The following is a 230,686-nucleotide window of genomic DNA, read 5'->3' on the forward strand; positions in this document are numbered from 1 at the left end:
CAAAAACTTTTTTAAAACCGTTTATTAAATCTGCATTTATCATTTTTTTAGTGAATTCGGTTTGTGGAGTATGTAAACTTAAAACATCTGCTTTTTCTTGAAGTTCTTTTAATGAAACTTGTTTACAATTTTCATCAGATACTCCTGGTTTTATATCATAACAAAGAACTTCTACATCAAAACCACGTAATTTTTTTGCAAAAGATTTACCCATATTACCATATCCAATTAAACCAATTGTTCTTCCGTCTAATTCTATTCCGCGGTTTTCTTCTCTAAGCCATTTCCCGTTTCTAACTTCTTTATCTGCTTTATTAAGCTTGTTAAATAGCGATAAAAGCATACCTAAAGAATGTTCTCCAACAGCATTTCTATTTCCTTCTGGTGCAGCAATTAAAGTTATTTCTTTACTTTCTGCATAATCACAATCTATGTTTTCTAAACCTGCGCCAACACGTCCAATAAACTTAAGATTGGTTGCTTTGTCTAGAAAATTTTTATCAATAGAAAAACGACTTCTAATGATAAAACCATCGTATAAATGTATTTTAGCTTCTATTTCTGCTTTAGAAGAGGTAAAGTCTTCATCATTAATAAAACCTAAGTTGTTTAATTGATTAATTAATAAAGGGTGATTAGAATCTATGTGAAGTATTTTCAAAAAAAGATTTTAGATTGTTGGACTATTAGATTTTTAGAGGGGATGAAAATTTAGACATTATCATAATTTGTTGTAATGTATTATTAAGGCTTTTAATCTCATTCTTATCTATGATAATTTAAGTCAAAAGAAAGCAAAATTTGTGTTTTAATTTCATAACAAGAACCTAAAGACATCGTTAAAAACCTTGCAAAGTCTTTATTTGATTTTTTGAAGCACTTTTTGCCATATTAGATGGAATTGAAACAGAAGCTCTTCTCAATAGAGAAACTAAACCAAATTTTTCTGAATAAGAAAAACTATTTGTAATTTGATAAATATCCCTACAAAAAACTCTACTTAATTGCCAAAATCTTAAATCGTTATAACGATGCATATTTTATATTATAAGATTTCTAGTAGATTAGATTGTTAGAGAAATTAATAAAAATATTTATTTAAAGAAGGAAATAAAAACTATTAAAAATCTCGTTCTCAAATAGTTCTAAATATCTAACCAATCTATGACTAATACTGCTCTTTTTCATTAGGAAAATCTCCGCTTTTTACATCTGTAACATAATTTTCAAAAGCTCCAGTCATATCAGCAAATAAATCTAAATAACGTCTTAAAAAACGAGGGTTAAATTCGTGTGTCATCCCAATCATGTCATGTGTTACTAAAACCTGGCCATCTACACCATTACCTGCACCAATTCCTATTACAGGAATGCTAATTGCTTCTGCAACTTTTTGGGCTAATTTTGCGGGTACTTTTTCTAAAACCAATGCAAAACACCCAATTCTTTCTAACATTAATGCATCTTCCATTAATTTTTCTGCTTCTTCTTCTTCTTTAGCTCTTACTGTATAAGTACCAAATTTATATATAGATTGTGGTGTTAAACCTAAATGACCCATTACAGGAATTCCGGCATTTAAAATTCGCTTAATAGATTCTTTAACTTCTTTACCACCTTCTAATTTTATAGAATGCCCACCGCTTTCTTTCATAATTCTAATAGCAGAACGTAAAGCTTCTTTTGGGTCAGATTGGTAACTACCAAAAGGTAAATCTACCACAACCAAACAACGATCGATAGCTCTTACTACAGAACTTGCATGATAAATCATTTGATCTAATGTAATAGGTAATGTAGTTTCATGACCTGCCATTACGTTTGAAGCAGAATCACCCACTAAAAGCACATCTAAACCTGCTTTATCTAAAATTTTAGCCATGGTATAATCGTAAGCAGTTAACATGGAAATTTTTTCTCCATTTGCTTTCATTTCTACTAAAGATTTAACGGTAACTCTTTTGTACTGTTTTTTTGCTACAGACATAATATTTATATTTTTGAATGTTGTAAATGTATGAAAAAGCATTAAATATGTAACTAGTTAATATTTCGTTAATTTGAATCGTTTATAATTATCGAACGTAAAAAATAATTAGATTTAGACTTTTTAAAATCAACCTATTATGCCAAGAGTAATTACTGTCTTATTTGCAATTATTTTTTCTCTAACAATTACTGCTCAAGAAAATTCTGAGCAAAAGGAAATTAAAATAGTTATTGAAACTTTTTTTGAAGGATTACATAAAGGCGATAGTACAATTATAAAATCTACTTTACATAAAGAAATTAAAATACAAACAACAGCTACGAATAAAAAAGGTGAAAAGATATTAAAAACAGATTCTAAAAATAGTTTATTAACGAGTATTGCTAGTAAGAAAGCAGAACATATTTATTTAGAGAAATTATTGTCTTTTGATATAAAAGTTGATGGTAATTTAGCCTCAGTTTGGACGCCTTATGAATTTTATTTTAATGGTAATTTTAGCCATTGTGGGGCAAATTCTTTTCAACTATTTAACAATAATGGAAAATGGGAAATTATTTATTTGGTAGATATGAGAAGAAGAAATAATTGTAAGGCTTTAAAGAATAAAAATTAGTTTATATTTGATTTTTAAATAAAAAAATGCCCCAAAAACAAATCTTTTTAAACCCTGATAAATGGATAGATAATTACGCAGATTACCTGTTTAATTATGCTGTTGTGCGAGTTAACGATAGTGATTTAGCTAAAGACTTGGTACAAGAAACCTTTTTTGCAGGCTTAAAATCTGCTAAAAATTTTTTAGGCAAATCTACAGAGAGAACTTGGTTGGTTTCTATCTTAAAAAGAAAAGTAATAGATCATTATAGAAAAATAAATTCTAAAAAAGGACAAGCAGAGGTTAGAATGAATTTTTATGATGATGGCGAAAATGAAGGGAATTGGTTAGAAGAAAGAGTACCACAAAGTTGGAATAATGCATCTGAACAAGCACTCGAAAATCAAGAATTAAAAACTCAATTAGATGTTTGTATAGATAAATTACCAGAAAAATATGCTATGGTTTTTAGAATGAAAACGATACAAGAGTTTGAAACTGAAGAAATTTGTAAGGAGTTAGATATTACAGCGTCAAATTTATGGGTTATTATACATAGAGCTAGAACTCAATTAAGAAAATGTATGGAAGATAACTGGTTTAATAATTAAGAGATGTTTAAAAAATTAAAGATAACTTGCGATGAAGCAACTACAATTTGTGACAAAAGCCAATACAAAGAGGCTTCATTGTTTGAATTGATAAAATTAAACTTTCATTTTATTGGATGTAAAATTTGTAGACTTTATACTAAGCAAAACTCTAAAATGTCAGGCTTATTTAAAATAAAATCTTTAGATTGCAAGGATAAAAATAATTGCATGTCTAAAGCAGATAAAGAAGCCTTAAAAAAGCAATTCGAAGAAATAAAAAGATAATACGTTTTTCGGTTTTCGTAAAACCGTAATTTTTGATTTTTTGTTAGATTGAAACGGAATTTATAGAAATATAGATTCCGTTTTTTTGTACTTTTGATTTTATCTTCTCGAGCGCAGTCGAGAAGTTTTAATTTTTAGTAATTTAATTAGGTTTACACTGCGCTCAACCAGAATAAAGATGCATTTTTTACCAGAAGAAATAGATACGTACGTAGTAAATCACTCACAACAAGAACCTTTAATTTTACAAGAATTAAGCAGAGAAACTTGGCAAAAGGTTTTAAACCCTAGAATGTTAAGTGGTGCTTTTCAGGGTAGAGTTTTATCTATGATTTCTAAATTAATAAACCCAAAAACAATTTTAGAAATTGGTACTTATACAGGATATTCTGCCTTGTGTTTAGCAGAGGGTTTATCATCCGAAGGAAAAATTATTACAATTGATAAAAACGAAGAACTAGAAACGTTGCAAAATAAATACTTTACAAAATCTGGTTTTAGAAATCAAATAACTCAAAAAGTAGGGAATGCGATAGAAATTATTCCTACAATTGAAGAGAAATTCGATTTGGTTTTTATAGATGCAGATAAATCTAACTACGTTAACTATTTTAATTTAATAGTTGATAAAATGAATTCAGGTGGAATTATTTTGTCTGATAATGTACTTTGGAGTGGTAAAGTTGTAGAAAAACTAAATCCTAAAGATGTAGATACTAAAATACTATTAGAATATAATAAGTTGTTAAATACAGATGCTAGAATAGAAACTGTTTTATTACCTATTAGAGATGGTTTAACAATTAGTAGAGTTAAATAATATTATAGATTTCTTTTAATTGGCCCTGTAAAATCATCTATATTTTCTTTTACATCATTAATACCTTTTTTAAAGTCTTTAGCCAAATTGGTGTCGATACCTTGATTTTTAGCACTATCGTTAATTTCTTTTTTAATATCGTTAGTAGCGTCTTTTACTTGACGCATACCTTTACCTAAACCTCTAGCAATTTCAGGGATTTTATCTGCACCAAAAACCATAACCACAATTAATAAGATTACAAAAATTTCTGGAGCTCCTATAAATAAAAAGTGAACATTCATAAGAAGCAAAGATAAGGAGTAATTTTACAATTATTGGTTAGAAATTCTTAAATGAATTAACTTTTTAACGCGTTATTTTTCTAAAATTAAATAAACCTTACGATTATAGTTTGTTTTATCGAATTATTAAACACTTAAAAATCAGTTATTTATTTTTATTGTATCCTTAGAAAAGGGGAGAATTATCCCCAAAAACAGGGAGGAAAAAATTTCATTGTAAAAGGGGATTGTGTATTCTAAGAATCAGATGTACATTTATACCTCAATTAATTTTAAAACTTATATAATGAATTCCCTAAAAAAAATTATAGTTTTATTAGTTCTTTCGGTCGCAATATTTTCATTTAACAAATTTGAAAAAAACGAATCGACTCTTGAATTGAATACTAAAGACCTTAATGTAATTGAAATTTTAGCTAAGCAAAAAAACGAATGTAGACCATCTTCTGACTATTTGTTTTATGTAGAAAGTAATTTAAGTAATGATAGAACACCAACTATAACTGCTAAAGTTTATATTTTAGAAAGAAAAACAAATGCTAAAAGTTTACTTTCTGAAAAGAAGATTATAGTTTCTGAAAACAAATTTAATACATTAGAAACTCCAGAATTTCTTAAAAATGGAGATCAAATAATTGGAGATACTTCTAAAGACGTATATTCTTTTAATGAGTTGGTTAATTTTGAACCAATTTATAATAGCTACATTAAATCTACTAACAAGTTATTAGGCTTAAAAAGAAGTCTATAATTATGGGGTTTAATTAAAAAGTAGTAGTAAAAAATAATGGGTTTTATTACTACTTTTTAATTAACAAACTTAAATTGTTAATAGTAAAAAATAAAGTATTTAATTACTTTAAATATTCCCCAAAGTTTTTTTAAAACACTTAGAGCCGAAAAATATTTCGGCTCTTTTTACATTCTAATTGTTTATTCGATTAATTAAACGTAATTTTACAAAATAGAATCATTATTAAATTTATTTATTATGTATCCCCCGTACAAAAAAATACTTTTATTGGTATTGCTTATTTCCTGTTTTTCTTTTAATAAATTAGAAGAAAAAAACATTCCTAACAATCTTAATGTAATTGAAATCCTTTCTAAACTACAGAATGAGTGTAGGCCTTCTACAGCATATTTTTTTACGTAGAAAGCAAATTAAGTAACGATAGAACTACTAGAATTAATGCAAGTGTTTACATGCTTAATCGAAAAACTAATCAGAAAATTTTATTAGCTACTGAAAAAGTTGAAATTTCTGATACTGATTTTTCTACATCATCATCTTTAATGTTTTTAAAAAATGGAGATCAAATAGTTGGAAAATCATTTAAAAACTTATACTCATTTCAAGAATTAATTCAATTTGAAGTTATTTACAATAGTTATATAAGATCTACTAATAAATTATTAGACTTAAAAAGAAGTCTTTAAAGTATGGGGTTTAATTAAAAAGTAGTAATTAACAACATGGGGTTTAATTGCTACTTTTTAATTAACAACATCTATTTCATTAAAATTTAATTTTGCTTGTCTATCATACATAATAATGCTTCCGGCAACAGAAACATTTAAGCTTAATTCAGATTTAAATTTTACTAAATGATGCGATTTTTCTATCGCAGCGTTAGACAAACCATGATCTTCTGCGCCTAATAAATACACACAACGTCTAGGATGTTTAAAAGTTTCTAATTGTACTGCTTTTTCATCTAACTCTACACCAACCAACATTGCACCTTTAGGTAAATTGTTATAAAAAGCATCAAAAGTTTCGTAATGGAAATAAGGCATTGCACCTATTGCTTTATGCGTATCACAAGCTTGTTTTGCATAGCGATTGCCAATGGTAAAAATAAAACTAGCGCCCATATTTTGCGCAGAACGCCATAAAACACCTAAATTCTCAGGCGTTTTTCCATTCTGAATACCAATACCAAAAAAACCTTGCTCTAAATTATTTACCATTACTTTTTAATAAATATTCGTTTAAAAACATGAATACACCAATTAGAAGGATATCTTCTTTTTCTAATTTTAATGAAAGTTAAATAAAATAATTAACACGTTAAAACTAATTTTTTAAAGTGCTAAATATTAGGTTTTTATTTTTTTATCTCCTCATAAATAGGGAGACTTCTCCCCATTTATGGGGGGATAAAAATTTCATCATAAATGGGGATTGACAAGGATGTTTTAATCTACTAAATTTACTAAATAAATAATTGCTTAAAAAAAGAAGATAAATTAAAAGAGACTTATCATCTTATTGTCAAAATATGTGAAAGCTATAAAAAGACGTTAAAAATAGTTAGACGAGTTTAAATTCTGAAAATTGAAAGAGTAGGAAAAAGAAAATTTAAAAATTATATAAAAATGAAATTAATAAAAAAATATTACAATTAACAATGATATCTTTGTTAATATTAGCGTGTGAAAAGGAAATTAATTATCCGATTGAAACAAATGTTATTGAAAATGATAATTCAATCATTAAAACTCAAAGAATTGAGTCAGACGAAAAAACTATCGTCATAAATTTAGATTTAACTTACAAAAAATCTCAAAGAAAATTACCAACAATACAACATAAATTTATTTCTAGTAATAGTAATAATGTTATTGAAGATTTAAAAAATAATGCAAAATCTGTAAACGGTATTTATTCTATAGAATATAATAATAAAATTATATATGAGATGACAATTAAAAAAGGTGAAATTATTTCTAAAAAATCACATATTTTAATGCAAAAAACGGTAGAAGATTGTTCAGCCTCTGGAATAATTGAATGCTTTGATAGCACTGTAGAGGATATGAATTGGGTTGAATATGGATTTTGTATAGCAACAGCGCCAACTTGTACAGCACGAATAACTGCGAGTTGTATATGGGAAGAATGTTTTTAATAAATTAAAATATATAAATTATGAATAAATCTTATATCTTATACTTTACATTTATCGTAAGTATAATAGTTATGTTTTACACAATAAATTTAATTTTAAAAAAATCTTTTTTAAAAAAACAAACAAAAAAATTATACATTTATGTAACTATTTTAATTCCTTTTTTGGGTTTATATTTAGTTAATAAAAATAAAAGTAACGTTGTATAGCAACGTGTATAATTAATTGCTGGTAAAAGTCGAACTATAAAATGTTTTTTACACTTTATAGTTCGGGTTTTATTTGTTAAAATTACGCAACTAACCATACGTTCTAAAAATTGAAAGAGTATGAAAAAATACTAAAATCATTCATTCTATTAGTATTAGAAAAATAGAGCATTAATAAAAACTTTTTAATAGGGATATGCGTAGTAAAAGTTATTATAAACAAGTTGTGCCCAATTAAAAAATTCCGTTTCATAAGATAATTCAGATTAAATGATAGTATCAAATGATAGTATCACGAATGAAACCACCTTACGAAATAACATCTTCTATTTTAAAATTAATAATTTCTATTTCAGAAAAAATAGGAGAAATAAATGCTAATTTATTAAACAGACCTTCACCTAAATTAAGAAAACAGAATAGAATCAAAACTATTCATTCTTCTCTAAAAATAGAAGGAAATACACTTACAGAAGAGGAAATTACAGCTCTTCTTGAAAATAAAAGAGTTATTGGTCCTAAAAAAGATGTTCTTGAAGTTATAAATGCAATCAAAATCTATGAAAATTTAGAAGATTATAATCCTTCTAATGGAAAATCCTTTTTAAAAGCACATCAAAGCTTAATGGAAGGTTTAATAGAAAACTCTGGAAAATATAGAAATCAAAGTGTAGGAATTGTAAAAGGTTCAAAAGTTGCCCATTTAGCACCACCTTTTGGAAATGTGCCATACTTAATGAAAGACCTTTTTGAATATTTGAAAAAGTCTGATGAAATTGAATTAATTAAAAGTTGTGTTTTCCATTACGAAATGGAATCCATACATCCTTTTTTGGATGGAAATGGCAGAATGGGAAGATTATGGCAAACTTTAATTTTAATGGAAAAATATCCAATCTTTGAGTTTTTGCCTTTTGAAACTCTAATTAGTAAAGACCAGGAAAAATATTACAAGTCTTTAGCTGAAAGTGATAAACTGGAAAGTCAACTAAGTTTATTGAATATATGCTAAATGTTATTGACATTTCAATAAGTGAACTTTTAGATTTTAATAATCGAACGTTAAACGAAAAAGATAGATTAGAATATTATGTTTCATTAAATAAAACTGAATTTACAAGAAAAGATTATATGGGTATTTTTAAAGATATTTCTTCAGCAACTGCAAGTAGAGATTTAAAGAAAGGAGCTGAATTAGATTTATTTGAAAAAATTGGAGAAAAAAATAAGACAATCTATCGTTTAAAATAACTGGGCACAACACCATATATAAACACGTTACTTTTTAATCAACATTCGCTTAATTTCATTCAGTTTCATTAAAGCTTCAATAGGTGTTAAAGTATCAATATTAGTTGCTAAAATTTCCTCTTTAATGTTTTCTAACAAAGGATCATCTAATTGAAAAAAGCTTAATTGCATTTCTTCTTCTTGCGTTTGTTTTAAAACGTCTTTAACTTCTGCATTTTTGTTGTTTTTCTCTAACTTGGCTAATATCTTATTAGCTCTATGAATTACCATATTTGGCATTCCAGCCAATTTAGCAACATGAATACCAAAACTGTGGTTAGAACCACCAGAAACCAATTTACGTAAGAAAATAATGGTATTTTCTAACTCTTTAACAGACACATTAAAGTTTTTAATACGCTCAAAACTGGTAGTCATTTCATTCAATTCATGATAATGTGTTGCAAACAACGTTTTTGCTTTTGTAGGATGCTCGTGTAAGAACTCCGAAATTGCCCATGCAATCGAAATTCCGTCATAAGTAGACGTTCCTCTACCAATTTCATCTAAAAGAATTAAACTACGCTCAGAAACGTTATTTAAGATCGAAGCCGTTTCGTTCATTTCTACCATAAAAGTAGATTCTCCCATAGAAATATTATCACTTGCGCCAACTCTGGTAAAAATCTTATCTACAATTCCGATTTTTGCATTTTGAGCCGGAACATAACTTCCCATTTGCGCCAATAAAACAATTAACGCGGTTTGACGTAAAATTGCCGATTTACCAGACATATTTGGTCCGGTAATCATAATTATTTGTTGTTGAGTTCTGTTTAAAACAACATCGTTTGCAATATATGTTTGATCTATTGGTAACTGTTTTTCAATAACAGGATGACGTCCGTTTTTAATTTCTAAATCTGTGCTTTCATCCATAATTGGGCGCACATAATTGTTATCAATCGCTAAAACTGAAAAAGACAATAAACAATCTATTTTTGCAATAATTTGCGCGTTTTCTTGTACAATTTGAACATATTGAATGATATATTGTAATAATTTAGAAAAAATCTCTTGCTCTAATTTGGCAATTTTTTCTTCTGCACCTAAAATTTTTGTTTCGTATTCTTTAAGTTCTTCGGTAATATAACGCTCTGCAGAAACCAAGGTTTGTTTACGAATCCACTCTTCTGGTACTTTATCTTTATGTGTGTTTCTAACTTCAATATAGTAGCCAAAAACGTTGTTGAATGCAATTTTTAAACTAGAGATGCCTGTACGTTCCGTCTCACGCTTTAGCATATTATCTAAATACTCTTTTCCAGAGTTAGAAATGGCACGTAAATTGTCTAATTCTTGATGAACACCTGTTGCAATTGCATTTCCTTTATTGATGTTTACAGGCGCATCATCAAACAAAGTCTCAGTAATTTTTTCAATTAAATCTGTACAAGTGTGTAATTGATTTCCGAGTTTTTTTACAGCGTTATTTTTACTGTTTTCTGCGGATGCTTTTATGGGTAGAATGGCTTTTAAAGAATCTTTTAACAGCACAATTTCTCTTGGTGAAGCTTTGCCAGTTGCTACTTTAGAAATTAATCTTTCTAAATCGGATATTTGTTTTAGTTGATAGGTTACTGTTTGAGAAAACTCATCAGAGTCTATAAAAAACTTTACCAGTTCATGACGATTTTTTATTTCGTCGATATTTTTTAAAGGAAGCGCTAACCAACGTTTTAAAAGTCTTCCGCCCATTGGCGAAATTGTTTTATCAATAACATTTAAAAGTGTTACTGCGTTTATAGAATTCGGATTGTAAAGCTCTAAGTTTCTGACTGTAAATCTGTCCATCCAAACATAATTGTCTTCTGCAATTCTGCTAATATGTTGTATGTGTTTTAACTGATTGTGTTGCGTTTCTGATAAATAATACAACACGGCTCCGGCAGCAATAATTCCGTTTTTAACATCTTGTATTCCAAATCCTTTTAAGCTTTTTACCTCAAAATGATTGTGTAAAGTTTCGTTTGCATATTCTTTTTGAAAAACCCAATCATCTAAATAAAAAGTATAATATCTGTTCTCAAAAAGTTCTAAAAATTGTTGTTTATTTTGTTTCTGAACTAAAACCTCACTCGGATTAAAATTCTGCAATAATTTATCAATATATTCTGCAGTTCCTTGTGCTACTAAATATTCACCTGTAGAAACATCTAAAAATGAAATTCCCAGTTGTTTTTTATCAAAATGAACCGCCGCTAAAAAGTTGTTTGTTTTGGTTTGTAAAACTTCATCATTTAAAGAAACCCCAGGTGTAACCAATTCTGTAACACCACGTTTTACAATGGTTTTTGTCATTTTAGGGTCTTCTAACTGATCGCAAATAGCAACACGCATTCCTGCTTTTACCAACTTTGGTAAATAGGTATTTAAAGAATGATGCGGAAAACCTGCTAAAGCAGTTTCAGTTTCACTCCCAGCGCCACGTTTTGTAAGTGTAATTCCTAAAACTCCCGCCGCTTTTTTAGCATCATCACCAAAGGTTTCGTAAAAATCTCCTACTCTAAAAAGTAACATTGCATCAGGATATTTAGTCTTGATGGCATTGTATTGTTTCATTAAAGGAGTTACCTTTTTTACTTTTGGTTTTGCCAAGTTTTTGGAAATTTTCAGTTAGTTTTGCGAAGATAGAAAATATAGTTGTTAGTGTTTAGTTTTTGGTTATTAGTTAAGATACCATCAACAAAAAACCATTAACCAATAACTAAAATTATGAGAAAATTAAAAAATAACGAGTTAGGTAGAATTACAGTTGATGAATTTAAAACGGTAAAAAAAACACCATTAATTGTAGTTTTAGACAATATTAGAAGTTTAAATAATATTGGTTCTGTTTTTAGAACTTCGGATGCTTTTTTGATTGAAAAAATATATTTGTGTGGTATTTGTGCAACGCCACCAAATAAAGATATTCATAAAACAGCTTTAGGTGCAACTGAATCTGTAGCCTGGGAATATGTAGAAGATACGTTGACTTTAGTTGAAAAGTTAAAAGCAGAAAATGTAAAAGTTTTAGCTATTGAACAGGCAGAAAATTCTACAAAACTCGATACTTTTTATCCGAAGAAAGGAGAAAAGTATGCCATTGTTATGGGTAACGAAGTAAAAGGTGTGCAACAAGAAGTTGTAAACGCGTCTGATTTGTGTGTCGAAATTCCGCAATTAGGTACCAAACATTCATTAAATATATCTGTAACTACAGGAGTTGTAATTTGGGATTTGTTTTCTAAAATGATGAAAAACAGTTGATTTTTAAACTTAAAAGAGTATTTTTAAACCATAATCTATAAAATTGAAGAATATGTTTAAAGAAAATTTAAGTTTAGATGAATTAACAATGAATTTATCTCCTGGAGATTCTGGAACTACCGAAACTGGAGGGACAGGAGAAACTGGAGGAGGAACAGCAGGAGGAGATGATCCTGAGAAAAAATAAATTTTACCTTTACATTTATATGAAACCTTAATTTATTTAAGGTTTTTTTTAATTTTAAATATTATTCTGTTGAAAAAGTTTTCTTTTTTACTCTTTTTTAGCTTTTCTTTTTGCCTTTTTTCGCAAGATAAAATTCAAGAAAAAAAGACTCGTTGCTTACTTATATAGCAAAATTAAAGAGTAAAGAACTTACGCAAGAAAAAAAGAGGCTTATGCATTAAAGTCTATCAACTTAGTAAAAGACTTAGATGATAGTTTAAAATATGAGGCAAATATTAAAATTGCTCTCATGTATTTTAGAGTAAGAAAATTAGATTCTTTTAAAAAATATAGTCTAATTGCTCAAAGAAAAATTAAAGCTACAAAAGACTTACAAAAGCTACAAAAGACACATTTTTATTTGGCAACCTATTACAAGTACAAGGTAATACCAGATAGTGCTTATTATCATTATAACATTTCTAAAAACATTTTACTAGAACTTGGAGATACAATTACTGCCGGTAGAAGATTGTTAAATGTTTCTTCAATTCAAATGAATGAAAAAGATTTGTTAGGAGCAGAAATTACAGCTATAACATCATTAAGATATGTTGATAAATCTAACTTAAACAGAATTAAGTCTGACTTATATAATAATTTAGGCCTTATTGCTAAAAAAAGAAATAATTACGATGAGGCTTTAAAATACTTTGATAGGAGTTTTCAATATATAAAAAACTTAAAGGAAAATAATAGAATTATTAAATCTAAATTAAACTATTATAATAATATTGCTTTGGTATATCAACTAAAAAAAGATTACATTAAGTCTAATGTATATATAAAACAAGGGTTATTGTATGATAGTATTAAAGTTAAATTTATAAATAACTATGTTACTCTTCTTCAAAATTTAACATTAAACAACTACAAACTTCATAACGAAAAGAACCTTCTAAATAATTATAATGAAATTTTAGAGATTAGTAAAAAAGAGCAATTTATTAAAACCATTTGTACTACAAATAATTTATTGGCTTTTTATTATAAAGAGAAAAAAGATATTAAAAAAGCCTTGTTTTATGCAAATGAAGGGTTAACGTATTCTAAAAAAATAAATGAAAACGAAAGGACTTTAGATGCCTTAAAGTTACTGTCTGAATTAACGGAAGGCAATACTTCTAAGAATTTTTTATCAGCATATATTCAGTTAAATGACAGTATGTATATTAGAGAACGAGGTTTAAAAAATCAGTTTGCTAAAATTAGATATGAAACCGAAAAAACAGCACTAGAAAACAGTAATTTAAAGGTTACAAACGAAAAGAATAAGCTTGAATTAGAAAAAGAGAAACAACAAAAAATAATTGGTTGGCTCTTTGCAGGAGCAGGTTTACTTTTTATAGGTTTTGGGTATTTAGTAGTAACAAATAGAAAAAAGAAGCTTTTATACGATTCGCAATTAAAACAAATTGAAGCTCGTGAAAAAGAGCGCCAACAAATAGCTAAATCTTTACACGATGAGGTTGCAGGAGACATTAGAATACTTCATAAAAAACTGGTAAAAAATAATTTAATAGCAGAATCTAATGCTTTAGAAACAGTAAAAGATAATGTTAGAACATTGTCTCATCAATTAAGTAGTGTTTCCTTTAGCGATGTTACTTTTAAAAATCAAATTATAAATTTAGTATCAGATTATTTTGATGCCAATTTTATAATTAGAATTAAAGAGATAAATGCTGTAAATTGGATTGATGTTAATAAATCTATTAAGAGAACACTGTTTTTATCAATAAGAGAAAGCATTCAAAATATTGATAAATATGCTGAAGCTAAAAAAGTTTCAATCAGTTTTTTTAAAAACAAAAAAGACATTCTTTTAACAATTGAAGATGATGGAATTGGCTTTGATATAATGAAAAGTAAAAAAGGAATTGGCTTAAAAAATATGAAAGAGAGAGTAGAAGAAATTAATGGTTGTTTCACTCTTAAGAGTGAAGTAAAAAAAGGAACAATAATTACAATTGAAATCCCTTCGAATGGAAAATAAGTTAAGAATATTAGTAGCAGATGATCATCAATTAGTTATACAAGGAATTTTATGTTCTTTAAAAGAAGTTGGAGATTTTGATGTAGTAACAACTAATAGCTGTGATGAAGCTTTTCAGTTGATAAAAAGCAACCAAAAAAGTAATCCTTTTAAATTGTTATTTACAGATTTAAGTTTTGATAATGTTACAGAAGACTCTTTAATTGATGGAGGAGAAGAGTTAATAAAAGCAATTAAAAATAACGAGTTAGATATTAAAATTGCAGTAATAACGGGTCATACAGAAACCAATAGAGTCTATAATGTTATTAATAATTTAAACCCGAATGCATATTTATTAAAGAGTAAATGTGATGCTACAGAAATTGGTTTTGCAATTCAAAAAATGTTGGTAAATGATTTTTATTACACACATGAAATTCATCAAAAAATAATGCGCAGAAACATCATTCAAATTCAGATGGATGATATTGCCATACAAATATTAAAAGAGCTGCCAAATCATCCTAAAATAAGTAATTTAGAAGGTGTAATTACTAAAGTTGATGGTTCATTTATTAAACTTAGATCTATAGAAACTAAATTAGCAAACCTAAGAACAGATTTAAACGCGAATAACAATACAGATTTAATATTAAAAGCGAAAGAATTAGGAATTATAGATTAGTATTTTAGTTTTGCGGAAATCCACATTTTTAACTTCGGTTATTTACAGTTTGTAATTTAATTACTAAAGTATATTTGTAGTATTATTATTTGAAACCGATAGATTTTAGGGAATTATTGCTGAGAATAGTATTATTACTAGTGAAAAAAAAGGAAAAAGAAAAAAACTCTCTTATTGTTTTAAGAGAGTTTTTTTTATATGCCTAAAATTAATTTTGCAATCATAAAGTAAATTAAAATTCCAAAAATATCATTTGATGTTGTAATAAATGGACCGGTTGCTATTGCAGGATCAATACCTCTTTTATTTAAAAACAAAGGAACAAAAGTACCAATTAAACCTGCAATTATTATAACTACTACTAAAGAGGCCGAAATAGCCAAAGCAAGGTTTAATTCTCCTTTATAAGCCCAAACGAATAAGAATAAAAAGACAGCAAGAATTACTCCATTAAGAGCAGCTAAAAGCATTTCTTTAAAAAGCCTACTATTAATACTTCCTTTTACATCATCATTTGCTAAACCTTGTACAATAATTGCAGAAGATTGTACTCCAACATTTCCTGCCATTGCAGCAATTAAGGGTGTAAAAAAGAAAAGTGTTGCGTATTTAGAAAAAACGGAATGAAACCCTTCCATAATAATAAAAGCTCCTACCCCGCCAATTAAACCTAAAAAAAGCCAAGGTAACCTTGCTCTAGTAAGTTCTAAAATACTATCATCTGCTTCTACATCTTGTACTAAACCTGCTGCCATTTGATAATCTTTGTCTGCTTCTTCTTTTAAAACATCAACAATATCATCAATAGTAATTCTACCTAACAAAACATTATTATTATCTACAACTGGTATGGCTTCTAAGTCGTATTTTGCCATTATTTTTGCTACTTCTTCATCGTCTTCATTTACATTTACAGCGTCTACTTTTGCTTTAGAAATATCTGCAATTTTTTGGTCAGATTTTGCTATAATTAAATCTTTTAAAGACAACCTTCCAACTAGTTTATCATCTTTATCTACAACATAAATGGAGTGTACTCGAGTAACCTCTTTAGCTTGCCCTCGAATTCTTCTCATACAACCTGCAACAGTCCAAGTTTCATAAACCTTTACCAATTCTTTGGCCATTAAAGCTCCTGCAGTATCATCTTCGTAAGAAAGTAGTTCTTTTATATCTGCTGCAAGATCATCATCTTCTAGTGCATTAATTACACGTTCTTGTCTTTCATTAGAAAGTTCCCCAATAATATCTGCAGCATCATCTGTATCCATCTCTCCAACTTCTTCTGCAATTTCTTTTGCAGATAAGTTTTCAAGGATTTTTTCTCGAATATCTTCATCTAATTCTGTAAGAATTTCAGATGTTTTCTCACTATCTAATAATTTTATAATATAAATAGCTTCATCAAAACTTAATTCTTCTAAAACCTCTGCAATATCTGCAAAGTGTACCTCAGAAAATAAGGAAGAGATTTCTTTATCTCTATTAGAATTGATAAGTTCTGTTAAGTTATTTAAAAAAATATTAGTAATTTCAAATGACATTTGTTGCTATTTTTTGTGTAAGTGTAATAAATTCTTGAACAGATAATTGTTCTGGCCTTTTAACAAATATAGGGTCTTCTTTTATAGAATCTGAAAGATTAAAGGTTTTTAGACTTGAACGTAACATTTTTCTACGTTGATTAAATGCTGTTTTTACAACTCTAAAAAATAATTTTTCATCTACTGGTAATGAATAATCTTTTTTTCTAATTAATCTTATTACACCAGAATCTACTTTTGGTGGCGGATTAAAAACGGTTGGAGGTACGGTAAACAAATATTCTACGTCAAAAAAAGCTTGTGTTAAAACAGAAAGGATTCCGTAAACTTTAGAACCTTCTTTTTCTGCAATTCTTTTAGCCACTTCTTTTTGAAACATACCTGCAAACTCTGGAACAAATTCCCTATTTTCTATGGCTTTAAATACAATTTGAGTAGAAATATTGTAAGGAAAATTTCCAATTATGGCTACTTCTTGTTTGTTGAAAATAGTTTGTAAATCTTTCTTTAAAAAATCGCCTTCAATTATCTCGAAATTCTCCTTAGAGGTGTCTAATTTTATATGCTCTAAAGGAAAAGTTTCATGCAAATAAGCAACAGATTCACGATCTAATTCCATGACCGTAACTTTTGGTTCTTTTTGTAATAAATACTTAGTTAAAACACCCATTCCTGGGCCAATTTCTAATACATTATTATAACCTGTTTCAGTTAAAGCATCAGCAATGTTTTTTGCAATACTTTCATCAGTTAAAAAATGTTGACCTAAATGTTTTTTTGCTTTTACTGACAAGTTGAGTGATTTTATAAATGAATAACAAAAGTAATCTAAATTTTTACTATTTTTTAGTTAGTTTCTAGTATTAAAAATTTATGATTCTTAGTTGTTTTTTTAACCCTAAAGAAAAAATGAGAGTAAAAACACCAAGACCACAAAGAAAACCTGCAATGGTTTCTTCTGGTTCTATTCCCCATTTTAAAAAAGATAAACCAATTCCTGTTAGCGCAATTAGTATTGCAATTATTAAGATCTTCTTTCTGTTATTATATATTTTTTCGTTCATTCTAATTACTAACATTGGTAGGGTAAAACTCTTTAATTAACCTTAGCTCGGTTCTAAAAGCTAGCATTTTGTCTCCAAAACGTTTAAGACCTTCTACTTGTAACCTTTCTGCATCTTCTTTGTAATAACTGTTTAAGTCGTCTCTTGTGTTTGCTGTATATTGAATAGAATATGTTCTGCCTCCCATCTCTTCTTCCACCAAAACTTCTGTAAGTTTTGCTGATATAAATTTACCAGTATTTAAAACATCTGGTATATGAGATTCCATCCAACTCAACCATTCTTTATGAACAGTTTCATCTATATTTATTGTTACGTTGTATATGTACATATCTATATGTTTTTGGTTTTTAGTTGATAGTTGTTAGGGTTAAAGTGTAAACCAAAGACCAAATAACTATCAACCAAAAACTATATTGTATCTCCTCTTAATTTTCTATATTTTTTTCTAGCTTCTACCAAGTATATGCTGGAAGGATAATCAAAAATTATTTTCTGATAATATTCTTGTGCTTTTTCTGTGTTGTTTAGGTGGTTATTATATATTTCTGCCATTATAAAATAGACATCATCTGTTAAAAAACTTTGATTATCTGCTGCAATAATTTTAGATAAACTTAAAATTGCTTCTTCGTGTTTTTTTTGTTTGATAAATAATTTTGCTTGAAAAAAAGTACATCATCATAAATAACTTCTCCAGGAACTAAACCATTTACAAAAATTTTTTTAGAAGTAAATAAGCTTTCTAACTCAGAAAAAGCTTCTTCATCTTTATTTTGATATGCAAGCAATTCTGCTCTCGCTAATTGTTTTAATCCAGAAGGTATAGAATCTACAGGTTCATTATCTGAAATTTTTAAAAACAAATCTACAGCATCGTTTGCAATAAGTTGAGTTGTAGAACCTTTTAAAACTTTTAATTGTGCTTTTGCCCAAGTAAAATCTCCTTTAAAATAACTAGTTTGTGCTACTTTAAAACGCGCTTGTTGTGCTAATTCGTGATTTTTTAATTGCGTCTGAATTTGAGAAAAATAAATTAAAGCTTTATTAAATTTCCCAGTAAAGACTAAAACATCGCCAAGTTTTAATTTAATTCTTGCTTTGTCAAATTTTGTTCTAGACAATGCTAAAGCTTCTTCTAAAACAGTTTTTGCCTTTTTAGGATTGTTTTTGCTAAAGGTTAAAAAATCTGCATATTCAGTTTGTAGTTTTATGGTAAATACATTTTTACCAAACTCAGAAAATAATGATTGAAATAATTGATCTGTTTCTGGATTTTCTGTTGCTACAGCAATTTTTGATAGGTAAAGATTTGCATCAATTTTCTCTTCTTTTATAACTGATTTTTCATTGATAAAATCGAAGCATAACTTTGAAGATTCGTAGTTTTTATTTTCAAAAGCAATTTTTCCTAAGTCAAAAATTACAGATAAATCTATAGGATTCCTTTGATACAAAGCCTTCTCTTGTATTAATGCTTTGTAGTAGTCTTTTTGCTGTGTAAATAGCCAACTTAATAAAATGTTCCATTCATTTTTAGGGTTGCTAACAGATTTTTTTAAAAGTGTTTTTTTAAATAGAACATTAGTTTCACTTTCTGCATCATCTGTAATGTATTTACTAGCATATCTTTGCACTAAATTTAAGTAACTTTCTTGTTTATCAATTAGGTTTATATAAGACTCAAACATTTTCTTAAACTCACCTTTTTCCCCATAAATCTGGGCTATTTGAAAATTATAATTTGCATTTGGGTTTTTAATCATAGCTTTTTCATAAGCTAAAATGGCATTATCTAATAAACTATAATTTTTAAAAATTCGCCCAATTGTTCCTCCATACGCAGTGTTTTTATCGAGAGAATTTATGGCTTTTTTATAATTAATATTAGCCAATTCTTGTAGTTTTTGGCGTTCGAAATTATATCCTAAATACACATATAAATAACTTTGTGAGGCATCTTTTCGAATTCTATTTTTAAGTAAATTTTCTACAATTTTATAATTATCTGTTTGTTGATAACAAGAAATTAATCGATCTAAGTATGTGGTATTAAAAGGGCTTTTATCATAAAGTTTCTTGTAAATTTGAGTTGCTTTTTTATATTCTCCTTGCCTGTAATAGTTTTCAGCTAGAAGAAAATTGTTTTGAGAAGCCTTGTTTTGAGCAACAGAAAAGGCACTAATGAATAGGAAAACAACAAGAAAATATTTCTTCATAATTTCAAAGATACTTAAGATAAATGTTAAAATTTTATTAAAGCAGCTTATTTCTGTATATATATCTGTAACATTTTGGCACGAATATTGTCTATACTGTAAATAACCAATCAAAACAATAGTATGAAAGATTTAACTAACAAATACGAAAGTGCAAAAAACAACTCTATTGAGTTTATGAAAAACGGACAAATTAGTGCTTATTTTAACGCACTTTTAGAAATGAATAAATATAAAAGATTAATGGTTGCTGTAGTTGCAAACTAAAGTTAATTTACTACTGTTATCAGTTTACAGTAAGCAGCCTTAAAATAGACTGCCAACTGCTTCTGAATACTGTTTACTTTATATAGTCAAACCCACAATAAGGTACCAATACATCTGGTATTTTTATTCCATCTGCTGTTTGATAATTTTCTAAAATACCTGCTAAAACTCTTGGTAAGGCTAGAGAACTACCATTTAAAGTGTGTGCTAATTCACTTTTACCTTCCTTATTTTTAAAACGAAGCTTTAATCTATTTGCCTGAAAGGTTTCAAAGTTCGAAGCAGAACTAATTTCTAACCATCGGTCTTGCGCTGTAGAAAATAATTCAAAATCGAATGTTAATGCAGATGTAAAACCTGTATCTCCTCCACACAAACGTAAAATTCTATATGGTAATTTTAATTCTCTTAAAATTTCTTTTATATGTTCTACCATGCCGTTTAAAGCTTGGTAAGAATTATCTGGGTGTTCTATTCTTACAATTTCTACTTTATCAAATTGATGTAACCTATTTAAACCACGAACGTGTGCGCCATAACTACCTGCTTCACGTCTAAAACAAGGCGTATAACCAGTAACCGTTATTGGAAATTCTGACTCTTGTAATAAATTACCACGAAACATATTTGTAATTGGTATTTCTGCTGTTGGAATTAAATATAAATCATCTATTGTAGAATGATACATTTGTCCGTCTTTATCTGGTAATTGTCCAGTTGCAGTAGCAGATTCTGTATTTACTAAATGAGGAACTTGAACCTCTGTATAACCCGCTTTTGTATTTTTATCTAAAAAATAATTAATTAAAGCACGTTGTAATCTAGCACCTTTACCTTTATAAACAGGAAAACCAGCACCAGTAATTTTGTTACCAAGTTCAAAATCTATAATGTCGTATTTCTTTGCTAATTCCCAATGAGGTAACGCATTTTCTCCTAAATTAGGAATTGCACCTTCATTAAAAATGTTCTCATTATCTTCTTCAGATGTTCCTGCCTTTACAGTAGAATGAGGAACGTTTGGAATCTGATATAAAAGTTCTTGTAGCTCCTCTGCAAAAGAATTTAAGCTTTCAGCTAGTTCTTTAGACTTCTCTTTTAATTGAACAGTTTTTTCTTTTAAAAGATTTGCTTTTTGTACTTCTCCAGATTTAAAAAGACCTCCAATTTCTTTGGATAATTTATTAGATTCTGCCAAAGTATTATCTAAAGCAACCTGAGTTGCTCTTCTGTTTACGTCGGCAGCTAAAACCTGATCAATAATAGTTTCTGCGTTTGCAAAATTTCGTTTTGCTAATCCTGCTAAAACGGTTTCTTTGTTTTCTCTAATAAAGTGTACTTGTAACATCTTTTCATGTTTTATAAGCCACAAATATACACGAAGATTAAGACTTTAGCAATGTAGTTTTAGAGATTGTTTTTTAAGTAATTTCTTGCAATTTCTTCGTCTTTTTTAAGTTGTTGAATTAAAAACTCAATTGACTCGAATTTTTCTTCATCTCTTAAAAAGTAAATAAGCTCAATGGTTAGATTTTTAAAATACAAATCTTGATTAAAATCAAAGAAATGAACCTCTATTGTTTGATGATTTCCGTTTACAGTAGGCCTATTTCCAATATTCATCATTCCAAATACGGTTTTCGAATCAATATTAGATTTTACTACATAAACACCAGTTTTTGGTATGAGTTTATAGTTTTCTTTTACATCTATATTCGCTGTTGGATAACCAATTTTACCACCTAATTTTTTTCCATTTACAACATCTCCATTTAGCATAAAATTATATCCTAAATAATCATTAGCAGTTTTTAAATTACCAGAAGCCAACGCGCGTCTAATTTTAGTAGAACTTACAGAAACAGTATCAATATCTTGTGCAGGTATTTCTTCAACATTAAAATCATAAACATGACTATATTCTGTTAATTGAGTAATATTACCTTCTCTATTTTTTCCAAAGTGATGATCGTAGCCAATAATTAACTTAGAAATTTTAAGCTGATTTACCAAAATATCTCTCACAAATTCAAGCGCAGACATTCTAGAAAACTCTTTACTAAAAGGATGAATAATTAAATAATCTAAACCGGTTTTAGCTAATAGAGCAGCACGTTCATCAATTGTATTAATTAATTCTATAGAAGCATCTTTTTGTAACACCATTCTAGGATGCGGAAAAAAAGTTAAAACTACAGATTTTTTGTTAGCTTTTTTGGCTTCTTTAACTAGTTTTTCTATGATTTTTTGATGCCCAAAATGCACACCATCAAAAGTGCCAATGGTTACATATGTTTCCTCTTTAACAGAGAATTTAGAGGTGTTTTGTACGATATTCAAAAAAAGAAATTTTTGTAAAGAACAAATGTACAATAACTGAAATAGAAATTAAGAAGAAAATGAAGAGGTTTTTTAAGTGTATTCTTGGTTGTTAAACCTCTCTTTTTTTATGATAACCATAAAATTTGTATACAAATATTTAATAATTCAAAAAAATTGTATTTTGCGAAATAGTTAACAAATAATTCAAATTATGATAAAAAAATTTTACTAATTGCGTTCGTAGTTTTTGGTAGTGCAGCGATGTTTGCTCAAACAACCATTACTGGTACCGTAAAAGATGCAAAAACAGGAGACACACTTCCTGGTGCTAACATTAAAATTTCTAGAAAAGCTGTAGGTACAAATACAGATTTTGATGGAATGTTTGTTTTAAAAACAACAGATGTCCCACCATTTACATTAGAAATTTCTATGTTAGGATTTCAAACAGAAAAAGTTGAAATAACCAAAAACAATCAAAAGGTTGAGGTTAATTTAACAGAAAATGCAACATCTTTAGATGAAATAGTTGTTTCGGCTTCTAGAACTCCAGAACGTATTATGGAGTCTCCGGTAACTGTAGAAAGAATGGATTCTAGAGCGATTAAAAACACTTCTGCTCCTTCATTTTATGATGGTTTAGAAAACTTAAAAGGTGTAGATGTAAATACAAATAGTTTAACATTTAAGTCTGTTAATACTAGAGGGTTTGCAACTTTTTCAAACACTCGTTTTATGCAGTTAGTAGATGGTATGGATAATTCATCACCAGCATTAAATTTTGCATTAGGTAACTTGTTAGGTATGTCTGAATTAGATGTAAAAACAGTAGAGTTATTACCTGGAGCTTCTTCTGCGTTATATGGCGCAAATGCTTTTAACGGTATTATGTTTATGACAAGTAAGAGTCCTTTTGATGATCAAGGAATTAGTCTTTCTGTAAAAGGAGGAATTACAACTCAAGCCGCAGCTGGTAATAATGAATACAAAGATTTCAATATTAGAATGGCACACGCTTTTTCTGATAAATTTGCTGTAAAAGCTACACTATCTTACTTAAAAGGAGAAGAATGGCATGCAACAGATTATAGAAATACTGCTAACGGTACTTATACTTCTGGAGATAGAAATTCTGACAGAAATTATGATGGTTTAAATGTGTATGGAGATGAAGTTTCTACTAATATAAGAGGTGTTGCTCAAACTTTAGAGTCTTTAGGAGTTTTACCAGGAGGAGCTGCTGCTTTAGTACCTAGTGTAAACATTAGTAGAACAGGTTATAATGAAGTTGATTTAATGACTTATGAAGCTAAAAGTGTAAAATTTGGAGGTTCTTTAAATTACCGCCCTTTTGGTAACGACCGTTTAGAAGTTATTTGGAATTCTAAATATGGTGTAGGAAACACTATTTACCAAGGAACAAATAGATACAACATTAAAGACTTTTTTATGGAACAACATAAATTAGAATTTAGAGGTAAAAACTTCTTCGTTAGAGGATATGTAACTAATGAAGATGCTGGTAATTCGTACGATACTCGTTTTGCTGCAATTAATGTAAATAGAGCTTGGAAAGATGATAATACTTGGTTTGGAGAATATGTTGGAGCTTATACTTTAGGTACTTTAGCAGGTTTAACTTCAGATCAAGCACATGCTGCGGGTAGGCAAACAGCTGAAGCTGGAAGATTATTACCTGGCACAAGTGGTTTTAACGCTGCATTTAATTCTATAATTGAGAATCCAGATTTAACAACTGGAGCTAAATTTCAAGACAATACAAAATATTACCATGCAGATGCAAATTTAAATTTACAAGATTACATCGATTGGGCAGAAATTCAAGTAGGTGGTTCTTATAGATTGTATTCTTTAAATTCTAACGGAAGTATCTTTACTGATTACGATGGACCAATTGAATATAATGAGTATGGTGTTTATACACAATTACAAAAGAAATTTTTGGAAGATGATCGTTTAAAGTTTACTGCTTCTGTACGTTATGATAAAGCTCAAAATTTTGATGGTAATGTTTCTCCTAGAATTTCATTTGCGTATGCAGCTGGTGAAGATAAGAATCAAAACTTTAGAGCTTCTTTTCAAACAGGATTTAGAAACCCAACAACACAAGATCAATACATTGGTTTAAATGCAGGTCAAGCTTATTTAGTAGGATCTGCACCAGATAATTTAGATAGATACCAAACACAACCTTTATTAGTAAGTGGTTTCGGTCAAGGAGTTATTGGAGCTCCAACAATTCAAGTTTCTGGTAGAGCTGCATATGAAAATGCTTATTCAGCTAGTTCAGTTACAGCTTTTGCTGCGGGGCAAGTTGCAACACCTACCGTTTCTAATGTAGCTTTAGTGGCGCCAGAAAAAGTAACTGCTTACGAAGTTGGTTATAGAGGTTTAGTTGAGGCAGGAGAACAAAGATTTACTGTAGATTTAAGTGTTTATTATAATAGTTATGAAGACTTTATTGCTGGTAAAAACGTTGTAACACCTTTCTATGGAACTGTAGGAGATAACTCTTTATCTTTAGCAGCTTTAGGTAATGGAGATTATACAGTATTTCAAACGTATACAAATTCTGCAGCAGATATTAGTTCTTACGGTGCAACTATAGGTGTTAATACTAGCATTCTAAATGGGTTTAACTTAGGTTTAAATTATACGTATGCTAAATTTGATTTTGATCAAGCATCAGATCCAGATTTTGAAGCAGGTTTTAATACACCAGAGCATAAAGTAAAAGTTCAGTTTGGAAAAAGAGACCTATTCGAAAACTTTGGTTTTAATATTAATGCTAGATGGCAAGATGAATACAGATGGGAATCTACTTTCTTAGATGCTACAATTGCTTCAAGAACTGTTTTAGATGCTCAAATTAATTATAGAGTTCCTGCTTGGAAATCTATATTTAAACTTGGTGGTGCTAACTTAACAGGTAAAGAATATGTAAGTGCTCCAGGTGTAGGTGCTGTAGGTTCTCAGTACTACCTTTCTTGGACAATTAATAACTAATAATAATTAAGATATTTTATGAAAAATTATAAATATATAGGTTTGTTTCTTTTATCACTTGGATTTGTTTCTTGTGATGTAGATAACGAATTAGAAGCAATACCTGCAGAGGTTGTTGCAAATGTAGCATTAAACACAAACGGATTAGATTTTTCTAAATACGTTTCTGTTGGCGCCTCTTTTACTGCAGGATATACAGACGGAGCAATGTTTAAAGCAGGGCAAGAAAACTCATTTCCTAATATTTTAGCAAAAAAGTTTGGTACAGATTTTAAGCAACCTTTAATGAATGATAATATTGGAGGTTTAGTTTTTAATGGAGCTACAGTTGCACAACCAAGATTTTATTTTGATGGTGCAGGACCAGCAGTTTTACCTGCTACACCAACAACTCAATTAGGAGCGCCTGTTGCAGGACCTTTTAATAATTTTGGAGCACCAGGTGCCAAAAGTTTTCATTTAACAGTTCCTGGTTATGGAGCTTTAAACCCTTATTTTGGTAGAATGGCATCTAGCCCAATGGCTACTGTAATGGGTGATGCTTTAGCACAAAACCCAACATTTTTTACGTTATCAGAAATTGGTGGTAATGATGTTTTAGGATATGCACTTTCTGGTGGTTCTGGAGTAGATCAAACAGGGAACTTTGATCCTTCTACATATGGAGGTAGTGATATTACTGACCCTAATGTTTTTGCACAAGTTTTTAATGGTATGGTTACTGCTTTAACAGCAAACGGAGCAAAAGGTGTTGTTGCTAATGTGCCTTATATTACAGATTTAGCAAATTTTACAACAATTCCTTATAATTCTTTAGACCCTTCTCTTCCAGCTTTAGCTCCGCAAATTGATGCTTTAAATGCACAATTATATGGTGTTTTAAAAGGTATTTTTACTGCATATGGTGAGCCAAATAGAATAGATGTACTTTCTAAAACTATGGCAAATCCATTGTTAATTTTAGATGAAGATGCTACTGATATGTCTGCACAAATTAGAGGTGCTCTAACTCCTGTTTTAGGAGCTCCAACAGCTGGTGCTTTTGGTGCAATTTTTGGTAAAGCAAGACAAGCAACAGAAAATGATTTAATTTTATTAGCAACACTGCCTAACATTGCTACAACAGTTCCTGGTGTACCAGCTCCTATAAATGTAAATGGTGTAAGTTATCCTTTACAAGATCAGTGGGTTTTAACACCACAAGAACAAATGGCAATTAAAACAGCTACAGATGCTTATAATACAACAATTGCTGCAGTTGCAGATACAAATCCTAACGTAGCTTTAGTAGACTTTAAAGGTGTTTTAACTGAAGCTTCTACAGGTATTATGTTTGACAAATATACAATGACAACTAGTTTAGTAACTGGTGGTTTAGTTAGTTTAGATGGTGTTCATTTAACAGCAAGAGGTTATGCTTTAATGGCTAATAAAATTTTAGCAGCTATGGATGCTAAATTTGGTTCTAACTTTACTTCTGCTACAGATGGTTTAGCAAAAGCAGGTGACTATCCTACAAACTATTCTCCAGCATTGAGATAGTAGTTAAATTAGATATAATTTAAAAAGGTTGAGAATTAATTCTCAACCTTTTTTTTATAGGATTAAAACACCAAACAGAAAAAGATTTACAAAGTAACTTTCAGTTTTCTAACATTAGTAATTATGATAGCATTCTATGTGCTCTTTTAACACCTGCAACCAAAATATCTATTTCTTCTTTTGTATTGTAAAATGAGAAGGAAGCTCTTACAGTTCCTGGTATTTTATAGAAGTTCATAATTGGCTGCGCACAATGATGCCCAGTTCTAACAGCAATTCCTAATTTATCTAAAATAGCACCAATATCATAAGGATGAATTTCATTAATATTAAAAGAGATAACTGCAGTTTTATCAGAAGAGGTTCCGTAAACTTTTAAACCTTCAATCTTTAAAAGTTCTTCTGTTGCATAGTTTAAAAGTTCATTTTCGTAGGCAGCAATTGTATTAAAACCTACAGAATTCATATAATCTATAGCTGCTCCAAAAGCGATTCCACCACAAATATTTGGCGTTCCTGCTTCAAATTTATGAGGTAAACCTGCATAGGTTGTTTTTTCGAAAGTAACTGTTTCAATCATTTCTCCACCACCTTGGTACGGCGGTAATTTCTCTAACCATTCTTTTTTTCCGTATAACAAACCAACACCAGTTGGCCCGCATAATTTATGTGCAGAAGCAACATAAAAATCAACATCTAAAGCTTGTACATCTGGTTTAATATGTGGTGTTGCTTGCGCGCCATCTATTAAAACTGCAGCGTTAAATTTATGTGCAGCATCAATTATTTCTTTAATAGGGTTTATGGTTCCTAAAGCATTAGAAACATGATTACAAAATACTAGTTTTGTGTTCTCATTTAAAAGTTGATGATATGTTTTCATATCTAAAGATCCTTCTTCCGTCATCGGAATTACCTTTAAAATTGCTCCTGTTTTTTCGCACAACATTTGCCAAGGAACAATATTAGAATGATGTTCTAATGCAGAAACAATAATTTCATCGCCTTTATTAAGAAGCGCAGCAAAACCTGAGGCAACAATATTTATACTATGCGTTGTACCAGCAGTTAAAATAATTTCGAAACTTTCTTTAGCATTAAAATGTTGTTGTACTTTAATACGTGCTTCTTCGTATTTATCTGTTGCTTCTTGGCTTAAAGTATGAACGCCTCTATGAATATTTGCATTGTAATTGCTATAATAATCTACAATAGTATCAATCACAATTTGAGGTGTTTGTGAAGTAGCGGCATTATCAAAATAGACTAAAGGTTTTCCGTGAACCGTTCTTTTTAGAATAGGGAAATCTTCTCTAATTTTATCAACATTAAACATAGTATTCATTTTATAAGACAAAGATAAACCTTGCATTGTTAAAGTGGTAAAAAAGTCAATATGAATTTCTTATTTTTACATCACTAAATAGCATTATCAATGAAAAATTTAAAAAGAGTTCTTTTAGCATTACTTGTAATTATTATAGTAGCTGTCGTTTATAATTACCCTAAACTAAATATTTTAGCAGGTTATTCTGCAAAAAGTATGGCCTCTTCTATTTATGTAGCAGATAGAAGTTTGGAACTTACAGATACAACAGATAATAATTTTTCACCTATTAATTTAGCTGATGACACTGTAAATTCTGTTGAGAAATCTGCAACATCAAGTGCATTTGGTTTATTAACAAGAAAAGCATTTTATAGAGAAGGTTTAGGTGCTGTTTTAGCTTTAGAAGAAGAAGATTTAAATAAAAAATATTTAGCCCCTAAAAGAGCTTTACCAGATAATACAACACCATTTCCGTTTGGAAATGCAGCACAAAAAGATACTGTTTTTAATAATGTAGATTACTCTAAAATTAATACAACATTAGATGTTTTATTTCATCCCGAAAATAAAACTAGAGCTGCTGTTGTAGTTTATAAAAACCAAATAATAGCAGAACGTTACGCAGACGGATTTACAAAAAACTCTAAACTTTTAGGTTGGTCTATGACTAAAAGTATTGTGAGTACTTTATTTGGGGTTTTAGAACATCAAGATAAAATTAATGTTGAAAATGCGGCACCTTTTGAGGCATGGAAAAAAGACAACCGAAAAGAGATTACAATACATAATTTATTGCAAATGAACTCCGGTTTAGAATGGGATGAAGATTACAATACAATTTCAGACGTTTCTAAGATGTTGTTTTTAGAAAGAGATATGACGAGACCGCAAATAGATAAACCTTTGGTAGGTAAGCCTAATGAAAGTTGGAATTATTCTTCTGGTACTACAAATATGTTATCTGGTATTATTCGTAAACAGTTTAAAACACATCAAGAATATTTAGATTTTTGGTATACCGATTTAATTGATAAAATTGGTATGAATTCTATGATTGTAGAAACTGATTTAGCGGGCAATTATGTAGGTTCTTCTTATGCTTGGGCAACTGCTAGAGATTGGTCTAAACTAGGATTATTGTATTTAAACAATGGTTATTGGAACGGAAAGGAGTTGTTTAATGAAGATTGGGTAAAATACGCTACTAAACCAACTCCAACTTCTAATGGTTGGTATGGTGCTCAAATTTGGTTAAATGCTGGTAAAAGATATCCAAACGTGCCAGAAAGCATGTATTTCTTTAGCGGATATCAAGGTCAGAATGTTTTTATTTTCCCAGAACAAGATTTAGTGGTTGTAAGAATGGGATTGTCTAAAAACGCAGATGTAGACGTATTGTTAAGCGGAATTATTGAAAGTATTAAATAGTTATTTATTCTTCTCTTTTAATAAACTTAATAATAGCGATATAAAACCAATAGGAATAGTTATTTAGGAATTTTTATTGTTATGATTTTCTGTAGGATTTAAAATACAAATACCATAACCTAGTAAAACTACTCCAAGAAAAAACAATAGTGTTTTAACTGTTTTATTCATGAAATAAGTTTTACTAAAGTTACAAAAAAACCACGCAAATTGCGTGGTTTATATTTTATACAGAAAGTAACGTTGTTATTTACAAGTCGAAACCAATATCTACACCTAGTTTATTGGCAATAATTTTAGTAATTCTAGACTTTACTTCTGGTATTTTAACGCTTTCTAAAACTGTATTTGCAAAAGCAAACATTAGTAAAGCTTTACCTTCTTTTTTAGGAATACCACGTTGTTGCATGTAAAATAAAGCATCATCATCTAACTGACCAATTGTACAACCGTGAGAACATTTTACATCATCGGCAAAAATTTCTAGTTGAGGTTTAGCATTAATAGTAGCTTTATCACTTATCAGCACATTGTTGTTTTGTTGATATGCGTTTGTTTTCTGAGCTTCTTTATTAACAATTACTTTACCATTAAAAACACCTGTAGAACGATCATTAAAGATTCCTTTATAATCTTGATGAGATTCGCAATTTGGTTCTATGTGATGTACCAAAGTATGATGATCTACGTGTTGTTTCCCTTCAATAATTGTAATTCCTTTTAAGATAGAGTCCATATGTTCTCCACGTTGATAGAAATTTAAGTTGTTTCTGGTGATATTTCCTCCAAAAGAGAATGTATGCACAGAAACAACACTATTTGTTTTTTGTTCTATGTAAGAATTATCAACTAAAGAAGCATTTATATTATCATTCTGAATTTTATAAATATCTACTGTAGAGTTTTTAGCAGCAAAAACTTCTGTTACTATATTAGATAACACAGCATTGTCTGTTAAACTTTGGTTGCGCTCTATAATTTGCACATGTGCATTTTCTTCTACTACAATTAAATTTCTTGGCTGAACCATCGTTGCAGCTTCAGAACCTGTTGTAAAATTGATAATTTGAATAGGTTTTTCTACTTCTACATTTCTAGGAATGTTAATGTAAGCACCTTCATTAGCAAAAGCAGTATTTAACGATGTTAAATTATCTTGTTTCGCTATTTTGTTAAAATAGTTTTCTACTACTGCGCTGTATTTAGATTTTTTTAATGCTGCAGACATTAAGCAAACATCAATAGCATCATGTGTTGTTTCTGATAAAAATGAACTGTATTTACCATCAATAAAAACAACTTTATATGTGTCTATATCATGTATAAAGTATTTTTTTACATCAGCTAAATCAACTGTAACTTCTTTATCAGGAAAGATGCTATAATCGTTCTTTAAAACTGAGTTTAAAGAAGTGTATTTCCAAGCTTCCAACTTTTTTGTTGGGAAACCAAGTTTTTCAAAATTTTCTAGCGCTTCTGTTCTAACCTCATGAATGTCAGAATTGATATCAATTCCGTTTTCAAAAGCAACATAAGATGATAGTATTTTTTCTTTTAATTCCATTGTTTCAGTCTTCAGTACTCAGTCTTCAGTTGGCAGTTTATGAATTTTCATTAAACTATTGTAGACTGACTATTTTTTATTCTTAACTTAATTTTAGGCGCAGTTGCTGACTGCAAACTACTACTGATTTTACTGCGAACCTATACTAGTTCTTGCTTTATCCAATCGTATCCTTTTGCTTCTAGTTCTAAAGCTAAAGAAGCATCACCAGATTTTACAATTTTACCATCGTGTAAAACATGTACAAAATCTGGAACGATATAATCTAATAAACGTTGGTAATGCGTAATTACAATTACTGCGTTGTCTTTAGATTTTAATTTATTTACACCATTTGCAACAATACGTAAAGCATCAATATCTAAACCAGAATCCGTTTCATCCAAAATAGCTAATTTTGGTTCTAACATTGCCATTTGAAAAATTTCGTTACGTTTCTTTTCTCCTCCAGAAAAACCTTCGTTTAAAGAACGAGATAAGAATTTACGGTCTATTTCTAACAATTCAGATTTTTCACGAATCATTTTTAACATGTCTTTTGCTGGCATGTCTTCCAAACCTTTTGCTTTACGAGTTTCGTTAATAGCAGTTTTAATAAAGTTGGTAACAGAAACTCCAGGAATTTCTACTGGATATTGGAAAGATAAAAAGACACCATTATGCGCTCTTTCTTCAGGAGCTAATTCGCTAATACCTTCTCCTTCTAATTCAATAGTTCCGTCAGTAACTTCATAATCTTCTTTACCTGCAATAATATTTGCCAAAGTACTTTTTCCAGCACCATTTGGTCCCATTATTGCGTGAACCTCACCTGCTTTTACTTCTATATTCAATCCTTTTAAGATTGCTTTTTCTTCGATTGAAGCGTGTAAATTTTCTATTTTTAACATCTTATTTATGCTGTTGGCTTCTAGCTTTTGGCTATTGGCGGTTTAATAATTCTTCTAATTTTTTGTATGCTATTGGAGAATGCTGAATAATTACTTCAGCATTTTTTTCTTTTGCAAAAGTTTCAAACTTATTCATACTTTCTAAAGTTTCTTCCACATTATAATTAAATGATGGGACTCCTTTGTTTCTTCTATTTTCTTCAAAGTGATATAAATCTCCTGTTAATAAAACAGGTTTTTCTAATCCTGTAACTTCAACATATAATACTTGATGACCAATTGTATGACCAGGCATATATTTTATAATTACAGTTCCGTCTCCATAAACATCATAATCTCCATTAATTTTTTTAACGTTTGTTAAACTAGCTAATGCAGGGTTTTTTGTTTTTAAAGTATCACTTAAGTTAAAGTTGTATTCGTTTTCTTGTACTAACCAAGTTGCGTTTTTCATTAAATTTGCATGTCCTGTATGATCAAAATGCGAATGCGACATGGCAAAATAGTTAAAGTCTTCAATTTTTAAATCAATAGTTTTTAATTGATTTGCTAAAGAATCTGGTCTTTGAATTCTAAAAACACCACTTGGTTCGTTAAAAGGTTCTGGTACAACTAGGCTTTCTGGCAAACCTGCATCCCACATTAAGTTTCCTTTTGGGTGTGAAATTACATAATATGCATCTGTAAATTGTTTTGTTTGCCCTGTATAAGTAGTATCTTGAGAAAAAACCTCTAACTTTTTCACAAAAATAGAACCACCAACCAATTGAAATAATTTTACTTCTGGTTTTTTTACAATTACTTCTTTTTTATCAGCTTTTTTACAGCTAATAATTGAAATTGTAAGTAGTAAGAAAAGTATTTTTTTCATCATTATAATTTTTATCCTACAGATCCTTCAAGTGAAATTTCCAATAATTTTTGAGCCTCTACAGCAAATTCCATTGGTAATTTATTTAAAACTTCTTTACTAAAACCGTTTACTATTAAAGCAATTGCTTTTTCTGTATCGATACCACGTTGATTACAGTAAAATAATTGTTCTTCACCAATTTTACTTGTAGTAGCTTCGTGCTCTATTTGTGCCGATTTATTTTTAGCTTCTATATAAGGAAACGTATGTGCACCACATGAATTACCCATTAAAAGAGAATCGCATTGAGAAAAATTACGAGCGTTTTCTGCTCTAGAATTTATCTGAACTAAACCTCTATATGAGTTTTGAGAATTACCTGCAGAAATACCTTTAGAAATAATGGTAGACTTAGTGTTTTTACCTAAGTGAATCATTTTTGTACCTGTATCTGCTTGTTGATGGTTGTTTGTAACTGCAATTGAGTAAAATTCACCAACAGAATTGTTTCCTTTTAATATACAAGAAGGATATTTCCAAGTTACAGCAGAACCTGTTTCTACTTGTGTCCAAGAAATTTTAGCATTTGTTTCGCATAAACCTCTTTTAGTTACAAAATTATAAACTCCACCTTTTCCTTCTTTGTTACCAGGATACCAGTTTTGTACTGTCGAATATTTAATTTCGGCATCGTCCATTGCAATTAATTCTACAACGGCTGCATGTAATTGATTTTCATCTCTACTTGGAGCTGTACAACCTTCTAAATACGAAACATAACTTCCTGCATCTGCAACAACTAGTGTTCTTTCAAACTGACCAGTTCCACCTTCATTAATTCTAAAATATGTAGATAATTCCATTGGGCATTTAACTCCTTTTGGAATGTAACAGAAAGATCCATCAGAAAAAACTGCCGAATTTAATGCCGCATAAAAGTTGTCTGTAGTTGGTACAACAGTACCTAAATATTTTCTCACCAATTCTGGATGTTCTTGAATTGCTTCAGAAATAGGCATAAAAATAATACCTTTTTCACCTAATGTTTTCTTAAAAGTTGTTGCTACAGAAACAGAATCCATAACAATATCTACAGCAACATTAGCTAATTTTTTTTGTTCGTCTAAAGAAATTCCTAAACGTTTAAAAGTATCTAATAACTCAGGATCTACCTCGTCTAAAGAATTTAATTTCGGCTTTTCTTTTGGAGCAGAATAATAAGCAATGTCTTGAAATTTTGGTTTTTCATAATGCACATTTGCCCATTCTGGTTCTTCCATTTGTTCCCAAACTCTAAAAGCTTCTAATCGCCAATCGGTCATCCATTGAGGCTCATTTTTCTTTTTAGAAATTGCTCTTACAACATCTTCGTTTAACCCTTTTGCAAAAGTTTCACTTTCTATATCTGTATAGAAACCGTATTTATATTCTTGGGTTTCTAATTCTTTTTCTAAATCGTCTTCTGTATACTTACTCATACATTTAGGTTATAATGTTAAAAAGTAGAAAGTTTATAAAGTTGAATGTAGGTATTTTAACAAACTACTTATCAATTTTGAAACTTCGTTTACTTTTAACTTTAATTCTTCAAACTCTATTTTATTAATATATTTTATATCAAAAGCTAAATATAATTGAGAACGAACTTCGCCCGCAGAAGCTTTAGCTATGTATAAAAATCGAATAAACTCTTTTGTTGTCTGTCTTTCAAATCCTTCAGCAATGTTTGATGAAATTGAAACTGACGTTTTTCTTATTTGATCTTTTAGTCCAAAATCTTTAGTAAATAAATCATTTGAATTGGTTATTTATATATGATTACGTTTAGTTCTCTCGCTTTTTGCCATGAAAGGATTTCTTCAAAAGAGCTAAATTTTTCCATCTTTACTTTTTGTTTTCAATCAACTTTATAAACTAAAAGACTCCCCACAACCACAAGTTCTATTTGCGTTTGGGTTATTAAATACAAAACCTTTTCCGTTTAAACCTCCAGAATATTCTAAGGTTGTACCTACTAAATATAAAAAGCTCTTTTTGTCAACAACAATTTTCACATCATTTTCTTCAAAAAGTTTGTCGTTTTCTTGTTGTGTTTTATCAAATGTTAAATCATACGATAAACCTGAACAACCGCCACTTTTTACACCAACTCTCACATAGTCTTTTGTTGCGTCAAAACCATCGTCAGTCATTAGTTCTATGACTTTCTTTTTTGCTGTGTCTGAAACTTTTATCATAATTTTAAATAGATTAAATCTAAATTGGATGCAAATATACGATATAAGTCGCATAAAAACTGCAAACTTTCATTATGAAACTGAATGTAATTATTGGTTTTATTTATTTCTCTTGGAAGTCTTGATTATTGATGAATTCTAAATCGGAAAGTGATAGTAAAAAAGCTTTTAAATCTGCTTTGTCTTTTGTACTTAAATTTACGCCTCCTTCATTTACTTTTTTCATTAAAGGATCTATTGTAGATGACGGTTTTAAACCAATTGAATAATGATTGATAACTTCTTCTAAAGTTGCAAACCTACCATCGTGCATATATGGCGCAGTGAAAGCTAAATTTCTTAAAGATGGCGATCTAAATTTTCCGTTATCTGCAGGATCACCAGTAATTGCTCCCAAACCTAAATCAGAAAAAGTAGCATCTAAACCATTGTTATGGAATTTATTATCAGTCCAAAGAGGATTGTTATTACTTCCATGACAGTGGAAACAATCACCTCTTGCCTCATCCATAAAAACATCAAAACCGTTTTGTTCTTCTGTTGTTAAAGTAGTTTCCCCTTTTAGAAATTTATCAAATTTAGAATTACCAGATATAATTGTCCTTTCAAATTGAGCAATAGCTTTTGTTACTAAGGTAGAATCTATTGTTGAGGTTCCAAACGCTTGTAGAAAAAGGACAGGATATTCTGAATGTTCTTGTAATTTTTTTGCAACAACTGTCCAGTTAGCATGCATTTCTATAGGATTTGTTACGGGTTCAAAAGCTTGTTTTTCTAAACTGAATTCTTTTCCATCCCAAGTAAAAAGTTCGTCAAAATTCCAAGCTAAATTAAATAATGGCATTGAATTTCTATTTCCAAAACTACCATCAATTCCATCGCTAAATGGTCTATTGTCGGTAAATGCTATTTTTGGATCGTGACAAGTAGCACAAGATTGTGTACTGTTACCAGACAAAATTTTATCAAAAAACAACTTTTTACCTAACGCTACACCTTCTTTAGTTAATGGGTTATTTGTAGGAATTATTGGAGCTATTAATTTATCTGCAAATAATTGTGGAATTTTTAAATTGTATGGAATTGGTACATACGTTTCTTCTTCTTTTGATGAACAATTCATCAGAAGGAAGAAAGATATAAGTAAAATATAAATATTTTTCATATTTGAGACCTTTCGACTGAGCTCAAGGTGACAGTTAACTTAAATTATTGAGAAACTTCACCCAAAGAAAAAACTGATTTTCCGTTTGCTCTCATTAATTTCTGTGCTTCAAAATTTGGCATTAAAACAGTATTTAACTCATTTAAATCCCAAGTATTTGGGTTTTTAAACCACTCTGCAATATTCATTTTAACCTCTATAGTCACTTCGCTTTTCTCTGCAATAAAGCTGTTAAAATTTACATTAAATGAAGTGTCTTCAAAAACTAAATTGTCAGGATCTGTTCTATCTACAGCTCTTATTGAATGATAATTAAAATTTGCATCTTGGTTATTAGTATCTTTGTATTTACCGTCAAATTGCATAAAATGATATCCGCCACCTAGCATTGAAGGAACGTTAAAAGATGCCGAGTTTAAATCTTGATATATTCCATCTGTGTTGTCTTCATCTTTAAATCCAAAAGTAAAATATAGTTCTAATTCATGGTAAGTTGATCCTTTTTCAATTTCATTAAAAGAAAGTTCCATTCCAGAGTTTTCTCCTATATTAATTAAATGATGGTTTATTTTTTGATTCCCAATTTTTAGGTTAGAAAGTACATACCTTAAACGATTTATACTCACAGATTCACCATTTTCTGTTGTGAATTTAAAGTTATTAAAATCTGATGATGTTACAGGAACTCCATTCCAATGATGTGTAAATTTTAAAGTTATATTTACAGGAATCTGATTTACACAACAATTTAATTCTGCTTCTTTACATGCAGAGAAAGAGATTACAAGTACTAAAAGGCTAATTATTTTTTTCATTAATTCTATTTTATTTTAATAATTAAGGCGTCAGAAAAACCTTTGTTTTCGGTAATATCTGCATTTGAGCTACCACTTTCTCCAACAGCAATTATTGTTTTGTTATTTAACTCTACTGCATCATACAGAAAATCAATTTCTGAGCCACCAACAAGTTTTTGCCATTCTATTTCACCTTCTGAATCTACTTTAAGAACCCAAGCATCATTTTGTCCTTGATTTGTAAAACCAGCATCAGAACTTCTCGAGCTTCCAGAAATTACAAATCCGTTATCTTGTGTGTTAGATATAGAACGAGCTACATCAAAACTAGTTGCTCCAATTGTTTTCTCCCAAATTAGAGTTCCTTGAGAATCTATTTTTATCATCCATAAATCTGCAGCTCCTTGGTTTTTAGAAACATCAGTATCAGAACTTCTAGTATCTCCTACAACGATAAAATTACCATCATTTGTGTTGGTAATTGCTCTTGGTTCATCTATTTCTGAACCGCCAAAACTTTTTTCCCAAATTAAATCGCCATTGTTAGAAATTTTTAAGATCCAAAAATCATAAGTTCCTTTATTGTTGGAAATATTGAAATCTTCACTATCTGATGAGGCTGCAATTATAAAGCTGTTATCTGGTGTTTCTATTACGCCAAAAGGAGAATCTGTAAAGGAACCTCCAAAATATTTACTCCATTCTAAATTACCGTTAGAAGATAGTTTTATAGCCCAAACATCACCTCCAGCATGTCGTTGTGCGCTTTTCGAGTTTCCTTCTCCTCCAGATGCAGAAACATCTAAAACACCGGTTAAAAGATAACCATTGTCTTTTGTGTTTGTTAAAGAAAATCCTTTGTCTGATCCAGAATAACCGAAAGATTTTTGCCAAATTAGATCACCATTAACAGAAATTTTTAGTATCCAAAAGTCTTGTGACCCTGCATTTTGAGTTACATCTAGATCAAAGCTATTTGCATACCCTAATAGCGCAAAACCACCATCATTTGTAGCTATAATATCTATACCTCTGTCATCATCAGAACCACCAAAAGTCTTGTTCCAAAGTAACTCATCATCAGCAGAAAATTTCATTACCCAGAAATCAAAACTTTCATTTGTTTTATTTTGAATATCAAAATCGTTACTTTGGGTATAGCCTAAAACGGCATAACCACCATCGATAGTTTTAACGATAGAATTTAAAACGTCATTTTTAGAACCTCCAAAAGTTTGAACATTGTTTATTTCTCCTGTATTTTTAATAACAGTAGGAGTTGTTGGAATGTCTTCTTTAGAACAGTTGTATAAAAAGAAGAGTAGAATTAAGTAGCAAATGTTTTTCATAAATAAATTAAGAACCTGATTTTCTTATCACAAAAAAGCCACTATTAATATCGCTAACAATAATGTTTCCACTAGGAAAATATGGATAAACATTCCAAACACCATTAAATGCAGCCATGTCGTTATCTGGATATGTATCAAAATAACCTACTTCAGTAATGGTTTTATTTTCTATATTAGAAATGTCTAACATTCTAACCCCAGCTGTATAATTAGCTAGGTAATAAGTGTTTCCTTTTACATATCCATTATGGTCTACAGCGGCAGAACTACCTGAATAATCAAAATGATGAACAGGATTATCTAAGTCTGTAAAATCAAAAACAATAGTTCTTGTATTTAAACCTTTTCTAAGTTCGTCTAATTCATCACCTAAAATAAAATATTTAAAATCTTCTGTAAACCAACCTTGATGCGTGTACTCTACATTAGAATAACTAATTGCTGATAATTTTATGGGATTGCTTTTATCTGTAATATCTACAATTACAACCTCTACTTCATTACTACCAATTAAAATTTCTTTTCCTTGGTGTTCTGTATCTGGTCCGTTATAAGTTACCACTTGTGCATCATGAGAATAATTGATAAAACCACCTTCATCAATTGGGTTCGCAGGATCTTCAATATTTATAAACAAAGGTCCGCCTTTATAAGTTCCGCTTCTTGTTGTGCCAACTGGGTACACATAGTCTTTGGTTTTATTTATGACAATATTATGTGCGCTTCCAAAACCGGTATAATCGTAATCACTTTCAAAAACTACAGGAGGATTTGTTACATTTCTTAATTTTTCTAAATTAAAAATTTGCATTCCATGATCTGCAGCTTCACTAACAACATAAGCTACAGTATTATGAACTTTTACATCTCTCCAAGAACTGTTTACGGTTCTAGTAGCAAGAGTTCCTAATATTACAACCTCTGTTGGATTTGTAATATCTATAAAAGTAATGCCTTTATTGGTTCCCATCAAGGCATATTCTTTATTGTCTAAGGGATCTGTCCAACCCCAGCAATCATTACCTTTTGTTCCAATTCCGCCAATTTCTTCGAGAGAAATATAATCTAGTAAATCGTAATCGTTACAAGGATATTCTCCTGCAAAACCATTTTCACATTTTTCTAGAGGTATTATAGATAATACATCTCCATTTGGCTGAAAACCATCATTTTTTGTGCAACTAATAGCAGCAATAAAAACGACTAAAAGCAGTTTTTTAAACATCTTTTTTAATTATTTAATTACAAGTTTACTTGTTCTTAGGTTGTTAATCTTAATTAGATATATTCCTTTTTTAAGTCCTTTTGTATTTAAAACGTATTCTGTACTATTAATATTATTTTCTTCTCTTACTTTTTGACCTAATAAAGAATATAATTGTACACTTTTTACAAATTGATTGTTAGAAGATTTTATAATTGTATTTTCTGAAGCCGGATTTGGAAAAACAGAAAATGATTTATTTAATTCTTGATTTTCTAAACCTAAAGTTCCACTTTTTCTAATTACAAATAAACCTCTTTCAATATCATTAATAATAAGATTACCACTTGCAAAATAAGGATATACGCTCCATGCACCATTAAAAGAGGTAGCGTCATTTTCTGGATGCGTATCAAAATATCCAACTTCTGTCATAGAATTAGTAGAAGCACTAATATTTGTTATGTCTAATACTCTTAGACCTGCATTATAATTAGCTAAGTAAAAAAGGTTCCCTTTTACATATCCGTTGTGATCTATTGCTGCAGAAGGACCAAAGTAAGTTGACGATAATTTAGGGTTATCTAAATCTTCAAAATCAAATACTAAAGTTCTAGAATTCATTCCAATTTTTTGTTCATCTTGTTCATCACCTAAAATAAAATAACGTTGATCTTCTGTAAACCAACCTTGGTGTGTGTAAACAGTCTGAGAATAACCAATTTCTGCTATTTTTATCACATTATTTTTGTCTGTAACATCCAAAATTGTTACTTCAGTTTCATTACTTCCAATAAATATTTCTTTTCCTTTATGTTCTGTATCTGGTCCGTCATATTTTACAACTTGAACATCATGAGAATATCCTGCATTTGCATAATGGTTAATTTTAGTTGGGTTTTTGGGGTCTGATATATCAACAAAAATTGGTCCTCCGTTAAAAATTCTTGAACCTCTAAAATTTTTACATCCTACTAAATAAGCAACACCACTATCTTCATTAATAAAAATATTATGGCAGCTACCTAAAAAATCGGTATTATAAATTACATCTGCAGTAAAATTTTGAGCAGAAGTAAGGCCTCGTAATTTTGTTAAATCAAAAACTTGCATACCGTGTGCACCAACATTATCTGCTACAATAAAAGCATGGTCTTTATATACTTTAACATCTCTCCAATAATTATTACCAGCATTAGAATCTAACCTTCCTAAGAAAATAGGATTAACCGGGTCTGTAACATCTACAAACGCTGTACTATTTGTCATAGCAGCAATTGCATATTCTTTTCCAGTAGTCGAATCTGTCCAACCCCAAATATCACTACCTTCTGGGTTGCCATTAGTATTGGCTAATATGTTTACAGGTACGTTAGATAGTAAATCGTAATCTTTACATGGGTAGATACCTGCTTTACCATTAGAACAAGGGGTTTGAGCACATATTAATTGTGCAAAAAAAGAAATAATAGCGTAGTTTTTTTCATGTTTTTTTAAGTATATGTCAAAAATACTACTAAAAATGTAAAATTATTAATTTTCTATGTTAAAGTAACTCTTTCTTTTTTAGAATGTACCTATCTTTGCACTATGTTAGAAGATAAAAATACACAAAAAACATCATTAGCAGAACTAGGAGAGTTTGGCTTAATTAATCATATTACAAAATACTTTAAAATTAATCATTCGTCTACTGTAAAAGGAGTTGGAGATGATACTGCTGTTTTAGATGCTTCAGAGAAACAAACCCTAGTTACTACAGATTTGTTAATTGAAGGTGTACATTTTGATTTAAGCTATATGCCACTTAAGCATTTAGGATATAAGGCTGTAATGGTAAACCTATCTGATGTGTATGCAATGAATGGTGTTGCAGAACAAATAACGGTTTCTATTGCGGTTTCAAATAGATTTCCTTTAGAGGCAATTGAAGAATTGTATGCAGGAATTCAATTAGGTTGTGAAACTTATAATGTAGATTTAATTGGTGGAGATACAACTTCATCTACAAAAGGAATTTTAATTTCTGTAACTGCAATTGGTAAAGCAACTAAAGAAGAAGTTGTATATAGAAATGGAGCAAAAGAAACCGATTTAATTGTAGTTTCTGGAGATTTAGGTGCTGCATATTTAGGGTTACAAGTTTTAGAAAGAGAAAAACAAGTTTTTAAGGTAGACCCAAACAATCAGCCAGATTTAGACAATTATACGTATTTAATTGAACGTCAGTTAAAACCAGAAGCTCGTAAAGATGTTGCAGGATTGCTAAAAGAATTGGAAGTAAAACCAACATCTATGATTGATATTTCTGATGGACTTTCTTCAGAGCTTTTTCATATTTGTACACAAAGTAAAGTAGGTTGTAAAGTTTACGAAGATAAATTACCATTAGATCCTCAAGTAATTTCTGCTTGTGAAGAGTTTGAACTAGATTCTACAATGGTTGCTTTAAGTGGTGGTGAAGATTATGAAATCCTATTTACCGTGCCAATTGCAGATTTTGATAAGATTAAAGGGAATCCTAATTTTTCTATTGTTGGTCATGTTGTTGCAGAAAACCAAGGTTTAAATTTAGTTACTAGAGCAAACCAAGAAATTGAATTGAAAGCCCAGGGATGGAGTTCAATTAAAGGGTAATTAATTTTAATAAAAAATATATTACAAAAGAGCAAGCTTTATAAGTTTGCTCTTTTTTATTTTTAGAAACTTTAATTTAAAACTAACATTTTTTTATAAAGTTTTTTAAGACATCTAAGACATCGTCTTTATTTTCTATGTGACTCATATGACCGTTAGAAAAAACAACAACTTCAGAATTGGTTTTTTTAGCTTCCTCATTAATTAAGTTAACATTTAAAACAGGATCTTTTTCACCCGCAATTATTAACTTTTTAAAATTATTTTCTGCTAAAACATGGTTTCTATTTGGACGTAATTTCATGCCTTCTTGCGCAGCAATATAACCTTGTAATGAAGTTTGTAAAGCTTCTTGTATAGATGAATTCATTTCTTCTTTATAAATTTCTCTACTTTTTACACTAAACAAATTTGAAAAAGACATTCTTACCATATTGGTAAAGTTATTCTGAATCATTTTGTTGGCTCTTGTTCTTAATGTTTTTCGTTCCTCCTCATCATCATAAGAAGTAGAGTTCATTAAGCACAATCCTTTTACTTTCTGCGGATGTTTTTCTGCATAAGCCAAAGCAACATAACCACCCAAAGAATGCCCAATTAAAACGGATTTACGAATGCGCAAATGTTTTAAAATTGCAGCAATCGTTTCTGCAAAAAGCTCCATAGAATGTACATAGCCTAAACAATCCGATTTTCCATGACCTAATAAATCAATAGTAATTACTCTGTTTTTTTTGAGAATTTCTGGAGTAATTTTATTCCACATTGTAGAATTTTCTAAAAATCCATGAATTAAAACAACTGCAGTTCCTTTTCCTTCATCAGAAAAAGAAATGTTTGTATTTTTAAAAGTGATTGATTTTTGCATCGTGTAAAAATATGTATATTTCAAGAATATTAATTGTACAAAATGAATAAAACAAAAGAAATTTGGATTGCAGGTTTTGCACTTTTTTCACTCTTTTTTGGAGCAGGAAACTTAATTTTACCTCCTTCTTTAGGAATTAAAGCAGGTTTAGATTGGTGGATTGTTGTTTTGGGTTTTGCAATAACAGCTGTTGCAATTCCTATTTTGGCAATTTTTGCACATGCAAAACTACAAGGTACTTTGTATGATTTTGGGAAAAAAGTGTCACCAGTTTTTAGTACTGTTTATTGTATGTTGATTTATGTTATTTCAATTGCAATTCCATCTCCTAGAACAGCAGCAGTTACACATGAGATGACAGTGCAACCATTTTTTGAAACTACACCACTTTTTACAAGTGTAATCTATTTTATTTTGGTTTTTATTTTTGCTATAAATAGAACAAGGGTTATTGGTTTAATAGGTAAATTTTTAACGCCAATTATTGTTTTAATCTTATTAATTATTATCGGAATTGCAATTTTTGGATCTCCAAGAACCGTAAATCCGTCTAGTTTTACAACTCCTTTTGTAGACGGTTTGTTAGAAGGTTACCAAACATTTGATGCAATTGGTGGTGTAGTTGTGGGTGCTGTAATTATTATCTCATTAAACTATAGTAGTCATACCACTTTCGACGCCAAAAGAAGACTGATAAGAAAAGCTGGTTTAATTGCTGGTTCGGGTTTACTGTTAATTTACGGAGGCTTAATTTTAAGTGGTTCTTTATTCTCATCAACCTTTGCAGAAAACGCCTCTAGAACAGAAGTTTTATCTAGTTTAAGTACGCAAACATTAGGTAATTTAGGAACTACTTTTTTAAGTGTTTTGGTTGCTTTAGCATGTTTTACAACTGCTGTTGGTATTGTAACAGGTACAGCAGACTACGTAAAAGGCATTTGTAACAATTCTAAAAATGCATTTATAATTACCGCAGCAATTGCATCTATAATTGGTGTTATTGTGGGTAGCTATCAGGTAGATTTAATCATTACTTTAGCAGTACCCGCTTTAATGTTTTTATACCCAATAACCATTGTATTAATTCTACTTAACATTGTGCCAGATAAATATGCTTCTAAATTTGTTTTTAGAGCTGTAGTTTTAGTAACTTTTATATTTAGTATTACAGACTTTTTAGGCTTTATAGTGCCAAGAGAAAGTTTAACGGGTATTAAAAGTATTATTCCTTTAGCAGAACATAGTTTGGGTTGGGTTTTACCTGCTTTGTTAGTTTTTGTTTTCATTAACTTAGTGGTGAAAAAGAAAACTGCAAATGAATAAACTTATACTTGTTGGAAATGGCTTTGATTTAGCACATGGTTTACCAACTTCCTACAAACATTTTTTAAACGATTTTTGGAAGAATATTCACTTGAATTATAAAAAAGAGGAATATCAAAACCTTATTTATATAGATGAGAATTATTTTAGAATTTTAAACTTTTCAAAAGAAATTGAAAATTTTGAAGATTTTGAAGAGAATATTAGAAATTATAAATCATATTATAATGATGAGTTTCATAATTATTTAGCTCATGAATTAAGATTAAGAAATAATTCAATTGTCATTCAATTTAAAAATGATTTTTTTAAGTTAATAAACGTTAAAAACTCTATTGAAAATTGGGTAGACATAGAAAACGAGTATTATTTACAATTAAAAAATATCACCAAATTAAAATTCGGTAATTCTAGTGGAGAAGAGCTCGTAAAAGCGAGAAAGCACACTCTTTTAAAGTTAAACCAAGAATTTGAAGAAGTAAAAAATCTTTTGATTAAATATTTAAGAGAAAAAGTACTCAAAAAATTTAATGTTGAAAAGGTTGAAAATAGAGAGAAGTTTCTAAAAATGTATAAAATTTTTAAACAAAATTCATCTTTAAATAAGAATGAATGGAATATTAGTGAGTTCTCAACTTTATCAGACTCTGATCACATTTCTAAAATATATGAAGAAGAAAAAATAAATAATAGAGTTCATTGTTATTCCTATATCGCAAATTTTAATTATACAGATACTGCTTTTTTATATTTTTGGGAGATGAATAAATCTCTAGCAATGGAAAACGGAAATATTAATAGTATTCATGGAGAAATAGATTCAAAAGATTTTAAACCAGTTTTTGGGTTTGGTGATGAAATGGATGAGGAATATCAATTAATAGAAGATTTAGATGATAATGAATATTTAAAATTTTTCAAATCATTTCAATATTTTCAAAATAACTGTTATGATAATTTATTAAGAGAAATTGATGGTGAAAAATTCCAAGTTTGTGTTTTAGGACATTCTTGTGGTTTATCAGATAGAGTGTTGTTAAATACCATTTTTGAACATGAAAATTGTCGTTCTATAAAAATTTATTATCATCAAAAAGAAGATGGTTCAGATAATTATTTAGATGTTGTTAAAAACATTTCTCGTCATTTTAAAGATAAACCATCAATGAGAAGAAAAATTGTAAGTAAAAAACTTTCCTCTCCATTACCTCAAAATGTTCGTTTTCAAAAAAAATAAGTTTCGACATTTTTTTACGACCAACAAACCAAACAAACTATAAATGGCAGTTCAAGACATTGTAAAATATTCCTTTAAAAACACTTTTTCTGTAAGTACCGTTCAGTTTGAAAAAGCATGTACAATAGATCATTCTGTACAACAAAATGCCTATTCTATTTATTGGATTCAAGAAGGAAGCGGAACCTACAATATCGATTTTGAACAATACCAATTTACAGATAACGTGTTGTTCTTTTTATCACCAGGTCAAGTTTTTACTGTAGATTCTGAGCTAATAAAAACCGCATATAAATTAACCTTTTCAAGAGATTTTTACTGCATACAAACCCACGATGCAGAAGTAGCTTGTAACGGAATTCTATTCAATAATATTTACGAAACTCCGTTTGTAAAACCCTGTGCAAAAGAAACCGGAAAACTCAACTTTATTTTAGAGAGTTTAATTGAAGAATTTCAACAAAACGAAACCGCACAATACGATATGTTGCAGTCGTATTTAAAACAGTTTATAATTTCTGCAGTTCGTGTAAAAAAGGAAAATCATGTTATAAAAGATGACACAGAAACACGTCTTTTTAAAGATTTTAGTTTGTTGGTAGAAATGAATTACAAAACACTTCATGCGGTAACCGATTATGCAACAAGATTAGGCCTTTCGCCAAAATCGATTACCAAACACTTTCAGAAGCTAGGCGCAAAAACACCATCAGACTTTATTAAGAGCCGTATTTTATTAGAAGCAAAACGATTACTAATTTACACAGACAAAACGGTAAAAGAAATCGCATTTGAACTCGGTTTTAACGATCCTGCCTATTTTACACGCTTTTTTACCAAAGCAATTTTAAAATCTCCACTTCAGTTTAAAAAAGATTATTAGAACTCCGTTTAATTTAGTAACACTTTATTTCTTTTTATTTGGGCGTGCCTTTATCCTGATAGCAATCAGGACCAAGTCAGGCTTTTCGTTATATCTTTTTATTTGCCAACTTCTCGACTGCGCTCGAAGAGACAAATAAAAAGGATGCCACTGCAATCCTTCACGCATGCATTTTTGCCAACTATTTTATGCTGTCCAAACAGTAAGAACTTTTGTCCATTTTTAAAGCTCTATCTCGGTTGCATCTTTGCAGTGTTGAAAATGCTGAACTCGATTCAGTATCAAACAACAACAATTAATGTATCCTGCTTTAGCAGTAATTAAAAAATAAGAAAAAAATGGAAATTCAATTAGAACAAACACAAGCAAACAATATCATACAAAATAACCCAACTGTTTTATTAGACTTTTATGCAGATTGGTGTGGACCTTGCCAAACATTATTACCAACCATTCACAAATTAGCAGCCGAATTAAAAGACGAGGTTATTATTAAAAAAGTAAACGTAGATGATAATCAAGAATTAGCTGCAAAATTCGGAATTAGAAATATACCAACATTGGTTTTCTTTAAAGACGGAGAAGCAGTTGAGAAGCACACAGGTTTAATTACAGAAAGAAACTTAAGAAGTAAAATAGAACGATTAAAGTAAGCTGAGAACATCAACAAAAAGCCAACTTTTTAAAGAGTCCAAACAGAAGGAACTTTTGTCCAATTTTTGAAGTCGCTATCGGTTGCATCTTTGCAGTGTTGAAAATGCTGAACTCGATTCAGTATCAAACAAAAACAACTAAAAAACAAACAATATGAAAACAATAGAAAACGCACAGTGCCCAAACTGTTGGGGTTATCAAACATACGACGAGCAAAACCCAGAACAACAACTTTGCGAATGCAAAGCATAATAAAAAAGTAAAATTTAAAAATAGTAATACAACAATTTAAAAATAAAATTATGAGCACATTTAACGTACCAACAAAAAACGAAGTATCAGAAAATAACCAAGCAATTTTTAATCAATTAGAAAAAGGATTAGGTTTTGTACCAAATTTATACGCAGCATTTGCACACAGTGAAACTGCATTAGGTAATTTTTTAGCAATAGGACAAGGTAAAACAAGTTTTTCTGCAAAAGAAAAAGAAGTAATTAACTTAGCAGTAAGTCAAGTAAACGAATGTGTGTATTGTTTATCTGCACACACGGCAATTGGTAAAATGAATGGTTTTACAGAGGATCAAATTTTAGAATTAAGAACAGGTAATGCTTCTTTTGATACAAAATTAGATGCTTTAGCAAAGTTTGCAAAATCTGTAGCAGTAAATAGAGGAGCAGCAACAACAGATACAGTAGAAGCTTTATATGCGGCAGGTTATACAAAAGGAAACTTAGCAGATGCAATTATCTTAATTGGCGAAATTACAATTACCAATTACTTTCATAAAACAACAGACGTTGCAGTAGATTTTCCTGTAGCACAAGCGTTATAAATAACAGTAAAAGTAAATAATCAATTTTTTAATAATATATAACAATCATGAAAAAAGTAATAGCAATTTTAGTAGTAGTTTTAGGTTTCGCATTTAATGCAAATGCACAAGATAAAATGATGAAAGCACCTGTAAAAACAGTTTCTTTAGAGCAGACAGCAGGTGAGTTTACTCAGAAACAAATTACATTATCAGAAGGAACTTATATTTTTAAAGTAGCAAACAACAATGCTGCAGAAGAAGTAGGTTTGGTTTTAATTGAAGATGGAAAAGATGGGAATAATCCAGAAAATCATATAAAAAACGCTTACGTTTCTCAAATGGTAAAACATGGTAAAACAGAATCTTCAAAAAAAGTAACACTAAAAAAAGGAACTTATAAATACTTCTGTCCTTTTAATAAAACACCTCAATATACTTTATTAGTAGAATAATTTTCTTAATTCAAATTGTGATAGGCGAACAGAAATGTTCGCCTTTTTTTAGTTTTTACAAATCCCATTTTTTAACTTAATAGTATCTAAAGTTTCCCAAACTTCATGTTTAAAATCTTTTGGAGAAAAGGTAAATAGCAATACTGTTTTTTTAGTTTTCTTACAGTAGTTGCTTTCTATTTTAACGTTTAAAACAAAACGTTTATTGGTTGCAAAACGATCGAAAGTTGCCACTTTTCCTTCAAAAAAAGTTATAGCTTTCGATCGTTTCTTTTTAATGATAGTTGCTGTTGCTATTCGTTTATCTGTTTTATCATTTACATCAACTTTATTTAAGCTATTAAAATATTTTTCTAAATCGATTTTTAATTCCTTAGTAGTAATTTTTCTGTTTACATTAATGCTCCAAGCATAGGTGTAAGACCAAAAAATGTATGCGTTGGTTTAATCCAACCTTCGGGCGGAAATCGGATATCTCCAACACCAATATAATCCATATCTCTTGCAGGAAAACGAAGTACTTCTTGTCCCCAAGTGGAATCTAATTTTATTAAATTAAATTCTTCATTTTGCCCAACAATTATTGCGGAGTAAAAAAGTACGATTACGTATATTATTTTTTTCATAGAATTATAGTTTTACAGAAATTTCAAAAGAAATAGCATCAGAAATAGGGCTATCTTTCATTTTACTTTTATAGTTGATATTCCATTTTTGTCTGTTTATTTTAAAACGCGTTTTCATTTCTTCTTGCTCGTAATTTAATTTGCCATTAAAAGTAATTGATTTAGTAATATCTTTTATGGTAAGGTTTGCTGTAACTCTAATTTCGTTGTTTTTAAAATATTCAAATTTTGTAATTACCATTTTAGAAGTTGGGTGGTTCTTAACATCAAAAAAATCTGGATCTTTTAAATGATTTACCAAACCATTGTTTGCTCCTTTGGCTTTTATATCTTCATTTGTAATCGTATTCATGTCAATTATAAATTCTCCGCCAGTAATAACATTGTTTGTTTTTATAAAATAACCTTCTTTAAAATTGATGTTACCATGATGTCCACTAAATGAAAACGTGTATTCTCCAATCCACTTTATTGTGCTTTTCTTTGTGTTAATTACTAACTTTTCCTGAGATATTAAAGGAGAATTTAAAAGTATTGTTGCTGTAATAAATAGAATAATTTTTTTCATAAGTAGTGTTTTAAATATGTTTTTATTATGATTGTAAAACTATTTTGATATGTTTTAAAAACTGTCAAAAAAATGTAAAAGAAGTGTCAACTGTTGTAAAAATTGATAAAATTGTAGGTTATTTGTATCAATATGAATCAAAAGAAATTTTATTATCCTCTTATTTTAGTTTTTATCATTTTCTTTATTTGGAGTTTTGCGCCTCAAGAAAAAGAAAATATAGATTTCTCCAAAAAAGTAAAAATAGCTTTAAGGCAAGTTGGAAATCAGTTACTACTTACCAACAAAGATTCACTATCTATAATTTTACCCATTAAAGAGATTGATAATTTTAAGTATCGAATTTCATTTGAAAACAAGCTTCTATTTGAACCAACGAACTTGGTTAGAATTATGAAGAATAATATCGAAAAAATATCCTTATCTAAAAATTATAGAGTTGAGGTTTTACAATGTGTAGACAATGAAGTTGCCTATAGTTATGAGATAAATGCAGACGAAGAAAAAACGATTATTCCATGTGCAGGTAGAAATTTACCTGTAAAATGTTATGTAATAGAAGTTCAGTTTTTAGATACATCAGCATCGAAATTTAATTACAGTCTTCTTTTGTATATGTTTATTCCCTTAATTTTAGGAATTGTGTATGGTCGATTTTATAAAACCAATAAAAAAGAAGTTGTTAAAGAAAGAAAGAATGAAAAAAGCTGTTTTAGGGAGCTTTATTTTTTATCCAGAACAAAATAAGTTGATGCAAAAAACTAAAGAAATTACATTGTCTAAAAAGGAATGTGAGTTGTTAGAAATTTTTGTTGCAAATGAGAATCAGGTTGTAAAAAGAGAAGATTTAACCAAACAAGTTTGGGAAGATAATGGTGTTATTGTTGGTAGAAGTTTAGATACTTATATTTCTAAATTAAGAAAAAAACTACAAGAAGATACCTCTATAAAACTTACAAATATTCATGGAGTTGGTTATAAGCTAGAGGTTAATTAATAAAGGCGAACATTTCTGTTCGCCTTTATTGTTTTTTGTAAAATATAAATAGAACTATTTTTTTCTTTTGTAATTATAAATTACTTCATCAATTGTAAACCAGCAGAAGTAATAGATTCCTACAGAGAAAAGAATATCTCCAACCATTCTTAACCATTTTAAAGTTTGTATTGTTGGTGAGTATAAAAGGTCCGATTCTCTTGCAAAAGAATACCCTTCTGTAATAGAAGTATATGCTTGTATAATTCCTATTGGTAATAAACTTAATACAACCATTGCAACCAAACCAATATTTAAAAACCAAAAAGCTCTTTTAAGTTTTTTACTGTTCCAAACTCGATCAGAATAAAAACGTAAACATATTATTATAAAGCCCATTCCTAACATTCCATAAACGCCAAATAAAGCTGTGTGAGCATGAACTGCAGTTGTATTTAAACCTTGTATATAGTACAATGCAATTGGCGGATTAATTAAGAAACCAAAAACGCCAGCTCCTAAAAAGTTCCAGAAAGCAACAGCAATAAAGAAAAATATTGGCCATTTGTAATTTTGAATCCATTTTTTACTTTTTAAAAGATTCCAGTTTTCTCTAATTTCAAATCCCATTAAAGTTAACGGCACTACTTCTAAAGCGCTAAATGTTGCACCTAAAGCAATTGCTTGTATTGGAGTACCAGAATAGTATAAATGATGTAAAGTACCTATAATCCCACCTGCTAAAAAGATAGAAGCAGAAGCAATAGAAACTCTACCTGCTGTTTTAGGCGAAATGATTTTCATTCTAGAGAAAACAAAAGCGATTACAACGGTAGCAAAAACTTCAAAAAAGCCTTCTACCCATAAATGTACTAGCCACCATCTCCAATAATTAATTACAGGTAAGCTACTGTTTTCACCATACATTAATCCAGAAAAGAAAAACATACCAATTGCCATTACAGATATTAATAAGATAATTAATAAGTGTTTAGATTCATCATTTTTACGAATTGCAAATAATAGATGTCTACTTACCATAACTACCCATAAAACAAGTCCGATTCCTAAAAATATTTGCCAGAATCTTCCTAAATCCATGTATTCATATCCTTGGTGACCAAAGAAAAAGTTGGTTGTTAAGTCTAAAAATTGATGCACACCTAACCATTCTCCTAACATAGAACCAAGCACAATAACTATTAATGCTACAAATAAAAAGTTGATTCCAAAAAGTTGATATTTCATCTCTTTTTTAGAAATCATTGGCGCTAAAAACAAACCAGTTGCTAGCCAAGTTGCTGCAATCCAAAAAACAGCTAATTGTGTATGCCAAGTTCTACTAACAGAATAAGGTAAGTATTTTGCTAAATCAAAACCAAAAAAACCTTGACCTTCTACTGTGTAGTGAACAGTAATAATCCCTAAAATTACCTGTAAACCTATCAGCAGAGAAATTACAAAAAAGTATTTAAGAACTGCTTTTTGAGATTTGAATAATTGCATATTCATTAACGGATCTGAATCTGGTTTTGTTAATGATTCTCCTTTTTCGTGATTTCTTAAGTAATAATAGGTTAAGATTCCTATAAAAAGTAATAACAAAACAATTGATAAACCAGACCAAATAATAGAACCATCTGTAATATTATTATCTATTAAGGGTTCGTGCGGCCAGTTAGAAGTATAAGTATAGTCTTTTTCGGGTCTGTTTGTACTTGCAGCCCAAGAAGTCCAAAAGAAAAACGCGTTTAGTTGCTTTAACTTAGTTTCGTCTGTTAAAGCACCTTCTGGAATTGCATATCGTTCATTTCCTTTAGAAAATATGTTGCTAAAATGCTGGATATTATTATTGATTGCAGCAACTCTTTCTTTAGAAATTACAATTGTTTTTGTAGCAGTATTATACGTATTTGTTTTAATATCTTTAATTAAACGCGCTTTTAATGCTGCTTTTTTCTCTACATCTAAAGTGTTGTATTCTTTATTAAAATCTCTTTTTGCCCAAAGATCTAGCATAAAAACAGCTTCTCTATGAATCCAATCTGCAGACCAATCTGGTGCTACATAACTTCCATGGCCCCAAATAGAACCCACTTCCATACCTCCAATTGATTCCCAAACATTCTGCCCTGTTTGTATATCTTCTATGGTATAGAAAACTTCATTGGTATCTTTAATTACAACCTTTTCCGGAATTGGAGGTTGTTTTTGATAGACTTCTGTTCCTACCCAAATTAGTACAGCAAAAGAGAGTACAATTACGCTTATAAAAGCAATCCAAATTTTTTTCATGTTATGATTTTTTAAAATTACGATACAACTTTATTTACTCTTGTTATTGAGTCAGATTTTGCAATTGTAAGCCTTACAATTGCGTCTTTAATGCATATTAAATTGTGTGGTACATTTGCTTCTAATGCTATTAAATCTCCCTTTTTTAGATGCATTTCTTTCTCATAGATACCAAAGTTAATTTCACCTTCAAAAATTTCTACTACAATAGGTTTTGGTGCAGTATGTTCTTTCATTTCTTGGTTTTTTTTAAATACGATTCTTATTTCTTTTGTTGCATCTGTTTCCATAAGTAGCGTTATTGCTGGCTTATTTTCTTTATAATTTAAGTTTGTTGTTAATGAGGATGTTATCATGCTATTTAGTTTAAGTTGGTTTTAAATAAGAATAAAGGGTCTTTTTATCTTTTATTAGGATAATTTTTTTAGTTTTTTAAATAGTAATCTGCTAGAGCTTTATCAGATGAAAGTTCTAATAATGTTGTGTTTTCTAGCATTTTCTTTAAGTTTTCTCTAATTTCTATAAATTTAAAATGAAGCGGACAAGGTTTTTTATCATTGCATTGGTGTAAACCAAGACCACAACCAGTATAAATTGAATCTCCATCTAATACTTGTACAATATTACTTAAAGCAATTTTATTTAATCTTTTTTCATCAATAAAGAAGCCTCCATAAGGGCCTTTAATAGATTCTATTATTTTATTCTTAGTAAGTTGCTGTAAAATTTTAGCAGTAAATGCCTGTGGAGAATCTATAGCTTCAGAAATAGTATTTATACCAACTTTTTCGTTAGTTTTAGCTTGCTGAGCAATAAAAATTACAGCTCTAAGACCATATTCACACGTTTTAGAAAACATACTATTATTTTAGAAAGCAAAGTTACATAAAATTTTTAATAAAAGATAAATTCATCTTTTATTAATTATCTGTTTTTAATATAAATTTAATGCTAAGAAATAAATAGTTATTTTTGCTGCTGATTTAAATATAAAATAAGCTGTTAAATTACTATTCATATCCGCATGAAACTTCTAAAGAATGGGTAACCTTTGTACATGGTGCAGGAGGTAGTAGTTCTATTTGGTATAAACAAGTGCGCGATTTTAAGAAGCAATTTAATGTACTAATTTTAGATTTACGTGGTCATGGAAATAGCAAGCCTAAATTAAAAGACACTTTTAACCCTAAATATACTTTCGATTCTATTACTGCAGATATTGTAGAGGTTATAGATCATTTAAAAATTGAAAAATCTCACTTTGTTGGTATTTCTTTAGGTACAATTTTAATAAGAAATTTAGCAGAAAAGAAACCAAACTTAGTGCAGAGTATGATTATGGGTGGTGCAATTATTAAAATGAATTTCCGATCTCAGGTATTAATGAAAGTTGGTAACCTTTTTAAATCTGTAGTTCCTTATATGATGCTTTACAAACTCTTTGCATTTATTATTATGCCTAAGAAAAATCATAAAAAATCTAGATTATTGTTTGTTAACGAGGCTAAAAAATTATATCAAAAAGAGTTTTTACGTTGGTTTAAATTAACTTCAGAAATCAATCCGTTATTACGTTTTTTAGAACAAAAGATATTAAGATTCCAACCTTATATATTATGGGAGCAGAAGATCATTTATTTTTACCTTCTATTAAAAATATTGTCTCTAAACATGTTACTTCTTCATTATTTGTGGTAGATAATTGCGGGCATGTTGTAAATGTAGAACAACCAGAAACCTTTAATAACCAAACAATTCGTTTTATTACATCTTTATAGTTATTGTAATTAATTAAGGATAAAACATCTTTTTAGTGATTTTTTATAAAGTATATTTGCTTTATAGAAGATTTTGTTATGAATAATATAATTACATTTGGAGAGGTTTTAATGAGAATTTCACCCCGAGGGAATAAAAAATTTATACAATCTAATAATGTAGAATTTTATTTTGGAGGCACAGAGGTTAATGTAGGAATTTCAATAGCAAACTTTGGCGGTAATGTAAAGCATATTAGCTGTATTTCTAACGACTTCATTGGTAACACAGCAGTTTCGTATTTAAATAAATTTGATTTAGATACTTCTGCTATAATACGTTCTCCTAGACCTTTAGGTGTTTATTTTTTAGAAGTTGGTGCAGTTATGCGTCCAAGCGCTATTTCATATAATAGATCTCATTCCTCTTTTTCAGAAATTAAACCTTCAATGGTAAATTGGGATAAATCTTTGGAAAATGGAACTTGGTTTCATTGGACAGGAATAACACCTGCGCTTTGTAAAGGAAGTAAAGATACACTATTAGAAGGCTTAAAATTGGCTAGAAAAAAAGGGATGCAGGTTTCTGCAGATCCAACATATAGAAGTGGTCTTTGGAAGTATGATGCAGTACCTAGAGAAGTTTTATCTGAACTGGTTAGTTATTCAACAGTATTTATTGGTGGTGTTAATGAAATTAATGAACTTTTAGAAACCGATTTTTCATTTTCTAATGAAGATTTTATTGCAGCAAGTATGTTGTTAATGGAGAAATACCCATCTATAGAAAAAGTGTTTGATAAAATTAGAACTTCTATTAATTCTTCTTGGCATAAGATAAGAGCTAGAATGTGGAATGGTAATGAGTTTAAAGAAACGTTAGATTTAGATATTACACATATTATTGATAGAATTGGAACTGGTGATGCTTTTGCTGCCGGAATAATACACGGTTTACAAAAGTTTGATGATTTTAAAACGATGGAGTTTGCTTCTGCTGCTTGTGCTATTAAACATACATATATGGGAGATGTTAATTACGCAAACGAGGAAGATGTTTTAAGTATTTTAGATGGTAATACAACAGGAAGATTAAGAAGATAAATTTTTTATAAAGTTTAATAAAAAAGCGAGTTATTAAACTCGCTTTTAAATTTTTATGCTTTTAGATTTAACTTTGCATTAAATCTTCAATTTCATCAGCTTCAATAGGAATATTTCCCATTAAATTAATGGGTTCCCCTTTTTCTTGAATAACAACATCATCTTCCAAACGAATTCCAAAACCTTCATCAGGAATGTAAATTCCTGGTTCTACCGTAAACACATTATTTGCTTGCATTGGTTCGTGTAAAAGACCATAATCATGCGTGTCTAAACCAATATGATGGCTCGTTCCATGCATAAAGTATTTTTTATACGCTGGCCAATTTTTATCTTCGTTTTGTACATCAGCTTTGTCTAATAAACCTAATTTTAACAATTCTGAAGTCATAATATCACCAACTTCTACATGATATTCTTTCCATAAAGTTCCAGGAACCAATAATTTTGTAGCTTCTTTTTTAACATGGTTTACCGCATTATAAACTGCTTTCTGTCTGGTAGAAAACTTTCCGGAAACAGGTACAGTTCTAGATAAATCACTTTTATAATTTGCATATTCGGCAGCAATATCAAACAAAATTAAATCGCCATCTTTACATTGCTGATTGTTTTCTATATAATGCAAAACGTTCGCATTATTTCCGCTTGCAATAATTGGTGTATAAGCAAAACCTTTAGATCTATTTTTTACAAACTCATGAATTAATTCTGCTTCAATTTCATATTCCCAAACACCAGGTTTAATAAAGTTTAAAATTCTACGGAATCCTTTTTCTGTAATATTACAAGCATGTTGCATTAAATCTAATTCTATTTTATCTTTTACAGAACGTAAGTGTTGTAAAGTAGGATTACTTTTGGCAACAGAATGAGCAGGATATTTTGCTAATAACCATTTTGTAAAACGATCTTCTCTAGTTTCTGTTTCTACAGAAGCTCTATAATGTTCATTGGTATTAATGTAAAAAGTATCTGCATACGTACTCATTTCGAACAAGATTTTTTCTAAATCTTGAAGCCAATACACAGTTTTAATTCCGCTTGTTTTAAAAGCAGCTTCTTTAGTTAATTTTTCACCTTCCCAAACTGCAATATGATCATTTGTTTCTCTTACAAATAAAACTTCTCTTAGATCGGGATTAGGGCAATCAGGAAACAACATTAAAACACTTTCTTCTTGATCTACACCAGATAAATAGAAAATATCTCTATGTTGTTCAAAAGGCATTGTACTATCTGCACTTATCGGATAAATATCATTAGAATTAAAAACAGCAATACTTTTTGGCTGCATTGCTGCAGTAAAGTTTGCTCTATTTTTTATAAATAAACTACTATTTATTGGATGGTATTTCATAATGGTTTAATATTAAATTACATTCAAAAGTAAAAAAAGATATTTTTAATTATGTAGCCATTTGGCGTTATTTTATGTTTTTACGAATTCTACTCATTTGTCTAGTAGAAATTCCTAAAAAAGAAGCTAAATAGTGTAGTGGAACTTCTTGTAAAAATTTTGGTTCGTTTGTTAACAGTTTTTTGTATCTATCTTCTGGAGATAAAGTAAGTAAATCGATACGATAATCATCAATTAAGAAAATCTGATTTTCTATTAAATTGTAATAAAACAACTTAAATGCTTTGTTATTTTGTTGTAAAGCTTTAAAAGTAAGACTATCAATTACCCATAAATTACAATCACTTAATGCTTTTATTGATTTTCGCGAAGGGGTTTTCTGTAAAAAACTTTTTAAAGAAGAGGTACATGTATTTTTTAACCCTAAATATGTAGTCTTTTCTTCACCTAAAATAATTGTTGAATGCTGTAAAATTCCACTTTCAATAAAACAGAAATACTTACAGATTTTATCAGATTCTGCTAAAAAACTATTTTTTTTAAGTTTTAGAGCTGTAAATGATTTTAAAATTTCAGGTATGAATTCATTAAAAGAACTATTATCTATAATGGTTTCTATATATTGATGAAATTTTGTGTTCATTTAACCATAAATTAAATCTAAAAACGTTTCTTTTTAGGTGCTCCAGTTCTTCCTCTACCAGAAGTTGGGCTTGCTGGTTTATTACATTTAAAATGAGGTTTTCTTTTTTGCGCTGAACTTGTTTCAGTATCTCTTTTTTTGCCCTATTGTTATTTGAGTTTCCACCTTTGTTTTTTTCTTCTTACCAAAAGATCCTTTACTTTGGCTTGCAGCTCTTTTTGGAGGCGCAGTATCAATAGGTTCAAAACCTGCAACAATATGAGATTTTAATTTTTCTTTTAGTAGTTTTTCAATTTCACTTTGGTATTCAGTCTCTTCACTACAAACTAAAGAAATTGCTTCACCAGCTGCACCAGCTCTACCTGTTCTACCAATTCTGTGTACATAATCTTCTGGTACATTTGGTAGCTCAAAATTAATAACGTGTGGTAATAAAGGAATATCTAAACCACGCGCAGCAATATCTGTTGCTACTAGTATTTTTATGGTATTATCTTTAAAGTTTTTTAATGCTTTTGTTCTTGCTCCTTGGCTTTTATTTCCATGAATTGCAGCAGCAGAAATACCAGCTTTAATTAACTTTTCTGTTAGTTTGTTAGCACCATGTTTTGTTCTTGTAAAAACTAAAACCTGATTCCATTTACCTTCTTTTATTAACTTTATAGTAAACTCCGTTTTTTTCTTTTTGTCAACTTTAAATACTTTGTGAGTTACTTTTTTAGCAGTAGAATTTTGTGGTGCTGTTTCTACAGAAACAGGGTTTCTTAAAATTCCTTCAGCTAGTTTTTTAATTTCTTTAGAAAAAGTTGCAGAAAACATCAGATTTTGACGTTTCACAGGCATATAACTAATAATTTTATTCAAATCTCTAGCAAAACCCATATCTAACATTCTGTCTGCTTCGTCTAAAATTAGAACATCAATTCTTCTAAATGAAACTGCTTTTTGGTCGTGTAAATCTAATAATCTACCTGGTGTTGCAACCAAAATATCTACACCTTGTTTTAGTGTTTTTATTTGGCTTGCTGCTTTTACACCTCCAAAAACTACTGCAGATCTAATGTTTACATATTTACTATATTCTCTAACATTATCGTGTACTTGAGCTGCTAGTTCTCTTGTTGGTGTTAAAACCAAAACACGTAAAGGTCTAAATTTTGGATTTTTTGTTGTTGTTAAATATTGTAAAACGGGTAACGTAAAACCTGCCGTTTTTCCAGTACCGGTTTGTGCAGAAGCTAAAATATCTTTACCTGCTAAAATATGTGGAATTGCTTTTTGTTGAATTGGAGAAGGAACTGTATATCCTTTCTCTTCTACTGCTTTTACTAAAGCATCCGATAAGCCTAAGTCTTTAAATGACATGTATATTATTTAAGAAAAACTGAAATTATTTTTTGTATAGAGCTGCAAATGTACATTGATTAATTGTTAAGCCTCTCTTATATGTACTTTATATTATTTTATAAGTTTTTAACCCAAAAAAAAGATGCTTTTTAGCATCTTTTGAAAGTATAAAATCCTTTTAATTATCTTCTTCTTCCTCTATTTTTTCCGCCTCTAATAAGGCCTAGAACAAATAAAATTACAATAGCTCCAGATGCACCTATAATTATTTGATTTAAGATAGAATTACCAACATTAATAGTTAAGCCTAATTTAGCAAAAGCCCAACCACCAACAAAACTACCAGCAATACCAATAATAATATTTATTAATAATCCGTAGCCATTATTTTTCATAAGAGCATCAGCAATATAACCACAAATTGCTCCAATAATAATTGTATATAAAATTCCCATTTTGTAAAAATGTTTAATTGATTAATTAATGCTAATTTAGTAAAAAAATAAAAGGTTGTTTTTTTTAGCTAAATGAACATGTAAAAAGGTTCAATAGCAGTGTTTTAACTTTAAATTTAAAGAGTACAATGAAAATAATTATACGCAGTTTTCTTTTCTTATTTAGTAGTATTTTACTTGGTCAGCAGATTTCTACAAGTTCTTTAGAGGTAGAAAAAGCTTTAAATGAGAAATCTATTTTAGAAAATACATCTCTAGTTAAGAATGTTAATTTTACCAATATTGGCCCAACAATTATGAGTGGACGAGTGGTAGATGTTGCAGTAAACCCAAATAATAGTACAGAGTTTTATGTAGGTTATGCTTCTGGTGGTTTATGGTATACAAATAATAATGGTACAACTTTTACGCCTGTTTTAGATAATTCGCCAACACAAAATATTGGTGATATTGCTGTAGATTGGAAATCTGGAACTATTTGGGTTGGAACAGGAGAAAAAAATTCTTCTCGCTCTTCTTATGCCGGAATTGGTGTTTTAAAATCTACGGATAAAGGTAAAACGTGGCGTAATGTTGGTTTGTTAGATTCTCATCACGTGAGTAGAATTCTTATCAACCCAAATAATAAAGACGAAGTAATTGTTGGAGTTATTGGTCATTTATATTCTTCAAATATAGAAAGAGGTGTTTTTAAAACTATTGATGGTGGTAAAACCTGGAACAAAACCTTATTTATAAACGACCAGACAGGAGTTATAGATGTTGCAGTTGCACCAGAAAATTTTAATATTATGTATGCTGCTTCTTGGGAAAGAAATAGAAAAGCTTGGAATTTTGATGGAGATGGTACTAATTCTGCAATTTATAAAAGTATAGATGCAGGTAGTTCTTGGAAAAAGATTGCAGATAAAAGTGGTTTTCCAACAGGAAATGGAGTTGGTAGAATTGGTTTAGCGGTTTTTAATGAAAACACTGTTTATGCATTGCACGATAGTCAATTTAGAAGACCAAAAGATAAAAAAGGAAAATCTACAGATGCGTTAACTAAAGAAGATTTTAAAACAATGTCTACTTCGGTTTTTTTAAATCTTACTGATAAAAAACTAAATTCTTACTTAAAAAATAATGGCTTTCAAGAAAAATATAGAGCAGAAAACGTAAAACAAATGGTACGTGTTGGTTCTGTAAAACCGATAGATTTAGCTAAATATTTAGAAGATGCAAATTCTATGTTGTTCGATACTCAAGTAATAGGTGCAGAGGTTTTTAAAACCACAAACGGTGGAGTTTCTTGGAATAAAACACACGAAGATTATTTAGATGGTGTTTATAGTTCTTATGGTTATTATTTTGGAGAAATTAGGGTCGATTTACAAAATGAAGCTGCAATTTATGTAATGGGCGTTCCTATTATAAAATCTAAAGATGGCGGAAAAACGTTTACATCTATCAGTAAAGAAAACGTACACGCAGATCATCAAGCGCTTTGGGTAAACCCAAAAAAATCTGGTCATTTATTAAACGGAAATGATGGTGGTTTAAATATGTCTTATGACGATGGAGAAAATTGGAACAAGTTAAATGATCCTGCAGTTGGTCAGTTTTATGCTGTTTATGCAGATAATCAAAAAAACTATAAAGTGTATGGCGGTTTACAAGATAATGGCGTTTGGGTAGCCAATAATAATGCAAGAATCGATAAAAGTTGGTTGCAAAGAGGTAAGAATCCGTACGAATCAATTATGGGAGGCGATGGTATGCAAGTGCAAGTAGATGATAGAAATCCGAATATTGTGTATACTGGTTATCAATTTGGAAATTATTTTAGAATTAATAGAGAAACTGGTAAAAACGAATACATTCAACCAAAACATACTTTAGGTGAAACTCCGTATCGCTTTAATTGGCAAACACCAATTCATTTGTCAAAACACAACCAAGATATTTTATACTTAGGAGGAAACAAATTGCATAGATCTTTAAATAAGGGTGATGATTGGGCAACTATTTCTGATGATTTAACAAACGGTGGAAAAAAAGGAAACGTTGCTTACGGAACTTTAACTTCAATTTCTGAAAGTCCTTTTCAATTTGGGTTAATTTATACAGGTTCAGATGATGGTTTTGTGCATGTAACAAAAAACGGAGGAGGAAGCTGGAATCGTATTTCTAATAACTTGCCTCAAAATTTATGGGTTTCTAGAGTCATAGCATCATCACATAAAAAAGAAAGAGTTTACGTAACATTAAATGGGTATCGTTTTGATGATTTTACATCTTACGTATATATGTCTGAAGATTTTGGAGTAACCTGGAAAAATATTGGAGAATCCATTCCAACATCCGCAGTAAATGTAATTAAAGAAGATTCTGCAAACGAAAACTTATTATATGTTGGTACAGATAACGGTTTGTATGTTTCTTTTAATAAAGGAGTTTCTTGGCAAGTATTTAGTAAAAATTTACCCAATGTTGCAGTACACGATTTAGTAATTCAGCCAACAGCAAAACATTTAATTGTAGCAACACATGGTAGAAGTTTGTATAAAGCAGATATTGCACCTTTGCAGGAAATGACAACGGATATTTTGGTTAAAGAAAATCATCTTTTTCAATTAATTCAGTTAGAAAAAGTAGAAATTGGGGAAGTTCTTGGAGTAAATGGAGAGCACCAAATTTACCGAAAATTAATATTCCTTTTTATGTAAATGCTGATAAAAAAATAACCTTGCATATTTTTTCTGATGGAGTAAAAGTAAATTCAATTACTGTAGATGCAGATAAAGGTTATAATGAAGTAATGTACGATGCTTCTTTTTCTGAAAAAGGAAAAAAAGCATACTTAAAAGCAAATAAAGATGCAAAAGTTTCAAAAGCTAAAAACGGAGTTTATTATTTAGTAAAAGGTAAATACACCGTTAAAATTGCTGGTGAAACATCTGAATTTGAAATTAAATAAAGCAATAAATTTCCCTTTAAGTTTATAAAGTTTAAAGGGGTTTTTAAAGAATGATAAAATATATTACAATACTTTTTATAGTATCTACAACCTCAATTAATTCTCAATCTAATTTAAAAAGTTTTTTTGAGCTTTCAGGGCCTAAAAGAACTTGGGTTTTATTTCATCCCTTTAAAGCTAAAAAATCTTTAGCGGTTTCTAAAGAAGCCAATAAAGTTGCAGATTCAATAAAAAAAACAAATTTGTTAGATGGCGATGCTGCTGGCGGGCAAGTAGATGCTTTTAGACATGCTTATTGGATGGCTCGTTTACGTCAAGAAATTGGTAAGTCTTCAGCACGTTCTTTAGGAAAGGCACACGAGAAAGAAAATTACTTAACGTTTAAAGAGCGCAAGTTAGAAGATGGAGTTTTACCAGATGAAATTTCATCAACAATGGATTTGTATAATAACGAGCAAGGTTTAAAACTTACAAAAAGAAAAGGTAAGATTTCTTCTAAAACACTTGTTTATAAAGTTGTGAATGCTATTAAGCTAGGAAGTATGAAAATTATCAAAAAAGATAAAAATAGAAATTTTCTAACTTGTAACGGTAAAATAATTTCTAAGGAATCTTTGAAAGCAAAGTGGCAAAATAATAAATGTTTGGTGGCTTCTAATCAGGTAAATAAATAAGTAGTTTAAGTATAAATAAATAAGTAATTTAACAAAAACTTTGATTTTTGTTAAACGTTTAATTGGTTTTATTTATAATAATTCTAAATACAAACGAAAACGTTGTAAATTCCTTGTAATACATTTTGTTAAGATGTATTTTTGTATCTAAAATTTTAACTAACGTATACAATGAGCGGATTTTTCAAATCTTCAATTGGAAGAAAAGTGTCTATGGCGCTTTCAGCATTTTTTCTAATGTTCTTCCTATTACAACATTTTGCAATTAACCTTTTATCAGTTTTTAGTCCCGATACTTTTAATGAAGTTTCACATTTTATGGGAACAAATCCTTTAGTACAGTTTGCATTGCAGCCTGTGTTAATTTTTGGAGTTGTTTTTCATTTTGTGATGGGTTTTATTTTAGAATTAAAAAATTCTAAAGCAAGAAACGTTTCTTATGCTAAAAATAATGGTGGCGCAAATTCATCTTGGATGAGTAGAAACATGATTTGGAGTGGTGTTGCTATTTTGGCATTTATCATTTTACATTTTATCGATTTTTGGTTTCCAGAAATCAACACAAAATTTATACAAGGAGATTGGTCTGGTTTACACGATGGGCAATTTAGATATTTCCACGAGTTACAAGAAAAATTTGTAAACCCTATTAGAGTTGCTGCTTATGTTATGGCATTTGTATTCTTAGGATTGCATTTAGCACACGGTTTTACGTCGGCATTTCAATCTATGGGTTCTACTTCTGGTAGAAAAAAGACGTTACAAACAATTGGTAAAGCATATTCAATTATAATTCCTTTAGGATTTATAATTATTGCACTTTATCATCATTTAAATCCAAACCATTAATCTAGATAATTATGGCTTTAGACTCAAAAATACCAAAAGGTCCATTAAAAGATAAATGGACAGATTATAAAAATCATATCGATTTAGTAAATCCTGCAAACAAGCGTAACATAGATGTTATTGTAGTTGGAACAGGTTTAGCAGGTGGTTCTGCTTCTGCAACTTTAGCGGAATTAGGCTACAATGTAAAAGCATTTGCTTATCAAGATTCTCCACGTAGAGCGCATTCAATTGCAGCTCAAGGAGGTATTAACGCTGCAAAAAACTATCAAGGAGATGGAGATTCTTTTTACAGATTATTTTACGATACTGTAAAAGGTGGAGATTACCGTTCTCGTGAGGCAAACGTGTATCGTTTAGCGCAAGTTTCAGCAAATATTATAGATCAATGTGTAGCTCAAGGTGTTCCTTTTGCACGTGATTATGGTGGTTTATTAGACAACCGTTCGTTTGGTGGAGTTTTAGTTTCTAGAACTTTTTATGCAAAAGGACAAACAGGACAACAATTATTATTAGGAGCTTATTCTGCAATGAATCGTCAAATTGCTCGTGGAAAGATTGAAATGTTCAATCGTCATGAAATGTTAGACGTTGTTAAAGTTGATGGAAAAGCTCGTGGAATTATAGCACGTAACTTAGTTACTGGTGAAATTGAACGTCATTCTGCTCATGCAGTAGTAATTGCTTCTGGTGGATATGGAAATGTATATTTCTTATCAACCAACGCAATGGGTTCTAACGCAACTGCTGCTTGGAAAATTCATAAAAAAGGAGCATATTTCGCAAATCCTTGTTATACACAAATTCACCCAACGTGTATTCCACGTTCGGGAGATTATCAATCTAAACTGACGTTAATGTCAGAATCATTACGAAATGATGGTAGAATTTGGGTTCCAAAAAGTATGGATGATGTAATGGCAATTAGAGAAGGTCGTAAAAAACCAACTGATTTGTCTGAAGATGAAAGAGATTATTATTTAGAAAGACGTTATCCTGCATTTGGTAACTTAGTGCCGCGTGATGTTGCCTCAAGAGCAGCCAAAGAGCGTTGTGATGCTGGTTTCGGTGTAAATGCAACTGGAGAAGCTGTATATTTAGATTTTAAATCAGCTATTTCTCGTTACGGAAAAGAGCAAGCAAAATTACAGAATATTGCAAATCCTTCGGAAGCGAAAGTGTACGAATTAGGACAAGCTATTGTAGAGGCTAAATATGGAAACTTATTCCAAATGTATGAGAAAATCGTAGATGAGAATCCATACAAAACGCCAATGATGATTTATCCTGCAACTCACTATACAATGGGTGGAGTTTGGGTAGATTATAACTTAATGACAACTGTAGATGGATTGTATTGTATTGGTGAAGCAAACTTCTCTGATCATGGTGCAAATCGTTTAGGAGCTTCTGCATTAATGCAAGGTTTAGCTGATGGATATTTTGTATTACCTTACACTATTGGAGATTATTTATCTAACGATATCCGTACAGGAAAAATACCAACAGATACAAGAGAATTTGATGAGGCAGAGAAAGAAGTACAAGATCGTATTGATTTCTTCATCAATAATAAAGGAGAACATTCAGTAGATTATTACCACAAGAAATTAGGAAAAATTATGTGGGAAAAATGTGGAATGGCACGTAACGAACAAGGTTTAAAAGAAGCTATGGCAGAAATTAAAGCTTTACGTGAAGATTTCTGGAAAAACGTAACAGTTCCTGGAGATGCTAACGAAATGAATCCTGAATTAGAGAAAGCTGGTAGAGTAGCAGATTTCTTAGAATTAGGTGAATTATTTGCAAAGGATGCATTAAATAGAAACGAATCTTGTGGAGGGCACTTTAGAGAAGAATCTGTTGAATTAGACGGATTACAAAAAGGGGAAGCTAAACGTAATGATGAAGATTTTGCGTATGTTTCTGCTTGGGAATATAAAGGAGAACCTGCAGACGCAGTTTTACACAAAGAAGAATTAGAGTTTAACGATATTGAATTGAAGCAGAGGTCTTATAAATAGACATTAGCGAAATAGCGATGAGGAAAAAGGGGAATGAGTAGCATAAAATCATACAAAGAGTTAATAGTTTGGCAAAAGTCTATGAAACTTGTAACAATGGTTTATGAACTTTCTAAAACTCTTCCTACTGATGAAAAATTTGGTTTAATCAGTCAGATGAGAAGATGTTCTGTTTCTATTCCTTCTAATATTGCTGAAGGCTGGGGAAGATTATCAAGAAAAAATTATATTCAATTTTTAAGAATCTCCAGAGGTTCTTTATTTGAGTTAGAAACACAAGTATTAATAACAAAAGAATTAAACTATATAAATGATAGCGTAATTATTGAAAGTTTAATTATTGAAATAAGCAAAATGCTAAATTCTTTAATTAAAAAGTTAGAAGAAAAGAACTAAACCTTCTTTTCGCTTTTCGCTAATCACTCAAAACTAATAGTATGAATTTAACTTTAAAAATCTGGAGACAGAAAAACGCAAGTGATAAAGGGAAAATGGTAGATTATAAAATATCTGACATTTCTGAACATATGTCTTTCTTAGAAATGATGGATGTTTTAAACGAACAAATAATTAATTTGGGTGATGAACCTGTTGCATTTGATCATGATTGTCGTGAAGGAATTTGCGGTATGTGTTCTATGTATATTAATGGTGAAGCTCATGGTCCAGATCGAGGTGTAACTACTTGTCAGTTACACATGCGTTCTTTTAAAGATGGTGATACTATTACTATAGAGCCATTTAGAGCTGCAGCATTTCCTGTAATTAAAGATTTAGTGGTAGACAGAAGTTCTTTTGAACGTATCCAACAATCTGGTGGATATATTTCTGTAAATACATCGGGTAATACACAAGATGCAAACTCAATTCCTATTTCTAAAGAAGCTGCTGATAAAGCAATGGACGCAGCAACTTGTATTGGTTGTGGAGCTTGTGTTGCAACGTGTAAAAACTCTTCTGCAATGTTATTTGTGGGTGCAAAAGTATCTCAATATGCTTTATTACCACAAGGACAAGTAGAAGCAACTGATCGTGTTTTAAACATGGTTGCACAAATGGATGCTGAAGGTTTTGGAAACTGTACAAATACAGGTGCTTGTGAAGTTGAATGTCCTAAAGGAATTTCTTTAGAAAACATTGCAAGAATGAATAGAGAGCTTATGAAAGCTTCTATTTAAAACGTAATTTCGAGTTTTTACGAAGCAATCTTATATTTCAAAAACATGATAATTTTCATTTCGAAATGAGTTTTTTAAGCCATTGAGAAATCTAAATAAATTTAAAAATAAATAACCCAAAACTAATTTAGTTTTGGGTTATTTGTTTTTTGAAACTTATAGTTATTTAAATCCTTTAAAAAGTCTTCTGGAGAGGTTTTTAAGGCATCTAAAATTTTTAACAACCTAATGCTGTCTAATTTAGTTTTACCGGTTTCTACTTTAAAATAACCGCTAAATGTCATATTAAGTTTAAAAGCTAAGTCTGCTTGAGTAATGTTTTGCTGTTTTCTTTCTTTTACAATTTTTGCTAATATTTTTTTTGATTTCTCTTCAAATTTCTCTCTCTCTTTCTCTCTCTCTTTTTCTCTCTCTTTTTCTCTCATTTTACTTTTCAAGAGCCAAAAATAAAACAAAAAATTGAGGTTTTACTTTCCATTTTGGACTACCTATTTTTAAGGAGAAGATTTACCTCCCCAAAAACAGGTAGTCCAAAACGGGAATGGATTTATTTTTTTTAATGAAGAATCTTTCTCAATTTTGGAAAAACAAAATTGCTAAAAACACAAATTTTATCTAAAATTAACCAATGTTATTACGAGAGTAATGAGACAATCTGTATAAAAACAAAAAACCTCCGCTTGCGGAATTAAGAAATATAAAAATTACTAAATAAATGTATCACTTAAAACAAATGCCTATGTAAATAAGCAATAACAAACAGAGGAAGTTTTGCAAAAGTAAACCTTTTTCTACAAGTATTTTTATAGAATTTTAAACTTGTTAACTCATATAAAGTTCTAAAAATTATTAAATAACAAATTCAAATGAATAGTTTGGATTACAAAAGTTTATAGTATGAAAAAATTAATTTTAGGAATGGTTTTTGTTTTTGCAACAGGAACAATGATGAATGCAAATACTGCAACAGGTATTGAAAAACCAAATGATTGTTTTGAAGATGCTTGGGAGTTTGGAGAAGAAGAAGGTGGTGGAGATGAAACGCAAGAGTGGTATTGGATGAATAAGTATTATACAATGTGGTGTGAGTAACAATTAAGTAAGGTTGTTGGAATTTTTCTGACAACCTTTTAAATTAATAAAAACAATATTATGAGTAAATTAATTACATTGGTTTTTTTATTTTTTTATTTTTCCATCAAGTTCTCAACAGTTTAATGGTATAGTTGAATATGGAAAAAAGTCTAAAGAGAAAGTTTTTTCTAAATTAGATTTAAAAAGCAAAAAAGAAAATCCATCCAGGTATCAAAAGTTTCAAAAAATGAGAGAAATGATTGCTGAAGCAGAAAAAAAGTTAATTTTTGAGTTTAGATTTACAAATAATACTGCCTTTTTTAAAGCTAAGCCAATTTTAAAATCAGAAGTTAATAAAAATTCAAGTTTAAGGTTTGGGCCTTATGATTTAGGTAAATATTATAGTAATAATAGTATTAACTTATTAGAGTTAAACGCTTTTGGAGAATTGTTTTTAATAAAAAAACCAAAATTAAAATGGATTATAACTAAAGAAATCAAAAAAATTGGAAATTATAATTGTTATAAGGCAACAACAGAAATCATTATTAATAGTAAAGGAAAAAAAGAATAATAACTGCTTGGTTTACTTCTGAAATACCAGTTTCCTTTGGTCCTTTAGGTTATGCTGGTTTACCTGGTTTAATTTTAGAATTAGAGGTTTATAAAAAAATATATTATGCTAAAAAAATCACTATAAACCCAAAAGAAGAAATAAAAATAGAGAAACTAACAAAAGGAATTAGGGTAACTGAAAAGGAATTTCATGAAATGGCATCATCAACAATGCAAAAATTTAAAAAAAATAAAGGATATTAATTTCTTTTTATAATCCATGAAGAATCTTTCTCAAATTTTGGAATAGAAGATTGTTAAAACACCACGTTTATCTAAAATTAATCAATTTTATTATTAAATAACAAATTCAAATGAAAAGTTTGGATTACAAAATTTTATAGTATGAAAAAATTAATTTTAGGAATGGTTTTTGTTTTTGCAACGGGAACTATAATGAATGCGAATATTTCCAATAACACTCAACCCGATGATGATTGTTTTCAAGATGCATGGGATTATGGGACTGAGAATGGAAATGGGAACGAAACACTTGATTGGTTTTGGGCAAATGTATATTATCAGATAGTTTGTGAAGGTAAAAAATTAGGAGAATTAGATTAATCAAAAAAGGCTATTAGTAAGTTTAATAGCCTTTTAAAATGACAAATATGAATACTAAATTGAAAATTATCTTTTGTTTTTTTGTTTTTACTCTTGAAATATTTTCTCAAGATTTTAATGGAATTATAGAGTATGGTAAAAAGTCAGAAATTCAATATCCATCTAAAAAGTATAAAGACTTAGAAGAAGAAAATTTTTCAAAGTTTAAAGAGTTTCAAAAAATGGATAGATTAATTTCTCACTCTGAAAAAAAATGACTTTTGAGCTAAAAATAGCTAATAAAAGTAGTTTTTTTGAAGCAAAAACAATTTTAGAAACAAAAAATAATAATATTTTAAAAATAGGAATGGGCCTTTATGGTTCTGGAAAATATTATAATAATTTTAGCGAACAATTAATGCAATTAAATGTTTACGGTGAGTTGTTTTTAATAAAAAAACCAAAATTAAAATGGATTATAACTAAAGAAATCAAAAAAATTGGAAATTATAATTGTTATAAGGCAACAACAGAAATCATTATTAATAGTAAAGGAAAAAAAGAATAATAACTGCTTGGTTTACTTCTGAAATACCAGTTTCCTTTGGTCCTTTAGGTTATGCTGGTTTACCTGGTTTAATTTTAGAATTAGAGGTTTATAAAAAAATATATTATGCAAAAAAAATTACTATAAACCCTAAAGAAGAAATAAAAATAGAGAAACCAACAAAAGGAATTAGGGTAACTGAAAAGGAATTTCATGAAATGGCATCATCAACAATGCAAAAATTTAAAAAAAATAAAGGATATTAATTCTTTTTATAATCAATGAAGAATCTTTCTCAAATTTTGGAATAGAAGATTGTTAAAACACCACGTTTATCTAAAATTAATCAATTTTATTATTAAATAACAAATTCAAATGAAAAGTTTGGATTACAAAATTTTATAGTATGAAAAAATTAATTTTAGGAATGGTTTTTGTTTTTGCAACAGGAACAATGATGAATGCTAACTCGTCAAATGACGGAATAGTTAATACAGAAATAGAAGATATTCAAATTCTAGGTTGTGCAAGTGACTGTGTTTCTGACGCTAGAGAAGGAGCTTTAGAGTTTTCAGAAGATCATACAGATAGGGGTGCTGGAGGAGACTTAATGACTTACTATAATATGTTTTATCAATCATGTTATGATGCAAACTGTGGGAATTAATTAATATTTTATATGTCTGGAGATTTTTCTTCAGGCATATTTAAACTGAACTTCATATGAAATTATTAAAATTAAACTTAACTTTTTTTCTGTTTTCGTGTCACTTATAGCTTTATCTCAACAAAACACTAATGGTATTATTCATTATGAATCTACTATTAATGGTAAAAAAATGAGTAGCTACATTAATAAAAAAGAAAAAAATAAAGAACAAACGACTTGTAAAAACTTTAGATAAAGTTTTTTTGTATACAAAGCCAATTAAATCTACATTAATGTTTTCTAATGGTAAGGGTTTGTTTAAAGTAGAAGATAAATTAAGTACAGACATTCATAATTTAGGGCAAAGAATTAATAAAACAAGTGCAGGAGGATCAAAAGAATATTTTTATAACGATAGAACTAAAGAGTATTTAATTAAAGATTGTGAAAGTATAGGAGAGTGTTTCATATTTACTAATAATTTTTTAGAGTGGCAACTTACACAAGAAACAAAAATGATAAATGGCTTTATAAGCTATAAAGCTACAAGAAGTAATGGTAAAGTTGTAGCTTGGTATACTCCCTCTATTCCTATAAGTTTTGGTCCAAAAGGAGAATATGGTTTGCCAGGTTTAATTTTAGAATTAGAAATAGGGAAAATCATTTTTAAAGCTACTAAAATAATATTTAACCCAAAGAATGCACCAAAGATTAAACGACCTAAAAAAGGGAAACGACTTACTTATGGAGAGTATGAAAAAGAATTAAAAAAAGCAAAGAAAAGTGTTTTTGGTAAAACAAAATAGTCGCGCTTCTAATTATAAAAAGGAAACAAGAAAAAAATAGAAAGGTTGTTTTTGTATTTGCAACAACTACTATGATAAATGCAAACAGTATTAAAAAAAGATGATTGAACAGGAATCTTGTTTTGAAATAGCAAATAGACAATCTATGGTTCTTGCTATATGGTTAAATTTAAATATGGAAGAAGAACATACAGCATTTGGTGTTCTTTATGATGACTGTATGGATGGACAAGATGATAATTTTTTCTTTCCAGAATAAAAAAACAAAAAATAAAGCATGAAGAAACGTAATATTTCTTCATGCTAAAAACTTAGTTTATGAAAATAAAAACAATAATTTTTTTATTATTTACATTATTTACTTCTAATTTCTTATGCCAAACAAAAAATTATGAAGGAGAAATCATTTATGAAGCAGAATCAATAATTGGAAATTTAGAAAATTTAAAAGTTAAAGGTTTTTCAAAAAACCAAGAAATAGAATTTAAAGCATTATTAAAAAACCAAACTAAAATAAAATACAAACTTCTTTTTAATAGAAATGCATCTATTTTTAAACAAATTAAAAAACTTAATAAAAATGACAATAAATTTAATTTAACTCAAATTATTGGAGGTAAAGGAGTTTTTTATGTAAATAAATTAACTAAACTAACAATAAATCAAAAAGAGTTTTCAGATGAAATATTCTTAGTTGATATTCCGCAGTTAAATTGGAAACTTACACAAGATAGCAAAAAAATCGGAAAATATATTTGCTACAAAGCAACTACAACTAAAGAAATAAATACTAGTAGAGGCAAATCATTAAGAAAAATAATAGCTTGGTACACTTTGCAAATCCCATTTAATTATGGACCTAAAGAATATAATGGATTACCTGGTTTAATTTTAGAGTTACAGCAAGATAAGTTGTTATTTAGAGCTTCTAAAATTAATTTATTTTCAGAGAAAAAGTTAGAAATAAACAAACCAACAAAAGGTAAAAAGGTAACATTGAAAGAGTATGATTCTATTGTAAAAGAAGTTTATTACAGTCGAAGAAGAAAGAAATATTGAGGTTGAAACTCTTATAAATTAAATTCGTTTTTAAAAAGAAAACAAACCAATGAAAAGCCTTTTTATAATTTTAATATTATTTTTTTCAGTAAACTTATTTTCTCAAAACATAAGTGGTAAAGTTACTTATGTTCTCTCCTTAGAGCCTATTCAAGAAAAAAAGATAGATTCTATGGTTGCTAAAAGTGACTTTAAAAATGCTAAAATGGAAAAAATGATGAGAGATATATTTAAAAACACACCAGATGTAAATGCATATTTAGAATTTAACAATCAAAAATCTATATATTTTGTAGAAGACAAAATGGAAGTTGATGGTAAAGCTAAATTGAATATGAATAGGGTTTTAGCTGGTGGAGATAATAAAATTTATAAGAACATCAAAACAAAAGAATATTTAAAAGAAAACCTAAGAGAAAACTTATTAATTGAAAAAAAGAGAAAAAATGGAAAATTACTCAAGAATCAAAACAGATAGGTAAATACGTTTGTTTTAAAGCAATTGATATAGAATCTACAAATACAAAAATGAAACCTATTGCATGGTTTACACCGCAAATACCTGTAAGTTTTGGTCCTTTAGAATATAATGGTTTACCAGGTCTAGTTATTTTAGTGGAAATGAGCAATAGAACAATAAGTGCATCAAAAATTGTATTAAATCCTAAAGAAAAAATTGAATTTAAAAAACTGATTAAAGGAGATAGAATTACTGAAGAAAAGTATAATGAAAAAATGAAAACTTTATGGAACAGTATTAATAAAAACAAAGAATAATATTTATGATAAAGCAAAACATTATTTATTTCTTTATGTTTTTTACAAGTATCATTTTTTCTCAAAAAGTAACCTTCTCTGGGTCTGTAAAAGATAGTTTACAAACGCCAATGCCTTATGCAAACGTAATTGCAAAGCCCAAAGACATTTCTAAAAACTTACAGTTTGCCATAACAGATAACGAAGGGTATTATAAATTAAATTTAACAAAAGGAGACACAATTACCATTAGTATTTCTTATTTGGGTTACAAACCCATAGATTATAATTTTATCGCTTTAAAAGACATCAAAAAAGATTTTATTCTAAAACCTTCTTCAGAACAATTAGATGAAGTTATTATAGAAATGCCAGTAACTGTTAGAGGTGATACCACAATTTATAAAACCAGTAAATTTATAAATGGTACAGAACGTAAACTTAAAAATATTTTAAAAAAATTACCTGGTGTAGAAGTTGATAAAAATGGAGGCGTTACAGTGCAAGGTAAAAAAGTAACCAAAATGTTGGTAGATGGCAAGAAGTTTTTTGGTGGTAACTCTAAACTGGCTGTAGAAAACATACCTGCAAAAGCAGTTGGTAATGTAGAGGTAATTGATAATTACAACGAAGTTGCATTTTTAAAAGGCGTTACAGATTCTGATGAAATGGCAATGAACATAAAACTAAAAGAAGATAAAAAACGTTTTGTTTTTGGTGATGTAGAAGTAGGTAAAGGCAATAAAGACTTTTATAAAACCAATGCAAATTTATTTTATTATTCGCCTAAAACCAATGTAAATTTTATTGGAAACCTAAATAATGTTGGCGAAAAAACATTTACGTTTAGAGATTATTTAAGTTTTTCGGGTGGAATTAATGCTGTTTTTAGTGGTAACTTCAATTGGAAAGGTGGAGATTTTTCCCAATTTTTAGAAAGTAGAGATTTGTTAACCAGCTCACAAAAATTTGGTGCATTAAACATTACAAAAGTTGCTACTAAGAAATTAGATATTTCTGGTTATGCTATTTTTTCGAGCTCTAATACTACTAGTTTTGTAGAAAATTTTAATGAATATACGACTTTTTCAGAACAAAAAACGAATAAAACCAACGTAGAAAATTTATTAGGTATTGGCAATTTAAATATAGAATACAACCCTAACGAGTTAGAAAAATGGCATGCAAGAACTCAAGTAAAAAGAACAAACAATACCAAAGAAAATAATTTAACGTCTTTAATAGCTACTAACACTAATACAATTTTAACAGATAGAGATCTAACAGCAGCTTATATTAACCAGAATATAGAATGGCATAAAAGGCAGAATGATAAACATACGTTTTCTACTGTTTTTAATTATGTGTTTGATAAAAGTGATAAAACAAATTATTGGCAAACACAAAACGATGCTTTTAGCGGATTAATACTTAGAAAAGAACAAGATTTGTATAGAATTCATCAACTTAAAAATACCAAAGAGCAAAATATAGATGCAATTTTTAAGCATTTTTGGGAAATCAATAACAGCAATCATATTTATACAACTTTGGGTAATAAATTCTTAAACGAATATTTTTTAACGGATGATTATCAAATACTAGATAATAATACAATTCATAGTTTTGCAAATGGCGAATTTGGCAATGACTTAAATTTTAAATTAAACGATTTGTTTTTAGGAGTTCATTATAAATTTAGAGCAGGTATTTTTACGTTAAAACAAGGTTTATACGCTCATAATTATAGTTGGAAAATAAACCAGCAAACGAATTTAAATAAAAGTAAATGGGTTATTTTGCCAGATTTTTTAGTTAAAATTGAATTTAATAAATCAAAAAAAATAAATATTAATTATAGTTTAAAAACCTCATTTTCAGATGTTAGTAAGTTTTCAAATCGGTTTTATTTACAATCGTATAATTCCGTTTTTAAAGGAAATGAAAACGTAGAAAATAATTTGTATCACACTGCGCGTATTTATTACAGAAGGTTTAGTTTGTATAGAGGTTTAATGATGCATGCAAGTATCAACTATAATAAACAAATAAGAGGTATTCGAAGCACAGTAGATTTTAATGATGTAAATCAGTTTTTAACGGTTAAAATGTTTGATGATCCGTCTGAAGATTGGAGAGGAAATTTTTACACTTCAGAAAACAATTAAAAGCCTAAAATACAAGTTAGATGTTGGTTTTAATAGCTCTAAATACATTCAAGAACTAAATGGTAATTTACAAACCAATAAAAATAATAGTTATGATTATGAAGTTGGTGTAGAAACCTTGTTCGATAATTTTCCAACAATAGAAGTTGGTGTAAAAAGAAACATTGGTAAGTTTACAGCAAGTACAAGCACATCAAAATTTATTACTACAGAACCTTTTATAACTATAGATTATGATTTTTTAAAAGGCTTTATTTTTAATTTTGATTACAGCAAAAGCAATTATCAAAACAAAACGTTAGGTCAAAAAAATGTGTATGAAATTGCCAATGCAACCTTGTCTTACAAACAAGAAAATAGTGCTTGGTCTTATAAAATTAAAGCTCAAAATTTATTAAATGCACAATTTAAACAAAGCAATGGTTTTTCAGATTATTTAATTTCTGATACTAAAACATTTATTTTACCAAGAATAATTATGTTTTCTGTTGGATATAATCTTTAGATTCAATTATCAATTGCAGTGTTAGTTTCTTATTCAACAATAGAAAACCGAAAACCGATACTGTAAACTGCCAACTAAAACTACTTTCTTCCAAAATCTGCAGGAATTTCTCCCCAAGCTTTGGTTTCCCATTTTAAAATAGGGTTTTTGTAGGTGTTTTCTTTCAGCCAGTTTTCTGCTCTTTTTATCAATTCTAATAAATCTTTATTAGAAGCATCAAAAACCATATTGGTTCTACATTGTTTCTTTTGTACCCAACTCATGGCAATTTTAGAATCGGAATAAATAGGAAGATTGTGTTGATTTTTGCTTTTTAATAAGGCAATACCGTGTACTAATGCTAAAAACTCACCAATATTATTTGTCCCTTTTTTAAAAGGTCCTTTTATAAAAATTTGCTGTTTGTTATGTGTTAAAACACCTCTGTATTCCATTTTACCAGGATTTCCAGAACAAGCAGCATCTACAGAAATACTTTCTAAATTAGGCGAACCGTAACTAGATTTTTCTGCGGATGATAAGGTTGGTTTTTTAGTGTTTTTACCTTTATAGTCTTCATAGTTTTTGGTGGATGCAATTTCTGCCTCATTTAAATCTGCAAAAGATTTGTATTGAGCGCCTTCAAAACCATCAATTTGTGCTTTACAAACCTTCCAAGAAGTAAAAACTCCTTTTTTACGACCATTCCAAACTACGTAAAACTTTTTTTACTCATTAATATCTAAAATTACATCTTCAATAATTCTAGGAAAGTAGCGTTGCTCTAAAATATGAATTTTTTCGGCGATTGTTTCAGGTGTATCCTCTACATTTAACGCTGTTTTTGCCTGAAATATGATGGCTCCTTCGTCATAATTCTCATTTACGTAGTGAATTGTAATGCCAGTTTCAGATTCTTTATGCTCTTTTACGGCCTTATGAACATTCATTCCGTACATTCCTTTTCCGCCATATTTTGGTAACAATGCAGGATGGATGTTGATGATTTTATTAGGAAAAGCAGCAACAATTTTTTCTGGAATTCTCCATAAAAAACCTGCCAAAATAATAATATCTGCTTGTTCTTTTAGAAGGTTTAAGATGGTGTCTTCTTTAGAAAACTCGGTTCTATTAAATAATAAACAATTGGCATTTAGATTTTTACACCTGTCAAAAATTTTGGCATGCTCATTGTTACACAACACTTGAGTAACTTTAGCAGTCTTAGTGTGATTAAAAAACTTAATAATATTTTCTGCGTTCGTTCCAGAACCAGAAGCAAAAACAACAATACGCTTCATATCTATATAACTAGAGTACAAAAAAAGGAATAATTATTAACAAACTGGTTATTTTTTAAGAGAGATTAAACATTTTTATTTATCTTTAATAATCATTTTTCGAGCAAAAGTTAGTTAGAATTAATAAGATTCGTATTTTTGCCCCGATTTAAATTTTAAAAAACAAACAAAATTATGTCAGACATTGCATCAAGAGTAAAAGCTATTATCGTAGATAAATTAGGAGTAGACGATAATGAAGTAACAACAGAAGCTAGCTTCACAAACGATTTAGGAGCAGATTCTTTAGATACTGTTGAATTAATTATGGAATTCGAAAAAGAATTTGATATCCAAATTCCAGATGATCAAGCAGAGAATATCGGAACAGTAGGTCAAGCAGTTAGCTATATCGAAGAAGCAAAAAAGTAATATTTATATGCAATTAAAACGAGTTGTAGTCACTGGACTTGGCGCTTTAACGCCCATTGGTAATAATATTGAAGAATATTGGAACGCATTAGTTAACGGAGTTAGCGGTGCAGCGCCTATCAAATGTTTTGACGCTGCCAAGTTCAAAACTCGTTTTGCATGTGAATTAAAAGACTTCGAAGTTACGGACTTTATTAACAGAAAGGATGCCCGTAAAATGGATAGGTTTACACAGTATGCAATGGTTGCTTCAGATGAGGCAATTGCAGACTCTAACCTAGACTTAGAAGAAGTAAACAAATTTCGTGTAGGCGTAATTTGGGGAGCAGGAATTGGAGGTTTAGAAACTTTTCAAAACGAAGCAATGAATTTTGGAGCTGGAGACGGTACACCAAGGTTTAATCCTTTCTTTATCCCAAAAATGATTGCAGATATTGCACCAGGTCATATTTCTATTAAAAACGGATTTATGGGGCCTAATTATACAACTGTTTCTGCATGTGCATCTTCTGCAAATGCAATGATAGATGCTTTAAATTATATTCGTTTAGGACATTGTGATGTTATTGTTACCGGTGGTTCTGAAGCGGCTGTAACCTATGCAGGTGTTGGTGGTTTTAATGCAATGCATGCTTTATCTACTAGAAATGATGATTGTGAAACTGCCTCAAGACCATTTGATGCAGAACGTGATGGTTTTGTTTTAGGAGAAGGAGCAGGAGCCATTGTTTTAGAAGAATATGAGCACGCAAAAGCTAGAGGAGCTAAAATCTATGCCGAGGTTATTGGTGGAGGTATGTCTTCTGATGCGTATCATATGACAGCGCCACATCCAGAAGGATTAGGTGTAATTGCTGTTATAAAAAATTGTTTAGAAAATTCAGGTATCAATCCAGAAGATGTAGATCATATAAATACCCATGGTACTTCTACACCGCTTGGTGATGTAGCAGAATTAAAAGCAATTTCAGAGGTTTTTGGCGATCATGCTAAGAACATTAATATTAACTCTACAAAATCTATGACTGGGCATTTATTAGGTGCTGCAGGTGCTATTGAATCTATTGCTGCTATTTTAGCAATGAAACATAGTATTGTGCCACCAACAATAAATCATGCCAATATAGACGAGAATATAAATCCAGAATTAAATCTTACGTTAAACAAAGCTCAGAAAAGAGAGGTTAAGATAGCGATGAGTAATACATTTGGATTTGGTGGCCATAACGCTTGTGTAGCCTTTAAGAAATTAGAGGAATAGTCTATGAATTTTATTCGCAAAATAGTAAAATCTCGTTCTATTGAAGATCAGGAATTGCGCAGCGAATTAAGAAAACTACTAAACTTTTCTCCAAGAAGAATAAATAAGTACAAAAAAGCATTTACACACAGATCTGTGCAAATGTTAGATAAGAATGGGATTCCTATAAACTATGAACGATTAGAGTTTTTAGGAGATTCAATTTTAGGCTCTGTAATTGCTGCTTATTTGTATAAAAAAGTTCCTACAGGTACAGAAGGTTATCTAACTCAAATGCGCTCTAAAATAGTAAGTAGAGAGCATTTAAATGAATTAGGTAAAGACTTAGATTTAATTCGTTTTGTAAAAAGTAATATAGATCAAACTAATGTTGGAGATAATATTCACGGTAATATTTTTGAAGCTTTAATTGGTGCTATATATTTAGATAAAGGGTATAAATTTTGTCAGAAATTCATTTATGAAAATGTAATAGTACCTTATGTAGATATTGAAAAACTAGAAGGTAAAATTACAAGTTACAAAGGTCTTATAATAGAATGGTGTCAAAAAAAGAAAAAAAGTACAAGTTTGATACTTATGAAGACTCCGGAAATGAAGTTGTAAAACATTTTAGTGTTAAGATAAGTATAGATGGAGAACAGGTAGCAAAAGGTAGATCTACTTCTAAAAAAAGGCAGAAGAACAAGCTTCTAAGAGAGTTTATTATGCCTTTCAAAATGAAATTTCTGTAAGTTAATTACGATAACGTTTTCGTTAAAATCCCAGCAAAACTCATAAACAATTAGTAATTTAGCATCTCGAAGATGAACTAAAACTTGTTACTAATTATGCAAATTCACTCATTAGGTTTAGAAGATTTCTGTGAGGATGAATATTCTTTAATTGGTATTCATACAGCTTTAGAAGATTTTAAATTAGCTTATTTATTAAATAAAAATTTAAATACTAGTTTTTATAAATCTAAAGAAGATTTAATTTTTGAAGGACAACAAAAAAATGCGTCTTTTTCAATTTTTAATTATTCTAACGCCGAATATGATTTCGATTGGTTTTTAATAGCAAATAGCTCTAAAAGAGAAAATCAAACTGAGTCTAACGAACTTCTTCTTACATCAGAAACAAAAACGTATTTAATTCCAGAAAAGAAAAAGGTAGATTTTTTTATAAAAATTTCTGGAGATTTAAGTTATGAACTTCTGTCTGAAACTGTAGATAATATAAAAAAAATAGATCAAGTAATTACTTCTTACTCAGTAGATAAGAATACATTAAAGTCGAAAGACTTTTTAATATTTTAGAAAATATGCCAAATAATAATAAAACAAAAATAGTTGCAACTCTAGGGCCAGCTACAGACTCAAAAGAAACTTTAACAGAATTAGCCAGAAATGGAGTTAACGTTTTTAGAATTAATTTTTCTCATGCCGATTATGAAGATGTAAAGAAAAAAGTTAAAACAATAAGAGAAATAAATGCAGAAAACGGATACAACATAGCTATTCTTGGAGATTTACAAGGGCCAAAGCTTCGTGTAGGAGTTATGGAAGAAGGTGTTGTTTTAAATGATGGAGACAACTTTACATTTACAACCGAAAAATGTATTGGTACCAAAGAAAAAGCTTTTATGACCTATCAACGTTTTCCAAAAGACGTAAAAGTAGGAGAGCATATTTTAGTTGATGATGGTAAGTTAATGTTTGAAGTTGTTTCTACAAATAAAGAAACAGAAGTAATCGTAAAGGTTATTGTTGGTGGGCCTTTAAAATCTAAAAAAGGTGTGAACTTACCAAATACAGCAATTTCTTTACCTGCTTTAACAGAAAAAGATATGGATGATGCTGTTTTTGCAATTGAACAGCAAGTAGATTGGATTGCTCTATCTTTTGTGAGAACTCCAGAAGATTTAAGAATGTTACGCGATTTAATTGCACAACACTCAGAATATAGAATACCAATTATAGCTAAAATAGAGAAGCCTGAGGCCGTTAAAAATTTAGATGCACTTATTCCTTATTGTGATGGATTAATGGTTGCACGTGGAGATTTAGGGGTAGAAATACCTATGCAAGATGTTCCTCTTATACAGAAAAAATTAGTTAGAAGAGCAAAAAGAGCAAGAATTCCTGTAATTATTGCTACTCAAATGATGGAAACAATGATCGATAATCCTGTACCTACAAGAGCAGAGGTTAATGACGTTGCTAATTCTATTATGGATGGTGCAGATGCAGTAATGTTATCTGGAGAAACTTCTGTTGGAAAACACCCTATAAAAGTTATTCAAAAAATGTCTGAAATTATTAAGAGTGTAGAAAACTCTAGAATGATAAAAGTACCGCAAGAAGCACCGCATATTAGAACCAATAGATTTGTTACTAAATCTATTTGTCATCATGCAGCAATGATGGCTAATGATACAGATGCAGCTGCAATTTCAACTTTAACAAATAGTGGTTATACTGCGTTTCAAATTTCTGCATGGAGGCCTAGAACTCATGTTTTAGCTTTTTCTACAGAAAAAAGAATTTTAGGAAAACTAAACCTACTTTGGGGAGTTAAAGCTTTTTATTACGACAAAAATCTTACTACAGATGATACTGTAGAAGATATTAATAGAATAATTAAAGAAAAAGGATTTGTAAATACTGGTGATTTAGTTATAAATTTAGCTTCTATGCCAGCAGAAGCAAGAGGTATGGTTAATACATTACGTGTTTCTGAGATTGAATAAATTAATATTCTATTTAGGAATAAAAAAAGAGCGTTTTAATTTTAAAACGCTCTTTTTTTGCAATTTAAATTGATTAAATCTTTAATTTTTTACTGATTATAATTGCATCATTTGTTACAAATGGCATTGGCATCATTTCTTCAGATCTTGGGTTTATAGAAAAGTTAGAATTAGTTAATAAATCAAAAGAAACCTCATTTAAAATAAGATCTAATTCTTCATCTTTATTTACATTGAAGGTTAGCGTAATATCTTTATCAGTATTTGCCATAAAATAAATTAAAACAGTACCATTCTCTACCGTATAATTTTTACCGTTATTAACAACTGCATCATTTACTTTAAATTGTTTTAAAGTAACTTTATTATTAGCAATAAACTCATACTTATTTATCTTTCTATCTGGAGTAATTATAATTTCTAGAAAACGTTTGTTTCCAATTATGGTATCAAAATCTACTATAATTTTAGAGGAAGATATGTTTTTATAGGCTGTTTTTTTGTAGTATTTAAATTGAGTATTGTATTTACTTTTTGTTTGAGCATTTTTTAAATCTCCTTTTACGGTAGTCTCGTCAAAAACTTGCTTTGTATAGCTGTCTAGTGTGTAATTGTAGGTTCCGAAATATGCTATTTTATCATCCGAATTCTGAATATAAACAATACTATTTGGTTTTTTATTATCGATTGAAAATCCGCTGTTATAAGTTGCTAATCCAAAGAAAACGATAGTTAGAAACCCGCATAATTTAAGAATCCATTTCGATTTTTTTGATGAAATGTAAAAATCATTAAACCAAAAATTAATGCTATTATAATGCCACTGATAAAAAGATTTTTAAGACCTAAACCTACTGGAAACATTTTTATTAATGGAGCAAAAATGTAAATTACTGGTATAGATAATAATGTGAATAATATACGTTTAGATTTTGCCTCTAAATTCATGAAAATAGAAATTGCTAAAACTAATAATGCTGAATACACAGGTATTATAAAAAAACCAGCACCTTTTAAATAGAAAGCAATAATAGAATTTAATAAGATCCATATAAAAAGAGGAGCTATAAGTAAGTCTACTTCTTTTTCTTCTTTAGAAAAATATTGATATGTTTTTAATAAAATCCAAAGATTTAAGAACACAAAAGCTATAATATAAGTGTACCCATTATATGTAAATCCGTGAAGAATATCTTGATATTGAGGATGAATTAGTAGTAATAATTTCCACAGTCCTAAAGAAATTGCACCGCATAAAACCAATGAAATTAAATAAGGAATAAAGCCTTTTAATGATTTTTTAATAGAAATTTTTCCAAGAGAAAACCCAAAGAAAAGTAAAATTAAATAAAGAACTATTGCGATAATTAACATGGGTTTTACATAAGAAAAAGAATAAGTTAACAAGCTAGAAAACGGAAAGTTTACATATACGTAGTCTTCTTCAGAATTTAAGTTTTCTAAATTAGAATTTGCAAAATAATTTAAACTAGTAGTTAAATAATCGGCTTGCTGTAAGAGTGTTTCTCTATCTAATCGTTTATAAGTATCTTGTGCGGTATGGTAATCGAAATGATCTCCAATAAAAGCAAAATTGAATCCGTTAATGTTTGCATCTTGCCTAAAAACCGTTAAATCAGTGTCATTAGGTAATTTTTTGTAAACACTATACATTAAAGAATTTGCAACAGGAAAGTTAGGTTTTGCAGCTAAGAATTCTGATAACAGTTTGCTGTTTTTGCCATTTGTTTCCATCAACATATAACTTGGCCCTCCACTTCCTCTAGCTTCAAAATTTAAAACCAAACCAATATCCTTTTTCCAAGGATGTGCATCTACAAAAGCTTGAGCACCCAATAATCCTAACTCTTCAGCATCAGAAATAAGGATAATAATATCGTTTTTAGGTGTTTCATTTTTTGCTAAAAAGGCTCTAACTCCTTCTAATATTGTTACTACTCCAGACCCAGCATCGCTAGCGCCTAGAGAAGAATGTGGGTTAGAATCGTAATGCGAAAGTAATAAAAGAGCTTTTCCGTTTTCAGAACCTTTTATTCTTGCTATTATATTTTCTGCAGTTGTAGCTGCAAACCATTTTTTGTTAACTGCTGTTTGGGTTTGAATTTTAGTTTCAAATCCCATTTTATTTAATTCATTTACTATGTATTGTTGAACTCTTTTATGTTCTTTTGAACCTACATAGTGCTCATTTTGGCTAATTTTTTTAAGATGATGAAGAGCATTACTTATAGAAAATTCTGTTGCTTCTAAAGGTTTTTCTTTTTGAAGAGAAGGTTTTAGTTCGTAGAAACTCCAATAAATAACACCTAGAACTATTAGTATAGATAAAATAGAAGATACTCTTTTCATGTATAAAATAAATTTCTATAAATGTATGAAATAAAAAAAATTGGGTTAAAATGTTGAATAAAAGGGATTTTTCTGTAAATTTAAAATCAACTTAAAACTAAAAGACATAGGGATTAAAAGCTTTCAAGGAAAAAGAGATGAAAATCAAGCGAGAAATGAAGAACAGATTTTAGTTTCTGATTATATGACTAAGAAGTTAATCACTTTTAAATCTGATGATTCTTTAGACCATGTAATAAACTTATTAATTAAGAATAAAATTTCTGGTGGACCTGTTGTAAATGACCAAAACGATTTAATTGGTATTATTTCTGAAACAGATTGCATAAAGCATATTTCTGAGAGTAAATATTATAATATGCCATCTGATGTAAATAATACTGTAGGTAAATACATGGTTAAAGATGTTGATACAATCGATAAGGATATGAATATTTTTGATGCTGCTTTTAAGTTTATTAGTTCACATCGTAGAAGATTTCCTGTAGTGGAAAATGGTAAATTAATTGGGCAATTAAGTCAAAAAGATGTTTTAAAAGCGGCAATAAAGGTAAAAGGGAGTACTTGGAAGTAGGTTTTTAAAATATAAAAACGAGCCAAAAATGGCTCGTTTTATACATCAAAAATGTGGTTTTTTTGATGAGCAGTTAACAAATTATTACTTAATTATATCTTAAAGTTTTTAACATAACTCCTATTATTAGTGTAAACTACAGCGCTATATTCTCCTTTAATATCTTGGTTAAGTTTATAAACTCTATTTAAAACAGTATTGTCTTCGATAGTTTCTTTATAAATAACTTCGTTGTTATAATAAACTACAATTTTTAAAGGTTTTTTATTAAAATCAATTTTAGAAATCATTAAAATATTTTCATCATTTCTAATTAAAGGTTTATAAATTACGCTTTTAGAATTATTGTTAAAAAGCACTCTATTATTTTTAACATTAAAAGTTTTAATTACAATTTCAAAATCTTTACTTAATTCTACGGTATACTTTCCATCATTTAAAGAAGAGAAGTCAAAAATTTTATTTAAATCTCCTTTTTGAGAAATAATTTCTGAATGTAGTTGAACATTATTATCATCTTTTACAGTTAAAAGATGTCCTTTTTTAACATTTTTAAATCCTATTCTTACTTTTTTAGCATTTAAAATTGTATTAAAATCATTTGCGTTGTTTGCGTAACTAATTAATGTTCCAAACATTAACGTTACTACTAGTACTAACTTTTTTGTTGTTTTCATAATATAAATTTTTAACGATTTATACTGCAAAGTTATACTAGCAATACAGTTTTAAAAACAACACAATTGGCATTTTTATATGCTATTTTAACTGTAAAATTAATGTAAAATAGGTGTTAAGTTAAAATAGAATAGATTAAAGATAATTCTATATAGATAATCATTTTTAAGTATTGTATTTTTGTAAATGTATGATGCAGATAAAACCCACATTAGAAAAAATTACTCCAAATTTTGGGAGTTCTCTTTTAGTAAAAAAACATATAGAGTTTTTAAAGACGAATACTCCCTTTTGGCATTTTCATCCAGAGATAGAATTAGTATACGTTAATAAAGGAAAAGGGAAAAGACATATTGGTAATCATATTAGTTATTTTAATAATAGTCAATTAGTATTAATAGGTTCTAATTTACCTCATGTTGGTTATTTAGACCGTTTAACTACTAATGGCTCTGAAACATTAATTCAATTTAAGCCAGATTTTTTAGGAAGCGAATTTTTTAAAATCCCAGAAATGGTTGCAATAGAAGCAATGTTTGAAAGAGCAAAACAAGGAATTCGATTTAATATTGAAATAAAACAAAGAATTGGTGCTAAGATTGAAAAACTTGTTGAGTTAGATGGTGTGGAAAGAATTACTTCTTTTTTAGAAATTTTAAATGATTTAGCTACTACAAATGATTACACCTTATTAAATGCTAATGGATTTGCTTTTGAAACGATACCTCAAGACAGTGATAAAATAGAAGTTATTTATAAGCATATTAATGAGAGTTTTAAAGAACATATAAGTTTAGATGAAATTTCTGAATTAGTAAGTATGACGGTTCCTGCTTTTGTAGGTACTTTAAAAAATCTACAGGAAAAACGTTTACAAAACTAGTAAACGAATATAGAATTGTACATGCTACCAAATTATTAGCAGAAAGTAATATGAGTATTGCAGATGTAAGTTTTGAATGTGGATTTAACAATTTTTCCCACTTTAATAAATTGTTTAAAAATTTTGCAGGAAAAAGTGCATCTAAATATAGAAGTGAAATGAAAAACTTAATCCAATAAAACGATGAATTCAAAAATTGAAAAAGCCGTAGGATATTATACTTTTAAAAGTAAAGAAATTTAACTGTAGATCTAGTAATAGAAAAAGGAGAAGCTCTTTCTGTTCTAGAATATAAAATTACAGCATTAGAAGTTGCAAATGAAAGCTAAATTTTATTTTAGCCTTTTTAGAGCTTTAAAAAGACTCTTTTAGTTGATTGATGCAATTGACTTAAAGAGATAAATAAATCTAACTACAGTCTTTTCAGGTACGTGTTTTTTAATAAATTTTTATGATGATAATAAATATTAAATAAATAAAAGTTATTTAATTCCATTCCATTCATCGTAAAACTGATTCAAAAATTGTTCCATATATTGATGTCTGTTCTCTGCAATTTTTTTTCCGGTTTCAGTATTCATTTTATTTTTTAACAGCAATAATTTTTCGTAAAAATGATTAATAGTTGGGGCTTTAGAGTTTTTATATTCTTCTTTATTTAAGTTTAAATTAGGTTTTATTTCTGGATTATAAAGAGCTCTGTTTTTAAAGCCTCCATAATTAAAACAACGAGCAATACCAATAGCTCCTATTGCATCTAATCTGTCTGCATCTTGCACAACTTCTAATTCTTTAGAAGTAAATTTTTTACCAGTTTTAGATAGAGAGTTTTTGTAAGAAATATATTTTATAATATTAATTACATGATTAATTATTGTCTTTTCAATACCTTGATTATTAAGAAAAGTAGACGCTATTTTTGGGCCAATAGACTCGTCTCCATTATAAAATTTTGGATCTGCAATATCATGCAACAAAGCACCTAAAGAAACAATAAAACCATCTACTTTTTCTTCTTTAGAAATTAAAATAGCATTTTTAAAAACACGTTCTATGTGAAACCAATCATGACCACCTTCTGCGTCTTTTAGTTCTTTTTTTACAAAAAGAATGGTGTTTTTAATAATTAATTCTTTATTCATTTTAATTCCTTTTTGTGAGTTCTTTTTTTATTTTTTTGTTTCATAAAGCATAACAAAAATCATTGGAGCAAAAAATAATGGTAAAAACGTTTGAAAAGAAATACCTTTTTCTATTGTAGAAAAAATTGCAAAAACGAACATTAAAAAGACAATAATTATTTGAAAAATAAGTAATAATTTTTGTTTTTTTAATTTTTGTAAAAGCTCTTTTGTAGTATAAGTAGAAGGTAATGAAGCCATTGTAATAATATTTTAAAAAATAAAAACCATACAGTTATGCATGGTTTTTATGTAGATTTTTAATCTTTGAAAACATTTTTATTTCAATATTAACAATGCTCGTCGTAAGCAGCAGCAAGGTTTTGAGCAATCATTTGAGCAGATCTTCCTTCAATATGATGACGTTCTAACATATGTACTAAATTACCATCTTTAAAAAGGGCAATTGCAGGAGATGAAGGAGGAAAAGGAATCATATATTCTCTAGCTTTTTGAGTAGATTCTTTTTCTACACCAGCAAAAACCGTAGTTAAATTTGTAGGAAATTTATCGGCGCCTAAAGATGCAATTGCGCCTGGTCTAGCAGTTCCTGCTGCACAACCACAAACAGAATTAACCATTACTAAAGTTGTTCCTTCTTTTGCTAACGCTTTGTCTACGTCTTCACTTGTATATAATGCTTCAAAACCAGCGTTAATCAATTCATCACGCATTGGTTTTACTAATTCTTCTGGATACATAATTATAAATAATTTTTAGACTGCAAATATAATGATAATTAAAGAGGAATTCAATAAGAATCTAAATTGTAGTTTTTATAGGTATATCAATAAAATTGATGTTAATTTTTTTATTTGTAAACCTGATGATTTTATTATATTTGAAACTAATTTTTAAAGTCTTATGGGGAGTTTTACGAAATGGTTAGGTGCAGGTTTAGGGTTTACTTTAGGAGGGCCAATTGGAGCTGCTATTGGTTTTGGAATTGGTAGTTTAGTAGATGAGTTTTCTATTGATGATTTAACTTCTGAGCAAAAAGAATATCAACAAAGAGTTGAAGAGTCTAGGTCAAGGGGTAGAATTAATACTCAATCTGGAGATTTCGAAATGAGTCTTTTAGTACTTGCATCAATTGTAATAAAATCAGATGGTAAGGTAGATCAGAGAGAGTTAAACTTTGTTAGATCTCAATTTGTTAGTATGTATGGAAAAGAGAGAGCAAATAATGCTTTCAAGCTATTTAAAGGAATCATAAAAAAAGAGGTTTCTTCTCGTCAAGTTTGTATTCAAATAAGAGAGCACATGTCTCATTCTTCTCGTTTACAACTATTACATTTTTTGTTTGGTATTGCTAAAGCAGACGATTATGTTTCTAAATCTGAAGTAGAAGAAATTAGAAAAATAGCAGGCTATTTATATATAAATCAGCAAGATTTTGAATCTATTAAAGCTATGTTTTATGATGCTTCTGGTAACGCGTATAAAATTTTAGAAATTTCAACCACTGCTTCTGATGATGAAGTTAAGAAAGCTTACAGAAAAATGGCGAAGAAATATCACCCAGATAAAGTACAAGATTTAGGTAAAGAACACTCTATTGGAGCTAAAGAAAAATTTCAGAGTATTCAAGCAGCATATGAAAATATAAAGAAAGAAAGAGGTCTATAAAGTTGTAGGTTTCAACGATTAGTTTTCTTATTTTAACTAAAAGATTAAGTTTTTTTTAGTGAATACCTTATTTTTGTTAGGAAAATTGTATGAAATAGTTGTTTAAATATGAAAAAGCTTTTAATTTTAAAAGCATTTATTTGCTTTTTGTTTTTATTTGAAACGGGCATTTATGCTCAGTTAGATAGTGAACATTTTTTACCTCCTTTAAAGCAAGTGTCTAATAATCAAGCTATTCAGCAACAATCTATTTATTTTTCCACTCCAGAAACCACTGCTTTTCCAATAGAAATATATAGAGGAGCAAGTACTTCTCCATTATTAACTTTAACAGGTTTAGAAAAAGGGAATCCTTTAATTTTTGATTCTTCAAATGGTTTAGCTAATGGTGATAATAACATTACATTAGTTACAAATGCTAATACAGGGAACGTTTTAACTAATTCTGGATTAAGAATAGTTGCTCCAGGTGGAGAAAAATTCTATGTAAATTATAGAGGTAGATCTGGTGCTCAAGCAGGTTCACTTACTTCTAAAGGAGAAAAAGCAAAAGGTTTAAATTTTAGATGGGGAGGTATTCCAAACAGAGCTACAAATAGTAATTTATCTACAAGTTTAGGTATGATGGCTACAGAAGATGGCACTACGGTTCGTGTTTTTGGGTATGATACTAATTGTAGATTTAGACAGGGAAATAGTAGAGGAGGGATTACTGCAGACACACAAACAATAATTTTAGAAAAAGGAGAAACCTTTGTTTTGGAAGCGGCTCAGAATGAAACTACTGCAAATATTGATGGTTGGTTAGGGGCTTCAATTACTTCAAATAAACCAATAGTTATAAGTGTTGGAGGGTTAAATGTAGGTGTTAGAGAAGGGGCACAATCTAGAGATGTAGGAATCGATCAACCAGTAGGTGTAGCTGCTTTAGGTAGAGAGTATGTTTTTGTTAGAGGAAATGGAATAAATGGTAATGATGCTCTTGGTAGAATAGGTACAGAATTTCCAATAATAGTAGCAACAGCAGACGGTACAGAAGTTTTTGCAGGAGGAGCTTCTTTAGGTACTATTAATAATGGAGATTATATGATTATTGATGGTAGTAAATATTCATCTAATTCTGCTGGCGGAAGTATGTATGTTACGACATCAAAAGATGCTTATGCATATCAGTGTTTGCAAGGAGGGACAGGTTCGAGAATTCAAACAATAGGTATGAATTTTATTGCGCCAGTTAATTGTTTGTTACCTAGTTTAATGGATGAAATTTCTGATATTGATAGAATTGCAGGAACTGCTTCAAATGTTTCAGCTATTACTATTATTGCATCAAGAATAACAAACCCAGCAAATATTACAGTAAATCAAACTGTTAATGGAGTCACTACTCAAGTTACTTTGCCAGTGCCAGAATTTCCAACAGGTACAACAGATTGGCAAACTTTTTATGTAGATGAATTAGAAGGAGAGATTGATATTTCTTCAACAGGAAATATTGCAGTTGGTACTTTCATGAGTCTAGGTCAAAATGCAGGTTTAGCAGGTTATTTTTCTGGCTTTGATACAATACCAGTTGTTGAAGTAGAAATTACAGATGGTGGTTGTTATCCTAAAACAAGTTTGCAAGAGGCAACAGGAGGTTTTGATGCCTACCAATGGTATCAAGATGGTTCTGCAATTATAGGAGAAACGAATCAAAAATTATTATTGATAGATGCTGCTACTAATAAAGATTTAGGCTTGGGAAATTTTTATGTTAAAGTAACTAAAGGTACTTGTTCTTATGACTCAGGAGTTGTTTCGGTGTATAATTGTGATCCGGATATTGTATTAACGAAAACCGCAGATGTTACTGCTTTAACCGATGAAGAAACTGTTGTTTTTACTGTAAAAGTAGAAAGTTCTGGTATAGATCCTGTTTCAAATTTAGTTATAAATGATACATTTCCATCCGAATTAGATTTAGTAAATGTTATCCCGAGTTTTGGTTCATGGGCAAGCCCAAATTGGACAATCGGAGATATGAATGCAGGACAAATACACACTCTAACTATTGAGGCAAAGGTTCCAAAAAAACCAGATGAAGGGGTTTTTACAAATTCAATTTCTAATACTCAAGATCAGGTTGATAGTAACTTAACAACAGATGATCTAATAGAAAGTGTTATAATTACTGCCAAAAAAATAGATTTAAGCTTAATAAAAACTGTAGACAAATCCGTGGTAAAATTGGGAGATACCGTGGTTTTTACTTTAGTTTTAAAGAACGATGGACCGCAACAGGCAACTGGCGTTCAAGTAAAAGATATTTTACCTAATGGATTAACTTATGATGCTGGAAATTCAGTTATACCCAATAATACAAGTTATAATTCTGTTTCTGGTATTTGGGATTTAAGTAATATAATAATATCTAATGGGGCAACTGTTGTTTTGCAGATAGTAGCAACAGTAAATACTGTAAATTTTAAACTTAATACGACAGAAATATTTAAAACGGAACAGAAAGATACAGATTCAATACCTAATAATTCTAATTAAAACGTTGTTTTAAGCCTTTTTAGTAATTTTTTTGTATATTAGTTTTAAGTAAATTAATACTTTTTTTATGACATCCCCCAAATCTATATATAAATCACAAAATTTAATAAATAACCCTTAATTATAAATGGGTTAAAAATGTAGTAATGCCTGTTAATTATTTAAAGAATATTTAAAAGTGAAATTAATAACAAGTTTAAAGTAGTAATTTAATTAAAGAAAAGTTAAACTATTTTTTTAGTTTTAACTCAAACTTTCTAGTATTTTAGTGACTTTAAAAAAATTGTTTCATAGTCATATATGATAGCCACAAAGTATAATTTTAATGTGCTTGTTTTTTGCCTATTCTGTACTTCGGTAATAAGAATGTATGGGCAATTAGATAGTGAGCATTTTTTACCGCCCTTAAAACAAGTTTCTAATAATGCAGCAATTAAACAACAAGCAGTTTATTTTTCAACTCCCGAAACAACTGCTTTTTCAATAGAAATTTACAGAGGATCAAGTTTAACACCTGCAGTCACTTTAACAGGTTTAGAAAAAGGAAATCCATTAATTTTAGATTCTTCTAACGCTACTTTTCCATTATCTGATGGAGATAATAATATTACTTTAGTTACAAATACAAATACAGGTGTTGTTTTAAACAATGCTGGATTAAGAATAGTTGCTCCAGGAGGACAAAAATTCTATGTAAATTATAGAGGTAGATCAAATTCTCAAGCAGGTTCTTTAACATCAAAAGGAGAAAAGGCAAAAGGACTAAATTTTAGATGGGGAGGAATTCCAAACTTAGCTAGGTCAAATAATGCAGGTACTTTAATTAGTACTAGTTTAGGTATGATGGCTACTGAAGATGGTACTATAGTAAGGGTGTTTGGTTTTAATCCTGGATGTAAGTTTCGTTTACAAGGTGCAAGAGGTGGTATGCCTTTATCAACCTTAAATTCAATTTCTTTAGATAAAGGAGAGTCTTTTGTTATTGAGGCTAATGTTAAAGAAACTGATGCTAACAGAGATGGATGGCTAGGAAGCTCGATAACTTCAAATAAACCAATTGTAATTAGTAATGGTGGCTTAAATGTTGGAATTAGAGATGGTTCTGCGAGTAGAGATGTAGGTATAGATCAACCGGTTGGTTTAGCCGCTTTAGGAAGAGAGTATGTTTTTGTAAGAGGTACAGGTATAAATGGGGATGTTTCTTTAAATAGAATAGGAACTGAGTTTCCTATTATAGTTGCAACTGCTGATGGTACAGAAGTTTTTGCAGGAGGTGTTTCTCAGGGAATTATAAATAATGGTGATTATAAAATTATTGATGGAAGTAATTACTCTTCTAATGTTCCTGGGGCAAGTATGTATGTAACTACTTCAAAAGATGCTTATGCGTATCAATGTTTACAGGGTGCGGCTGGTAAAATTTATACTATTGGAATGAATTTTATAGCACCAGTAAATTGTTTATTACCAAGTTTAATGGATGAAATTTCTGATATAGATAAAATAGCAGGAAGTTCTACAAATATTTCTGCAGTAACAATAATTGCATCTAGGGCAACCGATCCTTCAAATATAATAGTAAATCAAACAATTGGTAATACAACTACTCAAATAGCTTTACCCTCACCTGTTTATCCAGCAGGAACTTTAGATTGGCAAACTTTTTATATAGATGGTTTAGAAGGCGAAATAGATATTGTTTCTACTGGGAATATTGCAATAGGTACTTTTATGAGTTTAGGTACTGCAGCTGGAGTTGCGGGTTATTTTTCTGGGTTTGATACTATTCCTGTAGTAGAGGTTGAAATTTCTGATGGTGGTTGTTACCCTAGAACCAGTTTACAAGAAGCTACAGGTGGTTTTGATGCTTACCAATGGTATCAAGATGGAGTAGCTATTTCTGGAGAAACAAATCAAAAGTTGTTATTAATAAACGCAAGTACAGGTAAGGATTTAGGTTTAGGAGATTTTTACGTAAAAGTAACTAAAGGTACTTGTTCTTATGATTCAGGAGTGGTTTCAATATATAATTGTGATCCCGATATTGTGTTAACAAAAATAGCAGATGAAAATAATTTAACAGACGAAGATACAGTTACTTTTAAAGTACAAGTAGAAAGCTCTGGAATAGATCCAGTTTCTAATTTAGTAATAAATGATGCTTTTCCAGGAGAATTAGATTTGGTGAGTGTTACACCAAGTTTCGGTACTTGGTTAAGTCCAAATTGGACAATTGGAGCCATGAATTCAGGTCAAGTTCATACATTAATCATAGAAGCAAAAGTTCCTCAAAAGCCGTCTGAAGGTACGTTTACAAATACAGTTACTAATTCTCAAGATCAAGTAGATAGTAATCAAACTACAGACGATCCTATCGAAAATGTAACAATTACTGCTAAAAAAATAGATTTAAATCTAGTAAAAACAGTAGATAAACAAGTAGTTAAATTAGGAGATACAGTAATTTTTACTTTAATATTAAAAAATTCTGGCCCTACAGCTGCTTCTGGAGTGCAGGTAAAAGATGTTTTGCCTCTAGGATTAACTTATAGTTTAGGAGATTCAGTAATACCATTAAACACAACTTATGATCCAGTATCTGGAATATGGGATTTGAGTGGCATTTTAATTTCAAATGGTAGTAGTATAGTACTAGAAATAGGAGCTAAAGTAGATAGCGTGAATTTTAAATTAAATAAAACAGAAGTTTATAAAACAGAGCAATTAGATTTAGACTCAGTTCCCGGAAATGACAATTAAGTTAATGTATTGTTATTTAACTAGTTTATCGAAAACGTTAAAGGAAACTTATTTGAGAGTTATAGATTGCAGAGTTTAAAAGGTTGTAAAAAGAATAATAATCATCTATTTAAATGATTAACACGAAAAGAAATATGAAATGTTAGATCAGTATTTATTAAAACAAAAATTAAATAGAACATTGAAAACTACATCCTTTAGACAAAGGTTTTTATTTGTGTTGTTACTTTTTTGTGGAATATTTTTTAATGAATTAAAAGCACAAACAATATTAGTAAACGAAACGGTGGTAGGTTCTTATTCATATAATGTCTTAGCAAATGGTGTTATAGAAATTACTATTGTTGGAGGAGAAGGAGGAGAAGGAACTAATACTACTGGAGGGCAAGGAGCTCTAACAAGAGCTGTTTTTAACGTTTCTCTAGGTGATGAAATTCGTTATTTGGTTGCAGAAGGAGGACGTGGTGGAAGTCAAGCCGGAGGTGGTGGAAGTACTGGTGTTTATATTAATGGAACATTAGTAATGGTAGCCGGTGGAGGTGGTGGTGGAGATAACAGTGCTGATGCTAATGGATATGGAGGTAGTGATGTGGTAAATGGAGACTCAGGAACTAGTTCAAATAATACCGAAGGTTTAGGAGGTATTTCTGGAAATGGAGGAGCATCTAATAATAGATCTGGAGCTGGTGGTGGAATTTTAACTGCTGGAGAAAATGGTACACAGGCTACTGGTGGTTCTGCTAGTGATCCTACAAATTACACATTAGCCAATGGCGGAAATGGAACTGGAAATGGAGGTAGAGGTCTTACTGGTGGAGGTGCAGGTGCTAATTCTTATTCTGGTGCGGGTGCTGGATATTCTGGAGGTGGAGCATCTGGAGCTAATGGATCTGCTGGAGGTGGGGGTTCTTTTGTAAATACTTCGTTTGCTAAATATTTTCAACATACAATTACAGCAGGTTCAGATGGAGCAAATTCTGGAGGAACACAATTAGATGGAGCAAATGGTTCTGTTGTTATTACAGAGATACCTAATATAGATACAGATGGCGATACTATTATTGATTATTTTGATAAAGATGATGATAATGATGGTATTTTAGATACAGTTGAATTAAATGGTAATGCTTTAAGAGATACAGATGGAGATGGTGTAATAGATTCTTTAGATAAAGATTCTGATGGTGATACTTGTTATGATGTTTTAGAAGGAACAGATAGTCATGGTTTTTCAGACTTAGATTCTAATGGTGAATTGGCTGGCGCTATAGATAATGACCCAAATAGTGCTACTTACGGTGTTCCTTTAGGTAATACTCAAGGAATAGGAACAGCACAGAATTTAACTTCTGCTGCTTCAATTTGTAATTCTTGTGATCCTCAAGATCCATCTTTTGTAGATACAGATTTAGATTCAATAGGAGATGATTGTGATTTAGATGATGATAACGATGGTGTTCCAGATTTAAACGAATGTGAATCTACAATCTTTTTAAATCAGACTGGTTCAATCGATGAATATACACCGTTAACTTTTAATGCAGCAAAATTAACATCCTTTACAGATAGTGGTTTAGCTCAAGATATAAATGACTCTGCATTGTATACAGATGTGGGTGTTATAGGCGGTGTAAATATAGATGTAAGGTTAACAGTACTAAGAGTTAGTGATGCTGGTATTACAAGTGTAGATATAGATGGTAATACAACATTCGGTTATATAACTATTCTTTTAGGAGGTACAGGAAGCATTGGTGGTGTTGAGTTAGAAGTAGAGTTTTTTGAGTCTGGTACAACAGTACCTTTTGAATTCCCAGGTTTCTTAACTTTTCAAGATATAGATGATTCTGGTACCAGTGAAGGAATTATACTTCCTAAGGAAGTAGTTGAGGCTTATCAGTTATCTGAAACTCCAGCTACAAACCTAAATTTACAAGACTCTACAACTGATTATTTTGGAGATTCTGGAGATTTTTTAGAAATAGTTCCAAGTAGTAATGGAGATACTCCAGATGAAAATCTTTGGACAAATATAGATTTTGTTCCAATTACAAGCTTTAAACTTCAAGTAAAGAAAAGAGATGGTACGCCTGGTTATGGTTTTGGAGCTCAAGAATTTACAAATCCTCCAACAGTAAATCTAATTCAAGGTTGTATAGATGTTGATACCGATAATGACGGTACGGTAGATAGATTAGATTTAGATAGTGATGGAGATGGTTGTTCTGATGCTTTTGAAGCTGGAGCAACAAATTTGATAACTACAGATTATAAATTTCCTACAGCTTCAGATACTAATTCAGACGGTTTATCAGATACTGTTGATTTAGATAAAAATGGTACAGCAGACTATTTTAACACATACTTTCTGTATGCATTAGATAATACAGTAGGTCAATGTTCTGATTTTGATGGAGACAATGTTTATGATAATGTAGACATAGATGATGATAATGATGGAGTTCTAGATACAGCAGAACAAACATGTACAAATGTGGCATTGCAATACGGTGCTGTTACAACTACAGGAAACTTAAGTACAATACCTCTACAAAACTCAACAGGAACTGTTTATGCTTATTTAGATATTAGAGCAGATGAGTTAACTACTTTTACTATAACACCTAATAACTCTTCAGGAGAATTAATTTTAGATTACCAATATCCAGATACAAATGGTTTAAATTATAGTTTTACTACAAATTTGAGAGCTGCTCCTGGTTATGAGGGATTACAGATAGAAGTTGTTGAAAAAATTGATGCAGATGCTACTTTTAGAAATGAAGAGTCAGATATTTTAATAGAACATAATTTGGTAAGAAATCCAATTGTAAGTACTTCTAATGCTTCAATTACGTATGTAAATCCTAATTTTGGTTCTTTAGTTTCTTTAAATGATGAAATTAATTCTAATACAACTATAAATACTGGTTATAATTCTGGAACAGCAGCAAGAGAACTAGATATTGCATATACACTTTTTGCGAGTTCTTTAAACGCAGTGAAGTATAATTATATTTATAAAGATAAAAATAACGAAACAGCAGGTACAGATAGAAGAGTTTGGAGTTTACCAAATTTTACAAATCAACTTATATGTTCTGATATTAATACAGACGGAACTGGAGAGGTAAATAGATTTGATTTAGACAGTGATGATGATGGTTGTTCTGATGCTGCTGAAGCAAGCGCAACTAAAGATTCTACAACCAATTTTAAGTTTAATTCTATTTCTGGAGAAGCTTCAGATTCTACCGGAGATGGATTGGCAGATGCTGTAGATAGTGCAGATGATGGTAATCCAGATTATACCTCAACTTATACAACTTATGCAATTTCAGATTTAGTAAATGGATGTCATGTAGATTTATCTATTAAAAAAACAGTTGTTAAAGCAGTACCTAAAGTAGGAGATGAAATAATCTTTTCTATTGTATTAAAAAATATAGGTTTAGCATATGCAACAGGTGTTCAAGTAAAAGATATTTTACCAACAGGATTAACTTATGTAGCTGCTAATTCTGTTATACCAATAAATACAACATATACCTCTGGAAGTGGAATTTGGGATTTAACCAATATTACTATTGAAGATGGAGGATCTATAGAATTAAAAATTGCAGCCATAGTAAATACTAAGGGAACAATTATAACAAATAAAGCAGAGGTTTTTATCATTAACCAAACAGATAAAGACTCTACACCAAATAGTGACAATTAATCAAGAAATTAAAAGGATGAAAAAAATGTACACACTTTTCAACTTACCTAAAGAGATAAGTAAAAAAACAAAAAATGTTTTTTTACTCTTTGTATTTATTTTTATAGCCACAAGTGCTAGTTTTGCACAAGGTGTTACTATGGTTGTTAATGCTTCAACAGAATCTAATACTGGTACCAAAACGGTTGGTGACGTTATCGACTATTCTGTAGCTGTTAGAAATACAGGGGGTACTACACTTACAAATGTATCTATAAATAGTTCGTTATCTATAGATGCACCAGGTCTTGTTTTAGCAAGTGGTGATACAAATAACGATGGCATTTTAGATGTTACAGAGTGCTGGGTGTACACCGGTTCTTTAACATTAACTACAGTTGGAGATGTTGTAAATACTTTTAGTATTACAAGCACAGAAATTACTGTAGCAGAAACGTTTACACATACAGAAAGCGAACATGAAGATGATATTTCTTATGCTTCAATTTATGTCATTAGCGATTTAGTGGCTACAGATGACGATTATTCTGCTACTGTTATAAATGGTATTTCTGGTGGTACAGCTGGTAATGCTTTTTCTAATGATACTGCAGATGGAGTAATTGCAACGGCTACATCTGTAATACCTAAACTTTTAATTAATGGTGGTTTAACAGGTGTAACAATTGATTTAAATGGAGATGTAAATGTACCAGCCGCTACTTCTACAGGTACTTATATATTAACATATAAAATTTGTGAAAACGGAAACACAAATAACTGTGAAAATGCAACAATTACAATTGTAGTTGATGGAGATTCAGATGGAGATGGAGTAATAGATTCTGCAGATATCTGTAATGGATTTGATGATAATGCAGATTTTGATACAGATGGTGTACCAGATAATTGTGATGATGATGATGACAATGATGGTATTTTAGACATTAACGAAGGTTGTACAGCAGCAGCAGCAAATACTTATAAGAAAATCTATTTTTCAGACGGAACAATAGACACTTCAGCAGCAACAAATACTGAGTTAGTTTTATCTACAACTACAGATTATGTCAGTCAAGTTAGTGGAGATTCTTCTCCTGGAAACAGTTTATACTTAAATGGTTATGATAATGTAGTAGGTTCTCAAACAATGATTTTTGAAGTAACTACACCTTATGTTTTAAATGTAGATAGTTCATTAACTTTTAAGGCATATTTATTTGATAATATTAGTAGTTTAAGTGGTAATTACGATCAACCATTACCTTTAACTATTAGTACAGCTAGTTTAGGCGATATTACAGTTAATAAATTATTAACCGCAGCACAAATTACGGATTTAGATGCAGGAAAATGGGTAGAAATTGAATATACAATACCAATTCCTGGCGGTCCACAAAGTATCTCAATAAGTAAAATTTCATTAGTAATAGAAGCTATTTCTGGAGGTACTGGTGCTTTTAACGCAGGTTCTTCAGAGACCCTAGCAGTAATTCCTAATGAGTTTATTTCTGATTTAAGAGGGGTAGATTGTATTCAAAATTCAGATGGTATTGGTAATTTCGATCACCAAGAAACAGATTCAGATGGAGATGGTTGTCCTGATGTTATAGAACAAGGTCTTATAGAAAGCTCTACAAAACCAGGAGAAGTACAAGGAACAGGTTATGATAGTACAAATGGTAGAGTAACAGGCTTTGCTTCTGCATATTTAGGCTCTACAAATGCTAATGTTTCAAATGCAGGTACAGCTGTAAGTATAACTACACAGCCATCAGATAATAGTGGTGTCGTAGGAAGTGATGTAGATTTTACGGTTCCTTCTACAGGAACTATTTTTCAATGGGAAGTAAGTGCAGATAATGGAACAACTTATAGTTCTATTTTAGACGGAGCAAATTATGCAGGTACAAATACAGCTACATTAACGGTAAAAGAAGTTAAAATAGCTCAGAATAATTATTTATATAGAGTAAGAATATCAAAGGCAGATTACGCATGTACTACGATTTCTAATTCTGCAAAATTAACAGTTTTTGAAAATACTCCGCCAATAGTAGATAGTAATTCAATTTCTGTAAATGAAAATACTACAAGTAATTTAGTAGGTTTATCGGCACCAACAGATGCTGATAATAATACTTTAACGATAACAGTTATTGGTTTACCAGCTTTAGGAATAATTAAAAAATCTAACGGTGATATAGTTGCAAATAATACAACATTAACTATAGCAGAATTAACTAGTTTAATTTATGACGCTCCAGTTAATTATAACGATGGAACAGATCCTGGAGATTTTACATATCAAGTTTCTGATGGTATTGCTAGCCCTGTACAAGGTTCTACAAATATTATTTTAAATCCAATAAATGATCCTCCTGTAGCAGTAAATGATAACGGAAGTGGAATTGAAGGTTCAGTAGTTACTATAACAGAAATCGGTGCGAATGATTCAGATATAGATGGTACAGTAGATACGACTTCTATTATTTTATTAGACCCTAATGATATTTTTAATACAGGAAACAGTAATAGTCCTTTAGTTATAAATAACGTAGGTACTTATTCAGTTAATCTTGCAGGAACAGTAGTTTTTACACCTTTAGAAAATTTTAATGGAGCAGCAAATATCAATTATACAATTGAAGATAACGATGAATTAATTTCTAATACAGCAACAATAATTATTAATATTACCGCTGTAAATGATGAACCAGTTGCAAACCCAGATACAGGTAGTTTATCTGAAGATGATGCACAGTTAAGCGTTAATGCTGCTAATGGTTTATTAAATAATGATTCTGATGTTGATGGAAACCCATTAAATGTAACAAAATTCATAGTTAATGGAAATCAAATCATTGTAGACCCTACTACAGGAGGCGCAACAACAATAAAAGACCCTATTTCTAATGAGGATATTGGAAATATTACTATTAATCGCGATGGAAGCTATGTATTTATTCCAGTTTTAAATTATAACGGAACAGTTCCTACAATAACTTACAACGTTTTTGATGGTTCAAGTAATATTACAAGTACTTTAAAAATTACTGTAATATCTGTAAATGATGCTCCTGTAAATACAGTTCCAGGTACACAAACTACTTCAGAAGATATAGATATAACTATAACCGGTGTAAGTACAACAGATGTTGATGAAAATTTAGATAATACTAATTTAACAGTGTCTAACGGAATAATTAATATTTCTACAGTTGGCGGAGCAACAATAATTGGTAATGGTACAAATAATGTTACAATTTCGGGAACCGAAGCACAAATTAACACAGCTTTGGCAAGCATAGAATATTCGCCAGATTCTAATTTTAATGGATCAGATACATTAACTGTTTTATCAACAGATAGTGATGGAGCTCCTTTAAATGATTCAGACGATATAGAAATTACGGTAAGTTCTGTAAATGATATTCCTGTTAATACAGTTCCAGGAACTCAAACAACTAATGAAGAAATACTTTTACCAATATCAGGAATTAGTGCTACAGATACAGATGATGATTTAACTAGTACAGAATTAAATGTTTCTAACGGAACTTTAACAGTAGTACCAAGCGGATCAGCTGTTGTAACATCTACAGGAACTGGTAATTTATTAATTACAGGAACAGAAACTGATATCAATGCTACTTTAGCAAGTTTAGGTTACACACCTAGTTTAGATTTTGTTGGCCAAGATACTTTAACAGTATTGTCTACAGATAGTAATAATGCTACAGATACAGATGTAGTATTAATAAATGTTACAAATGTAAATGATGAACCTGTAAATACAGTGCCAGCAACTCAAACTACACCAGAGGAAACGGTATTAAATATAACAGGGCTTAATGCTACAGATGTTGATGGAAACTTACAAACTACTCAAGTAAGTGTTACTAATGGTATTATAAATGTTAACGCAAGCGGATCTGCAATAGTATCAAGCAATAGTTCTGGAAATGTAACAATTACAGGAACAGAAACAGACATTAATGCTACTTTGGCTAGTTTATCATATACACCAAATTCAAACTATGTTGGTCAGGATACATTAACCGTTTTATCTACAGATAGTGATGGAGAAAACGATACAGATACAGTATTAATAAATGTTACAAATGTAAATGATGCACCTGTTAATACAGTTCCAGGTTTACAAACAATTGTAGAAGAAACCTTAACTGCAATTACAGGAGTTAGTACAACAGATATTGATGGAGATTTAGCAAGTACAGAATTAAGTGTTAATAATGGTATTATAAATGTTACTGCAAGTGGTGCGGCAATTGTTTCTAACAATGCTTCTGGTTCGGTAACAATTAGTGGTTCAGAGGCAGATATTAATGCAACTTTAGCTAGTTTAACTTACACACCAAATCTTAATTATGTAGGTTCAGATATTTTAACTGTAGTTTCTACAGATAGTTTTGCTACACCATTAAGTGATACAGATACTATAGCAATTACTGTTACAAATGTAAACGATGAGCCAGTCGCAGACAATGAGTCTGTTATTACAAATGAAGATACACCTATTACAATTGATGTTTTAGATGGAGACACAGATGGAGATAATGATACTTTAACAATTTCAGAAATTAATGGAACTGCTATTATAGAAGGACAAACAATTGCAGTTGTTGGCGGAACAGTAACATTAACTTCTGGTGAATTAGTTGTTTCACCAGCAAACAATAATACAAACGATGTAACTTTTAATTATACAGTTTCAGATGGTAATGGAGGTTCAGATACAGGTTCAGTAAATGTAGAAATTACACCTCAAAATGATGGACCAACTGCAATAGATGATAATTATTCAACTGCAGAAGAAACAACTGTTACATTAGCACCACTTACTACAGGAACAGCAGATAGTGATATAGATGGTGATAGTTTAACAATAAGTAGTATTAATGGTGAACCTGTAGTTTTAGGTACTGCAGAAACAATTACCGTTTCTAACGGAATAGTGAACTATAGTGCAGGAGGAGTTATAACTTTTACACCAAATATAAACTATAATGGTACAGTAACTTTTCCTTATGTTATTACTGATGGAAATTTAACAGCAACAGCAAATCAAATTATAACTGTAACAGCTATAAATGATGCTCCAGTTGCAGTAGATGATTCTTATACAACTGATGAAGATACTGCTTTAGTTTTATTACCATTAACAACAGGAGTAGCTGATAGCGATATAGATGGAGATATACTTTCAATTCAATCGATTAATGGTGAAAATCTTACAGGAAATGTTCAATCAATTTCAGTAACAAACGGAACAGTTGATATTGATGGAAGTGGTACTATTACTTTTACACCAGATACAGATTATAATGGTAATGTAACTTTCCCTTATGTTATAACTGATGGAAATTTAACAGCAACAGCAAATCAAATTATTACAGTAAATTCAGTAAATGATACACCAACAGCGGTTAACGATACGTTAACAGTTGATGAAGATAGTGTGGCAGGCGCAACAAATCAAGTAACAGTTTCTACCAATGATAGTATTGGCGGAGACGGTGGCGATGCCGAAAACTACTCAATAGAATCTACAGATACTGCACCAGCAAATGGTACAGTAACAGAAGTAAGCGATGGTGTTTTTGAATACATCCCCAATGCAGATTTTAATGGAACTGATAGTTTTACCTATACAATTACAGACGCAGATGGCGATACCGCAACAGCAACAGTAAATGTAACAGTAAATTCAGTAAATGATACACCAACAGCAGTTGACGATACGTTAACAGTTGATGAAGATAGTGTAGCAGGCGCAACAAATCAAGTAACAGTTTCTACCAATGATAGTATTGGAGGAGACGGTGGCGATGCCGATAATTACTCAATAGAATCTACAGATACTGCACCAGCAAATGGTACCGTAACAGAAGTAAGCGACGGCGTTTTTGAATACATCCCAAATGCAGATTTTAATGGAACTGATAGTTTTACTTATACAATTACAGACGCAGATGGCGATACCGCAACCGCAACGGTAAATGTAACAGTAAATTCAGTAAATGACACACCAACAGCAGTTGATGATGCATTAACAGTTGATGAAGATAGTGTTACAGGTGCAACAAATCAAGTAACAGTTTCTACCAATGATAGTATTGGCGGAGATGGTGGCGATGCCGACAACTACTCAATAGAATCAACAGATACTGCACCAGCAAATGGTACAGTAACAGAAGTAAGCGATGGCGTTTTTGAATACATTCCTAATGCTGATTTTAATGGAACCGATAGTTTTACCTATACAATTACAGATGTAGATGGTGATACTTCTACTGCAACTGTAAATGTAACAGTAAATTCAGTTGATGATGCACCAACAGCAACAGATGATACTTTAAGTGTTGCAGAAGATAGTGTTGCAGGAGTTTCAAATCAAGTAACAGTTTCTACCAATGATAATATTGGCGGAGACGGTGGTGATGCAGACAACTACTCAATAGAATCAACAGATACTGCACCAACAAATGGTACAGTAACAGAAGTAAGTGATGGTATTTTTGAATACATCCCAAATGCAGATTTTAATGGAACCGATAGTTTTACCTATACAATTACAGATGCAGATGGAGACACTGCAACCGCAACAGTAAATGTAACAGTGATTTCTGTAAACGATACACCATCAGCAACTAATGATAGTACAACGGTTGCAGAAGATAGTGTTGCAGGAGTATCAAATCAAGTAACAGTTTCTACCAATGATAGTATTGGAGGCGACGGTGGTGATGCCGATAATTACTCAATAGAATCTACAGATACTGCACCAACAAATGGTACTGTAACAGAAGTAAGCGATGGTGTATTTGAATACATCCCAAATGCAAATTTTAATGGAACCGATAGTTTTACTTATACAATTACAGATGTTGATGGAGATACCGCAACAGCAACAGTAACTGTAACAGTAAATTCAGTAGACGACGCACCATCAGCAACAGACGATACCTTAACAGTGGATGAAGATAGTGTAGCAGGAGTTTCAAATCAAGTAACAGTATCTACCAATGATAGTATTGGAGGAGACGGTGGAGATGCCGACAATTACTCAATAGAATCAACAGATACTGCACCAGCAAATGGTATCGTAACAGAAGTAAGCGATGGCGTTTTTGAATACATCCCAAATGCAGATTTTAATGGAATCGATAGTTTTACCTATACAATTACAGATGCAGATGGCGATACTGCAACCGCAACAGTAAATGTAACAGTAAATTCAGTAAATGATGTACCAACAGCAGTTGATGATGCATTAACAGTTGATGAAGATAGTGTTGCAGGAGTTTCAAATCAAGTAACAGTTTCTACCAATGATAGTATTGGAGGAGACGGTGGAGATACAGAAGATTACTCAATAGAATCTACAGATACTGCACCAACAAATGGTACCGTAACAGAAGTGAGCGATGGTGTATTTGAATACATTCCTAATGCAAACTTTAATGGAACCGATAGTTTTACCTATACAATTACAGATGCAGATGGCGATACCGCAACAGCAACAGTAAATGTAACAGTAAATTCAGTAAATGATGCACCAACAGCAGTTGATGATGCATTAACAGTTGATGAGGATAGTGTTGCAGGAGTTTCAAATCAAGTAACAGTTTCTACCAATGATAGTATTGGAGGCGACGGTGGCGACGCAGATAATTACTCAATAGAATCAACAGATACAGCACCAGCAAATGGTACAGTAACAGAAGTAAGCGATGGCGTTTTTGAATACATCCCAAATGCAGATTTTAATGGAACAGATAGTTTTACTTATACAATTACAGATGCAGACGGAACAACTTCTACAGGGACAGTTACAGTTACTGTTGAAGCAAAAAATGATGCTCCAAAAGCAGAAGACGATAGTTTTACAACAGATGAAGATACTTTAGTAACAATAACACCATTAACAACAGGAACAGCAGATAGTGATATTGATGGAGATACAATAGTTGTATCAGAAATTAATGGAGAACCAGTTGTTTTAGGAACAGCAGAAACAATTGTAGTACCTAATGGAATCGTAAATTATAGCGCAACTGGTGTAATATCTTTTACACCAAGTACAGATTATAATGGTACAGTTACTTTTCCTTATCAAATTTCTGATGGAAATGGAGAAACTGATGAAGCAACAATTACAATTATTGTAAATGCTGTGAATGATTTACCAATTGCAAATGATGATACAAAATCTGTAAATGAAGATACTGTGTTAACAGTTACTGCTGCTAACGGACTTATTAAAAACGATACAGATGAAGATAAAGCTTCATTAACAATTCAAGAATTTACAGTTGATGGACAAACAATTACAGTAGATCCAACAAATGGAGGTACAACAACCATTAATAATGTAGGAGATATTACAATAAATGCAAATGGTAGTTATACTTTTTCTCCAGTTCAAGATTTTGAAGGAAATGTACCTACAATTACTTATGTTTTAGAGGATAATGGAAATTTAACAGATGAAGGTGATTTAGATATTACTGTTAATCCTATAAATGATAATCCTGTTGCAGTAACAGATACGTATACTACAAATGAAGAAACGCCTGTAACATTAACACCTTTAACTAAGGGAGTTGCAGATAGTGATGTAGACGGAGATACAATAGTTATATCAGAAATTAATGGAGAGCCAGTTGTTTTAGGTACTGCAGAAGCAATTGCTGTACCAAACGGAACTTTAAATTATAGTGCAACAGGTGTAGTTACTTTCTCACCAAATACAAACTTTAATGGTACTGTAACTTTCCCTTATGAAATTTCTGATGGAAATGGTGGAACAGCAACAGCAAATCAAGAAATTACAGTTAACCCTGTAAATGATGATCCAGTTGCGGTAAAAGATATTTACACAACAAATGAGGATACAACAGTAACATTAACTCCTTTATTAGCTGATACAGATTTAGATAATGATGCATTAGTTATTTCAAAAATTAATGGTGAAACAGTTGTTTTAGGAACCGCAGAAACAATTACGACACCAAACGGAACAGTAAATTACAGTGCAACAGGTGTAGTAACTTTTACTCCAAGTCAAGATTTTAACGGTATAGAAACATTTTCTTATGAAATTTCTGATGGAAAAGGTGGTGTAGATACAGCAGATCAAGAAATTACAGTAACTGCTGTAAATGATAACCCAATAGCTGTTACAGATTCTTATTCAACAAATGAAGATACGCCATTAACTTTAGCACCATTAACTACAGGAACAGCGGATAGTGATGTAGATAACGATACAATAGTTGTATCAGAAATTAACGGAGAACCAGTAGTTTTAGGAACCGCAGAAACAATTACAGTTGCAAACGGAACCGTTAATTATAGTGCAGCAGGTGCAATTACTTTTACACCAGCAACAAACTTTAACGGTACAGTAACTTTCCCTTATGAGATTTCTGATGGAAATGGAGGGTTGGCAACAGCAAATCAAGTAATTGAAGTAAACGCTGTTAACGATTTCCCAGTTGCTGTAGAAGATCAATACACCACTAATGAAGATACTGCAATCACTTTAACTCCTTTAACAAAAGGAACCGCTGATAGTGATTCTGATGGTGATACTTTAACAATTACAAAAATTAATGGAGAACCAGTTGTTTTAGGAACCGCAGAAACAATAACAGTTCCTAATGGTACAGTAAATTATAGTGCAACAGGTGAAATTACATTTACACCTAATGACGATTTTAATGGTACAGTAACTTTTCCTTATACAATTTCTGATGGAAATGGAGCTACAGCAACAGCAAACCAAGTAATTACTATAGATGCTGTAAATGATAGACCAGTTGCAACTCCAGACACAGCAACAACTCCTGAAGACACTTTATTAAATGTAAATGTAATTGCAAATGGAGTTTTAGATAATGATTCTGATATTGATGCAGATACAATAACTGTAATAGGTTATAATGTTGGATCTAACTCAGTAACTGTAGGTCAAAATCTTACGTTAACAGAAGGTGTTTTAAATATAAAAGCAGATGGTACATTTACTTTTGATCCTGCAGATGATTATACAGGTAACGTACCAACAATTACCTATACTATTTCAGATGGTAATTTAGCTACAACAAGTACTTTAGATATAGAAGTTACACCAACAAATGATGCACCAAATTTAGTTGCAGATGTAAAAATAATTGATGAAGATACTACATTAACGATCGATGCAAATGGCGGTCTTTTATCTAATGATTCAGATATTGATGTTGGAGATTCATTAACAATAACAGAATTTAAAGTAAACGGTCAAACAATTACTGTAGACCCAACAACTGGTGGTACAACAACAATTTTAAATGTTGGTGATATTACCATAAATGCTGATGGAAGTTACACATTTACTCCGGTTTTACATTACAATGGAAATGTACCAACAATTACCTACACAGTAAGTGATAATACAACAACTGCAAACTCAACTTTAAATATTGAAGTTAGACCAATAAATGATGCACCTGATTTAGTAGATGATGTAAATACAACAACAGAAGATACACCTTTAACAGTAACAAAAGCAAATGGTGTTTTAGATGATAATGATACTGATGTTGAAAACGAAACATTAACAGTAACACAATTTACTATTGGAAGTACAAATTATAATGCAGGTACAGAAGCAGATATAACAGAAGGAAAATTAACAATAAATGCAGATGGTAGTTATGTATTTACACCAGCTCAAGATTTTAATGGTATTTTTCCAGTAATAACCTATACAGCAGAAGATTCAGAGAATACAGAAACTGCTACATTAACAATTACAGTTACTGCAGAAAATGATGCTCCTATAGCTAATAATGATTCGAATACAACAAACGAAGATGTAGCAATAACAGTTATTTCTGGTTCTGGAGATGGTTTAATTGATAACGATACAGATACTGAAAATGATGGTTTATCAATAACTAAATTTACAGTTGGAGGCATAGAGTATAATGCTGGTCAGACTGCAACTGTAGCTGACGGAATTATAAGCATTAGTTCTGATGGTGGATATACGTTTACACCTGCACAAGACTTTAATGGAGTATTCCCGGTTGTTGATTATATAATTTCTGATGGTAATGGAGGAACTGATACAGCAACATTAACACTAACAGTTGTTTCTGTAAATGACAATCCGATTGCACAAAATGACGCAAATTCAACAACTGAAGATGTAGATTTAACGGTAAGCGCAGCTAACGGAGTATTAAATAATGATTCTGATGTTGATAGTAACTTAACAGTTACCCGCTTTTTTGTAAAAGGAGTACCATATTTAGCTGGTGAAACTGCAAGTCCTGCAGAAGGAAACATCACCTTAAATTCTGACGGAAGTTATACATTTGAACCAACAAGTAACTTTAACGGAACTTACCCAACAATTACATATACTGCTTCAGATAATATAGAAACAGTAAATGCAGATTTAGTAATTACAGTAATACCAGCAAATGATACACCAATTGTTGTTGCGGATACAAACTCGACAAATGAAGGCGTAACTTTAACAGTACCAGCAACAGGAATTTTAGGAAACGATTCTGATATTGATACAGGAGATACTTTAAAAGTAATTAGATTTACGGTTGCGAGTCAAACAATTATAGTAGATCCAACAAACGGAGGAACTGCAACAATTACTAATGTTGGAGATATTAGAATAAATGAAGATGGTAGTTATGTATTTACACCGTTTGAAGATTATAATGGTACCGTACCAACAATAACTTATACAGCAAGTGATGGTCAAAACTCTGCGAATACTACTTTAATAATTACAGTAGATCCAGTAAATGACGATCCAATTGCTACAGATGATGATGCAACGTCAGATCCAGTAACATTGGTTAATATACCTGTATTAACAAATGATTCTGATGTAGATACAGGAGATGTTTTAACAGTTACTATTACTGTTGCACCAGGATTTGGTGTAGCTACAGTATTAGCAAACGGAACAATTGATTATACTCCAAATGCTGGTTTTAATAACGGTATAGATACATTTACATATCAGATTTCTGATGGAAATGGAGGAACAGATACAGCAGTAGTTTCTGTAACGGTTCCAGAATCTGCTTTCCCACCAGTTGCAAATCCTGATACAAATACTACAGATGAAGCTGTAGCAATAACGGTTGCAGATAACGATCCAAAAAGTTTAATTGCTAATGATACAGATGGTAATTTAGATCCATTAACTGTAGTTAGTTTTATTTTAGAAGGTGTAACTTATAATGCAGGTGCAACAGCAACAATTACAAATGTTGGTGAGATAACAATTAATGCCGGCGGTGGTTATGTATTTACTCCTTTTGGAGATTTTGAAGGAACATTCCCAGTAATTAGCTATATAATAACTGATAATCAACCAACACCAAATGCAAATAGTACCTTAACAATTACAGTTAATAATTTAAATGACGATCCTGTTGTTTTATCAGAAAATGAAACAACTTTAGAAGATACTGCATTTACCAAAAATGCTGTAAACGGTTTATTAAATAATGATAATGATATAGATGGAGATGCATTATCAATCTCTGCATTTGAGATTGATGGTGTTTCTTATAACACTACAGAAACAGCAAATATTGTTGGTAAAGGATCTATTTCTATAACTGCAGATGGTGGTTATACGTTTACACCTGCAGAAGATTTTAATGGTAGTTATCCAACAGTTACTTATACTGTTTTTGATGGTACAACAACTATAAATGGTACTTTAGATATAGAAGTAACACCAGTAAACGATGCACCATTAGCTGTAAATGATGAGGATAATTCTACTCCTGAGGATACAGAAATTACAATTACTGCAGTAAGTATTGCTGCTAATGATATAGATGATAATTCAATAGATGCTACCTCTATAATTTTAATCGATCCAACGAATCCAACGAACACAAGTGAAGCTACAGGAACTTTAACAGTTTCTGGTATTGGTACTTATACAGTTGATGGTACAACAGGTGATGTAACATTTGATCCTATATTAAATTATAACGGACAAGCCAATATAAACTATACGATTAAAGATAACGAAGGTTTAATATCATCTAATACAGGGGTTATTGAAATTAATGTAACACCAGTAAACGACGCTCCAGTTTTAATATCAGAAACAAATTCTACATTAGAAGATACAGCAATTAGTACTTCTCCTAATGGTTTGTTATCTAATGATACAGATGTAGATGGTAATCCATTATCTATTTCTACATTTGAAGTAGAAGGTAATGTATATGCAACAACAGAAACAGCAAATGTTCCTGGTAAAGGGTCAATTGCAATTACATCTGATGGAGGTTATTTATTTACACCAGCAGAAGATTTTAATGGAGCTTATCCAATTGTAACCTATAATGTTACAGATGGTACAGCTACAGTTTCTGCAACTTTAACAATAACTGTTGATCCTGTAAATGATGCGCCAGTTGCTGTAGATGATGAAAATAATACAACAAATGAAGATAATGCAATTACAGTTTCTACGATAGGAACAAATGATACAGATGATAATGGTATAGATGCAACTTCTGTAATATTAATAGATCCAAACGATTCTAATAACACTAGTGAAAACGCAACAAGAGAATTAACAATTGTAGGTGTTGGTACTTATTCTGTAGATGATGATGGAGACGTAACTTTTACACCTGTTGCAAATTATAATGGAACTGCTGATATTAATTATACTATTAAGGATAATGATGCGGTAGTCTCTAACATTGCAACAGTAGAAATTGAAGTTACCGCAATAAATGATGCTCCAGTTGCAAACCCAGATACAGCTTCTACAAACGAAGACACTGCTTTATCTGTAACTGCTGCAAACGGATTAATAGTAATTAATGATACAGACATAGAAAACGATGCTTTATCAGTAGAAAGTTTTACAGTTGCCGGTGGAAACTATACTGCTGGTGATCCTGCTGTATTTACAGAAGGTACTTTAGTTATTGAGTCTAATGGTTCGTATATATTTACTCCTGCTACAGATTTTAATGGTACTGTACCAGAAGTTACTTATACTATTACAGATGGAACAAATACTGCAAATAGTACATTAAATATAGATGTAATTGCTGTAAATGATGCGCCGGTAGCTGTAAATGATGAGAATAATACAACAACAGAAGATAATGCAATTACAGTTTCTACAGTAGGTGGAAATGATACAGATGATAATGGTATAGATGCAACAACTGTTATATTAATAGATCCAAACGATAACTCTAGAACGAGTTCGGGTTCAGGATCATTAACAATTACTGGTGTTGGTACATATGTAGTTAACACAACAACAGGAGACGTAACTTTTACACCTGTTGCTAATTATAATGGTAATGCAGACGTAAATTACACTATTAAAGACAATGATGGTGTTGTTTCTAATATTGCAATAATAGAAATTGAAGTTACAGCTGTAAATGATGCACCAGTTGCAAACCCAGATACAGGTTCTACAGATGAAGACACAACTTTATCTATTGATGAAGCTAATGGATTAATAGTAACGAATGATACAGATATTGAGAGTAATACATTAACTGTACAAACATATTCAGTATCAGGTAATAGTTATAATGCAGGTACACCAGTAACTTTAACAGAAGGTACTTTAGTAATTCAACCAAATGGTAGTTACGAGTTTACACCAGCACTTAACTTTAATGGTTCGGTTCCAGAAATAACATACACTATTACAGATGGTACAAATTCTGATAACAGTACATTAAACATTACTGTAAACCCAATAAACGATGCACCTGTTGCAATAAATGACGAAAACAATACAACTTTAGAAGATACACCAATTACTGTTTCTGCAGTTGGCGGAAATGATTTAGATGATAATGGTATTAATTCTGCAACAGTTTTATTAATAGATCCAAATAATGCAGGAAACACAAGTGCAGGTTCAGGAGAATTAACAATTGTTGGAGTAGGAGTTTATCAAGTAAATTCAGACGGAGATGTAACATTTACACCAGAATTAAACTACAATGGTAATGCAGATGTAAATTATTCTATTAAAGATGATGTAGGTGTTGTATCTACAAATATTGCAACCATAGAAATTGAAGTTACAGCTGTAAATGATGCACCAGTTGCAAATCCAGATACAGGTTTAACCGTTGAGGATACTGTTTTATCAGTTGATAAAGCAAACGGATTAATAGATACAAACGATACTGATCCAGAAAATAATGATTTAGACGTAGTTAGTTATACGGTTTCTGGTGGTAGTTATACTGCAGGTCAATCTGCAATGTTAACAGAAGGTACTTTAGTAATTCAGGCAAATGGTAGTTATATTTTTACACCAGCTGCAGACTTTAATGGTTCTGTTCCAGAAATAACGTATACAATTTCAGATGGTACAAATTCTGATAATAGTACATTAAATATTACAGTTACATCTGTTAACGATGCGCCAATTGCTGTTAATGATGAAGATAATACTACAATAGAAGACACGCCAATTACTGTTTCTACCATAGGAGCTAATGATACAGATGATAATTCTATTGATGTTACTTCTATAATTTTAATAGATCCAAATAATGCAGCTAATAATAGTGCAGGTTCAGGAGAATTAACAATTATTGGAGTTGGTGTTTATGAAGTAGATGCAAACGGAAATGTAACTTTTACTCCTGAAGCTAATTACTTTGGAATTGCAAATGTTAACTATACAATAAAAGACGGAGACGGTGTTGTTTCAAATGTTGCAACCATAGAAATTGAAGTTACTTCTGTAAACGATATGCCAGTTGCAAATCCTGATACAGCAATAACAGCAGAAGAGGTTAAATTAACTGTAACTGCTGCAAACGGACTAATTGTAATAAATGATACAGATATAGATAATGATCCATTAAATGTTACAGGATATTCTGTTTCTGGAAATAATTATACTCCTGGTCAACCAGCAGTTTTAGCAGAAGGTACATTAATTATTAAAGCAGATGGTAGTTTTGAGTTTACTCCTGTAACAAACTTTAACGGTTTAGTTCCAGAAGTAACCTATACAATTTCAGATGGTACAAATTCTGATAATAGTACTTTAAACATTACTGTTACACCGGTAAATGATGCACCTGTTGCTGTAAATGATATAAACAATACAATCCCAGAAGATAACCCTATTACGGTAGCTTTAATTGGTGATAATGATACAGATGATAATGCAATAGATGCTTCAACTGTAATTTTAATAGATCCAAATAATCCGTCTAATAATAGTTCAGGTACCGGAGAATTAACAATTATAGGAATAGGTGTTTATCAAGTAAACGCAGCAGGAGATGTTACGTTTACACCAGAAACAAATTATAATGGTTCTGCAAATGTAAATTATACAATTAATGATGATGAAGGATTAATTTCTTCAAATATTGCAACTATTGAAATAGAAGTTACGCCAGTAAATGATGTTCCGGTATTAGTACCAGATGTTATCACAATAAATGAAGGAGAATCAATTACCGTAGATGCAGCTAATGGTTTATTAAGTAATGATTCTGATCCTGATGGAGACCCTATTACTATTACAGAATTTACAATAAGTGGTACAACATATCCTGTTGGAACGACTGTTACAACACCAGAAGGTGAAATAACAATATTTGCAGATGGTAGTTTAGAATTTACACCTTCAGAGAATTTTAATGGTACTTTGCCAGTAATATACACATCTGTAGATGCTGCTGATATTTCTAATAGTACTTTATCAATAGAAGTTCTTCCGGTAAATGATGCTCCAGAAGCAAGTAACGATTCTGTAGCAACAGATCCAGGAATTCCGGTAATAATAGATGTTGTTAAAAATGATGTTGATGTTGATGGAGATGCACTTACAGTATCAAATGTATTAATAGCAGAACCAAGTAAAGGAACCGTTGTTGTTAATTCAGATGGTACCGTTACGTATACACCAGATGTATCTTTTATTCAAGGTACAGATGTATTTGCTTATCAAGTTTGTGATGCAGATGGTTTATGTGATACTGCAACAGTTATAGTAACTGTTCCAAAATCTCTTTTCCCACCAATTGCAAGTGCAGATACTAATTTAGTAACAGAAGATGTTACATTAAATGTTGATGCAGCTAATGGTTTAATTAAGAATGATGTAGATCCGAACGTTGCAGATATATTAACAGTAACTGGTTTTGAGGTTGATGGACAATCTTATAACGTTGGAGATACAGCTACTTTAACAGAAGGAAATCTTACAATATTAGCAGATGGTAGTTATACTTTTGTACCAACTTTAAATTATAACGGATTAGTACCTACAGTTAATTACACAATTACAGATAGCACAGGTACTACAGATTCTTCAAGTACATTAAATTTAGTTGTAACTGCGGTAAATGATATACCTGTAGCAGAACCTAATACGAAAACAATATTAGAAGACACTACATTAAATGTTGATGCTGCAAACGGATTGGTTTTAACTAATGATTCTGATGCAGACGGTACTTCTTTACCAGTAATTAATTTTGAAGTAGGTGGTCAATCTTATAACGTTGGTCAATTAGCTACATTTACAGAAGGTACAATAATTATTAAGTCAGATGGTAGTTACATTTTTACACCAGCTCTTGGGTATAATGGAACTGTACAAACAATTACTTATACAATTACAGATGGTATTGAAGAAGTATCTAGTACATTAATTATAACTGTAATTCCTGTAAATGATGCTCCTATTGTAGTAGATAATGAAAATAATATTACAACAGAAGATACACCAATAGTAGTTTCTACAATTACAGATAATGATTCTGATGATAACCCAATAGACCCAACATCTATAATTCTAATAGACCCAAGTAATCCTGCAAATACAGGAGATGCTTCAACGCCATTAGTAGTTGCAGGAGTAGGAACTTATGAGGTTGACAATTTAGGTAATGTAACTTTTACACCAGAAGAGAATTATACAGGAACAGCAGATGTAAATTATACAATATCAGACGGAACAAAAACATCAAATATAGGTACAGTAGAAATTGAAGTTACACCAATAAACGATGCTCCTATTGCAGTTGATGATGTTTATACAACTCCAGAGGATACTACATTAAATGTAATTGCAGCAAATGGATTACTTTCAAATGACTCTGATGTTGAAAATACACCTTTATCTGTTAAAGGATTTGAAGTAGAAGGAATAACTTATACTTTAGGTCAAACAGCAATGTTAACAGAGGGTAATTTAAATATCAATTCAGATGGTAGCTTTGTTTTTGTACCAGCAAATAATTTTGAAGGTACTGTACCAACTGTTATCTACACAGTTTCAGACGGTATTAACAATTCAACTGCACTTTTAGATATTACAGTTGCACCAATTGATGATGCGCCAATAGCTGTAAACGACACAAATAATACAACAGCAGAAGATACACCAATAGTTGTTGCTACAATTACAAGTAATGATTCTGATGAAAATCCAGTAGATGCTTCATCAATAATATTAATAGATCCTAGCAATCCTTCAAATACAGGAGATGCTACGACACCGTTAGTAATTGCTGGTATAGGAACTTATGAAGTTGATAATTCTGGAAATGTAACATTTACTCCAGCTCCAAATTATAATGGACCTGCAAATGTAAATTATACAATATCTGATGGTGTTTTAACATCAAACGTTGCAACAGTACAAATTACTGTAACTGCAGAAAATGATGCACCAACGGTTGTTGCAGATGTAAATACAACACCAGAAGACACAGCATTTGAAGTATTAGCAGCAGTAGGTTTATTATCTAATGATTCAGATGCAGAAGGAACTCAATTATCATTAACAGGTTTTACAATAAATGGTCAAACTTATAGTGCAGGTGATAAAGCAACTTTAACAGAAGGTGATTTAACAATAAATAGTGATGGTAGTTATACTTTTATACCTACTACAGATTTTAATGGAGCAGTACCAACGGTAACATATATAGTTTCAGATGGAATTAAAACTTCTACAACTACATTAGATATTACAGTAACACCAGAAAATGATGCACCAAAAGTTGTAAATGATATTAGTAATGTAACACCAGAAGATACACCACTAGTAATATCAATAATAACAAATAATGATACAGATGATGATCCAATAGATCCATCAACAATAACATTAATAGATCCTAATAATCCTTCAAATACAGGAGATTCAACTACGCCATTAGTAGTTGCAGGAGTAGGAACGTATGAAGTGGATAACTTAGGAAATGTAACATTTACACCAGAAGCTAATTATAACGGAACAGCAGATGTAAATTACACAATTTCTGATGGATTAGAAACATCAAATATTGGTACTATAGAAATTGAAGTTTCACCAGTAAATGATGCTCCAAATGCAGTAGATGATGTAAATACTACACCAGAAGATACAACCTTAGTTGTTTTAGTTGCAAACGGACTATTATCTAATGATTCAGATAACGAAGGAACGCAATTAATTATAACTGGTTTTGAAGTAAATGGTTCGTCATTTACGGCTGGTCAAACAGCAACTTTATTAGAAGGAAGTATAACAATAAATGGAAACGGAGAATATACATTTGTTCCCGCGGCTAATTTTGATGGTACGGTACCAACAATTACTTATACAGTTTCAGACGGAACAAACAATTCTACAGCTGTATTAGATATAACGGTAACACCAATAGATGATGCACCAGTTGTTATTAATGATGAGAATAATACAACACCAGAAGAAACAGCTTTAGTAATTTCAACAATTACTAATAATGATTTAGATGAAAATATTATAGATCCATTAACAATTACATTAATAGATCCAAATAATCCTTCAAATACAGGAGATAGTACTACTCCTTTAATAGTTCCTAATGTGGGTACATATTCTGTAGATGAATTTGGTAATGTAACATTTACACCAGTTGCTAATTTTAACGGAACTGCTGATGTAAATTATACAATTTCTGACGGTACTAAAACATCTAACATTGGTACAATAGAAATAGAAGTAACAGGAGTAAATGATGCCCCAACAGCGGTAGCAGATGTTAATACAACACCAGAAGATGTTGCATTAAATATTAATGCTGCAAACGGAGTTTTAGCTAACGATTCAGATTTAGAAGGTACGCCATTAACAGTATTAGAATTCACTATTAATGGGCAAGATATAATTGCAGGTCAAACGGCAACTTTTACAGAAGGTACTTTAGTTATAAATTCTGATGGTAGTTATATTTTTACACCAGCATTAAATTACGTAGGTACAGTACCAACGGTTACTTATAGTGTTACAGATGGTAAAGAAAGTGTAACAAGTACATTAGATATAACAGTAACGCCAATAGATGATGCACCAACTGTAGTAGATGATTTTGCAACAGGAGTTCAAAATACTCCAATAGTTGCTTCAGATATTACTAGCAATGATTCGGATTTAGATAGTACAATTGATGTTACATCAATCGTCTTAATAGACCCAAATAATCCTTCAAATACTGGAGACTCTAATACACCATTAGTAATTTCTGGTGTTGGAACTTTTGAGGTTGATGCTGCAGGAAATGTAACATTTACTCCAGAACCAGATTTTACGGGAGTTGCTGAGGTAAATTATACAGTTGAAGATACTGGTAATACAGTTTCAGAAGAAGCAACAATTTACTTTACTGTACAACCAGATAATGATGGAGATGGTATTGCTAATATTGTAGATTTAGATGATGATAATGATGGTATTCCTGATACTGTAGAAAATAACGGATTAGATCCTTTAGCAGATTCAGATAATGATGGTATTCCAAATTATCAAGATTCAGATGCAATATTAGTTGATGAAAATAATGACGGAATAGATGATAGATTTGATACTGATAATGATGGTATTATAGATCAATTTGACTTAGACTCAGATGGCGATGGTAATTTAGATATTATTGAAGCAGATGGAATTGATACAGATAATGACGGTAGAGTAGATAATTTAATCGATTTAGATAATGATGGTTTAGATGATAATATAGCAACAAGTCCATTAGCAACAGCAGATACAGATGGCGATGGAATAGCAAATTATAAAGATTTAGATTCAGATGGCGATGGTATTTTAGATAATTTAGAAGCTCAAGACCCTACAAATTACATTACTCTTTCAGGAGTAGATTCAGATAATGATGGAATTGATGATGCTTTTGATGTAGATTGTGCACCTTGTAATTCAGTTACAGGTACTCCTATTACACCATTAAATTCCGATACAGATGATTTACCAAATTATTTAGATTTGGATTCTGATGATGATGGAATTGTAGATAATATTGAGTGGCAAACTACTCCAGGTTATCAAACTCCTGGAGCAGATATGGACGGTAATGGAGTTGCAGATAATTATGAAACTACACCTGGTTCTGGTATACCTATTTATATCCCTGTTAGTACAAATGGAGTAAATCCACCAGACTATTTAAACACAGATTCAGATGGAGATGGAGTTTCAGATTCAGTTGAAGCTTATGATACAAATGGAGATAATGTAGCAGAAATTGTTGCTTCTGGTAATGATACTGATAATGATGGTATTGATGATGCTTTTGATTTAAATTCAAACGGACCATCTGATACAGATGCAGCAACAAATAACAATCAAGATGTTACAGAATTCCCTAACGATCAAGATCCTGGAACAGCTCAGGTCGATTTTAGAGATAATCATGTATTCTCAGATCCTGTAGATACAGATGGCGATGGAGTGAATGATGATATAGATATAGATGATGATAATGATGGAATTTTAGATTCAGTAGAATCTTTAGGATTTGTTCCTACAAATACAATGAACGATCCAAGTTGTATATTTCCAACAGCAGTCTTTAAAAACCCTACTTATGTAGCAGGTACAGGTTCTGGTTCAGGTACTTTAGGTGCAAAATATCGTTTTGAAAATGTAATTGATGTTACAGGATTAGGAGCTGCTGGTATTTTAGATGCAATTGTTGAGATTACAGACATTCAAGGAGGAGCATCTTTAATTACTATAGATAATGCATCTACAGGAAGTTCGGATGCTTGGCAACCAGAATTTACAGTTCCGGTTCCTACTGGAGGAGGTAAATCTGAAATGGCTTTTAAACTAGTATTAGTACATGACGACACAGAAAATATATACAATATAAGTAGGTTTGGTGGTACCATTTATGATATTGATGGAGCAAATGCAAGAGAATCAGTAATACTTTCAAGACCTGGTTTATATGCAGTTGCAGGCAATACTTTATTAAATGTAAATTCTAACCTAGCAACAGGTTTATTAACTCTAGAAGGGCCAGACGATACATATTCTGGAGTAGATTTATCACCAAGATTAGCAACTTACTTTAACTATTATGATGTTTCTGCTTTTGAAGTACGATTTTCAGCAGAATTATTATCAGCAAAATCAAATACAAACTTAGGTTCTATATTATTTGATGTTTGCTCTATCAATGGTTTATTTGATGGAAATACGTTGTCTAATGCACCTTCTCAAACAAATGGAACTTCAGAAAATTCTGGCCCAGGAATTGGTGTGGTTTATAAAGTATTTGATGGTATTGATAGTGATGGCGATGGTATTACAGATGAATTAGATATAGATTCAGATAATGATGGAATACCAGATAACGTTGAGGCTCAATTAACTTCAGCTTATTTTGGCCCAGGAAATGGTGATTCAGATTTAGACGGATTATTAAACGCTTATGATAATGCAAATAATAGTGGTTTAGCTTTAGTAGATACAGATGGAGATTTCAGATTCGATTATTTAGATACAGATTCAGATAATGATGGTATTGATGATACAATCGAAGCAGGTTATACTTTAGCTACTAATAATAATGATACAGATCATGATGGTTTATTAGACCAATACGATGATGTAGATACTACAGGTGGTTTATTTGATGTAAATGATGAGTTAAACAATGGAGCATCTACTTTACCAGATGCTAATAGTACTACACCAGAAGTAGATTATAGAGAAATCTTAGATTCAGATGGCGATGGTATTACAGATAGTGTAGATTTAGATGATGATAATGATGGTATTTTAGATACTGTTGAGCAAGATGGTGATCCTTTAAGAGATACTGATGGCGATGGAATTATAGATTCTTTAGACTTAGATTCAGATGGTGATGGAATTAACGATTTAATAGAATCAGGATTAGGTCAAATAGATGCAGATAATGATGGAGTTATAGATGGATCAGATACTGGTTCTGGAGCAAATGGATTGTTTGATGGTGTTGAAACTACACCTGAAAGCGGTACAACATCAGTTACTTTAGATACAGATGGCGATGGCATTCCAAATTTCCAAGATATAGATGATGATAATGATGGCATTAATACAGAAGATGAAAATTATGATGTAGCTAATAATGATCCTACAGATCAAGATTCAGATGGAGACAATATTCCAGATTATTTAGATACAGATGATGATAATGATGGTGTTTTAACTGCAGATGAAGACAATGATAATGATGGTATTTTCTTAAACAATGATGATGATGATAATGGCGATGGTATTCCAGATTATTTAGATGCTTTAGATACAGACAATGATGGTATTCCAGATAGTGAGGATACAGATGATGACAATGATGGCAACCCAGATACAACAGACACAAATCCTTTAACACCAACAACATTACCAGATACATTAACTATAGTTGAAGGTAATAATGGAACTGTTAATGTATTATCTAATGATGATTTCTTACCAAGTACTACAATCACATTAGTAAATGCAGGTTCTGGTTCAGCAGCAGGTATGGTAACATTTGATCCTTTAACGGGAGATATGGTTTATGTACCAGCAGTTGGAGAAGAAGGTACTGTTGTTACAGTAGATTATACAGTTTGTAATACAGATGTTAACCCAAATGTTTGTGTAACAGATACAGTTACAATTACTGTTCAAACAGATAATGATGGAGATGGTGATCCAGATGTAACAGATTTAGATGATGATAATGATGGAAATCCAGATACTTCAGATCCAAATATTTTTACACCAACTACAACACCAGACGCAATTACAATTGTAAATGGAGTAAGTGGGACATTAGATATTTTAGGAAATGATGATTTCTTACCTGGAATAAATACAACAATTACTAATGCAGGAACAGGTTCTGCAACAGGAATAATAACATTTAATCCATTAACAGGTGAGATGACTTATATTCCAGAAGTAGAAGACGAAGCAGAAATAGTTACAGTTGATTATACGGTTTGTAACACTGCAAATAATCCTAGTGTTTGTATTACAGAAACAGTAACTATTACTGTACAAAAAGATTCAGATGGAGATGGCATTCCAGATTCTGTAGATTTAGATGATGACAATGATGGTATTTTAGATACGGTAGAACAAGATGGAGACCCTTTAAGAGATACTGATGGAGACGGAATAATAGATTCATTAGATTTAGACTCAGATGGAGATGGAATTAATGACCTTACAGAATCAGGATTAGGTCAACCAGATGCAGATAATGACGGAGTTATAGATGGATCAGAAACTGGTTCTGGAGCAAACGGATTATTTGATGGAGTTGAAACTACTCCAGAAAGTGGTACGACAAGCGACCCAATAGATTCAGATGGCGATGGTATTTCAGATTTTCAAGATATTGATGATGATAATGACGGTATCCCAACATCAGAAGAATATGTTTTAGATGTAAACGGAGACCCAATAGATTCAGATGGCGATGGTATTCCAAATTATTTAGATACTGATGATGATGGCGATGGAGTAGACACTACTGATGAAGATATAAATAATGACGGTGATTATTCAGACGATACCGATGGTGACGGAATTCCAAACTATTTAGATACAGATGATGATGGGGATGGAGTTGATACGGCTGATGAAGATATCAACAATGATGGAGATTTAACAAATGATGATACAGATGGCGATGGTATTCCAAATTATTTAGATACAGATGATGATGGCGATGGTATTGACACAGCAGATGAAGATATCAACGGTGATGGAGATCTTAATGATGACTCCGATGGCGATGGCATTCCAAACTATTTAGATACTGATGACGATGGAGATGGAGTAGACACTGCAGATGAAGATATAGATTCAGATGGAAACCCTAATGATGATGATTCCGATGGCGATGGCATTCCAAACTATTTAGATACCGATGATGATGGCGATGGAGTTGATACATCGGATGAAGACATCGATAATGATGGCGATCTTACAAATGATGATACTGATGGCGATGGCATTCCAAACTATTTAGATACCGATGATGATGGCGATGGAGTTGATACGGCTGATGAAGATAATAACAATAATAATGATCTAACTGATGATGATTCCGATGGTGATGGCATTCCAGATTATTTAGATGGAGACGATTTCGATGGCGATGGCATTCCAGATTCTATTGATTTAGATGATGATAATGATGGTATTCCAGATTTAGTTGAACAAGATGGAGATCCTTTAAGAGATACAGATGGTGATGGAATTATAGATTCTTTAGATTTAGATGCAGATGGCGATGGAATTAATGATGTGGTTGAAGCAGGTAATGGGCATTTAGATTCAGACAATGATGGTGTTATTGATGCAGCATTAACTGGTTCTGGAGCAAACGGATTATTTGATGGAGTTGAAGATGCTCCAGAAAGTGGAACAACATCAGATCCTATAGATACAGACGGTGATGGTATTCCAGATTTTCAAGATGTAGATGATGATGGTGATGGTATAGATACAAAAGATGAAGATATCAACAATGATGGAGATCCTACAAACGATGATACAGATGGCGACGGTATTCCAAACTATTTAGATACCGATGATGATGGCGATGGAGTAGATACAGCAGACGAAGATGTTAATGGAGATTCTGATTATTCAGATGATACCGATGGCGATGGCATTCCAAATTATTTAGATACCGATGATGATGGCGATGGAGTAGACACGGCTGATGAAGATATCAACAATGATGGCGATTTATCAAATGACGATTCCGATGGCGATGGCATTCCGAATTATTTAGATACCGATGATGATGGCGATGGAATTGATACAGCAGATGAAGATGCAAATAATGATGGAGATCCAACGAATGATGATTCCGATGGCGATGGCATTCCAGATTATTTAGAAGGAGAAGATAATGATGGCGACGGTATTCCAGATTCAATAGATTTAGATGATGATAATGATGGTATTCCAGATTTAGATGAAAATGGAGGAGACCCAACATTAGATACCGATGGCGATGGTATTCCAGATCATTTAGATTTAGATTCGGATGGAGACGGAATTAATGATGTTGTAGAATCTGGTTCTCGAGCATTAGATGCAGATAATGATGGTGTTATTGATGGTAATCCTGCAGATTTTGGCGGAAATGGTTTATTTGACGGTTTAGAAGATGGAGCAGAAAGTGGTAATTTAAATCACACTTTAACGGATACAGATGGCGATGGTATTCCAGACTTCCAAGATGTAGATGATGATGGAGATGGAGTTCCAACATCAGAAGAATACATTCTTGATGTAAATGGTAATCCTTTAGATTCCGATGGAGATGGAATCCCAAATTATTTAGATACCGATGATGATGGTGACGGAATAGATACAGTTGACGAAGATATTAATGCAGATGGCGATTATTCAGATGATACCGATGGCGATGGTATTCCAAATTATTTAGATTCCGATGATGATGGCGATGGTATTGATACAATAGATGAAGATTATGATGGTAGTAATAGCAATGCTTCAGATCAAGATTCCGATAACGATGGTATTCCAGATTATTTAGACTCAGATGATGATAATGATGGAGTAGCTACATCAGATGAAGATATCGATTCCGATGGAGACCCAACAAATGATGATTCCGATGGCGATGGTATTCCAAATTATTTAGATACTGATGACGATGGCGATGGAATAGATACATCAGATGAAGACATAAATAATGATGGTGACTTAACAAATGATGATTCCGATGGCGACGGCATTCCAAATTACTTAGATACTGATGATGATGGCGATGGCGTAGATACAGCTGATGAGGATATAGATAGCGATGGCGATCCTAATGATGATGATTCCGATGGCGATGGCATTCCAGATTATTTGGATACTGATGATGACGGTGATGGAATAGATACTGCAGACGAAGATATAGATGGCGATGGCGATTCAACAAATGACGATTCGGATGGTGATGGTATCCCAGACTATTTAGATACTGATGATGATGGCGATGGTATTCCTACAGAAGATGAAGATGTAAATGGTGATGGAGATTTCACAAATGATGATGATGATGGCGATGGTATTCCAGACTATTTAGACGATGATGATAATGATGGAGATGGAGTTCCAGATTCTATCGATTTAGATGATGATAATGATGGTATTCCAGATTTGGTAGAAAACGGAGGAGACTTTACATTAGATACAGATGGCGATGGTATTCCTGATCATTTAGATTTAGATTCCGATGGAGACGGTATTAATGATGTTGTAGAATCTGGAAGTGGAGCTTTAGATGCAGATAATGATGGAGTAATCGATGGTTCAGATGTAGGTTCAGGATCTAATGGACTATTTGATGGCGTAGAAAATGTTGCTGAAAGCGGTACTTTAAATCACGATATAATAGATACAGATGGCGATGGCATCCCAGATTTCCAAGATATTGATGATGATGGAGATGGAATTAATACTAAAGATGAAGATGTTGATGCAGATGGAGACCCAACAAATGATGATTCTGATGGCGATGGCATTCCAAACTATTTAGATACCGATGATGATGGTGATGGTGTTGATACAGCTAATGAAGATATTAATGGAGATGATGATTATTCTGATGATTCTGATGGCGATGGCATTCCAGATTATTTAGATACTGATGACGATGGTGATGGTGTAGATACAAAAGATGAAGATATTGATGGCGATGGAGATCCAACAAACGATGATTCCGATGGCGATGGCATTCCAGATTATTTAGATACTGATGACGATGGCGATGGTGTAGATACAAAAGATGAAGATATTGATGGCGATGGCGATTCAACAAATGATGATTCTGATGGCGATGGCATTCCAGATTATTTGGATACCGATGATGATGGTGATGGTGTAGATACTGCAGATGAAGATATAAATGGTGATGGAGATTCAACAAATGATGATTCTGATGGCGATGGCATTCCAGATTATTTAGATACCGATGATGATGGCGATGGCATTGATACTAAAGATGAAGATAATGATGGTGATGGAGACCCAACGAATGATGATTCTGATGGCGATGGTATTCCAGACTATTTAGATACAGATGATACAGATGGTGATGGAGTTCCAGATTCTATTGATTTAGATGATGATAATGATGGTATTCCAGATTTAGTTGAAAATGGAGGAGACTTTACATTAGATACAGATGGCGATGGCATTCCAGATCATTTAGATTTAGATTCAGATGGCGATGGTGTTAATGATGTAGTAGAATCTGGAAGTGGAGCTTTAGATGCCGATAATGATGGAGTAATTGATGGAGCAGACACAGGTTCTGGAGCAAATGGATTGTTTGATGGAGTTGAAGATACTGCCGAAAGTGGTACTTTAAATCATAATATAACAGATACAGACGGCGATGGTATTCCAGATTTCCAAGATATCGATGATGATGGCGATGGAATTAATACTAAAGATGAAGATATTGATGCAGATGGAGAACCAACAAATGATGATACAGATGGCGATGGTATTCCAAATTATTTAGATACAGATGATGATGGCGATGGAATTGATACTAAAGATGAAGATCTAAATTCTGATGGTGATTATTCTGAAGATACAGATGGTGATGGCATTCCAAATTATCTAGATACCGATGATGACGGTGATGGTATTGATACAATTGATGAAGATTATGATCCAAATAATGATAATGCTTTAGATCAAGATTCCGATGGCGATGGAATAGCAGATTATTTAGATGTAGATGATGACAATGATGGCATTAACACAAAAGATGAAGATGCAAATAATGATGGCGATCCAACAAACGATGATTCCGATGGCGATGGTATTCCAGATTATTTAGATATTTCTGCTTTCATTGATTCTGATGGTGACGGTATTCCAGATTCAGATGATTTAGATGATGATAATGATGGTATTCCAGATTTAATAGAAAACGGAGGAGACTTTACATTAGATACAGATGGTGATGGTATTCCAGATCATTTAGATTTAGATTCAGATGGCGATGGCATTACAGATTTAGCAGAATCAGGAAGTGGCGCTTTAGATGAAGATAATGATGGAGTTATTGATGGTTCTGATGTAGGCTCTGGAGCTAACGGATTGTACGATGGAGTAGAAGATGTTATCGAAAGTGGTAATTTAAATTATGAATTAACGGATACAGATGGCGACGGAATTAGAAATTTCCAAGATACAGATGATGATGGTGATGGAGTAAAAACCAAAGATGAAGATTTAGATGGAGATGGAGATCCAACGAATGATGATTCCGATGGCGATGGAATAGCAGATTATTTAGATATTGATGATGATGGTGATGGAGTTAATACTTTAGATGAAGATTATGATTCAGATAATGATAGTCCATTAGATCAAGATTCTGACGGGGATGGTGTTCCAGATTATTTAGATACAGATGATGATGGAGATAGTATTGATACTATTGATGAAGATATCAATTCAGATTCAAGTCCTGTAGATGATGATACAGATGGTGATGGTATTCCTAATTATTTAGATTCAGATGATGATGGCGATGGTATATTAACAATAGATGAGTTTATGTTAGATTGTGATGAAGATAATATTGCAGATCATATAGATCTTACAGATTGTGATAAGATACCAAATGCATTTTCACCAAACGGAGATGGAAATAATGATACGTTTATAATACCAGCATTATCTAAGTATCCTAATTTTAAATTAGAAATTTACAATAGATGGGGTAATCAAGTTTATGATTATAACAATAGTGGTAAAACAAATCCATTATGGTGGGATGGTTATTCTACAGGAAGGTTTACATTAAATAAGAGTAAACCATTACCAGTAGGGACTTATTATTACATCATTTACTTTAATGATGGTACAAGAGCACCAATTAACGGATGGGTATATTTAAACAGATAATTAAGATGAACGCAATACAAATGAAAAAATATATAGTAATCATTGCAGTTATATTGTTTACTATTTCTGCAAAAGCACAACAAGATCCACAGTACACTCAGTACATGTATAATATGAACATTATAAACCCAGCTTACGCTGGGTCTTATGATGCTTTAAGTCTTAATTTCTTAGCCAGATCACAATGGGTAGGAATAGAAGGAGCTCCAAGAACTTTAACGTTCGGAGCACATTCTCCAGTTGGTAAAAATGTTGGATTAGGTTTATCTGTAATTGTAGATGAACTTGGTCCAGTAAAAGAGCAGAATATTTATGGAGATTTTTCTTATACACTAAATGTAAGTGATAATGCTAAGTTAGCTTTAGGTCTAAAAGCTGGTTATACTTTTTTAACTTATGTTTACCATGTTTAGAAACAACGAATCCAGATGATATAGCATTTGTAAATAATAACGCTAATAAAGCGTTACCAAATATTGGTTTTGGAGCATTTTATCATACAGATAAATTTTACGCAGGATTATCTATACCTAATTTATTACAAACTTTTCATTTCGAAAAAAGCGGTGGTCAAGTAACAAGAGCTTCAGAAAGGAAGCATTTTTTCTTAACTTCTGGTTATGTATTTGATTTATCGTATGATTTAAAATTAAAACCTTCTTTAATGGTAAAGGCTGCAGAAGGGGCACCTTTATCTATAGATTTTTCCGGAAATGTACTTTTCTATGATAAGTTTGAGGCAGGATTATCTTATAGGTTAGACGAATCTATATCTGCTTTAGTTAATGTAAGAGTAAGAAAGAACTTAAGAATAGGGTATGCCTATGATTATACATTAACAAATTTAGGTCAATTTAATTCTGGAAGTCATGAAGTATTTTTACTTTTTAATTTCGACTTTGAGAGTAATAAAATTAAATCTCCAAGATTCTTTTAGTTTTAATAATTCAATTATGAAAAAAACAATACAAATTACAATCGTACTTTTATTTAGTTCTTTAGCCATTTTTGGACAAACTAAAGAAACTAAGCAAGCAGACATATATTTTGAAAATTTATCATTTGTAAAAGCTGCCTTAGAGTATAAGAAGTTAGCAGAGAAAAAACCAACTGCGTATATTTTAAAGAAGTTAGGAGATTGTTATTATAACAATGTTCAAATGGAAGAAGCTGCAGATGCTTATGCAAGGTTATTTACAGCTTTTGTTGATTTCGATGATGAAGATTATGCTTTTAAATATGCCCAATCATTAAGAGCCATTGGAAATTTTGAAGAATCAAAATTCTGGATGAAGAAATTTAATACAGTAAAAAAGGAAGACGTTCGAGGTCAGAATTTTACTGAAGCAAAAGCTATTTTAGCTGAAATTAGAGATAATAAACCAGATTATAGGGTAGAAAATTTAGAGAAAATAAACACGAAATATTCAGATTTTGGTGTTACAGAATATAAAAACACAATTTTATTTTCTTCTCCAAGAGATTTAAATAGGTTTGTAAAAAGAACTCATACTAGAAACAATAGAAATTTTTTAGATATTTTTCAAGTTAATAAAGATGACATAAAATTAAAAGGATCAAAAAAACTTTTTCTAAAGAATTGAATGAAAAATATCATGAGTCTTCTATTTCTTTTTCACCAGATAATAAAACTATTTATTTTACTAGAAACAACTATAACGAAGGAGATTATAAGGTTGATAAAGATGGGTATAATAAACTTAAAATATATAAAGCAGATCTTGTAGATGATAATTGGATTAATATAAAAGAACTACCTTTTGTAGTAACGAATATTCTGTAGGTCATCCATCTGTAAGTAAAGATGGTAAACGCTTATTTTTTACTTCAGACATGGAAGGTGGTTTTGGTAAAACAGATATTTATTATGTAACTATAAATGAAGATAAAACTTATGGAGAACCTATGAATTTAGGAAAAACCATCAATACAGAAGGTAGAGAAATGTTTCCGTTTATATCGGAAGATAAGACCCTATACTTTTCATCAGACGGTCATTTCGGAATAGGAGCTTTAGATGTTTTTGCTAGTAAATCTTTAGATAATAAGTTTCAAGAACCAGTAAATTTAAAAGCACCTGTAAATTCTAAATTAGATGATTTTGCTTTTTCAATAAATCCAATTACTAGAAAAGGATATTTATCTTCAAATAGAGTAGGTGGTCTTGGAGATGATGATATTTATTCTGTAGAACAAATCGTAACAGAAGAAATTAAAATAGTAGAATGTGATCAAGTTATAACGGGTTTTGTAAGAGAGTCTAAATTTAAAAAACATTTACCTTTTGCTAAACTTACTCTAAAAGATGCTTTAGGTAATGTGGTTAAAGATACAATTGCAGACAAAATAGGTAAGTTTACGTTTAAATTACCTTGTAATCAAAAATTCGCCATTACTGCAGCAAAAGAATATTATAAACCAGATACTAAGTATTTTGAGACTACAGATGAAGTTGCAGTAGAATTAGATTTAGATTTTTCTTTAGAGATAACAGACGATTTTGTTTATAATGAAAGAGATGAATTAATAATTAAAATTAACTCTATTTATTTTGATTATAATAAATGGAATATAAGATCTGATGCAGCATTAGAGTTAGATCATATTGTTAGTGTAATGGTAAAATACCCTAAGATAAAAGTAAAATCTACTTCCCATACAGATGCAAGAGGTAGAGCGTCTTATAATGAGTTACTGTCTCAACGTAGAGCAGAATCTACAGTAGATTATATCACTTATAAAGGAATAAAATTAGATCGAATTTCGGGTAAAGGTTTTGGAGAATCTCAATTAACCAATAAGTGTGTAGATAATGATAATCACACAAATAGAGTAAAATGTACAGAAGCACAGCATCAAGCAAACAGAAGAACTTCGTTTGTAATTTTAAATGTAGATGGTACAAAAATTAGCTCTAAAGAGAAAGAATTTATTCAAGAAGAAGAGGAGGTTGAAGAAGAAATAGAAGAAGACCCTCAATCGGATTTAAAAACTCATATTGTAAGTAAAGGGGAAACGTTATACTCTATTGCAGAAAAATATAAATTAGAAATTAATTTATTAAAGAAAATTAATAACCTTAAAAGTAATAATGTTTACTTAAATCAATTGTTAATTATAGACCCAAATCATAACGGAGTTATAGCGCCAAATGTAGACGTAAATAAAAGTACATATACAGTTAAAGCTAATGAAACTTTATATGCTATTGCTGTTAAGCACAATTTAACAGTTAAAAAACTAAAAAGTTTAAATAAGTTAAAAAGTAATAGCATTAAAAAAGGACAAGTATTAAAAATTAAATAAATTGTTAAAAGCAACATATAAATTAGCGCTCTAATAGGCGCTAATTTTTGTTTATAACAAGTAATGATTAAATTATTTTATTAAAAACATTAGCTCTAAAATCTATTCAATTTTTTCATCATAAAAGTTATCTATTTTTTAAAAAATCATGTATATTAGTAACTTAACTATGTTAAGTTATTTATTATGAAGCCCCCATATTCTATAAATAAAGTTATTGTACAGTTTACTAATAACTTTTCTTTCTACAAATATAGCATCTGCTTAAGATATAGTAAAGAAATTTACTTGCTACAATTAAAGCTTTTTTTAATACCAATAAATTGGTGCATTTAACATATTTTTATATGCCTAAAATTAACCTTATACATTAATGAAAAAACTACTAGTAATCTAAATAAATAAGTTTAAAAATAGTTTCAATAGTTAGAATGGTATCAAATCAAAATAAAAAAATGAAAAAAAGGTACAGACTTTTTAATTTCAAAAAAAAGATAAATAATAGAGAATACTCCCGTTTTTTATTATTTATATTTCTGTTATTTTTAACAAGTTTAAGTAGTGCTCAAGTAAATATTATTGCATTAGATGATGATTTTTCTGTAACTAATGTAAATGGTATCGTTGGTGGTGTTGCTGGTAATGTATTAGTAAATGATACTGTAGATGGTGTAACAGCTTCTTCTGCTACAATTACCACAACTTTACTCTCAACAGGGAACTTAGCTGGCGTAACAATTTCTGAAAATGGAGATGTTAATGTGCCAGCAGGAACTCCTTCTAAAGTTTTTATTTTAACGTATTCAATTTGCGAAAATGGAAATGAAAACAATTGTAAGAATGCAGAAATTAAAGTAAAAGTAGATGCAGATATCGATGGCGACGGAGTTTTAGACTCTTTAGATATTTGTGAAGGTTTTAATGATTTAGAAGATAACGATTCTGACGGTATTCCAAACGGATGTGATGATGATGATGATAATGATGGTGTTTTAGATATAGATGAAGGTTGTACAGAACAAGTAACAAATTCTTATAAAAAAATATATTTCTCAGACGGTACTATTGATACTTCTGGAGATACAGATGTAAATTTAGTGTATTCCACAATTTCAAATTATGTAAATTTAATAGGTGGAGATTTAGCTCCTGGAAATAATTTATTTTTAAATGGGTTCGACCCAATTGGTGGGCCTGGTAAGATGGTTTTTAATATAACTACACCATATCTTTTAAAAGTAAATGAAACTATAACAATTAGAGCCTATTTATTTGACAATAGAAGAGATTTTTCAGGAGATTATGTATTGCCAATATCAGCAACAATAAATACAGTATCTTCTGGATCATTTTTTTAGAACAAGTTTTGTCTAATCAGCAAACTCAAGATCTAGACGATGGAAAATGGATTGAAATAGAATACAAAATTCCATTAACAGGTTTAACTACAGATCAAATAGAAATAAGCAATATTACAATGTTAATTGAGGTAAATTCAGATGGTGTAAACCCTAATTTTGATCCTTCTTCTTCTGAGGTGTTTGGTATAATTCCAAGAGATTTAACTTCAGATGTAATTGGAGGAGAATGTACTTTAAATACAGATGGAGATGGATTAGTTGATGCTTTTGATACAGATGATGATGGAGATGGAATTGATACAATTGATGAAGATATTAATAATGACGGCGACCCTACAAATGATGATACAGATGGTGATGGTATCCCAAATTATTTAGATGTTGATGTAGATGACAATGATAATGATGGGATTCCAGATCATATAGATATAGATGATGATAATGATGGGATTCCTGATTTAGAAGAAAATGGAGGGGACTTCACATTAGATACTGATGGAGATGGTATACCAGATCATATCGATTTAGATTCAGATAATGATGGTATTAATGATATTATAGAATCGGGTTCAGGAGCTTTAGATGTAAATAATGATGGTGTAATTGATGGTTCTCTAACAGGTTCTGGAGCTAACGGATTATTTGATGGTTTAGAAAATGTAGTGGATAGTGGAAACTTAAATTATACTATTATTGACACTGATGGTGATGGAGTAAGAGATTTTCAAGATATTGACGATGATGGCGATGGGGTAAATACAATAGATGAGGATATAGATGCAGACGGAAATCCAATGGATGATGACACCGATGGAGATGGTATTGCAAACTATTTAGATATAGATGATGATGGCGATGGGGTAAAAACAATAGATGAGGATATAGATGCAGACGGAAATCCAATGGATGATGACACCGATGGAGATGGTATTGCAAACTATTTAGATATAGATGATGATGGAGATGGAGTAAATACTCTAGATGAGGATATAGATACAGACGGAAATCCAATGGATGATGATTCAGATGGAGATGGTATTGCAAACTATTTAGATATAGATGATGATGGCGATGGAGTAAATACTTTAGATGAGGATATAGATGCTGATGGCGATCCAATGGATGATGATTCAGATGGAGATGGTATTGCAAACTATTTAGATATAGATGATGATGGAGATGGAGTTAACACAATAGATGAGGATATAGATACCGATGGCGATCCAATGGATGATGATTCAGATGGAGATGGTATTGCAAACTATTTAGATATAGATGATGATGGAGATGGAGTTAACACAATAGATGAGGATATAGATGCTGATGGAGATCCAATGGATGATGATACAGATGGAGATAGTATTGCAGATTATTTAGATATTGATGATGATGGTGATGAAATTCTAACTATTAATGAATATTTATTAGATTGTGATAGTGATAATATACCAGATTATTTAGATATTACTACTTGTGGAGGTCTACCAAACACTTTTACACCCAATGGAGATGGAATAAATGATACTTTTGTGATTTCATCATTATTAGGATATCCAAATTTTAAATTAGAAATTTATAATAGACTAGGAAATAAAGTTTATGATTATAATAATAGCGGAAAAACATCTCCTCTTTGGTGGGATGGTTATTCTACAGGGAGATTAACTTTAAATAAGAGTAAGCCTTTACCTGCAGGAACTTACTATTATATTGTTTATTATAATGATGGTAAAACTTCACCTATAAAAGGATGGGTTTATTTAAATAGATAAATTATATACGCAATACAAATGAAAAAAATTATAGGAATCATTGCAGTTATATTATTTACAATGTCTGCGCATGGGCAACAAGATGCTCAATATACACAGTATATGTATAATATGAATATCTTAAACCCTGCATATGCTGGATCTAAAGAAGCTTTAAATATTAATTTTTTAGCAAGATCTCAATGGGTTGGTTTTGACGGAGCACCCAAAACAATAACTCTTGGAGTTCATTCACCAGTGGGTAAAAATGTAGGGTTGGGTTTGTCTGTTATAGCAGATAAATTAGGTCCTCTAGAAGAACAAAATATATATGGAGATTTTTCATATAATTTAACATTAGATAATAACGCAAAATTAGCTTTAGGTTTAAAAGCGGGTTATACATTTTATAACCTTTGTATACCTTGTTTAAAAGGCGTTACAGAGGGAGATGCATTAATAAATAATTTAAACCCTAATAAAGCTTTTCCAAATTTTGGTGTTGGAGCTTTTTATTATACGAATAAGTTTTACGCCGGTTTATCAATACCAAATTTGTTAAAAAGTATTCATTTTGATAAAAGTGGAGGTCAAGTAACTAGAGCGTCTGAAGCTCAGCACTTATTTATTACAACGGGTTATGTATTTACTATTTCTCAAAATTTAAAACTAAAACCTTCTATAATGACTAAAGCTATAAAAGGTGCTCCTTTATCTATAGATTTTTCTGGAAATGTGCTATTTAACAATAAAATAGAAGCGGGTTTATCTTATAGATTAGATGAGTCTTTTTCTACAATGATAAATTTTAGAGTTAGTAAAACTTTAAGAATTGGATATGCATATGATCATACTTTAACAAATTTGCAAGAATTTAATTCTGGTAGTCATGAAGTATTATTACTATTCAATTTTGGTTTTGAAAATATTAAAATTCAATCTCCAAGATTCTTTTAGCTATAAAACTACAATAATGAAAAAAATATACAGATTACAATTGTACTTTTATTTAGTTTCTTTTCCTTACTTGGACAAAGTAAAGCAACAGCGTTAGCAGATACTTATTTCGAGAATCTATCATATATAAGAGCAGCTAGAGAGTATAAAAAATTAGCCGATAAGAAAAAAACGGCATATGTTTTAAAAAGATTAGGAGATAGTTATTACTTAAATGCTCAAATGAAAGAAGCATCCAAAGTATATGCACAATTATTCCATTCTTATGTACCGCAAGATGCAGAGTATCTTTTTAAATACGCTCAAACCTTAAGAGCTATAGGAAGTTTTAAGGAGTTCTATGGTTTGGATGAAAAAATTTCACGAGTTAAAAAAAGAAGATTCAAGAGGGAAAAGATTTATAAATAATGCAGCTGTTTTATCAGAATTAAGAAATAATAAACCTGAATATAGGGTACAAAATTTATATGCAATAAATACAGAATACTCAGATTTTGGGGTTACGGAATATAGAAATACAATACTTTTTTCATCACCATCAACACGAAATAAAATTATTGATAGAATAGACAAGAGAAATGAAAAAAGTTTCTTGGATATCTTTCAAGTTAATAAAGATGAAATAAGTTCTAAACGAGGTAAAAAACCATTTTCTAAAGAAATTAATGAAATATATCATGAATCTTCAGTTTCATTTTCTCCAGATTATAAAACGATGTACTTTACTAGAAATAATTATAATAATGGAAGTTTTAATGTAGATCAAAAGGGGTATAATAATCTAAAAATTTATAAAGCTGAATTCATAGAAAATGAATGGAAAAATATAAAAGAATTACCATTTTGTAGTGATGAGTATTCTGTAGGTCACCCTTCAGTTAGTAAAGATGGAAAACTATTGTACTTTACTTCTAATATGCCCGGAGGATTAGGTAAAACAGATCTTTATTTTGTTAGAATCGACCATAATGGAATGTATAGTATTCCTCAAAATTTAGGACCAACTATAAATACAGAGGGGAGAGAAATGTTTCCATATATTTCTGAAGATAATACATTATATTTTTCTTCAGATGGTCATTTTGGAATTGGATCTTTAGATGTGTTCGCAAGTAAATCAAAAGGAAATAACTTTAAAAAGCCAACTAATTTAAAACACCCAATAAATTCAACATTAGATGATTTTGCATTTTCTATTAATCCTATAACTAAAAAAGGATATTTGTCCTCTAACAGAGAAGGCGGCTTAGGAGATGATGATATTTATGCTGTAGAACAAATTTTTGATGAGAAATCAGATACTGTTTGTAGTCAATTAATTAAAGGAATTGTAAAAGAATCGAAATTTAAAAAACATTTGCCTTATGCTAAACTATCGTTAAAAGATACTTTTGGTAAAACAATTAAAGAAACTGCAGCAGATAGTTTAGGTATGTTTTCGATAAAATTACCTTGTAATCAAAAATTTGCTATAACAGCTTCAAAAGATTATTATTCACCTGATACAGAGTATTTCGAAACTTCCGATGAAGTATCAGTTGAGTTAAATTTAGAATTCTCTTTAGAAATAATTGATGATTTTGTTTATAACACACAAGATGAGTTGGTAATCAAAATAAATTCAATTTATTTTGATTATAATAAATGGGATATAAGACCAGATGCAGCTAAAGAGTTAGATCATATAGTAGAAGTTATGAATAAATATCCTAACTTAAAAGTAGAATCTACTTCGCATACAGATTCCAGAGGAAGAGCAGCTTATAATGAGTTATTGTCACAAAGAAGAGCAGAATCTACGGTAGATTATATTATTTATAATGGTATTGATTCTTACAGAATAAAAGGTAAAGGCTATGGAGAATCTAAACTAACAAATAAATGTATTGATAATGATATGCATACAAACACTGTAAATTGTAAAGAAGTACAGCATCAAGCAAATAGAAGAACAGCATTTGTGATTTTGAATGTTGATGGAAGTAAAATAAATTCTAAAAACAAACCACTTTATGAGGAAATTGTAATAAAAGAAAAGAATATTTCACCAATAAATATCCAAGAAACTGCATTAAAATCTCATATTGTGAGTATAGGTGAAACTTTGTATTCAATATCAAAAGCTTACAATTTAAGTGTTAGTAAATTAAAGAAGATAAATAATTTAAAATCTAATGAGATTTTTTTAAATCAGGTTTTATTAATTTCTGAAGACAAGAAAGGTTTAACAAGCAAAAAAAGAAATCGATTATACATATAGTTCAACCAAAACAAACCTTATTTTTTATTGCAAGTAAATATAAAGTTTCTGTATATATACTTAAAAAATTAAACGGATTAACTAGTAATAATATTGAAATAGGACAAATGTTAAAAATAAATTAATACTATAATTTTAATAGAAGTAACACCTCTTTTGTAAAGAGGTGTTTTTTTATGGAATAAAATCAAGAAAATCCTTAATTTCGCATTCTCAATTGAAAAGAGAGAAAATGAAGGTGAATGCTTTAGTTTTTAAGTGTTTAAGTGATTTTAGGTTAAATACTTAAAATAGAATTAAATTTTAGAGCTCTCCAATAAAAATTAAAACAAATAGAATCAGATGAAATTTCCTGAATATAAAGGACTTGACTTACCAAAAGTAGCAGAAGAAATTCTAAGTTATTGGCAAGAAAATAATATTTTTGAGAAGAGTGTAACTTCAAGAGAAAACGCAAAACCATATGTGTTTTTTGAAGGGCCACCATCTGCAAATGGTTTACCAGGTGTACACCATGTTTTAGCAAGAGCTATAAAAGATATTTTTCCAAGATATAAAACCATGAAAGGTTACCAAGTTAAGCGTAAAGCTGGTTGGGATACTCATGGTTTACCTATTGAATTAGGAGTTGAGAAAGAATTAGGAATTACTAAAGAAGATATTGGTAAGAAAATTTCTGTTGAAGACTATAATGCAGCCTGTAGAAAAGCAGTGATGCGTTATACAGATATCTGGAACGATTTAACAGAAAAGATGGGTTATTGGGTAGATATGGAAGATCCGTATATTACTTATGAGCCTAAATATATGGAGTCTGTTTGGTGGTTATTAAAACAAATTTATAATAAAGAATTAATTTATAAAGGGTATACAATTCAGCCATATTCTCCAAAAGCAGGTACAGGTTTAAGTTCTCACGAATTAAATCAACCAGGTACTTACCAAGATGTAACAGACACAACAATTGTTGCGCAATTTAAGGTAATAGAAAGCACGTTGCCAGATTCTTTAAAAAAGTACGATCATTTAAACTTTATAGCTTGGACAACCACACCTTGGACGTTGCCAAGTAATACAGCATTAACAGTTGGCCCTAAAATAGAGTACGTAGTTGTTGCAACTTATAATCAATATACTTTTGAGCCAGTTCATGTTATTTTAGCAAAGAAATTAGTAGGTAAACAATTTGCAGGAAAAAATAATTTTGAAGCTAAAACTGTAGAAGAACTTACTGCATATAATTCTGGAGATAAAAAAATCCCTTATTTAATTTGTTCAGAACATAAAGGAGCAGATTTAGTAGGTATAAAGTATGAGCAATTACTAGACTTTAATCTAGATTTTGAGAACAAACAAGATGCTTTTAGAGTAATTTCTGGAGATTTTGTAACTACTGAAGATGGTACAGGAATTGTACATACAGCACCAACTTTTGGAGCAGATGATGCTTTAGTTGCTAAACAAGCAAGTCCAGAAATTCCACCTTTATTAGTAAAAGATGAAAATGATAATTTAGTACCTTTAGTAGATCTACAGGGTAAATTTAGAAAAGAAATTAAAGATGATATTTATGGTTTTGCAAGTGAATATGTTAAATCTGAATATTTAAATGAAGGTGATTTTGAAACTGAATTAAAAATTCAGCAAGAAAAAATGGTTGATGTTTTAAAAAATCAAGATAAATATTTATCTGTGGATGAACGTTTAGGTTTAAAACTAAAGAATGAAAACAAAGCCTTTAAAGTGGAAAAATACAAACATAGTTACCCTAATTGTTGGAGAACCGATAAGCCAATTTTATATTATCCATTAGATTCTTGGTTTATTAAAGTAACAGATGTAAAAGATAGAATGCACGAGTTAAACAAAACCATTAACTGGAAACCAGAATCTACTGGAACAGGTCGTTTTGGTAATTGGTTAGCAAATGCAAATGATTGGAATTTATCTCGTTCTCGTTATTGGGGAATTCCATTACCAATCTGGAGAACAGAAGATGGTAAAGAAGAAATTTGTATTGGTTCTGTAAAAGAATTAAAAGCAGAAATGCTACGTGCCGTAGACGCAGGTATAATGAGCGAAGACATATTTGCAAGCTTTGAAGTTGATAATATGTCCGAAGAAAATTATGCAAAAATAGATTTGCATAAAAATATAGTTGATGAAATTGTATTAGTTTCAGATTCAGGGCAACCAATGAAACGAGAAAGCGATTTAATTGATGTTTGGTTCGATTCTGGTTCTATGCCTTATGCACAATGGCATTATCCGTTTGAGAACAAACAAAAAATTGACGAGAACGAATCTTTTCCAGCAGATTTTATTGCAGAAGGAGTAGATCAAACACGTGGTTGGTTTTATACTTTACATGCAATTGCAACGATGGTTTTTGATTCTGTTGCCTATAAAAATGTAGTTTCTAACGGTTTAGTTTTAGACAAAAACGGACATAAAATGTCTAAACGTTTAGGTAATGCAGCAGATCCTTTTGAAACTTTAGGAAAGTATGGAGCAGATGCCACAAGATGGTATATGATTTCTAATGCTAATCCTTGGGATAATTTAAAATTCGATTTAGAAGGAATTGAAGAAGTTAGGCGTAAGTTTTTTGGAACATTATATAACACCTATTCTTTCTTTACTTTATACACAAATATTGATGGGTTTTCTTACAAAGAAGCAGATATAGCTTTAGAAGATAGACCAGAGTTGGATAGATGGATTTTATCTGAACTACATACTTTAATTGCAAAAGTAGATAAGTTTTATGATGAATATGAACCAACAAGAGCTGCAAGAGCAATTTCAGACTTTACGCAAGAGTATTTAAGTAATTGGTATGTTCGTTTAAGTAGAAGACGTTTTTGGAAAGGAGATTATCAGACAGATAAAATTTCTGCTTACCAAACATTATATACTTGTATGGTAACAATTGCAAAATTAGCATCGCCAATTGCGCCATTTTTTATGGACAGATTATATCAAGATTTAAACACTGTTACTGGTAAAGAAACTTCAGAAAGTATTCATTTATCAGATTTTCCTAAATACGAAGAGAACTTTGTAAACAAGAGTTTAGAGCGTAAAATGGAAAGCGCTCAAACAATATCATCTTTAGTGTTATCGTTAAGAGCTAAAGAAAAGATAAAAGTTCGCCAACCATTACAAAAAATAATGATTCCTGTTGACAATGTGCAACAGAAAGAAGAAATTTTAGCAGTTGCAAACTTGATAAAACATGAAGTTAATATTAAGGAAATTCAGTTAATGGAAGATGCTTCAGACATCCTTATTAAGCATATTAAGCCAAACTTTAAGGCTTTAGGTCCAAAATTTGGAAAAGATATGCGTTTTATAGCTGCTGAGGTTCAGAAGTTTAATCAAGAAGATATTAACAAAATAGAAAAAGATAAAAACATTTCTATAGAAATTAATGGAAAAAATATAACTTTGGATATTGCTGATGTGGAAATTTCCTCGAAGGATATAGAAGGTTGGTTAGTTGCCAATGAAGGAGTTTTAACAGTTGCTTTAGATGTAACAATAACAGAAGAATTACGTAAAGAAGGTGTTGCCAGAGAGTTGGTAAACAGAATTCAGAACGCACGTAAAGACACAGGTTTAGAAGTTACAGATAAAATAAAGTTAACAGTTTTAAATTTTGAAAACTTACAACAATCTATTACTGAAAATGAAGATTACATAATGAGTGAAACATTAACTAGTGAGTTAGTTTTTGTAGACGAATTAAATAATGGTATAGAAATTGAATTTGATACCATTAAAAGTAAAATATTAATAGAAAAAATATAATAGCATGTCTGATGTTAGAGTAAAATACTTAGAACAAGATTTAAAAGAATTTAGAGAAATTATTAATAAAAAAATTGCTAGAGCAGAACAAGATTTAGTAGCTTTAAAAGCGGCGTATAAAAACGATGCAGATAATGGTACTAATGATACTTCATCATCTTTTAAATCTTTTGATGAAGGATCTGAGGTAATGAATAAAGAAAAAAATGTACAATTAGCTATAAGGCAAGAAAAGTTTATTAGAGACTTAAATAATGCTTTATTAAGAATTGAAAACGGAACTTATGGCGTTTGTAGAGTTACTGGTAAACTAATACAGAAAGAGCGTTTAAAGTTAGTGCCACATGCAACTTTAAGTATTGAGGCAAAACGTAAACAATAATTAATTTTTATTAAAATATAAAAGCTTCTTTTTAAGAAGCTTTTTTTATGAGAAAAATATTTATAATATCATTTCTATTGATTAATACTGTGATTTTTTCGCAGAAAAAAGTGATAAAAAAATTTGACACAGCTGTTAATGAAATAGAAATTTCTACAATTGGTTTAGATAGTTTTGTTATTGAAAATTCAACTTCTAACTTTATTGAAATTACTTTGTATGCAGAAAATTCTAACAAACAGCATATCGTTTTTAAATCAGAAAATAAAACAGCACAATTAGAATTTAAAATTTCTGAAATAGTAACAGAAGAAACTGTTTTTAGAAAGTTTATTACTAAAAGATTGCAAAGAGCAAATGCAAGTATAAAAATACCTAAAGATAAAAAAGTAACAATTTTTGGAGAAAATTTAAGCTTCGAATCTAAGGATTATAAAGGTGGTTTAGAGGTATACTTAGAAAAAGGTATTGTAAAACTTAATAATATTCAAGATAATATAAAAGTAAAGTTGTATTCTGGTAATATTTATGGACATATAAAAAGTGCTAATATTTCTGTAGTTTCAAATATTGGAAAAATAAAAGTTGATGATATTTTTTACAAAAAAACATATCAAAAAAAGAAAAAACATATCAAAAAAATTTAGCATAACGAGTATAAAAGCTAATATTTTCTTAACGACAAAATAAACACAATAATAATGTTATTTTTGTGTTTCAAAATTTAAAAAAGATGTCAAAAAAGAATCTTGCAATTCTTACAATTTTAGTAGCAATTATTTTAGATCAAGTTATAAAAATTTATGTAAAAACACATTACGCCTTAGGCGATGGTTTTGAGGTTTTTAGTTGGTTTAAAATTCATTTTGTAGAAAATAATGGAATGGCAATGGGATTTGAATTTGGAGGAAAAGCAGGGAAGCTTTTTTTAACCTTATTTAGAATTGTAGCCGTTTCTGGTATTGTTTATTGGCTAGCTAGTAATATTAAAAAGAAAGTGCATAATGCTGTTATAATTGGAATTTCATTAATATTTTCTGGTGCTGTAGGTAATATTATAGATTCTCTTTTTTATGGTGTTATTTTTGATGATTCTAACCATAAAGTAGCTACATTATTTGCAGATGAACCTTATGGAGAAATGCTTTATGGTAAAGTTGTAGATATGTTTTATTTTCCTATTTGGAGCGGTAATTTACCAGATTGGATTCCGTTTATTGGTGGAGAAATGTTTACTTTTTTTCAATATATATTCAACCCTGCAGATTCTTACATTTCTATAGGAGTTGCTTTGCTTTTTATTTTTAGCAAGCAGGCTTTTCCAAAAGAAGAAAAGAAAGTAAAAGAGTTTTCTGAGAATCAGAAATCTTAATTATAAATTTTTATTTAGTGTAGTGTTGTATTAGTTAAATATTTATAATCATTTTTACTAACTTGTCTCTATTCATTTAAACTTTAAACAAATGCGTGTTTCAAGATATATTCTAGTTTTTTTTATCGCTAAATTTTGGTATCAAAGAAATGATAATCAACAAACTAATGAGGAAATTGATGTTGTAGTAAACTCAATTAAAAACATGAGTAAACTGGTTGTTTCAAGCGGAAATTTTTCTGAAGTTTATAACTTTTCTGATTCTAAAAAATATTTTTACGATTATGTTTCTTTCGATAAACAAGCAATTGTTACTGTAAACGCAAAAGTTGAAGTTGGTTATAATTTATCTAAGTTAGATATTCAGATAGATTCTACATCGAAAAAGATTTATATTAATAAAATTCCAGAAGAGGAAATTACAATTGCTCCAGATGTAAAGTATTTCGATTTAAAACAAAGTCAGTTTAATTCATTTTCAAAAGAAGAGTTGAATAAAATCAATCAAAAAAGTATCGAAAAAATTAAGCAAACTGCAGATATCTCTAGTTTAAAAAAAGAAGCTAAAACTCGATTTTTTGAGGAAATTTCTAAGGTTTATCAATTGTCGGCAATTTATAATTGGCAAGTTGTAGATAATACTGGTTCTAGTTTTTTAATTGATTTAGATAGTAAAATAGACTAATTTATATTTCTAAAATACGTAATTTCGTTCTATGCCATCATCTTTAGAACTTCAAGTAAAAACTTTACCAAATGAACCAGGTGTTTATCAATATTTTGATAAAGAAGATGTAATTATATATGTTGGTAAAGCTAAGAATTTAAAAAAAGAGTTGCTTCTTACTTTAATAAAAATCATGAAAATGGCAAGACTAGAGTTCTTGTAAAAAAAATTGTTAAAATAAAGCACATTGTTGTTAACACAGAAACAGATGCTCTTTTATTAGAAAATAATTTAATTAAAAAATACAAACCACGTTATAATGTACTGTTAAAGGATGATAAAAGTTATCCTTGGCTTTGTATCAAAAAAGAGCGTTTTCCAAGAATTTTTATGACCAGAAGGGTTATTAAAGATGGCTCAGAATATTTTGGACCTTATACTTCTGTAAGAACTGTTAGAGTTTTATTAGATTTAATTAAAGAATTATATCCTTTAAGAACTTGTAAATACGATTTAAGCCATCAAAATATAAATGAAGGCAAGTATAAAGTTTGTTTAGAATATCATTTAAAAAATTGTAAAGGTGCTTGTGAAGCTTTAGAAACTGAAGCGAACTACAACGAATCTATAAAAGAAATTAGAAATATTATTAAAGGGAATTTTAAAAATAGTTTAGAAAAATTTCAAGATATGATGCTGAACTTCGCTAAAGAAATGGAGTTTGAAGAAGCACAAAAAATTAAAGAAAAACTTAGTTTATTAAGCAATTATCAAGCAAAATCTACAATTATAAATCCTTCTATAAATAACGTAGATGTTTTTTCTATTATTTCTGATGAAACCCATGGTTATGCTAATTTTTTAAAAATTTCAAATGGGTCTATTATTCAGTCTCATACAACAGAAATTAAGAAAAAATTAGAAGAGTCTGATAAAGAATTATTAGAATTATTTATTGTAGAAATAAGACAGCGTTTCGATTCTCAATCACCAGAAATATATGTTCCTTTTAAGGTTAATTTAGGAGAGAATTTAAAAGTTACAATTCCAAAATTAGGTGATAAGAAGCGTATTGTTGAACTTTCTGAAAGAAACGCAAAATACTATAGGCAAGAACAATTTAAGCAAGTACAAATTGTAGATCCAGATAGACATGTAAAAAGAATCATGGCGCAAATGAAAAAAGATTTACGTTTGAATGAAGAACCTAGGCATATAGAATGTTTTGATAATTCGAATATTCAAGGTACAAATCCTGTAGCAGCTTGTGTAGTTTTTAAAGACGGAAAACCAAGTAAAAAAGATTACAGACATTATAATATAAAAACGGTAGAAGGGCCAGATGATTTTGCCTCTATGGAAGAGGTAGTTTATAGAAGGTATAAACGTTTATTAGCAGAAGAAGAGCCGTTGCCTCAATTGATAATTGTTGATGGAGGAAAAGGTCAGTTATCTTCGGCATTAAAAAGTTTAGATATTTTAGGTTTGCGTGGTAAGATAGCTATAATTGGAATTGCTAAACGTTTAGAAGAAATTTATTATCCAGATGATCCTATTCCTTTATATCTCGATAAAAAATCTGAAACTTTAAAAATTACACAATATTTAAGAAATGAAGCTCATAGATTTGGTATAACTTTTCATAGAAATAAACGTAGTAAAAGTGCAATACAATCTGAGTTAGAGCAAATTCCTGATATTGGTAAACAGACCATTACTACTTTATTACGTAAATTTAAATCGGCTAAACGAGTTAAAGAAGCTTTATTTGAAGATTTAAAAGAAGTTATTGGAAATTCAAGAGCTATAAAAGTGTATCAATATTTTCATCCAACAAAAAAATGAAAAATTATTTAATCATCTTTTTATTATCTATTTCTGCTGTTTTTTACAGTCAAGAGAAGCAGCCTAAAGTAGGTTTAGTTTTAAGCGGTGGTGGCGCAAAAGGCTTTGCTCATGTAGCTGTTTTAAAAGAGATTGATAAAGCAGGAATTCAATTAGATTATATTGGCGGTACAAGTATGGGAGCAATTGTTGGTGGCTTATACGCTGCTGGTTTTTCTGCAATTCAGATAGAAGAAGTCATAAAAAATACAGATTTCGAAAGCCTTTTAAGAGACATTATACCAAGAAGTACATCTACGTTTTTCGAAAAAGAATATTTAGAAAAAACAATGATAACTTTACCTGTAAAGAGTGGTAAAATAGGTTTGCCAAAAGCTGTTTCTAGAGGACAAAATATACTTAGTTTTTTATTTGAATTACTAGATTCTACAGAAAACTTAGATGATTTCTCTAAATTACCGATCCCATTTTTCTGTATTGCTACAGATGTAGAAAATGGTGGAGAAGTTGTTTTAGAAAAGGGTTCTTTACCTCTAGCTTTAAGGGCTAGTGGTTCTTTTCCAACATTATTGGATCCTGTAATTTTTGATAGCAAACTTTTAGTAGATGGCGGAATTGCAAATAATTTTCCAGTTTCAATAATGAAATCAAAAGGTATGGATATTGTTATTGGGGTAGATGTTGAAGGTAAGTTGTATAAAAAAGAAAAACTAACTTCAGTAATATCAATTTTAAATCAGATAGTTAGTTATCAGATGTATAATAAAAGTAAAGAAGAAAAAGAAAAATTAGATGTTTATATACATCCGGATATTTTTGAATATAGTGTGGTAGATTTTGATAAAAAAGATGAAATACTAGAAAGAGGTGAGGTAGAAGCTAAAAAATTCACAAAGATATTTACTGAAATTGCAGCGAAACAAACTAATAAAAAGAAAAGAAAAAAGTAAATATAATTTCAGGAAAAAAGCACATTTCAGAAATAGGATTAACTGGGAGTAAAAATTATACTAGAGCTTTTGTTTTAGGTAAACTAAATATAAAAGAAGGAGATAGTATTTCTCGAAAAGAAATATCAAAAAGAATTTATTTATTAACTGCCACAAAAAATTACGAGAGAATAGAATATCAATTAAAGAAAAAGAAAGATAAATCTTATCTTTTAAATTTTAATTTAAAAGAATCTACAGAAAATGCATCTATAAGTTTAGGGGCTCATTACGATTTTCTTTATAAGTCTGGTGTACTGACAAATTATAGTCAAAAGCACGTTTTTACAAATAATGACTTACTTTCTTTTGATGCTATTTTAGGAGATAATTTACGCTTTAATCTTAATTATTTTGTAGATAATGGATTCTATATTAGTTATGGTTTTAGATCTAGGTACAATCATTTTAGAGCAAATTCTAAATTTAATTCTTTGGTTTCTCAATACCCAACTGTTAGTAGTATCAATTTAAAATATACAGATATAACGAATCAACTTTTTGTACAAACTACTTTTGATCGAAAATTTGCTTTAGGCATAGGTTTAGAGCAGAAACACATAAAAGCAAGTACAGAAACTATTACAAATAATAACAATGAAACTATTATAGATAATAGTAATTATTATAATGCTTTCGGATATTTAAAGTTAGATACTTACGATAAAAAATATTTTGCTTCAAAAGGATATTTTGCGGATTTAAATTTAAAATGGTACTTAAGATCTTCGGATTATAATAACGATTTTAACCCTTTTTTACAGGCAAAAGGAACTCTAGGTTTTGCAACTACTTTTGCGGATAAAGTTACTTTTCAAATGACAAATGAAGCAGGCTTTACTTTAGATAGTCCTGCTTCAGATGTGTTTGATTTTTATTTAGGTGGTTACAATCAAAATTACATTAATACATTTGTTTCTATGTATGGTTACGACTTTGCAGAACTATCTAATAACTCATTCTTAAAAACAGAATTAAACTTTAGATATCGTTTTGCAGAAAACCATTACGCTAGCATTATTGCAAATTATGCACGTTTAGATGGTAATGTATTTAAAGATATAGATGTGTTTAAAGATATTTTATCTGGTTATGCATTGGGTTATAGCTATAACAGTATCCTTGGGCCAATTGAGTTAAAGTACAGTTGGTCTCCAGATAATCGTCAAAGCTATTGGTTGTTTAATTTAGGATTTTGGTTTTAATCAATAAATTAGTTACCAGGAAAAGAAGGTTTTCTTTTCTCTAAAAATGCAGTTGTACCTTCTTTAAAATCTTCTGTTCCAAAACAATTACCAAATGCTTCAATTTCTACGTCAAATCCATTTATACCATCTACAAAATTTGCATTTACTGCTTTAATAGCTGCAGAAATTGCTACAGAAGAATTACGCATAATTTTACTAGCAATTTTTTCCGCTAGAGGCATTAATTCTTCTTGAGTTGTTAAATGGTTTACCAAACCACAACTTAAAGCATCATCTGCAGTAATCATACCCGCAGTCATAATTAATTCCATTGCTTTTCCTTTACCAACTAGTTGAGGTAAGCGTTGAGTACCACCATAACCAGGTATTACACCTAAAGAAACTTCGGGTAAGCCCATTTTTGCATTATTAGAAGCAATTCTAAAATGACAAGACATAGCTAACTCTAATCCTCCTCCTAAAGCAAATCCGTTTATAGCAGCAATTACTGGCGTAGATAAATTTTCTATAAAATTAAATAACATTTCTTGTCCTTGTCTTGCTAAACCACCTCCTTCATTAACAGAAAAGTGTGCAAATTCAGAAATATCTGCACCAGCTACAAATGCTTTTTCTTCGCTACCTGTAAGTATAATTACCTTTATGTTTTCATCATCTTCTAAAGCTTCAAAAGCTACGTTTAATTCTTCTATTGTAGCTTTATTTAATGCGTTAAGTTTTTTTGGTCTATTAATAGTTACTTGTGCTAGGTTGTTGTTTTTTGCGACTAAAATATTTTGAAATTTCATAGTATTAAAATTTGATGTTATTCGATTTTTATTCTTTTGGTAAAATTACAGTAAAAATACTTCCTTTTCCTTCTTCTGAGGTAAAAGAAATAGAGCCGTCATAAGCTTCTATAATGTTTTTAATAATACCTAAACCTAATCCCATTCCACTTGTTTTTGTAGTAAATTTTGGTTCAAAAATTAATTCTTTAACATTATCTGCAATTCCTTTTCCATTATCTGAAACAGTAATTTTTATGTTTTCATTTTCTGATAAAACGACTACATTAATTATTGGTTGCTCTTCTTTTTCTGAAGCTTGCATTGCATTTTTAACTAAATTGGTAACAATTCTAATTAATTGTGTTTTATCTAAATTACCAAATAACTCTTTTTCTTTTGGCATATAATTAATAAAACCTTCATTAAAGATATCTAAAGCTAATTTTACAACACCAATTACTTCAATTCTTTCCCTTTTTGAGAAGGCATTTTTGCAAAGTCAGAAAAAGCTGAAGCTATAGAACTCATTACGTCTATTTGTTGAATTAAAGTTTTACTGTATTCTGCAAGTTTTTCTTTAATGTTTTCTTCTTGTGGATTAAATTTTCTTTCAAAACTTTGCACAGTTAAGCGCATTGGAGTTAGCGGATTTTTTATTTCATGCGCTACTTGTTTAGCCATTTCTCTCCATGCTTGTTCACGCTCACTTTTAGCTAATTTAGCAGCACTTTCTTCTAGTTGATCAATCATACTATTGTAAGCTTCAACTAAAACTTCTATTTCTGAGCTAGCAGCATTTAAAATAATTTTTTCATTTCGCTCGTTTAAACGAGTTTGTTGCATTTTATCGGAAATAGTTTGAATAGACCTTGTAATATAACTAGATAAAAAATACGCTAAAGCAATAGCAATTAGAAACATTAATAAATACACAAATCCTAACCTTGATAAAAATTCTTGTAATTCTTTTTCAATTTCAGAATTATCTTGAGTAAATTGAAGTTCTAAAACACCAATTCTTTTAAATTTTGGGTCGTTTATATATGAGAAAGATGATTGATAACCAATACCGTTTGCTACGCTAGATTTAGGAATTCTATGATTAGAGTTTTGCGCTAATTCATTTAATAAACCAGAATTAAGAGGCTCTATATTATTTTTTTCAAAAGCATTTGTTTTTGAGGAAATTAAAAGGTTTCCATGTAAATCGAAAATGGTTATGTTTAACTTATTTATGGATGATATCTCATAGATACGTTCGTAAAAGATTTTACGCAAATTTTCTGTTTTTATGGCATAAGAAGTCTTACTGGTTAACTCTAAATCTATTATTTGTTTTGTAGTTGCTTCTTTACGTTCAAATCTTTGAATGTTATAATCTTTGGTTTGCTCATCGTACTGAATTACAGTTACTACTAAGATTAGTATTGATGCAAGTAACACCAATAAGATCATGGATAAAAAGATACGTATTCTAAGTGATATGTTTTTGAATTTTAACAATATTTATTCTGTTTTTAAGCGTTTAGTTTCCATCCATAAAGTATCATCATAATCACCATCTTCATCCCAATCATACAGGCTAATTGCTTTAAATCCGTTTTCTATTCTAGTAATTCTATAATCTACTTTTACTTCCCTACCTGCATAAAAGTATTCGATATGTAGTGTATCATTTTTTACAGACCAAAGCCCATTCGATTCACTATTTTTTTCTCCAGTTTTGTTTCTAAACCAAGCAGAAAATGTGCCATCTTTATTGTATTTAGACTGTGCTACTCTCATAGTGTTATTTTCAAACTTATCTTCATAAACACTAGTAGAATCTGTCTTGTTAACAGTTGGCATTTCTATTTTTAAATAGGTAGTTTCCCAAGAGTTTGTCATATAATTCTTTAGGCTTTTTTCCTTTTTACAACTAGCAAGAAGCATTCCAAAAAGAAAAATCAACAGAATTTTATTAGTTTTCATTTCACAAAAATTAAAAGGACAAGATAAGTAAATAAAAAAGCGTTTACAAAATAGGAGTTATGAATTAACTAACGGTAAAAACTTTTTTCTAAATTTAAGAACTAAAGGTATTCCTCTTGCTAATATCCATAAAGTAAATGCTATCCAAATTGCCATTAATTTATAACCTAACCAATCAAAAAATAATAAACTAGGTATAAAAACAAGTCCAGTAGATAAAATAAGAACATTTCTTAGATATTTCATTTCCCCCATACCTTTAAACATTCCATCAAAAATAAAAGTAATAACATTTATGGGTTGTGTTAAAATTAAAATCCAAAAAACGTTATAGAATTGTTCTAAGACTAACGGATCTTTTGAAAAAATTCCACCAATAGAATTGTAAAAAAGGAATCCAAATGTAGCTATAATCAACCCTGAAATAACTCCATATTGTGTAAGTTTTTTACTCAGTTCCACTAAAGTTTTATAATCTTTAGCGCCTAGTAATTTACCCGACAAAATATTACCAGCACTCGAGTAACCATCAATCATAAAAGCACCTAAAAGCCATAGATTTAAGCCTATTGTGTATGCTGCAATGTATTCTTTTCCATATCCAGTAGCATAAGACGTAGCAAAAAATAAAGCTGTATTTAATGCAATTGTTCTAATAAATAAATTCCCAATCATGTTTAATAAATTCGGAATTTCTTTATGAAGCTTAAAACTTAGTTTTAATGAAATTGATGTTTTCTTTTTTAAGAGAATTAATGCTATTACAGCCATAGTTATTTGTGCAAAAACACTCGCATATGCAGCTCCTTCAATATTCATTGCTGGAATAAAACCTTCTATCCCATAAACGAGTAAGATATCTAATACTATATTTAATAAGGCGCCAATAATTGCAATAACCATTGGGTAAAAAGTATTTTGTAACCCTCTAAAAGTTCCAAAAACAGCAAATACAAATAAAGAAAAAGGAAACCCAAAAATTCGAATCTTAAAATAAGTAATGCAATATTCTAAAACCGAATCAGCAGCATTGTAAAATTGAAAGATTTCTTTAGCAAAAGGATAAGAGATTGTTAGTACTAATAAACTTCCAATAACGACTATAGCTATAGCTTGTGCAGGTAAAGTTCTTACTTCTTCTAATTTATTTGCCCCAACATATTGAGAAATTATAGAGGAAATAGCACTTCTAATTTGTCCAAAAACCCAAATTAACATAGAAATAAAAGCCCCTACAATACCAACAGCAGCTAAACTTTCTGTAGCATTACTATTAATATTACCTATTATTGCTGTGTCTGTAATAGATAGTAATGGTTCTGCAATACCTGCAATTAAAGCTGGTATTGCAAGTTTATTAATTTGTTTAAAACTTAAAACTGTATTCACAAAAAGTAATTTTTTACAAAGGTACATATCTAAAAAGTTTCTACTTTCTGAAAATTGAGTAACTTTGCAGCTTAAAATACTATATTATGCAACATGTTTTAGTACCTATCGGATCTACAGAAAGCGCTCATAATACTTTACAATATGCAATTGATTTTGCTTCTGGTATTAATGCAAAAGTTTTTGTTTTTAGAGCGTATAGTTCTCAAACTAAAGCAGGAACAATGAAAAATGTAGATAGTATTATAGAACGAGAAACTAATTTGTATTTAAGAACGATGGTAAGTTCTGTAGATAGAAAAAATGTTGATGTAAAGCTAATTTCTGCAAAAGGTTCTGTTGCAGATAGCATAGAGGCTATAGATAATGAATTAGGTATAGACTTAGTTATAGTTGGTGCAAAAAGTAACTCTATTAAAGAAGAAATTTTTTTAGGTAAAACAGCTGGTAGTATTGTTAAAAAAACAAATTTACCAATGTTAACTGTGCCAAATGGTTATAAATATATCGAGGTTAAAAATGTTTTGATGGCTTTTAAATCTGCTACAGTAAAAAGTAAAACGGCTTTAAATCCTTTAAAGTTCTTTGTTAGTAAGTTTAATCCTAAAGTAAATTTACTATTAGTTAAAACACCAAGTTATACAGAAGAAGATTTGGTTTTAAATAAAGATTTAGAACTATTAAAATCATCTCTTACAGTTACTGAGAACGCAACTACGTTTCAGGGTGTTTTAGAGCACATTAAAACTCATAATCCAGATATGTTATGTGTTTTTAGACGTAAAAGAGGTTTCTTTAAAAAATTGTGGGAAAAGAGCACAATTTTAAAAGAAGAATTTTATGCAAACGTACCTTTACTTATTTTAAAAGGAAAGTAAACTAATATTTTAAATCTGCCGGTTCAATAAAGCTAATTTCTGAATTGTATATTTCTTTAATATACTTTTTTAGTTCAGTTATAAAATCATCTAGTTTTTCTTGAGTTATAACTGTGTCGGGGTTTTTAGGTTTTGAAGAGAAGTTTATAGATAAAAACCCTTGGTTCAGATTTTTAAATGAAAAAATACCTCCTTTTATTTTTTTTGTAGGATTGAAGTTTTTACTTTTTGTAAATAGAAAAGCATACAATAAAACTTGTATGGCTTTGTATTGTTCTTTTTCTCTAAGGACTTCAAAATCTAGGACTTTAAGTTCTGTAGCTTTTACCATTCCAGACTTATAATCAATAATTCTAACTTCGCCATTTAACTCATCAACTCTATCTACATTTCCATGTAGTTTTATAGGAAAGTTAATTCCATCAATATCTATTTCTGCAGCTAAATTTTCTTCGGTAGCAATAATTTTTAATTGGTTCTTTTTATCTGATAGAAGTTTTTTTCTTGTGCTAAGAAATTAGCTACAAACCTATTTGCTACTTCAAATATTAAACGATTTTTACCAGTGGTTAAATCTCCATTTTTAAAATGAATTTTAAAGTGTTTATTAACCAGAGTAGGGGCAATTTTCTCCATTTCTACAATGGTACTTGTTGTTAAGAATTTTCCAATAAAAGGTTTATATAATTCATCTAATGTTTCATGTACAACAGTACCTAAAGTGTTATAAGCTACAGTTTCTTCTACATCATCAAACTCTTTAATTTTAATAATTTTCTGTTTATAAAATGCGACAGGATTATATAGGTAGCTCGTTAAAGAAGAAGGAGAAAATCCACTTTTAGCAATTTCTTTTAATCGATCTAAAACAAGTTGGTTTTTGTCAATAATTTTTAATTCTATTTTTTTGGTTGAAATTTTAGGAGATATAATTTTCTGAATAATATCTGTTCTCATCATTTCTAATTGTGTAACAAACCTGCTTTTTTCTCCACTTCCAAAAACATCATGTTCTGTATTGTAAAGTATAAATACATTTTTTGCTCTTTGTATTAAGCGAAAGAAATGGTAAGAAAAAATTGCATCTTTTTCTCTGTAAGTTGGTAATCCAAATTCTATTTTTACATCAAAAGGGATAAAAGAGTTTTGCTGGCTACTAGCAGGTAAAACCCCTTCATTAGCAGGTGCTAGAATGATGTTTTCAAAATCTAAAACTCTAGTTTCTAACATTCCCATTAGTTGTAACCCTTTTAATGGTTCTCCTTGAAAGGATAAGTTTTCAGATGCTATTAATTGCTTAAAAAATTGTGATAATATTTTTAAATCTGTAAAATAGTTAAACTCATTTTGTAGTGTTTTTAATTGTGTAAAAGCTGTATAAAAGCGAAATAAATACTCTTTTTCTAGAGCATTAGTATCTTCTTTTAAAAGTTCAATTAATTTTAAAATTCTATCTATAAAATTAGAAATAGAATCTAGAGGTTTAAATATATTTAAGATATTATTTTTAATTTCTGAAGTTTCATTCTCTAAAAATATTGAGATCTGATTTGTACTTATAAATGTTTGATTTTCTTTAGCTATTTCTGTAGTAAATGTTTCAATATTAGGAATTAAACTATAAATAGATTGATGTTTAAGAAAACGAATAACATCTTTATAGTAAAATTCATTTAAAAGGTTTTTTTGTAATTTTTCTTGAGATATAAAGAGTTGAAATATTGAAGACAATAAGTTTGTTGCAGGAATATCTTTTAAAGGATAGCCCATAGTAATATTAATTGCATTAATATTTTTAGGTAAAGAATTTAAGGTAATTGGTAGTAATGTTTCATCTGCTAATACTAATGCCGTATTTTTAAAACTAATATTTTCTTCTAAAATTTCTCCAATATATTTTATTTGAGTATTGTTTTTTGCTGCTCCAATAACTTCTATTTTCTTTGGCAAAGAAAATTTATTCGATAAGTTTTTAAGACTGTTTTTTTCATAATACTTCCATTCTTTTTTGTATTTTCTAATAAATTTCCCTGCTTGATGATTAGAATTAAAAAAGGTCTCATCTATGTCCCAATAGACTTCAGAATTTCCACTTTCCAACACTTTTTGAAACAAGAGTTCTTCCGCTTTATTTAATGCATTAAAACCAATAAAAAATATTTTAGTATCACCTTTTTTATTTAAAAAAGCATCAATTTTTTTACTAGCTTCTCTATACATTAAACCTTGATATCCTAAGTTTTCATCAATTAAAAACTTGTAAAAAGCAGTATAATAATTGTTTAACCTTTCTAAAAAAGAGTAATGATCTTTAATTAAATCGGTTTCTTTAAAAGTTCCTTTTACAGACCATTTTCTCAACCTTTCTATATCTCTTAAGTAGGTAAAAATTTCTTTTGTATTTATTAAATGTTGATCTATTTCATTAAAGTCTTGTAATACAGTTATTGCCCAAGAAGAGAAAGTGTCAAAAGAGTCTGGATTTTTTTCTACAGACTTATAAATTGTATAAAAATGAAATAACAGTTGAATGTTATCTGCTTTTTGTACACCAGAAATTTGTTGAATAAACTGTTCAACGTTTAACATTTCTGGAAGAAAACCTACAGATATTTTATCTTTAAAAGTTTGTTTTACAAATACTTTAGCTCTTTGAGATGGTAGAACAAAAATAACGTTTTCAAAAGATTTTGTTGTTAGTAAAATATCATCAAGAGTATCAGAAATAAAAGATTTCATAGCTTTTTTTGGTTTTCTAAATTACAAAAACTTACATTTATATGTCTTTAATCTTAAAATTTATTTTCATGAAGAATGAATTACATGTTGTAGGAATTCAAGCTGATTTATTTTGGGAAAACTCAACGAAAAATTTAATTTCTTTTGAAGAAAAAATACACACTTTATCAGAAAATACAGATTTAGTTGTTTTGCCAGAAATGTTTACAACAGGATTTACAATGAACCCTAAAAATGTTGCAGAAAAAATGGGGGAATTTCTGTTTCTTGGATGCAAAAAATAGCATTAGAAAAGCAAATTGCAATTACTGGAAGTTTGGTAATTCAAGAAAAAAATAAATTTTACAATCGACTTGTTTTTGTACATCCTTCAGGGAAAATTGAAACCTATGATAAAAGACATTCTTTTACATTAGCTGGTGAGGATAAAGTATATACTTCTGGTACAGAAAAAATAATTATTACTTTTAAAGGATGGAAAATTTGTCCATTAATCTGTTATGATTTAAGGTTTCCTGTTTGGGCTAGAAACACAGAAAATTATGATTTACTAATATACATGGCAAATTGGCCAATAGCAAGAATTAAAGCTTGGGATACACTTTTAAAAGCAAGAGCAATTGAAAACATGAGTTATGTTGTTGGTATTAATAGAACAGGAAAAGATGCTAATAATTATAAATATTCTGGAAATTCTTTAATTGTAGATTATTTAGGCAATGAAGTTTCTAGTTTACAAAAAAATGAAGTTGGTATTTTGAGTTTTAAAATCGAAAAAAACAATCAAAATAAAATGAGAGAGAAACTTGGTTTTTTAAATGATAAAGATTTTTTTAGTTTTAATGAATAGACTTTAATTTGAAAATGTATTTTTGCATTTTGATAAAATAATTAAGAATGAATAATTTTTCAATAGCCATTCATGGTGGAGCAGGAACTTTAGTAGAAGGAATGATGACTTCTGAATTAGAGGCGCAATATAAATCGGCTTTAAAATTAGCTTTAGATGCTGGTTATACCATTTTAGAAAGCGGAGGGAATTCATTAGATGCAGTAGAAAAAGCAGTAATTGTTTTAGAAAATTCTCATTTATTTAACGCCGGAAAAGGTTCAGTTTTTACAGCAAATGAAACACATGAAATGGATGCTGCAATTATGGATGGAAAGACATTAAATGCTGGTGCTGTTTCTTTAATTAGCGGAATTAAAAATCCGGTTTCTTTAGCAAAAGATGTAATGCAAAAAAGTGAACATGTTTTTTTGGCTGGAGAAGGAGCTATGCAATTTGCAAAAATGAATGATTATACTATTGAAGATGATGCTTATTTTTATGATGAATTTCGTCATAATCAATGGTTAGAAATTAAAGATACAGATAGTTTTCAGTTAGATCATGCAAAGAAAAAAGATTCAAAATTCGGAACAGTTGGTGCAGTAGCTTGTGATAAAAATGGAAATATTGCTGCAGCAACTTCAACAGGAGGAATGACAAACAAAAAGTTTGGTAGAGTAGGAGATTCTCCGATGATTGGTGCAGGAAATTATGCTAACAATAAAACATGTGCAATTTCTTGTACAGGTAGTGGTGAGTTTTTTATCCGTGGAGTTGTAGCTTATGATGTTGCGTGTTTAATGGAACATAAAGAAATGTCTGTAGAATCAGCTTCCAACGAAGTAATTAATAAAAGAATTTTAGAAATTGGTGGTGATGGAGGCCTAATTGCAGTGGATGCAAAAGGAAATATTGCAATGCCTTTTAACACAGAAGGAATGTATCGTGCAAGTAAATCTTCTAACGGAAAAGAAGAAGTTTCTATTTATAAGTAAGATTCTTCACTTCGTTACTTTCCGTTCTGAATGACATTTAAATTCTTCTAATAATTATTGTTTGTCATTCAGAGGGAAGCATGACCGAAGAATCTCAAAAGGAAAAGAAATATTATTTTAGTAATATGAAAACTTTAGGAACTCATAATTACTATGTTTATATACTAACAAATAAAACAAAAACTGTTTTATATACTGGAGTTACAAATAACTTAAAAGAACGATTATATTTTCATCAAAATCCAGAACCTTTTTCAAAAGCATTTACTACTAAATACAAATTTTTTTATTTAATTTATCACGAAAATTTTCAAGATGTTAATGTTGCTATAGATAGAGAAAAGCAAATTAAAGGTTGGAGTAGATCAAAAAAAGAAACTTTGATTTTAAGTTTTAATCCAACTTGGAGTTTTCTAAATAATGATATTTAAGAGATTCTTCACTCCGTAACTCGTCCTGAATGATAAAATAAACTCTTAAATAAAAGGAGCATCAATAGCTAAAACAGAAACTTTTCTGTCTTTTATAGAGTACATATCACTATTAGAAAGTACATGAATATTTAGGTTTGCCATCGTCATTGGTGTACCTTCTTCTAATATTTTTTCGTTATTGTGGGTAAGTTTACTTCCGTCAAAAATAATAACCATTCCAGAGCCAATTACAGTACAATCGCTACCATTTTTTATAATCATTCCTGTGTCTTCTGCAAGTCCAATTCCAATTAAATTAGGATGTTTTGCAACAGCTTCAGACTGTCTTCCAAAACGACCTCTTTTAATAAAATGCGTGTCGATAATTAATTCAGGAATTAAATTTAATCCTTTGTACATATCAACAGCACCTTTAATAAAAGCTTCAGTTGCACTTCCACCAGCAATCATCTCATTTGCCATTGCCATTGCACCTGCACTTGTGCCAGCAATTACAAAACCTTCTTCGTTTTTATAACGATCTGCTAAAATTTTATGAATGGTAGTTCCTCCAATTTTATCGGTAATTTTAGATTGATCTCCACCAGAAAACATCACACAATCTGCTGTTTTAATCAAATTGATTGAGCTTTCTTTTTCAGAATCTTCTTTACTTCTAATGTCTAGAACTGTAACATTCTTACATCCTAAAGTTGTAAAAGCATCTATATAATTTTCTCCAACTTCAACAGGAATACTTGAAGCTGTAGGTATTACAATAATATTTGCATCAATACCACCAGCTTCTTTTACAACATGATATAAAATACCTTCGCTAATAAACTCTTGTGTATATTGTTCATTTTCTTCAATTCCTTTATCCTCATTTCCGCCAATAGGAATTAATGTTCCTTTAATCATTTTCATAAAAAATTAATTGCTTTTATCTAGATGCAAAAATAAAGGAATTTTTATCTAAAAATGTATATATTTATGAACTTTCAAACTAATTAAACAATCCAAAGATGAAAATAGTAAATATCAATGCAATGAGAGGACCAAATTATTGGTCTGTTAGAAGACATAAACTAATTGTTATGGTTTTGGACCTTGAAGAAATGGAAGAAAGACCTTCTAATAAGGTAGATGGATTTTCTGAAAGATTAAAAGCAATGTTTCCAACAATGTATTCTCATCGTTGTTCTGAAGGTTGTGAAGGTGGATTTTTTATGAGAGTTGATGATGGAACTTGGATGGGACATATTATTGAACATATTGCCTTAGAAATTCAAACTTTAGCAGGAATGGACACAGGTTTTGGAAGAACCAGAGGTTATGGAGAAGAAGGTGTTTATAGTGTAGTTTTTTCTTATTTAGAAGAAAATGTTGGTAGATATGCAGCAAAATCTGCAGTTAGAATTTGTGAAGCCTTAATTGCTGGCGAAACTTATGATCTTGAAGAAGATATTCAAGAAATGAGAGAATTAAGAGAAAGTTCACGTTTAGGGCCAAGTACAGGTTCTATTGTTGAAGAAGCAGAAGCACGTGGAATTCCTTGGATTCGTTTAAATCAATATTCATTAGTTCAATTGGGTTATGGAGCTAATCAAAAACGTATTCAAGCAACTGTTACAAGTGAAACCAGTAGTATTGGTGTTGAATTAGCATGTGATAAAGAAGATACAAAATATTTATTAGAACAAGCAGAAGTAGAAGTTCCAAGAGGAGATATTATTAGAAGAGAAAGAAGTTTAAAAGATGCGTGTATTTACGTTGGTTATCCTTTAGTAATAAAACCTGTAGATGGAAATCATGGACGAGGAATTACTGTAAATATTCAAAATTATGAAGATGCATTAGAAGGTTTTAGACATGCAAAAAACAGTTCTAAAAGTGGTGCAATAATTGTAGAAAAATTTATTACAGGTGAAGATTATAGACTTTTAGTAATAAATAACAAATTGGTTGCTGCAGCTTTAAGAACACCTGCACATGTAATTGGTGATGGAAAATCTACTGTTCAAAATTTAATAGACGAAGTAAATAAAGACCCAAGAAGAGGTTATGGTCATGAAAAAGTGTTGACTCAAATCACTGTAAATGAATTAACCCAAACTATAATAAAAGACGCTGGTTATACTTTAGATTCTGTTATTAAAAAAGGAGAAAGACTAATTTTAAAAGATACTGCGAACTTAAGTACTGGTGGAACAGCAGAAGATGTAACAGATATTGTACATCCTGCAAATGTATTTATGGCAGAAAGAATTTCTAAAATCATCGATTTAGATATTTGTGGAATTGATGTAATGACAACAGATATTTCTAAACCATTATCAGAAACTGGTGGAGCTGTTTTAGAAGTTAACGCAGGCCCAGGATTTAGAATGCATTTAGCACCAACAGAAGGATTGCCAAGAAATGTAGCAGCACCAGTAATTGATAAATTATTTCCTCCAGGATCTACATCTAGAATTCCTATTGTTGCAATTTCTGGAACTAACGGAAAGACAACCACAACTCGTTTAATTGCACACATGGCAAAAATGAAAGGGTATAAAGTTGGTTATACAACAAGTGATGGCGTCTATATTCAGAATAGATTATTAATGACAGGTGATTGTACAGGTCCTGCAAGTGCAGAATTTGTTTTACGAGATCCAACCGTAAATTTTGCAGTTTTAGAATCTGCAAGAGGAGGTTTATTAAGAGCGGGTTTAGGTTTTAAAAAATGTGATATAGGTATTGTTACCAACGTTGCAGCAGATCATTTAGGTTTAAAAGGAATTCATACAGTAGAACAATTAGCAAAAGTAAAAGGTGTAATACCAGAAACAGTTTTACCAGAAGGAACCGCAATTTTAAATGCCGATGATGAATTAGTGTATGCAATGCGTAAAAATGTAGAATGTAATGTAGCATTATTCTCTTTGGATGAAAATAATCCGCATATAAAAGCAATCCAAAAACGTGGAGGTTTATCTGCTATTTACGAAAACGGATTTATAACAATTTGTAGAGGAGAATGGAAAATGCGAGTTATAAAAGCTGTAAATGTTCCATTAACTTATGGAGGAAAAGCAACATTTATGATTCAGAATGTTTTGCCAGCAGTTTTAACAGCTTATTTAAAAGGATTCTCTTTAGAAGATATGAAAATGTCTTTAGAAACATTTATTCCTTCAGCAACACAAACACCTGGAAGGTTAAATTTATTTAAGTTTAAAAATTTCCAGATTTTAGTTGATTATGCACATAATCCTGCAGGAATGAGAGCGTTAAAACAATTTACAGACAATTTAGAAGCTACTGTAAAAATTGGAATTATAGCAGGAATTGGAGATAGAAGAGTAGAAGATAATAATGAAATGGGCGGAATTGCTGCAGACATGTTTGATGAAATTATTATTCGACAAGACAAACGTTTACGTGGTAAAACAGAACAAGAATTAATTACAATGTTAGATGATGGAATTAAAAAACGAGATCCTAAAAAGAAAACGACAATTATTCCATCTGAAAGAGATGCAATTTTACACGCAGTAAAAAATGCACCACAGAATGCATTAATTGTATTGTGTAGTGATGTGGTTCCAGATGCACTTAATTTGGTTAAAGAACTCAAGGAAAAAGAAGCAAGTGAACTTTATGAGTTTACAAATGAAGATATTCCTAATCAATAATAAAAAAAGAAACTCCCAATTTTGGGAGTTTTTTGTTAAAAGTCTTCTAAATACCAAATCATTACATATTAAAATGAAGTAAATTAGCAAAAATTTTTTTATGCCACGTTGGATTTTTCCTTTAATAATTCTATTAGCAATTATTCTAATTGTAGAAATTTATGCTTTTCAAGCATTTAAAACCATTTCTAAAAACAAATTTGTTCGGTTTTCATTTCTGTTTTTAAGTTTAGCAGTGTATGTAAATTTTTTAATAACAATGCTAACGTATTCTAGAAGTGATGGACAAACACCTCAATTTCAAATGGCTGTAGGTTTGTTGTTAACTTTTACTATTCCAAAATTGGTTATAATTATTATGCTCTTTGGAGAAGATATGTATAGATGGATTGCAAAAGGAATTTCTGCAATTTCATCTGGAGAAACAAAATCGCTACCAAGTAGAAGAAAATTTATTTCTCAATTGGCTTTGGGTTTGGCAGCAATACCATTTGCATCTTTTATTTACGGAATTATTCAAGGAAAATACAATTACAAAGTAATTAAATATCAATTAAGTTTTAAAGATTTACCAGACGCTTTTGATGGTTTTACAATTACTCAAATTTCAGACATTCATTCTGGGAGTTTTACAAACAAAGAAAAAATACAATATGGTGTAGATTTAATCAATCAGCAAAAATCTGATATTATGCTTTTTACAGGGGATATTGTAAATAATACTGCTGATGAAATGAATGATTGGATTGATGTTTTTGATAAATTAGAAGCTAAAGAAGGTAAATATTCAATTTTAGGAAATCATGATTATGGAGATTATATAGATTGGAAATCTCCAGAAGATAAAAAAGATAATTTTAAAGCAGTAAAAGATATTCACAAAAAAATTGGTTTTGATTTGTTGTTAGATGAACATCGATATTTAGAAAAAGACGGACAAAAAATTGCGCTTCTTGGAGTAGAGAACTGGGGAAAAGGATTTAACCAAGCAGGAGACTTACAAAAAGCATCAGCAAACATTAAAAAAGAAGATTTTAAAATCTTAATGAGTCATGATCCGAGTCATTGGGAAGAAAAGGTAAAAAAAGACGATTTTAATTATCATTTAACTTTAAGTGGTCATACACATGGTTTACAAATGGGTATAGAAATACCAGGTTGGTTTAAATGGAGTCCTTCTCAATTTGTATACAAACAATGGGCAGGTTTGTATGAAGAAGCAGGTAGGTTTATAAATGTAAACAGAGGATTTGGTTACCATGCTTTTCCTGGAAGAGTGGGTATTTGGCCAGAAATTACGGTTATAGAATTGAAAAAAGCTTGATAATCAGCTTATTTAATAAGAATTACTATATTTGTGATAGTACTTATTGTGTAACTGTGAGTTTTTATCCCTTTAAAACATACTATTATGACGAAATTTGGAGAGTTAATTGGAGTTGATAAACCCGTATTAATCGATTTTTATACAGATTGGGACGAGGTTGAAAATAGCGTTGATACTTTAAGAGATGTAGCAGCTGCTTTAGGTGATAGAGCTAAAGTTATAAAGATTGACATCAAAAAGAATGAAACACTAGCAGATGCTTTACGTGTAAAGGGTAATCCTACTTTTATGATTTATAAAAATGGCGTAATGAAGTGGCGCCAAACAGGTTTCCAAGACGCTAATACCTTAATTGGTTTAGTACAGCAGTACGTTTAAAAAACTGTTTTTAAAATAAAAGATCTAGTTTATTAATTGTATTTAACAATCAATAAACTAGATTTCTTATTTTATTTATTTTCCTCTGGAATTATATGATTAAATAATGAAAGCGTTTTATTAAAATCGTCTTGTAATTCTGTAATAAAATCTTCATCAGTATCATTTTGTATTACTTGATCAATAACACCTCTGTATAGATATCTAAAGGTCATATCAAAGTCATCAAATATCATATCAAATTCTTCAATAGAAAAAGTACTAAACCAAATTAACTTATTTTTAAATAATGTAATTAGGGTTTTAGCACTTTCTCTTGCTTTTTCTTTTTCACCTAATTTATAATACATTTCTGGGTACTCTAAAGATAAACTGTAATGATCAAAATCTTTAATAGGTAATTTTTCTAAAGATAAATCTAAAACCTCAACAGCTTTTAAAGTATCTCCTTCCTTTGCAAAAGCATTAGATAAACGCATTAAACTATTTCTCATAGAAATGGCATTTCTTTTTGTTTGCTCATCTAAGTATATCTTACCATCATTTATGTTTCTCCAATCCCATTTCTGTATGTTTTTATACATTTTCTCTGTATCAATTCTACCTATGTCAAACAAACTTAACTCTCTTTCTAGTTTTCCGTTTTTATCATAAACTTTTGTAGGAGTTTTAATTGGTACAAATTTAAATGCAACACCATCTAGCTGTAAATAATCTTTTAACCAGATATACTCACTATCTGTGTTAGAGCCTCCAGTAAAATAAATTGGACGTTTCCAGTCGAAATTATTTAAAATATCTAACATTAAAAGTGTGTTTTTGGCTAAAGCTCTATCTACAGTAATGTCTATATATGGTAAAATTTTATCAGCATCTTTTTGAGCTACAATTCCATATTTTAAAACATTTTCTTTGTTAACAGGTATTCTAATTCTATTTGTAGGTAACATTTTTTCTGGGTTACCATCATCATCTAAATCGTAGAATGTTTTTTTACTGTTGCTTCTTATCCATTTCATGTAGGTGTCTAAATCTAAAATAGAATCATGTAGTTGAGGATATAACTCTTTAGAGTAATAAGAATATGCAACATCTAAGCTACCGTATTTATACTCATCATGTGTTAATTTAGATGGTATTGGAGCTGCGTCGTAAGTAGCTCGTTTCATTTGATCTATATACCAATCTGTTTGAAATAAACTAGTATTTACTAGTTTTACATCGGTTCTAATTCCTTCTACTTCTTGCATATACCAAAGTGGGAATGTATCATTATCACCAATGGTAAACATAATTGCATTTTCATCGCAACTTTCTAAGTAAGCTTGCGCGTTTAAATGTGTTGTGTATCTGTTAGATCGGTCATGGTCATCCCAATTTTCAAAAGCCATTAAAGATGGTACGGCAACAAACGAAATAAATGTTACAGCAACCGCCATGGATTTTTGTGGGCCAAATTGTTTTAATTTCTCATAAATAGCTAAAACACCAAATCCAATCCAGATGGCAAATATGTAGAAACTACCTACAACGGCATAATCACGTTCTCTAGGCTCAAAAGGTTTTGGGTTTGTATAAAATATAATTGCTAAACCAGTAAAAGCAAAGAATAGAAAGAGTGTAAAAAAGTTTTCTTTATCCCATTTTATTTGATATAATAAACCAATGATACCTAAAATTAATGGTAAAAAATAATATTTATTTCTCCCTTTGTTTTCTAAAACTTGCGGTGGTAATTTATCTTGAGAACCTAATCTTACTTCGTCAATAAAATCAATACCACTTAACCAATTTCCATTAAAAATATCTAATCGACCTTGAGTATCGTTTTGACGTCCTACAAAATTCCACATAAAATAACGTCCATACATGTACCCAAATTGAAAACTTGCCATAAACTTAATATTCTCTGCAAAAGTTGGTCTACGTTTGCTATTTGCTGGTATACCGGCAATTGCTTTGTACATTTTTTCTGAAGCCGGATTTACCATTCTTGGAATGAAACCTTTATGTTTGTCAGAGTAATTACGTAAAATACCTTTGTATTTATTAACAATTACATACTTGCCGTCTTTCTTTTCATATTTAGGTTTATCATCTCTTGTAGGATTACTTGCATCAACATCATCATTATACTTGTTAGAGTAATAAGTGTCGTAAAAAACATTTGCATCTCCATATTGTTCACGCTCATAATAAGCCAACAACTCTCTTGCGCTTGATGGATTGTTCTCGTTAATAGTTGTGTTTGCATTCGCTCTTATTGGTAACATCATCCAAGAAGAAAAACCAATCATAATAAATAATAACGAAAGGATTAAGGTATTTGCTGTAACCTTATTGTTTTTTCTAGTATAGTTTAAGCCAAAATAGAATAAAACAATTAAAACAATTGCCGCAATTATACTTCCAGAATTATAAGGTAAACCCACAGAGTTGATAAAAAATAATTCTGATGCGCTAAAGAATTTTAATGTAAAAGGGAAGATAAATTTAAAAACTAATATTAAAACAAAAACTGAAATTACGGTTGCAACTGCTGTAGATTTTAAGTTGATATTTTTAAATGTTTTAAAGAAATATAACATAACAATTGCAGGAATTACCAGTAATGAAAGTATGTGTACACCAAAAGATAAACCAACTACAAAACTTATAATAATTAACCATTTATTTCCTCTAGGTTCGTGTAATACACTTTCCCATTTTAGACCAAGCCAAAACAATAAAGCCATTAAAAATGAAGACATTGCGTATACTTCACCTTCTACTGCGCTAAACCAAAAACTATCTGAAAAAGTATATGACAATGACCCTATTAAACTACTACCTAGAATTGCTATATATTTTCCTTCAGATGATTTTCCAGATTTTAAAGCCAATTTTTTAGCAAGGTTGGTAATTGTCCAAAACATAAACAAAATTGTAAATGCACTTGCTAAAGCAGACATAAAGTTTACCATTTTTGCAATTTCTGTAAGGTCTGAAGTAAACATTGCAAAAAATGCTCCTAACATTTGAAAAAGAGGTGCACCTGGTGGATGCCCAACTTCTAGTTTTACCGAGGTTGATATGTATTCTCCACAATCCCAGGCGCTAACGGTAGGTTCTAGGGTTAATGTATATGTAATTAATGCTATGGCAAATGTAACCCATCCTAAAATGATGTTCCATTTTTTAAAGTTTTCTGATGTCATAAAGTAGCTTAATAATCTTTGAGCGAATTTAGTAATAAATATGAATATAAGTGGGTTCTATCTCCTTTTCTACTAACAGAAGTACTCATAAATGTTTGTTAAAGTCAAAAAATATTTAAAAAAGTTTGCTTATTTAAAAGAATGCATTAAATTTGCATTCGCTAACGCGTAATTGGCCTATGGTGTAATTGGTAACACACCGGTTTTTGGTACCGACATTCAAGGTTCGAGTCCTTGTAGGCCAACAATAAAAAGCTTGATAATCATTTGATTATCAAGCTTTTTTGGTTTTTGTAATTAAAATTGAAGTTTTAGAGACATACTTTCTATCAATTTAAATTGATTTTTTGCTCTATCTAAATTGTGTTCCTCATATTTTATCTTGTAGTAGACATCTTTATTTAAATAATCTGTTAAGAAGCGTAATGCCATAATAAAAACCATCGTTTTTGCTGCTAATGGCAAATATTTTAGTTCTATATCAGATATAGAGCTTCTAGTTTTTTCTAAGAAGCCTTTTTCGTATGCTTTGTAAAATTGTAAATTAAACTCCACTTTAGAGATGTCTTTTTCATCTTCTGCTGCTGTATTACAAATAGTTCTTATAGCATCACCAAAATCGTAATGTATAATTCCGGGCATCACCGTATCTGTATCTATCATACAAATTCCTTTTTGATTTTTATCAAATAGGGAATTAGATATTTTTGTATCATTATGAGTTACTCTTAATGGAATTTCTCCTGTTTCCTTTAAGTTTTGAAGAATATGCATCTCATTTTTTAGTTTTGCCACTAAGTAAATGTATTTTTCCGCTTCTTTTAACCTCTCTTTAGATGCATTTTTTTTAGCTTCTGAATATTGTTTAAAACGAAAAGGCATATCATGAAAATTAGGAATAACATCAATAAGCATACTACTATCAAAATCTGATGTTAGGTTTAAAAAATCGCCTAATAATTTACCTCCTTCGTAGGCTATTTCCTCATCTTTTACGAGTTCGTGCGTTATGCTGTTATCAATAAAAATCATAACATTCCAAAAATTACCATTTTCTAAATGATAATACAATTCTGTGTCCTTTGTTTTTACAAAGCTTAAAACAGTTTTATCTAAATCACTTTTTGTTGAGTTCTGATATTTACTTCTAATATGATTACTGATTAATACTTTATTATTAACCAAACCAGGTACATCTTTAAAAATAGTATGGTTAATTCTTTGAAGAATGTAGTTACTGTTGCTGTCGGTTTTTATAATAAAAGTATCATTTATATGACCAGAATTTAACTCTGAGTGACATATATAATTCGCTTTGTGGTCGAATTGGTTAAAAATCGATTTTAAAATGCTAGTTTCCATATTAGTCCCATAAATTAGTTGGATATACTCCGTTCGTTTTTAGTTTTATGATTTCTTTTTGTACATTTTCTTTGTCTTGGCTGTATGTTACACCAAACCATTTAGAGTTCGACTCTAATACTTTTACAGACGCTTTTTTAGATGCTAACAAATTGTTTACAATATGCGGTAAATAAAATTCGGCTTTTAATTCTTTCTGATTTTTCTTTAAAAACTCTAAAAATAATTTTTCTGCATATTCGAAACACATAGGTGTAAAGCCCCAAAAATTCATAGAAACAATTGTGTTTTCATCAATAGGAATCATGTTGTTTTTTTCATTTTCACATTGCAGTATTCCGTCAATTTTTTCAATTCTAATTCTTTCTGTAACATCTGTTAAAAAACCATGTGTATCTATGCTACATTCTCCTCTAGAAACATATCCGTTTTCTGAAATCGTGTTTTTTAAAGAATAAGCAACCATACTAAAATCGAAGCTTGTTGTTTTAGTGTTTTTTAAATGATTTGCCATTACCACAAAAGCTTGTCTGCTATAAAAGTCGTCTGCATTTATAATAGCAAAATTTTCTTTTACAACCTCTTTTGCCATTAACAAAGCATGCCCAGTTCCCCAAGGTTTTATTCTTTCTGGGTTTTTATAAATTTCTGGAATGTTATCAAGTTCTTGAAAAACATAATCTACCTCTATTTTACCAGCTAATTTTTTATCAAACATCGTTTTAAAATTGCTTTCAAAAGATTTTCTAATAATAAAAATAACTTTACCAAAACCTGCTTGTATAGCATCGTATAAAGAAAAATCTATAATTGTGTCGCCTTCTGGTGTAAACACATCCATTTGCTTTAAACCACCATATCTGCTACCCATTCCTGCAGCTAAAATGATTAATGTAGGTTTGTTGTTTTTCATATCTATTTATCCTATATTTAAGAAAGCTAATTTAATTAATTGTAATTCATTTTTTAAAAATGTAGTTTATTTTTAAATTGATGAAAATTAAACCTTATAAATTGAAAACATATAAAGTAAAAAAAGTAGCGATTTCTTCGGATGATGAAAAGAATTCTTTTTGGAAACAAGCGAATTCTTTAATAGATTTCTCTTCTCCTTGGGATGATCGTAAGATTGATAAAATTGAATTTAAATCGCTTTATAATTCAGAAAACCTTTTTTTCAATTTAAAGTCGATGATCATCAGACGCACATTCATGCTTCTGATGATAAAAATGATAGTATAAACAATTCAGATAGGGTAGAGTTGTTTTTTAGAAGTGATAATTCTTTAAATCCTTATTACTGTTTAGAGATTGATACTAAAGGCAGAATTATGGATTTTAAAGCTAAACCTAATAAGGAGTTCGATTTTGATTGGAATTGGCCTTCCAATGAAATAACTGTAAAGTCAGTTGTGAATAAAGACGATTTTATAGTAGAAATTACAATTTCACTAGAATCTTTAAGGGACTTAAACTTGTTAAAAAATGGTAGTATAGAAACTGGGATTTATCGAGCAAAATACCATCAGCAAAAAGATAAAATTTTTAAACCAACTTGGATTACTTGGATAAATCCCAATACAAAAACTCCTAATTTTCACATTCTAACTTCTTTTGGCAAGTTGGAATTAGAAAATTATTAAAAGAGAGTTATTTTATTAAGAAATCTTTTAAATCTTGATACGTAGAAGCTTTATAAGCCACTTTAGTATTATTGATTACTTTCTTAATTTGTTCCGGAATTTCAACTTTAACAGGTAACGTTTCTTCTACAACATCTAAAAACTTTACAGGATGTGCAGTTTCTAAGAAAACACCAAATTCGTTTTCTTTTAATCCGTGTTTCTTTAAACCTAAATAACCAACAGCTCCATGAGGATCAGCAACATAACCAAAGTTTTCATAAATTTCTTTCATTGTAGCTTTAGTTTCATCATCAGAAAAACTATAAGAAGAAAAAGCATTTTTAAGGGCTTCTAAGTCATTATTAAATAATTCTTGTATTCGGATAAAATTACTTGGATTACCAACATCCATTGCGTTAGAAATTGTTGCTTTAGATGGTTTTGGTTTGTAAACTCCGTCTTTTAAAAAATTAGGAACCGTATCATTTACATTTGTAGAAGCTACAAAGTGTTTAATTGGTAAACCTAATTTTTGTGCCATAATTCCTGCACAAATATTTCCGAAGTTTCCACTAGGGACAGAAAATATTAAATCTTTGTGTTTTTTGTGTAATTCTTTATAAGCAAAGAAAAAGTAAAACATTTGTGGCAACCAACGCGCAACGTTTATTGAGTTTGCTGAGGTTAATGTTTTTGTAATCTCTTCATCTAAAAAAGCAGTTTTTACCATTTCTTGGCAATCATCAAAAACACCATCTACTTCTAGCGCTGTAATATTTTTGCCTAAAGTTGTTAGTTGCTTTTCTTGAATATCACTTACTTTACCAGAAGGATATAAAATAACCACATTTACACCTTTTGCTCCTAAAAATCCATTAGCAACTGCACCACCAGTATCTCCAGATGTTGCCACTAAAACAGTAACTTCATCGTCATTGTCTTTGTTGAAGTACTCTAAACATTGTGCCATAAATTTTGCACCAACATCTTTAAAAGCCATGGTTGGTCCATGAAATAACTCTAAAGAAGCAATATTATCATCAACCTTAACTAAAGGGAAGTCGAAAGAAACAGTGTTTGCAACTATCTCTTTTAATTTTTCTGTAGGAATTTCATCACCAATAAATTGTTTAATTACTTCGTAAGCAATTTCATGATTGGTGTAATCAGAAATATTTTCGATAAAATCTTTTGCAAGTTGTTGAATATTATCAGGAAGATAAATTCCTCTATCTTTTGCAAGACCTTCTATAACTGCGTTCTTAAAAGTTGATTTTGGCGATTTATGGTGTAAACTGTAATAGTTCATTTTTTGGGTTGTTAGTCATTGCGAGAGAAACGAAGCAATCTGTTTATTGGAAAGAGATTACTTCAGTCATGCTTCCTTCGTAATGACGATTAATTACTATTTATTATTTTCATTCCTTCTTTATTCACTTTAGAAATAAACATTTTAAAGTCAATACCAGTGTTTTTATAACTCTCTTCAATGCTTTTGTAAACCTCTTTGGCAATTACATCACCTTTACAAAGTGCAAAAATTGTGGGTCCAGAACCGCTAATTCCTGCGCCTAAAGCACCGGCTTTAGTTGCGGCATTTTTAACATCGTCAAAAAACGGGATTAAGTTTTTTCTATGAGGTTCTACAATAATATCAACTAAAGAATTACTGATTAGTTCGTAGTTATCAGAATATAATCCACTAATTAAACCACCAACATTTGCCCATTGCGTAACGGCATCTTTCAAAGCAATTTCTGTAGGTAAAACCTCTCTAGCGTCTTTTGTTTTTATTGCTACCTGCGGATGAATGGCTACAACTCTTAATTCGCTAGGAACCGGTAATTTTATAATTTCTAAAGGATTGTAACTTCTTACCAAAACAAAGCCACCATAAATTGCGGCGGCAACATTATCTGCAATTGGTGTACCGCAAGCAACTTCTTCACCAAACATGGCAAATTTTGTCAACTCTAAATCAGAATAAATATTCCCTAATAATTGATTTGCGCCAAAAGCAGCACCAGCAGCACTTGCAGCAGAACTACCTAATCCGCTTCCAGGAGAAAAACCTTTGTGTATGGTTAATTCAATACCGAAATCTGCATTTGCCTCATTCAATATTTTTTTAACTACGGCACTTGCGGCATTTTCGTCTACATTATACGTTAAATTTGCACCAGTAATATTGGTTATTTTAACACCTTTTTCCGTTGTTTTTGTAAAAGTCATTTCATCTCCAATTGCATCAACAGCAAAACCTAGAGAATCGAATCCGCAAGAAACATTGGCAACAGTTGCAGGAGAAAATATTTTTAAATAATCCATTTTTTTCAGTCTTCAGTTTTCAGTCTCCAGTTAGCAGTCAGTTTGTTACTATAAAACTACTTACTTAGGACTGATTTTTTTATTTTAGAATTTAATTTATTGAAACAATTTTCGCCCTGTTTTTGACTGTCTATTGTTGACTGCCAATTGCTGACTGAACACTGCCTACTTATTTGAGATTCTAATTACATCCGCAAAAATACCAGAAGCAGTAACATCTGCACCAGCACCAGCACCTTTTATAATTAAAGGATTTTCTGGATACCTGTCTGTAAAAAACAGCACAATATTATCACTTCCTTCTAAATTATAAAAAGGATGATCAGACGGAATGTACTGTAAACCAACATTTGCTTTTCCGTCTGCAAATTCAGCAACATATTTTAAACGACAATCTTTATCGTTTGCTTCTTTAAATATATTTTGAAAATGAGCTTCATTTTTAGTTAATGATGCGTAAAAATCATCATTATTAACTGTATTTAAGCTTTCTTCAGGTAAAAAGGCATTTTTTGCAATGTCTTGTAATTCCATTTTATAACCACTTTCTCTTGCTAAAATTAAGATTTTTCTAGCAACATCTACACCACTTAAATCAATTTTTGGGTCTGGTTCTGTATAGCCTTCTTTTTGAGCGGCTTCAACTACGTTATGAAATGTAGAATCTGCATTAAAATTATTAAAAACAAAATTTAAACTACCCGATAAAACTGCCTGAATTTTATTAACTCTATCTCCAGAGTTGATTAAATTCTTAAGTGTATCTATAATTGGCAAACCTGCACCAACATTTGTTTCGAATAAGAAAGAAGCATTGTATTTTCTAGAAACCTGTTTTAAAGTTTTGTAATTATCAAAACTAGAAGCGCAAGCAATTTTATTACAAGTTACAACAGAAATACTATCTCGTAAATATTTCTCATAGATTTCAGAAACTTGTTGGTTTGCCGTATTATCTATAAAAACACTATTTCTAAGATTAGATTCTTTTACTTTTTTATGAAAACTATCTAAAGTAGTCGGTTCTCCGTTTTCTATAGCCTCTTTCCATTTATTTAAATCCAAACCATTATCATTGAAAGCCATTTTTCTAGAATTGGCAATTCCAATAACCCTAATATTTAGTTTTAAGTTTTCTTTTAGAAATTTCTTTTGTTGATTAATTTGAGCTAAAAATCGCTCTCCAACATTACCAACACCAGTTACAAATAAGTTTAACTGTTTTGTTCTTTCTTCAAAAAACTGCTCATGTAAAGTATTTAAAGCCTTTTTTGCATCGTATTTATTAATAACTGCAGAGATGTTTTTTTCTGATGAACCTTGTGCAATTGCTCTAACATTTACATTGTTTCTGCCTAAAGCGCTAAACATTTGTCCGCTTAAACCTTGGTAGTTTTTCATGCTTTCACCAACCACAGCAATAATTGCCAAATCATTTTCTACAATAATTGGTTTTATTTTTTTCTTATCAATTTCTATACTAAAAGTTTCGTCTAAAAGTTCTTTAGCTTTTGCAGCATCATTTTCAAAAACACCCACACAAATAGAGTGTTCAGAAGAAGCCTGCGTAATAAAAACAACATTTATTTTTGCAACAGAAAGTGTTTCAAACAATCTTTTAGAAAAACCAGGAATACCAACCATTCCACCGCCTTCTAAAGTAATTAAGCTAATATCTTCTATATGAGAAATTCCTTTAACTTCATTTCCGTTTTCAGGATTTTTACAAATTAATGTTCCAGCACTTTCTGGGGCAAATGTGTTTTTAATTCTAATAGCAATTTCCTTTCTTAATGCAGGTTGTATTGTTGGTGGATATAGCACCTTTGCTCCAAAATGAGACAATTCCATAGCTTCTTCATAAGAAATTTCTGAAATAGGATATGCTTGTTTTACAACTCTTGGGTTTGCAGTATACATACCAGAAACGTCTGTCCAGATTTGTAATTCATCTGCATCTAAAGCAGCTGCATAAATAGCTGCGGTAAAATCAGATCCACCTCTACCTAAAGTAGTTGTTTCTTCATCAATATTAGAAGAAATAAAACCACCTAATAAGGTAACTTGATGCTTGTTTTCTTCAAAAAAGAAGTAATATTATTGTTTGAAATCTTAAAGTTTACTTGTGCATTTAAATACTCATTATTCGTAACTATTAAGTCTCTACTGTCTTTATGAGTGGCGTTTAAATTTTCTTTAGCGGCATTTGCAATAATATAAGAAGAGAGTCTTTCTCCAAAACTACAAACTTTTGCTAGTGTTTTGTCAGACAATTCTTGAAGTAAAAAAATACCTTCGTAAATAGACTGTAATCTGTCGAATAGATAACTAACTTCTTCGTGAACTTCTTTTTTGTTTTTAGCAATTAAATCATCAACTACTTCAAAATGAATTTTCTTAATATTTTCTAAAGTTTCTTTAGCAGAGGCAATATCTTCTAAAGCTTCGTTAGCACCTTTAATTAAATTATTGGTAGATTTTCCAAAGGCAGAAACAATAACTGCAACTTTATTATCTTTTGATGTTTTAGCAACAATGTCTAAAACTTGTTTTATATTTTCTGTGTTTGCTACTGATGAGCCTCCAAATTTTAATACTTTCATCTTTTTATGATAAATAGATTGTGTAATTTTTTTATGAATGTTGTTTCTTTTTGAAACAATAGATAACCTAAACGATATGAATATAGTAGAACCCCTAAAGGGTAATTGTCGTAGTGCGAATAATCGTGTTCATAGAAATACACACTACAGAAGTAGTTTTAGAAGAATTTGTATTTAAAAATGAAATATTCACACAGCAAAAATAGAAGTTTTCTTTATTTTGATGTGTTTAGATGACGATTATTTTAAGAATATTGTTAATTTATGTGATGTTCGTAAAAAACAAACAGTAAAAACAAAAAATATTTATTTTTTGTTACTTATATTTATTTTTTCTTTAATTATTGTAGCTATCGGTTTGTTTTGAATTTTGCTTTCTAGCCAAGAAAAAATATCTAAATATAAAAAAGCTCTTTTTTCATAAGGATGATTTTCATACTTTTTTAATTTAGTGTGAATTTTCTTAAACTCATTTTTTATTTCATGCGGAAAAACATCGCTTAAATCTCTAATAGATGTTAAAAACACTTTTTGTACTTCTTGTAAATTTTCCATTTTTAATAAAAACTTATAGGTATCTACAAATTGCCTTTCTAAATCATAATCTAAACCACATTCATAATGAGCAATTAAGTTTAATATTCTTGCAAAGCATTGTAAATCTTCAGCAGAACTCAAGTTCTTCGATTTAATAATCTTTTGTAAATATGCTATGCAAAGTTCATTTTTACCCATACCAAAATATAGGCAAGCAATTTTATAATAAAACATTACTATATAATGATTGTCTAATCTGCTTTTATAATTTTCAATTTTTTTATTTATAATTTCAACTAAATATTCTCCGTCAACAAAAGTTGCTTCTAGAAAATGTAGATGTAATTTATTAGCATATAAATACTGAAAAATCAAAATTTCTGTATTCGTATTTAAAGGAATTATATTTTGTTCAACTTCTAGTTCAAAAGACTTTAGTTCAGCTTTAAAAGTAGATTCCTTTTGAACAAAAAAAGAAGCTTCCAACAAATAATTTAAACCTTTTAAGTAAAAAACGGGGTGTTGATTAATGTGTTTATGATCCTCTTTAAATAAATCGACCCATTTTCTAGCATATTTATAACTCTGAATAAAATCTTGAGTTAAAAAACTAAACCATAAATGAGATTTGTAAAGCCATAATTTTTCTCTAAAACCAAAAGTGTTAAAATCGTACTTTGGAAGTTTGCTGTAAAAATATTCGTTTATAAATTCTAGTTCTTCATTGTTTTTTACATACCCGTTTTGTAGTAAATGACTATATAATTGTAAAGATAAATTAGATAATTTACTTGCAATTACGTTTTGTTGACTTAAAGTTTTAGCTTGTACAGAAAGTTGATCGGCTCTATTGCTTAAACTTCTTGTAATGTATTGTGTTTCAATTACTTTTTCAAGTTCTACTATTTCGTAAGCAATGTTTTTTTCTTCATTTTCTAAGGCTAAATTTTTAGCTTTATCTAATAATTTTAAACTTTGCTTGTATAAACCTTTTTGATAAAGAACTGTCGCAAAATCTAACTGTTCTCTAATCTGAATTCTAATATTTTTATGAGCAGGATTTAATCTTAAACTAATTAAAATTTGCTTGTATAAATGTGCTTTTAAGTTAGAAAGCTGTTGTTTGGAAACAATACCACTACTAATAATAGTTTTTTCGTCATAAACTTTAAGTTTTTCTAAAAACTTAAAGAGGGAGAAAAATTTAGCATCCACATTACCTCCTAATCTACCTACATAGAGGTTAAATTGTCTTTTCTCAGACTTTGTTAAAGATTTAATTAAAACAAAAAGAGCATCATTTTGATGATTGGCTAATGTAACAATTTTACTCATAATACATTGATAGTAAATACTTTGTATTTTTTCTAATTGAATTAGAAATCGTGAAAGTTAGAAATTAAAAGTATTTAATGAATATGCAATATATACATTTGATTAAATATAAAGTTAATCTTTACAAAATTATGCAAGACAATAAAGTTCAAATTTTTGATACAACTCTTAGAGATGGAGAACAAGTTCCAGGTTGTAAGTTAGATACTAAACAAAAACTAGTTATTGCAGAAAGATTAGATTTACTTGGAGTAAATGTAATTGAGGCAGGATTTCCAGTTTCTAGTCCTGGAGATTTTAATTCAGTTTCCGAGATTGCTAAAATTGTGAAAAATGCAACTGTTTGTGGTTTAACAAGGGCTGTTGAAAATGATATTAAAGTTGCAGCAGAAGCTTTAAAATATGCAAAGTATCCTAGAATACATACAGGAATTGGAACAAGCGATTCTCATATAAAATTTAAATTTAACTCAACAAGAGAAAAAGTAATTGAAAGAGCTGTAAATGCCGTTTCGTACTCAAAATCTTTTGTAGAAGATGTAGAGTTTTATGCAGAAGATGCAGGTAGAACAGATAATGTGTTTTTAGCAAAGATATGTGAAGAAGTTATTAAAGCAGGTGCAACAGTTTTAAATATACCAGATACAACGGGTTATTGCTTACCAGAAGAGTATGGAGCAAAAATGAAGTATTTACGAGAAAATGTAAAAGGCATAGAAAATGTAATTCTTTCTTGTCATTGTCATAACGACTTAGGAATGGCAACAGCAAACTCAATTGCAGGTGTAATTAATGGAGCGCGTCAAATAGAATGTACAATTAACGGTATTGGAGAGCGTGCAGGAAATACGGCTTTAGAAGAGGTTGTAATGGTTTTAAAACAGCATCCTTATTTAAACTTAGAAACGAGTATTAATACAAAATTGTTGTACGATACAAGTATAATGGTTCGTGAAAGTATGGGAATGCCTGTGCAACCTAATAAAGCAATTGTTGGAGCTAATGCATTTGCTCATAGTTCTGGAATTCATCAAGATGGCGTTATAAAAAACAGAGAAACTTATGAAATTATGGATCCTGAAGATGTTGGTGTTACTGAGAGTGCTATTGTTTTAACTGCTAGAAGTGGTAGAGCTGCCTTAGCTTATAGAGCTAAAAAAATAGGTTATGAATTAACTAAAGTTCAATTAGACATTTCTTATAAAGCTTTTCTAGATACTGCTGATAAACAAAAAGAAGTAAAAGACGATGATATTCATACAATAATGAAAGAAGTAAATAAAATTTCTAAAATTGAAATCGCTTAAATAATAAATTTAAAGTACATTTGATTGTATAGATATAAAATAAAGTAGACTAATGAAAGTAACAATAGCTGTAATTCCCGGAGATGGTATTGGTCCAGAAGTAATCAATCAAGCTAAAAAAGCATTAAATGCTGTAGCAGATACTTACAATCATGTTTTTATTTATAAAGAAGCTCAAATGGGAGCGTGTGCAATAGACGAAACGGGTAATCCTTTACCAGAAGAAACTTTAAAAATTTGCAAAAAATCTGATGCAATTTTGTTTGGAGCGATAGGAGATCCTAAATTTGATAATGATCCAACTGCTACAGTACGTCCAGAACAAGGTTTATTACGTTTGCGTAAAGAATTAGGCTTGTATTGTAACGTAAGACCAGTAAAAGCTTACGATAAGTTAATAGCAAATTCACCTTTAAAAGAAGAAATAATTAAAGGAACAGATATTGCTATTTTTAGAGAATTAACTGGCGGTATTTATTTTGGAATTAAAGAGTTAAGTGATGATAAAAAAGTAGCTTTTGATGGTTGTTCTTATTCCGAAGATGAAATTTCTAGAATTACGCATCTTGCATTTAAAGCAGCTCAAAATAGAAGGAAAAAAGTTACTTTAGTAGATAAAGCAAATGTGTTAGAAACTTCTCGTTTATGGAGAAAAACTGTAACAGATATTGCTAAAGAATATAAAAATGTGGAATTAGAGTTTTTATTTGTAGATAATGCTGCAATGCAAATAATACTAAATCCAAAGCAATTTGATGTAATCTTAACAGAAAATTTATTTGGAGATATAATTTCTGATGAAGCTAGTGTAATAGGAGGTTCAATTGGGTTATTAGCGTCTTCTTCTATTGGAGATGAAAGCGCTCTTTTCGAACCAATACACGGTTCTTTTCCACAAGCTAAAGGGAAAGATATAGCTAATCCGTTAGCGTCAATTTTATCAGCAGCTATGATGTTAGAACATTTAGGTTTGCATGAAGAAGCAGATGCAATTGAAAGAGCTGTAGAGAAATCTTTATCATTAGGTATTACTACAGAAGATATTAAAATAAACGATAATTTTTCTGCTAGTACCTCTAAAGTAGGCGATTTTATAGCAGATTATATAGCGAATCAAGAAGATAGTAATTTAAATTTCAAGAATATACACATGGGGCAAAGCACCATAATTTAATTTAGAGATTTATTTTCAATAAGATTTTATAAAAATGAAAAAACAAATTTTAAATATTATTTCTATTAGTATCGTCATCGTAATTATTACGTCATGATAAGGAAATTATATTTAGATTTTTTAAATAGAACCTTCCATTAAAATGGGAGGTTTTTTTATGAATTTATTTAATGATTGAATATCATATTTAATTTAAGCTAATATACTTGTAATCAATAATTTATACTTTTTTTGAATACCTGAATTTAAAGAATGTTATTGAAGTATATTCAATAAAAATAGAGAAACATAGTAATTTAGACAACAAATTGAATAAAACAGTAGATGAAATTAAATAAACACAGTAGCAGATTAACACAAGATGAATCTCAGCCAGCATCTCAAGCAATGTTGTACGCTGTAGGTTTAACTGATGAAGATATGAGCAAAGCTCAAGTTGGTATTGCAAGTACAGGTTACGATGGTAATCCTTGTAACATGCACTTAAACAATTTGGCTGCTGAGGTAAAAGTTGAATCTAAAATTGCTGGTTTAGTAGGTTTAGGGTTTAATACAATTGGTGTTTCAGACGGAATTTCTATGGGAACTTCTGGTATGAATTATTCATTAGCTTCAAGAGATATTATTGCAGATTCTATTGAAACTGTTATGAATGCACAAAGTTATGATGCGTTGGTTTCTGTAGTTGGTTGCGATAAAAATATGCCAGGAGCCGTAATTGCAATGTTGCGTTTAAACCGTCCGTCAATTATGATGTATGGCGGAACAATTGCATCAGGAAGTTACAAAGGAAAAAAATTAAATATAGTATCAGCTTTTGAGGCTTTAGGTCAAAAAGTATCAGGAGAAATAGAAGAAGACGAATATAGAGAAATTATAAAAAGAGCAATTCCAGGAGCAGGTGCTTGTGGCGGAATGTACACCGCAAATACTATGGCTTCTGCGATTGAATGTATGGGTTTTGCATTGCCTTATAATTCATCTATACCAGCAGAAAATCCTAATAAATTATCTGAAGCAGAAAGAACCGCTTTAGCTATTAAAAATTTATTAGAACTAGATTTAAAGCCTTTAGATATTATTTCTAAAAAATCGTTGGAAAATGCAATAGCAATTGTAAATGCATTAGGAGGATCTACAAATGCAGTATTGCACTTTTTAGCAATTGCACACGCAGCAAATATTGAATTTACTTTAGAAGATTTTCAAAAAGTAAGTGATAGAACGCCATTAATTGCAGATTTAAAACCATCTGGAAAATACTTAATGGAAGATGTTCATGGGGTTGGTGGAACACCTGCAATTATGAAATATTTATTGCAAGAAGGATATTTACATGGAGATTGCTTAACAGTTACAGGTAAAACGTTAGCAGAAAATTTAGCGAATGTTGAAGCAATGGAATTTGAAGATCAAGATGTAGTTTTTCCAAAAGATAAAGCATTAAAATCATCAGGTAACATTCAAATTATTTATGGAAACCTTGCAGAAGAAGGTGCTGTTGCAAAAATTTCTGGAAACGAAGGGTTGCTTTTTGAAGGAAAAGCAGTGGTTTACGATGGAGAGCAAGCAGCAAATACAGGTATTTCTAACGGAGAAGTAGAAAGAGGAGATGTAGTCGTCATAAGGTATGTTGGACCTAAAGGAGGACCAGGAATGCCAGAAATGTTAAAACCAACTTCTTTAATTATGGGAGCAGGTTTAGGAAAATCTGTAGCTTTAATTACAGATGGTCGTTTTTCTGGAGGAACGCATGGTTTTGTGGTCGGACATATTACACCAGAAGCACAATCTGGAGGAACTATTGGAATTCTTGAAACAGGTGATAAAATTAGAATTAGTGCAGAAGACAACTCTATTAATGTTTTACTTTCTGAAGAAGAATTAGCAGAAAGAAAAGCAAAATGGGTTGCACCAGCATTAAAGCATAAAAAAGGAATTTTGTACAAATATGCTAAAATGGTAGCATCTGCATCTAAAGGATGTATAACTGACGAATAATAAAAGAATCAAGAAGAGAGAAATAAGAAAATAGAGAAAAGTAAAAGATTGTAAAGTCTTTATGTTATCATCTCTATTCTTTCATCTAAAAATATAAGAATATGGAAACACAAACCATAAAAAACGAACAAAATACAACAACAGTTACAGAAAGAATTTCTGGTAGCGAAGCAATTGTAAGATGTTTAATAGCTGAAGACACAAAAATAATTTACGGTTATCCTGGTGGAGCAATTATGCCGGTTTATGATGAATTATATAAATATCAAGATAAAATTCATCACGTTTTAACACGTCATGAGCAAGGTGCTACGCATTCTGCACAAGGCTTTGCAAGAATTTCTGGTAAAGTGGGTGTTTGTATTGCAACTTCTGGTCCGGGAGCAACCAATTTAATTACCGGTATTGCAGATGCACAAATAGATTCTACACCAATGGTGTGTATTACGGGTCAGGTTTTTTCTCATTTATTAGGTTCTGATGCATTTCAAGAAACAGATATTGTTGGTATTTCTACTCCAGTCACAAAATGGAATTGTCAAGTAACAAAAGCTTCAGACATTCCTGCTGCAATTGCAAAAGCATTTTACATTGCAAAAAGTGGAAGACCTGGACCTGTTTTAATAGATATTACTAAAGATGCTCAATTAGAAGAATTCGATTTTTCTTATGAAAAATGTACAAGAGTAAGAAGTTATAATCCAGTTCCAAAAACAGAAATAGCCTCTGTAGAAGCTGCAGCTAAATTAATTAATGCAGCTAAAAAACCATTAGTTGTTTGGGGTCAAGGTGTTATTTTAAGCGAAGCTGAAGAAGCATTTAAAGCCGTAATTGAAAAGGCAGGAATACCTTCTGCATGGACAATTTTAGGGGCTTCTGCAATTCCAACTTCACATCCATTAAATGTTGGTATGGTTGGTATGCATGGTAATTATGCGCCAAATGTTTTAACTAATGATTGCGATGTTTTAATAGCTATTGGTATGCGTTTTGATGACCGTGTTACTGGTAAGTTAGATACATATGCAACACAAGCAAAAGTTATTCATTTTGAAATTGATCCGGCAGAAGTAGATAAAAATGTAAAGACAGATGTTGCTGTCTCTGGGAGATGCAAAAGCTAGTTTAGAAATGTTATTGCCTTTATTAAATGAAAATACGCATCCAGAATGGTGTAAAGAATTTGCAGATTTATACGCTATTGAGTATGAAAAAGTAATTAAAGACGATATTCTTCCAACGAAAGATGGATTAACAATGGGTGAAGTGCTGCATCAAATTAACATTCAAAGTAAAGGTAACGCAGCAATTGTAAGTGATGTTGGTCAACATCAAATGATTGCTTGTAGATATGCAGAGTTCAACAAAACTAAAAGTAATATTACTTCTGGCGGATTAGGTACAATGGGCTTTGGTTTGCCTGCAGCAATTGGTGCTAAAATGGCTGCTCCAGATAGAGAAGTTGTTTCTATTTCTGGTGATGGTGGTTACCAAATGACAATTCAAGAATTGGGTACAATTTTTCAACAAAGAGCAGCAGTAAAAGTAGTGGTTTTAAATAACGAATTTTTAGGAATGGTACGTCAATGGCAACAGTTGTTTTTTGACAAACGTTATGCATCAACAGAGATGGTGAATCCAAATTTTGTTGCCATAGCAGAAGGTTATTACATAAAAGCAAGAAAAGTTACTAAAAGAGAAGATTTAGCAGATGCTGTTAAAGAAATGATGGAAAGTAAAGAAGCTTACTTTTTAGAAGTTTGTGTAGAAAAAGAAGGAAATGTTTTTCCAATGATACCTACAGGAGCAAGTGTTTCAGATATAAGATTAGAATAATATGAGCGTAGAAAAACAATTATATTCAGTATCTATTTATACTGAAAACAATATTGGATTGTTGAACAGAATTTCAGCAATTTTCCAAAGAAGACATATAAATATAGAAAGTTTAAATATTTCTCCATCAGAAATAGAAGGTGTTTCTAAATTTATCATTGTAGTAGATATGACTGAAGATAATGTAAAGAAAATTATTGGTCAGATAGAAAAACAAGTAGAAGTTATTAAAGCTTACTATCATAATCTTGATGAAATTATTTATCAAATTTCAGGACTGTTTAAAATTAAATCTGAATTACTGTTTGAAGAACCTCAAATTCAGAATATAATTAAGGAAAGTCATGCTAGAATAGTTACTGTAAACAAAGACTTTTTTGTTCTTGAAAAATCAGGAAAAAAAGAAGAAGTAGTAGCATTATATAATCAATTAAGCGTTTTTGGTATTATGCAATACACAAGATCTGGTTTAATTTCAGTGACCAAAGAAGAGATGAAAATATCATCATTACTAGAAAAATACAACAACTAAATAAATTAAAATGTCAAATTATTTTAACACATTAACATTAAGAGAAAAATTAGAACAATTAGGAAAATGTCGTTTTATGGACGCTTCAGAATTTGAAGACGGAGTAGCAGCATTAAAAGGAAAGAAAATTGTTATTGTAGGTTGTGGTGCACAAGGTTTAAACCAAGGTTTAAACATGAGAGAATCTGGTTTAGATATTTCTTATACTTTAAGACAAGCTGCAATTGATCAAAAGAGACAATCTTTTATCAATGCATCATCAAATAATTTTGAGGTTGGTTCTTATGAAGAAATGTTACCAAGTGCAGATGTAGTAATTAATTTAACTCCAGATAAACAACATACAAATGTTGTAAACGCAGTAATGCCTTTAATGAAAAAAGGAGCGACTTTATCGTATTCTCACGGTTTTAATATCGTTGAAGAAGGTATGAAAGTTCGTGAAGATTTAACGGTAATTATGGTGGCGCCAAAGTCTCCAGGATCTGAAGTTAGAGAAGAATATAAAAGAGGATTTGGAGTACCAACATTAATTGCTGTTCACCCAGAAAACGATCCACAAGGAAAAGGATGGGCAGAAGCAAAAGCTTATGCAGTAGGAACTGGAGGTAACAGAGCGGGAGTTTTAGAATCTTCTTTTGTTGCTGAGGTAAAGTCTGATTTAATGGGAGAACAAACAATTTTATGTGGTTTGTTACAAACAGGAGCAATTTTATCTTTCGATAAAATGGTAGAAGAAGGAATTGAGCCTGGTTATGCAGGTAAATTAATTCAATATGGTTGGGAAACTGTAACGGAAGCTTTAAAGCATGGTGGAATTACAAACATGATGGACAGATTGTCTAATCCTGCAAAAGTAGAAGCGTTTCGTTTATCAGAAGAATTAAAAGACATTATGCGTCCATTGTTCCAAAAACATATGGATGATATTATGACAGGTCATTTCTCTCAAACGATGATGGAAGATTGGTCAAATGATGATAAAAACTTATTAACTTGGAGAGCTGCAACAGGAGAAACTGCTTTTGAAAAACAAGTAATTACAACCGATGAAATTCCAGAACAAGAATATTTTGATCACGGAACTTTATTAGTTGCTTTTGTAAGATCTGGTGTAGAGTTAGCTTTTGAAGCAATGACAGATTCTGGAATTATAGACGCATCTGCATATTATGAATCTTTGCACGAAACTCCATTAATTGCAAATACAATTGCAAGAATGAAATTAGCAGAAATGAACCGTGTAATTTCTGATACTGCAGAATATGGTTGTTATTTATTTGACCATGCTTGTAAGCCTTTATTAACAGTTTTTATGAAGGATGTAAAAACAAATGTTATTGGTAAATCATTCAGTTCAGAAAATGGTGTTGATAATCAAGAATTAATTAGAATTAATGCTATTATTAGAAATCATCCTGTAGAAATTGTAGGTGCTAAATTAAGAACTGCAATGACAGCAATGAAAGTAATAAAATCGGCATAATTTAATTATACAATGGATCGTGTTCCATTGTTGAAAAATATCAAAACCTGTCAGATTTAATTCTCTGACAGGTTCTCTTTTTATATTCGACCCATGCAAACAAAACCATATTATTTTCCGAGTTTAGAAAACGTAAAAACGGCTGCTAATAATTTAAAAGGAGTAGCTTTTGAAACTCCTTTGAGTAAAAATTTTAATTTATCAAAAGAATTAGAAGCAACTATTTTCTTTAAAAGAGAAGATTTACAAGTTGTACGTTCTTATAAAATTAGAGGAGCATACAATAAAATGTCTTCTTTATCTTCGGATGAAAAACAACGTGGAATTGTGTGTGCAAGTGCAGGAAATCATGCACAAGGAGTTGCTTTGTCTTGTAAGTTATTACAGATAAAAGGAACTATTTTTATGCCTTCTCCAACTCCAAACCAGAAAATTAACCAAGTAAAAATGTTTGGAGAAGATTTTATAGAAGTGGTTATTGAAGGAGATACTTTTGACGATGCTTTTAATGCTTCAAAATTAGAATGCGATGCTAAAAATAAAACGTTTATTCATCCTTTTAATGATGAAAAAGTAATTGAAGGACAAGCAACGGTTGGTTTAGAAATTTTAAATAAAACGCAAGAGAAAATAGATTATGTTTTTGTACCAATTGGTGGTGGTGGTCTGTCTGCAGGTTTATCCTCAGTTTTTAAATATTTGTCTCCAGAAACAAAAATAATTGGTGTAGAACCAGAAGGAGCGCCTTCTATGCTAACATCTATTAGAAATAATAAAAATACCGCTTTAGATAAAATTGATGCTTTTGTAGATGGTGCAGCAGTAAAAAGAGTTGGCGATTTAAATTTTGCTATTTGTAAACAAAACTTATCGGAAGTAATTACAGTTCCAGAAGGTAAAGTATGCCAAACAATTTTAGATTTGTATAACAAAGATGCAATTGTTGTAGAACCAGCAGGAGCATTAAGTATAGCTGCTTTAGATTTTTTTAAGGATGAAGTTAAAGGGAAGAATGTTGTTTGTGTAGTAAGTGGATCTAATAACGATATTACAAGAACTGCAGAAATTAAAGAACGTGCATTGTTGTACGCAAATTTAAAACACTATTTTATTGTAAAATTTCCTCAAAGAGCAGGAGCTTTAAAAGAGTTTGTTGCAGATATTTTAGGGACAAATGATGATATTACTCATTTTGAATATACAAAGAAAAATAACCGTACAAATGGAGCTGCAGTTGTAGGTTTAGAATTAAAATCTTCAGAAGATTTAGAGCCATTAATTAAAAGAATGAAAGCAAATAATTTCTTTGGCGACTACTTAAATGATAAACCAGATTTATTTCAGTTTTTAGTTTAATTATTAGACGTTTCAATCTAATTGTACTCCGAAAACCATTTCGTCTTTTAAACCATAAATAAGATGTTTTAACGTTATTTTTAGTTAATTTTGAAGAGTAAATAATGGTTTATCGGTTTTTAAAATTAGAAGCTTTTAAGCAATTTATAAAATTCAATTTATGAAGAATACATATAAAGAAATTCCGAACGAATATAAAATTACATCACTTGTAAATCAAAATACATATTTGGTTGGTGGTGAGTTAAAAGAATGGAAAGGAGAGACAGCAGAAGTTTACTCAACAATATCATCTACCAAAGAATACAAACCAACATTGCTAGGAACAGTTCCTAATTTAACAGGAGACGAAGCAATTGATGCTTTAAATGCTGCTTCTAAAGCCTATGATAAAGGACAAGGTTTATGGCCAACTATGAAAGTAGAAGGTAGAATTGCAGCTATGGAAAAGTTTGTAGTGCAAATGAAAACCAAAAGAGAAGAAATTGTAAAACTTTTAATGTGGGAAATTGGTAAAGCTTTACCAGATTCAGAAAAAGAATTCGATAGAACAATAGATTATATCTACGATACTATTGAAGATTACAAGCAAATGGATAGAGATTCTGCAAAGTTTGAAAAAAGTAGCGGAGTGCATGCACATATTAGAAGAGGTCCTTTAGGTGTTGTATTATGTTTAGGGCCATATAACTACCCTTTAAATGAAACTTTTGCGTTGTTAATTCCTGCTTTAATTATGGGAAATACTGCTGTTTTTAAACCAGCAAAACATGGAGTTTTATTATTATCGCCATTATTAGAAGCATTTCAAAGTAGTTTTCCTGCCGGAGTTGTAAATATTATTTATGGTAGAGGTAGAACTTTAGCAACACCAATTATGAAAACTGGTTTGGTAGATGTTTTAGCGTTAATAGGTAACAGTAAATCTGCAAATGCAATTCAAGAAAATCATCCAAAGAAAAATAGATTACGTTTAGTGTTAGGTTTAGAAGCTAAAAACCCTGGAATTGTTTTACCAGATGCAGATTTAGATTTGGCAATTAACGAATGTTTAGCGGGAGCTACTTCATTTAACGGACAACGTTGTACTGCTTTAAAAATATTATATGTTCACGAGCATATTGTAGATGAATTTAATAAACGTTTTGCAGCAAAAGTAGATGCTTTAAAATTTGGAAATCCTTGGGAAAGTGGTGTGAAATTAACGCCATTACCAGAACCTGGAAAACCTGCCTATATTCAAGAGTTAATTGATGATGCTACTTTAAAAGGTGCAAAAGTGATTAATAAAAAAGGAGGAGAAACTACCGAAAACTATATTTTTCCAGCAGTTTTATATCCTGTTTCTAAAGATTCTAGAGTTTTTGAAGAAGAGCAATTTGGACCTGTAACTCCTATCGTTTCTTTTAAGAACATTCAAGAACCTTTAGATGATATGGCAGCCTCTAATTACGGACAACAAGTAAGTGTTTTTGGTAGCGAAGTAAAAACTTTAGCACCATTAATAGATACTTTGGTAAACTTGGTGTGTAGAGTAAACTTAAACAGTGCAGCACAACGTGGACCAGATGTATATCCTTTTACAGGAAGAAAAGATTCTGCAGTAGCAACTTTAAGTGTGCATGATGCTTTGCGTTCTTTTTCTATAAGAACATTTGTTGCGGCTAAAGACACCGATTATAACAATGCTATTTTACAAGAATTGTTAGATAAAAAAGCTTCTAATTTTATTAGTACAGATTATATTTTGTAAGAATTTTTAAATATTGAAAAACCTCCTAATTTTTTAGGAGGTTTTTTTATGTTTTTAAAATTCAGGAGCAATACTAAAACTCATTTTTTCATTTGTAGTAGGATGAAAAAATTCTATAAACTCAGCATGAAGGTGTAATCTACTTGTTTTTTTGCCATATAAATCATCACCTATAATTGGAGTGTTTAATCCGTTTTTATGTGCTGCATGAACTCTTAATTGATGAGTTCTGCCAGTAATAGGGTAGAAGTGAACACGCGTTTTACCATTCTCTATTTTAATGATTTCCCATTTTGTTTCTGCGTTTTTACCATATTCAAAATCTACTAATTGTCTTGGTCTATCATCTAAATCTACTCTTAAAGGAAGCTTAATTGTTCCTTTTTCTTCGGATAAAATTCCATCTAATAATGCTATATATCGTTTTTTAATAGTTCTATTTATAAACTGACTTTGTAAAGCTTTATTTGCTTCTTTTGTTTTGGTAAGTAATAAAATTCCAGAAGTAGACATGTCTAATCTATGTACAATTATTGGGCCTGTAGCGTCTGGATACTTTTCTTTAATTCTAGTGTAAACAGAGTCTTTTATTTCTTTTCCGGGAACCGATAAAAATTCTGAAGGTTTGTTAATTACTAGCATAACATCATCTTCATAAATAGTTTCAAACGTTTGTTTTTCTGCTAAATTTTCTAGTAAAAGATTGTCATCCATTTTTAAACCTTCTAACATATGTGATAGAATGGGTTTGCATCTGCTTTGGCAAGCAGCATAAAAGTTTTTGTGTTTTCTTATAGCGGAGTTAGGTGAAATTCCCCACCAAAATTCTGCCATTGTTATAGGTTCTAAGTCATTAGCAAAAGCATATTGTAATAATTTTGGAGCAGAACATTCTCCAGAACCTGCAGGCGGTTTTATGGCAGGGTTATTAAATATATCTAATAAGTTTTTTAGTTCTTTCTGTTGATTTAAAAACGCGTATTTACTAAATAATGTTTGCTGTAAGTAATTCGATTTTTCTCTTCGTTCTTCTTTTAACGATGCAATTTTTTGCTCAATAGAAATTAATTCTTTGCTTATTTTTTCTGTTTTAGAGTTGTAATATTCTTGTAACTCTTTATAGAAAAACTGATTATTAAAACTCTCTTGTTCAAGTTGTTTGGTTAAGGTTTTAAATTCAATATTATTAGAAGTTGAAAGTGCCTTTTTCTTTCTGATTTTTCTATCAGATTTAGCCAATTTCATTTTTTTCTTTGATATTCTAAATCATCAGCTATTTCTTTATTGGTTTTATTTACTAAATCTTTTAAGGCTAAATAGTGTTCGCTATTTTCTAAAATTGTTAATTGATTGTTTATTTCATCAATTTCTAATTCTCCTTTTATGTAAAAACTACCTTCAGTTCTCATGTTAAAAACAGGAGGTACAAATTTAATAGGTAAACTTTTATCTGCAAGTTTACCAGAAAATGCAGCCAAATAGCCAATTTTATTTTCTTTGTTTTTAACAACCAATACACCAAACATTTTACCCACAGGTAAATTTGTTTTAGATGTATCTAAACCAAAATTATGTTTAAAATCGGTTTGAGATTCTAAGTAATCTTGCAGCTCATTTGTTGCAATTTTTGCAAGTTGATGAGGTTTGTAATAAAACGGAAATGTAAATTTTTCTGGCAGGAGTATTTTAGAAATATCAGTTTTAAAAGACTGATAATGAATATTTTTTTGATTCATTATTTATTGAATTCTGTATTTTTTAATCCGCCGTTTTTAAATAATTCAAAAGCAGATTGATAATAAGAAATCGTTTCCTTTAAGAAAATAGTATCTGTTTTTGTAGTTGTAAGTTCGTTTTTTTCTTTATCCCAAAGATAAGAAGTGTGCTGTTTTTGTGTTTCTAAAATTAATAATTTATTAGGTTTTAATAGACCAACTTTTCTGTGATTTCCTATAAAAGCTCGTTCATCATTTGGTGTCATTTTAGAAATATCTTTACCAAAAAGAGTAGAGTTGTAGTTCCAGTTTAAATATCCAAAAAGTGTAGGAAAAATATCTATCTGAGAAGATAATTTATCAATCTCTTTTGGAGTTTCGTTTTCTAAATTAAAAATGTAAGCAGGAATATGATGATTTTGAACATTAATTTCTGTTCTACCAGCGCTATATGCACAATGATCTGCCATTACAATAAATACTGTGTTTTTAAACCAAGGTTTGTTTTTTGCTTTTTCAAAGAATTGTTCAAAGGTTTTATCAGCATATTTTACTGCGTTTTCTCTTGTTTTTTCATCAGACTTTATAACACCTTTTGGGAAAGAATAAGGGTGATGATTAGAACTTGTCATTACAAAATTAAAGAAAGGTTGTTTACTTTTATATTGCTCATCAACCGTTTTTATGAGTTTATTATATACATCGCCATCACATGCTGCCCAGGCATTTTCAAACGTTACTTCATTGTCCTCAATTCGATTTCTTTTAGTAGGTAATTTTTCTGCTAATCTGTGTGATTTTTTTCTATCAACGATATCAAAACCGTTATAACTAAAATAGTTTGTCATATTATCAAAATGACCATCACCACCATATATAAAAGTTCTCGAGTATCCTTTTTGCTTAAATACTTCTCCAATAGTAAAAAGATTATCGTTGTTTTCTCTTTTTACGATACTTCTACCTGGTGTTGGCGGAATAGCTAAACTTATGGCTTCCATTCCTCTAATCGTTCTTGTACCTGTTGCGTATAGATTTGTGAAAAAGATAGATTTTTTAGCAAGAGAATCTAAAGCTGGAGTCCAATTATCTTCACTGCCAAAACGTTCCATAAAACGAGCATTTAAACTTTCTAAACCAATAAAAATAACATTGGGCTTTTGCTCTATTCCAATATTTTTAGTGTAACGTTTAATATTTTTTCCAAAGTTTAATAAACTATCATTCTCCGCTTTTATTGAGTTTCTTAATATGGAATAATTTTCATTAGGTGAAATCGTAACATAAAAATCTTTAAAGTTTAACTCATTACTTTTATAGGCTGCAAAAAAAGAATAAATACCAGACTTTGCTAATTCATTTTCATTAACATTCGTAAAGTTTTCAGCTTGAACGTTTTTAATATTTATATGAAATAGAATAACTGTTAAAAGTAGAATTGTAAAAGGAATTATTTTTGCCTTAAAAGAGTCTGAGTTTTCAAATGTATTTTTATATGCGTCTCTTTTTTTTGCAAATTTTATTGATAAAATCAATACTAAAACTATAAAACTAATTACAAGAGGTAAAGGAAAACTTTGGTGTATGTTTTCTACAACTTCATATGTGTATAATAAATAGTCTACAGCAATAAAATTAAACCTTCTTTGGTACTCTAACCAAAAAGGGATTTCAGCTAAAAATGAAAAGGTAATTATAAAGACGAATAGTCCGAAAGAGAATTTAGTAATGATCTTATCTAGTTTACTACCGTGAAATTTAACAGGTATTAATAATAGATAAAAAGCATAAAGAGCTAAAAAATAAGCTAAAGAACCAATATCAAAGAATAAACCAATTCCTAAAATTTTGATTAAATTAATAAATGAAAAATCAATATGATTAAATGCATAAAAGTATAAACAAAGCCTAACGATAAATGCGAATGTTAAATAAATAAAAGCAAATGTTTTTAGTAAACTAAATCGTTTTGGTAAAATTCTATTTATCATTCTATACTCTTTTTTTATTTAAGTTTTTAATTATTAGATTTCACTAGCAGATGGAGAAAACAATAAATCAGTTGGGTTATCTAGGTCATATAAATATTGATATGATCTTGTTTCTTTCTTACAAAAAGGTTCTATTAACCTTATCATTTTATTAAAACCTTCTAAGGTTAATATGCAAAAAAATGTTTTACCGTCTTTAGTTAAGATTCCTTCATCAGACTTAAACAAACCAAATATTAAATTACAATTTATTGTTGTTATAAAATTTACTTTAGATACATCTAATTTTTGCTTTTTAGAAATAACAATATCTTCTAAAAGAGTTTTAAACTTAATAGCTTCTGCTTTGTTAAAGTTATAAAGTCGTACAACATTTTCGTCTAAACCATTTACGTTTTCTATATAATCTAATTCCATTTCTTTTACAGAATTTTTTAATTTAATGTGCCTCTAGCCAATTATAACCAATACCTATTTCCACATCTAAAGGAACACTCATTTTAAAAGCATTTTCCATTTCGTGTTTTATAATTGGTTTAATGGTTTCTAACTCGTCTTTATGAGCATCAAAAACCAATTCATCATGTACTTGTAATAGCATTTTCGATTTAAAACCTTCTTTCTCAAAACGATTATAAATATTAATCATAGCTAGTTTAATAATATCTGCTGCAGAACCTTGTATAGGCGCGTTTACTGCATTTCTTTCTGCACCGCTTCTAACCATAGCGTTTCTAGAATTAATATCTTTTAAATATCTACGTCTGTTTAAAACAGTTTCTACATAACCGTTATCTCTTGCAAAATCTACTTGAGCGGTCATATATGCTTTTAATTTTGGGTAGGTTTCGTAATAAGTATCTATTAACTCCTTTGCTTCACCTCTAGATAAATCAGTCTGATTACTTAATCCAAAAGCAGAAACACCGTATATAATACCAAAGTTTACTGTTTTTGCATTACTTCGTTGTTCTCGCGTTACTTCTTCTAAAGGAACATTAAATACTTTTGCTGCTGTAGAAGCATGAATATCTTCTCCATTTTTAAAAGCTTCCATCATGGTTTCTTCTTCACTTAAAGCAGCAATAATTCGCAATTCAATTTGAGAATAATCAGCCGCTAATAAAACATATTCCTGACTTTTAGGAATAAATGCTTTTCTAACTTCACGACCTCGCTCAGTTCTTATAGGTATGTTTTGTAAATTCGGGTTGTTAGAACTTAGTCTTCCTGTTGCAGCAACAGCTTGCATGTATTGGGTATGAATTCTTCCTGTTTTAGGATTCACTTCATTTGGCAATGCATCTACATACGTACTTTGTAGTTTTTTATATTGACGATATTCTTTAATATCTCTTATAATTTTATGTTCTTTTTCTAAAGCTGATAAAATATCTTCTCCCGTTTTATATTGACCAGTTTTGGTTTTCTTAGGTTTATCTACCAATTTCATGTTCTCGAACAATACAATTCCTAACTGTTTTGGTGATGCTATATTAAACTCTTCGCCAGCTTGTTCGTAAATGCTTTTCTCTAAAGCATCTATGTCATTTGTTAATGCTATAGATAGTTCCTTTAAAAAATCAGTATTTACATTAATACCCTCAATTTCCATGGCCGTTAAAACGGAAACTAAAGGTAACTCTACTTCATTAAATAATTTGGTTACATTACCACTTTCTAATTCTTTTGTAAAATGTTCTTTTAATTGAAGTGTAATATCTGCATCTTCTACTGCATATTCTGTTTGATCTTTAATTGGAACAACTCTCATAAAAAGTTGATTTTTACCTTTTTTACCAATTAATTCAGTAATTGAAACAGGTTGATAGTTTAAATAAGTTTCTGCCAAAACATCCATGTTATGGCGCATATCTGGATTGATTAAATAATGCGCAATCATGGTATCAAACAATTTCCCTTTTACAGGCATTTGGTAGTTAGATAAAACCTTGATATCATATTTTAAATTATGACCTATTTTTTCAATATCAGATTCAAAAAAAGATCTAAATTCCTCTAGAATAGTTTTTGTTTCTTCTTGGTTTTCTGGAAAAGAAACATAATAGCCTTTTCCGACTTCGTATGAAAAAGCGATACCAATTAATTCTACTTCCAATGCTTTTAAACCTGTTGTTTCTGTATCAAAACAAACCGAAGTTTGTGACATTAACTTTTGGATTAATAATTTTCTTGAAAAAGGGAGTCTATATGCTGATAAAAATGATTGGTGTTTTCTATTGTTTTAAATCCGGATGCAACAGCTTCTTCTGTTACACTTCCTGTTCCTGGGGCTGCAAATAAATCGAATTGCCCTTCAGTATTTGAAATTGTTTTTTTAACACCTTCCTTAGGTTTTTCTTCCGTTTTATTTTCTGTAGTTTTTGCTGCAGTTAGATTCTCTACATTAAAAGTTCTTAAGAAATTAGTTAAAAGGTTTCTAAATTCTAAATCGTTAAAAATTTCTGTTACTTTTTCTTTATCAGGTTGGTCTAATTCAAAATTTTTTGCATCAAAAGTAACAGGAACATCTAGCATAATAGTGGCTAGTTGTTTAGAAAGCAACCCAAGTTCTCCGTTTGCTTCTATTTTTTCTTTCATTTTACCTTTTAGTTCATGGGTATTTGCTAACAAATTTTCCATAGAACCATATGCGGCTAAAAATTTCTTTGCAGTTTTTTCTCCAACACCAGGTAAACCAGGAATATTATCTGCAGAGTCTCCCATCATTCCTAAGAAGTCGATAACTTGTATAGGATCTACAACACCAAATTTTTCTTGCACTTCAGGTACACCCCAAATATCATAACCACCGCCAAAACGAGGTTTATACATACAAATATTTTCAGAAACTAGTTGAGCAAAATCTTTATCTGGTGTTACCATAAAGGTTTTGTATCCTTCTTTTTCTGCTTGTTTTGCTAAAGTACCAATAACATCATCTGCCTCAAACCCTTCCTTAACCATTATAGGAATGTGCATAGCTTTTAAAATTTCTTGTATGTAAGGAACAGCTAGTTTTATAGCCTCTGGAGTTTCGTCTCTATTGGCTTTGTAAGCCTCAAACATTTCTACTCTATCTACACTACCTCCTTTATCAAAACAAACCGCTAAATGATCTGGCCTTTCACGTTTTATTACATCGAGTAAAGAGTTCATAAAACCCATAATTGCAGAGGTATCTAATCCTTTACTATTTATTCTTGGGTTTTTTATAAATGCGTAATATCCACGAAAAATTAATGCAAATGCATCAACAAGAAATAGTCTTTTTTGGTCTGCCATTATAAAAATATTGAAGTTATAAAACTACAAAAACTTATGCGGTTTTAACTTTACAATTAATGACAAATTTTAAAATGAATTATAAGGTTCTTTTTTAAAGAAAAAACAACCTTATAATTTAAAATAATGTAATTATAATTGGTTTATTAAGACGGAATCATCCATTTAAACTCAAACTTAGTATCTGGTATTATAATTCTCTCAGTTATTCTATACATTCTATCAGGTAATTTCATTAACCAATCTCTAGCTTTTTCTGCTTCTGGAGTTAGGTTTTTAATTTTATCAATTTCCCAAGTAGTATTTAATTTTTTTATGATGTCTACATAATCAAATCCTGCATAAACACCAATTCTTTGAGCTACAACAGAAAAATCATCAAATAATGTCCCTTTAGCTTCATGAGAGTGTCTTAAATGTAATGCTGGCATTACAATTTTATATTTCATCATATCTCTAAAAGCTAACATCATTTCTGATGGGTCTATCGTAAAAATCTGTTTCACAAAATCTGTGTATGCAATATGGTGACGCATTTCATCACCTGCAATTATTTTAGACATTTTAGCTAAAGCTTTGTGTCCTTTCTTACGTGCTATTTTTGCTACATTATTGTGAGAAATATAAGTTGCTAATTCCTGAAAACTTGTATAAACAAAGTTTTTATATGGATCTGAAGAAGTACCAATATCAAAACCATCTGCAATTAAATGTTGCGTAGTAATTTCTACTTCACGCATATTTACTCTGCCAGATAAATATAAATATTTATTTAAGGTATCTCCGTGTCTGTTTTCTTCTGCGGTCCATGCACGTATCCATTTTGCCCAACCATTATCTGGGTCTTGGTGTATACCGTCTAAATCTAATAACCAAGATTCGTAAGTTGGTAAAGCTTCTTCTGTAATAGTATCACCTACTAATACAACCCAAAAATCATCATCTAACTCTTTAGATAATTCTCTAATTTCTTCTACTTCAGAAATAAAAGTATCTTTTTGTGAGTTTGGTAAGAAATCTGTTGGTTGCCAAATTTTTTCTGCAGGAATTAAGAATTTATCAACAAAGGTGTCAATATTCTTTTCCAGAGTTTGCATTACTTCTTTTCTAATGTTCTTTATAGACATTTTTTATTTTATGTGATCCTTTATTACTTTTTCTGTTTTTGCTAATAGTTCATCAAAAGGTAAAGAATCTATTTTTATTGGTTGATGTGTTGTTATTTTAATCGGACTAAAAATACCTAATGGGAATTTACCGTATTTAAAAACTTTCCACGAGTTGTTTATAGTTAAAGGTACAACATACCCTTCTTTATTGTATTTGCTAAGTACTTTTAATCCGTTAGGTGCAAAGTTTTTAGGTTTACCATTTCTACTTCTAGTTCCTTCTGGAAAAATAACTGCAGACCATTTATTTTTATTTATGTTTTTAGCAAATTTTGCTAAAGTAGATATTGCTTGTTTGGGGTCTTTCCTATCAATTAAAGCAGCTCCGCCATTTCTTAAATTAAACGAAATACTTGGTATGCCTTTACCTAACTCAATTTTTGAAACAAATTTTGGATGGTATTTTCTAAATGCCCAAATAATAGGAGGTATGTCGAACATTCCTTGATGATTTGAAACAAAAATTATAGTTGTGTTTTCTGGTATTTTTTGCTTGTTTTCTACAGAAACATTTATTCCTAATGTAATTAATGATTTTGTTAAAAACCAATTCATATAATCTACTACAAATTTATGACCTTTATAACCAAAAATTTTTAAACCAATCCATTGTATAGGGTGAAAAATCAATAATAAAGAAAAAAATACTATTGCAAATATAGATGAGAATATAAAGCTTATAATTTTCATGTTTAGAACCAGTTACTCCAAGGGATTCTTGATAAAATCAATAATAAGGCAATACCATAAAATATAGCAAAAGTTTTAAATTTTGCAGCATCTTCTGTTTTCTTTTTGTGTTTAGACCAACCAATTGTAATAAAAATAATAGCTAATATCATCATTACAGGATGTTCTACTGCTAATAATCTAGTAGCTTTATCTCCCATAACTTCACCACCGTTTTCTTTAAGAGCTTTAAACCAAGGAGACATAAAGTACCAGCCTAAGCCTATTAATAATTGAATATGTGTTACAATTAAGGTAAATAACCCTATGCGTAAATCTTTATCTGTGAATTCTTTTTTTGTATTAGACCAATAATTGCATTCACAACTGCAAAAATAAGAATTGCTAAAACTAAATAAGCCCAATAAGAATGTATGTCTTTCATAATGTTGTAGTTCGTTTTTAATAATGTAAAGTTACTAATTTTGCATAAAAAAACCACCTCGAAAGAGGTGGTTTTATATTATTTAAATGAAATACGATTATTGTAAAACATAATCAGCTCCAACTTTAATTACGTTTGTTGTTCTAGTACTGTTTGTACCATCATAAACTGCGTAAGTAACAGAGAATTTTTGTCCTTCTTCAGAAGAAGGGAAGTTTGCTTTTAATATAGTATTAATTTTAACTAAACGAGCTTCAATTTTTTCTTCATCCTTTCCTGTTCTAACATCGAAATTGTTGTATCTATCATTACCAACTAAAGCATAATCTGCATTTGTTAATGTGTATTTAATAGTATTATCTGGAACCCAGTTTGTACCATCATGTCCAAATTTTAAAATTGTATCAATTACAGTAGGAATTGCATTCCAAACCGAACCATCAAATACATAGTTTACATTTTCAGTATTTAAAGAACCACTATATAAATCGTATTGTACCGCAACAAAATCATCAGCAGCTGCAAATTGATATAGAGTTTCTAAGTAAATTCCTATTTTATAAAGAGCTTCATCTTCATTACTAAAGTTAGGGTAACTTTGCCCCATAACTGCATATTCAGCACGGCTGAAAGTAATAGGAGCAGCCCAAGAACCTGTATAAGTAAATCTTGTTGTTTTAGAAATAACTGTAGCTTCTACTAAAAGGTATCCAGAACCATCAAATTCTAAAAGCATGTTTAAAGTAGTATTCGTACCATTATAAACAGCATAAGTAACAAAGTATTGATCACCACTAACTGAAGAAGGGAAGTTGTTTAATAAAATAGTTTCTATTTTAGCTCTTCTTGCTTCTACAGTTTCTTCGTCTTTACCTTCTCTTGTATCAAAGTTATTGTATTGTCCATTACCTACAGAAGCAAAATCTGCATCTGTTAAAGTATAACCGTTAATTAAAACATATTCACTAGAAGCATTTAATTGTAATAACATTTGTAACACACCGGCAGAACCATCATAAATAGCATAAGAAACTAAATATTGTTGTCCAACAGCTGCATCAGGGAAATTGTTAAGTAAAATAGTTTCTATTTTAGCTCTTCTAGTTTCAATTTCTTCTTCAGCTCTACCAGATCTAATGTCAAAATTATCATATTGTCCGTTTCCAACTAAATCAAAATCATCATCAGTTAAAGTATACTCTATTTGAGGAGCTAAAGTGTTATATGTTAAATCTACAACACTACCATTTGGTTCAGAAGGAAATTGAGCTCCTAAAAAAGCATTAAAATCTCCACTTGTATTTAAACTAGTTGCCCCAAAATCTGTATAATCTGCATCTGTAAGTGTATAAGCTTCAAAATTAATAGGGCTATATAACTTATAAGTTATTGCAGCAGATGAAGCTTCATTAATAGATCCATCAGATTTATAAGTAACTCCTAATGCAGGATATGTATCAGTTATAAAAGCTGGTAACATTGATTTTGCATCATCTATAGAACTAAAGTTACCGAAAGATAATTCTAAAGTTTTATAATCTTCATCTGATAATGTACGTGTAACATCACCTACAATTGCATCTAAATTTGTTTTAGTATCGATTTCTTCATAAATGTCTTCCATTGGGTTACATGACGTAAACAGCAAAGAAAGTATTGCGAAAGAATAAAATATTTTTTTCATTTTTAAAAGGTTTTAAAATTTTTTAAAATTTAATTTTTGCACTTAAACTAAATGTTCTACCGTAACCAAACCATACTAGTGGGTCACTTGCATCTAAAGCATCAGCTATATATTCTGTGTTAAATAAGTTGTTAACACGAGCTGTAAGAGTCGTATCGAATTCTCCTAAAGTAAATCCATGACGTAAACTAGCATCAAAAGTACTATAGTTTGGAGCTTTCCACGTATCACCTGGTCTTACACTAGGTTGTTTAACATCTCCTGTTTCTGTAATGTTTGCACTTCCTAAAATATCGAAATCTGAGTATAAGTTAGCGAAATAATTATAATCTACTGTTATACTTGTTTTATCCCAGAATTTATATAACATACCTAAGGCTGCAGTTGTTTGTGCTGCATCAGCTACTTTTAAATCTTTAATTAATAAATCTACAGTTGCAACTTGGTTTTGGTCTCCATCAAAGATTGGTGTATCTAAGATATCGTTATCCCATTTCCAATCTCCTAAAGATAACATACCTGTTAATGTAAAGTTTCCTGTTGGTTTATAAGTAAAATCTACTTCAACTCCTTGGTGAATAGCGTTTACTCCTAAGATATTTGCAGTATAATCATCTTGACCAGCTGTTTGGTTAGGAATACTTTCTGTAAAAGTTCTATCTCTCCATTCAGTTCTGTATAAGTTTACGTTAGCAGCAAATTTTTCTCCTCTTAAACCATATCCTAATTCCATACTAAAAATCTTTTGATTTTCTGCGTCTGGGTTAATTTCTTCGTTATCAAAATTTGTAAAAACAGCACCAAAATTAGCTGGTCTTTCGAAATAACCAATGTTAGCAAAAACATTGTTTTGACCATCTAAAATGTAATTTGCTCCTGCTTTAATACTATATCCTTGGAAATTGTATTTGTCAGAAGTTCTTAAATCACTAGTTGGAGCATATTGAAAGTAATCTACTCTTTGATAAGAAGTATTTTGGAAAGAAGTAGAAACAAACGCATTAAAATCGTCTCCATCATATTCAATTTGTCCAAAGAAACCTAACCAACCTACATTACCATCATTATTGTAAGAAAACTTGTCTCCTACTTTTAAAGCTGCATTTGGATTGTTAACATCAGAATCATCTAAAAAGTATTGACCTCCTAATAAGTCCGTTACTTCTCTAAAGTGTTTTCCTGTATATGTTCTCCAGTCTAAACCAGCAATTAAGTTAAAGTTGTCTGTAAGTTCAGTTTTAAATGTTGATAAAACTCCATACCATTCGTGATCGTTTCTAGAAGCTCTTAAAATTGCTTCAGAACCTAATGCACCATTAGCTCTATTAATTTCAACAATGTTATCTAAATCTACTGGTTGATCAGATCCACCTAATCTTGTTTTAAATAATTCTGTGTTAGAACCAGCAGTTCCACCACCACCACCAGTACCATAAGATACATACACAGCAGTAGATAATGAAGTTACATCACTCATTGTCCAATAGTGATTTAAAGACGTTTGAGATTTGTGATAGAAGTTATCTTCTATATGCGTTACTTGTCCGTTTTTGTATCCCCAATCTGGGTTAAAACGAATTCCAGATTCAGCATTTCTGTAAGTAGCTATAGTACTTCTGTTTTGTCTTTGACCATGTCTCTGTGGAGACCCAAAAGTTGTGAAAGATAATTTATGATTTTCATTTATTTCTTTAGAAAAGTTAACGAAATAGTTAAAACCATTAAATTGAGTACCATCTACATATCCTTCTCCTGTAGTTTTTGCAAAAGATACTGTTGAAGCAAAACCGTTATCCATTAAACCAGTAGATAAAGTAAAGCCATATTTTTGGTATCCATCATTACCTGTAGAAGCAATTACATTACCACCTTTTTCTACATCAGAAGTTTTAGATAAAATGTTTATTGTACCACCAATAGAAGGTACAGCAACTTTAGAAGCTCCTAAACCTCTTTGAACTTGCATAGCTGAAGTAACATCAGATAAACCAGCCCAGTTAGACCAATATACTCTTCCGTTTTCCATGTCATTAACCGGTACTCCGTTAATCATAACTGCAACGTTTTCAGAGTCAAAACCACGTAAGTTAATACGACCATCTCCAAAACCACCACCTGATTTTGTAGCGTACACACCTGGTGTAGATTTTAATACCTCAGGAAATTCTTGTGTTCCTAATTTTCTTTCAATGTCTGCAGCTTTAATTGTAGAAACCGCTACTGGCGTTTTTCTATCAATAGCAAATGAAGTAGCAGTAATTACAACCTCGTCTAAAGTAGCATCTTCAACTAATTGAATTTTACCAACGTTTGTTTTTGAAGAAGAAAATGTAACTTCTTTAGTTTTGTAACCTATAAAAGAGATTACTAGAGTACCAGAATTTGAGTTAGTTTTCAAAGAAAACTTTCCATCAAAGTCAGTATCTGTTCCATTAGAAGTGCCTTTCTCTAAAACACTTGCTCCAGGCAAAGATTGATTTGTTTCATCAACGATTGTTCCTGTAATTTTAGTTTGTCCTAAAACAGTAGCTGTTACAAAAAATAAAGCTACAAATAATAAGTTTTTAAAATTTCTCATTGTTTAATTTTATATTAATGAATGTTCTGCAAAAGTCTTGCTTTTAAAGATTTGCAATGTTAATTTAATGTTAAGTTTTAACAAAAAATTAAGAGATTAAATATAGGTAAAATTTATGTTATTGGTTATTTATCAGTAAATTAAGTGTTAACACATTTATTAACATAAAATCATTTCTAGATTAAATGAATGCTTATTATTGGTATAATGTGTTGTTCTATTGGTTTTTTAATAATTTATTAGCAAGTTCTTTTCCCAATTCTACTCCAAATTGGTCGTAACTATATATATTCCATAAAATTCCTTGAGTATATATTTTGTGCTCATATAAGGCAACTAATTTACCTAAAGATCTAGGTGTTAATTTATCAAATACAATTGCATTACTAGGTCTGTTTCCGTCAAAAACTTTAAAAGGTAATAATTGATTTATTTTATCTTCATTACCAGAAAATTTAAGTTCTAAATGTACCTCTTCTTTTGTTTTTCCAAAAGCTAAAGCCTCCATTTGTCCGTAAAAATTTGCCATTAATTTTTTATGATGATCAGTTAGGCCATATAAAGATTCTTTATAACCAATAAAATCTGCAGGAATTAATTTAGTACCTTGATGTACTAACTGCATAAATGCATGCTGCATGTTTGTACCAGTGCTTCCCCATACAATTGTTCCTGTTTGGTAATCTACTTTATCACCATTTCTATCTACACCTTTTCCGTTACTTTCCATAACAGCTTGTTGTAAATAATCTGGTAATTTCTTTAAATATTGAGAATAGGGTAGTACAGCTTCTGTTTCTGCAAGGTAGAAGTTATTATACCAAATACTTATTAATGCAAGTATAACAGGTATGTTTTTGTCAAAATCTGTGTTTTTATAATGATTGTCCATTTCTTCAGCGCCTTCTAGTAGAGCTTTATAGTGGTCGAAACCTACAGACAGACTTATAGACAAACCAACTGCAGACCAGAGAGAAAAACGTCCTCCAACCCAATTCCACATAGGGAAAACGTTGTTTTTGTCAATTCCAAAATTATCAACTGCTTCTAAGTTTGTAGAAACTGCCACAAAATGTTTTGGAATGTCAAATATTGTTGCAGATTTTAAAAACCAGTTTTTAATAGTTTCTGCATTAGTAATAGTTTCTTGTGTAGTAAATGTTTTAGAAACGATAACAAATAAAGTGGTTTCGGGATTTAATCTTTTTATTATTTCAGAAACATGATCACCATCTACATTAGAAACGAAATGAGAATTTAATTGGTTTTTATAAAATTGCAAAGATTCTACGATCATATCGGGTCCAAGGTCAGAACCTCCAATACCAATATTTACGATATCTGTTATTGCTTTTCCTGTGTATCCTTTCCATTTTCCTGAAATAACTTTATTACTAAAGCTTCTAATTTTTCTTAAAGCAGATTGTATTTGTGGTTTAATGTTTTTTCCATCGATTAAAACTGGCTCTTCTGTACTGCTTCTTAAAGCAGTGTGTAAAACAGCTCTTCCTTCTGTAACATTAATTTGTTTTCCAGAATATTGATTTTTAATAGCCTCTTTTAAATTAACTTCATTAGCAAGTTCAACTAGTAACTTTACAGTTTCATTAGTAATTCTGTTTTTTGAAAAATCTACATGTAAATCATCAAACTCTAAAGAAAAATTATCTTTCCGATTTTCTTCTCTTGATAAATTTTTAATGTTAATATCTTTAACCAGATTAAAGTGATTTGATAATTTTTGCCATGCAGCAGTTTTAGTTGGGTTGATGTTTGTTATAGCCATTTTTTAATTTTGTGCAATAGTTTCTTTAATTACATCTGGTTTTTCTACCTGAATTCTTTTGTGATCTAGTTGGTATTGCAGAGGTTGAATATATTTGTAAAATCTAGGTTTTACTTCTTTTTTCATAGGTTTTGCAGCTGGTAACTTTTCCCTTAGAGGATCTACTTGCCTGCCATGTTTCCAAAAACGGTAGCAAACATGTGGCCCACCAGAATTACCAGTCATTCCTACATAGCCAATTACATCTCCTTGTTTTACATATTGCCCTCTTTTTACATTTTGTTTTTGCATATGCAGGTATTGAGTAGAGTAGGTGCTGTTGTGTTTAATTTTTACAAACTTACCGTTACCACCTCTTCTTGTAGATTCTACAACTGTTCCACTTGCGGTAGCAATAATTGGTGTTCCAATTCTAGCAGCAAAGTCGGTTCCAAAATGTGGTTTAACTTTATATCCGTAGTATTTAATTCTTCTATTTAAATTATATCTAGAAGATATTCTATATTGAAATTTAATAGGTGCTTTTAAAAATTGACTACGTAACATTTTACCAGTTTCGTCATAAAACTCAGGAATACCTAGAATAGTATCTGCAACAAATCTAAAAGCATATAAATCTTTTCCTTTATGTTTAAAAACTGCGGATTTTACTTTTCCGTAACCAGCAAAAATTGAGTCGTCAATAAATTTTTCTTCATAAATCAATTTAAATGAATCTCCTTTTTGAAGCGCATAAAAATCTAGAGTCCAAGCATAAATATCAGCAATTCTCCATGTTAGATTTGGTTTTAATTTTAAACTATCCATTGTTACCGAAAGGTTAGAATTTATAACACCTTCAATTTCCTTTTCTAAAACTTTAATTGGTTTTTTAAAAAGAGAGGCGTCAATAATAGAATCTTTAAAATCTACAATAGTTGCGTTTATTTTATCGTGCTTATAAATAAAAATTTGAGCTTTTTCTAGAGAATCTTTACTAGCTAATATAGTGTATGGTTTTCCTGCTCTAACTCTTCTAACATCAAAAGTTTCTTTTATTGTAGAAGCTATTTCTAATATTTTAGGATAATTAACATGATGTCTATCTAAAATTGCTCCAAAACTTTCTCCGCTTTTAATTGTATCTTGAATTACTTTATAGTCCTCAATTTTATAACCAAATCTAATCTCTGGTTGTGGTTCTTTAACTTTTACGACAGGTTTAGAATCTTCATTTTTACAAGAAGATACAGACAAGATTATAGCTAATAAGATTATTATTTTTTTCAAGTAAAGTATTCTTAGGGATATGTTCCAAAAATACAAATAAAATTGATTTATCTTATAACTAATACTAGAAGTTAATAAAACGGTTTCGTGAACTCGATTTAATTTTTTTGAAATGGATTTGCTAACCCTTCATAAGTTTCTAATTCAGCTCTTAAAGAACCAACGGATAAAGATGCCATTAATTTTATTGGAATTTTATTTGCATCATCAGTTATCCAAATTGTTACGCTTTCTTGTGCTTTAAAAATTCTTCCAGATTGCACTAAAGGTCTAAAAATTAATGACTTTACTTTTCCGAATTTGGTTTTAATAACCTGTTTGCCAAGAAATCGAAGTTTAAAAGGATATATTTGAGAATCCATGAACATGTCTAATTTTATCTCATCTCCTTTCTTTAAACTTTCCGAATTTATGTTTCTTAAGTAGTAAAAAGAAGACATCATGTCTTGTACATTGGTAAAAGCTACAGAAGTATCTTTTTGTTGTGTAAAGTCTTGTACGTATGCTTTTTTAGTTTGATAATTAAAATTAGTAATTCTATGTTTTTTATATCCTCCTTCGTTAATCTTTCTTTTAAAAATATAAGGCTTTATTGTTTCTTTATCAAAATAAGACTCGTATAAGTCGTCAACTTCAAAAAACCATTTTATCATCCCAGAAGTCCAACCGGTTCCTTTTGTATAAAATACTTTTTTTCCATCTAAAACGGTTTCATTAACTTCTAAGACTGCAGTACCAGCTCTTAGAAAACCGCTATAGCTCATTTTATAGCGTAAGGATTCTCCGCTTTTAAAGGCAGTTTTTTTTCCTGACTAAAAGTAACAGTTAAGAAAAATGAGGCAAAAAATAATAATGTATACTTTTTCATAAATACCAAACTTATAAAAAAGTAATGACAATTACCGTTCCAAAAACAAAAAAAAGTCGATTACATAATTTTGCAATCGACTTTACTAATAATAAGTTAAGTATTAAAACTACTAATAGGTAAGTTTATACTATTAAAATGTTCCCCAATTTTTCAGTTCCTCCTCACTCCATAAATATGGAAAGAATATTCTTCTTTGATATTTTGGATGCATGTATTTACGCCAACTACTTCCTCCAGTTGCTTCTAAATCTTTATCGCCACCACCTAAATATTTACCCGCTGCATTGTAATGAGCCATAACCCACTTAACATTTACAGTGTAATCATAATGACGCATAGCTTTAATAAGTTTTGAATCTAGTTGAACGTCTTCAGGTAATTGTTTAAATTTTTTAGATAAATTTATATCGTTATAATCCTCCATAAAATCGATAAAATCACCAATATATTTCTTATCAAATAATTTAATTAAGGTAGATTTTTTACCCGTTTTATGATTTACACCTGCTGCTTGCCAATATAAGTGGTCATAAGCATTTTTAAATGATGAGTTTCTATCAATAGAATTTCTATAGCGATGATCTATCAAATTAATTAATTCTGTAGATGCAAATTCTATTTTACGATATTGTGCACTTTGAAATCCACTTGCTGGTGTTAAAGTATTTCTGAATTTTAAATATTGCTCACGTTCCATACCATCTGCCATTACAGAAAATGAATTACATAGCATATCAAAATACCTGCTTATGCGCATTAAATGCATAGAGAATTTTTTAGCTGTAACATTAACAGCTTTTGCAACTTGATCAATTTCCCATAAAATCATTTTAAACAACAATTCATTTACTTGATGATACATGATAAAAACCATTTCATCTTTTTGAGTTGTTCTTGGTATTTGCAACCCTAATAAAGCATCTGTTTGGATATAATCCCAATAGGTTATTGGTGTGCTATGTAACAAACCTTCCAACATAGTTTCAATCGGAACACCTAATTTATTGTACTTTTCTTCTATTGCTTTTAATATTTCGTCTTTATTCATAATGTTAAAATTCGTCGTTGCGAGGAACGAAGCAATCTGTTTTTAATTAAGAGATTACTTCGTCATTCTTCCTCGTAATGACGAAATTTTTTTAAAGTGTTCCTCTTTTTTCTTGTTCTCTTTCGATTGATTCAAACAAGGCTTTAAAGTTTCCTGCTCCAAAACCACGAGCTCCCATTCTTTGAATAATTTCAAAAAATAAGGTTGGTCTATCTTCTACTGGTTTTGTAAAAATCTGTAATAAATATCCTTCTTCATCTGCATCAATCATAATACCTAAACCTTTCAGTTTTTCGATATCTTCTTTTAACTCATGACTAAATTCTTCTAATCTTCCTGGAACTGATTTGTAATATTCATCTGGTGGCGTTGATAAAAACTCAACACCGTTTGCTCTTAATTGAGAAACAGTTTTTAAAATATCATCAGTTGCAACGGCAATATGTTGTACTCCTGCGCCTTCGTAAAAGTCTAAATATTCTTCAATTTGAGAGCGTTTTGCTGCTTTTGCTGGTTCATTAATTGGAAACTTAATTCTACCGTTTCCGTTAGACATTACTTTACTCATTAATGCTGAGTATTCTGTGTGAATTTGTTTGTCATCAAACGATAAAAAGTTTTCAAACCCCATAACATCTTCGTACCATTTTACCCAAACATCCATTTGATTCCAACCAACATTACCAACCATATGATCGATATATTTTAAACCTGCTGCTGGCGGATTGTAATCTGATTCCCATTTCTCAAATCCTGGTAAAAATGCTCCGTTGTAGTTTTTACGTTCAACAAACATGTGAACTGTTTCTCCGTAGGTGTAAATTCCTGCTCTTACAACTTCTCCATGTTCGTCTTTTTCTACGGTTGGTTCCATATAAGATTTCGCTCCGCGAGAAGTAGTTTCTTTATAAGCTTGTCTTGCATCTTCTACCCAAAGTGCTACAATTTTAACTCCGTCTCCATGTTTTACAATATGGTCGTTAATTGGTGATTTACTGTTTAGCGGAGTTGTAAGCATCAACTTAATTTTGTCTTGCGTTAATACATAACTAACAGAATCTGTTGCTCCGGTTTCTAATCCACGATATGCATGCGATTGAAATCCGAATGCAGTTTTGTAAAAATGCGCTGCTTGTTTTGCGTTACCTACGTAAAACTCAACGTAATCTGTTCCTAAAAGTGGAAGAAAATCTTGTGCTCCTTCAAATATTTTTTCTAAACCGTAGTTTACTGATTTTATTTCTTTTTTACTCATGATGTTTTATTCTTTTTAGACCTAAAGGTTTTTATACTGAATCAAGTTCAGCACAAGAAACCTGTGAGGTCTTATGTTTATAAATTAGCGATTTCTTTAATATAGCACTGTTTCTTCAAAACAGGTTTAGCCCAGATTGAAGCATTTGTTTGAGCTCTTTTTTATTCTTTTTCTGAATAAAAAAAGCGAGTTCGAAAAGCTGGAAATAGCTTCTAATTATTTTTATTTTAATGAACGTTTTATTTTTTTACCACATAGTAACATAGAAAACATAGTTTTTTACGTTACTCGTTTCTTCCCTTCGGGAAGATTAAGATGGGATTTACTCTAACCAAGATTTATAATAATCTTCATCGGCAATTTTCATGGCTTCTTCGGTAACTTGTAACGGCTTAAATGTATCAACCATAACCGCCAATTCTTCGGTTTTTGTTTTACCAATACTTTTTTCTGTCGTTCCTGGGTGTGGTCCGTGAGGAATACCTGCTGGATGCAAGGAAATATGGCCTTGATCGATATCGTTTCTGCTCATAAAATCGCCATCTACATAATACAAAACCTCGTCGGAATCTATATTACTGTGATTGTATGGCGCAGGAATTGAATTTGGATGATAATCGTACAAACGTGGAACGAATGAACAAATTACAAATGTATTTGTCTCAAAAGTTTGATGTACTGGTGGCGGTTGATGAATGCGACCTGTTATTGGTTCAAAATCGTGAATTGAAAATGCATACGGAAAGTTATATCCATCATAACCCACAACATCAAAAGGATGCGAAGCATAGACCATTTCTATAATTTCACCTTGTTTTTTTACTTTGATTAAGAAATCTCCTAACTCGTTATAGGTTTCTAATTCTTGTGGTCTGCGTAGATCGCGCTCACAAAATGGCGAATGTTCTAGCAATTGACCAAACCAGTTTCTGTAACGTTTTGGCGTGTACACTGGGCTGTAAGATTCTACAATAAAAAGACGATTATTTTCATCATCGAAGTCTAATTTGTAAATAATTCCACGAGGAATTACTAAATAATCTCCGTATTTAAAGTCGATGTTTCCAAGATGAGTTCTTAATTTTCCGGTTCCTTTATGGATGAAAATTACCTCATCTGCATCGGTATTTTTATAAAAATAATCTTTGGTAGATTGTTTTGGGGCCGCCAGAATAATATTACAATCAGAGTTTGTTAAAACAACTTTTCTACTTTCTAAATAGTCGTTTTCTGGCGGCACTTGAAATCCGCGAAACCTGTAAGATTGAATATTATTTGCTTTGGCAATTTTTGGCTTTACCGGATATTGCTTTCTAATTTCTTTGACCATTGTTGGTCTGTGTTCGTGGTATGAGTTGGTAGACATTCCGTCGAAACCAATAGTACCAAACAGTTGCTCGTAATATAAAGAACCGTCTTTTTTACGAAATTGTGTGTGGCGTTTTGGTGGAATTTCTCCTAATTTATGATAAAAAGGCATTTTTTAATGTATTAATGAGTTAATAAAACAATGTAACAATTGTGTAATTGATACATTTTAACATTGATATATTAGTACATTTAACCCTTATTCCGGATTACGTTTTATCAAATATTTTAAAAGTGACAGTAAGTCTAAATACATTTTTTAGCCCTTTTAAGTTGGTTGCTCTACAAATATACAGAAAGTTTTTGTAGAAGTTATAAGTTAAGAGCTGGAAGTTGGATGTTGAAAAAATTAACTTTCTGGAGCGAGTTCCACTTCTAATCCGTCCATTTCTTGTGTTATTTGAATCTGACAACCTAACCTACTATTGTCTTCTACATGAAACGCTTCTGCTAACATCAAATCTTCATCAATTCCCATTTCTGGTAACTTATGGTTAGATTTTACATAACATTGGCAAGATGCACACATTGCCATTCCGCCACAAATACCAATAGTTCCTTCAGGAGCTAATTCATAAGAACGTACAACTTCCATTAAATTCATTGCCATGTCTGTTGGCGCAAGAATTTCATGGAGTTTTCCTTCTCGGTCGGTTATTTTTAGGGTGATATCTTTCATAGGAATCAGGGTTTAGTAGTTAGGTGTTAGTTGGATTACTTTAAAGATTTGATTAAACCAAAAATCATTCTTGCAATTTCATTTGAATTATCAATTAATTTTTTGGCTGATAATTCAGGAATAAAATTTAATCTTACGGCTAAATAAAGCATAGAACGGACTTCACTATTTGATGCTAACGAAAAATAAAAAAACCTTTTGAAATCTGGATTTGAACTTCTATCAAAACCTTCAGCAATATTATTTGAAATAGAAACTAAAGCTCTTTTTATCTGATCATTAAAAGAAAAATCCTTATTGTTTTTAAACTCATTATAAATTGCAACTGAAAAATCTTGAGATTTTTGCCAAAAAATAATGTCTTCAAATTTTTGAATTGCCATAACTAAACTGTTTACTAACCACTAATTCCTCTTTACTAACTACTAATTTATTTTCTTAACCACCGCTTTTGGGGCTTCTTTTTTGGTTCCATCGAAACCTTCTACACCTCCAACAGTTGTGTATTTCATAACGTATTTTTTATCTGGAAAAATGCGTTTGTAAGCACTTTGACACATTAATGTTGCTTCGTGGAAACCGCACAGAATTAACTTTAATTTTCCTGGATATGTATTTACGTCTCCAATCGCGTAAATTCCTTCTCGGTTGGTTTGATAATCTAACGCATTGTTTACTTTAATTGCGTTTTTCTCTATTTCTAATCCCCAATTTGCAATTGGACCTAACTTTGGCGACAATCCAAAAAGCGGAATAAAATGATCGGTTTCTATTGTAAATGGCTCTTCTCCTTTTTGTACTACAGAAACACCTTCAACTTTATCGGTTCCAATAATTCCTTTAACTTCTGCAGGTGTAATCATGGTAATTTTACCTGCGTCTTTTAATTCTTGTACTTTATCAACTGAATCTAAAGCGCCTCTAAATTCGTTTCTTCTGTGAATTAACGTTACTGAAGAAGCAACATCTGTTAAGAATATTGACCAATCTAAAGCAGAATCTCCTCCTCCAGAAATAACTACTTTTTTATCTCTGTAAAATTCTGGATCTCTAATTATGTATTCGACACCTTTATCTTCAAAATCTGCAATGTTTGGAATTGGTGGTTTTCTTGGTTCAAAAGAACCTAATCCACCAGCAATAGCAACTACTTTTGCATGATGTTTTGTGCCTTTATTTGTGGTTACAATAAAGGTTTCGTCTTCTTGTTTTTCTATAGTTTCTGCGCGTTCTCCTAATGTAAAACCTGGTTCAAATTGTTTAATTTGTTCCATTAATTTATCGGTTAAATCGCCCGCTAATATTTCTGGATAAGCTGGAATATCATAAATAGGCTTCTTTGGATAAATTTCTGAACATTGTCCGCCAGCTTGTGGCAACGCATCTATTAAATGACAACGGAGTTTTAATAAACCTGCTTCGAAAACAGTAAAAAGTCCGGTTGGTCCTGCTCCAATAATTAAGATATCTGTTGTAATCACTTTTTTAAATTTTACTTCGTTAATTGAGAAAAACGAAGTAATCTACTTATTAATAAAGAGATTGCTTCGTTCCTCGCAATGACGTACTTTAATTTTTTATGCTGTTGAGCGCGTTAGGGATTGAAGCAACTGTTTGAGCTCTTTTTTACTTTTTTCAAGTAAAAAAAGCGAGTGCGAAAAGCCCGACTTGGTCCTGAATGCCTTCAGGATAAAGGAACGCCCAAAATTATATTTTTTTGAATGCTTAAAAACTGATTTTTGTCAGCTTATTGAACATTTATAACTTCTTCAATTTGTGGCGCGTACTTTTTAATGGTAGCTTCAACTCCGTTTTTCAACGTCATTTGATTTACGGAACAACCAATACAAGCGCCTTCTAACTGCACTTTTACCGTGTTGTTCTCTATAGATAAAAGCTTAATATTTCCACCATCGCTTATTAAAAATGGACGAATTTCTTCTAAGGCTTTTTCTACGTTATTTTGTGTTTCTGTTGCTGTCATAATCTGAGATTATTTTGTGCTACAACCACTCATTGTTGTAATTCTTACAACTTCGGTTGGTGGTAAATTTGCATTTCTTTTTAATAATTGAGAAACCATTTCTTTAGTAATATCGGCAAAAGCTTTTTCTAACTTTGTTCCGTTTTGTAATGCTACGGGATGACCAACATCACCGGCTTCTCTTACGCTTTGTACTAAAGGAATTTCTCCTAAAAATTGTGTTTTTATATCTTCTGCAAGATTCTTTGCTCCGTCTTTACCGAAAATATAGTATTTGTTTTCTGGCAATTCTTCTGGTGTAAAATATGCCATATTTTCTATAATTCCTAAAACAGGAACGTTTATGCTTTCTTGTTGAAACATTGCAACTCCTTTTTTAGCATCTGCCAAGGCAATGTTTTGAGGTGTACTTACAACAACTGCGCCGTTTATTGGTAAGGCTTGTACTATTGATAAGTGCACGTCTCCTGTTCCTGGTGGTAAATCGATTAATAAGAAATCTAACTCGCCCCAATCTGCATCAAAAATTAATTGATTTAATGCTTTTGAAGCCATTGGTCCACGCCAAATTACTGCTTGATCTGGATTTGTGAAAAACCCTAAAGACAATAATTTTACGCCGTAATTTTCTACGGGTTTCATTTTAGAACGGCCTTCTACTTTTACTGAAAGTGGTCTTTCTTTTTCTACATCGAACATTATATGCTGTGATGGACCGTAAACATCTGCATCTAAAACACCTACTTTAAAGCCCATTTTTGCTAAAGAAATAGCAGTATTTGCTGTAATTGTAGATTTACCAACTCCACCTTTTCCTGATGCAATGGCAATAATGTTCTGAATATTAGGAATTTCTTTTCCGCGAATTTGATTCGGATTTTCCTTTGGTGCAGCCGCAACAACTTTTACAGTTACTTTTACATCAATTTCTTCGCCAAAAGCAGTTTTTAAAGCTTTTGTAATTTCTGTATCAACTTTCTTTTTTGCTTGTAAGGTTGGATTGCTAATTGTTACGTCTATTAAAACCTCGTTACCGAAAGTTACTACGTTTGTAACATTATTATTTTCTATTAAACTTTTACCTTCTCCTGGTGCAGTAATAGTTTCTAATACTTTATATATATCTTGTTTTTTAAAACTCACGTCTTATCTTTATTTAATCTTGATTGCAAAGATACGTCTTAGTAAGCAGAAAATAAAGCAAGTAGATTGTGATTATTTATGGATTGATAAGATAGGATTATAACAGTTAGTCTTATAATTATTTCCTAATTTTTAAAAAATTAGGAAATAATAGAATAAAACGTATATTTGTAATTATTTGTAATTATTTGTAAATTTTATAATAATTAGGAAATATTTTTAATTATGATTGAAAAAGCGCCAGAAATAGAAAAAAAGAAACGATAAGAGAAAAAATATTAGATGAGGGTATATTTCATATATTTTCCTTTAAACCTTCTGGTGTTGAAAAAATAAAAAAATTGAAAGAGAATATTTGTATTGGGATAAAATAAAGCATTACAATAATAAAGATTTTACTTATTTAAAAACCGATATTCCTGTAAATGAATTAATCTGGCATACAATCAAGGTTAGAAGAAATGTAATTTCTAAAAAAAGTATCTATTTAGTGATTTAAAAGATTTTGATTGTTTTGATATAAATTATAATTTCAATGTTAATGATTTCCTCCAACAAAAACTCCACTATTTAGACTTCAATTTTGGCGCAGGTTTACAAAAAGAACAGCTTTTATCAGAATTAGAAAAACAACAATATTTAAAAAACGCCTTGATGGAAGAAGCTGTTTTTTCTTCTATGATTGAAGGTGCAACTACAACTCGTATTAAAGCGAAAGATATGTTGCGTAAAAATAAAAAGCCAAAAACGCATTCTGAGCAAATGATATTGAATAATTATAAAACGATTCAATATATAAGTGAACATAAAGAAGAAGATATTTCTATTGAAAAACTCTACGAGTTACACAGATTAGTTACAGAAAATACTTTAGAAAAAGAAAATGTTGGTGTTTTTAGAAATAGTAACGATGTAAAGGTTGTAAACGCAATTACAGGAGAAACAGTGCATACTCCACCAGAGTATAAAGAATTAAATGATTTGATGGAATCTTTTGTGGATTTTTTCAACAATAATCCTAAAGAAGATTTTATTCACCCAATTGTAAAAGCAAGTATTTTACACTTTTTAATTGGTTATATTCATCCGTTTGTTGATGGAAACGGAAGAACTGCTAGAGCTATTTTTTATTGGTATTTATTAAAAAACGGCTATTGGTTAACAGAATATTTATCAATTTCTAGAGTAATTATGGAAACTAAAGTCCAATATGAAAAAGCCTATTTATATACAGAGATTGATGATATGGATGTTACTTATTTTATTCATTATCAAGTAAAAGTATTGATAAAAGCTTTTGAGGACTTGAAAAAATATGTTGCTAAAAAGAAAAAAGAAGAATCTAATTTATTGAAGTTTTTACAGTTTGAAGGTATTAATGAAAGACAAGCAGATGTTTTGTACAAATTAGAAAAAAATGGAACAAAATTCTTTACAATTAAAGAGATTGAAAATACTTTTTCTGTAACAAATCAAACAGCAAGAACAGATATTGAAGAGTTGGTCGAAAGAGGTTTTCTAAAGAAAGTTGCTATTAATAAAAAGAGCTTTAACTATTGGAAAGGAGACAGGTTTGATGAGATTCTGAAATAAATTCAGAATGACAAACTAAAGCTCTTCCGAAGGATTCCAAAAGACTTTTTCTAAGTCTTGAATTTGATTTTCAATAACAACAATTCCTTCGTTTTCCAGCAATTGTTGCATTAAATTGGTTCCATCAAAATGATGCTTTCCGGTAAGTAAACCTTTTCTATTTACAACTCTGTGTGCAGGAACGTCTTCTAAATTATGTGCTTTGTTCATTGCCCAACCAACCATTCTTGCAGATCGTGCAGCTCCTAAATAAGTTGCAATTGCACCGTAACTTGTTACTTTTCCTAACGGAATTAAACGTGCTACTTTGTAAACTCTTTCAAAAAAATTATCGGATTCTTTCACGAAGTGAAGATACAACGTTTAATGAGATTCTTCAATAGTCTAAAAAATTCGCTTTCTGAATTACAGATTGCTTCGTTCCTCGCAATGACGTTTATTAATAATTTAGCTTAAAACGAATATAAGTTATCGCTTTATCAGTTTCTAAATATTGTTTTTCGTAGAAAGTTTGTGTAGATAAAACATCATCTGGAGCGCCTTCGTTTTTATAAACCGTATGGTTTGCATATAAAACTTCATGACCTTCTCCATGTAACAATCCTAAAGTGTAACCGTGCATGAATTCAGAATCTGTTTTAAGATTCATAATTCCGTCTTCCTTTAAAATATGATGGTATTTCTTTAAAAATGACGTGTTTGTCATTCTGTGTTTTGTACGTTGGTACTTTATTTGCGGATCTGGAAACGTAATCCAGATTTCTGAAACTTCATTTTCGGCAAAAATAAAATCGACTAACTCAATTTGAGTTCTAACAAAAGCTACATTTTCTAGCTTTTCTTCAATAGCAGTTTTAGCACCACGCCAAAAACGAGCACCTTTAATATCAATGCCAATAAAGTTTTTTTCAGGGTATTTTTGTGCTAAAGCGATTGTGTATTCACCTTTACCACAACCTAATTCTAAAATAATAGGATTATCATTCTTAAAAAAGTACTCCATTTTCCTTTTAAAGAAAAATTAGAAACAACTTCTTCTCTAGTTGGCTGAATTACGTTTTTAAACGTTTCATTTTCTTTGAAACGTTTTAACTTATTTTTGCTTCCCACAGTATAAACTAAGCTCTATCTTCTGTTCCTTCTTTTAAGAATTTTGCAGATTCTTTCATCCAATATGCAAATAATACTAAAAGAACTACCATAAAAATCCAGTTTACCATATTAGAAGTCCACCAACCAGAAAGTTCAGTGGCAACATCTAAACGTAACCATTTAAAAGGAAGGAATAATAAATCTGTAAATAAACTACCAATCCATCTAAAAATATTGCTTGCTATCATAACTTAATTATCTTTACGCTGCAAAAATAACAAAAGAAACAATGCTAGCCAATTTTTTAAACAAATCTAAACCAATCAATTTTATAGGTTTATTAATTTTCTTTTTCTTTTGCTATATAATTAATGTTTTACTAGCGGTTTTTAAAAACGGATTTGTGCTTGATAGCCTTTTAGAGAGTACTATTCTATTGTTTTTATTTTTAGGAGTATTTTTCTTTTATAATTTTATTTTAAGTAAAAATAAATTAACATTCGATAATTCTTTTGCTTTCTTTCTTTTTACTGTTTTACAAGTTTGCCTTTTGGCCGAATTGTCTAACTTTAAGAGTTTAATCTTAGTAATTATCTATTTGTTTTTTTTAAGGAAAGTATACAGTTTGCGTACTTCAAAAATATTAATTAAGAAATTATTTGATTGTGGTTTTTGGTTAGGTGTGTTATTTATTTTGGAACCGCTATCGATTTTGTTTTTAGTAATAATATTTATTGGAGTTTTTTTGCATCAAAAAATTACATTAAACACTTTATTTGTACCAATAATAGGTTTCGCAACTCCATTATTTATTTACTTTACATATCTTTTTTGGATTGACAAAACCATAGAATTTACGGAGCTTTTTAATTATACACTTAATTTTGATATAGAACTTTATAAGTCTTCGAAGTATATTAGGTTGTTTACAAGTGTTTTTATTGTCTCTTTTGTTTCTATTGTATTTAAATCTATCGCAACATTAGCAGTGAATAATACTTTTAGAAAAAGTTGGTATTTGCTAATTGCCAATTTTTTAATAGTTATAATTTTTTTGATTTTAAAGCCAGAAAAAAATGGTTCTGAAATTCTTTATATTCTTTTTCCTGTTTCAGTAATTTGTGCAAACGGAGTAGAGTTAGTAAAAAAGCAGTTTATTAAAAACTTGCTGCTTTACTTTTTTTAATTGGATCTATTCTCCTTTGCTTTTCTTTATAGTTTTTCTCCAAAAGCTAAATCTCCAGCGTCCCCTAAACCAGGAACAATGTAGCCTTTACTATTTAGTTTGTCATCAATGGCGGCAATCCATAAATGAGTATTTTCAGGAAAATGTTTTTCAATAAATTCTACACCCTCTTTAGAGGCAATAACAGCAACTATATGGAGTTCTTTTGGGGTTCCGTGTTTTTTTATTGCTTCGTAAACAGCTACTAAAGATTGCCCTGTAGCTAACATTGGATCTGCAAGAAGTAGCGTTTTGTTTTCAATTTCTGGAGAAGCAAAATACTCAACCACAATTTCAAAGTCTTCTCCTTTGTTTGGGTGATGTCTATAAGCAGAAATAAAAGCATTTTCAGCTTTATCAAAATAATTTAACATGCCTTGGTGTAGTGGTAATCCAGCTCTTAAAATAGAACATAAAACAATATCATTATAAGGTAATTGTATTTTCTTTTTACCAAGTGGTGTTTCTAAGTAAACTCCAGAGTAAGAAAGACTTTTACTTAATTCATAGCTAAGAATTTCACCTATTCTTTCTATGTTTCTTCTAAAACGTAAAGAATCTTTTTGAATCTTTACATCTCTTATTTCTGATATAAAATTATTTAAAATCGAATTATTTTCTCCAATATAATGTGTCTTCATAAAAAAATATGTGTCTAACAAATATAAAGCATTCTTTTATAAGGTTGCTATTTAAAATCAACAGTATAATTATTAATTAAAATTAAAAAAATGGGAATTTTTTCATTCATTAAAAACGCCGGAGCAAAAGTTTTCGGCATAGGTAAAACAACAGAAGAAGAAAATGCAGAAAAATCATCGCAATTAAGAGAGGCAATAGGTTCTCATAATTTGGAAGTTTCAGATTTGTCTATTGAGGTAAACGATGATGCTGTAACTCTTTGGGGAGAAGCAATAGATTTAGCTACAAAAGAAAAAGTGGTTTTAGTTGTAGGTAACACAAACGGTGTTGCATCTGTAGAAGACAATTTAACGGTTGCAAAAATAGAGGTTATTGAAGAAGCAGAAATGGCACAATTTCATACAGTAGAGAGAGGTGATACATTAGGAAAAATAGCAAAGAACTATTATGGAAATGCCATGAAATATCCAGTAATTTTTGAAGCTAATAAACCTATGTTATCTCATCCAGATAAAATTTATCCAGGACAGGTTTTAAGAATTCCACCTTTGGTAGACTAACAAGGATTAAATAATAAAAGTTAAGAGTTTCAATTATATTGAAGCTCTTTTTTTGCTATAAATTAAAATTTATCATCAACTTTACATACTAAATTTTAGAATTACAGATTTGAAAATAAACCAAAGAACTTTAGCTTTAATAGCAGTTTCTATTGCTACTTTAATTTATGGTGTTAATTATACAATTGCAAAAGAAGTAATGCCTTTGTACGTAAAACCTTTTGGTTTTATTTTAATTCGAGTTATTGGGGCAACTACTATTTTTTGGATTCTTGGGTTATTTATTAAGTCGCAAAAATTAGATAAGGCAGATTATAAAACGTTATTATTGGCGTCTTTTTTTGGAGTTGGTTTAAATATGCTTTCTTTTTTTAAAGGTTTAAGTTTAACAACACCAATAAGTGCCTCTGTTATGATGGTAACTTCTCCTATTTTAGTGTTAATTTTTTCAAGTATATTAATTCGTAAACCTATTGGTAGGCAAAGGGTTTTAGGTGTAATAATTGGGTTAATTGGTACTGTTTTATTAATAACTTATGGTAACGCAGCAGATTCAAATGCTACGAATAGTAATTTGGGTAATTTTTTAGTTTTTGTAAATGCAGCATCTTACGGATTGTATTTAGTAATTTCTAAAAACTTGATTGTAAAATATCATCCTATATTTTTAGTAAAATGGTTGTATTTATTAGGTTTAATTTTTACAATACCTTTTGGTTATAATGAGTTAATGGAAGTTAGTTGGCTAGAAATGCCAGTAAATATTTACTGGAATATTGGTTTTGTAGTGGTTTTTACATCTTGTATTACTTATCTTTTTAATTTATATGGTTTATCAAAATTAAAACCAACAACAGTAAGTGTTTTTATCTATTTACAACCAGTAATTGCTACTATTTACGCTTTAATAGTTGGTAGTGACTCTTTAAATTTGGTTAAAATTTGCGCTACTTTACTCATCTTTTTAGGAGTTTATTTGGTTACTAAACAAGTAGAAAAATCAAGCAAATAAAACTTATCTTTGCCGTTCATTTAAAAACAACGATTGTATGATTCAATCTATGACAGGTTATGGAAAATCTGTATTACAACTACCAACAAAAAAAGTAACTGTAGAAATTAAATCTTTAAACAGTAAAAATTTAGATTTAAATGTTCGTATTCCATCTTATTATAAAGAAAAGGAATTGTCAGTCCGTAAAAAACTTGCAAGTTCTTTGGTAAGAGGAAAAGTAGATTTTTCAATTTTTGTTGAAATGACTGCTGATGAAACTTCAACAACTATAAATCATGGAGTTGTAAAAGAATACATGCAACAGTTAAGAAACGTTGTGCAAACTGGTTCTTCTGATGATGTATCGCTATTAAAAATGGCTATTACAATGCCAGATGCATTAAAAACTGAACGTGAAGAGTTAGATGAAAATGAGTGGAATTTAATTAATGAAAATATTGATGTTGCTATTAAAGAAATAGTACAATATAGAATTGATGAAGCTGCTTCTTTAGAAATAGATTTTAGAGAGAGGATTACCAATATTAGAAAATTTTTAGAAGAAGTATATTCTTTTGATGCAGATAGAATAGAAAACGTAAAAGCTCGTTTACAAAAAGCTATAGACGATTTAAAGGTTGATACAGATCAAAATAGGTTTGAACAAGAATTAATTTATTATCTAGAAAAACTAGATATTAATGAAGAAAAAGTTCGTTTATCTAATCATTTAGATTATTTTCTACAAACGTTAGAAACACCAGATTCTAATGGAAAAAAATTAGGATTCATTGTGCAAGAAATGGGTAGAGAAATAAATACTACAGGTTCTAAAGCTAATTTTGCTCCAATGCAAAAAGCTGTTATTCAAATGAAAAATGAGTTAGAACAAATTAAAGAACAAATTCTGAATGTGCTTTAAAATGTTTTTACAAATATTATAAAGCAAGCTGAACTTGTTTCAGCTTCTCAACAAAATAAAAACAGATGCTGAAACAAGTTCAGCATGACAAATAATAAATTATAATGTCAGATTTTAAAGGAAAGTTATTTGTGTTTTCAGCACCTTCAGGTTCAGGTAAAACAACTATAGTTCGTCATTTATTAAAGCAAGAAAGATTTAATTTAGAGTTTTCTATTTCCGCAACTTCTAGAGAACCAAGAGGTTTTGAAAAAAATGGAGAAGATTATTATTTTATAGACTTAAAAGATTTTAAGAGTAAAATTAAAGCAGATGAATTTTTAGAGTGGGAAGAGGTGTATAGAGATAATTTCTATGGAACGTTAAAAACTGAAGTAGAGCGTATTTGGGCATTAGAAAAGCATGTTATTTTTGATATTGATGTTGTAGGAGGTTTGCGTATTAAAAAGAAATTTCCAGAAAAAACATTATCTGTTTTTGTAAAACCTCCAAGTGTAGACGAGTTAAAGATTAGATTGAAAAAAAGATCTACAGAAAGTGAAGATAAAATAAATATGCGAATAGCTAAAGCTTCTGTAGAGTTGGCAACTGCACCACAGTTTGATAAAATTATTAAAAACTATGATTTAGAAGTTGCTCTTAAAGAAGCAGAAGATTTAATGTGTGATTTTTTAGATTTAAAAGAGGGGAAAGAAGAAAGAAAGTAGAATACAGAGAAAAGAAGAAAGTTAGAGATAATTTACAAATCTCATTCTTTACTCTTTTTCTAAAAAATTTTTAAAAATGAGTAAAATTGGTTTATACTTTGGTACTTTTAATCCAATTCATGTTGGGCATTTAATTATTGCAAATCACATGGTTGAAAATTCAGATTTAGATGAAATTTGGATGGTAGTAACACCTCATAATCCATTTAAAAAGAAAAGTTCTTTATTAGAAAATAATCATAGGTTTGAGTTAGTTTATAGGGCTACTGAGAATTATGAGAAAATTAAACCTTCGGATATTGAGTTTAAGTTACCGCAACCCAATTATACCGTTTTTACCCTAGCGCATATTTCTGATCTTTATCCAGGTAAAGAATTTTGTTTAATTATGGGGGAAGACAATTTAAAGAGCCTTCACAAATGGAAAAATTATGAAACTATTTTAGAGCATCATCACATATACGTGTACCCTAGAATAGCAGAAGGCAGCGTTGATCATCAGTTTAAAAGTCATTCTAAAATTCATGTTGTTAATGCTCCAATAGTACAGATTTCATCTACAATGATTAGAAACGGAATAAAAGATAAAAAGAACATTAAACCACTGTTGAGTAAAGAAGTGTGGGAATACATAGATGAAATGAATTTTTATAAAAAATAGTTTTGCTATTTTTACGTTGTATTTAAAGAACATTCAAAAAGCACTTTGTGGATAATAAAACCAAGAAAAAAGGAAAATTAAAACAAAAATTAACCGATAAATACAGGTTAGTTGTTTTAAACGAGAATACTTTTGAAGAGCGATTTTCATTAAAATTATCGTTGTTAAATGTTTTTGTTTTGGGAGGTGTTCTTTCTTTTTTGTTAATTTTAGTTACAACGTTCTTTATTACTTTTACTCCTGTAAAAGAGTATATACCAGGATATTCATCTACAAATTTAAAAATAAAAGCAACAAAATTAGCTTTTAAAACCGATTCTCTAAAACGTAAATTAGAAGTTTTACAGAGTTATGCAAAAGCTTTACAACCTATTTTAACTGGAGATATTGAGGCTGAAAAAATAGATTCAATTCAATTAGAAACAGATACTTTTGAAATACAAGATAGTTTGCTAAATGCATCAAAAGAAGACTCTATTTTTAGAGAAAAAATTGAAAGTCAAGACCGTTTTCCTATACAAAATAATGCTTCAACAAACGTAAAAATTGTGTTTTTTGCACCTTTAACAGGTACAGTTTCTCAAAGTTTCGATTCTAATAATCATTTAGCTGTAGATATAGTTGCTAAAAAAAATACCGCTGTAAAGGCTACTGCAGATGGAACAGTGATTTTTTCTGGTTGGACTACTGAAACTGGTTATGTTATTATTTTAAAACATGCAGATGATTATATATCTGTATATAAACACAATGGTAATTTACTAAAAGAACAAGGAGATTTTGTGAAATCTGGAGAAGTTATTGCGAGCGTAGGTTCTACAGGAGAACTTACCACTGGGCCACATTTGCATTTTGAACTTTGGAGTGGAGGATATGCGATAAACCCAATAAATTTGATCGATTTTAAATAATGAGTATAAAATCTGTTTTTGCAATTCCGTTTGCTAAAGTTGTTACAAAAAGAGTCTTTAAATGGGCAAATAAACCATATAAAACTCAAGACAAAGTTTTTAAGAAGTTAATTTCAAAAGCGAAAAATACTGCTTTTGGCAAAGATCATGATTTTGAGAATATTGTTACATATAATGATTTTAAAAAACGAGTAAAAGTTACAGATTACGAAGGTTTAAGAACTTATGTTGATAGAATTGTAGCTGGTGAATCTAATGTTCTTTGGGTTGGAAGGCCTTTGTATTTTGCAAAAACATCTGGCACAACATCTGGAGCAAAATATATACCAATAACAAAAGATTCTATGCCATCTCATATTAAAGCTGCAAGAAACGCTTTGTTGTTTTATATAGCAGAAAAAAATGATGCTAGTTTTGTAAATGGTAAAATGATTTTTTTACAAGGAAGCCCAGTTTTAGAAGATAAAAAAGGCGTAAAATTAGGTAGATTAAGTGGTATTGCAGCACATTATGTACCTCAATATTTATTAAAAAATAGATTACCAAGTTGGGAAACGAACTGTATAGAAGATTGGGATACTAAAGTAAATGCTGTAGTAGAGGAAACAATTAATGAGGATATGTCTGTTATTAGCGGAATACCTTCGTGGGTGCAAATGTATTTTGAAAAACTGATTGAAAAGTCTGGTAAATCAGTTTCGGAGTTATTTCCTAATTTTAATTTCTTTGTTTATGGAGGTGTAAACTTTGAGCCATATAAGAACAAATTTGAAAGCTTAATTGGTAAAAAAATAGATTATATAGAGTTGTACCCTGCATCTGAAGGTTTTATAGCATATCAAGATAGTCAAACGGAAAAAGGAATGTTGTTACAGCTTAATTCTGGTATTTTTTATGAATTTATTCCTGCAACTGAGTTTTATAATGAAAATCCTTCTAGAATTTCTTTAAAAGATGTAGAAATAGGAGTTAATTACGTTATTATTTTAAATACTTCTGCTGGTTTGTGGGGATATAACATTGGAGATACTGTTGAGTTTACTTCAATAAAACCTCATAGGATAAAAGTAACTGGTAGAATCAAGCATTTTATTTCTGCTTTTGGAGAACACGTTATTGGTAAAGAAGTTGAGAAAGCTTTAAACGATTCTATTTTAGGGACAGCAATAAATATTAGTGAATTTACGGTTGCGCCACAAGTAAACCCAGAAAGTGGCTTGCCATATCATGAATGGTTTATTGAGTTTGAGAATGAACCAGATAATATTGAAGAGTTTACATCTAAAATAGATGCTTCTATGCAAGAACAGAACATTTATTATTTAGATTTAATTGAAGGGAAAGTATTGCGCCCGTTAATTATTAGAAAAATAAAAAAAGGTGGTTTTCACGAGTATATGAAATCAATTGGTAAATTTGGTGGGCAGAATAAAATTCCACAATTATCAGACAATAGAAAAATTGCTGATGTTTTACAGGGATTTCTAATAGATTAATAAAAAATATAAAAAATGGGAGGAGATTATTTATTTCTAGTCTTAGCAGTGGTGTTAGTTATTGTTTATTTTTACAACAAATTTAGAAATAGACGTTAATGAGCACAATAAGAATTACAAAACAGTTTAATTTTGAAACTGGTCATGCATTATATGGTTATGATGGAAAATGTAAAAATGTTCATGGACATTCTTATAAACTTTCTGTAACGGTTTCAGGAAACCCAATTACAGATAATACAAATGTAAAGTTTGGAATGGTGATAGACTTTGGCGATCTTAAAAAAATTGTTAATGAAGAAATTGTAGATGTATTTGATCATGCTACTGTATTTAATAAAAATACTCCTCATTTAGAATTGGCAAAAGAATTACAAGAAAGAGATCACCATGTTATTTTGGTAGATTACCAACCAACTAGTGAAATGATGGTGATTGATTTTGCAGAAAAAATAAAAACTAGGTTACCAGAAAACATCAAACTACATTCTATAAAATTATCAGAAACAGAAACTAGTTTTGCAGAATGGTTTGCTAGCGAAAACTAAGTTTTAGTATTAAACAATTGTACATAATAATATATTTCTCTTTTATGAGTTATATTTGAAATAAAAATAATAATATGAAATTCTTTAAATTTATTTTAGTTCTTTTAATTACAGTTTCAATTACTGGATGCAGTAATAATAATAGTAATGAACCTCTTTTTGTATTGTCTAATGCTAATATAGCAGGTACTTATGATGTTACTAGTCATTCTTTAAACACAGCAATTAGTACTACAAGTAATGGAATTACATTTGAAGTAGGTTCTATAGAGGCTAATGGCGATACTTTTCAATTAGATTTAGTTATGAAGTCTAATGGTACATTTACTTTAAATGGGGCTTATAGAGTAGTGGCTGTTACAAAATTTGTGAGTGGTGATCAAGTAGATAAAACTGAGATAATTAATATTGATAGCTCGGGAGAGTTTTCAATTAATAGTTTGGAGAATACGATTACATTTTCTGGAACAGAAGGACTTCTGAAAGGGGCTCTTGATGTTACTGTTTTTAATGAGAACTTTTTCTCTTTAAGTAAAGAAGAAGAAGTTACTGATGGAAATGAAACGTTAGATGTTTCAACCAGAATTAGTTTTACTAGACAATAATTAAGTTATGTATTTAAAACAAAAAAGGTGTCGAATTCGACACCTTTTTTGTTTTAAAAATTGTAGCTAGTTTTTACAGTACAACTACTTACCATTAAAAGTATTCATAGTATTTGCTAATCCTGCTGTACCAAAAGAAAGAATTACTTTTACAGATGTTGGTATACGTTCTATTAATAGGCTAGTTTCTTCTTTATTCCATTCACCTAGCACAAAATCGGCTTGTCTTCCTTTGCTATAGTTTCCTCCTACGCCAAATCTAAAGCGTGCATATTGTTGTGTGTTTAGTTTTTCTTGAATATCTTTTAATCCATTATGTCCGCCTGCAGAACCTTTAGCTTTTAGTCTGATACTACCAAAATCTATATGTACATCATCTGTTACTATTAAAATATTTTCTATGGATATATTTTCTTTATCCATCCAATATTTAACAGCTTTTCCGCTAAGATTCATATATGTACTAGGCTTTAAAAGAATAAATGTTCTTCCTTTAAAACGAAATGTTGCTATATCTCCAAGTTTATCAGTTTCAAAAGTAACTTTATGTTCTTCTGCAACTTCATCAACAATTTTAAAACCAATATTATGGCGTGTGTTTGTGTATTTATCACCAATATTACCTAAACCAACAATTAAAAATTTCTTCATCAATTCTTCTTTAGTTTCAACTTTTATAGAGAGTAATTTATAAAAGAAGTTTTTTAAATTCATTCTTCAAAAATAAGAAGAATTATATAATATGATACTCTAAAATAAATTTAGAGCAATAAAAAAGCGTTACATAATTGTAACGCTTTTTGTAATTTATTTTTCTCAAAATTTATTCTGCAGCAGCTTCTGTTGCTTCTTCTTCACCTTCTTCTGCATCTGCAGTAGCATTACGAGAAGTTCTAACTTGTACTACAACTGTGTTGTCTGGGTGTATAAAAGTATAATCATCGTTAAATAAAGAAGATAATACTAATTTACTACCTATTCTTAACTTAGAGATGTCTGCAGATATAAAATCTGGTAAGTTTGCTGGTAATGCTTTTACTTTTAATTTACGGTTTGTAAAACGTAAAGCTCCACCATTTAATACACCAGGAGAAGTACCCGTTAATCTTACAGGGATATTCATTGTAATTTCTTTATCATCAAATAATTGATAAAAATCTACATGTAAAATTCTATCAGTTACAGGGTGAAATTGAATATCTTGTAAAATTGCAGGTATTTTTTGCCCATCAACATCTAAACTTGCAGTATACACATTTGGAGTAAATACCAAGTTTTTAAACGCTTTTTCTTCTGCTGAAAAGTGTATTGGTGTTTTTCCTCCGTATATAACGCAAGGAACCATACCAGCATTACGTAAGGCTTTAGTTGCTACTTTACCTACGCTTTCTCTTTTTGATCCTTTAATCGAAATTGATTTCATTACTTATTTATTAAAAATTTACATTAAAAATTGTCCACTAATTGAAGTGTTATCTTGTACTTTATGCATAACATCCGCAAATAATGGCGCGCAAGATACCACTTTTATTTTAGATGTCTCTTTTTTAAGTGGAATTGTATCAGAAACTATTAATTCTGTTAAAGCAGATTGCTCTATTTTTTCATAAGCACCACCAGATAATATTGGATGTGTACAAATAGCTCTAACACTTAAAGCACCTCTTTCTTTCATTAAATTGGCTGCATGTGCTAATGTTCCTCCAGTATCGATCATATCATCAACTAAAATTACATTTTTACCTTTAACATCACCAATAAGTTCCATATGGCCAATAACATTAGCTTTTTTTCTTTGTTTATAACATATTACAACATCAGAATGTAAGTGTTTTGAGTATGCATATGCTCTTTTAGAACCTCCCATATCTGGAGAAGCAATAGTTAAGTTATCTAATTTTAAACTATTTATATATGGCATAAAAATAGTTGAGGCAAATAAGTGATCTACTGGTTTTTCAAAAAATCCTTGAATTTGATCTGCATGTAAATCCATGGTCATGATTCTTGTTGCTCCTGCAGATTCTAAAAGTTTTGCAACTAATTTTGCTCCAATAGCAACTCTAGGTTGATCTTTTCTATCTTGTCTAGCCCAACCAAAATAAGGCATAACTGCTGTAATATGTCTTGCTGATGCTCTTTTTGCAGCATCACACATGAGTAGCATTTCCATTAAGTTGTCTGCATTCGGAAATGTAGATCCTATGATAAAAACACGTCTTCCACGTACAGATTCTTCAAATGCTGGTTGAAATTCGCCGTCACTAAAGTAGGTAGTTTTAACTTTTCCTAGTTTAATATTGTATTCTTTTGCAATTTTTTCTGCCAAAACAGTACTCTGCCTGCAGGTAAATAATTTTGGTGCTAATTGATTTGTAGACATTTATGGGTTTTTAGGTGTGTTGTTTTAAGAGTACAAAAGTAGATATTATTTATTGAGTTTGAAATTTATTTTTTCAGTTTAAATACTAAAAATATTTAGTAGATTTGCAAACCTATTTATTACTTGCTCAAGTGGCGGAATTGGTAGACGCGCTGGATTCAAAATCCAGTTCTTTCGAGAGTGTGGGTTCGATTCCCACCTTGAGTACAAAGGGAAAACCTCAACTTTTTACAGTTGAGGTTTTTTATTGGGTAAACATAGGTACAACAAATAGAGATTTACTTCCTATATTACTAATCGAAATTGAAAAAATCTTTAACATCTACATCAATTGCATCTGATTTTTTTTAGCGTTAAAGTAGATGCATTCTGTCTCCCATTTTCAATTGCTAACAAATTAGATTTTTCCATAGAAATAATTGCACAAATATCTAGCTGACTAAATTCATTAACTCTTCTAATTTTTGATATATTATTTCCTAGTTTTTTTTAAGTATTCGTTATCACTTTCCTTCATGAAAAGTAAATAGATTTAAATTCTAAATCTATCGTTTTTAAGGGTAATTTAACTGAAGTAAAAACATATAGTGAATCTTTAGAGATCTTTGTAAATAATTTAAAGAAAAATAATACTTTTAAAGATACTTTAATTTTAATCTTTTCTAAATTTGGAAGAAGAGTTCAGCAAAATGCTGTTGATGGTACAGATTATGGAGCTGCGAATAATGTCTTTTTAATTGGCGAAAACCTAAAAACAAAAGGTTTTTATAATGATGCTTCAGATTTATCAATTTTAGATAAAATGGAGATTTAATTCATACTATCGATTTTAGATCTATCTATGCAACAATTTTAGATAAGTGACTTCAAGTTGATGATATTCCTATTTTAAACAAATCTTTTGAAAAATTAAATTTCATATAATACCTTTACAAAAAAAATATATGTTTTATCAAAAAACTAAACTACAATTTATTCGTCTTGCTTTTATATTTTCTCTTATTATGATAGCTTTTAGTTGTAAAAAAGAAAAAACCAAAAATAACGATACAACTTCAGAAATAAAAGCACCTAAAAATATGATTTGGGTAGCAACAAAAACTTTTTTACAAGGCGCAAAAGAGTTAGATAAATACGCAATGGCAAGAGAAAAACCAGCACATAATGTTACTGTAGATGGTTTTTATATAGATGCTACAGAAGTTACCAATAAACAATTTAAAAAATTTATAGATGCAACTAAATATATAACTGTTGCAGAACGTAAAATAGATTGGGAATTGATGAAAAGCCAAGTACCTGCAGGAACACCTAAACCTCATGATTCTATATTACAACCAGGGAGTTTAATTTTTAATAAAAATGTAAACGCTGTAGTAAATATGAATAATTATGGACAATGGTGGACTTGGAAAATTGGTGCAAATTGGAAACATCCAGAAGGACCAGATTCTTCTATTGATGAAAAAGATAATTTTCCTGTAGTTCATATTGCTTTAGAAGATGCTCTGGCATATTGTAAATGGGCAAACAGACGTTTACCAACCGAAGCTGAATGGGAATCTGCTGCTCAAGGAAATAATACAGATGCTGTTTTTACTTGGGGGAACGATGCCTCAATTTTAGATGCTAATGCAAATACTTGGCAAGGCGTTTTTCCAACAAAAAATGAATCTAAAGACGGTTTTGAGTTTATTTCTGAAGTTAAATCATATCCACCAAATAATATTGGTTTATATGATATGGCTGGTAATGTTTGGGAACTTACAAGCGATTTATTTAATGTTAATTATTATCAAAACTTAGATACTTCAAAACCAATTTTGAACCCAAAAGGTGCTACTAAATCTTATAGTCCAAGTAATCCTTACCAAATAGAACATGTTATGAAGGGTGGTTCTTTTTTATGTCACGCTTCTTATTGTGCTAGTTTTAGAATTTCGGCAAAAATGGGTGTTGCAATAGATTCTGGATCTGATCATATGGGATTTAGAACAGTTGCTACCCCTAAAATGTTAAAGAGTAAACTGTAGGACTGTAATTAAAATAATTTATATTAACTAACTATAAACCATAGTTAGTTTTTTAAGGTACTAAAATAAATTATTTGTATTTTAGTGTACCCCTATATTTTTAAGATATTAATTAAAATTAAAAATAAACTTTGTGGAAACTTTTATTAAAGTGCAATTGTATAATTTAATTCAAAAAAGTCCTACTGTATTAGATTTTGTTTATAGTCAAACAATTGATTTTTACGGAAATTTTGAATCAGTTAATATTAAAAATGAATGGTTAAGTCCTGATTTTTTAATTAAACTAGGGTATACCACTAATGAAATTGAAAGCAATAAAATTTTATGGGAAGATGTTGTTTTTAAAGAAGACGTTGAAGTTATTAACTTAGCATTAGTAAAAATAAAAGAAGAAACTAGTTTTATTTTGCCTATTAGATATCTTCATAAAAACGGTTATTTATTAAATACTAAATTTATAGGTTTTAGAGTAAAAGATAATAAAAAGAGTGAAGTAGTTTTAGGAGCACATAATTTTTTAATTGATTTTGATGCGTTCGAAAATGAAAAGCAATTGATCGAGAAACAAAACCTAAATATTAAAAATTTAGAGAATAAGAATAAAGAGTTAACTCAGTTTTCATACTTAGCTTCTCATGATCTACAGCAACCTCTCAATAATATTATTTCTTATTTAAGTATTTTAGAAGAAAATAAAAATAGGTTAGATGATTTAGAGCAATTGAGTATTACTGTTATTAAGAAATCTTCCTATAAAATGAAGCGTTACATAACATCTTTATTAGAGTATTCTATTATAGGTACAAAAGCAAGGGAGGATAAGGTTGTTTTAAATGAAGTTTTTTCTTCAGTAAAAGAAATTTTAGCAGATCAGATAAAAGAAAAAAATGCAGTTTTAGATTTTCCTTCAAATAATTTGATAATGATTGGAAATCAAAATGATATTCATTTACTTTTTTTAAATTTAATTGAAAATAGTATAAAGTTTACT

At 30.2% G+C, this 230,686-nt stretch carries 177 protein-coding genes, 2 tRNA genes and 16 pseudogenes (2 of these 195 cut by a window edge); 107 read left to right on the plus strand and 88 right to left on the minus strand.

The annotated features are described in order from the left end of the window. From N5A56_RS14525 to panB, 3 genes and pseudogenes are all read right to left on the minus strand, one after another. Positions 1-661: pseudogene (locus tag N5A56_RS14525) on the minus strand (2-hydroxyacid dehydrogenase) (it extends 277 nt beyond the left edge of the window). Positions 662-765: 104 nt separating this feature from the next. Continuing rightward, positions 766-1,037 (minus strand): annotated as a pseudogene (locus N5A56_RS14530) (four helix bundle protein). 131 nt (positions 1,038-1,168) lie between these two features. After that, on the minus strand, positions 1,169-1,987 hold the full coding sequence (gene panB / locus N5A56_RS14535; RefSeq protein WP_274270507.1) for a 3-methyl-2-oxobutanoate hydroxymethyltransferase: 819 nt from the start codon (positions 1,985-1,987) through the stop codon (positions 1,169-1,171). A gap of 139 nt (positions 1,988-2,126) precedes the next feature. On the opposite strand from panB, the gene N5A56_RS14540 reads away from it, so the two are divergent. From N5A56_RS14540 to N5A56_RS14555, 4 genes are all read left to right on the plus strand, one after another. Beyond that, positions 2,127-2,606, plus strand: a complete 480-nt coding sequence (locus N5A56_RS14540) for a nuclear transport factor 2 family protein (RefSeq protein WP_265726819.1) — start codon at positions 2,127-2,129, stop codon at positions 2,604-2,606. A gap of 26 nt (positions 2,607-2,632) precedes the next feature. Further along, positions 2,633-3,199, plus strand: a complete 567-nt coding sequence (locus N5A56_RS14545; protein WP_265726820.1) for a sigma-70 family RNA polymerase sigma factor — start codon at positions 2,633-2,635, stop codon at positions 3,197-3,199. Positions 3,200-3,202: 3 nt separating this feature from the next. Continuing rightward, positions 3,203-3,466, plus strand: a complete 264-nt coding sequence (locus N5A56_RS14550) for a hypothetical protein (protein ID WP_265726821.1) — start codon at positions 3,203-3,205, stop codon at positions 3,464-3,466. A 178-nt stretch (positions 3,467-3,644) separates the two neighbouring features. After that, positions 3,645-4,286, plus strand: coding sequence for an O-methyltransferase (locus N5A56_RS14555; protein WP_265726822.1), 642 nt, complete (start codon positions 3,645-3,647; stop codon positions 4,284-4,286). Positions 4,287-4,288: 2 nt separating this feature from the next. On the opposite strand, the gene N5A56_RS14560 is transcribed toward N5A56_RS14555, so the two are convergent. Further along, a complete protein-coding gene (locus N5A56_RS14560; RefSeq protein ID WP_265726823.1) occupies positions 4,289-4,570 on the minus strand; it encodes a Sec-independent protein translocase subunit TatA/TatB in 282 nt (93 codons plus the stop codon). Positions 4,571-4,856: 286 nt separating this feature from the next. Here N5A56_RS14560 and N5A56_RS14565 point away from each other — a divergent pair, with 286 nt between their 5' ends. Then, complete coding sequence (locus tag N5A56_RS14565; protein ID WP_265726824.1) at positions 4,857-5,321, plus strand: hypothetical protein; 465 nt, start codon at positions 4,857-4,859, stop codon at positions 5,319-5,321. A gap of 455 nt (positions 5,322-5,776) precedes the next feature. Continuing rightward, entirely contained in the window at positions 5,777-6,010 is a 234-nt protein-coding gene (locus N5A56_RS14570) for a hypothetical protein (protein WP_274270508.1), read from the plus strand. A 57-nt stretch (positions 6,011-6,067) separates the two neighbouring features. Here the strand turns inward: N5A56_RS14570 and N5A56_RS14575 are convergent, their stop codons facing one another. Further along, complete coding sequence (locus N5A56_RS14575) at positions 6,068-6,544, minus strand: RNA methyltransferase (protein WP_265726826.1); 477 nt, start codon at positions 6,542-6,544, stop codon at positions 6,068-6,070. Between the two features lie 440 nt (positions 6,545-6,984). On the opposite strand from N5A56_RS14575, the gene N5A56_RS14580 reads away from it, so the two are divergent. After that, the gene (locus N5A56_RS14580) at positions 6,985-7,485 is read left to right on the plus strand and encodes a hypothetical protein (RefSeq protein ID WP_265726827.1); all 501 of its coding nucleotides are present in this window, start codon (positions 6,985-6,987) and stop codon (positions 7,483-7,485) included. A gap of 507 nt (positions 7,486-7,992) precedes the next feature. After that, a pseudogene (locus N5A56_RS14585) lies at positions 7,993-8,983 on the plus strand (Fic family protein). Here the strand turns inward: N5A56_RS14585 and mutS are convergent. Beyond that, entirely contained in the window at positions 8,973-11,582 is a 2,610-nt protein-coding gene (mutS, locus tag N5A56_RS14595) for a DNA mismatch repair protein MutS (RefSeq protein WP_265726830.1), read from the minus strand. The pseudogene N5A56_RS14585 and the gene mutS sit on opposite strands and share 11 nt — an antisense overlap. A gap of 117 nt (positions 11,583-11,699) precedes the next feature. Between mutS and N5A56_RS14600 the strand changes: the two genes are divergently transcribed. From N5A56_RS14600 to N5A56_RS14615, 4 genes are all read left to right on the plus strand, one after another. After that, positions 11,700-12,236, plus strand: coding sequence for an RNA methyltransferase (locus tag N5A56_RS14600; RefSeq protein WP_265726831.1), 537 nt, complete (start codon positions 11,700-11,702; stop codon positions 12,234-12,236). A 52-nt stretch (positions 12,237-12,288) separates the two neighbouring features. Then, positions 12,289-12,423, plus strand: a complete 135-nt coding sequence (locus N5A56_RS14605; RefSeq protein ID WP_265726832.1) for a hypothetical protein — start codon at positions 12,289-12,291, stop codon at positions 12,421-12,423. A gap of 289 nt (positions 12,424-12,712) precedes the next feature. After that, positions 12,713-14,458: an ATP-binding protein gene (locus N5A56_RS14610; RefSeq protein WP_265726833.1), complete on the plus strand. Its 1,746-nt coding sequence runs from the start codon at positions 12,713-12,715 to the stop codon at positions 14,456-14,458. Next, positions 14,448-15,125, plus strand: coding sequence for a response regulator (locus N5A56_RS14615; protein WP_265726834.1), 678 nt, complete (start codon positions 14,448-14,450; stop codon positions 15,123-15,125). The genes N5A56_RS14610 and N5A56_RS14615 overlap by 11 nt, the downstream gene beginning before the upstream one ends. Positions 15,126-15,319: 194 nt before the next feature. On the opposite strand, the gene mgtE is transcribed toward N5A56_RS14615, so the two are convergent. The 6 genes from mgtE to N5A56_RS14645 all read right to left on the minus strand — a co-directional run bounded on the left by mgtE (position 15,320) and on the right by N5A56_RS14645 (position 19,952). Continuing rightward, entirely contained in the window at positions 15,320-16,669 is a 1,350-nt protein-coding gene (gene mgtE / locus N5A56_RS14620) for a magnesium transporter (RefSeq protein WP_265726835.1), read from the minus strand. After that, complete coding sequence (gene rsmA, locus N5A56_RS14625) at positions 16,659-17,462, minus strand: 16S rRNA (adenine(1518)-N(6)/adenine(1519)-N(6))-dimethyltransferase RsmA (protein WP_265726836.1); 804 nt, start codon at positions 17,460-17,462, stop codon at positions 16,659-16,661. The genes mgtE and rsmA overlap by 11 nt, the downstream gene beginning before the upstream one ends. Positions 17,463-17,532: 70 nt before the next feature. Further along, positions 17,533-17,733: a hypothetical protein gene (locus N5A56_RS14630; protein WP_274270510.1), complete on the minus strand. Its 201-nt coding sequence runs from the start codon at positions 17,731-17,733 to the stop codon at positions 17,533-17,535. 1 nt (position 17,734) lies between these two features. Next, complete coding sequence (locus N5A56_RS14635) at positions 17,735-18,064, minus strand: DUF4286 family protein (protein WP_265726838.1); 330 nt, start codon at positions 18,062-18,064, stop codon at positions 17,735-17,737. An 80-nt stretch (positions 18,065-18,144) separates the two neighbouring features. Then, on the minus strand, positions 18,145-18,288 hold the full coding sequence (locus N5A56_RS14640) for a tetratricopeptide repeat protein (RefSeq protein WP_265726839.1): 144 nt from the start codon (positions 18,286-18,288) through the stop codon (positions 18,145-18,147). A gap of 62 nt (positions 18,289-18,350) precedes the next feature. Then, entirely contained in the window at positions 18,351-19,952 is a 1,602-nt protein-coding gene (locus N5A56_RS14645) for a tetratricopeptide repeat protein (protein ID WP_265726840.1), read from the minus strand. Between the two features lie 123 nt (positions 19,953-20,075). On the opposite strand from N5A56_RS14645, the gene N5A56_RS14650 reads away from it, so the two are divergent. After that, positions 20,076-20,219 carry a hypothetical protein gene (locus N5A56_RS14650; protein ID WP_265726841.1) on the plus strand — a complete coding sequence of 48 codons (144 nt, stop codon included), beginning with the start codon at positions 20,076-20,078 and terminating at the stop codon, positions 20,217-20,219. Between the two features lie 73 nt (positions 20,220-20,292). Here the strand turns inward: N5A56_RS14650 and serS are convergent, their stop codons facing one another. Both serS and N5A56_RS14660 read right to left on the minus strand, forming a co-directional pair. After that, positions 20,293-21,567 carry a serine--tRNA ligase gene (gene serS / locus N5A56_RS14655; protein ID WP_265726842.1) on the minus strand — a complete coding sequence of 425 codons (1,275 nt, stop codon included), beginning with the start codon at positions 21,565-21,567 and terminating at the stop codon, positions 20,293-20,295. A gap of 59 nt (positions 21,568-21,626) precedes the next feature. Next, a complete protein-coding gene (locus N5A56_RS14660) occupies positions 21,627-22,559 on the minus strand; it encodes a bifunctional riboflavin kinase/FAD synthetase (protein WP_265726843.1) in 933 nt (310 codons plus the stop codon). Positions 22,560-22,802: 243 nt separating this feature from the next. On the opposite strand from N5A56_RS14660, the gene N5A56_RS14665 reads away from it, so the two are divergent. Both N5A56_RS14665 and N5A56_RS14670 read left to right on the plus strand, forming a co-directional pair. After that, positions 22,803-25,568, plus strand: a complete 2,766-nt coding sequence (locus N5A56_RS14665; protein ID WP_274270511.1) for a TonB-dependent receptor — start codon at positions 22,803-22,805, stop codon at positions 25,566-25,568. 18 nt (positions 25,569-25,586) lie between these two features. Further along, entirely contained in the window at positions 25,587-27,110 is a 1,524-nt protein-coding gene (locus N5A56_RS14670) for a G-D-S-L family lipolytic protein (RefSeq protein WP_265726845.1), read from the plus strand. A 121-nt stretch (positions 27,111-27,231) separates the two neighbouring features. Here the strand turns inward: N5A56_RS14670 and N5A56_RS14675 are convergent, their stop codons facing one another. Further along, a complete protein-coding gene (locus tag N5A56_RS14675) occupies positions 27,232-28,446 on the minus strand; it encodes an aminotransferase class V-fold PLP-dependent enzyme (RefSeq protein WP_265726929.1) in 1,215 nt (404 codons plus the stop codon). Between the two features lie 99 nt (positions 28,447-28,545). On the opposite strand from N5A56_RS14675, the gene N5A56_RS14680 reads away from it, so the two are divergent. Next, positions 28,546-29,868 carry a serine hydrolase domain-containing protein gene (locus tag N5A56_RS14680; protein WP_265726846.1) on the plus strand — a complete coding sequence of 441 codons (1,323 nt, stop codon included), beginning with the start codon at positions 28,546-28,548 and terminating at the stop codon, positions 29,866-29,868. A gap of 250 nt (positions 29,869-30,118) precedes the next feature. Here N5A56_RS14680 and sufD read toward each other — a convergent pair whose 3' ends face one another. From sufD to N5A56_RS14735, 11 genes are all read right to left on the minus strand, one after another. Continuing rightward, positions 30,119-31,432, minus strand: coding sequence for a Fe-S cluster assembly protein SufD (sufD, locus tag N5A56_RS14685; RefSeq protein ID WP_265726847.1), 1,314 nt, complete (start codon positions 31,430-31,432; stop codon positions 30,119-30,121). 140 nt (positions 31,433-31,572) lie between these two features. After that, complete coding sequence (gene sufC, locus N5A56_RS14690) at positions 31,573-32,322, minus strand: Fe-S cluster assembly ATPase SufC (RefSeq protein ID WP_265726848.1); 750 nt, start codon at positions 32,320-32,322, stop codon at positions 31,573-31,575. Between the two features lie 31 nt (positions 32,323-32,353). Then, entirely contained in the window at positions 32,354-33,196 is an 843-nt protein-coding gene (locus tag N5A56_RS14695) for an N-acyl homoserine lactonase family protein (protein WP_274270512.1), read from the minus strand. 8 nt (positions 33,197-33,204) lie between these two features. Next, entirely contained in the window at positions 33,205-34,653 is a 1,449-nt protein-coding gene (sufB, locus tag N5A56_RS14700; RefSeq protein WP_265726850.1) for a Fe-S cluster assembly protein SufB, read from the minus strand. 33 nt (positions 34,654-34,686) lie between these two features. Then, entirely contained in the window at positions 34,687-34,983 is a 297-nt protein-coding gene (locus tag N5A56_RS14705) for a four helix bundle protein (protein ID WP_337994853.1), read from the minus strand. 99 nt (positions 34,984-35,082) lie between these two features. Further along, complete coding sequence (locus tag N5A56_RS14710; protein WP_240561053.1) at positions 35,083-35,412, minus strand: HesB/IscA family protein; 330 nt, start codon at positions 35,410-35,412, stop codon at positions 35,083-35,085. Between the two features lie 103 nt (positions 35,413-35,515). After that, positions 35,516-36,577, minus strand: a complete 1,062-nt coding sequence (locus tag N5A56_RS14715) for a cytochrome-c peroxidase (protein WP_265726852.1) — start codon at positions 36,575-36,577, stop codon at positions 35,516-35,518. A gap of 44 nt (positions 36,578-36,621) precedes the next feature. Further along, the gene (locus N5A56_RS14720; protein ID WP_265726853.1) at positions 36,622-37,392 is read right to left on the minus strand and encodes an MbnP family protein; all 771 of its coding nucleotides are present in this window, start codon (positions 37,390-37,392) and stop codon (positions 36,622-36,624) included. Between the two features lie 5 nt (positions 37,393-37,397). After that, a complete protein-coding gene (locus N5A56_RS14725; protein ID WP_265726854.1) occupies positions 37,398-38,723 on the minus strand; it encodes a hypothetical protein in 1,326 nt (441 codons plus the stop codon). Positions 38,724-38,730: 7 nt separating this feature from the next. Then, complete coding sequence (locus N5A56_RS14730) at positions 38,731-39,951, minus strand: choice-of-anchor B family protein (RefSeq protein WP_265726855.1); 1,221 nt, start codon at positions 39,949-39,951, stop codon at positions 38,731-38,733. A 9-nt stretch (positions 39,952-39,960) separates the two neighbouring features. Further along, complete coding sequence (locus tag N5A56_RS14735; RefSeq protein WP_337994854.1) at positions 39,961-41,454, minus strand: choice-of-anchor B family protein; 1,494 nt, start codon at positions 41,452-41,454, stop codon at positions 39,961-39,963. Between the two features lie 66 nt (positions 41,455-41,520). Here N5A56_RS14735 and thiL point away from each other — a divergent pair, with 66 nt between their 5' ends. Next, positions 41,521-42,567 carry a thiamine-phosphate kinase gene (gene thiL, locus N5A56_RS14740; protein ID WP_265726857.1) on the plus strand — a complete coding sequence of 349 codons (1,047 nt, stop codon included), beginning with the start codon at positions 41,521-41,523 and terminating at the stop codon, positions 42,565-42,567. 82 nt (positions 42,568-42,649) lie between these two features. Here the strand turns inward: thiL and N5A56_RS14745 are convergent, their stop codons facing one another. Then, positions 42,650-43,435 (minus strand): alpha/beta fold hydrolase, encoded by a 786-nt coding sequence (locus N5A56_RS14745; RefSeq protein ID WP_265726858.1) that lies wholly within the window; start codon positions 43,433-43,435, stop codon positions 42,650-42,652. Positions 43,436-43,477: 42 nt separating this feature from the next. Between N5A56_RS14745 and brnQ the strand changes: the two genes are divergently transcribed. The 6 genes from brnQ (at position 43,478) to N5A56_RS14775 (ending at position 48,802) form a co-directional block, all read left to right on the plus strand. Continuing rightward, positions 43,478-44,758, plus strand: a complete 1,281-nt coding sequence (brnQ, locus tag N5A56_RS14750) for a branched-chain amino acid transport system II carrier protein (protein ID WP_265726859.1) — start codon at positions 43,478-43,480, stop codon at positions 44,756-44,758. Then, entirely contained in the window at positions 44,751-45,995 is a 1,245-nt protein-coding gene (locus N5A56_RS14755) for an AbiH family protein (protein WP_265726860.1), read from the plus strand. The genes brnQ and N5A56_RS14755 overlap by 8 nt, the downstream gene beginning before the upstream one ends. Before the next feature lie 43 nt (positions 45,996-46,038). Further along, positions 46,039-46,878 carry a helix-turn-helix domain-containing protein gene (locus N5A56_RS14760; RefSeq protein WP_265726861.1) on the plus strand — a complete coding sequence of 280 codons (840 nt, stop codon included), beginning with the start codon at positions 46,039-46,041 and terminating at the stop codon, positions 46,876-46,878. A 338-nt stretch (positions 46,879-47,216) separates the two neighbouring features. Further along, a complete protein-coding gene (gene trxA / locus N5A56_RS14765) occupies positions 47,217-47,531 on the plus strand; it encodes a thioredoxin (protein ID WP_265726862.1) in 315 nt (104 codons plus the stop codon). Positions 47,532-47,834: 303 nt separating this feature from the next. Then, positions 47,835-48,368 carry a carboxymuconolactone decarboxylase family protein gene (locus tag N5A56_RS14770; protein ID WP_265726863.1) on the plus strand — a complete coding sequence of 178 codons (534 nt, stop codon included), beginning with the start codon at positions 47,835-47,837 and terminating at the stop codon, positions 48,366-48,368. Between the two features lie 47 nt (positions 48,369-48,415). Continuing rightward, positions 48,416-48,802: a cupredoxin domain-containing protein gene (locus tag N5A56_RS14775; protein WP_265726864.1), complete on the plus strand. Its 387-nt coding sequence runs from the start codon at positions 48,416-48,418 to the stop codon at positions 48,800-48,802. Between the two features lie 48 nt (positions 48,803-48,850). On the opposite strand, the gene N5A56_RS14780 is transcribed toward N5A56_RS14775, so the two are convergent. From N5A56_RS14780 to N5A56_RS14790, 3 genes are all read right to left on the minus strand, one after another. After that, complete coding sequence (locus N5A56_RS14780; RefSeq protein WP_274270513.1) at positions 48,851-49,036, minus strand: hypothetical protein; 186 nt, start codon at positions 49,034-49,036, stop codon at positions 48,851-48,853. A 158-nt stretch (positions 49,037-49,194) separates the two neighbouring features. Then, a complete protein-coding gene (locus tag N5A56_RS14785; protein WP_274270514.1) occupies positions 49,195-49,428 on the minus strand; it encodes a hypothetical protein in 234 nt (77 codons plus the stop codon). A 4-nt stretch (positions 49,429-49,432) separates the two neighbouring features. Continuing rightward, a complete protein-coding gene (locus tag N5A56_RS14790) occupies positions 49,433-49,996 on the minus strand; it encodes a YceI family protein (protein ID WP_265726866.1) in 564 nt (187 codons plus the stop codon). Between the two features lie 132 nt (positions 49,997-50,128). Here N5A56_RS14790 and N5A56_RS14795 point away from each other — a divergent pair, with 132 nt between their 5' ends. Both N5A56_RS14795 and N5A56_RS14800 read left to right on the plus strand, forming a co-directional pair. Continuing rightward, positions 50,129-50,743: a hypothetical protein gene (locus N5A56_RS14795; RefSeq protein WP_265726867.1), complete on the plus strand. Its 615-nt coding sequence runs from the start codon at positions 50,129-50,131 to the stop codon at positions 50,741-50,743. Between the two features lie 4 nt (positions 50,744-50,747). Beyond that, positions 50,748-50,993 carry a helix-turn-helix domain-containing protein gene (locus tag N5A56_RS14800; protein WP_265726868.1) on the plus strand — a complete coding sequence of 82 codons (246 nt, stop codon included), beginning with the start codon at positions 50,748-50,750 and terminating at the stop codon, positions 50,991-50,993. A gap of 54 nt (positions 50,994-51,047) precedes the next feature. Here the strand turns inward: N5A56_RS14800 and N5A56_RS14805 are convergent, their stop codons facing one another. The 3 genes from N5A56_RS14805 to N5A56_RS14815 all read right to left on the minus strand — a co-directional run bounded on the left by N5A56_RS14805 (position 51,048) and on the right by N5A56_RS14815 (position 54,126). Continuing rightward, a complete protein-coding gene (locus N5A56_RS14805; RefSeq protein ID WP_274270515.1) occupies positions 51,048-53,267 on the minus strand; it encodes a nitric-oxide reductase large subunit in 2,220 nt (739 codons plus the stop codon). A gap of 17 nt (positions 53,268-53,284) precedes the next feature. Beyond that, a complete protein-coding gene (locus N5A56_RS14810) occupies positions 53,285-53,623 on the minus strand; it encodes a cupin domain-containing protein (protein WP_265726869.1) in 339 nt (112 codons plus the stop codon). Between the two features lie 68 nt (positions 53,624-53,691). Beyond that, positions 53,692-54,126: an RrF2 family transcriptional regulator gene (locus tag N5A56_RS14815; protein WP_265726870.1), complete on the minus strand. Its 435-nt coding sequence runs from the start codon at positions 54,124-54,126 to the stop codon at positions 53,692-53,694. Between the two features lie 140 nt (positions 54,127-54,266). Between N5A56_RS14815 and N5A56_RS14820 the strand changes: the two are divergent. After that, positions 54,267-55,045 (plus strand): annotated as a pseudogene (locus N5A56_RS14820) (alpha/beta fold hydrolase). Between the two features lie 78 nt (positions 55,046-55,123). Next, positions 55,124-56,128, plus strand: coding sequence for a sugar kinase (locus tag N5A56_RS14825; RefSeq protein WP_265726871.1), 1,005 nt, complete (start codon positions 55,124-55,126; stop codon positions 56,126-56,128). A gap of 67 nt (positions 56,129-56,195) precedes the next feature. Here N5A56_RS14825 and N5A56_RS14830 read toward each other — a convergent pair whose 3' ends face one another. The 4 genes from N5A56_RS14830 to N5A56_RS14845 form a co-directional block, all read right to left on the minus strand. Then, the gene (locus tag N5A56_RS14830) at positions 56,196-57,488 is read right to left on the minus strand and encodes an aminopeptidase P family protein (RefSeq protein ID WP_265726872.1); all 1,293 of its coding nucleotides are present in this window, start codon (positions 57,486-57,488) and stop codon (positions 56,196-56,198) included. 67 nt (positions 57,489-57,555) lie between these two features. Further along, a complete protein-coding gene (locus N5A56_RS14835; RefSeq protein ID WP_265726873.1) occupies positions 57,556-58,131 on the minus strand; it encodes a Crp/Fnr family transcriptional regulator in 576 nt (191 codons plus the stop codon). A 123-nt stretch (positions 58,132-58,254) separates the two neighbouring features. Beyond that, positions 58,255-59,496: a DEAD/DEAH box helicase gene (locus N5A56_RS14840; protein ID WP_265726874.1), complete on the minus strand. Its 1,242-nt coding sequence runs from the start codon at positions 59,494-59,496 to the stop codon at positions 58,255-58,257. Between the two features lie 164 nt (positions 59,497-59,660). Next, the gene (locus N5A56_RS14845; protein WP_265726875.1) at positions 59,661-59,933 is read right to left on the minus strand and encodes a GlsB/YeaQ/YmgE family stress response membrane protein; all 273 of its coding nucleotides are present in this window, start codon (positions 59,931-59,933) and stop codon (positions 59,661-59,663) included. A 128-nt stretch (positions 59,934-60,061) separates the two neighbouring features. On the opposite strand from N5A56_RS14845, the pseudogene N5A56_RS14850 reads away from it, so the two are divergent. From N5A56_RS14850 to N5A56_RS14875, 6 genes and pseudogenes are all read left to right on the plus strand, one after another. Continuing rightward, positions 60,062-62,892 (plus strand): annotated as a pseudogene (locus tag N5A56_RS14850) (glycosyl hydrolase). 50 nt (positions 62,893-62,942) lie between these two features. Beyond that, the gene (locus N5A56_RS14855) at positions 62,943-63,566 is read left to right on the plus strand and encodes a DUF6973 domain-containing protein (RefSeq protein ID WP_265726876.1); all 624 of its coding nucleotides are present in this window, start codon (positions 62,943-62,945) and stop codon (positions 63,564-63,566) included. A 171-nt stretch (positions 63,567-63,737) separates the two neighbouring features. After that, complete coding sequence (locus N5A56_RS14860) at positions 63,738-64,415, plus strand: succinate dehydrogenase cytochrome b subunit (protein WP_265726877.1); 678 nt, start codon at positions 63,738-63,740, stop codon at positions 64,413-64,415. An 11-nt stretch (positions 64,416-64,426) separates the two neighbouring features. Continuing rightward, positions 64,427-66,439, plus strand: coding sequence for a fumarate reductase/succinate dehydrogenase flavoprotein subunit (locus N5A56_RS14865; protein WP_265726878.1), 2,013 nt, complete (start codon positions 64,427-64,429; stop codon positions 66,437-66,439). Positions 66,440-66,472: 33 nt separating this feature from the next. Continuing rightward, positions 66,473-66,835, plus strand: a complete 363-nt coding sequence (locus tag N5A56_RS14870) for a four helix bundle protein (RefSeq protein WP_274270516.1) — start codon at positions 66,473-66,475, stop codon at positions 66,833-66,835. A gap of 41 nt (positions 66,836-66,876) precedes the next feature. Continuing rightward, on the plus strand, positions 66,877-67,617 hold the full coding sequence (locus N5A56_RS14875) for a succinate dehydrogenase/fumarate reductase iron-sulfur subunit (RefSeq protein WP_265726879.1): 741 nt from the start codon (positions 66,877-66,879) through the stop codon (positions 67,615-67,617). Between the two features lie 122 nt (positions 67,618-67,739). On the opposite strand, the gene N5A56_RS14880 is transcribed toward N5A56_RS14875, so the two are convergent. Beyond that, positions 67,740-68,042, minus strand: a complete 303-nt coding sequence (locus tag N5A56_RS14880; RefSeq protein ID WP_265726880.1) for a helix-turn-helix domain-containing protein — start codon at positions 68,040-68,042, stop codon at positions 67,740-67,742. A gap of 472 nt (positions 68,043-68,514) precedes the next feature. Here N5A56_RS14880 and N5A56_RS14885 point away from each other — a divergent pair, with 472 nt between their 5' ends. The 15 genes from N5A56_RS14885 (at position 68,515) to N5A56_RS14955 (ending at position 76,339) form a co-directional block, all read left to right on the plus strand. Next, positions 68,515-68,709, plus strand: a complete 195-nt coding sequence (locus tag N5A56_RS14885) for a hypothetical protein (protein ID WP_265726881.1) — start codon at positions 68,515-68,517, stop codon at positions 68,707-68,709. A gap of 130 nt (positions 68,710-68,839) precedes the next feature. Beyond that, on the plus strand, positions 68,840-69,265 hold the full coding sequence (locus N5A56_RS14890; RefSeq protein ID WP_274270594.1) for a GLPGLI family protein: 426 nt from the start codon (positions 68,840-68,842) through the stop codon (positions 69,263-69,265). Positions 69,266-69,288: 23 nt separating this feature from the next. Beyond that, positions 69,289-69,510: a GLPGLI family protein gene (locus tag N5A56_RS14895; RefSeq protein ID WP_265726931.1), complete on the plus strand. Its 222-nt coding sequence runs from the start codon at positions 69,289-69,291 to the stop codon at positions 69,508-69,510. A 141-nt stretch (positions 69,511-69,651) separates the two neighbouring features. Further along, positions 69,652-69,870: a hypothetical protein gene (locus N5A56_RS14900; RefSeq protein WP_265726883.1), complete on the plus strand. Its 219-nt coding sequence runs from the start codon at positions 69,652-69,654 to the stop codon at positions 69,868-69,870. Between the two features lie 47 nt (positions 69,871-69,917). Continuing rightward, entirely contained in the window at positions 69,918-70,127 is a 210-nt protein-coding gene (locus N5A56_RS14905; RefSeq protein WP_274270517.1) for a hypothetical protein, read from the plus strand. Next, positions 70,124-70,417, plus strand: coding sequence for a GLPGLI family protein (locus N5A56_RS14910; protein WP_274270518.1), 294 nt, complete (start codon positions 70,124-70,126; stop codon positions 70,415-70,417). The genes N5A56_RS14905 and N5A56_RS14910 overlap by 4 nt, the downstream gene beginning before the upstream one ends. Before the next feature lie 23 nt (positions 70,418-70,440). Next, positions 70,441-70,662, plus strand: a complete 222-nt coding sequence (locus N5A56_RS14915) for a GLPGLI family protein (protein ID WP_265726932.1) — start codon at positions 70,441-70,443, stop codon at positions 70,660-70,662. A gap of 140 nt (positions 70,663-70,802) precedes the next feature. Continuing rightward, positions 70,803-71,063: a hypothetical protein gene (locus tag N5A56_RS14920; RefSeq protein WP_265726885.1), complete on the plus strand. Its 261-nt coding sequence runs from the start codon at positions 70,803-70,805 to the stop codon at positions 71,061-71,063. Positions 71,064-71,308: 245 nt separating this feature from the next. Further along, positions 71,309-71,851 (plus strand): GLPGLI family protein, encoded by a 543-nt coding sequence (locus tag N5A56_RS14925; RefSeq protein WP_265726887.1) that lies wholly within the window; start codon positions 71,309-71,311, stop codon positions 71,849-71,851. Between the two features lie 100 nt (positions 71,852-71,951). Next, entirely contained in the window at positions 71,952-72,110 is a 159-nt protein-coding gene (locus tag N5A56_RS14930) for a hypothetical protein (protein ID WP_274270519.1), read from the plus strand. Between the two features lie 59 nt (positions 72,111-72,169). After that, on the plus strand, positions 72,170-72,910 hold the full coding sequence (locus N5A56_RS14935; protein ID WP_265726889.1) for a GLPGLI family protein: 741 nt from the start codon (positions 72,170-72,172) through the stop codon (positions 72,908-72,910). A 49-nt stretch (positions 72,911-72,959) separates the two neighbouring features. Further along, positions 72,960-73,388, plus strand: coding sequence for a hypothetical protein (locus tag N5A56_RS14940; protein ID WP_265726890.1), 429 nt, complete (start codon positions 72,960-72,962; stop codon positions 73,386-73,388). Continuing rightward, entirely contained in the window at positions 73,385-73,687 is a 303-nt protein-coding gene (locus N5A56_RS14945) for a GLPGLI family protein (protein ID WP_265726933.1), read from the plus strand. Before N5A56_RS14940 ends, N5A56_RS14945 begins: the two co-directional genes overlap by 4 nt. A gap of 5 nt (positions 73,688-73,692) precedes the next feature. Then, the gene (locus N5A56_RS14950; protein ID WP_265726891.1) at positions 73,693-75,834 is read left to right on the plus strand and encodes a carboxypeptidase-like regulatory domain-containing protein; all 2,142 of its coding nucleotides are present in this window, start codon (positions 73,693-73,695) and stop codon (positions 75,832-75,834) included. After that, on the plus strand, positions 75,782-76,339 hold the full coding sequence (locus N5A56_RS14955) for a hypothetical protein (protein WP_265726892.1): 558 nt from the start codon (positions 75,782-75,784) through the stop codon (positions 76,337-76,339). Before N5A56_RS14950 ends, N5A56_RS14955 begins: the two co-directional genes overlap by 53 nt. An 80-nt stretch (positions 76,340-76,419) precedes the next feature. Here the strand turns inward: N5A56_RS14955 and N5A56_RS14960 are convergent. Continuing rightward, positions 76,420-77,046: pseudogene (locus tag N5A56_RS14960) on the minus strand (ribonuclease H1 domain-containing protein); the annotation flags it as partial. After that, positions 77,047-77,619 (minus strand): phosphoribosylglycinamide formyltransferase, encoded by a 573-nt coding sequence (purN, locus tag N5A56_RS14965; RefSeq protein WP_265726893.1) that lies wholly within the window; start codon positions 77,617-77,619, stop codon positions 77,047-77,049. A 174-nt stretch (positions 77,620-77,793) separates the two neighbouring features. Here purN and N5A56_RS14970 point away from each other — a divergent pair, with 174 nt between their 5' ends. The 5 genes and pseudogenes from N5A56_RS14970 to pyk all read left to right on the plus strand — a co-directional run bounded on the left by N5A56_RS14970 (position 77,794) and on the right by pyk (position 82,025). Then, complete coding sequence (locus tag N5A56_RS14970) at positions 77,794-78,030, plus strand: acyl carrier protein (protein WP_004569249.1); 237 nt, start codon at positions 77,794-77,796, stop codon at positions 78,028-78,030. A gap of 7 nt (positions 78,031-78,037) precedes the next feature. Beyond that, complete coding sequence (fabF, locus tag N5A56_RS14975; protein ID WP_274270520.1) at positions 78,038-79,291, plus strand: beta-ketoacyl-ACP synthase II; 1,254 nt, start codon at positions 78,038-78,040, stop codon at positions 79,289-79,291. Between the two features lie 3 nt (positions 79,292-79,294). Continuing rightward, a pseudogene (gene rnc / locus N5A56_RS14980) lies at positions 79,295-80,030 on the plus strand (ribonuclease III). A gap of 91 nt (positions 80,031-80,121) precedes the next feature. Next, complete coding sequence (locus tag N5A56_RS14985; RefSeq protein ID WP_265726895.1) at positions 80,122-80,592, plus strand: IPExxxVDY family protein; 471 nt, start codon at positions 80,122-80,124, stop codon at positions 80,590-80,592. A gap of 5 nt (positions 80,593-80,597) precedes the next feature. Then, positions 80,598-82,025, plus strand: a complete 1,428-nt coding sequence (gene pyk, locus N5A56_RS14990; RefSeq protein WP_265726896.1) for a pyruvate kinase — start codon at positions 80,598-80,600, stop codon at positions 82,023-82,025. 73 nt (positions 82,026-82,098) lie between these two features. On the opposite strand, the gene N5A56_RS14995 is transcribed toward pyk, so the two are convergent. Further along, a complete protein-coding gene (locus tag N5A56_RS14995; RefSeq protein ID WP_274270521.1) occupies positions 82,099-82,296 on the minus strand; it encodes a hypothetical protein in 198 nt (65 codons plus the stop codon). A 461-nt stretch (positions 82,297-82,757) separates the two neighbouring features. Then, entirely contained in the window at positions 82,758-84,395 is a 1,638-nt protein-coding gene (locus N5A56_RS15000) for a M20/M25/M40 family metallo-hydrolase (protein WP_274270522.1), read from the minus strand. A gap of 106 nt (positions 84,396-84,501) precedes the next feature. Here N5A56_RS15000 and N5A56_RS15005 point away from each other — a divergent pair, with 106 nt between their 5' ends. Next, on the plus strand, positions 84,502-84,969 hold the full coding sequence (locus N5A56_RS15005) for a CBS domain-containing protein (RefSeq protein ID WP_265726934.1): 468 nt from the start codon (positions 84,502-84,504) through the stop codon (positions 84,967-84,969). A 92-nt stretch (positions 84,970-85,061) separates the two neighbouring features. Here the strand turns inward: N5A56_RS15005 and N5A56_RS15010 are convergent, their stop codons facing one another. Further along, positions 85,062-85,646, minus strand: coding sequence for a hypothetical protein (locus N5A56_RS15010; protein ID WP_265726898.1), 585 nt, complete (start codon positions 85,644-85,646; stop codon positions 85,062-85,064). Between the two features lie 191 nt (positions 85,647-85,837). Between N5A56_RS15010 and N5A56_RS15015 the strand changes: the two are divergent. Beyond that, positions 85,838-86,709, plus strand: a pseudogene (locus N5A56_RS15015) (AraC family transcriptional regulator). A 303-nt stretch (positions 86,710-87,012) separates the two neighbouring features. On the opposite strand, the gene N5A56_RS15020 reads toward N5A56_RS15015, so the two are convergent. From N5A56_RS15020 to N5A56_RS15030, 3 genes are all read right to left on the minus strand, one after another. Further along, the gene (locus N5A56_RS15020; RefSeq protein ID WP_265726899.1) at positions 87,013-87,672 is read right to left on the minus strand and encodes an HD domain-containing protein; all 660 of its coding nucleotides are present in this window, start codon (positions 87,670-87,672) and stop codon (positions 87,013-87,015) included. A gap of 27 nt (positions 87,673-87,699) precedes the next feature. Then, a complete protein-coding gene (locus N5A56_RS15025) occupies positions 87,700-87,912 on the minus strand; it encodes a hypothetical protein (protein ID WP_274270523.1) in 213 nt (70 codons plus the stop codon). 89 nt (positions 87,913-88,001) lie between these two features. Next, complete coding sequence (locus N5A56_RS15030; protein WP_265726901.1) at positions 88,002-88,412, minus strand: BrxA/BrxB family bacilliredoxin; 411 nt, start codon at positions 88,410-88,412, stop codon at positions 88,002-88,004. Positions 88,413-88,575: 163 nt separating this feature from the next. Here N5A56_RS15030 and N5A56_RS15035 point away from each other — a divergent pair, with 163 nt between their 5' ends. From N5A56_RS15035 to N5A56_RS15135, 22 genes and pseudogenes are all read left to right on the plus strand, one after another. Next, positions 88,576-89,340, plus strand: coding sequence for a TerB family tellurite resistance protein (locus N5A56_RS15035; protein WP_265726902.1), 765 nt, complete (start codon positions 88,576-88,578; stop codon positions 89,338-89,340). 108 nt (positions 89,341-89,448) lie between these two features. Next, on the plus strand, positions 89,449-91,881 hold the full coding sequence (locus tag N5A56_RS15040) for a DUF11 domain-containing protein (RefSeq protein ID WP_265726903.1): 2,433 nt from the start codon (positions 89,449-89,451) through the stop codon (positions 91,879-91,881). 366 nt (positions 91,882-92,247) lie between these two features. Continuing rightward, positions 92,248-94,641 carry a DUF11 domain-containing protein gene (locus N5A56_RS15045; RefSeq protein WP_265726904.1) on the plus strand — a complete coding sequence of 798 codons (2,394 nt, stop codon included), beginning with the start codon at positions 92,248-92,250 and terminating at the stop codon, positions 94,639-94,641. A gap of 181 nt (positions 94,642-94,822) precedes the next feature. Beyond that, positions 94,823-98,362 (plus strand): hypothetical protein, encoded by a 3,540-nt coding sequence (locus N5A56_RS15050; RefSeq protein ID WP_274270524.1) that lies wholly within the window; start codon positions 94,823-94,825, stop codon positions 98,360-98,362. Positions 98,363-98,387: 25 nt separating this feature from the next. Further along, positions 98,388-128,642: a tandem-95 repeat protein gene (locus tag N5A56_RS15055; protein WP_265726906.1), complete on the plus strand. Its 30,255-nt coding sequence runs from the start codon at positions 98,388-98,390 to the stop codon at positions 128,640-128,642. Between the two features lie 20 nt (positions 128,643-128,662). After that, positions 128,663-129,055 (plus strand): PorP/SprF family type IX secretion system membrane protein, encoded by a 393-nt coding sequence (locus N5A56_RS17555; RefSeq protein WP_337994814.1) that lies wholly within the window; start codon positions 128,663-128,665, stop codon positions 129,053-129,055. A gap of 20 nt (positions 129,056-129,075) precedes the next feature. Further along, entirely contained in the window at positions 129,076-129,579 is a 504-nt protein-coding gene (locus N5A56_RS17560; protein ID WP_337994855.1) for a PorP/SprF family type IX secretion system membrane protein, read from the plus strand. Between the two features lie 16 nt (positions 129,580-129,595). After that, entirely contained in the window at positions 129,596-130,246 is a 651-nt protein-coding gene (locus tag N5A56_RS15065; protein ID WP_265726908.1) for a tetratricopeptide repeat protein, read from the plus strand. After that, complete coding sequence (locus N5A56_RS15070) at positions 130,243-130,446, plus strand: hypothetical protein (RefSeq protein WP_274270525.1); 204 nt, start codon at positions 130,243-130,245, stop codon at positions 130,444-130,446. The genes N5A56_RS15065 and N5A56_RS15070 overlap by 4 nt, the downstream gene beginning before the upstream one ends. Before the next feature lie 50 nt (positions 130,447-130,496). Next, a complete protein-coding gene (locus N5A56_RS15075) occupies positions 130,497-131,969 on the plus strand; it encodes an OmpA family protein (RefSeq protein WP_274270526.1) in 1,473 nt (490 codons plus the stop codon). A 455-nt stretch (positions 131,970-132,424) separates the two neighbouring features. Continuing rightward, entirely contained in the window at positions 132,425-133,327 is a 903-nt protein-coding gene (locus N5A56_RS15080; protein WP_274270527.1) for a hypothetical protein, read from the plus strand. 8 nt (positions 133,328-133,335) lie between these two features. Continuing rightward, entirely contained in the window at positions 133,336-135,102 is a 1,767-nt protein-coding gene (locus N5A56_RS15085; protein ID WP_274270528.1) for a T9SS type B sorting domain-containing protein, read from the plus strand. Between the two features lie 18 nt (positions 135,103-135,120). Continuing rightward, positions 135,121-136,038 (plus strand): PorP/SprF family type IX secretion system membrane protein, encoded by a 918-nt coding sequence (locus tag N5A56_RS15090; protein WP_265726911.1) that lies wholly within the window; start codon positions 135,121-135,123, stop codon positions 136,036-136,038. Positions 136,039-136,387: 349 nt separating this feature from the next. Next, positions 136,388-138,298, plus strand: coding sequence for an OmpA family protein (locus N5A56_RS15095; RefSeq protein WP_274270529.1), 1,911 nt, complete (start codon positions 136,388-136,390; stop codon positions 138,296-138,298). Between the two features lie 342 nt (positions 138,299-138,640). After that, complete coding sequence (gene ileS, locus N5A56_RS15100; protein ID WP_265726914.1) at positions 138,641-142,111, plus strand: isoleucine--tRNA ligase; 3,471 nt, start codon at positions 138,641-138,643, stop codon at positions 142,109-142,111. A gap of 4 nt (positions 142,112-142,115) precedes the next feature. Then, positions 142,116-142,493, plus strand: coding sequence for a TraR/DksA family transcriptional regulator (locus N5A56_RS15105; protein WP_265726915.1), 378 nt, complete (start codon positions 142,116-142,118; stop codon positions 142,491-142,493). 110 nt (positions 142,494-142,603) lie between these two features. Then, positions 142,604-143,140 carry a hypothetical protein gene (locus N5A56_RS15110; RefSeq protein WP_265726916.1) on the plus strand — a complete coding sequence of 179 codons (537 nt, stop codon included), beginning with the start codon at positions 142,604-142,606 and terminating at the stop codon, positions 143,138-143,140. 86 nt (positions 143,141-143,226) lie between these two features. Next, entirely contained in the window at positions 143,227-143,865 is a 639-nt protein-coding gene (locus N5A56_RS15115) for a lipoprotein signal peptidase (RefSeq protein ID WP_265726917.1), read from the plus strand. A 91-nt stretch (positions 143,866-143,956) separates the two neighbouring features. After that, positions 143,957-144,550, plus strand: coding sequence for a DUF4230 domain-containing protein (locus tag N5A56_RS15120; protein ID WP_265726918.1), 594 nt, complete (start codon positions 143,957-143,959; stop codon positions 144,548-144,550). Between the two features lie 31 nt (positions 144,551-144,581). Further along, a pseudogene (gene uvrC / locus N5A56_RS15125) lies at positions 144,582-146,377 on the plus strand (excinuclease ABC subunit UvrC). Beyond that, positions 146,374-147,327, plus strand: coding sequence for a patatin-like phospholipase family protein (locus N5A56_RS15130; RefSeq protein ID WP_265726919.1), 954 nt, complete (start codon positions 146,374-146,376; stop codon positions 147,325-147,327). The pseudogene uvrC and the gene N5A56_RS15130 overlap by 4 nt, the downstream one beginning before the upstream one ends. A 251-nt stretch (positions 147,328-147,578) precedes the next feature. After that, entirely contained in the window at positions 147,579-148,571 is a 993-nt protein-coding gene (locus N5A56_RS15135; protein WP_265726935.1) for a hypothetical protein, read from the plus strand. Between the two features lie 8 nt (positions 148,572-148,579). On the opposite strand, the gene N5A56_RS15140 is transcribed toward N5A56_RS15135, so the two are convergent. The 4 genes and pseudogenes from N5A56_RS15140 to N5A56_RS15155 all read right to left on the minus strand — a co-directional run bounded on the left by N5A56_RS15140 (position 148,580) and on the right by N5A56_RS15155 (position 152,731). Continuing rightward, positions 148,580-149,362 carry an enoyl-CoA hydratase/isomerase family protein gene (locus N5A56_RS15140; protein WP_265726920.1) on the minus strand — a complete coding sequence of 261 codons (783 nt, stop codon included), beginning with the start codon at positions 149,360-149,362 and terminating at the stop codon, positions 148,580-148,582. A gap of 28 nt (positions 149,363-149,390) precedes the next feature. Then, positions 149,391-150,799, minus strand: a pseudogene (locus tag N5A56_RS15145) (sensor histidine kinase). A 51-nt stretch (positions 150,800-150,850) separates the two neighbouring features. Further along, the gene (locus N5A56_RS15150; RefSeq protein WP_265726921.1) at positions 150,851-151,315 is read right to left on the minus strand and encodes a hypothetical protein; all 465 of its coding nucleotides are present in this window, start codon (positions 151,313-151,315) and stop codon (positions 150,851-150,853) included. A gap of 57 nt (positions 151,316-151,372) precedes the next feature. Next, positions 151,373-152,731, minus strand: coding sequence for an MATE family efflux transporter (locus N5A56_RS15155; RefSeq protein ID WP_420793193.1), 1,359 nt, complete (start codon positions 152,729-152,731; stop codon positions 151,373-151,375). Positions 152,732-152,790: 59 nt separating this feature from the next. Here N5A56_RS15155 and N5A56_RS15160 point away from each other — a divergent pair, with 59 nt between their 5' ends. Then, positions 152,791-153,582, plus strand: coding sequence for a universal stress protein (locus N5A56_RS15160; RefSeq protein ID WP_265726923.1), 792 nt, complete (start codon positions 152,791-152,793; stop codon positions 153,580-153,582). A 1-nt stretch (position 153,583) separates the two neighbouring features. On the opposite strand, the gene N5A56_RS15165 is transcribed toward N5A56_RS15160, so the two are convergent. After that, the gene (locus N5A56_RS15165; RefSeq protein WP_337994856.1) at positions 153,584-154,048 is read right to left on the minus strand and encodes a PD-(D/E)XK nuclease family protein; all 465 of its coding nucleotides are present in this window, start codon (positions 154,046-154,048) and stop codon (positions 153,584-153,586) included. Between the two features lie 2 nt (positions 154,049-154,050). Continuing rightward, complete coding sequence (locus tag N5A56_RS15170) at positions 154,051-156,321, minus strand: PD-(D/E)XK nuclease family protein (protein WP_274270530.1); 2,271 nt, start codon at positions 156,319-156,321, stop codon at positions 154,051-154,053. A gap of 68 nt (positions 156,322-156,389) precedes the next feature. Here N5A56_RS15170 and N5A56_RS15175 point away from each other — a divergent pair. The 3 genes and pseudogenes from N5A56_RS15175 to N5A56_RS15185 all read left to right on the plus strand — a co-directional run bounded on the left by N5A56_RS15175 (position 156,390) and on the right by N5A56_RS15185 (position 158,579). Beyond that, positions 156,390-157,171, plus strand: a pseudogene (locus N5A56_RS15175) (amidohydrolase). A gap of 47 nt (positions 157,172-157,218) precedes the next feature. Next, entirely contained in the window at positions 157,219-158,148 is a 930-nt protein-coding gene (locus tag N5A56_RS15180; protein ID WP_265726925.1) for an isoaspartyl peptidase/L-asparaginase family protein, read from the plus strand. Between the two features lie 125 nt (positions 158,149-158,273). Then, positions 158,274-158,579, plus strand: a complete 306-nt coding sequence (locus N5A56_RS15185) for a GIY-YIG nuclease family protein (protein WP_265726936.1) — start codon at positions 158,274-158,276, stop codon at positions 158,577-158,579. Between the two features lie 45 nt (positions 158,580-158,624). Here the strand turns inward: N5A56_RS15185 and N5A56_RS15190 are convergent, their stop codons facing one another. Beyond that, the gene (locus N5A56_RS15190) at positions 158,625-159,488 is read right to left on the minus strand and encodes a cyanophycinase (protein ID WP_265726926.1); all 864 of its coding nucleotides are present in this window, start codon (positions 159,486-159,488) and stop codon (positions 158,625-158,627) included. Between the two features lie 98 nt (positions 159,489-159,586). Between N5A56_RS15190 and cphA the strand changes: the two genes are divergently transcribed. From cphA to N5A56_RS15205, 3 genes are all read left to right on the plus strand, one after another. Next, positions 159,587-162,244 (plus strand): cyanophycin synthetase, encoded by a 2,658-nt coding sequence (gene cphA, locus N5A56_RS15195; RefSeq protein ID WP_274270531.1) that lies wholly within the window; start codon positions 159,587-159,589, stop codon positions 162,242-162,244. A 100-nt stretch (positions 162,245-162,344) separates the two neighbouring features. After that, positions 162,345-163,568 carry a metallophosphoesterase gene (locus N5A56_RS15200; protein ID WP_265726587.1) on the plus strand — a complete coding sequence of 408 codons (1,224 nt, stop codon included), beginning with the start codon at positions 162,345-162,347 and terminating at the stop codon, positions 163,566-163,568. 87 nt (positions 163,569-163,655) lie between these two features. Further along, positions 163,656-163,949, plus strand: a complete 294-nt coding sequence (locus N5A56_RS15205) for a thioredoxin family protein (protein ID WP_265726586.1) — start codon at positions 163,656-163,658, stop codon at positions 163,947-163,949. Between the two features lie 71 nt (positions 163,950-164,020). Here N5A56_RS15205 and N5A56_RS15210 read toward each other — a convergent pair whose 3' ends face one another. Beyond that, entirely contained in the window at positions 164,021-167,146 is a 3,126-nt protein-coding gene (locus N5A56_RS15210) for a glycosyltransferase family 117 protein (RefSeq protein WP_265726585.1), read from the minus strand. Positions 167,147-167,319: 173 nt separating this feature from the next. Here N5A56_RS15210 and N5A56_RS15215 point away from each other — a divergent pair. Further along, positions 167,320-167,391: transfer RNA gene (locus N5A56_RS15215), tRNA-Gln, on the plus strand. A gap of 52 nt (positions 167,392-167,443) precedes the next feature. On the opposite strand, the gene N5A56_RS15220 is transcribed toward N5A56_RS15215, so the two are convergent. Together N5A56_RS15220 and N5A56_RS15225 are read right to left on the minus strand one after the other, a co-directional pair. Further along, positions 167,444-168,508: a phosphotransferase gene (locus N5A56_RS15220; RefSeq protein WP_265726584.1), complete on the minus strand. Its 1,065-nt coding sequence runs from the start codon at positions 168,506-168,508 to the stop codon at positions 167,444-167,446. A gap of 1 nt (position 168,509) precedes the next feature. Then, entirely contained in the window at positions 168,510-169,421 is a 912-nt protein-coding gene (locus N5A56_RS15225; protein WP_265726583.1) for a sugar phosphate nucleotidyltransferase, read from the minus strand. A 295-nt stretch (positions 169,422-169,716) separates the two neighbouring features. Here N5A56_RS15225 and N5A56_RS15230 point away from each other — a divergent pair, with 295 nt between their 5' ends. Further along, positions 169,717-170,151 carry a sugar-binding protein gene (locus tag N5A56_RS15230; protein ID WP_420793212.1) on the plus strand — a complete coding sequence of 145 codons (435 nt, stop codon included), beginning with the start codon at positions 169,717-169,719 and terminating at the stop codon, positions 170,149-170,151. A 7-nt stretch (positions 170,152-170,158) separates the two neighbouring features. On the opposite strand, the gene thrC is transcribed toward N5A56_RS15230, so the two are convergent. The 4 genes and pseudogenes from thrC to N5A56_RS15250 form a co-directional block, all read right to left on the minus strand. Further along, a complete protein-coding gene (gene thrC / locus N5A56_RS15235) occupies positions 170,159-171,442 on the minus strand; it encodes a threonine synthase (protein WP_265726582.1) in 1,284 nt (427 codons plus the stop codon). A gap of 89 nt (positions 171,443-171,531) precedes the next feature. Further along, a complete protein-coding gene (locus tag N5A56_RS15240; protein WP_265726581.1) occupies positions 171,532-172,461 on the minus strand; it encodes a homoserine kinase in 930 nt (309 codons plus the stop codon). A 165-nt stretch (positions 172,462-172,626) separates the two neighbouring features. Continuing rightward, a pseudogene (gene thrA / locus N5A56_RS15245) lies at positions 172,627-175,064 on the minus strand (bifunctional aspartate kinase/homoserine dehydrogenase I). Positions 175,065-175,370: 306 nt separating this feature from the next. Next, the gene (locus N5A56_RS15250) at positions 175,371-176,936 is read right to left on the minus strand and encodes a hypothetical protein (protein WP_265726579.1); all 1,566 of its coding nucleotides are present in this window, start codon (positions 176,934-176,936) and stop codon (positions 175,371-175,373) included. A gap of 131 nt (positions 176,937-177,067) precedes the next feature. On the opposite strand from N5A56_RS15250, the gene N5A56_RS15255 reads away from it, so the two are divergent. The 8 genes and pseudogenes from N5A56_RS15255 (at position 177,068) to N5A56_RS15290 (ending at position 188,381) form a co-directional block, all read left to right on the plus strand. Continuing rightward, positions 177,068-178,243 carry a 2-isopropylmalate synthase gene (locus tag N5A56_RS15255; RefSeq protein ID WP_265726578.1) on the plus strand — a complete coding sequence of 392 codons (1,176 nt, stop codon included), beginning with the start codon at positions 177,068-177,070 and terminating at the stop codon, positions 178,241-178,243. A gap of 52 nt (positions 178,244-178,295) precedes the next feature. After that, positions 178,296-179,417: a 3-isopropylmalate dehydrogenase gene (gene leuB, locus N5A56_RS15260; RefSeq protein WP_265726577.1), complete on the plus strand. Its 1,122-nt coding sequence runs from the start codon at positions 178,296-178,298 to the stop codon at positions 179,415-179,417. 324 nt (positions 179,418-179,741) lie between these two features. Next, a complete protein-coding gene (gene ilvD / locus N5A56_RS15265; RefSeq protein WP_265726576.1) occupies positions 179,742-181,418 on the plus strand; it encodes a dihydroxy-acid dehydratase in 1,677 nt (558 codons plus the stop codon). 101 nt (positions 181,419-181,519) lie between these two features. After that, a pseudogene (ilvB, locus tag N5A56_RS15270) lies at positions 181,520-183,254 on the plus strand (biosynthetic-type acetolactate synthase large subunit). Between the two features lies 1 nt (position 183,255). Continuing rightward, positions 183,256-183,786, plus strand: coding sequence for an acetolactate synthase small subunit (gene ilvN / locus N5A56_RS15275; RefSeq protein ID WP_265726574.1), 531 nt, complete (start codon positions 183,256-183,258; stop codon positions 183,784-183,786). A 10-nt stretch (positions 183,787-183,796) separates the two neighbouring features. Beyond that, the gene (gene ilvC / locus N5A56_RS15280) at positions 183,797-185,272 is read left to right on the plus strand and encodes a ketol-acid reductoisomerase (protein ID WP_265726573.1); all 1,476 of its coding nucleotides are present in this window, start codon (positions 183,797-183,799) and stop codon (positions 185,270-185,272) included. A gap of 93 nt (positions 185,273-185,365) precedes the next feature. Next, complete coding sequence (gene ilvA / locus N5A56_RS15285; RefSeq protein WP_265726572.1) at positions 185,366-186,628, plus strand: threonine ammonia-lyase IlvA; 1,263 nt, start codon at positions 185,366-185,368, stop codon at positions 186,626-186,628. Positions 186,629-186,788: 160 nt separating this feature from the next. Further along, positions 186,789-188,381 (plus strand): NADP-dependent glyceraldehyde-3-phosphate dehydrogenase, encoded by a 1,593-nt coding sequence (locus tag N5A56_RS15290; protein ID WP_274270532.1) that lies wholly within the window; start codon positions 186,789-186,791, stop codon positions 188,379-188,381. 54 nt (positions 188,382-188,435) lie between these two features. On the opposite strand, the gene N5A56_RS15295 is transcribed toward N5A56_RS15290, so the two are convergent. The 21 genes and pseudogenes from N5A56_RS15295 to N5A56_RS15390 all read right to left on the minus strand — a co-directional run bounded on the left by N5A56_RS15295 (position 188,436) and on the right by N5A56_RS15390 (position 213,320). Next, complete coding sequence (locus tag N5A56_RS15295; protein WP_420793194.1) at positions 188,436-189,626, minus strand: RluA family pseudouridine synthase; 1,191 nt, start codon at positions 189,624-189,626, stop codon at positions 188,436-188,438. Beyond that, positions 189,623-190,117 carry a hypothetical protein gene (locus N5A56_RS17760; protein ID WP_420793195.1) on the minus strand — a complete coding sequence of 165 codons (495 nt, stop codon included), beginning with the start codon at positions 190,115-190,117 and terminating at the stop codon, positions 189,623-189,625. Before N5A56_RS17760 ends, N5A56_RS15295 begins: the two co-directional genes overlap by 4 nt. After that, positions 190,117-192,087, minus strand: a complete 1,971-nt coding sequence (locus tag N5A56_RS15300) for an LTA synthase family protein (RefSeq protein ID WP_265726571.1) — start codon at positions 192,085-192,087, stop codon at positions 190,117-190,119. Before N5A56_RS15300 ends, N5A56_RS17760 begins: the two co-directional genes overlap by 1 nt. A gap of 33 nt (positions 192,088-192,120) precedes the next feature. Next, positions 192,121-192,504, minus strand: a complete 384-nt coding sequence (locus N5A56_RS15305; protein ID WP_265726570.1) for a hypothetical protein — start codon at positions 192,502-192,504, stop codon at positions 192,121-192,123. Positions 192,505-192,526: 22 nt separating this feature from the next. Further along, positions 192,527-195,372 (minus strand): annotated as a pseudogene (gene polA, locus N5A56_RS15310) (DNA polymerase I). 146 nt (positions 195,373-195,518) lie between these two features. After that, on the minus strand, positions 195,519-196,499 hold the full coding sequence (locus N5A56_RS15315; RefSeq protein WP_265726568.1) for an acyl-ACP desaturase: 981 nt from the start codon (positions 196,497-196,499) through the stop codon (positions 195,519-195,521). A gap of 3 nt (positions 196,500-196,502) precedes the next feature. After that, positions 196,503-197,231, minus strand: a complete 729-nt coding sequence (locus N5A56_RS15320) for a lysophospholipid acyltransferase family protein (protein ID WP_265726567.1) — start codon at positions 197,229-197,231, stop codon at positions 196,503-196,505. A gap of 2 nt (positions 197,232-197,233) precedes the next feature. Then, positions 197,234-197,655 (minus strand): annotated as a pseudogene (locus N5A56_RS15325) (hypothetical protein). 97 nt (positions 197,656-197,752) lie between these two features. Further along, positions 197,753-199,339 carry a hypothetical protein gene (locus N5A56_RS15330; protein WP_265726565.1) on the minus strand — a complete coding sequence of 529 codons (1,587 nt, stop codon included), beginning with the start codon at positions 199,337-199,339 and terminating at the stop codon, positions 197,753-197,755. Positions 199,340-199,361: 22 nt separating this feature from the next. Further along, positions 199,362-201,917, minus strand: coding sequence for a TonB-dependent receptor (locus N5A56_RS15335; RefSeq protein WP_265726564.1), 2,556 nt, complete (start codon positions 201,915-201,917; stop codon positions 199,362-199,364). Positions 201,918-202,134: 217 nt separating this feature from the next. Beyond that, positions 202,135-203,703 carry a glucose-6-phosphate isomerase gene (gene pgi, locus N5A56_RS15340; RefSeq protein ID WP_265726563.1) on the minus strand — a complete coding sequence of 523 codons (1,569 nt, stop codon included), beginning with the start codon at positions 203,701-203,703 and terminating at the stop codon, positions 202,135-202,137. Between the two features lie 3 nt (positions 203,704-203,706). Beyond that, complete coding sequence (locus N5A56_RS15345; protein WP_265726562.1) at positions 203,707-204,972, minus strand: peptidoglycan DD-metalloendopeptidase family protein; 1,266 nt, start codon at positions 204,970-204,972, stop codon at positions 203,707-203,709. A gap of 98 nt (positions 204,973-205,070) precedes the next feature. Further along, positions 205,071-205,736, minus strand: a complete 666-nt coding sequence (locus tag N5A56_RS15350) for a DUF3108 domain-containing protein (RefSeq protein ID WP_265726561.1) — start codon at positions 205,734-205,736, stop codon at positions 205,071-205,073. Between the two features lie 237 nt (positions 205,737-205,973). After that, positions 205,974-206,891, minus strand: a complete 918-nt coding sequence (locus N5A56_RS15355; protein WP_265726560.1) for a tryptophan 2,3-dioxygenase family protein — start codon at positions 206,889-206,891, stop codon at positions 205,974-205,976. Positions 206,892-206,982: 91 nt separating this feature from the next. Beyond that, a complete protein-coding gene (hppD, locus tag N5A56_RS15360) occupies positions 206,983-208,146 on the minus strand; it encodes a 4-hydroxyphenylpyruvate dioxygenase (protein WP_274270533.1) in 1,164 nt (387 codons plus the stop codon). A gap of 322 nt (positions 208,147-208,468) precedes the next feature. Further along, a complete protein-coding gene (locus N5A56_RS15365; RefSeq protein WP_265726558.1) occupies positions 208,469-209,626 on the minus strand; it encodes a homogentisate 1,2-dioxygenase in 1,158 nt (385 codons plus the stop codon). 237 nt (positions 209,627-209,863) lie between these two features. Then, a complete protein-coding gene (locus N5A56_RS15370; RefSeq protein WP_265726557.1) occupies positions 209,864-210,193 on the minus strand; it encodes a 2Fe-2S iron-sulfur cluster-binding family protein in 330 nt (109 codons plus the stop codon). A 35-nt stretch (positions 210,194-210,228) separates the two neighbouring features. Further along, on the minus strand, positions 210,229-210,576 hold the full coding sequence (locus N5A56_RS15375; protein WP_265726556.1) for a four helix bundle protein: 348 nt from the start codon (positions 210,574-210,576) through the stop codon (positions 210,229-210,231). 42 nt (positions 210,577-210,618) lie between these two features. Further along, the gene (locus N5A56_RS15380) at positions 210,619-211,674 is read right to left on the minus strand and encodes an NAD(P)/FAD-dependent oxidoreductase (RefSeq protein WP_265726555.1); all 1,056 of its coding nucleotides are present in this window, start codon (positions 211,672-211,674) and stop codon (positions 210,619-210,621) included. A gap of 266 nt (positions 211,675-211,940) precedes the next feature. Then, a complete protein-coding gene (locus N5A56_RS15385) occupies positions 211,941-212,177 on the minus strand; it encodes a NifU family protein (protein ID WP_265726554.1) in 237 nt (78 codons plus the stop codon). Positions 212,178-212,186: 9 nt separating this feature from the next. Then, positions 212,187-213,320, minus strand: a complete 1,134-nt coding sequence (locus tag N5A56_RS15390; protein WP_265726553.1) for an Mrp/NBP35 family ATP-binding protein — start codon at positions 213,318-213,320, stop codon at positions 212,187-212,189. Between the two features lie 654 nt (positions 213,321-213,974). Here N5A56_RS15390 and N5A56_RS15395 point away from each other — a divergent pair. Further along, a complete protein-coding gene (locus N5A56_RS15395) occupies positions 213,975-214,913 on the plus strand; it encodes a Fic family protein (protein ID WP_265726552.1) in 939 nt (312 codons plus the stop codon). Between the two features lie 15 nt (positions 214,914-214,928). Here N5A56_RS15395 and N5A56_RS15400 read toward each other — a convergent pair whose 3' ends face one another. The 4 genes and pseudogenes from N5A56_RS15400 to upp form a co-directional block, all read right to left on the minus strand. Continuing rightward, positions 214,929-215,258 carry an MGMT family protein gene (locus tag N5A56_RS15400; protein ID WP_265726551.1) on the minus strand — a complete coding sequence of 110 codons (330 nt, stop codon included), beginning with the start codon at positions 215,256-215,258 and terminating at the stop codon, positions 214,929-214,931. A 94-nt stretch (positions 215,259-215,352) separates the two neighbouring features. After that, positions 215,353-216,023 (minus strand): annotated as a pseudogene (gene trmB, locus N5A56_RS15405) (tRNA (guanosine(46)-N7)-methyltransferase TrmB). Between the two features lie 8 nt (positions 216,024-216,031). Further along, complete coding sequence (locus N5A56_RS15410; protein WP_265726549.1) at positions 216,032-216,253, minus strand: DUF6341 family protein; 222 nt, start codon at positions 216,251-216,253, stop codon at positions 216,032-216,034. Between the two features lie 964 nt (positions 216,254-217,217). Further along, entirely contained in the window at positions 217,218-217,871 is a 654-nt protein-coding gene (gene upp, locus N5A56_RS15420) for a uracil phosphoribosyltransferase (RefSeq protein WP_265726547.1), read from the minus strand. A gap of 90 nt (positions 217,872-217,961) precedes the next feature. Between upp and lysM the strand changes: the two genes are divergently transcribed. The 9 genes from lysM (at position 217,962) to N5A56_RS15465 (ending at position 225,276) form a co-directional block, all read left to right on the plus strand. After that, the gene (gene lysM / locus N5A56_RS15425) at positions 217,962-218,432 is read left to right on the plus strand and encodes a peptidoglycan-binding protein LysM (protein WP_265726546.1); all 471 of its coding nucleotides are present in this window, start codon (positions 217,962-217,964) and stop codon (positions 218,430-218,432) included. Between the two features lie 115 nt (positions 218,433-218,547). After that, positions 218,548-219,444, plus strand: coding sequence for a DMT family transporter (locus tag N5A56_RS15430; RefSeq protein WP_274270597.1), 897 nt, complete (start codon positions 218,548-218,550; stop codon positions 219,442-219,444). Between the two features lie 49 nt (positions 219,445-219,493). Next, complete coding sequence (locus N5A56_RS15435) at positions 219,494-220,348, plus strand: YicC family protein (protein ID WP_265726597.1); 855 nt, start codon at positions 219,494-219,496, stop codon at positions 220,346-220,348. A 104-nt stretch (positions 220,349-220,452) separates the two neighbouring features. Next, the gene (gene gmk, locus N5A56_RS15440) at positions 220,453-221,055 is read left to right on the plus strand and encodes a guanylate kinase (protein WP_265726545.1); all 603 of its coding nucleotides are present in this window, start codon (positions 220,453-220,455) and stop codon (positions 221,053-221,055) included. Positions 221,056-221,131: 76 nt separating this feature from the next. Then, entirely contained in the window at positions 221,132-221,716 is a 585-nt protein-coding gene (nadD, locus tag N5A56_RS15445) for a nicotinate (nicotinamide) nucleotide adenylyltransferase (RefSeq protein ID WP_265726544.1), read from the plus strand. Between the two features lie 47 nt (positions 221,717-221,763). Next, positions 221,764-222,627, plus strand: a complete 864-nt coding sequence (locus N5A56_RS15450) for a M23 family metallopeptidase (protein ID WP_265726543.1) — start codon at positions 221,764-221,766, stop codon at positions 222,625-222,627. Beyond that, positions 222,627-224,123: a GH3 auxin-responsive promoter family protein gene (locus N5A56_RS15455; RefSeq protein WP_265726542.1), complete on the plus strand. Its 1,497-nt coding sequence runs from the start codon at positions 222,627-222,629 to the stop codon at positions 224,121-224,123. Before N5A56_RS15450 ends, N5A56_RS15455 begins: the two co-directional genes overlap by 1 nt. Positions 224,124-224,221: 98 nt before the next feature. Further along, the gene (locus tag N5A56_RS15460; protein ID WP_265726541.1) at positions 224,222-224,671 is read left to right on the plus strand and encodes a 6-pyruvoyl trahydropterin synthase family protein; all 450 of its coding nucleotides are present in this window, start codon (positions 224,222-224,224) and stop codon (positions 224,669-224,671) included. A gap of 74 nt (positions 224,672-224,745) precedes the next feature. Then, complete coding sequence (locus N5A56_RS15465) at positions 224,746-225,276, plus strand: hypothetical protein (protein WP_265726540.1); 531 nt, start codon at positions 224,746-224,748, stop codon at positions 225,274-225,276. 84 nt (positions 225,277-225,360) lie between these two features. On the opposite strand, the gene pth is transcribed toward N5A56_RS15465, so the two are convergent. The 3 genes from pth to N5A56_RS15480 form a co-directional block, all read right to left on the minus strand. Further along, a complete protein-coding gene (gene pth, locus N5A56_RS15470) occupies positions 225,361-225,990 on the minus strand; it encodes an aminoacyl-tRNA hydrolase (RefSeq protein WP_265726539.1) in 630 nt (209 codons plus the stop codon). A 109-nt stretch (positions 225,991-226,099) separates the two neighbouring features. Further along, positions 226,100-226,699, minus strand: a complete 600-nt coding sequence (locus tag N5A56_RS15475; protein ID WP_265726538.1) for a 50S ribosomal protein L25/general stress protein Ctc — start codon at positions 226,697-226,699, stop codon at positions 226,100-226,102. Positions 226,700-226,717: 18 nt separating this feature from the next. Continuing rightward, positions 226,718-227,659, minus strand: a complete 942-nt coding sequence (locus N5A56_RS15480; protein ID WP_265726537.1) for a ribose-phosphate pyrophosphokinase — start codon at positions 227,657-227,659, stop codon at positions 226,718-226,720. Positions 227,660-227,784: 125 nt separating this feature from the next. On the opposite strand from N5A56_RS15480, the gene N5A56_RS15485 reads away from it, so the two are divergent. The 3 genes from N5A56_RS15485 to N5A56_RS15500 form a co-directional block, all read left to right on the plus strand. Then, positions 227,785-227,866, plus strand: a tRNA-Leu gene (locus tag N5A56_RS15485). A gap of 737 nt (positions 227,867-228,603) precedes the next feature. Further along, on the plus strand, positions 228,604-229,692 hold the full coding sequence (locus tag N5A56_RS15495) for a formylglycine-generating enzyme family protein (RefSeq protein ID WP_265726536.1): 1,089 nt from the start codon (positions 228,604-228,606) through the stop codon (positions 229,690-229,692). 133 nt (positions 229,693-229,825) lie between these two features. Next, positions 229,826-230,686 carry the 5' portion of a PAS domain-containing sensor histidine kinase gene (locus N5A56_RS15500; protein WP_265726535.1) on the plus strand. 285 nt of this gene lie beyond the right edge of the window, so the window shows 861 of its 1,146 coding nt (coding positions 1-861); its start codon is at positions 229,826-229,828; the stop codon falls past the right edge of the window.

Origin of the sequence: Polaribacter ponticola (assembly GCF_026191475.2) — a bacterium.
Classification (GTDB): Bacteria; Bacteroidota; Bacteroidia; order Flavobacteriales; family Flavobacteriaceae; genus Polaribacter; species Polaribacter ponticola.

Coding starts and splice junctions, on each gene's coding strand:
- panB (WP_274270507.1), bottom strand. CDS start 1,987: ATGTCTGTAGCAAAAAAACAGTACAAAAGAGTTACCGTTAAATCTTTA.
- N5A56_RS14540 (WP_265726819.1), top strand. CDS start 2,127: ATGCCAAGAGTAATTACTGTCTTATTTGCAATTATTTTTTCTCTAACA.
- N5A56_RS14545 (WP_265726820.1), top strand. CDS start 2,633: ATGCCCCAAAAACAAATCTTTTTAAACCCTGATAAATGGATAGATAAT.
- N5A56_RS14550 (WP_265726821.1), top strand. CDS start 3,203: ATGTTTAAAAAATTAAAGATAACTTGCGATGAAGCAACTACAATTTGT.
- N5A56_RS14555 (WP_265726822.1), top strand. CDS start 3,645: ATGCATTTTTTACCAGAAGAAATAGATACGTACGTAGTAAATCACTCA.
- N5A56_RS14560 (WP_265726823.1), bottom strand. CDS start 4,570: ATGAATGTTCACTTTTTATTTATAGGAGCTCCAGAAATTTTTGTAATC.
- N5A56_RS14565 (WP_265726824.1), top strand. CDS start 4,857: ATGAATTCCCTAAAAAAAATTATAGTTTTATTAGTTCTTTCGGTCGCA.
- N5A56_RS14570 (WP_274270508.1), top strand. CDS start 5,777: ATGCTTAATCGAAAAACTAATCAGAAAATTTTATTAGCTACTGAAAAA.
- N5A56_RS14575 (WP_265726826.1), bottom strand. CDS start 6,544: ATGGTAAATAATTTAGAGCAAGGTTTTTTTGGTATTGGTATTCAGAAT.
- N5A56_RS14580 (WP_265726827.1), top strand. CDS start 6,985: ATGATATCTTTGTTAATATTAGCGTGTGAAAAGGAAATTAATTATCCG.
- N5A56_RS14600 (WP_265726831.1), top strand. CDS start 11,700: ATGAGAAAATTAAAAAATAACGAGTTAGGTAGAATTACAGTTGATGAA.
- N5A56_RS14605 (WP_265726832.1), top strand. CDS start 12,289: ATGTTTAAAGAAAATTTAAGTTTAGATGAATTAACAATGAATTTATCT.
- N5A56_RS14610 (WP_265726833.1), top strand. CDS start 12,713: ATGTATTTTAGAGTAAGAAAATTAGATTCTTTTAAAAAATATAGTCTA.
- N5A56_RS14615 (WP_265726834.1), top strand. CDS start 14,448: ATGGAAAATAAGTTAAGAATATTAGTAGCAGATGATCATCAATTAGTT.
- mgtE (WP_265726835.1), bottom strand. CDS start 16,669: ATGTCATTTGAAATTACTAATATTTTTTTAAATAACTTAACAGAACTT.
- N5A56_RS14630 (WP_274270510.1), bottom strand. CDS start 17,733: ATGAACGAAAAAATATATAATAACAGAAAGAAGATCTTAATAATTGCA.
- N5A56_RS14635 (WP_265726838.1), bottom strand. CDS start 18,064: ATGTACATATACAACGTAACAATAAATATAGATGAAACTGTTCATAAA.
- N5A56_RS14640 (WP_265726839.1), bottom strand. CDS start 18,288: ATGGCAGAAATATATAATAACCACCTAAACAACACAGAAAAAGCACAA.
- N5A56_RS14645 (WP_265726840.1), bottom strand. CDS start 19,952: ATGAAGAAATATTTTCTTGTTGTTTTCCTATTCATTAGTGCCTTTTCT.
- N5A56_RS14650 (WP_265726841.1), top strand. CDS start 20,076: ATGAAAGATTTAACTAACAAATACGAAAGTGCAAAAAACAACTCTATT.
- serS (WP_265726842.1), bottom strand. CDS start 21,567: ATGTTACAAGTACACTTTATTAGAGAAAACAAAGAAACCGTTTTAGCA.
- N5A56_RS14665 (WP_274270511.1), top strand. CDS start 22,803: ATGTTTGCTCAAACAACCATTACTGGTACCGTAAAAGATGCAAAAACA.
- N5A56_RS14670 (WP_265726845.1), top strand. CDS start 25,587: ATGAAAAATTATAAATATATAGGTTTGTTTCTTTTATCACTTGGATTT.
- N5A56_RS14675 (WP_265726929.1), bottom strand. CDS start 28,446: ATGTTTAATGTTGATAAAATTAGAGAAGATTTCCCTATTCTAAAAAGA.
- N5A56_RS14680 (WP_265726846.1), top strand. CDS start 28,546: ATGAAAAATTTAAAAAGAGTTCTTTTAGCATTACTTGTAATTATTATA.
- sufD (WP_265726847.1), bottom strand. CDS start 31,432: ATGGAATTAAAAGAAAAAATACTATCATCTTATGTTGCTTTTGAAAAC.
- sufC (WP_265726848.1), bottom strand. CDS start 32,322: ATGTTAAAAATAGAAAATTTACACGCTTCAATCGAAGAAAAAGCAATC.
- N5A56_RS14695 (WP_274270512.1), bottom strand. CDS start 33,196: ATGATGAAAAAAATACTTTTCTTACTACTTACAATTTCAATTATTAGC.
- sufB (WP_265726850.1), bottom strand. CDS start 34,653: ATGAGTAAGTATACAGAAGACGATTTAGAAAAAGAATTAGAAACCCAA.
- N5A56_RS14710 (WP_240561053.1), bottom strand. CDS start 35,412: ATGATAAAAGTTTCAGACACAGCAAAAAAGAAAGTCATAGAACTAATG.
- N5A56_RS14715 (WP_265726852.1), bottom strand. CDS start 36,577: ATGAAAAATATTTATATTTTACTTATATCTTTCTTCCTTCTGATGAAT.
- N5A56_RS14720 (WP_265726853.1), bottom strand. CDS start 37,392: ATGAAAAAAATAATTAGCCTTTTAGTACTTGTAATCTCTTTCTCTGCA.
- N5A56_RS14725 (WP_265726854.1), bottom strand. CDS start 38,723: ATGAAAAACATTTGCTACTTAATTCTACTCTTCTTTTTATACAACTGT.
- N5A56_RS14730 (WP_265726855.1), bottom strand. CDS start 39,951: ATGTTTAAAAAACTGCTTTTAGTCGTTTTTATTGCTGCTATTAGTTGC.
- thiL (WP_265726857.1), top strand. CDS start 41,521: ATGTTAGAAGATAAAAATACACAAAAAACATCATTAGCAGAACTAGGA.
- N5A56_RS14745 (WP_265726858.1), bottom strand. CDS start 43,435: ATGCAAAAATCAATCACTTTTAAAAATACAAACATTTCTTTTTCTGAT.
- brnQ (WP_265726859.1), top strand. CDS start 43,478: ATGAATAAAACAAAAGAAATTTGGATTGCAGGTTTTGCACTTTTTTCA.
- N5A56_RS14755 (WP_265726860.1), top strand. CDS start 44,751: ATGAATAAACTTATACTTGTTGGAAATGGCTTTGATTTAGCACATGGT.
- N5A56_RS14760 (WP_265726861.1), top strand. CDS start 46,039: ATGGCAGTTCAAGACATTGTAAAATATTCCTTTAAAAACACTTTTTCT.
- trxA (WP_265726862.1), top strand. CDS start 47,217: ATGGAAATTCAATTAGAACAAACACAAGCAAACAATATCATACAAAAT.
- N5A56_RS14770 (WP_265726863.1), top strand. CDS start 47,835: ATGAGCACATTTAACGTACCAACAAAAAACGAAGTATCAGAAAATAAC.
- N5A56_RS14775 (WP_265726864.1), top strand. CDS start 48,416: ATGAAAAAAGTAATAGCAATTTTAGTAGTAGTTTTAGGTTTCGCATTT.
- N5A56_RS14785 (WP_274270514.1), bottom strand. CDS start 49,428: ATGAAAAAAATAATATACGTAATCGTACTTTTTTACTCCGCAATAATT.
- N5A56_RS14790 (WP_265726866.1), bottom strand. CDS start 49,996: ATGAAAAAAATTATTCTATTTATTACAGCAACAATACTTTTAAATTCT.
- N5A56_RS14795 (WP_265726867.1), top strand. CDS start 50,129: ATGAATCAAAAGAAATTTTATTATCCTCTTATTTTAGTTTTTATCATT.
- N5A56_RS14800 (WP_265726868.1), top strand. CDS start 50,748: ATGCAAAAAACTAAAGAAATTACATTGTCTAAAAAGGAATGTGAGTTG.
- N5A56_RS14805 (WP_274270515.1), bottom strand. CDS start 53,267: ATGAAAAAAATTTGGATTGCTTTTATAAGCGTAATTGTACTCTCTTTT.
- N5A56_RS14810 (WP_265726869.1), bottom strand. CDS start 53,623: ATGATAACATCCTCATTAACAACAAACTTAAATTATAAAGAAAATAAG.
- N5A56_RS14815 (WP_265726870.1), bottom strand. CDS start 54,126: ATGTTTTCTAAAACGTGTGAATATGGTCTTAGAGCTGTAATTTTTATT.
- N5A56_RS14825 (WP_265726871.1), top strand. CDS start 55,124: ATGAATAATATAATTACATTTGGAGAGGTTTTAATGAGAATTTCACCC.
- N5A56_RS14830 (WP_265726872.1), bottom strand. CDS start 57,488: ATGAAATACCATCCAATAAATAGTAGTTTATTTATAAAAAATAGAGCA.
- N5A56_RS14835 (WP_265726873.1), bottom strand. CDS start 58,131: ATGAACACAAAATTTCATCAATATATAGAAACCATTATAGATAATAGT.
- N5A56_RS14840 (WP_265726874.1), bottom strand. CDS start 59,496: ATGTCATTTAAAGACTTAGGCTTATCGGATGCTTTAGTAAAAGCAGTA.
- N5A56_RS14845 (WP_265726875.1), bottom strand. CDS start 59,933: ATGGGAATTTTATATACAATTATTATTGGAGCAATTTGTGGTTATATT.
- N5A56_RS14855 (WP_265726876.1), top strand. CDS start 62,943: ATGATAAAATATATTACAATACTTTTTATAGTATCTACAACCTCAATT.
- N5A56_RS14860 (WP_265726877.1), top strand. CDS start 63,738: ATGAGCGGATTTTTCAAATCTTCAATTGGAAGAAAAGTGTCTATGGCG.
- N5A56_RS14865 (WP_265726878.1), top strand. CDS start 64,427: ATGGCTTTAGACTCAAAAATACCAAAAGGTCCATTAAAAGATAAATGG.
- N5A56_RS14870 (WP_274270516.1), top strand. CDS start 66,473: ATGAGTAGCATAAAATCATACAAAGAGTTAATAGTTTGGCAAAAGTCT.
- N5A56_RS14875 (WP_265726879.1), top strand. CDS start 66,877: ATGAATTTAACTTTAAAAATCTGGAGACAGAAAAACGCAAGTGATAAA.
- N5A56_RS14880 (WP_265726880.1), bottom strand. CDS start 68,042: ATGAGAGAAAAAGAGAGAGAAAAAGAGAGAGAGAAAGAGAGAGAGAAA.
- N5A56_RS14885 (WP_265726881.1), top strand. CDS start 68,515: ATGAAAAAATTAATTTTAGGAATGGTTTTTGTTTTTGCAACAGGAACA.
- N5A56_RS14900 (WP_265726883.1), top strand. CDS start 69,652: ATGAAAAAATTAATTTTAGGAATGGTTTTTGTTTTTGCAACGGGAACT.
- N5A56_RS14905 (WP_274270517.1), top strand. CDS start 69,918: ATGAATACTAAATTGAAAATTATCTTTTGTTTTTTTGTTTTTACTCTT.
- N5A56_RS14910 (WP_274270518.1), top strand. CDS start 70,124: ATGACTTTTGAGCTAAAAATAGCTAATAAAAGTAGTTTTTTTGAAGCA.
- N5A56_RS14920 (WP_265726885.1), top strand. CDS start 70,803: ATGAAAAAATTAATTTTAGGAATGGTTTTTGTTTTTGCAACAGGAACA.
- N5A56_RS14930 (WP_274270519.1), top strand. CDS start 71,952: ATGATTGAACAGGAATCTTGTTTTGAAATAGCAAATAGACAATCTATG.
- N5A56_RS14935 (WP_265726889.1), top strand. CDS start 72,170: ATGAAAATAAAAACAATAATTTTTTTATTATTTACATTATTTACTTCT.
- N5A56_RS14940 (WP_265726890.1), top strand. CDS start 72,960: ATGAAAAGCCTTTTTATAATTTTAATATTATTTTTTTCAGTAAACTTA.
- N5A56_RS14950 (WP_265726891.1), top strand. CDS start 73,693: ATGATAAAGCAAAACATTATTTATTTCTTTATGTTTTTTACAAGTATC.
- N5A56_RS14955 (WP_265726892.1), top strand. CDS start 75,782: ATGATCCGTCTGAAGATTGGAGAGGAAATTTTTACACTTCAGAAAACA.
- purN (WP_265726893.1), bottom strand. CDS start 77,619: ATGAAGCGTATTGTTGTTTTTGCTTCTGGTTCTGGAACGAACGCAGAA.
- N5A56_RS14970 (WP_004569249.1), top strand. CDS start 77,794: ATGTCAGACATTGCATCAAGAGTAAAAGCTATTATCGTAGATAAATTA.
- fabF (WP_274270520.1), top strand. CDS start 78,038: ATGCAATTAAAACGAGTTGTAGTCACTGGACTTGGCGCTTTAACGCCC.
- N5A56_RS14985 (WP_265726895.1), top strand. CDS start 80,122: ATGCAAATTCACTCATTAGGTTTAGAAGATTTCTGTGAGGATGAATAT.
- pyk (WP_265726896.1), top strand. CDS start 80,598: ATGCCAAATAATAATAAAACAAAAATAGTTGCAACTCTAGGGCCAGCT.
- N5A56_RS14995 (WP_274270521.1), bottom strand. CDS start 82,296: ATGGCAAATACTGATAAAGATATTACGCTAACCTTCAATGTAAATAAA.
- N5A56_RS15000 (WP_274270522.1), bottom strand. CDS start 84,395: ATGAAAAGAGTATCTTCTATTTTATCTATACTAATAGTTCTAGGTGTT.
- N5A56_RS15010 (WP_265726898.1), bottom strand. CDS start 85,646: ATGAAAACAACAAAAAAGTTAGTACTAGTAGTAACGTTAATGTTTGGA.
- N5A56_RS15020 (WP_265726899.1), bottom strand. CDS start 87,672: ATGAATAAAGAATTAATTATTAAAAACACCATTCTTTTTGTAAAAAAA.
- N5A56_RS15025 (WP_274270523.1), bottom strand. CDS start 87,912: ATGGCTTCATTACCTTCTACTTATACTACAAAAGAGCTTTTACAAAAA.
- N5A56_RS15030 (WP_265726901.1), bottom strand. CDS start 88,412: ATGTATCCAGAAGAATTAGTAAAACCAATGCGTGATGAATTGATTAAC.
- N5A56_RS15035 (WP_265726902.1), top strand. CDS start 88,576: ATGGGGAGTTTTACGAAATGGTTAGGTGCAGGTTTAGGGTTTACTTTA.
- N5A56_RS15040 (WP_265726903.1), top strand. CDS start 89,449: ATGAAAAAGCTTTTAATTTTAAAAGCATTTATTTGCTTTTTGTTTTTA.
- N5A56_RS15045 (WP_265726904.1), top strand. CDS start 92,248: ATGTATGGGCAATTAGATAGTGAGCATTTTTTACCGCCCTTAAAACAA.
- N5A56_RS15055 (WP_265726906.1), top strand. CDS start 98,388: ATGTACACACTTTTCAACTTACCTAAAGAGATAAGTAAAAAAACAAAA.
- N5A56_RS17555 (WP_337994814.1), top strand. CDS start 128,663: ATGAAAAAATATATAGTAATCATTGCAGTTATATTGTTTACTATTTCT.
- N5A56_RS15065 (WP_265726908.1), top strand. CDS start 129,596: ATGAAAAAAACAATACAAATTACAATCGTACTTTTATTTAGTTCTTTA.
- N5A56_RS15075 (WP_274270526.1), top strand. CDS start 130,497: ATGGAAGGTGGTTTTGGTAAAACAGATATTTATTATGTAACTATAAAT.
- N5A56_RS15080 (WP_274270527.1), top strand. CDS start 132,425: ATGAAAAAAAGGTACAGACTTTTTAATTTCAAAAAAAAGATAAATAAT.
- N5A56_RS15090 (WP_265726911.1), top strand. CDS start 135,121: ATGAAAAAAATTATAGGAATCATTGCAGTTATATTATTTACAATGTCT.
- N5A56_RS15095 (WP_274270529.1), top strand. CDS start 136,388: ATGAAAAAATTTCACGAGTTAAAAAAAGAAGATTCAAGAGGGAAAAGA.
- ileS (WP_265726914.1), top strand. CDS start 138,641: ATGAAATTTCCTGAATATAAAGGACTTGACTTACCAAAAGTAGCAGAA.
- N5A56_RS15105 (WP_265726915.1), top strand. CDS start 142,116: ATGTCTGATGTTAGAGTAAAATACTTAGAACAAGATTTAAAAGAATTT.
- N5A56_RS15115 (WP_265726917.1), top strand. CDS start 143,227: ATGTCAAAAAAGAATCTTGCAATTCTTACAATTTTAGTAGCAATTATT.
- N5A56_RS15120 (WP_265726918.1), top strand. CDS start 143,957: ATGCGTGTTTCAAGATATATTCTAGTTTTTTTTATCGCTAAATTTTGG.
- N5A56_RS15130 (WP_265726919.1), top strand. CDS start 146,374: ATGAAAAATTATTTAATCATCTTTTTATTATCTATTTCTGCTGTTTTT.
- N5A56_RS15140 (WP_265726920.1), bottom strand. CDS start 149,362: ATGAAATTTCAAAATATTTTAGTCGCAAAAAACAACAACCTAGCACAA.
- N5A56_RS15150 (WP_265726921.1), bottom strand. CDS start 151,315: ATGAAAACTAATAAAATTCTGTTGATTTTTCTTTTTGGAATGCTTCTT.
- N5A56_RS15155 (WP_420793193.1), bottom strand. CDS start 152,731: ATGTACCTTTGTAAAAAATTACTTTTTGTGAATACAGTTTTAAGTTTT.
- N5A56_RS15160 (WP_265726923.1), top strand. CDS start 152,791: ATGCAACATGTTTTAGTACCTATCGGATCTACAGAAAGCGCTCATAAT.
- N5A56_RS15170 (WP_274270530.1), bottom strand. CDS start 156,321: ATGAAATCTTTTATTTCTGATACTCTTGATGATATTTTACTAACAACA.
- N5A56_RS15180 (WP_265726925.1), top strand. CDS start 157,219: ATGAATAATTTTTCAATAGCCATTCATGGTGGAGCAGGAACTTTAGTA.
- N5A56_RS15185 (WP_265726936.1), top strand. CDS start 158,274: ATGAAAACTTTAGGAACTCATAATTACTATGTTTATATACTAACAAAT.
- N5A56_RS15190 (WP_265726926.1), bottom strand. CDS start 159,488: ATGAAAATGATTAAAGGAACATTAATTCCTATTGGCGGAAATGAGGAT.
- cphA (WP_274270531.1), top strand. CDS start 159,587: ATGAAAATAGTAAATATCAATGCAATGAGAGGACCAAATTATTGGTCT.
- N5A56_RS15200 (WP_265726587.1), top strand. CDS start 162,345: ATGCCACGTTGGATTTTTCCTTTAATAATTCTATTAGCAATTATTCTA.
- N5A56_RS15205 (WP_265726586.1), top strand. CDS start 163,656: ATGACGAAATTTGGAGAGTTAATTGGAGTTGATAAACCCGTATTAATC.
- N5A56_RS15210 (WP_265726585.1), bottom strand. CDS start 167,146: ATGACATCAGAAAACTTTAAAAAATGGAACATCATTTTAGGATGGGTT.
- N5A56_RS15220 (WP_265726584.1), bottom strand. CDS start 168,508: ATGGAAACTAGCATTTTAAAATCGATTTTTAACCAATTCGACCACAAA.
- N5A56_RS15225 (WP_265726583.1), bottom strand. CDS start 169,421: ATGAAAAACAACAAACCTACATTAATCATTTTAGCTGCAGGAATGGGT.
- thrC (WP_265726582.1), bottom strand. CDS start 171,442: ATGAACTATTACAGTTTACACCATAAATCGCCAAAATCAACTTTTAAG.
- N5A56_RS15240 (WP_265726581.1), bottom strand. CDS start 172,461: ATGGATTATTTAAAAATATTTTCTCCTGCAACTGTTGCCAATGTTTCT.
- N5A56_RS15250 (WP_265726579.1), bottom strand. CDS start 176,936: ATGAGTAAAATTGTTACATTAGCCAATCATCAAAATGATGCTCTTTTT.
- N5A56_RS15255 (WP_265726578.1), top strand. CDS start 177,068: ATGCAAGACAATAAAGTTCAAATTTTTGATACAACTCTTAGAGATGGA.
- leuB (WP_265726577.1), top strand. CDS start 178,296: ATGAAAGTAACAATAGCTGTAATTCCCGGAGATGGTATTGGTCCAGAA.
- ilvD (WP_265726576.1), top strand. CDS start 179,742: ATGAAATTAAATAAACACAGTAGCAGATTAACACAAGATGAATCTCAG.
- ilvN (WP_265726574.1), top strand. CDS start 183,256: ATGAGCGTAGAAAAACAATTATATTCAGTATCTATTTATACTGAAAAC.
- ilvC (WP_265726573.1), top strand. CDS start 183,797: ATGTCAAATTATTTTAACACATTAACATTAAGAGAAAAATTAGAACAA.
- ilvA (WP_265726572.1), top strand. CDS start 185,366: ATGCAAACAAAACCATATTATTTTCCGAGTTTAGAAAACGTAAAAACG.
- N5A56_RS15290 (WP_274270532.1), top strand. CDS start 186,789: ATGAAGAATACATATAAAGAAATTCCGAACGAATATAAAATTACATCA.
- N5A56_RS15295 (WP_420793194.1), bottom strand. CDS start 189,626: ATGAAATTGGCTAAATCTGATAGAAAAATCAGAAAGAAAAAGGCACTT.
- N5A56_RS17760 (WP_420793195.1), bottom strand. CDS start 190,117: ATGAATCAAAAAAATATTCATTATCAGTCTTTTAAAACTGATATTTCT.
- N5A56_RS15300 (WP_265726571.1), bottom strand. CDS start 192,087: ATGATAAATAGAATTTTACCAAAACGATTTAGTTTACTAAAAACATTT.
- N5A56_RS15305 (WP_265726570.1), bottom strand. CDS start 192,504: ATGGAATTAGATTATATAGAAAACGTAAATGGTTTAGACGAAAATGTT.
- N5A56_RS15315 (WP_265726568.1), bottom strand. CDS start 196,499: ATGTCTATAAAGAACATTAGAAAAGAAGTAATGCAAACTCTGGAAAAG.
- N5A56_RS15320 (WP_265726567.1), bottom strand. CDS start 197,231: ATGAAAATTATAAGCTTTATATTCTCATCTATATTTGCAATAGTATTT.
- N5A56_RS15330 (WP_265726565.1), bottom strand. CDS start 199,339: ATGAAAAAAATATTTTATTCTTTCGCAATACTTTCTTTGCTGTTTACG.
- N5A56_RS15335 (WP_265726564.1), bottom strand. CDS start 201,917: ATGAGAAATTTTAAAAACTTATTATTTGTAGCTTTATTTTTTGTAACA.
- pgi (WP_265726563.1), bottom strand. CDS start 203,703: ATGGCTATAACAAACATCAACCCAACTAAAACTGCTGCATGGCAAAAA.
- N5A56_RS15350 (WP_265726561.1), bottom strand. CDS start 205,736: ATGAGCTATAGCGGTTTTCTAAGAGCTGGTACTGCAGTCTTAGAAGTT.
- N5A56_RS15355 (WP_265726560.1), bottom strand. CDS start 206,891: ATGAATAAAGACGAAATATTAAAAGCAATAGAAGAAAAGTACAATAAA.
- hppD (WP_274270533.1), bottom strand. CDS start 208,146: ATGAGTAAAAAAGAAATAAAATCAGTAAACTACGGTTTAGAAAAAATA.
- N5A56_RS15365 (WP_265726558.1), bottom strand. CDS start 209,626: ATGCCTTTTTATCATAAATTAGGAGAAATTCCACCAAAACGCCACACA.
- N5A56_RS15370 (WP_265726557.1), bottom strand. CDS start 210,193: ATGAAAGATATCACCCTAAAAATAACCGACCGAGAAGGAAAACTCCAT.
- N5A56_RS15375 (WP_265726556.1), bottom strand. CDS start 210,576: ATGGCAATTCAAAAATTTGAAGACATTATTTTTTGGCAAAAATCTCAA.
- N5A56_RS15385 (WP_265726554.1), bottom strand. CDS start 212,177: ATGACAGCAACAGAAACACAAAATAACGTAGAAAAAGCCTTAGAAGAA.
- N5A56_RS15395 (WP_265726552.1), top strand. CDS start 213,975: ATGGAAGAAGCTGTTTTTTCTTCTATGATTGAAGGTGCAACTACAACT.
- N5A56_RS15410 (WP_265726549.1), bottom strand. CDS start 216,253: ATGATAGCAAGCAATATTTTTAGATGGATTGGTAGTTTATTTACAGAT.
- upp (WP_265726547.1), bottom strand. CDS start 217,871: ATGAAGACACATTATATTGGAGAAAATAATTCGATTTTAAATAATTTT.
- lysM (WP_265726546.1), top strand. CDS start 217,962: ATGGGAATTTTTTCATTCATTAAAAACGCCGGAGCAAAAGTTTTCGGC.
- N5A56_RS15435 (WP_265726597.1), top strand. CDS start 219,494: ATGACAGGTTATGGAAAATCTGTATTACAACTACCAACAAAAAAAGTA.
- gmk (WP_265726545.1), top strand. CDS start 220,453: ATGTCAGATTTTAAAGGAAAGTTATTTGTGTTTTCAGCACCTTCAGGT.
- nadD (WP_265726544.1), top strand. CDS start 221,132: ATGAGTAAAATTGGTTTATACTTTGGTACTTTTAATCCAATTCATGTT.
- N5A56_RS15455 (WP_265726542.1), top strand. CDS start 222,627: ATGAGTATAAAATCTGTTTTTGCAATTCCGTTTGCTAAAGTTGTTACA.
- N5A56_RS15460 (WP_265726541.1), top strand. CDS start 224,222: ATGAGCACAATAAGAATTACAAAACAGTTTAATTTTGAAACTGGTCAT.
- N5A56_RS15465 (WP_265726540.1), top strand. CDS start 224,746: ATGAAATTCTTTAAATTTATTTTAGTTCTTTTAATTACAGTTTCAATT.
- pth (WP_265726539.1), bottom strand. CDS start 225,990: ATGAATTTAAAAAACTTCTTTTATAAATTACTCTCTATAAAAGTTGAA.
- N5A56_RS15475 (WP_265726538.1), bottom strand. CDS start 226,699: ATGAAATCAATTTCGATTAAAGGATCAAAAAGAGAAAGCGTAGGTAAA.
- N5A56_RS15480 (WP_265726537.1), bottom strand. CDS start 227,659: ATGTCTACAAATCAATTAGCACCAAAATTATTTACCTGCAGGCAGAGT.
- N5A56_RS15495 (WP_265726536.1), top strand. CDS start 228,604: ATGTTTTATCAAAAAACTAAACTACAATTTATTCGTCTTGCTTTTATA.